The organism is Chelativorans sp. AA-79 (assembly GCF_029457495.1).
GTDB lineage: Bacteria > Pseudomonadota > Alphaproteobacteria > Rhizobiales > Rhizobiaceae > Chelativorans.
Genome location: NZ_CP120361.1, coordinates 1380001 through 1608586, shown reverse-complemented (window position 1 = coordinate 1608586; position 228586 = coordinate 1380001). Strand labels below are relative to the sequence as shown.

Below are 228586 nucleotides of genomic sequence, written 5' to 3'. Positions count from 1 at the left end.
GATGGGCAGGGAATTCGGCTTCAAGCTGGCGCCCCACCATTCAGAGCCCGGCGTCACGATCGCCACGCTCAAGCTGCGGTAGCCGCGTTGCGGCGCTTGGATCAGGCACCTCCGACCCGTCTGTCGTCGACAAAGGCTCACCCTGGAAGCGACCCTTCAGGACCGCGATCAGAGCCAACGTAATGGAAATCGTCGCCGGCCCGAGAACAAGCCCGGAAGCGCCGAACAGGATGATGCCGCCCACAGCGCCAATGAAAGCGAGGACAGTGTGCAGCTTAAGCCGATTGCCGACAAATATCGGGTAGAGCAGATTATCGATCGTGGCGATTATCACGCCGCCCCATATAACCAGAACAAGAGCACGAGCCCACTCGCCTTCCACGGCAAGAAAGATGGCTGCGGGGACCCAGACCACGAACGCACCCAGCACGGGCACGATCGCGAGGAGACCCATGACCAGCCCCCAGAACGCGGGAGCCGGCAGGCCAAGCAACCAGAACATCAGACCGCCCAACGTGCCCTGAACGGCGGCGACCATGACGGTTCCGAACACCGTGGCATGCACCGCATCTGTGAAACGAGCGATGATATGTGCCGTCTCGTCGCTGTTCAGCGGCGAGAATTCTCTCAGGGCGTGCACCGCAAGCTTCCGATCGCGCAGGAAATAGAAGAGCATGTAGAAGACGAGCAGAAGCACGATTGCCTGATTGATCGATCCGCGCAACAGCGTTGCACTTTGTGCGGTGAGCCACTGGGCGATCCGACCCATCATCCCGGCAAGATCGAGACGCTCCCCGAGCCATACAGCAATCGTGGAGAGTATCGGTACGCCATTGATGATGCTCTGCCAGTCGGACGACCGCAGCGCTCTTTCGATGTTCATGGCGCCATCGGCAGCCTCCCGGACAAGCTGCTGCACGATAAAGAGCAGAAGCAACATCACAATCAAGGCAGCCACCGACGCCGAGACGAATGCGGCGACGTTTGCGCCAAGGTGCATTTCGAGTTTCGGCTGGACCGGCGCGATGAGGACGCCGAGCACGACAGCCCAGACAAGCGCCGGGAGGAATGGCAGTGCCAGCCGATAGGAGAGGTAGACGCCCAGGGCGGCGGCGGCCACGAGGACCAGCATCCTGGCCGCGCTCGAATCCATCCGCTCGATCATGGTCACAGCCTTTGGCGTTCTGTTCTTTTTCGCCTTGCTATTTTGCTGGCGCATATCGCTCTCGCCCCCGAAACCCGACGGGATTGCCAGTGCTGGCCGTCTCCGAAGAGGCCAATCGCCGTCGTGCATTGCCGCAGGTTCAGAATTCGAGCCTCAGAGTTTTTCCACCAGCTTCACCTGGTAAGTGTGCATCACGCCGTCGCTGAGGATCGAGACATATTCGCCGGTCACGAACCGTTCGTCGCTGAAGCGAAAACCGAGTTCGTCGTCATCCTCGCCCTCGCCGTAGTCGAGGTACCATTGGCCGCCCGGCTTGCGTCGCAGGCGCCCCACCAGATCCTCCTCGCCGGGACGGAAGCGGCGCACACGGCAGTTCGCCTGGTGCTTCACGCACTCCTTTGCATCAAGGTTGCCGTCGTCTTCGAGCGGAACGACAAGATCGTATCCATGAGCACGATCACCCTGCGGGTGGCCTTTTTCGCGTGCAAGCTCGAGCCTCACATGGCGGAATTTCTCGCTCAGGTGAGCGGTCGTGACAGTCATAGCGTCTCTCCAGTCGGTGATGCGTTGGCGTATTCTTCCGCGTTCCGAGGCACTCCTCCTTGATCGGGGTCAATCGCCCCGGCGACTCCGCTGCTTGATTCAGCGCAAAGGGCGCGCCGCTCATTCGCAGTAAGGAAAGCGACAAGGTGGAAATTCAGCATCCAAGGAGCGTGTGATGACCTTCAAAACCGTACTGAGCGTGGTCAGTGTCGAGCATTCCGATGGCGACTTGCGGTTGGCGATCGATCTGTCCCGACAGATCGACGCCCACCTTGCAGTCCTGGTGCTTTCGATTGCCGTCCCGCCACCAACCAGCGAATACGCCGCGGTGATGACGGAAGCTTGGCTGCAAGACCGTCAGGCTGAGATCGACCGGCTCCATGCGCGGGTGAAGGAGGTGACGGCGATTCTCGCCCAGAGCGAGCTTTCGGCCGATGTGGACGGCGAATATGTCGAGCGGGGCTGGACCGACGATATGGTCGGCCGACGGAGCCGATATGCCGATGTCACCCTGATCGGCCCGGAACTCAACAGCGACGAGGATCTGAAAACCATGGTCCTGAAAGGTTCCCTGTACGAGTCCCAGATCCCCGTTCTGCTCATCCCGGATGCCGCCGGCGCGACCTTGCTGCCGAAAAAGATCCTGCTCGCGTGGGATGGCGGCCCCGAGGCCACCCGTGCCGCACGTGAAGCCCTTCCACTGCTGACCGGTGCGGAGGACGTCCATCTCACGATGATCGATCCGCGGGCAACCGAAGACGGCCTGAACATTGAGCCCGGAACGGACCTTGCAGCCTATCTCGCCCACCACGGCGCAAAGATCACCATCGACCGGCTCCCGAGCGGCGGTCAGCCCATCGCGGAGACGCTGCGCAGGCATGCGGTGGATATGGCGGCAGACATGGTCGTGATGGGCGCCTACGGTCACTCGCGCCTGCGCCAGAGGATTTTCGGCGGTGTCACTCGCTTCATGATCGAGGAAGCGGATCTGCCCGTCTTCATGGCACGCTAGAATTACGGGCATCGAAATGTCTGTGGTTACGCCGCCTTGGCAGCCAACGGCCGGATTGAGCGACGCGCAAGCGGCCGAACGCCTGGCGCGCTTCGGGCCCAACGCCCTGCCGCAACCGCGGGCCGCATCTCTCCTTCGCGTTTTCCTGCGCCAATTCCTGAGCCCGCTCATCTATATTCTGCTTGCGGCGGCTGTCGTCTCGCTGGTTATGAGCGACTTGAAAGACGCGATCTTCATCGGCGCCGTGCTCTTGCTCAACGGCATCATCGGCGCGGTACAAGAACATTCGGCTGGCCGGGCGGCGGCAGCTCTGCGCAACCTGGAGGAGCCGCACGCCACGGTCCTGCGCGATGGGACGGTACGCCAGATGGACGCGCGCCAGCTCGTTCCCGGAGATCTCGTACTGCTCGAGGCGGGGGCGCGCGTGCCCGCCGATATGGAGCTTCTTCAGACGGAGGATCTACAGTGCGACGAGTCGCTGCTCACCGGTGAGTCCGCACCGGTGAAAAAGGTCGCCTCGAGGGGCCGCGCAACAGCCTTTGCTGGAAGCATGGTCACGCGCGGACGCGGACGCGGGCTGGTGACAGCCACCGGAACGGCAACCGAACTCGGCAAGATTGCAGAGCAGATCGGCAAGCCATCGGTCTCGCAGCCTCCACTGATGATCCGGCTTGAAAAATTCTCCCGGATTATCGCCATCGCCGTGGTGGTGGCGATTGCAGCCCTGGTCGGTGTCGGCCTGATCAGGGCAATGCCGTACTCCGACCTCTTTCTGATGGCCATCGGTCTTGCCGTATCGGCCATACCGGAAGGTCTGCCGGTGGCGATCTCCGTTGCCCTGGCGATCGGCATGCGGCGGATGGCGTCCGCGAACGTCATCGTGCGCAGGATGCCGGCGATCGAATCGCTCGGCTCCTGCACGATGATCGCCACGGACAAGACCGGCACGCTGACCATGAACCAGCTGACGGTCACCGATATCAGCCTGCCTGATGGAACCCGCGTTGCCTTCAGGCAAGGGGATGGCCGAGGGGAGTCCGATAACGCGCTCCACGCCTTTACGGAACAAGGAAGGGAGCGGATCACGCGGCTCCTGAAGGCGGCTGCCCTGCCCAACGAAGCGCGTCTTGTGCAGGACGGCGACGGTTGGAAGGGTTATGGCGATACTGTCGATATTGCGCTGCTTGCGGCAGCACATGAAGCCGGAATGGCTCTTGAAGAGGCGACGCAGACCTATCCTCTTCTCACCCGCATTCCCTATGAGCCCGATCTGAAATTCGCGGCCTCCTTCCATCAAGGCAAGACGTGCACCCGCGTGTTCGTGAAAGGCGCTCCTGAAACGCTTATCGCCATGTGCGACCGCATGAACGCGGGCGGCTCCGCTTTTGCGATCGACCGCGAAGCCCTCGTCCGGCAGAAGGAGGAGATGGCCGCGCGCGGACTGCGCGTGCTCGCCTTCGCCGAAGGCGAGATCGCATCCGAGCCGGAAAGCCAATATGGCCACCACCACCTCGTCGACCTTGTCTTCCTTGGCTTCGCCGGCATGCAGGACCCGGTGCGGCCGGAAGTGCCGGACGCGATACGCGACTGCTACGCAGCCGGCATCGAGGTGGTCATGGTCACGGGCGACGATCCGGGAACCGCAGGCGCGATCGCCCGGGATGCGGGCCTGCAGTTCTCACCCGATCAGGTGGTGACCGGCCAGGACATTCGCCGAGCGGAAGCGGAAGGGCCGGACGCTCTCGACCGCCTGACCGGCCAGGCCCGCATCTATGCGCGCGTGGACCCGGCGCAGAAGCTGTCGATCGTGCTGTCACTGGCCCGCAACGGGCATTTCGTGGCGGTGACGGGAGATGGCGTCAATGATGCGCCAGCGCTGAAGCACGCCCATGTCGGCGTCGCGATGGGGCGCAAGGGCACGGACGTCGCCAAGGAAAGCGCCGATATCATCCTGACCGACGACAATTTCGCCTCTATCGTTGCCGGCGTGCGGGAGGGGCGGGTCGCCTACGCGAATATCCGCAAGGTGGTCTTCATGCTCGTCTCGACGGGCGCGGCCGAGGTCGTCCTGTTCCTGCTTGCCTTTCCCCTGGGCCTGCCGATGCCGCTCCTGCCGGTGCAACTCCTTTGGCTGAACCTCGTGACCAACGGTATCCAGGACGTCGCCCTGGCAGCGGAGAAAGCCGAAGGCGACGAGCTTTCCTATCCGCCACGCAGTCCGAACGAGTCCATTTTCGATCGCGTCATGATCCGCCGCATCTGGCATTCGACCCTCGTCATGGGACTGGGCGGTTTCGCGGTGTTTTACTGGCTGCTCCAGCAGGGCTACGGAGAGGCCGAGGCACGCAATCTGCTCCTTCTTCTGTTCGTTCTCTTCGAGAATTTCCAAACCTTCAACAGCCGGTCAGAGCATCATTCAGTGTTCCGCCAGCGGCTCCTCTCCAACCCGCTCCTGGTGCTTGGAGTGCTCGCGGCGCAGGCACTCCATATCGGAGCCATGTACATTCCCTGGCTGAGCGGCGTGTTGCAGGTTGCACCCGTCTCCCTTTTCGAATGGACCGCCCTCCTGCTGGCCGCATCCGCGCTCCTCGCCGTCATGGAATTCGAGAAGATGTGGGACGGCAGGCACCATCTACGTCTCGCCACAAAGGCGTCTTGAGCACAGCAATAGTGCCTTGTGGGTTGCCTTGACCGGGATCAAGGCACGGGTCGCACCTCTCTGCGAATGTGCACGAGATCACCGGGCATGCCCGGGCAAGGAGCCATACGCGGAGGCGAAAATGCGAGCCAAGGACCTGATGTCCACCCGATGCGTCACGGTGTCCGCCGAGAACAGCATCAAGCATGCTGCACAGATCATGCTGGACCATGATCTGAGCGGCCTGCCGGTGCTTGCCGACGATGGCCGGCTCGTGGGAATCATCACGGAAGGGGACCTGCTCCGTCGTTGCGAATTGGGCAATGTGAAGGCTGGCGAGGAACTGCCCCCGGAGACAAGGGCACGAGGCTATCTCCATGGCCACGGCTGGAAGGTCGGCCATGTCATGTCTCCGGACGTGGTGGCTGTGACCGAGGATGCGTCCGCCGACCACATAGCCGAGCTCATGGCCAGGCATGGGATCAAGCGGGTTCCGGTGCTCCGCGGGGATCGCGTCGTAGGCATCGTCTCCCGCCGCGACCTCCTCAAATTGATCTGTTCGGCGCCCAAGGATGCCACGGCGCTTGGCGACGCGGCGATCGAGCGGAGTGTTCGCGCGCGGTTGAATCAGGATCTCGGGCTTGGTGATGACCAGATCGAAGTCAAAGTCAAAGCGGGAACGGTTCGCCTGCGGGGCTCGGTCGGGTCCGAAGCCGAGCGCCAGGCGCTGGCCGCATTGGCAGAGGGTGTGCGCGGCGTCGCCGGGATCGCACTCGATGTGGCGATTGCGCCAGGCACCGAGATCATCGATCGTGACCGGCAGGTCGTCAGCTCAGATAGACCTCGCTTCCATAGCGTCGCATCATGCGCTGGCTGTTGAAGTAGGAGCCGATCTTCGAGATGGACTGCTTCATCATCCAGATCCAGCGCGGGCGGTTTTCGTAGAAGAGCGGCAGAACGGTCCGTTCGAGCTTCTCCAGGCAGGCGGATGCATGTTCCTTGGCAGGCCGGCCTCCCTCTCCGATGGCCCACCCAGTAACGCCTTCGACCCATCCTTCACTCCACCAACCGTCGAGAACGCTCAAGTTGAGGACGCCGTTGAGCGCTGCCTTCATTCCGCTGGTGCCGGACGCTTCCAGTGGCGGCATCGGCGTGTTCAGCCACACATCCGCCCCCGACACAAAGAGCCGGGCCAGCTCCATGTCGTAATTCGGAACGAAGGCAGCCGGGAGCTCCGGCGCCAGTTCACGGATATGGCGATGGATCTCGGCGATCAGCGCCTTGCCTTCCTGATCCTGCGGGTGCGCCTTGCCGCCCATGACGATCTGGAAGGGATAGCGCCGATTGATTTCGCGAAGCCGATCGAGGTCAGTGAAGATGAGATGAGGCCGCTTATACCCGGTCATTCGGCGAGCGAACGCGATGATCGGCCGCTCCTCGTCAAGCATTTGGCCGGTCGCCTTCGCCACCGCGGCGACGAGATCCCTCTTCGCGCTTTGATGCGCGTTCCAGATCGCCTCATCGGGCAGCTGCTCGCAGCGTGTCAGCCGCTCCGGCTGATGGGCCCAGCTCGAAAGAATGCCCTGGAACAGTTCCGCGAACGATCGATGCGCCCATGTCGGGACATGAACCCCGTTGGTGACCGCGCCCACCTGGTAGCCTGGGAACATAAGGCGGGTCGTCTCGGCATGGACTTCCGCCACACCATTGACATGCCGGCTGAGGTTGAGCGCGAGAAGCGTCATGTTGAGCTCGTCCTCGCCGCCCAGATGCTTGAGCAAGTCGGGGTCTACCAGCCCGCCATGCCCCAGGATCCGCGCTACCTCGTCATAGGAGAACCTGTCATGGCCGGCTTCGACCGGCGTGTGGGTTGTGAACACGCAGGCCTCGCGGACCTTGTCCAGTCGCCCCTGCAACGGCACATCGCTTCCGGTCTGCTTGGCGAGAAGGTGGAGGGTAAGCAGCGAGGCATGGCCTTCATTGAGGTGAAATTTCCTGATCTCGAAGCCGAGTCCTTCGAGAATTCGAGCACCGCCGACCCCAAGCACGACTTCCTGCTTGAGACGGTAGGCGGCATCACCGCCATAGAGACGGTCCGTTATGCTTCGATCTTCCGGACGGTTCTGCTCGAGTCTCGTATCGAGGAGAAGGACAGGGATCCGCCCGCCGAGCGGGCAGGAGACGACGTAGAGCCATGGCCTCACCCAGACGGAACGCCCCTCGATATCGACGGCCGCCATAAAATCCAGCTGCGTGGCCCAGTCTTCCACGCGCCATGGATCCGGATGGTCGACCTGCTCCCCTGCGCTTCCTATCTCCTGCCGCAAATAGCCCTCGTGCGACACAAGCGTGACGAAAACGAGCGGCAAGTCGAGATCGGCGGATGACCGGGCGCAGTCGCCGGCAAGTATGCCGAGGCCCCCGCTATAGGTCCGCATCTCCGGCCGGAGGGCAATCTCCATGGAAAAGTAGGCAATGCTGGTGTGCCTCAGAAACTGTTGGAGAGTGTCCATGGCCTTCTGTTCCTTCATGGGACCGGTCGTCGCCGGCATGCGCCGCCGCGAGCCTAAGCCTTTTCGACCGCTGACAGGACATGGCGTGCGATCACCACTTCCTCGTCGGTCGGGATCACGTATACGTCGACCGGGCTGTCAACAGCGCTGATCCGCTCCGCATGGGTTTCGTTGGCGCCGGGATCGATCCTTGCGCCGAGCCATGTCAGACGTGAGCAGATGGCCGAGCGGATCGAGGCCGAGTGCTCGCCTATTCCTGCGGTGAACACCAGGCCGTCGAGACCGCCCATCGTACTGGCCAGTGCCGCCGCCTCCCGCGCCGCGCGGAAGGCGAAGAGCTCAAGCGCTTCGCGGGCGCGCGGATCGCGGCTTTCCGAAAGCGTCCGCACGTCGCTCGAGATACCGGAAACCCCCAAAAGGCCGGACTCCTCGTAAAGCACATGCTGAAGCTCCGCGTGAGAAAATCCCTCCTCCTGAAGGAGGTAAAGGAGCACGCCCGGATCGATCGCACCGCAGCGCGTGCCCATCACCAGGCCGTCGAGCGCGGAAAATCCCATGGTGGTGTCGACGCTGTTGCCGTCGTGCAGGGCGCATAGGCTCGCGCCGTTTCCAAGATGCGCGACAATGACCCGTCCTGCCGCGAGCTCCGGAGACACCTGCCGCAGGCGAGATGCGATATATTCGTAGGAAAGGCCGTGAAATCCGTAACTCTGGATTCCCTTAGCCTCGTAGCGCCGAGGCAGGGCATAGCGCCTGACCGTGGCCTCGATCGTTCCGTGAAAAGCCGTGTCAAAGCAGCCGACCTGCGGCAAAAGCGGTCGCAAGGCAGTAAGGGCACGGATAGGAGCGGTGCTGCGCGGCTGATGGAGCGGCGCAAGGGGCGTCAGCTTCTCCACTTCGTCGATCACCTGCGGCGTCAGCGGTACCGGCTCGCTGAACCGGCTGCCGCCGTGGACGATGCGGTGGCCGGCCGCAACAAGTCCCTGACCGGTCCAACTGTCGGCCCAACGGAGCAATTCGCCGATCGCATCTTCAAGGCCCCTGCCCGGCAACTCCTTCTCCAGAAGCGTTTTCCCATCCGGGCCCTTGGCGGTCAGGCTGCGCACGTCGCCAAGGCCGACTGCGCCACGGGCCATGGAGCGCGGTACTCCTGAAGAGCCAGCCTCGTAGAGACCGAACTTGAGGCTCGAGGAGCCGGCATTGAGGGCGAGGATGGCACTCGGCATCAGTCACCGGCTTCGGCGGCCGTCTTGTAGGGCCACCCCCAATCGCGGATTTCAGGCATGTCCTCGCCATGCTCGCGGATATAGGCGGCGTGCTCGGCGAGCTTTTCGTTGAGCCGTGCGACCAGTTCGTCCGCCTTGCCGCCCAACCGCGTCACGCGGATGGCGGCGGCAATGGCGAGATGGAACCGGTCGAGCGAATTCATCACCACCATGTCGAAGGGCGTGGTGGTCGTGCCTTCCTCGCGAAAGCCGTGCACATGCACGTTGTCGTGGTTGGCGCGCTTATAAGTCAGCCGGTGAATGAGATAGGGATAGCCGTGATAGGCGAAGATCACCGGTTTGTCCGTCGTGAACAGGGCGTCGAAGACCTGATCATCAAGGCCATGTGGATGCTCGCTCGCCGACTGCAGCGTCATCAGGTCGACCACATTGACGACGCGGATCTTCAGGTCGGGGAAGGCGGAGCGCAGGATATCCACGGCAGCAAGCGTCTCCAGCGTCGGCACGTCGCCGGCGCAGGCCATGACCACATCCGGTTCCTCGTCTCCGGCCGCCGTGCCCGCCCATTCCCAGATGCCCGCCCCTGCCTTGCAGTGGATCTCGGCCTCATCGGCGCTCAGCCATTGCGGCGACGGCTGCTTGCCGGCCGTGATCACGTTGATGCGGTTGTAGGTTTTGAGGCAGTGATCGGTCACCCACAGCAGCGTGTTCGCGTCGGGCGGGAAATAGAGGCGGATCGTATCCGCCTTCTTGTTGGCGACGAAATCGGCGAAGCCGGGATCCTGATGGCTGAAGCCGTTGTGGTCCTGCCTCCAGACATGGGAGGTGAGCAGGTAGTTGAGCGAAGCGATCGGCTCGCGCCAGGCGAGCTCACGCGAGACCTTCACCCATTTGGCGTGCTGGTTGACCATGGAATCCACGATGTGGATGAAGGCCTCATAGCAGGAGAAGAGCCCATGCCGGCCGGTTAGCAGATAGCCCTCCAGCCAGCCCTGGCAGAGATGTTCGCTCAACACCTCCATGACGCGGCCGTCGCGCGTCAGATGCACGTCGTAGGGCTCGATCCTCTCCATCCAGACACGATCGGTAACATCGAAGACGGCGTCGAGCCGGTTGGACGATGTCTCGTCCGGCCCCATCAGCCTGAAATTGTCCACGTTGAGCTTCATCACGTCGCGCAGATAGGTGCCCATCATGCGCGTCGCCTCGGCTTTCACCTCTCCCGGCTGCGGGATGTCGAGAGCATGGTCCTTCCAGTCCGGCAGGATGAGGTCGCGCTTCAAAAGCCCGCCATTCGCATGCGGATTGGCGCCCATGCGCTTCGTCCCCGATGGCGCGAGAGCGGCGAGCTCGGGCCGTAGCCGCCCGCCCTCCTCGAACAGTTCCTCCGGCCTATAGCTTAGCATCCAGTCTTCCAGCACGCGCCGGTGAGCCTCATCGCCCCGCGCGTTGGCGACCGGCACCTGGTGCGAGCGCCAGAAATCCTCGACCTTCTTGCCGTCCACCTCTTTCGGTCCGGTCCACCCCTTCGGGCTGCGCAGAACGATCATCGGCCAGCGCGGGCGCTCTCCAGACCATCCCGGATCACGCGCCTGGCGCTGAATGACGGAGATGCGGTCGAGCGCCGTGTCGAGCGTGCGGGCCATCAGCTTGTGCATCTCGGCGGGCTCGCTGCCTTCCACGAAGAAGGGTTCGTATCCGTAACCTGTGAAGAGCGAGCGCAGTTCTCCGTCTTCCATCCGGCCGAGGACTGTGGGGTTGGCAATCTTGTAGCCATTCAAATGGAGAATTGGCAGAACCGCGCCGTCTCGCGCGGGGTTGAGGAACTTGTTGGAATGCCACGCGGTGGCGATGGGACCCGTTTCCGCCTCGCCGTCGCCGACCACGCACGCAACCAGCAGGTCGGGGTTGTCGAAAGCGGCGCCGTAGGCGTGCGCCAGCGCGTAGCCGAGTTCTCCGCCCTCGTGAATCGAGCCCGGTGTTTCCGGGGCAGCATGGCTGGGCACCCCGCCAGGAAAGGAGAACTGGCGGAATAGTCTTCTCAGCCCTTGTTCATCCTGGGACACATCCGGATAGATCTCGCTGTATGTCCCTTCGAGATATGTGTTGGCCACCATCGCGGGGCCACCGTGGCCCGGGCCGCAGACATAGATCACGTTCAGGTCGCGCGCGCGGATGACCTGGTTCAGGTGCGCGTAGACGAAGTTCAGGCCCGGCGTCGTTCCCCAGTGGCCCAGAAGCCGCGGCTTGACGTGCTCGGGCCTGAGCGGCTCGCGCAGCAGCGGGTTGTCCATGAGATAGATCTGGCCCACCGAGATGTAATTGGCCGCTCTCCAATAGCGGTCGATCGCTTCAAGTTCCGACAACCCCGGCCCTGTTTCGCCATTAGGTTTGGCAATATCCATCTGAATACTCCTCAAGGCGGAAATCTGGGGCAGAAGCACGGAATGAAAAGGCCTTTTCGAAAACCTCCCACGTCCGCCCGGAGAAGACGTTGATCAGGGTCAACTTCCACGTCGTTCAGGACGCGCGAAGAGAGGCGAGCACCGCGACCGCCGCTCGAAGGCAATACGCGGCGGTCGCGAATTTGTTTCCGTTTGACACGGGTCAAGGCGCGGTCGCGCTCATCTGCCAATTTACGCGGGAACAAAGAGACATGCTCCGCGATGCAACGGAAGTATCGATTGATCACCGCCACGGCTCTGCTCCTGGCGAGTCTTGCAAGGCCTGCATTGGCCGAGGATGCCCAAATTGCACGCGGCAGGGCCCTCGTTGAGGCGAACTGTTCGCGTTGTCATGCGGTAAGCCGGGATGATGCCAGCATGCACCCAGAAGCGCCCGCATTCCGCACGCTTTGGAAGCGCTACCCGATCGATGCTCTCGAAGAAGCCTTCGCCGAAGGGATCTATGTCGGACATCCGGACATGCCGGAGTTCATCGCCGATCCGGACCAGATCGCCGCCATCATCGCCTACATCGAGTCGATTCAGGACTGACGGCGGGCAACCAAGGAACCAGAACCATGACTGAACACATAAAATGCATTCTTGTGGGCGTGGCCGCGAAGGACGATTTCTCGGCAACCCCGGCGCTCGAATTCGCCATTGCGCTCGCAAAAAAGCGCGGCGCCTGTCTCACCGTCTGCGCCCTGCCCCCCGCCTTCTATGTGCCTGTCACACGCACCGGCGGATCCGCGTCCGCCATCCTCAGGAGCGAGATCGGACGTCTCGAGGAGATCACCCATCGATCCGCACGCAGTGCATCGGAAATCGTCGGCAAGGCCGGGGTCTCGTGCATCGCCGAGCACACGCTCTCGCCGCTTGAGCCCAGAACCGGCCGACTGGTGCGCCTGGCGCGCGTGAACGACGTCACCATCCTCGATGCCGCCGAGCCCGAGGACAACGCCCAACGCGACGCAATCGAAAACGTTCTGTTCGACAGCGGCCGACCCGTGCTGGTCATACCTCGGACGGGCGGGAATGCCGAGCCCCGACGTATTGCCGTTGCCTGGGACGGCAGCGCCCGCTCGGCACGCGCGGTGGCCGACGCCCTGCCGTTCCTCAAGCAGGCGGGAGCCGTTTTCGTCGTCACCGTCACGGGAGAAAAGGATCTCTCGCGTATGGCGCCGGGTGCCGATCTTGCCACTCACCTTCTTCAGCACGGCGTTTACGAACCGCACCTGGAGACACTTTCGGCGATCGACGGTGACGCCTCGGCAAGGTTGCGCAAATTCATCGAGGACGAGTCCATCGATATGCTCGTCATGGGCGCGTTCGTCCATTCACGCTTCCGACAGGCGATCCTCGGCGGCGTCACGCGTTCGCTGCTGGACGACGTTCCCGTGCCGCTTCTCATGGCGCATTGACGCAGACCGACGGGCGCCTCCTGGGCGCCCGCCATGCCATCGGCTTTCCAGGGCAGCCGACTTGTCAGGCGATCAGCGTGCCCGCATGGCGTTCCAGAATGGCGAGCGCATCCTCGAGCGCACCAATGCCGGCGATGCCACCGGTCGCCCTGACAAAGGCACTCGCTGCTTCGACCTTCGGCCGCATCGAGCCGGCCGGGAAGTCTCCCGGATCGAGCTCGCCTGGTACGGCTTTGCGGATTGCTGTTTGGTCTGGTTGACCCCAGTTCCGATAGACAGCGTCGACATCGGTCAGCATAAGCAGTGCGTCGGCGCCCAGGTCTTGCGCCAGGAGTTTCGCCGACCGGTCCTTGTCGATCACCGCTTCCACCCCCATCAGGCCACCGTCGGGACGGCGGACGACCGGAATGCCTCCGCCGCCGGCGCAAACGACGATCACATTCTGCTCAAGCAGCAACTTAATCACCGACACATCGGGGATGTGCTTCGGCAGAGGCGAGGCCACGACACGGCGATACTTGTCCCCGTCCGGCGCAACCGCCCAGCCGCGTGATTTCGACAAGCGCTCTGCTTCCTCCCTTTCATAGACGGGGCCGACCGGTTTGGTCGGGTGCCGAAAGGCGGGATCGGCCGGATCGACCTCGACCTGCGTCAGAAGGGTCGCGACGCGGGGGCCCTGGGGAAGCGCGTTTTCAAGCTCCTGTTCGACGAGATAACCGATCATGCCTTCAGTCTCCGCACCCAGCACGTCGAGCGGATAGGCTTCGTCGGGCTTGTAGGCGGCCGATTGCAGCGCAAGGAGACCCACCTGCGGCCCGTTGCCGTGGCAGACCACGACGCGATGGCCGGCCCGCACGACCTCCGCTATGGCCGCCGCCGCGCGCTTCACATTGGCGCGTTGGTTCCCGGCCGTCGGCGGCTCTCCGCGCTTAAGCAGCGCGTTGCCGCCAAGGGCGATGACGACCAGCATCTTACCCGCCGATCGTCGCGATGAGGACTGCCTTGATCGTGTGCATGCGGTTTTCCGCCTGCTCGAAAACGACCGATGCGGGGGATTCGAACACCTCCTCCGTCACCTCCATGCAGTCGATGCCGAACTCTTGGAAGATCTTCTCGCCCATTTTGGTCTCTCGATTGTGAAACGCCGGCAGGCAGTGCATGAATTTCGCATGCGGATTGCCCGTCGCCTGCATGACCTCGGAGGTGACGCGGTATTTCGTCAGCCGTTCGATGCGCTCGGCCCAGACCGATTGCAGCTCGCCCATGGAAACCCAGACATCCGTGTAGACATAATCGCAGCCCATCACGGCCTGCTCGATGTCCTCGGTGAGCGTGATCCTGGCGCCAGTGCGCGCCGCGATCTCACGGCATTGGTCGACCAGCCGCTGATCGGGCCAATATTGTTCGGGTCCGCAAAGCCGCATATCCATGCCGATGAGCGCCGCGCCGACCATGAGCGAGTTGCCCATATTGTTCCCGGCATCGCCCAGGAAGGCGAAGGACACGGCCGACAGGTGCTTGCGCGTGTATTCGCGCATGGTCAGGAAATCGGCCAGAATCTGCGTCGGATGGAACGCGTCGGTCAGGCCGTTATAGACCGGCACGCCGGCATGGCGGGCAAGCTCTTCGGCAAGATCCTGCCCGAAGCCGCGATACTCGATCGCGTCGTAAAGACGGCCGAGCACACGCGCCGTATCCTTCATCGATTCCTTGTGGCCGATCTGGGTTCCCGTGGGCCCGAGATAGGTGACATGCGCGCCCTGATCGTAGGCGGCCACCTCGAAGCCGGTTCGGGTGCGGGTCGAATCCTTCTCGAAGATGAGGGCGATGTTCTTGCCCTTGAGGCGCTGCTGTTCATAGGCGCCATATTTGGCCTGCTTCAGCGAGGCGGAGAGCTTGAGCAGGAACCGGATCTCGTCCGGCGTGAAGTCGAGCAGCGTCAGGAAGCTGCGTCCGTGGAGATTGACGGGCATGGTCTTGGCCTTTGGGGTTGGGATCAGGCGGGATCGCGGATGAGCGGGCAGGTCATGCAATGTCCGCCACCGCGGCCGCGTCCGAGCTCGGCGCCGGGGACGGTGATGACCTCGACACCGGCCTTTCTCAAAAGCGTGTTGGTGTAGGTGTTGCGGTCGTAGCCGACGACGACGCCGGGCTCGAGCGCGACGACATTGTTGCCGTCATCCCACTGCTCGCGCTCCTGGACGTAGGCATCACCACCCGTCTCCACGACGCGCAACTTCTGAAGGCCGAGTGCGCCGGCCACCACCTCGGTCAGTGGCTGTTCCTCGACACGTGCGTCCACCGTGCCCGGCTTTTCGCCGGGGCGGAGGGAATAGGCCTCGATACCGTTCACCACTTCGGCAAAGACGGTGACGAGGTCGCGATCGCAGAAAGTGAAAACCGTGTCCAGATGCATGCTCGCCCGCTCCCTGGGGAGCTTGCAGGCGATGACACGCTCGGCGGCTCCGTGGGCGAAGAGCGAGCGCGCGATCTGCCCCACCGCATGCGCTGTGGTGCGCTCGCCCATGCCGACCAGAACCGCGCGGTTGCCGATGGGCATCACGTCGCCGCCTTCCGCCGTGGCGGCGCCGAAGCTGCGGTCGGGGTTGCCGAACCAGACGGGAAAGCCGGCGTCGCGGAAATCCGGATGGAAGCGGTAGATCGCGGCGATGTTCACCGTCTCGAGCTGCCGCGCGTTCCACCGCATGGGATTGAGCGTCACGCCCTCATAGATCCAGCAAGTCGTGTCGCGGGTGAAGATGTGATTGGGCAGCGGCGGCAGGATGAAATCCTCCGGCGTCAGAACTGAGGCAACGACACTGTTGGTCTTCACCGGCAGCTCGGCCTTGCTCAACCCGCCGACGAGGATACTCGACAGCGCATCGGCATCGATCTCCATCAGGTGAGCATGCAGATCGTCGGCAAGGCCGACGCCGACCGTATTGTCGTTGACGCGCCGGTCGACCAGCCAGCGCCGGGCCTCCGGGATGCGCATGGTCTCCGTCAGCATTTCGCGCAGGAACACCACCTCCACGCCGCGGTAGCGCATGGCATCGACGAAGGTCATGTGCTCGACGCGGGCCTGCTTCACCCACAGTACGTCGTCGAACAGGAGTTCGTGGCAGTTGGATGGCGTCAGGCGCGCCAGCGCCGTCCCGGGCCTATGCACCATGACGCGGCGCAGCTTGCCCACTTCCGAGTGCACTCCGTAGACAAGGGACATGTCGGTCTCCTCAGGCGAGAACGGTTGCGACGCTGAGGCAGATCATGATGATCGCCGACAGGATGAGGAGCAGAGGCCACATGAAGGCGAGCCAGCGCTCATAGGGCACCCGGCCGATGGCGAGCGCGCCCATCACCACGGCGAAGGTCGGGTTGACGAGGTTCACGAGGCCGTTGGCCGATTGATAGGCGGTGACCACCAGATCGCGTCCCGTGCCGACGAAATCGGCGACCGGCGCCATGATCGGCATACTGAGCACGGCGAGACCGGAGGACGAGGGCACGAAGAAGGACAGAAGCACCTCGATCCAGTAAATAACGTTGACGAACACCACCGCCGACAGGCCGGAGACCGAGACCTCGGCCCAATGCAGGATGGTGTCGGTGATCTTGCCCGCATCCATGATGACGACGATGCCGCGAGCGAGCCCGATGATGAGGGCAACACCCAGGAGATCGCGCGCGCCGTTCAGGAACGCATCGACGAATTTCTGCTCGCCGGTCCGTGCGATAATGCCGATGAGAAGAGCGGAGGCGAGGAACAGGCCGGTCATCTCGCCCATCCACCAGCCGCCATAGAGCACGCCCCAGATCATCACCACGAAGGTCAGACCAAAGAGCGTCAGTACGATCTTGTGCAGGCCGGTGAAGTCGAGTGCGGCGTCGTTCTCGTGGCCGGCGAGGAAGTGCTTCTCGTTGTCGGCTTTGCGATCGTACACAAGCGACTTGGTGGGATCGAGCCGCACGCGTTCGGCGTAGCGCATCACGTAGACGACGCAGGCGAGCCATGAGAGGCCGAGGATGACGAAGCGCAGCACGATACCCTGTGTGAAGGGGATACCGGCGGCATCCGACGCGATCACCGTGGCGAAAGCATTCACCGTCGAGCCAAGCACACCGACGCCCGCGCCGAGCAGGATCACCGCCACCGCGGTGACCGCATCGTAGCGCGCTGCGATCATGACCGGGATCAGGAGCATGTAGAAGGCCAGCGTCTCTTCGGCCATGCCGTAGGTCGTGCCGCCGAAGGCGAAGAGGCCCATGAGGACCGGGATCATCCACTTCTCCCGGCCGCGCAGCGCCGTCATCGCACCGCCCACGCCGGCATTGACGGCGCCGGTCGAGGCGACCACGCCGATGAAGCCGCCGATGACCAGCACGAACAGAGCCACGTCGATGGCATTGGCCGTGCCGCTCGCCGGATCGTAGAGTCCGGCGATCGGCGCCATGATCACGTCGAAAACGCCCTGCGGGTTGGGGTCCGTCGTCTGATAGGTGCCGGCGACCGGCACCTCCCTATCGAGCGCGGTGTTGAAGGTGCGCTCATACTGCCCGGCCGGAATGACCCAAGTGAGCGCGGCAACGAGGATGATAAGTCCGAACAGAATGGTGAAGGCCGATGGAAAGGGGAGCCTCCGCGGCTCGGTTGCGTCGCTGGCGATGGCCATGACAGCGTCTCCTGGAAAGAATTGACAGGACCGCCCTTTCGGCAGTCATCAATCCCCCTAGCTCGAACGCGCCGCGCAAACTTTGATCCAGCGCAACGTCTCCGAAGAAGTCTGGCGCAGAAGTCAAGACACTACTTTCGCATGCCCAGCAGGTCGGAAATGGCAGTCAAGGTATTTGCGCCAGAGCAAAGAACTTCGGCCGGTCTGCCTGTAGCGTTTTCTTCATCGACAACCAGACACTACAAGGAGACCGAAATGTTCACGCGTCGCGAAGCACTGCTGGGCGTTGCCACAGCCGCCATGCTGAGTGCCCTGCCCTTCACGGCGTCGCCCGTTCTAGCAGGCGAAGCCGACGCCCTGCCGCGCCAGACGGTCGCGCTGGTTCCGCCGCCCTTCGTGCATGATCACGAGCAGGTGGCGACCGGCGGGCCGAAGGTCGTCAAGTTCACCATGACCATCCAGGAGAAGGAGATCGTCATCGACGAGGACGGCACGACCTTCCAGGCCATGACCTTCGACGGCTCGGTTCCCGGGCCGATGATGGTGGTGCATGAGGGTGACTATGTGGAGCTGACGCTGGTCAACCCTGAGACCAACGGCCTCGCCCACAATATCGATTTCCATGCCGCGACCGGCGCCATGGGCGGCGGCGAGCTGACCCTGATCAATCCTGGCGAACAGACCACCTTGCGCTTCAAGGCCACCCGTGCGGGCGTCTTCGTCTATCACTGCGCGCCGGGCGGGCCGATGACTCCCTGGCATGTGGTCTCGGGCATGAGCGGCACCATCATGGTGCTGCCGCGCGAGGGGTTGAAGAACGACAAGGGTGAGCCCATCCGCTACGACCGCATCTACTATATTGGCGAGAACGATTTTTACGTTCCGCGCGATGCGGACGGCAACTTCAAGAGCTACGAGTCGGCGGGTGACGCCTATGCCGACACGGTGGAGGTGATGCGCGGGCTGGTTCCGACCCATGTCGTCTTCAACGGGGCCAAGGGGGCGCTGACGGGCGACAGCGCCCTGACCGCCAAGGTCGGCGAGACGGTCATGATCGTCCACGCGCAGGCGAACCGGGACACTCGGCCTCACCTGATCGGCGGCCATGGCGACCATGTCTGGGAAGAGGGCAAGTTCGCCAACCCGCCCGCCAGAGACCTCGAAACCTGGTTCATCCGCGGCGGCTCGGCGGGTGCCGCGACCTACACCTTCCTGCAGCCCGGCCTCTATGCCTATGTCAATCATAACCTCATCGAGGCGATCGAACTGGGAGCGGCCGCGCACATCATGGTGGAGGGCGAGTGGAATGACGATCTGATGAAGCAGGTCGACGCGCCGCGACCGATCGCATCCTACTGAGCGGGCGAGCTTACAAGACCAAGGCCCGGCGCATCGCGTCGGGCCTTTCCGATTCAGGCAGGCTGAAGCCGCCGTGTGAGGAGTGCCGGGCCGTAGAGGACGGCAAAGCCGAGGAAGGCGAGCGCCCACGCCCCGCCCGCCGCGTGGATCCAGACCATCCGCACATCGAACGCCGCCACGATGCGTAGAAGCGCAGCGGCAAAGACGGCAGCAAAGATGACGATCGTCGCGCGGTCCGCCTGGAGCGTCCGGCCGGTATGCCCCAAGGTGGCGCGCACCATTACCGAAAGGGTCATGCCGCCGATCGCGCCACCGCCCAGCGCATGCATGCCGGCGGCGACTGGAACGGCGCCCGGCGCGAAAATCGCCAGGGACAGGAGTGCGAGGCCGAGGGGAACGAAAGTGTAGGCAAGGTGAAGCACCGCGACCAGCGGATCGCGCCAGGTGCGCTCGCCTGCCCAGCGCGCCAGTCGCCCGGCCTGCAGGATGGCCGCGAGTGCCATAAGCGTTGCGGAAACCGCGTGTTCCGGCGCGACGGTCCACGCGGCCAACGCCAGGACGGATGCCACGATGGAAAGGCCGTCATACCGCCCGAAGGAAACCGGCAACCGCCCCGGATTTTCCCGAACCAGCCAGTTGCGCGTGAAGGACGGAATAATGCGGCCGCCGATCAGCATGATCAGCGTGATCGCCGCAGCGAGCCCCAGACGCCGGCTGACGTCGGAAACGCCATGGAATTGTGCCTCGATGTGGAAGAGACCGTTGGCGAGGAGAAGGACCGCGACCGGCACGAGGACCTTGAGATTGCGCCAGTTCCTGCCGGCGACGATCTCGCGGGCGATCGCCAGGCCAAGGGCGGCGAGAAAGGCGCAATCGATGACGGCGGTAAGCTGCCAACCGAGCGACGCCGACAGAAGAACGGCAAAGCGCCCCGCGCCCCACAACAGAACGAGTACAAGAAGCGGTAGGCCCTGCACAGGCAATCTGCCCGTCCAGTTGGGCACCGCCGTCAGGAGGAAGCCGGCAACGATCGCCGCGAGATAGCCGAACAGCATCTCATGGATATGCCAGTCCGCTGGCAGAAACAGCATGCGCATGTCGAGCGCACCCATGTAAAGCGGCACCCATATGAGAATCGAAAGGCCCGCATAGAGCGAGCCCAGGAGAAAAAACGGCCGGAAGCCGTAGGAAAGCAAGGCGGGGCCCTCGAAGGCCCGGAGCCTGGGAATGGCCATGAATGCACTCCAATGGAAAGACGGCCGGGCGGCACTGGCTCGTGCTTGTCCCGGCCGTATCGTCACATCGCCAAGAAGATCGTAGCGGCGCCATGCCTCACTTCGAGGCTACGGCCTGTCCGAACAACTCGGCAAACACCTTGCCGGCCTTGCCGGGATGCTTCACCGTTTCCGCCTGGGCGGCATTGACGGGTTCACCGACCGTGATCAGCGCCACCATGCCCATGCCGTAGTGGGGCGCGCATTTGACGCCGTAAATGCCTTCCTCGGCGAGCGTCACCGTGACTTCCTCGTTGATCTTGCCCTTGAAACCTTCCGCTCCTTCAGGGACCATCCCCTTGATCGTCTCCGCGTTGTGGCCCTTGTCGACGGCCACGAAGCGGATCGTATCGCCAGGCGCCGCACGGACGATGTCCGGCACGAAAACCATCGCACCCTTCTCGCCCTTGTTCAGCATCTCGATCACATGCTCCTCGGCGCCTGCAGCGCCGGTGACGGCGAGCAGGACGCAGGCTGCGGCGAGCATTGTCTTTTTCATTTCGGTTCCTTTCCTATCGGCCTCGGGTGTTGCATCCTGTTTATCGCCGAGAGCAGGCGGAGAATTTGCGCTCGCGCAAAGTGAGCCGAAAATGTTCACCGAACCGCCGGGAGATAATGTGCCTAAACTCGATGCATCGCTGATTGCCGGCCTGCCACCTTTTGAAAGCCTCGAGAAGGAGGAGCTCGAGCAAGTGCTCGCTCCCGCCCGGTCCTTGCGGTTCGAAAGAGAGAAGCCCATTTTCGAACAGGAGGCGGAGGCGCATCTCTTCTTCGTCTTGCTCGACGGGCATGTGCGCGTGGTGCGCATCACGCCGGAGGGCCAACAGGTCATTGTCCGCTACATCAGCGAAGGTGAGGTCTTCGGCATCGCCGCCGCCCTTGGCCGCACGACCTATCCCGCGACGGCGATTGCCGCGGTGGATTGCGTGGTGCTGGCCTGGCCGAGCGCGCTGTGGCCGGAACTGTCGACCCGATTTCCCACGCTCGGCGCCAACACCTACAGGACCGTCGGCAGCCGTCTCCAGGAGGCGCATGCGCGCGTAATCGAGATGTCGACGGAGCAGGTTGAGCAGCGCGTGGCGCACGCTCTCTTGCGGCTGGTGAGGCAGACGGGCCGAAAGACGCCAGAGGGGATCGAGATCGATTTCCCGATCACGCGCCAGGATATCGCGGAGATGACCGGCGCGACCTTGCACACGGTCAGCCGGCTCATGAGCGCGTGGGAGGGCGAGGGGATCGTCAAGAGCGGCCGCAAGCGAGTGACCATTTCCGACCCGCACCGCCTGATGTTTAAGGCGGAAAGCCGCGAGAAGCGATAGTCGCTCCTTCAACCGCCCGCGATCGCCGCCCTCAACTCCTCCAGGAAGGCACCTTCGTCTATCATATGCTCGCGGCAGGCGTCGTTGACGGTATGAAAAGCGGTGATGGGGCAGCCGACGCACAGCATGTGGTGGCGCAGTATGACGGAGATGGCGGGGGGCCAGGCCCGCATGATCTCCTCCAGCGTCATATCCGGATCAAGATGCACTTCCCGCACGGCTCTCTCCTCGCGAACGGCACTGTCGCCCGTGCCGCATCGCCAATCGTTGTGCTTGCGCAAAGAAGATCGGTTCTCAAGCGACCGCCGCGTCCGCGATCAGGCTCGGCCTGAGCGACATTGAAAGCTGACGGCGCGATTTGATTCAGGACAATGTGGTGGGGACGGATCCGTGTGATCAGGAGGGCCGAGCCTGTGGGATGGATCACGCTTCCATCCCAAACCGAACCGGAGCGATTCGATGTATTCCGACATTCTTCTTCCACTGATCACCCATCCCGATGCCAGCTCGGAATCAGTCGCGACCAATGCGGCGCGCGTGGCCAAATGCCTCGGCGCGCAACTGCATGCAATGGCGCTCGAAGTGGAGGTACCCGATATCTCCAACGCGCTCTCGGGCCTCCTGCTCGACCTGCCAAAGCTCATCCGCGAGGTGGAAGAGAGCAGCCGGGCCAAGGGGCAGCGTCTGCTGCAGATCGTGGCGGACAAGGCCGCGTCTCTCAGCATTGAATGCCGGGTGGAAAACATTCACGCACGCGAGACCGAGTTCGGACCTGTTGCCGCGAATGCGGCACGCTATCACGACCTGTCATTGATCGGCTGGACCGCCTCCAACGCCACAACGCAGGTGGTCGCCGAGGCGCTCATCTTCGAGTCGGGCCGCCCGGTGGTCGTGCTGCCAGAAGCGGAAACCGAGACGATCAAGCACGTCGCGATCGCCTGGGACGGAAGCCGCGTCGCAGCAAGAGCCGTATCGGATGCGATGCCCTTCCTGCGAAAGGCAAAGGCGATCTCGATTGTCGTGGTCACAGACGAGAAGCCCATAAAGGACGGCAGCGGAGCCAAACTGCTGGCTGACTATCTGGCCAAGCGCGGGCACCGCTCCTCTGTTCACTCCGTGCACGCTGCGGGGCGCCGCATCGGCGAGACGCTTCAGGCCGAGGCGCAAAAGCTCGGCGCCGACCTGCTTGTCATGGGCGCCTACGGCCATTCGCGGCTCAGGCAGTTCGTGCTGGGCGGCGCCACCAGCGGCGTCCTCGAAGACCTGCGCATGCCAGTGCTGCTGTCCCACTGATGAACGAGCCTGAACTGCCGCTGCCGGTTCCACCTGCGGGCCGCGTGCTGGAGCAACTGAGTGCAGATCCAGGCCGGGAAAAAGGCCCCGCCGCATGGAAGATCATTTTGACCGAGGCGTTTCTCAGGCGGGTCCTCCTCGGCGTCGCCCTGCTTGGACTTGCCGCCGGCCTCGCGATGAGGGTCGGACTCCAGTCTCAGCTTTGGATGGGCATCGGTCCCGAGGAAATCTGGGCCGCCGGAGCCATTCCCGTCGTCATCGTGCTCTTCGTCTCGATCCTGCGGGATTTTTGGATCGGCCGGTTCGGCGTCGATGCCATCGCTCTGGTTTCGATCTCCGCGGCGCTGCTGCTCGATCAGTCGCTTGCCGCGGTCGTGGTGGCGATCATGTATGCCGGCGGCACGGTGCTGGAGGATTTCGCGCGCGATCGGGCCGAGCGCAGCCTCAAGGCGCTGACCGACAGGTCGCCGCGCTTTGCACTCCGGAAATCCGCGGAAGCCGTCGAGACGATCCCGGTCGAGGACGTTCATGTCGGCGACGACATTCTCGTTCGCGCCGGCGATGTGCTGCCGGTTGACGGCAATCTGCTCGACCCGGCGGCAAAGGTCGACGAGCAAGCCGTCACCGGCGAGCCGTTGCCGGAAAGCCGTCGCGCGGGGGACTTCCTGCGCAGCGGCACCGTCAATGCCGGCGAGGCCTTCACAATGCGGGCGTCGGCTCGCGCGAATCAGAGCACCTATGCCGGAATCGTGCGCATGGTTGCTGTTGCCCAGACGGCCAAGGCGCCCTTCATCCGCATGGCGGACCGGTTTGCCCTTCTCCTTCTGCCGGCCACGATTATTGTCGCCGCGCTCGCCTGGTATGCCTCGGGCGACCCCATCCGCGCGCTCGCCGTTCTGGTCGTCGCGACGCCCTGCCCGCTCATCCTCGCAGCTCCGGTCGCGTTCATCGGTGGCGTCTCGCGGGCAGCGCGCGCCGGCGTTTTGATGAAGGGCAGCGAAGCACTGGAAGCGCTTGCGCGGGCACGGACCGCCGTCTTCGACAAGACCGGCACGCTCACCCGCGGCGGCGCCCAGCTTGTGGAACGGGAGACCGCGCCAGGCCGCGACACGGACGAGGTGCTACGGCTGCTCGCCTGCCTGGAGCAGGCTTCCCACCATGTGCTGGCAGACGCCATCGTCGGCGAGGCGCGTGCCCGCAATCTGACGCTCTCGCACCCCGCCAAGGTGAGGGAACACCGCGGCGCCGGGCTGGAAGGCATCATAGAGGGAACGCAGATCCGTGCCGGCTCGCGCGCTCTCGTACTGGGCGGCAGCGTCGCTCCGATCTGGGCAGCGGACGGCGAAAGACGTTATGCCGGCCAGCCGGTGCTCAGGGTCTATGTTGCCCTCGACGGCCGCCTTGCCGGCATCTTCACCTTCGGCGACGCCTTGCGGGGCGACGCCGCCGAGACGCTCCGCACCTTGAAGTCGTCCGGCATCGGCCGGACGGTCATGCTGACGGGAGACGATCACTGGGCCGCGGCCCGTGTGGCCGCACAGCTCGACCTCGATGCCGTGATCGCCAATGCAAACCCTGCGGAAAAGGTCGAAGCGGTAAAAGAGGAGATGCGGCAGGCCCCGACCATGATGATCGGCGACGGCATCAACGATGCCCCGGCGTTGGCCGCCGCCACGGTCGGCGTTGCCATGGGCGCGCGCGGCGCCACAGCTTCCTCGCAAACCGCGGATGTGGTTGTCCTGACAGATCGCCTGCGCCCGGTGGGCGAGGCCCTGCAGATCGCGCACCGCACGCGCGCTATCGCCCTGCAAAGCATCGTCGTCGGCCTCACCCTCTCGGGAGTGGCGATGATCGCTGCCGCTTTCGGGCTGATCACGCCGGTTGCAGGGGCCTTTCTTCAGGAGGGCATCGATATAGCGGTTATTCTCAATGCCCTGCGGGCACTCCGCGACCGTACCTTGATCACCCGCTGACACGGGCAACGAGGGCAACGCTCGGGAACCCGTGCACCGGAGCGATGAACATTCGCGCCGAATTTGATCCAGAACAAAGTCCGGCCCGGCCTGCTGCTTCAAATGGAACCGCTGCCTGGTGGCAGCGGGCACACGCAGCAGATTGAGTGAGGGAAACAATTGATCGCACAACTGACCATCACTGAACGGCACATCGGACTCGTGCTCGCCGGGCTTGTCACACTCATGGGTGCTGCGCTCGGCATCGCCGGCCGCAACGACGTGCTGGCCTATCAGGGCCTACTGATCGTGGTCTTCGGCGCACTCGTGATGATCGCGCTTCTGCGGAATCTCGACGCGCCCGAGCCGTACGAGAGCCGGCTTGCCGAATATTACGACGATCCAATCCGCTTCGGCATCGTGCTGACGATGCTGTGGGCCATCTTCGGCATGTTCGTCGGCGTGTGGGTGGCAGCCCTTCTGGCCTGGCCCGAGCTGACCTTCGACGCGGCCTGGGCGAGTTTCGGTCGGCTGCGCCCGGCGCACACGACGGGCGTCATCTTCGGCTTCGGCGGCAATGCGCTGATCGCCACCTCGCTGCATGTCGTGCAGCGCACCTCGCGCGCCCGGCTGCCCGACCAGGTGAGCCCCTGGTTCGTGCTGCTCGGCTACAACCTTTTCTGCCTGCTCGCCGTCTCCGGCTATTTCGCCGGCATCACCCAGTCGAAGGAATATGCCGAGCCGGAATGGTATGCCGACCTCTGGCTGGTGGTCGTCTGGGTCGCCTATTTCGCGCTCTATATCCGCACGCTCGCCCGCCGCAAGGAGCCGCACATCTATGTGGCCAACTGGTACTTCATGGCCTTCATCCTGGTCGTGGCGATCCTGCACATCGTCAACAACCTCGCCGTGCCGGTCGGAATCGGCAACGCCAAGGCCTATTCCGCCTTTTCCGGCGTGCAGGACGCGATGACGCAATGGTGGTACGGCCACAACGCCGTCGCCTTTTTCCTGACCGCCGGCTTTCTGGGCATGATGTACTACTACCTGCCGAAGCGGGCGGAGCGGCCGATCTATTCCTACCGGCTATCGATCATCAGCTTCTGGGGCATCACCTTCTTGTACATGTGGGCGGGCTCGCACCATCTGCACTACACCGCCCTGCCCCACTGGGTGCAGACGCTCGGCATGACCTTCTCGGTGGTGCTGCTCGTGCCCTCCTGGGCGTCGGCCGCCAACGCGCTTCTCACCCTCAACGGTGCCTGGCACAAGGTGCGCGACGACGCCACCCTGCGCTTCATGATGGTGGCGGCCGTCTTCTATGGCCTGTCCACGTTCGAAGGCTCCTTCCTTGCGATCCGCGCCGTGAACTCGCTTTCGCACTATACCGACTGGACCGTCGGACACGTCCATGCCGGCGCGCTCGGCTGGGTGGCGATGATCACCTTCGGCGCGCTGTACACGTTGACGCCGGCCATGTGGAAACGCGCGCGCATGTACTCCAACACGCTCGTGGAGGTGCACTTCTGGTGCGCGGTGATCGGCACGCTGATCTACGTCTTCGCAATGTGGAACTCCGGCATCATCCAGGGGCTGATGTGGCGCACCTACAATGAAAGCGGGATGCTGACCTACTCCTTCATCGAGTCTCTGGTCGCCATGCATCCCTACTATATCGCGCGCACCGTCGGTGGGTTCTTCTTCCTGATCGGCGCGGTGGTCGGCACCTACAACATCTTCATGACGATCCGGCACGAGCCACTACCGCTCCGCCAGCGCACCGACGCGTTCGGCGGCGATCGCCCGCTCGTGCCGGGGGAGTAAGGACATGCCCGAAGCACACAGGAAACTCGAGCGCACGGCCGTCGGCTTCGTGCTGGCCATTATCGGCGTGTCGAGCATCGGCGGCCTCGTGGAGATCGCGCCGCTCTTCACCATCGACGAGACCGTCGAGAAGGTCGAGGACATGCGGGTCTACACGCCGCTGGAGCTCGCCGGCCGCAACATCTACATCCGCGAAGGCTGCTATGCCTGCCATAGCCAAATGATCCGCACGCTCCGCGACGAGGTGGAGCGCTACGGCCCCTATTCGCTGGCCGTGGAATCCCAATACGACCACCCGATGCTATGGGGATCGAAGCGCACCGGCCCGGACCTTGCCCGCGTCGGCGGCAAATATTCCGATGAATGGCACGTCGCACACCTCGTCGACCCCCGCGCCGTGGTGCCGCAATCCAAGATGCCGGCCTACGCCTGGCTTCAACGCAATGCCCTGAAGACAGACGACCTGCCGGGCCATCTGACGGCCATGCGCCGCGTGGGCGTGCCCTATACGGACGTGATGATCGAGAACGCAACGCGCGATGCGTTCGCCCAGGCCTATCCCGACAGCGACATGGCCGAGGGTGTCGCCGAGCGCTACGGCGCGGACACCAATATCCGCGCCTTCGACGGCGATCCGGGGCGGCTCACCGAGATGGACGCGCTGGTCGCCTATCTGCAGATCGTCGGGCAGTTGACCGACGCCGCCCACGAGAAGCGGACCGGCGAACAAGTCGTACAGGCAGAGGAAACGGAATGATGGACATCGGCCACGACACCCTCGTCGCGCTCGCCAAGAGCTGGGGGCTCTTTTACCTCATCGCGCTGTCCATCGGCGTGCTCGCCTACACCTTCTGGCCCGGCAACCGGAAGCGCTTCGCCCGCGCCAAGCTGATCGTGCTCGACAAGGAGGACCGGCCATGGCGGTAGGCGAACGCGACCCCGTCACCGGCAAGCCGACGACTGGGCACGAATGGAACGGCATCAAGGAACTGGACAACCGCGTCCCGCGTGCCGTCATCTTCTTCCTCGTCGCCACGACGCTGTTTTCCACCGTCTACTGGGTGCTGATGCCATCCTGGCCTTTGGGCGTCACCTATACGAAGGGCCTGCTCGGCATCGACCAGCGCCAAACCGTGGAGAAAGTCGTGCAGGAAGCCGCCGCCCAGCGCGCCGCCTGGACGGACGAGATCGCGCGGCTCGGCTTCGCCGAGATCACCGAGCGCCCGGAACTGATGCGCATCGTGCGCGAGTCCGGCAGGACCCTGTTCGGCGATAATTGCGCCGCCTGCCACGGCACCGACGCGAAGGGCAATCCCGGTTTCCCGAGCCTCGCGGACGATGCCTGGCTGTGGGGCGGCGACCCGGAGATCGTCGCCGAGACCCTGCGCATCGGCATCAATTCCACCCATCCCGAGACCCGCTTCGCACAGATGCCGGCCTTCGGCCGCGACGGTATCCTCGATCGGGCGGCGATCTCCTCCATCGTCTCCTTCATTCGCAACAATGCAGAAGGGATCGATGATCTCGGCCCGCTGGATGCGAAGGGTATAGAGGAGGGTACACAGCTCTTCGCCGACAATTGCGCCGCCTGCCACGGCGCGGAAGGGCGCGGCGATCCGGCCATGGGCGTGCCCGACCTCATGGATGATTCCTGGGTCACCGGCAGCGACCGCACGACCCTGATCCGCATCATCTCGCAAGGCCGGCAGGGCCACATGCCGCATTGGGAAAACCGGCTCACCGAGACCGACCGCAAGATCCTGGCGCTATACGTGACGGAGATCGCCAAGCGCCAAGCGGAGACGGCACGATGAGAAGGGCCGCGCACGGGCGCGTAACGCGGCTCTGGGCGACGGCGGGGGTGGCCGCGGCCGTCCTCCTCTTCGTCGGCGCGAACGCACACCTGCTTTATGTCGCGCTCGAGGCGCGCGCCGAATGCGTCGACCACATCAAGATGCCGGACGAAACGCGGCCCGGACAATACCGGGCGGCGAAGTCCGCCTGCTGAGGCTGGAGAAGAGAGCGAGCACATGGCGAACGACATCCACGTGAACGAACTTGAAGCCGCGGCCCCGGCGGCCCGCGGCCGCGATCTCCCGCTTTCGGAGGCGTTTCGCTGGCTGGCGGGCGGCTGGCGCGATTTCACAAAGAAGCCATGGCTGAGCCTCGTCCACGGCATCGGCGTGCTTGCCCTTTCGGCGCTCACCGTCGCGGTGATGTTCGCCGCCGGCTGGGATCACATCCTTTTTCCCGCCCTCTCCGGCTTCATGATCGTCGGGCCGCTGATCGCCATCGGCACGTACGAGAAGAGCCGCCGGCTCGCGGCGGGCGAGCCGCTCGGCCTCCGCAACGTTCTCTTCGGTCCCGCGCGGTCCGGCGGCCAGATCTTCTTCGTAGGGCTGATCCTCGCGCTCCTGATGGTCTTCTGGATGCGCGCGGCCGTCCTCATCTATGCGCTGTTCTTCGGCTATCGGCCCTTCCCCGGGCTCGACCAGATCGCGCCGATGCTTTTCACCACGCCAATCGGCTGGGCGATGCTCCTCACCGGCACCGTTGTCGGCGGGATCTTTGCCGCCTTCGCATACGCCATCAGCGTCTTCGCCATCCCGATGCTGCTCGACCGGCGTACCGATGCGCTGACGGCCATGGGCACCAGCATGGCGCTGGTCTGGAACAATTTGCCGGTCATGTTGATGTGGGGCGGCATGGTGCTGACGCTCTTCCTGCTCGCCGTCGCCACCGGGCTTCTCGGCCTCGTCATCATCTTCCCGCTTCTCGGCCATGCCACCTGGCATGCCTATGAAGCCATCGCCCGGAGCTGAGACCGTGGCGGGCTGCTGCGCCCCTGGAGCCGACATCGCGCCGGTCGGCCAACCCGCCGACGAGGAGGTGCGCCTTGCGAGCCGGGCCCTCTCCGAAACGCTGATGCAGACGGATTTCAGCGTGCCGGCCGCCCATTGCGGCGCCTGCATCAAGACGATCGAGCAAGCGCTCCTGGCATTGCCTGGCGTGGAGGCGGCAAGGCTCAACCTGTCGACCCGGCGTGTTTCGGTGCAGTGGCGGAAGAACGGTCCCGTACCGCCCTTCTTCGACGCGTTGGCGAGAGCCGGCTACGACGCCACGCTCTATACGCATGACCAGTCGGACGACGATCCCGAGTTCGGCCGTCTCCTGCGCGCCACGGCCGTGGCAGGCTTCGCCGCCATGAACATCATGCTGCTCTCGGTCTCCGTATGGTCAGGCGCCGATGCCGAGACCCGGCACGCCTTCCACATGGTCTCAGCCCTGATGGCGTTGCCGGCTATCGCCTATTCCGGCCGCGTCTTCTTCGCCTCCGCGTGGTCGGCGCTGAAGGCGCGCACGACCAACATGGACGTGCCGATCTCCGTCGGTATCCTGCTGACGCTCGCGCTCAGCCTGCACGACACGTTCCGCAACGAGCCGCATGCCTATTTCGACGCGGTGGTCTCGCTCACTTTCTTCCTTCTGATCGGCCGCACGCTCGACCACATGATGCGCCGCAAGGCCAGGACCGCCATCTCCGGGCTGGCGCGCATCATGCCGCGCGGCGCGGTGACGGTCTCCGCGGATGGCGTGCGCAGCTACAAGGACGTGCGCGAGATCGCACCAGGGGAGACGCTGCTCGTCGCACCGGGCGAGCGGATCCCGCTCGACGGCATCGTCATGCGCGGCGGCGGCGAGCTGGATGCTCAGCTTGTCACGGGCGAGGCCACGCCGGTGATCGCCACGCACGGCGACAAGGTCAGCGCCGGCATGCTGAATCTCACGGGTGCACTGACCATCCGCGCCGAGCGAAAAGTGGAGGATTCGTTCCTCGCCGAGATGATGCGCATGATGGAGGCGGCCGAGGCCGGCCGCTCGCGCTACCGGCGGATCGCCGACCGCGCTGCGAGCCTCTATTCGCCGGTCATCCACATTCTGGCCCTCGCCTCCTTCATCGGCTGGATGGCGGCGACCGGCGACTGGCACCGCGCGCTCACCGTCGCCGTCTCGGTGCTGATCATCACCTGCCCCTGTGCCCTGGGGCTCGCCGTGCCGATGGTGCAGGTGATGGCCGCGCGCCGGCTGTTCGAGCACGGCATCGCCCTCAAGGAAGGGAGCGCGCTGGAGCGGTTGGCCGGGATCGACACGGTGGTCTTCGACAAGACCGGCACGCTGACCCTGGGTAATTTGCGCGTCGCCGCTTCCACCGTGCCGGAACGCGACCTTGCCGTGGCCGCAGCCCTTGCGGCCCTCTCCCGCCACCCCGCTGCGCGCGCCGTCGCCCGGTTCGACCCGGCCGGCGCCGACCTGACGGTGGAAGACTTCGCCGAGCATCCGGGGCTTGGCGTAGAGGCTCGCATCGCCGGCGCGCTCTACCGCCTCGGCCGTCCCTCCTGGGCGTGCGCGGAGCCAGCCGCTGCAAGCGAACGAAGCATGAGCACGCTGTCGCGCGACGGTGTTCCCCTCGGAACATTCTCCTTCACCGACACGCCGCGCGCCGACGCGAAAGCCGCCGTCCGCGCCCTCCTGGAGCGCGGCATCGTCGTGGAGATCGTATCGGGCGACGGTGCAGAGGCGGTCGCGGCCGCCGCGCACCAGCTCGGCATCGAGACCTACCGGGCTTCAATGCTACCGGCGGACAAGGTGGCACGGCTGGAAGAACTGCGCAGGCAGGGCCGCATCGTGCTGATGGTCGGCGACGGGCTGAACGACGCTCCCGCCCTTGCCGCCGCGCACGTCTCCATGGCCCCGGGCAGCGCGGCGGAGGTGGGGCGCCACGCGGCCGATATGGTGTTCGTCAATGGAGCGCTGAGCGCCGTGCCGGCCGCGCTGGCGACGGCATTACGTGCGGCAGTGCTGGTGCGCCAGAACCTCGCACTGGCAGTGGTCTACAACCTCGCCGTCCTGCCGCTGGCGCTGGCCGGCCATGTCACGCCGCTGATCGCCGCCATCGCGATGTCTTCCTCCTCGATCCTGGTCGTCGCCAACGCGCTCAGGCTGCGTAGCGGGGAGCGGACGCCATCCGAATTGCGTGGACCGAAACTGGTTGAGGTTACCTCGTGAGTTATCTCGTCTGGCTGATCCCGATCGCCATTCTCATGGGCATAGCCGCCCTCGCCACCTTCCTCTGGTCGCTGCGCGATGGGCAGTACGAAGACCTGGATGGCGCGGCCGCGCGCATCCTGGTCGACGAGGACCGCCCGATTCAAGAATCGAGCCAGGCACGCGCGTAAATCAGCCTCCAGGCGTGCACCGCGCCGCCATTGCCGCCCACCACGCAGGACGCCCTCAGCCCCTTTGACGCGGGTCAAGGTGGTATTCATCTCAAGGCGCGATAGATTTTATCTTCGCAAGGACGTGGGAAGAGTGTCCCCGCGACCGCCAAGTTTCAACGGGAAGTTCCGGCAATGAACGAGGCCTACATCGTCTGTTCCAAATGCGGCGGGGTCAATCGTCTGCCGCCCGCCCGTTCCGCCCTCGCTGGCAAGTGCGGAAAATGCGGAGCCAGGCTCTTTTCAGGACACCCCGAAGACGTCGACGCGGATATTCTGGAGCGCCAGATCGCCCGCAGCACCGTTCCCGTGCTCGTCGATGTCTGGGCGCCATGGTGCGGACCGTGCCGGATGATGGCGCCCGCATTCGAGGCGGCTGCGCGTGAACTCGAACCCCGGCTGCGCCTGGTCAAACTCAACTCCGATGTCGAGCAGTCCGCGGCCGCGAGACTTGGGATTCGGGGAATCCCGACGATGATCCTCTTTCACGGCGGCCGCGAGATAGCGCGCACCTCCGGTGCGATGACCGACGCCCAAATCGTGCAGTGGGCGCGCGGCCGTCTGCCGGCCGCCTCCGCTTGACGTTAGACCAAATGGACCCGCTGATCGCAAGGCTCGGCCTGGCACTTGCCATCGGCCTTCTCGTCGGGCTGGAGCGCGGCTGGCGCGAGCGGGATGCCCCAGACCGCAGCCGTACGGCCGGCATTCGCACTTTCGGCATCTCCGGCCTCCTCGGGGGCATCTTCGCTGCCCTCGCGGACGCGCTCGGCTCGAATGCGCTGCTGATCGCCGGCTTCGTCAGCTTTGCCGCCATCTTCGCCTGGTATAAGACGCGCGAGGCTATCCATGACGAGGATTTCAGCGTCACGAGCGTGGTCGCGGGATTGAGCGTGTTCGCCCTCGGCGCCTTCGCGGTCGCCGGCGACTATCGCGCGGCGGCAGCAGGAGGTGCGGCCCTTGCGGCGATCCTTGCCAGCCGGGAAGTCCTGCACAGCCTTCTGCGGCGGCTGACATGGATCGAGTTGCGATCGGCCCTCATTCTCGCGGTGATGACGGCCATCGTGCTTCCGCTCCTGCCGAACAGGACGGTCGACCCCTGGGGCGGGCTGAACCCGTGGGAGATCTGGTTCTTCACCGTCCTGATAGCTGCGATATCCTTTCTCGGCTATGTCGCGGTGCGGGTATTGGGCGAAACCCGCGGCCTGCTAGTCAGCGTGCTGGCGGGCGCCGTCGTTTCCTCCACGGCCGTGACACTCGCCCTGGCACGGATAGCTAACGATAGTGCCCGCGCCACCCCGCTTTCGGGCGCGGCATCGCTGGCGGCGATGGTCTCGATCCTGCGCGTTTTGCTGATTGTCATCATCATTGAACCGCGGGTCTTTCCGACGATCGGCGTGCCCGCGCTTCTGGCCGCCCTCTGCTTCGGTGCCTGCGGTGCTTTGTTCATGTTCCGTGACAGTCAGGGACTGGGCAACTCGCCGGTCCGCAATCCCTTCGAGGTTGCGCCGCTGCTCCTTTTCGCCCTGCTCTTCGCTATTGTCGCGACCGCGAGCGCCGCGCTGGCCGATATCACCGGCGTGAGCGGGCTACTCGCGACCTCGGCCGTATCCGGGACCTTTGATGTGGATGTCGCCGTGCTGAGTGCGCTGCGTCTCGTCCGGGAAGCAGTTCCTCCCGAAGTGGCGGGACAGGCGGTGCTTGCCGCTCTGGCGACAAACGCGCTCTTGCGCGCGGCGCTCGCGATGATGGCAGGTCCGCCCAGGTTTGCTTTTGCCCTTGCCGGCTTCACCCTTCTGGCACTCGTTATCGGTTATGGCGCCTTCACGGTAGTGCCCGCCCTGCCTTCATAAGGGCTCAGACGAACGCCCTGCCTGTCCTGCCCATAATCGAGCTGGTGGAGGGGCTGCGTCTTCCTAAACGGCACAGTGGCTTCGGTCCTGGAGAAGCAATCGACGGTGTCAGCTGGAGATCAGGCGGTGCATGGATCCATCGCCGAGCAGCGACCGCGCGACACCACCGAACGACCATTCGCGCAATCGGCTATGTCCGTAACCGCCCGCTACGACCAGGTCCGAACCCATCTCACGTGCGATCTCGGTTGGCCAACCCGGGACGAGCACCGCTGCACCACTGAGGCGGCCGGCGCGCAGATCCGCGAGCGCTTCATTGGCCCTTTCGAGCGAATACACTGTTGTATGGGTACGCACTCCAGCCCTTCTGGCGACGGGAAAAAACTCTGTCGCGTCGGCACGGGTCAGATTGGCCACAGTTACCAGCTGACGTTCTTCCCACAACAGGGAATACGGCATCGCGGGGATGTCGCTCATGTGAATGCCTCCGCACACGACGCGCCCCCCTTTGCGCACGGCCCGAAGTGCGGCCGGCACGAGGTCCCCGACGGGAGCAAATATGATCGCAGCATCCATTAGATCAGGCGGCGCGGCGTCGGAGCCGCCAGCCCAGGCCACACCGAGGCTCAGCGCAAAGCGCTGCGCCTCCGAATCGCCTGACCGGGTAAAAGCGAACACATCCCGGCCCTGCCAGACACAGATCTGAGCAGTGATATGAGCGGCAGCACCGAAGCCGTAAATGCCGATCCGTCTTCCGTCACCGGCCATCTTAAGGGAGCGCCAGCCTATGAGCCCGGCGCAGAGTAGAGGCGACAGGGCCACCGGATCGCGTGTCGCATCGAGATCAAAGGCGAAATCGGCATCGGCGACCACATGGCTTGCAAAGCCGCCATCGCGCGTGTAGCCGGTGAACAGCGGCTGGTCACAAAGGTTCTCGGAACCCGCAAGACAATAGGGGCATGCGCCGCAGGTATGGCCGAGCCAAGGCACCCCTACCCGACGACTGAGCCTTGCCTCGTCGACGCCTTCTCCGACCTTGTCTATGATGCCAACGATCTCGTGTCCCGGAATAAGCGGAAGCTTCGGGTCTTTCAGATCGCCGTCGACCACGTGAAGATCGGTCCGGCAGACCGCGCAGGCCTCCACCTTGAGCCTGATCTCGCCGCGTCCTGGCGTGGGATCCGGAAGATCGGTCAAGACCAGTGGTCTCCGCGCCTCCTTGAGCACCATCGCCTTCATGGCTGCCCTCTCAAATACCACGCTTTCGACGGGAGGCGGATGCTACACCCGTCTCCCGTCACATGATGACGCAATGAGTGGAGCTCATCCAATGGTAATGCGGTCTTCGACAAGGTTGACGCCCGGCGCGGACCATGCTGCGCGTTCGGCGGCACTGCGTTCGGACCATGCATGGACACGGCCTTCGAGCCTTACCTTTCCGCCGTCGAGGACGTCGACGCGGATCGCCCTGGCCTCGATTTCCGCGTTGCGTTTCAGGGCATCCTCGATGCGTTTTTTGACGTCAGACGCTGACGCATGTGCCTTTACCGCAATGTTGTTCTGTATACCGACCACACCCGCAAGGCCACGGATCGCGTCAGCGGCGGCGGTCTTCTGATACTGCCACTCGACCTTGCCGGTCAGTGTCACCCAGCCTTTCTGGACCTTGACCTGGACGGCGCTGTCGGGAATGGCCGTGTTCCAGTGGATCATGTTGATCGCGCGTTTGGCGATCTCGTCGTCAGCCGTCTGGTTGCTCCCGTACGGACGGACCTCGATTTCCTGAGCGATGCCCTTCACGCCCTTCACACGGCGAACCACGTCCTCGACCGTGGTCTTCTGTGCATAGGTCGGGACATGTCCGGTCAACGTCACAATCCCGTTCTCGACCGCCACGCCGATATCGGCAGCATCAATGCTCGGCTCGAAATCGAGCTCGTCTAAGATGTCCTGTTTCAGATCGATATCGCTCATAACTTCGCCTCTCTGTTGCAGCGGGACCATTCCCGCCTCTCGCTGGGCAAGTATCGGCGCATCGACGTCGCGTGGCGTTGATCGGCGTCAACGCATCAGCACGCCCACTCGATAGTTGATGCGCATCAAGGCGATCCCGCGAAGAAATCTGCATGGGCAGTCTCTCGAACAATGGAGAAGGGCGATGAAAAAGCCGAGGACCTGGATTCTTGTGACGGACGGCGGTCAGGCGCGCATCGTGCGCGAGCTGGCATGCGATGCGGAAACCGGGGAGCGTCTCGACGATCTCGTCTTCGAGATTGAGCACAAGCCGCTTCGGCGGATCATGGCGGATCGTCCGGGGCGCAGCTTCGAATCCCACGGCGCGCGACGGTCTGCGATGGAATACCGTTCCGATCCGGTTCGCGACCGCCAGAGGCGGTTCGCTTCGATGTTGAGCAAGCATCTTCAGTACCATCACGCCGCCGGCGAGTTCGACCGTCTGGCGGTGGTCGCAGAGCCGCGAATGCTCGGTATCGTTCGGCAGACACTGCCTGCTGCATTGAGGGAAGTGGTCGTCAGTGAGATCGGCAAGGACCTCACGAAACTTCCCGCCGATGAACTTTACGCTGCCCTCGCTGGCATTGCCGACCACCCCAGCGCCGGCCATTTGCGGCCCGAACGGGCATCCCGTTGATCGGGATCAATGAGAACCGCGAATTCGAGGTCGATGATAGCTCTCATCGCTCGGGGAACTGGCTTGTCCGCAGGCAACCCGGGGAGCACAGGGAGACGATGTCATGCATGACAATCCAGATCGCAAGTCGGACGGTGACGAGCACATTTCTCCGCTTGGAACCTCGCGCCGGAGCTTCTTGAAGGCCGCCGCCATCGCGGGCGCAGCCGTGTCCTTCGGCACCACGCTCGCACGGGCAAACGGCGAGATCGGCTTTTGGGCGAAGGACCTTTCGGACCAGCAGCTCGTCGACATGTACACGACCATCCTGCGCATCCGCTGGCATGAGCGCACCATGGCCGACAAGATGCTGACGGACCCGAACTACCGCGGCTACAATCATTTCTACGCGGGCCAGGAGGCAGTCGCCGTCGGCGTCTGCTCGGCGCTGCGCAACTCCGGCGGCGTGATGCAAGCCGACCTGGCCTATTCGACGCACCGGCCGACCGGCCATGCGATCGCCAAAGGCGTGGACATGAAGCTGATGGCGGCGGAGAACGACTTCCGCGCCACCGGCCTCAACGGCGGCTATGCGGCCGAAATGCACCTCTGCGATCCCGAAGTGGGCTTCATAGGCGCGGACGGCATGATCGGTCCGGGCCCGGTGATCGCCAGCGGCTCCGCCTTCGCCATCAAGGCGCGCGGCAGCGACCAGGTGGTGGTGAATTTCGGCGGTGACGGCACCTATGCGACGCCGCATTTCCACTCGACGCTGAACAACGCCGCTCTGTTGAAGCTGCCCTTCATCTATGTGCTGGAGAACAACCTCTATCACCAGTATGCGCACTACTCCTATTCGTGCCCGCTGAAGGACATTGCGGATGCCGCGAACACCTACGGCATTCCCGGTGTCATCGTGGACGGGCAGGACGTGATCCAGGTCTACAATGCCGCCAAGACGGCCGTCGACCGGGCAAGAGCTGGCGAAGGGCCGACGCTGATCGAGGCCAAGACCTACCGCTACTACAACCATTGGGGTGCGCCCGGCGCCAAGCCCGGCGAGCTCGGCGCCTTCGGTTACGATCCGCTTGCCATCTCTTCCTTCCGGCCGGAGCGGGAGCTGCGCGCCTGGATGCAACGCGACCCCGTCAGGATCGCTCACGACATCCTCGTCAATTGGGGCGTGGTCGACCATGCCAAGGCTGCCGAGATCGAGGCTTCGGTGAAGCAGGAAGTCTCAGATGCCTTCGCCTGGGCGGCGGAGCAGCCCCTCTGCAAGGCGGAAGACGGGCTGAAGAACGTCTTCGTCGAAGGCACCGTCGAGGCGCGCCAGTTCGGTTGAGAGGCGACGCCGGCAGGTCCGGTCCCCTCTCCCCTGGCAGCAATTGGAAAGGTACGTGAAATGGCACGCAAAAGCTGGATGTACTCGGTCCTTGAGGCCGTACAGCACGAAATGCAGGAAGATCCGAATATGGTCTGGATCTTCGAACTCACTCCGCCGGTGGCCTCCAACCCCGGCAGGCCTGTCATCAACCTGGAGAAGCAATTCGGGCGCAACCGGGTGGTGAACACCGGTATCGATGAGAACTGGATGGCCTCGGCGACGCTTGGCGCGGGCTTGGCGGGCTCGCGGGCAGCCACCTACGTGCCCTACCAGGGCGCGTGCATGCCCTTTCAGGTGGTCCAGAACCACGCCGGCAAGCTGCGTCACATGACCGGCGGAAAGGCGTCCATGCCCGTGGTCTTCATCATGGAGATGACCGGCCAGACACCGGGCTTCGCCGGGCAGCACTCCGATTACGAGATCGACACCTATTACGCGCACATCCCAGGCGTGAAGACGGTGATACCGTCCACGCCCTATGACGCCAAGGGCATGATGGTCTCCGCCCTGAGAGACCCCAACCCGGTCGTCTATCTCTACCCTGCAGGCCTGCGCGAACTCATCGAAGAGGTGCCCGACGAGCAATATGAAGTGCCGCTCGACAAGGCGATCGTCCGCATGGAAGGCAGCGATCTCACCATCGTGGGCTCCGGCGCGAGTATGCCGGAGGTCCTGAAGGCGGCGGAAACGCTGAAGGCGGCCGGTATGAACGTCGAGGCGATCGACCTCAGAAGCCTCAAGCCGATGGATACGGAAACGTTGGTGAAGTCGGTGGCAAAGACGAAGCGGCTGCTGACCGTCGATCAGTCCTACTACACGCTCTGTCCCGGCGCGGAGGTGATCGCCCGCGTGGCCGAAAACGTCGACGGCGCCCGCTACAAGCGCGTGGCTTTCCCGGACGCGCCGCCGCCGGCCTCGCCGGAGATGTTTCTCTGGATGCGGCCCAACGCCGACCACATCGTCGGCGCGGCGAAGAAGCTGGTCGGCTGACCTCCTCCCACCGGCCAACTCCGGGCACGAACGCGAAAATCGGTTCGTGCCCGGATTTTTCAAACGCCAGGAGCACCCCATGGACGCACCCACCGCTCATCCCGCTACCACCAAATGGAGTGGCCAAGGATGCCCTCAATGCGGCAGCACCGCATTGCGTGAAGAGCTCGTGAAATCGGCACTGTGGCAGGGCGAACGGCTGGTCGTGGTCGAGAACATCCCGGCCGTTGTGTGCGGCCGATGCGGCGAGCGCTTCTATGACGACGCGACCGTCACAGCACTCGACCTCCTGCAGGGCGACGGCTTCCCGGCCGAGAAGGCCACCGCCCGGATCGACGTGCCGGTCTTCTCCTTCTCGCACCGTGTCCCGGCGGATATGGCCACGGAACTGGCGGAGCAGGAGTAATGTCCGGGCGCAAGGCGGCGGTGATCCTGCTCGGTGGCGTCCTGTCGGTGCTCGCGGGATCGCTGCTGGCGCAGCCGGATTTCGGCTTCATGCCGGATGGTGGGCGACAGACACTGCTACGGCTCGCCCGTTCTTCTGCGATCGACCTCGAGGAGATCGCCCGCGGAACCGGCACGGAGGATGAATGGAAGGCCACCGTGGCGGCCGCTGATCCGGACCTGTCGTCAGATGCGGTCGAGACGCTCGCCTCCTATCTGGCGATCAACATGCCGGCCCAGATCGATACTCCGGCAGCTGCCGGATTCGAGGAGCTTGCGGCCGCACTGCCCCTGGACGGCAAGGAGCTGGCGATCGAGAACTGCCAGTTCTGCCATTCCTTCTTCACCGGATATCTCGCGCATGACCGCGACACGGAAGGCTGGCGCAGTGTCTTCAAGGCGCCATTCCACAAGGAGCTGCCGATGACGGAGAAGGAGCGCGAGACCTTCGCCCGCTACTCGGCGATCAACATGCCGATCCCCTACGAAAAGGTGCCGGAGGATCTCCGTTTTTGAGATGTGCCGCTCCGCCACCATCAGGAGATGACAATGAAGTTCCCGACAAAAATTGCAGCCCTCGCCCTGCTTCTGACCGCAAGCCTTCCGCCTCTTCTCAATGCGCAAGAGGACGATCTTTTCGCCTTCGTTCCCGACGGCGGCAGGACCCTGCTGGGCGGACTGGTGGCGGAGGGCATTGTCGATCCGGGAGAGGTCCTCTCGGCAAGCCGCGGCAAAGACGAATGGCTGGGCTACCTGCGCGGGTTGTCCTCGACGGGGCTCGATGAAACCCAGATGGAGACACTTGCCGCCTACCTGGCTTCAACCATGCCTGCTGCGGAAAAGGGTGGCCAGACCATCGAGACGGACGGGCTGGCCCTGCCGCGCGACGGCCGCGACCTCACGCTGGAGTTCTGCCAGTCCTGCCACATCATTACCGTCGTCGTCACACAGGACCGCACGCGCGAGGCCTGGCTCGGCACCATGAACAAGCCGAGCCATGTCGAGATCGGCACGACCCAGGCGGAACGGGAAGCGCTGGCGGATTATCTGGTGCTCAACGGCGGCATCCCGATCGAAGAAGTGCCCGAGGAGCTGCGCGCCGGCGGCGCGACCTACTGAGGCGGTCAAGGCGGGGCGACGGAGATGTTGTTCACCTCGCTTTCCTTCATCCTCTTTCTCTGCGCGACGCTGGCCGGATTTCTCCTGCTGCCGCTCGGTTGGCGCTGGCTGTGGTTGCTCACCGCCAGCGTGGTCTTCTACGCCAGCTTCGGCCTTGCAAATATCGCCTTCCTGCTCGGCGTCACCGTTGCGGCATGGGCGGCGGGCCTGTGGATCGCCGGCGTGCAGACCTCCGGCTGGCGAAAACTTGCGCTCGCAACTGGCCTCACAACCATTCTCGGTGCGCTTGCCGCTCTGAAATTCTTCGATTTTCTGGCCAGCGAAGTGGAACGCCTCCTTGCCGGCGCCATCGACCTGCCGCGCCTAGGCCTGACTGCGCCGGTCGGATTCTCCTTCTATGCCTTCATGGCGGCAGCCTATCTGGTCGACGTGTATCGCGGGGCTTGCGATCCCGAGCGGAATGCCGGCCGGTTCGCCCTATACGTCTCCTGGTTTCCGAAGATCCTGGCCGGGCCGATCGAGCGCGCCCAGCCCTTCCTTTCCCAGATACCCGGATCGTTGCGCTTTGATCCCATTCTCGCCGTCAGCGGACTGCAGCTGATTGTCTGGGGTCTTTTCAAGAAGGTGGTCATCGCCGACAATCTGGCCCCGGTGGTCGACGATGCATTCCGCATCGCCGCCTATGCATCACCGATGGAACTGGTGATCGCCGTCTATTTCTTCGCCTTCCAGATCTACTGCGATTTCTCCGGCTATTCGGATATCGCCATCGGAATCTCGCTGCTCCTCGGCATCAGGCTCATGGAAAACTTTCGCCGGCCGTACCTCGCCGTCTCGACGGCGGAGTTCTGGTCCTCACGCTGGCACATTTCGCTTGGTCACTGGTTCCGCGACTATCTGTACATCCCACTGGGCGGCAGCCAGAAGGGTATGCTCCGCCGCTATGCCAACACCATGGCCGTCTTCATGGTGAGCGGCCTTTGGCACGCAGGGCTCGGCTACGGCGTAGGCTGGACGTTTCTCGTCTGGGGCGCGCTCAACGGGGCCTATCAGTGGGCGGGCCTCGCCACGCGGGGCTTCTGGAAGCGGGTCTCGGCGGTCCTCCCCCGCGTGAGCGAGAGCACGACCTTGCGACTGTTCCGCATCGTGCTCACCTTCCATCTCATCCTGGTGAGCTGGATCTTCTTCCGCGCCGACAGCATCGGTCAGGCGGTCACCGTCATGAGCAAGATCTGGTCGGCCCTGCCGAGCCTGCCATCGCTTGCGACGCGCTACCCCTTCACCGCCGACCACGCCCTGGGGGCGGTGCTGATTGCTGTGCTGGTCGTCATCGAAGTGCTGGACGAGCGTCGGCCGATGGCCAGGCGGCTCGCCGCAGCGCCGGTCGCGCTGCGATGGGGCGCCTATTACGCGTGCATTTTCAGCCTGGTGCTCCTCGGCCGCTGGCAGGCGGGCGAATTCATCTACATGCAGTTCTGAGGTTCGTCATGGAACGCGTCATACCGATCAGGACAGGCATCAAGGCGGGAACGGCGGCCGGTTTCATCACCATCGGCGTTCTCCTCTACCTTCTTCTCCTTGCCGGCTCCGAATACCTCGTCCATCGCAACGGCCACATGAACCCGATCTTCAAGATCGACGCTGCGGATCGCGAGCGCTTCGACTGGGTGATCCTCGGTGCGTCTCACGCCATGCCGCTCGACTTCGGCGGCTTCAACAGTGAGATGGAGGAACAAACCGGCGCCAGTATCCTCAACCTTGCGGGGCCCGGCACCGGACCTCTCTACAACCGCTTCGTTCTGGAACATTTCCTGCGGGAGCATTCGACGGAGAACATCCTCTATGTGGCGGACGGCTTCGCCTTCCGCTCGCCCATGTGGAACGAGGATCGCCTTGCCGACGGCGCGTTGCTGGCCAGGACACCCTTCCATCTGCCGCTCGCACTCAATCTCGCGGGCTACGTCCTTGCTGAAGGCGTCGATCCCCGCGCGCTTCTCGACTATCTGACCGGCTTTTCAAAGCTCAACAACCGGGAGCGCTTCCGCCCCGATATCTGGGAAGGAGAGATGATCTTCGACCGCACCTTCAAACCGTCCGCCTTGGCCGAGAAGAAACGGGATGAATACCTCCACCCAGCGGTCGCGGATGAGGAGGCCGCGCGCGAGCATTACCTTGAAGAGTTCGCCGAACTCGTCGAGCTGGCGAAGCAGAACAGAGCCAGGGTCGTGGTGGCCAAGTTCCCACTGCCTTCGCGTTTTGCGGCGCTGCTGCCGAACGAGGCGGAGTTCAATGCCGCATTGCAGTCGCGGGCGGTGCAGTACGGCTTCACGTTCCTGGATTTCTCCGGCGCGATGGACGAGCCGCAATTCTACGCCGACACGGATCATCTCAATCGTGCCGGCGTGACAGAATTCTTTGAGCGGCATCTTAAGCCGATCCTCGCTCGGAAGCAGGCTCCGCTCAATTCGTCTTGGGATAGCCAACTGGCTGGACGAAGGTGACCAGCTGCGTGTCGGGCAGCCTCAAGAGCGCCTTGAGCCCCTCCTTGTCCGCGCCGCCTACCAGGCACGTTCCGAGCCCGACGGACGCGCAGTAAAGGTAGACGTTCTGGGCGATGATCGCCGCGTCCACATGCGCGGACTGGATCTGCGCCGGTTCCGGGGCGTCAGCCATCCGGCTTCTGTCAGCGACATAGATCAGCACCGTGGGGGCCGTACCCACAAAGGGCTGCGGGCTCGCCTTCTTTCTGATGTCTTCATCCAACGCGGGCGCCATTGCCTCCGCAGAGGGATCGAACTTTCTTACGCCGCGAATATCGGCGACGTAGATGTCGGTCTCCATCGAGCTTCGCCATGACGGAGCGGTCCGGTAGCCGCTGTCTGGACGGTTGATGCCGAAGGCGCACCATAGAAATGTGGAAAGGGTGGCTTCGTCGATTGCCTCGTCGGAAAAAAGCCTTGTCGAGCGCCGCTTGGAAAGCGCCTCGAGAAGCGGCATGCCGCCACTCTTTGCACTCGCAGGCATTGCGATGTCGGCTCCGGCTGATGCGAACCTTGATGTCATCCCAGCGCTCAGTGCAGCCGATGCAACGAAAAAGCGTCTCGTCAGTCCGCGCACAACGAATCTCCGTGTTTTGTTCCCGGATGACTTTGAATGGTGGCTACACGTGCCTCATTGACGGCGATCAAGTAGAGCCATTCGTTCGAAACGGAGTTTCCCGGCTCAGCCTGGCCATGCGCTGAGGCCGTCACATCTCTGCCTGGGAGACCGAGGGCGGTAGGGCAGTTGAAGACGACATTCCTTAAGGCCGCGAGCAATTCGGCGCAAAGTTGACGCACGTCAATGCCCCATGGCCGCTTTTCCGGTTTGATGCAGCTCTTGTCAGGCTGAGCCGGGTTCGGTGAAGCGGGCGCGGGAAGCCGCCGCAAGGCGCAACTCGCGAAGCCAGGGACCAGACCGGCGAAGAGGCCTGACAGGCGGGACCGCTTGCCTCCGGCCCGCGCGCCTTTCGGGGAGACCCGATGTCGACGGGCGGAGGCGGCGGCACCTGCCGGTTCCAAGAGAAACAAGGAGTATCGATCCATGGCCGAAGCTGCCACAAAACTGCCGGTGAAATCCGAAAAATCCGTTGCGTCTCCTGAGGGATGGGCGCCGTTTGAGAGCCTGCGGCGGGAGATCGATCGTCTCTTCGACGATTTCCATCCATTCGGCTGGCGCCTGCCGTCCCGTGCCGCCTTCGACCTTGAGATACCGAAGTTCAGCCGCGCCGCCTGGCAGGTCGCACCGGCAATGGATCTCGTCGAGAAGGAGAAGGAATACGAAATCACGGCCGAGCTTCCCGGCATCGACGAGAAGAACGTCGAGATCAAGCTTTCCAACCACACGCTGACGATCAAGGGCGAGAAGAAGGAAGAGAAGGAGGAAAAGGACAAGGACTATTACCTGTCCGAGCGCCGCTACGGCTCCTTCCAGCGCTCTTTCCGAGTCCCCGACGGAGTGGACGCGGACAAAATCGAGGCTACCTTCACCAAAGGTGTCCTGACTGTAAGGCTGCCAAAGACAGCTCAGGCGCAGAAGGCCGACAAGAAGATCGTAGTCAAGGCTGCGTGAGACGGCAAAGCCTGCGCCGGAGCGGGCACACGCAAGAGCCGGGGAAAGATCCATGGCACAACCACAGCTACCCGATCTCTGCGAAGCCGTGGAGCTTGCACTGTCCATCGCCGTCCTGCGCGATCTCGGCGTCCCGGACGCGGCGATCCGACGTTATCTCGGATTGAACAACCGGGAGCTGGACCTGGAGCATTTGGCAAAAGCGGCTTTCCGACCGTCCCGGCAGTGGGAAGACCATGGCCGCATAAGCGCGCGTCGCGCCTCGGCGCATATGTGCAATGAATGAACTGGAGACTTCCATGTACGCCAAGATCAGAGCCGCATTTCCACCCGCCCTAGCCCTGGCGGCCTTGGTGGCAGCCGGCGCTACCGCGGCATCTGCTGCGCAGACGGATACGTCCCATGATGCACATCATCCGCTTGTTGCGCAGGCCGCGCCATCTCCCCAGGCGGATGCCGAAGCGCCACAAGAAGAGCAGCCCGCCAGCCCCGGCATGATGGGGCAAGGGGGTCCTGGTATGATGGGAGGCGGCATGATGCCCGATATGATGGGTGCCATGCAGCCGGGGATGATGGGCGCAATGCCCATGCGCCCTATGCGGCCGCACATGATGAAGATCATGTTTGCGATCGCGGATGCCAACGGTGACGGTGGCCTCTCCTTCGAGGAAGTGTCGGCCATTCACAAACGGATCTTCGATAGCATCGACGCGGACAAGGACGGAAACGTGACGCCGGACGAGATCCGCCAGTTCATCCAGGAATAGAGCGCGGCGGCCTGGCGCGATGGAGCTGAAAATGCTGAAGATGTTCACTCTCCTTGTGGTGGCGGGAAGTGCCATCACCGGCTTCCTTTCCGGCCCAGCGTTGGCGCAGGAGGTGACGGAACAAAGCCGATATGTCTACGGCCCCCACATGATGGACTGGGGGAGCGGTTTGTACGGCATGATGATCTTTGGACCGCTAACCGTCATTCTGGTGTTGGCGGCTTTGATTGCCGTCACGGTCCTGCTCGTCCGTTGGGCGGGAGGAGGCTGGCAGACCACCCCCGGGCTACAGCAATCGGCTGCAGGCTTGACGCCACTCGAAATCCTGAGGGAGCGTTTCGCCCGCGGCGAAATCGATAAGAAAGAGTTTGAGGATCGTCGGCAGGTGCTAGAGAAATAGGCGGCACTCCAATGTACCGCTGCCTGAAGGCCGGATCAAAGATCCGGCCTTTTCAATAACTGATCGTGAGCCACCGAATTCTTTGATCCTGAGCAAAGTTCAAAGCGGTCAACTCTGCCAATCTGGCATTGAGAAGGAAACAGGAGCAGCCCGACCGCTGCTTGCCTCAACCAGCGGCGCGAAATCGCATCCTTGCCTGTCGAGGGAACCAATGACCGCGTTGTCCACCCTGCACACGCCCGCAGCCGATCAATCGACCACCCAGCGCTGTTCCATATGTCAAGAAATGGAACCGGAATTGCACCGGCAACTCCAGCGCCTCGGCCGGATCAAAAGATATGCTGCAGGCGAAATTATCGTCGGTGAGGAAGAGGAAGCTCCCTTCGTCGGCACCGTCACGCGTGGCGTGCTAAGAATGCAGAAGACGCTGTACGACGGACGACAGTTGATCGTTGGGCTCCTGATGCCTTCCGACATGTTCGGCCGCGTCTTCTCCTCCACCTCGAATGTTTCGATCGAAGCGGCAACGGACGTGACGCTATGCTGCTATAGTCGTGCCGGCTTCGAAAGCTTGCTTTCGCAATTCCCTGCATTGGAGCACCGGATGCTGCTCTCGATGCTCGATGAGCTTCAGAGCGCGCAGAACTGGATGCTGCTACTGGGCTGCCAGTCAGTGACTGAACGCATTGCCACCTTTCTCCTGGTCCTTCGCCGCCGCTCGGCCAAATTTCCACCGGATTCCCTTCAGTGTCTGGGCAACTCGGTGACGATCCCGATCTCGCGCCGAGACATGGCCGCCTATCTGGGGACGACGGTCGAATCGATCAGCCGCTCCATTCAGGAAATGGCGCGGCATCGTGTTTTGAGCATCATCAACCCCCAGCGATTCCGTATCCTGGACGAACGTCGCCTGATCGAACTTTCTGGGCGCGACGTTACCGAAATGAAGCTCAGCGTTCCGGTGGAACGAATATTGCGCACCGCCTGATCGGCGCGAGACTTGATACGGCTCAATGCAACTGGCCGCCTACCGTGGGAAGAGGTGCTTTTCAGGAGTACTGCCATGACACATACCACCATATCCAGCTTCACCCAGGCCGCGCAGCAGGCGCAGCAATGGGTGAACGAGCTCGCGGCCGATCTGAATTGGAGCGAGCCACGCGCCTATCATCTCTTCCGCTCGGTCCTCCACGCGCTTCGCGACTGGCTTTCCCCTGAGGAAGTCGCCGATCTCTCAGCGCAACTTCCCGTCCTCGTCCGCGGCGTCTTCTTCGAGGGCTGGCAACCCCAGGAAAGCCCGGTTTGGGATCGCAAGAAGGAAGACTTCATTTTACGCATCGGCCGTGATTTTGAACACGACATGCTCCATGATGCCGATACGGCAATAGCCGCCGTGTTTCGGCTGCTCGACCGCCATATCTCGCCCGGCGAGATCCTCCAGGTCCGCAACTCCATGAAGAAGTCACTGCGCCAGCTGTGGCCGGCACACTAACGGACTGTCGTCGGGCCATGGCGGCAGCGGTTTGACACGCATCAAGGCGTTGCGGCCCCGACACCCTATCAAAGGCGGACCAATGCCGAGGCCGCTTTCATGGACGACCCGATCTTCTCCGCCCACAACCTGACGAAGATCTATCGCTCCGGCGAGGTCGAGGTCTTCGCGCTTCGCGGCGTGGACCTCGACCTCGAACAAGGTGAGATGGCGGTTCTGCTCGGTCCCTCGGGCAGCGGCAAGTCGACCCTCCTCAACATCATGGGCGGGCTCGATCGCGCGACCTCGGGTACGGTGCACTTTCGCGGCCAGGATATCACCGCCTTCTCCGAGCGGCAGCTCACCCGTTTCCGGCGCGACCATATCGGCTTCGTGTTCCAATTCTACAACCTGATCCCCAGCCTCACGGCGTGGGAGAATGTCGCCCTCGTCACAGAGATTTCCCCGACTCCCATGGCGCCCGAGGAGGCGCTGGAGATGGTGGGTCTGAAGGATCGGATGACGCATTTCCCCGCCCAGCTCTCGGGCGGCGAGCAACAGCGCGTGGCGATTGCCCGCGCCATCGCCAAGCGGCCGGAGGTGATGCTCTGCGACGAGCCGACCGGCGCGCTCGATTCCAAGACCGGCATCATCGTCCTCGAAGCACTCTGGCGCATCAACGAGGAGCTGAAGACCACCATGGCGATCATCACCCACAACGCCGGAATCCGGGACATCGCCCACCGCGTCTTCACATTCAGGGATGGCCGGATTGCCGATGCCAAGGTCAATGAAAAGCGGGCCCAGCCCGCCGAAGTGAGCTGGTGAAGACGATGTCGGTTCTGGACAGGAAATTGCTCCGCGACCTCTTCCGCCTGTGGGCTCAGGTTCTGGCGATTGCCCTAGTCATGGCCTGCGGGGTGGCGACGATCATCCTTGCAATCGGTGCCTACCGGTCACTGGAAGAAACGCGTTCGGCCTTCTACGACCGCTATCGGTTCGCGACCGTCTTTTCGGGGCTGACGCGCGCTCCCTTGCAGATGAAGAACGAACTCGCCTCAATCTCCGGGGTGAGCGGGATCGAGCTGCGCATCGTCAAGCCGGTCCTGCTCGATATGCCCGGAATGGCCGAGCCCGCCACCGGCATCGCCGTCTCGATCCCCGACCATGGCGAACCCGCCGTCAACCGGCTCTATCTGCGCTCAGGCCGGCTGCCGGAGCCCGGCCGCACCGGTGAGATCGCCGTGACGGAGCCCTTTGCCCTCGCCCACCGAATGGTGCCCGGCAGCCAGTTCGACGCCATCATGAACGGCCGAAAGCGCACGCTGACCGTCACGGGCATCGTGCTTTCGCCCGAATACATCTATGCTATCGGCCCCGGCGACATGATTCCGGACCAGCGGCGCTTCGGCGTCTTCTTCATGCCGCGTGCCGCGCTGGCGGGCATCTTCGACATGGAGGGCGCATTCAACGACGTCGCCCTGCGTACGCAGAGGAATGCCGACTTCAGCGAAATCATCGACACGCTCGATGCCATTTTGAGGCCCTATGGCGGCACGGGCGCACACGATCGGACCGATCAGATCTCGCACACATTCCTCGACGAGGAGCTGGCCCAGCTTCGCGCCATGGCAGCCGTCATCCCGCCGGTCTTCCTGTTCGTCTCGGCGTTCCTCGTCAACATGATCCTGACGCGGCTCATCGCGCTCGAACGCGAACAGGTAGGGCTCATGAAGGCGGTCGGCTACGGCTCCGCGGCAATCGCCTGGCACTACGCCAAACTGACGCTCGTCATCGCGCTCATCGGCATCGTCATCGGCTCCATTGCAGGTGATTGGCTAGGCCGCGGCATGACGCGGCTCTATGCCCAGTTCTATTCCTTTCCGTTCCTCATCTTCCGTCAAAGCCTCGATCTCTACGCGATCGCCGCGATCGTCAGCGCCGTTGCCGCGCTGGCGGGCAGCATGCGCTCGATCTGGGGCGTCGCCAGCCTGCCTTCCGCCATCGCCATGCAGCCGCCGACGCCGACGCGGTATCGCAGTTTCTTTTCCGAGGGCGCGCATCATCTGACGATATTATCGCAGCTGACGATCATGGCCTTCAGGCATCTGGTGCGTTGGCCGGTGCGCACGCTGCTCACGGCGTTCGGCACCTCGCTTGCCGTGGCTCTCCTGATCATGGCGCTCTTCTCCTTCGATTCAGTCGCCTTCATGGTCGACACGGTGTTCTTCCGCACCGAGCGTCAGGATGCCACGATCGCCTTCGCCAACGAGCGGTCGCCACGGGCGCTGCAGTCGGTCGCCGCCATGCCGGGTGTCCTGCGCGCGGAAGGTTTTCGCGCGACACCGGTGATCCTGCGTTACGGACATCGCGAGCGGCGCCTGACGATCTCCGGCATGATGGAGAACCCGGATCTCGCGCGCATGCTGGACAAGGCGCTCGATCCCGTTGAGCCGGCGCCGGTCGGCCTGATGATCTCCGAATGGGTCGCCAAGCTGCTCCACCTCCAGGTGGGCGATATCGCCGAAGTGGAGCTTCTCGAACGGGCGCACCGCAAGGTGCCCGTTCCCGTCAGCGCCATCGTGGAAAGCTATGTCGGGCTCGCCGTTTATATGCGCGCCGATGCCCTCGACCGTGTGATCGGCGATGGCCCGCGACTATCCGGCGTCCGCGTGAAAATCGATGCCTCCCGGCTCGACGACCTGTACACGACGATCAAGGAGACGCCCGCCGTCACGGCGATTGCCCTGCAGGGCTTGTCGCGCCAGCGCTTTCGCGAGACGATCGAGAAGAACATCACGATCATGACCAGCGTCTACACGGCGCTTGCGGTCATCATCACATTCGGCGTCGTCTACAACTCCGCCCGCATCCAGTTCTCTGAGCGGGCGCGGGAGCTGGCGAGCCTGCGCGTGTTCGGCTTCACCAATGGCGAGGTATCGAGCGTGCTCCTGATCGAGCTCGGCGCCATGGTGCTTCTCGCGCAGCCGCTCGGCTGGCTGCTCGGATATCTTCTTTCCTGGTCGGTCGTACGAGGTTTCGAGAGCGACCTGTTCCGCGTCCCCTTCGTCATCAACCGATCCACCTTCGCCATTGCAAGCCTCATCGTCGTAACCGTTGCGGCGATCTCGGCGCTGATCGTGCGCCGCCGCATCGACAGGCTCGATCTGGTGCGCGTTCTCAAGACAAGGGAATGATCCAATGAAATCCCCCTGGTTCAAACGCATTCTCTTCGGGCTTGCCGCCGTCGCGGTGATCGCCCTCTTGGCCTGGTCCCTGCGCGAGCAGCCGGCCCTCGTCGACGTGGCTGAAGTGAAGCAGGGACCGATGAAGGTGACGATCCGTGAGGAAGGCGTCACGCGGGTTCGCGAGGTGTATGCCGTCTCCGCTCCGATCGCCGGGCAACTTTCGCGCACCCTGCTCAACGAGGGCGATCGCGTAAAGGCCGGCGAAACCGTGGTCGCGGCGATCCATCCGCTCGCCCCGCCGCTGATCGACAGGCGCACCGAGGCCGAACTGCTCGCCGCTCGCGATGCCGCGCGCTCCGGCGTGGGCATTGCCGAGAGCGAGCTGCAACGCGCCGAGACCGCCCTGCGCCTTGCCGAGACGGAACTCGGCCGCGCGCTCAAGCTGGCGGTGCCAGGCGTCATTTCCGAGAGCGCTTTGCACCGCGCAACGAATGAATTCGAACTGCAGAAGGCGGCAGTGGAAGCCGCAAAGGCGACGGTCGGGTTCCGCCGCGCGGAGCTTGCGAGCGCGGAGGCCCGCCTCATGCAGCCGGGGTCCGCAGCTTTGGATGCTAAAGGCTGCTGCGTCGATGTTCTCGCGCCCGTGGACGGTGTCGTGCTCGCCGTGGCGGCCAAGAGCGAACAGGCTGTGGCGGCCGGCGCGCGCATCGCGGATATCGGCAACACCACAGACCTCGAAATCGTGGCCGACCTTCTGTCGGCCGATGCCGTCCGCATCGGCCCCGGAACCAAGGCGCTCGTGCGGGACTGGGGCGGTGAGCGCAGCCTTGAGGCCACCGTCCGCCGCGTCGATCCCGCCGCCTTTACGAAAGTCTCCGCCCTCGGCATCGAGGAGCAGCGCGTCAACACCGTTCTCGATCTCGACGAGGGCGATGGTCGGCTGGGGCACGGCTACCGCGTTTTCGTGGAACTGGCCATCTGGGAATGTGCCGACTGCCTGCAGGTGCCCATCAGCGCCCTGTTCCGGAACGGGAGCGATTGGAACGTGTTCCTGCTTACAGGCGATCGCGTGAAGCAGACTGCCGTGGAGATCGGCCATATGAACGATGAAGTGGCCCAAATTCTTGGCGGGGTAACATCCGGAGATATCGTGGTATTGCATCCGGCTGATACCCTCGCCGACAACAGCCGCGCAGAGCGACGCGAGTAGGCGTGACATGCCCTCCCGCCAAGATTGATCTGTGAGGACAGGAGACAGGCTGATGTTTATCCTCACCCTGAGCGAGACCGAATGCAGGAAGATGCTGGCCGACAACCGCCTTGCGCGCCTGGCTTGTGCAAAAGGCAAGCAGCCGTACGTCGTTCCCATCTACTACGCCTACGCTGGCGATCACCTTTATGCGTTCTCCCTCCCCGGCAGGAAGATCGAATGGATGAGGGAGAACCCGCTGGTGTCGGTCCTCGTCGAGGAGTGTGGACATGGCGAAGAATGGCGTAGCGTCATTGTCGACGGACGGTTCGAGGAACTGCCGGACCGCATCGGGCACAAGCGCGAGCGGGATCGTGCGTGGTCGCTCTTGAGCAGGCATGCCGACTGGTGGGAGCCGGGGGACCTTAAGCCGGTAACGCCACCTCTGTCCAAATACGAGCCGGAGGTCTTCTTTCGCATTTCGATCGACCGGCTGTCGGGGCGAGCGGCCAAAGCCGCCTAGGCACCCCTCGCGAGACGAGAGTCCCGTCGAAAGAGATAGGACGCTCTATGTCACCGCGCAGAAGTGACGGAACACGCGTGAGCGTCGTGTGTTTTGCTCTGCGTCAATGCAATACATCTGCGCGTCACCTAATTGCCTTCGCAGTTGTAGCGGGCGGGGGTGATACCGAGTGCCGGTCCACCTGCCGTGCAAATGAGTACGGGTCACCAATGAGCTACTATTTCACCAAGACAATCGATATGCCATTCCAAGACGCCGTCGCACGCGTGACGACGGCTCTCGCCGCCAAAGGTTTTGGCGTCCTAACCACAATCGACGTAAAAGCAACGATGAAGAACAAGCTGGGTGTAGACTTCAAGCCCTATACCATCTTGGGCGCCTGTAACCCTCATTTTGCTTGGAGAGCCCTCAAGGCCGAAGACAAGATCGGGACCATGTTGCCATGCAACGTGATCGTCATCGAGACGGCGCCAGGGACGGTGGAGGTGGCTGCCGTTGATCCGGCCGCTTCGATGGTTGCGGTCGACAACCCAACGCTCGCCGACGTCGCCGAAGACGTGAGGCGAATGCTGCAAGAGGCAGTGGCAAGCCTATAACCGCATTGCGCCCCAACGAGGCAGAACTAAAACCGGTCTGGCCGTATGCTAGACGACCCTCAATTCGTTTCCGTCCACAGAGACCGGCCTGTCTGGGTCCTGGTCCAGTTCGAGAGTGCCGCCGCGCTTTCCCCTCAGCGCCACATAGATCGCCGGGATGACCAGCACGGTGAGCGCGGTCGAAGATGCAAGCCCGAAGAGCAGTGAGATTGCCAGGCCCTGGAAGATCGGGTCGGCGAGGATGACCGCCGCGCCGATCATCGCCGCGATCGCGGTGAGCAGGATCGGCTTGAAGCGTATGGCACCAGCCTGCAGAAGCACATCGATCAGTGGCCGCTCGGGCGTATGCGCATGACGGATGAAGTCCACAAGCAGGATCGAGTTGCGCACGATGATGCCGGCAAGCGCGATGAAGCCGATCATGGAAGTCGCCGAAAAAGGCGCGCCGAACAGCCAGTGCCCGAGCATGATGCCGATGAAGGTGAGCGGGATCGGTGTCAGGATGACCAGCGGCAGCTTGAAGGAGCCGAACTGGGCGACGACGAGGATGTAGATGCCCAGAATGGCGACCATGAAGGCCGCGCCCATGTCGCGGAAGGTCACCCAGGTCACCTCCCACTCGCCATCCCAGAGCAATGTCGGAACCGACTCGTCGTCGGGCTGGCCATTGAGCGCGATCACGGGTTTCGGCACGTCGCCCCAATCGGCCTCTTCGATGGCATCGGCCACCGCCATCATCCCGTAGACCGGAGCCTCGAACTGCCCGGCAAGCTCCGCCGTCACCATCTCGGCCGCACGGCCGTTGTGGCGGAAGATCGGGAACGATGCCGGCTCCCGCGTCACTGTGACGACATCCCCGAGTTCGACGATGCCTCGCCCGCCCGGCAGCGCATTGGCCGGCACCGGCGTGGCCAGCGCCCTTTCATTGATCACTTTTTCGCCTTTTGGCAGCGCAATGCGGATCGGGATCGGCTGCCGCCCGCCTCCACGATGCGAATAGCCGACGGTCGAACCGGAGTAGAGCGCACGGATCGCGTCGTAGACGTCGGCCTGTTCGACCTTGTGGTATTCGAGATTGTCCTGATCGATGCCGAGCCGCACTCGTTCGTGCCGGACGCCGTAGGAGTCGTCCACATCGACGATGAAGGGAACGCTCTCGAAGATATTACGCACCTTTGCCGCGACAGCGCGCCTGGTCTCCGGGTCGGGACCATAGATCTCGGCGAGCAGGGTCCCCATGACCGGCGGCCCCGGCGGCGGCTCGACGACCTTGATCGCCGTCCCGTCCGGCAAGCCGAGGCCCGCCAGGCGCTCTCGCAGCTCAAGTGCAATGTCGTGGCTGGCGCGATCGCGCTCATCTTTCGGCAGGAGGTTGACCTGCACATCTCCCAGCTCCGGGGACGAACGCAGGTAGTAGTGGCGCACCAGGCCGTTGAAGTTGAACGGGGCAGAGGTGCCCGCATAGCTCTGGAAAGAGACGACCTCCGGAACCGAAGCCAGGCGGTTGACGATCTGCTGCAAGGCACGATCGGTATCCTCCACCGATGCGCCTTCGGGCAAGTCGACGACCACCTGCAGTTCCGTCTTGTTGTCGAAGGGAAGCAGCTTGACCGTCACGTCCTTGGTGTAGAAGAGCACCAGGGACGCGAGCGTGGCGACGCCGACCAACAGCAGGAAGATCCAGGCGCGCAGACGCGATCTTAGGATCGGCCGGGCTATCGCCATATAAGCCTTCCCGAGCCGGCCGCCATGGTCGTCGCCATGCCCGTGGGCAGGGCCTTCCCCGCCCTTCCCCGCAAATTTCAGCATCAGCCAGGGCGTCAGCATGACGGCCACGAAGAAGGAAAACAGCATCGCGGCGGATGCGTTCGCCGGGATCGGGCTCATATAGGGCCCCATCATGCCCGACACGAACAGCATGGGCAGGAGGGCTGCGACCACCGTGAGCGTCGCCACGATGGTGGGGTTGCCGACCTCCGCGACGGCCTCGATCGCCGCTTGGGCGCGCGTGCGGCCGTCCTTCATCGCCCAATGGCGCGCGATGTTCTCGATCACCACGATGGCGTCGTCCACCAGGATGCCGATCGAGAAGATGAGCGCGAAGAGGCTCACGCGGTTGAGCGTGTAGCCCATGACGCGCGAGGCAAAGAGCGTGAGCAGGATCGTCGTGGGGATCACCACCGCGACGACCAGCGCCTCCCGCCAGCCGATCGCGAAAGCGACGAGGAGTACAATGGAGACCGTGGCCAGCCCCAGATGAAAGAGCAGCTCGTTTGCCTTCTCATTGGCCGTCTCGCCATAGTCGCGCGTGACCGTCATCTCGACATCTTCGGGGAAGATCTGCCCGCGCACCTGCTCCAGCCGGTGGATGATGGTCTCGGCGATGACGACGGCATTGGTGCCGGGCCGCTTGGCGATCGCGAGGGAGACGGCAGGCAGGCGTTCAAGCCCCTCCTCCGTCTTGCGCACCTCCGTGACACGGCTTTCGTTCGGCTCGGCCGCAAGCACCACCTGGGCCACGTCGCGCACATAGACGGGCCGGCCGTCGCGGGCCGTGATGAGAAGATTGCCGATCTCGCTTTGCGTCTGCAGCGTCTGGCCGGCGAGCAACATGCGCTGCCCGCCTCCTTCACGCACGGTTGCCGCCTGGAACGAGCGATTGGCCCCCTCCACCTTGGCGGAAAGCTGCTGCAGCGTGATGCCGTAGAGCGACAGCTTTTCGGGGTCGGGCTCGATGCGGATTTCCTCGGGCTGCTCGCCGACGATATAGGTGAGGCCGATGTCGGGGAGCTTCGCCACCTCGACCTGCAACTCGCGTGCAAGGCGCGTCAGCCCGTTGGCCGTCCAGCGCTCCGCCGCCTCCGGGGCTGGCGTAAGCGTGACGACGACGATGGCGACGTCGTCTATGCCACGGCCGACGATGAGCGGCTCGGGGATGCCGACGGGAATGCGATCCATATTGGCTCGCACCTTCTCGTGGACGCGCAGGATCGCGGCATCGGCACTCGTGCCGACCAGGAAGCGGGCCGTCACCAGCGCCCCGTCGTCCTGGGTCTGGGAATAGACATGCTCGACACCGTCGATGCTCTTGACGATGGCTTCCAGCGGTTCCGTCACGAGCTTGACCGCATCCTCCGCCTTCAGGCCGTTGGCCTGGACATGGATGTCGACCATCGGCACGGAGATCTGCGGCTCCTCCTCGCGCGGGAGGGTGACGAGAGCCACGAGACCGAGCGCGAAAGCCGCAAGCAGAAAGAGCGGTGTGAGCGGAGAGGCGATGAAGGCGCGGGTGAGCCCGCCGGCGATGCCGAGCTTCATGGGACGAGCACCTTGTCGCCCGCCCGCAGACCGCTCAGGATCTCGATCCGCTCTCCGGTGGCATCGGCGATGCTCTCGCCCAGAATGACGGCGATGTCCGTCGGCCCATCGGCTGTCGCCAGGCTGACATAGTCGATGCCGTGCCGCGTCGTTATCGCCTCGGGCGGCACGGCGACAACATCGCGGCTGCCGACGGGAATCCACACGAGCGTGCGCTCGTTGACAAAATAGTCGCCGAGGCCCGCCACCTCGACATCGGCGATCACGCGACCTTCCGAAATCTCCGGGTAGACTTTTGCGATGCGGCCCTCGAACTCCGTTTCCGCCGCAGCACTACCGCGAAGGCCGCGCTGGCCGAGACGCACAATGGCCCCTTCCCTGATCTCGGCGGCGTGTCGCTCCGGCAGGGAGAGGCGAAGATAATATTGACCGGAGGCAATGCGCGCCACCTCCTCGCCGGACAGGACAACGGAGCCGGGGGTGACCGGCACCGTGAGGACACGGCCGGTGGCCGGCGCAAGAACCTCGCCCTCCCGGGCCCGCTGCTCCAGCACGGCCTTGCTCGCCTCCGCCGCCGCAAGCTGATTGCTGGCGACTTCGAACTGGGTCCTGGCCTGGTCCACATGTCCCTGTGAGACGACGCCGCGGGCGAGGAGCTGCTCGGCGCGATCGAGCTCGGTTCGAGCGTTGTCGAGCTGCGAAGAGACCTCCTTGATCCTCGCCTCCGCCGCATCCAACTCGAGCGCGATCTTGTCATCAACGACAATGGCGACCACCTGCCCCTCTTCCACCTCGCTGCCTTCGGTGACATCGATGGCGCGGATGGTGCCGCCGGTGCGGGCGCGCGCCGGCACGACCGTGCGGCTTCGCACCTGGCCGAAGACGGCTTTCATCTCAGGTATGACGATCGTGTTCACCGTGAATTCGCCGGCCAGGGCGGGATGAGCGGCGGCGGCCGCGAGCAGCAGGACAACGAGGAGGTTAAAGCGCGCCATGGTTCCGCCTATTTGAAAGCCGTGCCCGGTTTTACGCCGAGCTTCTTGAAGACCATGGCGGCCGGGCAGAAGCCGGTGAGCGACGCCTGCATCAGGTTGAGCCCGACAAAGGCGGTCAGGAGATACCAATAGGGCGAGACGTAGAAGCCGAGTGCCAGCGAGGCGAGCACCATGAAGCCGGCAAACATCATGACGGTGCGATCGAGGGTCATTGTCATTCTCCTTGGGGTTGGCCGTGCGTTCATTCGCCCGGCTCGATCTCGATTTCCTTGAGTTTCCGAATGCCGAGCATGTGCAGGGCGAGGTTCTCGTAGAAGGTCTCCGCCTTGCCTTGCCGAACCTTGTGCAGGAAGTACTTCTCGAAGCCGATCTTGGCCGCGTGCACCCAGCGGCCTTGCGAGGACCAGTTGACGTTGCGCGGCGGAATCTGCGGCTGCGCCACGAAGGCGATGCCCTCGTCGCCGAAATCAGCGAGGCAGACCGCATTCCAGGAGGCGACCGCCCTCGGCTTCTCGCCCCTCAGCAGGGCGGCGATGTTCTCTGCCGTGGCCGAAACCATCGACTCGATCATGAAGCCGGTCTTCGGCACGCCGACGGGCAGCGGCGTCTTGCCGACCGGCGGAATGGCCACGCACACGCCGATGGCGAAGATATTCGGAAACGCCTCGTTGCGCTGGTGCTTGTCCACCGTGACGAAGCCGCGCGGATTCACGAGCCCTTCGATACCGTAAACCGCCGGCACGCCCCGGAAAGCGGGCAGCATCATCGAGAAGGCGAAGGGAAGCTCGTGCTTGGCTGCGGTCTCGCCAGCCTCGTTGACCTCCTCCACATACATCCGGCCGGGCTCCACCTTCGCCACCTTGGCGTTGGTGATCCACTTGATGTGGCGCTCGCGCATGGCGCTTTCGATAAGACCCTTGGTGTCGCCCACCCCGTCGAGGCCGAGATGGCCGATATAGGGCTCCGGCGTGACGAAGGTGATTGGCACCTGGTCACGCTTCCTTGCCTGCCGGAGCGCCGTGTCGAGGATGAAGGCGAACTCGTAGGCCGGGCCGAAGCAGGATGCACCATGGACCGCGCCGACCACGATCGGGCCCGGCTCCTTCAGCAGCGTATCGAACGCGCGCTTCGCCTCCACCGCATGATCGACCTGACAGATCGACTGGGTGTGGCCTTCCGGCCCCAGCCCGGGCACCTCGTCGAAGGCGAGATCGGGGCCTGTGGCCACGATCAGGTAGTCGTAGTCGACGAATGTACCGTCGTTGAGCGCGACACGGTTTTCCGATGCCATCACCCGTCTTGCGCCTTCCGGCCTCAGGTTGATACCGCGATGTTCGAAGATGGGCGCGAGATCGACGGTGACCTCCTCCGGCTCACGCCAACCGACGGCTACCCAGGGATTGGAGGGAACGAAGGAATAGGTGGAGCCGAGATTGATGACGGTCAGTTCGTCCGAGGGACGCATCTTGTCCTTCATCTCGTAGGCCATGATGACGCCGCCCAGGCCGGCGCCGAGAACAACGATGCGGGACATGCCATCTTCTCCTTGGCGGGATTGCCGAAGCTCCATCTAGCCTCTCCGATCCGGAGGGGCTTTGATCCGGCGCAAACTCCGGTGGAAATGACCGAAGGACAGATCTACCTTGCTCGGTTAAGTTCCATGACGTCGCTCACCCCGGCTGGCCGCTCTTGCATGTAACATTCAAACTTTCTAAATTCAATAACATGAATGTAAGAGAAATGATCCCCGCCTCACAGGAGGCCGCTGACCTGATGCGAAGCCTGTCGCACCCGCAGCGGCTTCTGGTGCTCTGCGCACTTGGCGGTGAGGAGAAGTCGGTTGCTCAGCTTCGAACCGAACTCGGGATAGACCAGGTTCCGATGTCGCAGCAGTTGATGCGGCTCAGGTCGGACGGCTTGGTCGAGTCGCGCCGCGTGGGCACGACCGTCTATTACAGGATTGCCCGGCCGGAAGTGCTCACGGTCGTGGAAGCGCTCCACAAGGCATTCTGCGGTCCTATGTGATGCCCACCCTCTCTGTAGGCTGGACAGCAGGCAGAACGAAGGCACAGCCGTTCGAAATACCACCGCACCAGTTGTCGCGCTGGTTTGCGTAACACTGGTCCGCGATTGTGGTTGGTTGCGAGGGGCGATTTCAACCTCACACCAAGTGTTTGTCTTTAGGCAAATTCCGCCGCCGCCAAAAAGCTCAAAATGCCCCATAGCAATAGATCGATTTCATTAGACTTTTTGGTGGATTTGGTTGCGGGGGCTTGCAATCACCCGATTCCTGCGATTGGTTGAGAGATCTATTCTAAGATCAGCGGCCTAGGGGTGTGGCCTTGCCTTCACTCACGGTGAGCTTGTCCAACCACGAGGGTAACGCACACCCGATTCCTCCTCGGTTTATTATGCATCCAGCTTCGGCCGGAGCATCCCAATCACCGCTCGTGCTCCATCACTGTGGCATCGCTCGTCCTTGCTCGGCGGGCAGATTGAGGATGCGCCGTGCGTTGTCGACAAAGAGCTTTTGCTTCTCCTGTTCCGAAAGGCTGATCTCGTCGATCAGCCGTAGCGCGGTGGCCGGGTCCCAGCAGGGATAGTCGGTGCCGTACATGACGTTGTCGATTCCGTAGTACTCGATCGCGAACTTGATGCCGAGCATGTGCGGAGAGACCGTGTCGGTGAACATGCGGCGGATATAGGTGCTGGGCGGCTGCTTCAGCCCCGCCTTGCCGCCGTTCTTGTCCATGCGGCCGGCCTGGTAGGGCAGCGCGCCGCCGGTGTGCGACATGATGATCTTCAGGCCGGGATGGCGCTCCATCATGCCGGAAAAGACGAGCCGCATGGCGGCGGAGCTGACCTCGACGACGCGACCGAGGCTCAAATGCAGAGCCTCGTTGTAGCCGTCCAGGATGTCGGGGAAGATGGCGTCGGTGGGGTGGAGGTAGAGAGGGATGCCGAGTTCCTCCACGCGAGCGTAGAAGGGTTCCAGCCGCTCCGCGTCGATGCGCGGATCCGTGCCGATGCTGCCCGGCAGGTTGGCGCCAACGAGGCCGAGCTCGCCGATCGCGTGGTCCAGAACCTCGATCGCCGTCTTCGTATCGGTGAGCGGCATGGCGGCGGTGCCCCAGAAGCGGTCCGGATATTTGCGTTGCGCGGCGGCCATCGTCTCGTTCCACTCGAGCGCGGCGTCGCGGCCTTCGTTCACGGGCAGCTCGGAGAAGTAGATGGAGAACGGGCCAATGGAGCTTACGACATCGACGTCATGCCCGAGCGCGTCCATATGCTCGAACTCCTTTTCGAGGTCGAACCAGGCGGCCCAACTTGCGACCGTGCCGCTGCGGGCGTCCGCGCCCACATAGGTGTAACCGCCTCGCTCGTTGGCGAACGCCTTGGGATAGGCGGACTTCTTCGAAAGCGCCTCGAAGATCGGCAGTGGCCACCAGTGGAAATGCGAGTCGATGATGTGCATGGACGCACTCCGCGTTTTGCGCGCCGTCAGGGGACGCGCCAGGAATCGGTCTTCTTCTCCAGCCAGGAAAGCATCTGCGTCAGCACCACGCCGAGCAGGATGATGACGAGGATCGAGACCATCATCTTGGTCGTCTGCAGGAGCTGGGCGTGATAGGCGATGCTGTAGCCGAGCCCCGCGCTGGCGCCGAAGAGTTCGGCCACCACTACGCCGGTCAGCGCCCGCCCTACCCCGAGCCGCAGGCCGGCCACCACGATCGGCACGGACCCGGGCAGCGCCACCCGCAGGAAGATATCGAGCGGCCGCGCGCCGAATGAATGGGCGGCGCGAACGAGGTCCCGGTCGACATTCTTGATGCCGGACAGCGTGTTTGCGTAGATCGGCGTGAGCGCGAACAGGAAGGCGATGGCCACGATGGTCGGCGTGCCGTAGCCGAGCCAGGCGACGAAGAGCGGGTAGAAGGCGATGGTTGGCGCGGAATACTTGAACCAGATGAACGGCTCTAGCGCCGCCTCGGCGTCCGGGAACCAGCCCGCCAGCATGCCGAGCCCGATGCCCACGCCTGCCGCGAGCGCCAGCGCCAGCACGAAGGAATGAAGGCTGGCCAGGATGTTCTCGACGAGCGTGCCGTCGGCGAACTGCACCCCCATCTCCTTGAACACCGCGCCGGGCGTGGAGATGAAGAAGGGGTTGATCAGTCCCGCCGAGACGACAGCCTGCCAAAGGAGGCCGATCGTCAGCAGGGAGAGCGTACCGAGGACAAGCGCCTCATAGCGCCGGTAGAGTTCGGTCATCATTCCGTCCTCCAGTTGCGCACACGGCTTTCCAGCAACCGGACGAGAGAGGTCAAGGTGTAGCCGAAGACGCTGATCACCAGCGCGTAGACCAGAAGCCGGTCGATGCGCATTGACGAGCCGTAGGTCATGAGCTGGTGCCCGACGCCGGCCTGCGAGACGTAGAGCTCGCCCACAACGACGCCGAGAACGCCGCGCCCGACGGCAAGCCGCACACCCATCAGGATGGAGGGCAGCGAGCCCGGTACCAGGATGCGGGTGAAGATGTCGAGCCTGCTGGCGCCAAAGGAACGCGCGGCCCTGATCAGCCGCGGATCCGCCTCGCGCATGCCGGCCATGGTGTTGACGATGATGGGGAAGATCACGCCGAGGAAGACGACCGCGACCTTCGATGCCATGCCGATGCCGAGCCAGATGACCATGATCGGCAGGAGCACGAGGGTGGGCGCGATGTAGAGCGCCATGAGCGGCGGGTCGAGAACGTAGCGCGCATGTTTGGACGTGCCCAGCAGCGCGCCCAGCGGCACGCTGACGACGAGGGCGAGGGCGAAACCGAGCGCGAACTCGGTCAGGCTGATGCGCGCGTGATAGAAAAAGTCGTCGCTGGCGAAGACTTCGAGGGCGGCGACCGCCACCTTCGTCGGCTGGCTGGTGAAGCGTCCGTTGACCAGCCCAAGCTCCGGCGCGACCTGCCACACGACGAAGAAGAGAAGCACGGACAGGCACGAGATCGTCGTCGAGCGCGACAGCGGGAAACAGGCGTTCCAGGCCCGTCCTTCCATCGCGGTGGATTTGCTCGTGGCCATCGCCATCACGCGGCCTCGGTTATCATGTGCATGGCGGCCATGTCCTCGCCGAGCCCCTCGCGCAGCCGGCGCCGGTAAGCGGCGAATTGATCGCTGTCGAGCATGGCGGCGGTGCGCGGCCGCGGCAGGTCGATGTCGATGATTTCCCTGATGTGGCCGGGGTCGCGGCCCATGACGACCACCCGGTCGCCGAGGAACACCGCCTCATCTATGTCATGCGTGACGAACAGCGCCGTCTTGCGGTCGCGCTCCCATATCTTGAGCAACTCATCGCCCATCACCTCGCGCGTCTGCGCGTCGAGCGCGCCGAATGGCTCGTCCATGAGAAGGACGTGCGGGTCGACGGCAAGTGCGCGCGCGATGTTGACACGCTGGCGCATGCCGCCGGAAAGCTGGTGCGGGTGGTAGTCCGAGAAAGCGCCGAGGCCCACCATGCGGATGAAGCGCCGGGCGCGCTCCGTCGGATCGTCCTTCTTCCAGCGCTGCATCTCCAGGCCGAACCTGACATTGCCGAGCACGGAACGCCACGGCAGCAGCGACGCCTCCTGAAAGACCATCGCCCGGTCCGGGCCGGGACCGCTGACTTCCTTGCCGTTGATCGTGATGGTGCCGCTGGCGCTGTTCACCAAACCGGCCGCCGCCAGAAGCAGCGTGCTCTTGCCGCAGCCGCTCGAGCCCACGATGGTCACGAACTCGCCCTTGGCGATATCGAGCGAGACCCGGTCGACCGCAACGAACGGCTCGTCGCTGTTCGGCTTGCGGTATTCGATCGTCAGGTCGCGAATTTCGATCTGTGCCATTTTGTTTTTCTTTCTTGCGAAGCGGAGGGACGGCGGGGTGGGAGCCTTGAAGGTCCCACCCGAAGCTAACCGCTTACTCGGCCGGCTTCCATTCTTCGTAGGTGTCGACGAAGGTCGGGTCGAAGTAGCGCTCCTTCGGCCATGCCTCCTCGTATTCTCCCGATTCGATGCCGATTTCCCAGAACGCCTGCATGCCTTCCTCGGAGGGCAAGCGGCCATCCTCGTAGACCTTGTCAATGAAGTCGTCATAGCCGCGCCCGGCATAGTCCTCCTCCATGCCGACGCGGTCGACCAGCACCTCGATTGCGCGATCCCTGTCTGCCTTGGCAAGCCGCACACCCTTCACGAAACCGCGCAGCACGGCGCGGATCGTGTTGGGATTGGCCTGGATGAAGTCCTCGGTAGCGAAGAAGACATGGAAGGGGTAGTCGGGCGCGATGTCCGTCTGCTTGAGGATCGGCTTGAAGCCGGCATCAGCGGCCATGAACTTCTCCGGCGTGGCGAAGATGTTGACGTCGATCTGCCCGGCCTCCATCGCCGCCAGCCGCTCGACGGAGCCGCCGCCCTGGATGATCTGCACGTCGGAGTCCGGATCGAGCCCCTGCCTCTGAAGTGCGTAACGCGTGAGGAAGTCCGTCGAGGAACCGACGCGGGTGACGCCGAAACGCTTACCCTTGGCATCCGCCATGCTGTCGATCTCGGACACGGCATACCAGTCGAAGACGGCCATGTTGAAACCGCCATAGAAGACCTTGAGCGGCTGTTCGGCGGCAATGCCCACCGCCACGCCCGCCAGCGAGGTGACGCCGATATCGACGGCGCCAGCGACCATGCCGCGCACCATGTCCGTGCCGCCGCGAAACGCAACGATCTCGACATTGATTCCTTCTTCCTCGAAGAAACCCTCTTCGTCCGCTATGTAGAGCGGCAGGAAGGTCGATGTCGTCACCGGCAGGCCGATCGTGATGTCGGCCTTTTCCGGCGCATCCTGGGCCGCCGCCGGGGTGGCCAGCACCGCCAGGGCCGCAAGCCCTGCTATCAGAATTCCAGTTGGTCTCTTCATTCCATCCTCCCGTGGTTGATCTTTCAGACGAGCCGGACGAACCCCCGGCTTTCATTCTCCCCGCCAAGGCGAGCCTTCAATGCCGCATGGACGCGCGTCCGCTCATCATCGATCGCATCGCCGTTTCGCAGGGCCGAGGCGAGACCACCGAGTGCACCGGCGACGCCGAGGCCTTCGATCTTTCGCTGCAAGGTCGCGAGCGGCGCGTCGTCCGCCATGTCGCCCGGCAGCACGGCGCACCGCTTTTCGCTGAAGCCGTCCGCCGTCTGCACAACGACGCGCGCGGGAAAACTGTGACCGGCCTCTGCCGCGAGCGAGACTTCCGGCTTCACGGTCACCTTCGCTGCAAAGGCAATTGTCCGGGCATCGAAAGGATGCGCGCGCGCCACGTCGAACAGGCGGTCGCGCTCGAAGGCGGCGATGCCGAGCTGGAGGCCGAGATGGGCGATCGTGGAAAGGCGTCTTCCGGTATCGAGCGGACGGCTGACGACGGGAACCGCGTCCGGCGGCAGCTCCACCTCGGCCGACAGGATTGAGGCCGGCTGCAGGCCATCGGCCAGCATGGCGGAAAACGCTTCGATTGCATTCATGCCCTGACGCGCAGCGACGAAGGGTTTTAGCCCGACCGACGCCACAGCGTGCGCCGGCAATGCTTCCAGATGCTCCAGCGCCGCAAGTTCCGCGGACGACTGGGCGGCCAGCCATTCGGGCGACAGGAGCGCGGGATCGCCGCCGAAGCCGGCGCGCGCGGCCATTACCGCTCGCACGCCCTTGAGCGTCGCCTCGCCGATCGCCAGCCACCGGCCGGACAGGTTGCCGCCGGGCTGCCCCGCACGCCCCGAGCTGCCGGCGATGGCGATCGCCAGCGCCTGGGCCGTCGTCTCCTCGTCCAGGTCGAGTGCGGCCGCAGCCGTTGCAGCCGCGATTGCCGGAGCCGCGAAAAGCGTCGGCCAGACGCCGCGCGCAAGTGCTGCCGCACCGCCAACGGCGCGGGCGAGGCAAAGACCGGTCGCATATCCTGCCTCGACTGCGCGGACATAGGAGCGGGGGCTCGACGCGAATTCACCGGCGACCGGAACCGCTATGCAGCCCGGCGTCAGGCAGCTCGGCACCTCGATATCATCACACTCGGTGAAGCGGATCACGGCCGCCATGGCCGCCGCCGTGGAGACGGGGTCGCCCTCGTCGAGGAAGCGTCCGATGGCCGCGCCCTCCTGCGCCTCCAGCCCGGCCGCCAGCGCGGCCAGCGTGTCGACCGTGTGGAATGCTGCGGCGGCTTCCGTGCGGGCGTCGACGGCGATTTCGGCAAGCCGGCGGGCGAGGACACGCGTGGTCATGCGACACCCCCTCCCCGCGCCGTCTGGCGCGCGAGGCCGAACGATCGCGTGAAGACGAGTGGCGTGTGTGCAGTGCCGATGGTCAATGTCAGGACGCCATAAGGGATGTTCCGCATCGCCGGCCGGGTGCTGGACGCCACCGGCTGGAGCGGTCGCGTCACGACCGGTGCCTCCACCGTCCAGTCGAGGATCGTCATGCCGGCGGGCAAGGCGTGCCCGGCGATCTGCGGCGCCGGCTGCGCGGATGGGTCGATCGCCTCAGCGAGACGGTCGGCGGCCCGCGCCGCCTCGGCCACCGCGCCGTCGGCCGCCATGCGGGCGAGGCTTTCGGTGCGGCGGATCCAGACGCCGTTATAGGCGACGGAAAGGCGGATGGCGAAATATCCGCCGAGCGGAGCGTTGCCCTTTATGCGGGCGAGGCGCCGGTCGGCCGCCAGATCGGGGGCGGCGGCGACGTAGCATTCCTCGGCTCCGGCCAGCCGCGCGTTCAGTTCCAGCACCTCCGTCACGTCGCCCACCAGCCGACGGTCGGCCGGTATCTCGGCAAACGCGTTGGCGGCAATCCGATCCGCCGTCGTGGCAAGCGCCAGTTCGGCAGCATTCGGCAGGGCACGGACAGCGGCGAAGAGATCGCTCGCGTCGATCAGCTTCGCATCGGTCTTGGAGGTGATCTCCTCGACGAGGCCGCCGGGCATGCGGTCGAGTTCGACAACGCCGATGTTTCCGGCACCCAGAGCGGAAAGCCGCTCGCCCGCCATCCTGCCAGGCTGCGGCGAATGGGCGATTTCGACCGTCGGATTGGTCGAGCGGATCCAATTGCCGACGCGCTTCGACAGAGCTGTCGCGAAGATGGCCTGGCCCTCCCGCGGAACGAGCAGCAGGGCGTCCGACCAATAGGGCGTGAAGCCGGTCAGATAGGTCACGCCGGCCGAGCGCACGTGGTTGGTGTAGACGAGCACGGCATCCAGCCCGCTCTCGCGCATGGCCGCCTGCAGGCGGCGCTGACGGGCGAGAACATCGCCCTGCGACAGCTCGTCTTCGCGCCAGAGCATGAGGCCGTGTCTCATGCCGCCCTCCTGTCCGCCGCCATGGAAAACAGCTCCCGGGGCGTTGTCGTCAGCACCTGTGCGCCCTGCCCGGTCACGATGAGGGAATCCCCCAGCACCATGTAGCCGACGTCCGGGTGGTAGGTGTTGGGATGCACGATGAGCGACATGCCCTCCTCGATCGTCGTGGTCACGTCCTCGAGGATATGCGGCTTGGTGTCGGGAAAGAGGCCGAGCCCGTGGCCGCGCACGCGGGTGTATTCGCTGGTCACGTAGTTGCCGAGGCCGTGGCGGCGGAAGACGTCGTTCTCCGCCTTCGCGATGGCGGCGGCAGTGATGCCCGGCCTCACCGCATCGATGCCCGCAATCATGGCCTCGTGATAGACGGCGAAGGCCTTCTTCTGCGCCTCGCTTGCCTTTCCGATGACGAGCGTCCGACAGATCTGCACATAATAGCCATCTACGCAGGGCGTGAGCTCGGTCGTCACGAGATCGCCAGCCTTCAACATCTTGCCGGAAGGCGGTGCCATGCCGCGCACTTCCGGGCCGCCGGCGCCGATGATCATGAAGTTGTCTTCGACGCCGTTGGCGCGGAAGAACGCCTCGATCTCGGCGATCAGCTCATAGTCCTTCCTGCCCACGCGCGCGGCATTGCGGAAGACGGCATAGCCCTCGTCGGCAAGCCGTGCCGCACGACGAACCGCCTGCAATTCCTCTTCCGCCTTGACCATCAGGAGACGGTCGAGGATGGGTGTTGCGTCGTCGAAGCGACGATCCTCCCGCCGGCGCGCGAGGCCGTAGGGCAAATGCCGTTTCGGGCCGGCGGCGATACGGCGATTGCCGAGCCGCTCGATGGCGGCTGCGGCATCGGCGACGATATCGTCGGTCACTACCGTCTCCAGGCCGGGGCATTCCACGGCTGCGCGGTCGGCCTCGAACGGATCGTCGAGATAGAGCAACGTTTCGCCCTCGCTCGTCACGACGGCGATGCCCTCGCCTTCAAGAATGCCGAAATCGGCGGCGTAGCGCAGATAATCGTTCTGCCAGGCGTTGCCGTAGAGCACCACGACATCGAGGCCCGCGTCCTTCATCGCCTCGATCAGCCGGCGCCTGCGCGTATCCGCCACCTTCCTCGCCGTCACGGTGCCATCCTCATGAATTCGCAGCCAGGCGCATCGCCGGCTCCGATTCACCCGGTGCCGCGAACCCATAGTCCCGGCGGGCGACCTCGGCCGATACGAGCCCTTTTTCGATGTCGCTTTCCAAGAGCCCGCGGTCACGCTCGCGCGGATCGCCGTAACCGCCGCCGCCGGCGGTCAGGAAGGTCACGCGATCGCCCGGCTCGAAGGCGACATTGGTCGCCTTGTTGACATTCTCTGTCCTGCCGTCCGCGCGCTCGATGATCGCCAGGCTGACGGCACCTTCCTTGCCGCCATTAAGGCCCCAAGGCGGGGTGACGGTGCGATCGAAATTGATGTTGCCCTTGCAGGCGCGCAGCACGCGATAGGTGAGCTCCACGCCCAGCCCGCCGCGGTAGCGCCCGGCGCCGCCGGAATCGGGGCGCAGCATGTGTCGCTCGATCACAAAGGGATATTTGATCTCCTGCAGCTCTACTGGCGTGTTGCGCACGTCGCCCTGGCACACGGAGACGGAGGCGGACGCGCCGTCGCCATGCGGCCGGCCGCCCCAGCCGCCGCCGAAGATGTTCATGAGCAGGAAGCGCGACCCGTCGCCGTAGAAGCCGAAGAACGAGCAGCCGCCCATGTCGCCCTTGTGGGCGGCAGGGATCATCTCGGGCACCGCGGGCGCCAGCGCCTTCAGGATGGTGTCGATGACGGTCGGCAGTGCGATGCTCCATTGGCCGAGCGCGGCCGGCGGCCTGGCGCTCAGCATGGTGCCCTCGGGCAGCACCACGTCGAGGGAGCGGAAGCAGCCTTCGTTGACGTCGAGATTGGGCGAGGTGAGCGCCTTGAAGGCCACGCGTGCGGCGGCGATGCCGCCCGAGCGGCCGGAATTGAGCGGGCCGTCGACTTGCGGGTTCATCTCGGAGAAATCGACGGACATGCGCGCGCCCTTGACCGTGACCGTCACCTTGATGCGCAGCGGCTTGTCGAGCGCGCGGCCGTCATTGTCCAGGAAGCTGGTGGCCGAATAGGTGCCGTCGGGGATCTTCTCGATGACCGAACGGACCTGCCGGTCGGCCTGCGCCCAGATGGTGGCGACGCATTCGTCGACGGTGGCACGCGAATAGCGCCCGACGAGTTCCCCGAACCGGCGCGCCCCGACCTGACACGACGCGATCTGGGCGCGCAGGTCGCCGAGGCTCGCATCCGGATAGCGGATGTTGTCGCGGATGATCTGCAACAGCGTCTCGTTCGCCTTGCCGGCGTCGTAAATCTTCAGCGAGCGCATCTGCAGACCCTCGCTGTAGATATCCGTCGTCGCGTTCGACCCAAAACCCTGGCGACCGCCGCCGATGTCGACCCAGTGGGCGCGGTTCGCCGCAAAGCCGATCAACTCGCCCCCATGGAAGCAGGGGGCATAGACCACGACATTGTTGAGATGCTGGCCGCAGATGTGGCCATGGTTCATCACCAGCACGTCGCCCTCGGCGAAGCCGTCGAGCCCGTAACGCTTTATCCCGTCCTCGACCGCCACGCCAAGGTCGGCGAGGAAGATCGGCAGGCCGCCGCGGTTCTGCGATATCATGCGGCCATCGGTGTCGATCAGGCCGCAGCAATAGTCGCGCACCTCGTAGATCATCATGTTGTAGGCCGACTTGGACAGGACGTCGGCCATTTCGTCGGCATAGGCCACGACGGCGTTTCGCACGACTTCGATGGTGATCGGATCGGTGGTGGCTTTGGTCATCGAGATAGTCTGCCCGTCAATATTTCAGCGTGACGACGAGATGCCCGGCCTCGGTGACGCGGACCTCGTCGTCGGGACGAATGAGGATGGTGGAGTTCGGTTCTTCGATCACCGCCGGACCGACGATGCGCGCGCCCGCCTTCAGCGCGTTGCGCCACAGGATCTGCGTTTTCAGCGGGCGCTCGGGATCGTCGAAGACGACATCGCGGTGTTCCGTGACGGCATCGCTGTCGGGCGTCCACGGCTGCGACAGCCATTGCTCGGCCAGTGAGTCGGAGCGGGCTGCCGTCAACACCAGGCGCAGGCTGACCACCTCCATGGTCTCGCTAGGGGCGGACTGGCCGTAACGCTTGTCGTGCTCGCGGTCGAAGCGGTCGCGGACCGTGCGGGCCTCGCCGGTTAAAAGCGCGGCGCTCTCGACGGGGATGGATATCGCATGCTCCTGGCCGACATAGCGAAGATCAGCGTAGTAGTGGAAATCGGCAGTGGCCGGGTCTATGCCGTCGCGCGTCAGCTGGTCCTGGCCCGCCGCGGCGAGTTCCGCGAAAACCTCCTCGACATGGCTCGCCTGCAGATCGCCGACTCTGCCGATCAGCGTCTGCACGAAATCCTGCCGCCACGAGGCCATCAGCATGCCGAGCGCGGAGAAGGTGCCGGGCAGCTTGGGAATGACGACGGTGGGGATGAAGATCTCGCGCGCAATGGAGATGGCATGAAGGGGGCCGGCTCCGCCGAAGGCGATCATCGCCGTGTCGCGCGGGTCCACGCCCTTGTTGACCGACACCGCGCGCACGGAGAGCGACATGGAGGCGTCGGCGATGCGGACCACGCCATGCGCGGCCTGCGGCACGCTGAGTGCAAGCGGGCCGGCAACCTTTTCCTGCATGGCGCGGCGTGCGGCCTCGACATCGAGCGCCATGCCGCCATTGAGAAAGCGCCGCGGGTTGATGCGGCCGAGAAGGAGATCGGCATCGGTCACCACCGGGTCGGCCGAGCCCTTGCCGTAGCAGGCCGGTCCGGGGTCCGCGCCGACGCTCTGCGGCCCGACATGCAGCCCGCCCGTCTTGTCGACCCAGGCGATGGAGCCGCCGCCGGCGCCCACCTCGACGATGTCGACCACCGGCAACTGCATGGGCTGGCCCGTCGCCTTGTCGCCGATCACATAGCCGGTTTCGATGACGGGAGCGCCGCCGGTCAGGAGGCTCGACTTCGCGGTCGTGCCGCCCATGTCGAAGCCGACGCAGCGCTCCAGCCCAAGCAGCTTCGACAGGCGGCCGGCGCCGATCATGCCGGCGACGGGGCCGGACTCCATCATGGACACAGGTTGCTCCTGCGCCAGCCTGAGCGACATGACGCCGCCGTTGGAGCGCATGATGTGCACCTTGCCGCCGAAGGAGGCATCGCGCAAATAGCCGTCGAGACGGCGCAGATAGCCGCCGACGCGCGGCCCCACGAAGGCATTCAGAACCGTGGTGGAGGTGCGCTCGTATTCGCGGTATTCACGCAGGATCTCGTGCGACAGGGTGATGAAGAGATCGGGTCGCCGCTGGCGCAGCGCCGCGCCGATGCGCCTCTCGTGCTCGGGATTGACGTAGGCGTGAAGCAGACAGACGGCGACCGCTTCCACGCCCATCCCGTCGACCCAGGCGACCGCCTCGTCGAGCGTTTTTTCGTCGAGCGGCTCAAGCACCTCACCTGTCGCCAAGATGCGTTCGCGGACCTCGAAAGTGAGGTCGCGCGGCACCAGCGGCACGGGGCGCTCGAAGAATAGGTTGAAGGCTTCAATGCGGTTCGACCGGCCGATGGCGTAGACATCGCGGAAGCCGGTGGTGGTCAGAAGCGCGGTGCGCGCACCCTTGCGCTCCAGCACCGTGTTGATGGCGATGGTCGAGCCGTGAAGAAGCTCGTCGACGGACCCGGTCTCGCATCCGGCCAGGTCGAGGCTGGTGGCGATACCCTTTGTCGGATCGGCGGGGACGGTCGAGGTCTTCGATGTGACGATGTGCCCGCCGACATATCCCACCAGATCGGTGAAGGTTCCTCCGATATCGACGCCGACGATGTTCACGTTCGTTCTGCTCCCTGTCCGGCTCGCATGAGTGGAAGGCGGGAGGAACAGACGCCCAGGCGGCTACGAAACCTCTGCCGTCCTCCCGCGGCCTGAGAAGCGTCGCACCGGGGCGGGGCTCAAGCAACGGGCCGGAGGGCTATACCTTTGATAGTGTTATGACTATAACTTTCCCTATGATCAATGTCACCCTTCGCCGGCTCGAAGTGTTCCTGGCGGTCGCCGAGGCGGAGAGCTTTTCGCGCGCGGCCGACAAGCTCGACATCGCCCAGCCGTCGGTCAGCGCCCATATACGCAGCCTGGAGCATCAGGTCGGTGGCGCGGTCTTCCGCCGCCGCCGCGGCAGCAGGCCCGTCCTGACCGACCTAGGCAGAAGCGTTCGCGATCACGCCCGGGAGCTTCTCGCCGAAGCCGACGATTTGCGGGCCGACATCGTGAGCCTGCGCACCTCGGCGGGGACCGAACTCGTGCTCTCCTGCCAGCGCTCGCTCGCGAACTTCGTGCTCAAGGAGCCCATCACGCGCTTCGCGCTCACGCACCGCGAGATCCGCCTCATCGTGCGGATCGGCAAGCAGGAGGACGTGGTCGAGGAGGTGCGGGACGGCATCGCCGATATCGGCTGTTTCCTGAGCAACGAGGAGATGCGCGGCGTGCATTCGGAGGTGATCGGTGCGCAGCGTCTTCAGATCGTCGCCGGGTCCGGCCATCCCCTCGTCGGACGGCGCAAGGTCAAGCCCGGCGAGGTGGCGCGATACGGCTTCGTCGGCCCCCCACCGGGAACACTCTTCGGCCGCGCCGTGCAGCGGCTGCTCAAGAGCGCCGGCATCAACGACATCCAGGTGGTGGCGCAGGCGACGGAATATCAATTCCTACGCGAGCTGGTTGCCGCGGGCGTCGGCCTTTCCTGCTCGCCGGAAAAGAGCGTCGAGGCCGACGTCGCCGCGGGCCTGTTGAGCATCATCGATCTCGACGCGCCCGATCTCGTCTTCCAGATCCGCCTGATCTCCTCCCAGCGCCGGCCCCGCTCCGCCCCCATGGAAGAATTCAGCACCTACCTGCGCTCGTGCATGCCGACGCTTTAAGGTGTGAACATGGCCACTGTTTTCGCCCCCTGGAGCTTCCGCTCCATGTCAGTCATACGCGGAGGAAATGTCGGGTGCCGGGCCCTTGGCGTCGAGATCAACGAGAAGGAAGCGGCCAAGCATCCTTTCAAGCCCGAGGTGATCCACACGCAAGGGGCGGTGCTTGGTGATGGCACGGTGGTGGATTGGTAAAGATGACGCGCAGAACTCGCCTCCTGTGCCCAATATTCCCTCTTCCTTCGACCTTCCCGGCGACGTCTACAACGCCACGCCTCCGCGCATCATTTTCGGCGCGGGTAAGGCGGGCGAGACCGCCCGCGAGGTTGAACGCCTCGGTGCAATCCGTGCGCTGGTGGTCTGCACGCCCGGCCGCCGCGCGATGGCCGACAAGGTGGTCGAGCTGCTTGGCGCGCGCTGCGTCGGCATTCTGCCGGAAGCCGTCTCGCAGGTGCCGATCGAGCTTGCCCGCCGTTGGCAGGAGCATGCCCGAAAGGGTGGGGGCGGACGCAGACTATTCGACCCCCCGCCTTTGTAGCCACCTGGGCCCACATGTCGACTTCCTTGGCAACCCGCGCACCGAGTTCCTGCGGTGTACTGCCGACGATCTCGCCCTGAGCTTCGACCGTCGCGACGACGCGTGGATTTTTCAGTGACCTCCAGGATCGCCGCGTTGAACGTGCCGATGGCGTGCCTGCGGGCGCGGCGAACGCGAACCAGGCCGCCAGTTCCAGATCCTCGACGTCCTGTTCCTTGAAGGTGGGAATGTCCTTGTTGAAGGCCTGCCTGTTGGCCGTGCCCACGGCGAGCGGTTTGACGTCGCCGCCATCAACCGCGCCTTTCAGCCCGAGATAGGTGTCCATCATGAAGAAGGCTCCCGCCCTTAGACGAAGATCACGGGTTTAATGGGCAAGCGCAGCCCGTAAATGAACAGGGCGGTGGAGGCGAGCGGCAGAACGAGGAGCGTGATGAGGACGCGGCGTGGATTCGGTTTGGGATGTGCGAAGGCGGCCAGGCCGATCAGCACCATTGTCGCGATGATAAGCCCCACGCGCTCCAGGAGCAGCCCCCAGCGAAGAGGAGAAGCCGAGCTCCGCACCGGGGCAGGCCGGGTAGAGAACGCTCACGCATTCAGCGCTGCTTCCTTTCGCAGGATGCGGACCACCACCTGTTCGCCGCATATGATCGACCGCAATGATGCTCGCGGCCTGCGCATCTGCCCCACGCCGGCTTCTTCGCACCCCTGCATGTAAAGCCGCTGCCGGCACATGACATTCGCGGCTGATCGCCTGCAAAGCCGGTTAGAGCCCGACATCCTTTTTGTTGACGCACCTGTCCGCCTTTGTCTAATGTTATATAACGGACGTTAGTCCGATAATAGGACAAAGAGAGGTACGTTGTGGTCAAGGATTCGAATGCGTTCAGAATGGGGTTCGTTGGAGACATCAACCTCCTCGATTTCCCGACGGACCGGAATCCGTTCCACAGGATGATGCCCTATCTTTCGCAACTCGATCTCTCGGCCGGTACGCTGGAAGGCCTGCTCTCCCGGCCCGAAGAGCTTTTCTATAAGCCCGGCTTCACCCATGTGGGCGAGGGCCATGCGCCGAACCTGGCCGAGGCGGGCTTCAAGGCGCTGAACCTGGCGAGCAACGTCACCTACGGCCGCGAGGCGATCGAGCGTACGCTGGAACAGTTGGACAGGGCCGGCATCGGCCATGCGGGAGCCGGCCTCGATCGCCGACAGGCCCGGCAGCCGATGATCATCGAGGCCGGGGGGCTGAAGATCGGCATGATATCGCGGACATCCGTCTTCTGGCCAAACGGACACGAGGCGCTTGACCACCAGGCGGGGGTCATTCCGCTGCGCGTCACGACATTCTATCAGCCGCATCCGCGCCTGATCGAGCTGCCGGGCGCGCCGGCGATCGTGCACACGAACCCCAATGAGCAGGAGCTGGCCGAACTCGTCGCGGATGTGAACGAGCTGCGTGGCAAGGTCGACCTACTGTTCACCTATTTCCATTTCGGCGTGTCGTCGCAACGCGACGTGGCGCAATATCAGCGCACCGTTGCGCGGGCGGTGGTCGATGCGGGTGCCGATGCCGTTTTCGGCTCGCATGCGCACGTCGTCCAGCCGATCGAGGTCTACAAGGGCAAGCCGCTCTTCTATGGCTTGAGCCAGGTGATCTTCGGCTGGCCGTTCGTGGCCCGGCTGAAGCATCCCGGCGGGCCGGGCCTGATCGTCGAGCTGGAAATCCGCGGTGGCGAACGCCGCTGGACCGCACGCTTCGTGAAACCCGACGTGGAAACCCTGGAGCCATACATCGCGCCGTTTTCCGATGTACCGGAGGAGATTGCCCACCTCGAGAAGACATCGGCCGAAACCATCACTTTCCGCGACGACCATTTCGTCATCAACACCTGAGCCGAATACGTGGCCGGCCGTGCCGACCAGTCAAACAGGGAGGAAACAATGAAGCATCTTGCAATCGCATTTGCCGCCGCTGTCCCGTTGTTGTGGGGCGCGACGGCCGCCACCGCCCAGTCTTGGCCTGAAAAGGAAATCACGTTGCGTGTGCCGCTGGGCGCGGGCGGGTCCACTGACACCGCAGCGCGTGTCATTGCGCAGTATCTGGGCGAGGAACTCGGCCAGGCGGTCATCGTGGAGAACCGGCCCGGCGCGGGCGGCGTCATCGCCACCACTGCGCTGATGCGCGACGCGGCCGACGGCTATACACTTCAATATTCTCCGAGCAGCCTGTTCACCTCCGAGCCGCTGCGCCGCCCCGACCTGGCCTACAAGGTCGAGGATTTCGACTTCATCGTCTCGTTCGGCGGAAGCTCGCCAACGCTGAGCGTCAACGAAGCTTCGGGCGTCACCGATCTCAAGGCGTTCCTCGACGATGCCAAGGCCAACGGCACCAGGATCACCTATGGCCATCCGGGCGCCGGCAGCACGCTGCAGCTTGCGGGAGAGCGCCTCTTCCAGGAGGCGGGTGTGACGGCACAACAGATTCCGTTCGAGAGCGGCGGCGCGGCCCTGACGGCGCTGCTTGCCGGAGACATCACTGCCTATATCGGACCCGAAACCACAATCCTTCCCTATGTGGGCGAAGGAGCGGTGCCGCTGGCGGTCGCCTCCGCCAATAGGTCCCCTTTCCTTCCGGACGTCCCCACCATGACCGAACTCGGCTACGACGTTTCGCTGGAATCGTTGTCGGCACTCCACGCACCGGCCGGTCTCCCCGACGAGGTGCAGGAACGGCTGCAGACGGCGCTGACCAATCTCGAACAGAACGAAGAGTTCAAGGCCGCGCTGGAGCGGATTGGCGTGGCGGTCAACTTCCGGTATGGCGACGCGGTGGTCGACTATATCGCAACCACCCGCGCCGTGCTCCAGGAGCTCATGGGCAACGGGGGCTGAGCGCAATGAGCGCTCCGCGGGGTTCCGGCAAAGGGCGTCGCGACGCCCTTGCCGCCAATGGCGCGAAGGCGGGCGAAGCGCGCCCGCCGGTCGGCGAATTGGTGTTCGCCCTCGTCATCATGCTCATAGTCGTTTCGATATTCATCCAGGGCTTGGCCCTGCCCCTTTTCCAGCCCGACGGCACCATCGGGCCGGGCTTCTTCCCGGTCTCGCTATCGGTCATCGTCCTGGCCATCGTCGCAGGCCACACGATCTATCTGGGTGCTGCGCTGGCGCGGAGACGATCGCAACGTGACGATAGTGCCATTCCGGGCGGCATCGTCACGCACGATCAATTCATACTTACCGGCCTCATCCTTCTTGCCGTGCTCATCGGCGACCGGATAGGCCTGCTGGCAGCCTCCGGCATGGTTCTCCTCGCCGGGCTGTTGTTCATCGAGCGCGTCGGCCTGCGCGCCAGCGTGCTGTTCACGCTCGGCACACTGGCCAGCGTCTATCTGATCTTCGACCTGTGGCTTGGCATGAATGTCGGCCTGCGCGCCTTGTTCTGACCGCCCGGCTATCTGGAAGCAGCTTTCAAATGGAAAATATCGCCAGCCTGATGCAGGGTTTCTCCGATCTTGCCACGGTCGATGTGCTCCTTTGGAGCGTCATCGGCGTGTTGCTCGGCACCCTGATCGGCGCGCTTCCGGGCCTGGGACCGGTTGCCGGCATCGCCGTTCTTCTGCCGCTCAGCTTTACCCTGGATACGGTGCCCGCGCTCGTTCTCCTGATGGCGATCTATCAGGGCGCGATGTATGGCGGGCGCATCAGCTCCATCCTCATCAACGTGCCGGGCGAGCCGAGCGCGGTGGTGACGACCTTCGACGGATATCCGATGACTCGCCAGGGCAGAGCGGGTTATGCGCTGTCGCTCAGCGCCATCGCCTCCTTCGTCGGCGGCATGATCGGCTTCACCGGCCTCGTCCTGCTGATGCCATATCTGAGTGCGCTGGGTCTCAGGTTCGGTCCGCCGGAAATGTTTGCGCTGATGCTGTTCGCCCTCGTGGCGACCGGAGGCTTCGGTCAGGAAAATCTTCTCAAGGGTCTTGTGTCGCTGGGGCTTGGATTGTTGGTTGCCGTGATCGGCCTCGATCGCATCTCGGGCGATACGCGCATCGTCTATGGCACGTTCCTGCTCTGGGACGGTGTGAGCTTCGTGGCGATCGCGGTCGGTCTGTTCGGCATCTCCGAAGCTCTTTCGTTGTTGAAGGAGCGCAACAGGCCGGAAGAGAAGCTGCCCGACATCAAATTGCGCGAACTTGTGCCCGGCAAGCGCGACCTCGCGCGCAATACCGGCTCCATCATCCGTGGATCGCTGATCGGCTACTTCGTAGGCGTGCTGCCGGGCGCCGGCTCCACCATCGCCACCTTCATCACATACAGCCTTGAGCGGAAGCTCTCGCGGACCCCGGAAAAATTCGGCACCGGAGCCGATCAGGGCTTGAGTGGGCCGGAGGCAGCCAACAATGCGTCGATCGGTGGTGCCCTGGTTCCCCTTTTCACGCTCGGCATTCCCAGCTCCGCGATCACAGCGGTACTGCTAGGGGCGCTCATTACCGTCGGGCTTCAGCCGGGTCCACGGATGCTGGAGACGTCTGGCCCCGTCATATGGGCGACGGTTGCGGGCCTGTTCCTCGCCAACGTGATGCTGCTGGTCTTCAACACTGCCTTCGTGCCGGCCTTCACGGTGCTCATCCGCTGGTGCCAGCCCTACCTCGTCTCGTTCATCACGGCGCTCTGCATCATCGGCGTCTATTTCGACAATTTCCAGTATTTCGATGTCGGGGTGATGCTGGTGTTCGGCGTCGCGGGCTACTTCATGCGGCTCTATAGCTATCCGCTCGCGCCGCTGATTCTCGCGGTGGTTCTGGGGCCGCTGCTGGAGGTCAATCTGCGTCAGAGCCTGCTTTTGTCGGCGAATTCTCCGGAGATATTCCTGACCCGCCCAATAACCGCCACGCTTCTCGCGGCCACCGTGCTTGTGCTCCTGCTGCCGCTCATGCGGCTGGGTTGGCGCCGCATGCACGCAAGCGTTATTGGCTGACGGCGCCGGTTCCCACCTCTCCTGAAATCGCTCTATTATCACCGCCCCTTCATTTCATCGCCGCAATGAGCCCTGACATGACGAACGCGACTAAGGTGCAGGAACTGGACGACGGCAAGAGCGTGGAAAGCGCTTCCGACCGATCCGTTTCGCAGACGCTGAGCCGGGGCCTGCAAGTGCTCGAGGTTCTGGCGGAGAATGGGCAACCGATGACCGCGCAGCAGATCGCCAAGCGTCTCGGCCTCACTCGCCCGATCGTCTACCGGCTGCTCAAGACCCTCGAGCAGCACCAGCTTCTCGGCTCGCATCGGCGCGATGGGTATTTTGAGCTCGGCCTCGGGCTCCTCAACCTCACCCGCAACGTCAAACGCGATATGCGCCAGGCGGCGTTTCCCATCATCCGTGACCTGGCCGAACAGGTTGGCACGACGGCGGTTCTCGGCCTCAGCGACCATGGCGAGATCGTCTATGTGCTTACCGTGGAGGCTGAACTCGCGCGCATGGCGGTGCGCTCCCGTGAAGGCACCCGCCGGCCGATGGACAGCACGTCCGGCCTGGCGCTGCGCATGACATGGGCGCCGCGCGCGGACGATGACGAGGAACTCGTGCATGCACGACAGCGGGGATTCGCCGCGCGCGACCGTGTCATGGGCTACCAGGCCACGGCCATCTCCGCCCCCGTGCGCGACGGTCGCGGACCGAGCCGTGCCTGCGTCACCGTGCTGTTTCCCAATGTAATCGAAGATGTCGACGCCAAGGGACCGCTAGTGGTCGAAGCCGCGCGGCGCATCGCGGCGACCGTGCCGCTAGAACCAGGCGCCTGAGGGGAACGGCGCCCACGCGATGGGCCGCCGTTCATGCCAATACAGGAGGTTGAGCGCCGCCCAGGCTGGTAACCAGGATGGGTGAGCCACTCACCACGCGGTCATGGAGGATCGATCACGTCCTGGTTGAACAGGCGAACACACCCCGAGGATACGGACTTGCCCACGCGCCACCTTGAACAGGATGGCTTGTGCGCTTCGATCCATTCTCCGAAGATTCTGTTTCGTCCGGCTTCCAGCATTCCCCACCTTTGCACCGTTAGTAGCGGGTCGGGTCGGATTTCTTACGCTGAAGGAATACAAAATCGGGCAGATCGGAAAGGGACTCCGATCGACCTTAAGGTGGCAGCGTTGCCCGCATGCAGCTGCTGATGCCATCAACAGGTCCATTGCGGTCAATCCCGAAAGACCTGAGGGAATGGCTGCTTTTGCGGATCAAGACTGCACCGCGCTATGACTGAAATTGAGGCGCGATACAGTACGACTGCTCTACGGCTAATTAGGGGCCGGAAGCTGACCGGCAGGCTCAGGATCAGCATCTTAACGAGCGGACATTCACTTCGGCCCGGTGTATTGAGGGTCGATGCGCTTCGCGATTGAAACCCTCGGCACACGCGGGGACGTCCAGCCATACATTGCGTTGGCTAAGGGCCTGATGGCGCGTGGACACGAGGTCCAGCTGGCAGCTCCCGTCCAGTTCACCGACACAGCGGCCGAGCACGGCATTCCGTTCGCGGGCCTGTCAGGCGAATTCCTGGCACTTCTGGACACGCCGGAGGGAAAGGCCGCCGTTGCCGGCGGCAAGGGATTCAGCGCCGGCTTCAAGCTTCTCAAGCATATGCGCCCCTTCATGATGAGGCTTCTCGACGAGGAGTGGCGGGCCGTCCGCAGCTTCCGGCCTGACGTGCTGGTCTATCATCCGAAATCGTTCGGCTCGCCGGACATGGCCGCGGCGCTCGGTGTGCCGCATGTCCTTGCTTCTCCTCTTCCAGGATTCACGCCGACCGGAGCGTTTCCCAGTCCTATGCTTCCGTTCGCCTCGCTCGGACCATTTAACAGAATGAGCCACGCCTTTGCCATTCACGGCGCGCGGCTCCTGTTCGCCAAGGACCTGAAGGCGTGGCGCGCCACCACTCTCGGCCTGTCTGGAGAGACTGCTCGCAAGCCGGCGGCAGGGACACTCTACGCCTATAGCCCCGCAGTGCTCCCGAAGCCGGGCGACTGGGGTCCGGACGTGCTGGTCACCGGATATTGGTTCCTTGATAGCCCCGCTTGGCAGCCGGACGAGGCCCTAGAGTCTTTCCTGACGGCTGGCCCCCCACCGGTGTATTTCGGCTTCGGGAGCGTGCCGGGGATCGACCCTGCGGCGATGGCGGGCACGATCCTGGAGGCCCTCGAAGTGACCGGGAAGCGCGGCCTGCTGGCCGGCGGGGGCGGCGCGATCGGTAAAGTGGATGCGAGCGCCCGCGCGTTCTTCCTGGGCGCCGCGCCGCACGATCGATTGCTGCCACGGGCAAGTGCGGCGGTCCATCACGGGGGAGCAGGAACGACCGCGGCGAGCCTTCGTGCAGGGCTGCCCACGCAGATCGTCCCTTTCTTCGGTGACCAGCCCTTCTGGGGCAAGCGGGTGGCAGCGCTTGGCGCTGGGCCCGCCCCACTCGACCTGAAGACGCTCAGCGCCGCCGGGCTGGCAAAAGCGCTGGAAGCGATGGACGCGACCGCCATGCGGGCACGCGCGGCGGAGCTAAGCACCGCCATAGCGAAGGACCGCGGTGTCGAGGCCGCAACCAAATTCCTCGAACGACTGAGCGTCACATCGCGTTGAGCGCGGCGTATGGACGACGAACGTCAGGCAGAAGGAGCGGGGGGCCGGAAGTTCTCAATCACGACAGCGGCGACGATTAAAGTGTCTTATGCGTCCGACCGGCACATCGATTGCGGAACATCCTGCTCGGTGCGAACGACCTCGTCCAGAATGTCAAGAAAGGTCGATTGCAGGACCGTCGGCTTCCAATTTCGCCGTGTGGTTACGCCGATATCGCGTGTCGTTTCGGGTAGGTCGATCGGCAGGGAGACAAGCATGCCGAGATTTTCCTCGTACTTTACCTGCCGACGCGACAACAAGGCCAAATTATCCGATTTGATAAGCAGCGCTCGCAGTATGACCAGTGATGAGCATTCGATAAGTCCGCCATTCGGCGATCCGCCGCCAAACATCGCGTTGAAATGGTTCCGCGTCGGTGTGCCCTTGCGCGAGACGATCCAAGGGTAGGTCAACAGGGTCGAGCGGTCGAGCTCGGTTGCCGTGCTCAAAGGATGGCCACGACGGGCGATAACCGAGAGGCTATCGCGCAGCAGCTTTCGTTCGATCAGATCGCCGCCGTTTGCCTGCCCGCGCAATGCACCGATGATCGCGTCGATATCGCCGCGTCGGAGCCTTTCGATCAGATGCTCATAGCTACCCTCGGCGATTTCTATGAACGCATCCGGGTAGATCTTGTGAAGTTCGGTGATAGCCGTCGGCAAAAGATCGGTGCGCGCCAGTGGCAGGGAGCCGATCACCAACCGGCCGCCGCGCCGGCCGCGCAACGCATCAAGATCTTCGAATGACACTTCGATTTCCCGAAGGGCCAACCCGGCAAGCCGGGCCAGATCACGGCCTATCGGGGTGATCTCGATACCATTGCCGGCGCTGCGAAACAGCGGTTTCTCAACGATCCGCTCTACTTCACGTGCGCCGCGGTGAACGGTAGGTTCGGCGATGCCAAGTTCGCGGGCGGCGGCGGCAAAACCTCGGCAGTTTTCCACTGCATGCAGGATTTCGAGCTGCGATAGGGTTATCAGATGCTGCAGCTGCACTTGCGGCCGGTCGCGCCGGCCGCCGTTCACTCGACGACGCATCTGCGCAATGAAGGCCATCAGCCGGCGCACGCGGAGGAGCACCAGTTCGCCCTCCTCGCTGGGCCGCGCGCCGTTTCTACCGCGCTCGAACAGTTTAACGCTGTAGATCCCCTCCAACCGGCAGATCCCCTGGCTGACAGCAGGCTGTGTCAACCCCATCTGTTGCGCCGCAACCTGCAGCGTGCCGTACCGGGCGACGGCATCGAGAAGCCGCAGATGTCTGAGGTTCACGCGGGGATGTGACCGGCATCGCATGTTTGACGATTTCGCCCGATTGATGATCCGGCGTGGATAGCAGTAGTTATAACTTATGGAAAGAGGATGACAATTTCTTGGACTATGGCAGTCGCGGCGGATATCACGAACGACATTCGGAGGGAGCCGGAGGAGGAAATATGATGAACGCCCCGTCAACGAAAACGGGCATGAGACCTAGAACGCAGCCTCCGATGCCCAATCCTCAAGTACCTAAGCTGAAGTTGCCTGCCGACTCAGTGGACTGCCACATACATCTCTTCGGTCCTGCCGAACGATACGCCTTCTCCGCCTCCAGTCGCTACGTTTCGGACGACATGTTGCCGGAAACTTATATTGCTCTGCAGCAGACGCTTGGTCTCGACAAGGCAGTGCTCGTTAGTGGCGGTGGTTACGGCACGGATACGCGGCATCTGAAGGATGTGCTCACCCGCTTTCCCGACCGTTTTCGCGGCATTGCACTGCTTGCCGAGACTACGACGATCGATGAGATGGCGGAGCTTGATGCGCTTGGCGTGCGCGGCCTGCGTTTCGTTGGGCCCTCGCATGGCGGCGGACTGCCGCAGATTTCGCCTCGTATGGCGGCAATGGCCCATGAATTCGGATGGCACGTCCAGTTCTATCCGCATAGCGAGGAGATCCTTGAGGTCTCCGATCGACTGCTGGCGCTGCCGAACTCGGCCATCGTGCTTGATCATTTTGCGAATATTCCGGCCGCAGGCGGAACGGAGCAACCGGCTTTCCGCCGCGTGTTTGAGATGCTGGAGACCGGCCGGGTATGGGTGAAGCTTTCCGGCCCGATGCGCTGCACGCTTGAGGAACCGCCCTATCCCAGCGTGACGCCGCTTGCCTGCGGGTTGGTGGAGTTCGCGCCGGAGCGGATGGTCTGGGGAACCGACTGGCCGCATGTCAACATGAACGGCCGCACCATGCCGGATGATGGCCTGCTGGTCGATCTGCTTTCTGAATGGATACCGGATGAGAAACGGCGCACCGAGATCGTGCGCGACAATGCGCGTCGGCTCTACGGCTTCGACCCAGCCTGACGCGCTACACCGAATTTCAAATGGGAGGACTACAATGAAACGTGTCACGAGAATGGGCTTCGCGGCCTTTGTGCTGGCGGTGACGGTCGCGGCATCCGACGCGCGCGAACTGACCTATGACAACCATCTGCCTCCGCAGCATCCCGTCAACGTAGCGATGGAAGATTATTTCGAGCGGGTGAAGACCGACACCGACGGCAGTCTCGATTTCAAGATGTATGTCGGCGGTGCGCTGGGCGGCGGCAATGCCTTGCTCGGCATTCTACGCGACGGGCTTTCCGACGCGGGGATGCTGAATCCGGTCTACGATCCCTCGCAGCTCAAGGTGACGGCGCTCCTTTCGGAACTGATGATTGCCGATCCGCGTGTTCTCGTCGGCGCCATGAACGAGATGGTTAATCTTGATTGCCCCGGCTGCGCCGACGAGCTTCTGGCGGTGAACGCCATACCGATCATGAGCTTCGCCGTGCCGAGTTTCCAGTTGCTCTGCAACCAACCGCTCAAATCGCTGGATGACGCCAAGGGAAAACGTGTACGCGCGGTCGGTTCGCTGGCGCTGATCGCCAAGGATTTTGGCATGGTTCCGGTCAACCTGAAAAGCGACGAGGTGTATGAGGGCCTGCAGCGAGGCCAGGTCGAGTGCGCGGCTGCCCCCTTCGACTGGCTCGAAACCAACAATCTGAAGGAAGTTGCGGACAACCTCATCACCACGCCGCTTGGCGCAATCGGCGGGCTTCTGCATCTTGCTGTCAACACCAATGCCTGGGAAGCTATGTCGGATGAGGAAAAGCGGACGATGATCGATGCGACGCCGGAAACGCTCGCCGCCATCACCTTCGCTTACATCGCCGGCAGCGAAAAGGCGCTTGAAAATTCGATCGCGGCGGGTGCCGAGGCCTATCCGATGGGTGACGACATGCACGCCGTGCTTGAGGCATTCCGCGCCGAAGAAGTCGATCGCATCGTCGCCAAGGGCGACGACTTGGGCATTACCGATACGCCCCATCTTTTTGAGATCTACCGCAACCTAATCGAAAAATGGGAAGGCATCGTCGCCGGACCTGGCAGCTCCGAGGAAGGCTATGCCGAGGCGCTGCGTCAGGAAATCTATTCGAAGCTGTGAATGATGACCGCAGGAACCCGCGAGGACCCGGTCAACTCAGTGCTCACCTTGCTCTCCCGCGCCTTTTCGGTGGTCGCGGGGGGCGTGGTACTCCTGATGATGCTGCATGTGACGGCCGACGTTCTGCTGAAATATTTCCTCAGGATGCCCATCGTCGGCACGCTCGAGATCGTGTCGAATTACTATATGGTCGCGGCGATCTTTCTGCCGCTCGCGGCCATCGAAAGGTCGCGTGGGCATCTCTTTGTCGAACTCTTCACAGCTCGTCTTGGCCCGCGTCCGACGCTTTTGCTGGATGCTTTCGGATGCCTGGCACTGGCGTTGTTCGCCTTTGCCGTTACCTGGATGACCACTCTCGAGGCGATTGAGCGTACCCGGACGGGCGAGATGATCGACGCCGTCTACTACACCATCCCGATCTGGCCGACGCGCTGGTTTCCGCCGCTCGGCTGCGGTCTTCTGGTGCTGATGTGCCTGTCGCACGCCTTTTTGTTCGTGAGAAAGGCCTTCGAAACAAGTCCTTCCATGCCGGAAACCCATCAGGAAGAGCTCTGATGTCATACCTTCGTTTTGAGGTGACCTCATGAGTTCGCTTGCCATCGGCTTCTCTGGGCTCGTCATCGTGGTGATGCTCCTGGCTGTCCGCGTCCCCATTGCTGCCGCCCTCGGACTGGTTTCTCTGGTCGGCATCTGGATGATCCGCGGTTCGACCGCCGCCTTTGGCGCGCTTGGCACGCTAACCTATGATTTCGCAGCGAACTGGTCGCTGTCGGCAGTACCAATGTTTCTTCTGCTCGGCGCGATCACCTACCGCACCGGCATTACCGGAGTGCTTTACAGCGCCGCGCGGGTGTGGATGAACTGGATGCCAGGCGGACTTGCAGTCGCCACCAATTTCGCCTCCGCCGGATTTGCGGCAATGTGCGGATCGAGTGTCGCGACCGCTGCCGCCATGGGCCGGATCGCCATCCCGGAAATGCTCGACCGCAAATATGACAAGGCGCTAGCCGCCGGTACAGTGGCGGCAGCCGGAACGCTCGGCGCGCTCATTCCACCGAGCATCCTATTCATTCTCTATGGCTGGTTTTCCGAACAGCCAATCGGCGCACTGCTGATTGCCGGCGTCCTGCCGGGCCTTCTGACGGCCGGTGCCTATGCGGCGATGATCATCATCCGCTGCAAGCTTAACCCAGCTCTTGCCCCGCCGGCACCGCCGGTCACCGACAGGAACGAGAAATGGCGCGAACTCGGCCGCGCCTGGCCGATCCCTATCCTCATCGTTGCGATCATCGGGGGCATCTATGGCGGCGTCGTGACCCCGACGGAAGCCGGTGCCTTCGGGGCGTTCGTAGCGATCGTCATTGCCACGGTGCAGGGACGGATGAGTTGGCGGGTTTTGAGCGACAGCATCATTGATGCCGTGCGTACCACCGGCGCGATCTTCCTGATCGCGATCTCGGCGATCCTGCTTACCCGATTTCTCGCACTATCCGGCGTGCCGCGTTACCTCTCCGGCTTGGTGACGACGCATGATATCAACGGCATTGAGCTGGTGCTTGCGATTGCGGTGATCTACATCCTGCTCGGCATGTTTCTTGATGCGATTGGCCTGATGCTGCTGACCCTGCCTATCTTTCTGCCAATCTTCATTTCCGCCGGTTTCGACCTGATCTGGATGGGCGTGCTGGTAGTGAAATTCCTTGAAATCGGCGTGTTGACGCCGCCGGTCGGCATCAATGCCTTCGTCGTCAAGCAGGTGGCGGGCGATGCCATCCCACTGATGACGGTGTTTCGCGGGATCGGGTGGTTCTTGGCATGCGAAGTCGTCGTCGTCGGTCTGCTGATCGCTTTCCCAGAGATTTCGCTGCTGCTACCGAGCCTGATGTGACCCAAGGAGACTTAGAGATGGCCGATAAGAATGCCGGTCAGCTTCCGTTAAATGCCCTCGAATGGGGTTAGAGTTTTCCGCGCCATTTCCTGGCTGGGAGAGGGAGCGGAAGCGATGAAGGCATCGCAGTTCACGGACGCGCAGAAGGCGTTCATCATCAAGCAGGGCGATCTGCCGGAAGGCGGGGATCAGCCAGGCGACCTACTTCAACTGGAAGAAGTATTCCGGCATGATGCCGTCGGAGATGAAGCGGCTGCGCGAGCTTGAGCAGGAGAATGCCCGGCTGAAGAAGATCGTGGCGGACCTGACGCTCGATCGGGAGATGCTGCAGGACGTCATCAAGCGAAAGCTCTGAGGCCTGGCCGGAAGAGAGCGCTGGTGGACGCGATGCGTGTCGAATGGGCGATCTCGATCCGCCGCGCCTGTGCGGCGATCCGGTTCGACCCGAAGACCTGCCGGTACAAGTCGCGCCGGCCCGGCCAGGCCGCTCTGGAACAGCGGATCAAGGAGATTAGCCAGACCCGTGTGCGCTTCGGCTACCGGCGCGTGCATGTTCTGCTGCGGCGGGAGGGATGGGCGATCAATCAGAAGAAGACCTACAGGCTTTACAAGGAATTGGGCATGCAGCTGAGGAACAAGACGCCGAAGCGACGGGTGAAAGCGAAGCTGCGCGAGGACCGCGCCGTCGGCCCGAACGATGTGTGGGCCATGGACGTCGTGCACGACCAGCTTGCGACCGGTCGCAAGCTACGGGTGCTGACGGTGGTCGACACGTTCTCGCGCTACGCGCCGGCGCTGGATGCCAGGTTCAGCTATCGCGGCGAGGACGTCGTTGCCACGCTGGAGCGGGTGTGCGCACGAACCGGCTATCCGAAGACGATCCGCGTCGATCAGGGCTCCGAGTTCATCTCCCGCGACCTGGACCTGTGGGCTTACCAGCGCGGCGTCACGCTCGACTTCTCGCGGCCGGGGAAGCCCATCGACAACGCCTTCATCGAGGCATTCAATGCGCGGTTGCGGGCGGAATGTTTGAACGCCCACTGGTTCTTGAGCCTTGCGGATGCGGCGGAAAAGTTGGAGGCTTGGCGCAGAGACTATAATGAGCAACGGCCACACGGCGCGATCGGGAACAATGTCCCGGCCGCGCTCATGAAATCGGCACACGCAGCCAGCCCGTGTTGCTGACCAAGGCCGGAAAACTCTAGCGCCAGCCGAGGGTGCATTGGGGAGCGGCCCAAAACGTGAACAGGGCTAACCTGTAGGCGGGACAAAGCGGGGAGCACGTCACCGAAAAGCTCAATAGCGAGCAAGGGGAGCACGCGCGGGAACTTTGGGCTGAGAAGGGTAAAAAGGCGTTCAAGATGGAACGCGAAGGAAGAAAGTCCACTGTCTCGAAGGAACGGCAAGATTGGGCATGCTGAATGGCTGATGTCGGAGACCGTTAATATCGCAGAGCTGCCTGCCATCGCGGGTTGGCCACGCAAATGCTTGCTCCATGGTCGCGAGTTGTGTTGCAGGGTTCAGGAATTCCGCAACAAGGGAGTGTCGCAGTAGCCATTTGCCCTCCATGTCGCATACCGGATCGATCTAAATTGCGTGCCACCGGATCGTCGACGCCAGTGTTTTCCGGTCCACGCTCTTCCCAAGGATACGAGGCGGTGCGAAGAACTCCTAACTACTTGGCGGAATGGGCCACGCTGCTCCAACACATGCAGACTGCAATGGGTAGTGAGATATTCGCGGACTTTACACAAATATACGCAGAGCAAAGCTTTGGGATTCTCAGCTAGTTTCTTTCAACGCATGAGGCGGTAGACTGTGTGTACAACAGTTCAGTACCGATATCACATGTCGACAGGGTGGCATTCATGTCCAATCTCATCGTCATAGTGTATCCCACCGAAGCCGAAGCTGAGGAAGTGCGCAACAAACTTTTTGGTTTGCAGAAAGAATACCTCATCAGACTTGACGATGCCGTTATCGCAACCAGGACCAAGACCGGCAAGATCAAACTCAATCAGATCCACAGCACCACCGCTGCCGGTGCGGCACAGGGTAGCTTCTGGGGCTTGCTCATCGGCCTTCTGTTTCTCAATCCGCTGCTAGGTGTAGCTATAGGCGCGGCTTCTGGCGCGGTTGCCGGAGCGCTGACCGACGTGGGCATCAATGATGCTTTCATGAAAGAGCTGTCAGCAAGTTTCGAACCGGGAAAAGGCGGTCTGTTCTTGCTTGTGCGGGATATGACGGTCGACAAGGTGCTCAAGGAGATCGAAGGGTACGGAGGCAAGGTGCTCAAGACCTCTCTGGATGAAACCAAGGAGAAGCTTCTGCGCGATGCGCTCAATCAGGAGTCAGCATAGGCTGCGACGTAGGCTCAATGAGAGCTTGGGAAACTGATCTAAGTCTGGCGGCCATGCCTAGTTTTGCAAACAACATATTACTGATAGTCGAATTCCTTTGCGGCGCTACTGCTGGGGTCGTGCTTGGTCGTCAAGTTCGGAGCTTCAGCTGGGGTCGGGTCGCTGACGGCATTATCGGCGGTATCGGCGGACTACTCTTTGTGTGGCCGTCCCCTCGCATTCCAGGCGTCGCGCGCTTCATGGGCCACCTCGCGAATGGCTTGACGCCAACGATGTTGATCGGAGCCGCTATGGCAGGGTTGGTGGGAGGTCTTGTCCTGATTCTTCTGGCCGGTTTCGTAAGAGCACTCGTGAGGGGGTAACTGCAACTCCCGAAGTGGGAAGCGAGAAAATGTCGGGCGCCGCAGATAGAGTCTTTGCCTTCATTGTTGTCATTATAGCAATGACGGCTTGCACTGTCGCTGTGGAACAGCGTCCGATTCCGGGACGTCCGCAAGTGTGCACTTTCGAACATGCGCCGGTGTGTGCCCGGCGAGGCAATCAGCAGCGGACGTTCGCTAATGCCTGCCTAGCTCGCTCGTCCGGGTTCCAGGTTCTGCATCGTGGCCAATGCCGCGCAAGCTTCCGACCGATCACGGGCCGGCCAATCGCCTGCGCGCGCGAATTCGCGCCGGTCTGTGCGGTGCGCGGCAGCACTACGCGCACATTCGATAATGAATGTCTTGCCCGCGCGAGCGGATTCCGCCCTATTCGCCCGGGACTTTGCCGCTGGCGCTAGCGGCTCACTAACCACCGTCAGGCGTGGTGCGGCCCCGTTGCTCCGAGGACTCCTTGTCCGTATCCGACACACGCTGCATCCGCACGCCCGCGAAGGCGACTACGACCACGAGAAGCGGACTGAGGAGGCTAAAGATGGCGTAGGGAACATAGTCGAGTGTCGCCACACCCAATGTTGCTGCCATATAGGCACCACAGCTGTTCCAGGGAACCAAGGCCGAAGTGGGCGTTGCAGCACCGCCGACTGCGCGAGAGAGTACAACGGGCGCGAAACCGCGCGATGCGAAGGCGGTCTTGAACATCCGCCCCGGCAATGCGATCGAGATGTATTGGTCGGCCGTGACGACGTTCGTGGCGAAGACGGCAGCAACCAACGATATGATGAGGGTGCCTGCCGTCTTCGCAGCATTTATTACCGGCCTAACCAGTTTGTCGAGGACGCCCGCTTTTTCGACGACGCCGCCGAAGGCGAGCGCGGCGATCACGAGCCAGATCGTGTTGAGCATGCTTTCCATGCCACCGCGCGACAGTAGCTGATCGATATCAGCCACTCCGGTTGCGGACACATAGCCGTTCGCGAACGCCAACCACACGCCCTTGAGAAGCAAGAGCCACGGCGGAAGGTCCTCACGGCTCACGGTGCTCGCGAATGCCATCACGCGCTCAGGCGCGATGATGGCCGCAAGTGCGCAGGCCACAATCGCGCCGATGAAGATCGATGTGAATGGCGGCAGCCGGCAGAGCGCCAATCCTACGACGACAATGAGCGGCAGAGACAACACCGGCGATACGTCAAACGCTCTCTCTATGGCGGCAATTTCGTTGCTGATGTCGAAATCGGCGGGCTTGCCGATTGTCCAGAAGACCAAAAGTGCGATCGCCAACGCCCCGGACGTTGTCAGGGCCGTTTCACGGATATGCTCGTAAAGATTGGCACCAACCATACCGGCGACGAGATTCGCCGAATCAGAGAGCGGGGATATCGTATCGCCGAAATAGGCTCCCGAGATCACGGCGCCAGCGGTGATGGCCGGATCCATGTCGATGCTCAGTGCGATCCCCATAAGGCCAATGCCGATCGTGCCGACGACTGTCCACGAGCTGCCGATGCAGAACGAGACCACCGCGCAGATGGCAGCGGCCGTCACATAGAAATAGGCCGGGTTGAGTATCTGCATCCCGTAATAGACCATCGCGATGAGGGTGCCGCTCAATGCCCATGTGCCGATCAGCGCGCCGACCGCGAAGAGAATGAAAATCGCGCCGATGCCGGAGCTTACGCTCGCCGTCGCCGCGGCGTTGAGCGAGGAGAGCGAATGGCCGCGCCGCCAGGCAATGAACACGGCGATCATGGTGGCCACGACGAGCGCGACCTGCGTCGGTCCGGATGTACTTGCTTCACCGAAAATGTAGTAGGCAATTGCAACCAGCAGGATGAGGCTGACGATCGGTACGAGCGCTTCGAAGGTGGAGAGCGCCTTTGGCATGTCGAGCCCATTCATGCGCCGTCTCTTCTCAGACAAGTCTTCTCTATGAGAGCGCGGCTTAGTTGCGTTCGGCACATCTGTTCGCCGCAGCCGCCACAAAATACGAGTTCCGCCAACCAGGCGGCGGCTCGTCTGACTGCTATGCAACGCTCCTACCGGCTGCATTTGAATATTGTATCGGGCAGCAGGTAGGGCAAGACAAAAACGGCCAAAGCACCGATACGATTCTGCAAAAGAGACGCAAAGCATAACTGTGGGATTCTTAGCCAATTTTTGATTGAGGGCGGAGGTATTATCGGGTCTCACAGAATACCCACGGAAAGCTTGAAGAAAATGCGTATATAACGTAAAATTTATAAATGACGGGGAGCGAATCTTTTGCGAGGAAAAGATGTCGCCACTTGGACTGCTTTCAACCGACAGCACTGCTCCGAAGGCAGGGCTTGCGGCTCGCGCTCAACTCTCCATCGACACGAAAGCTCCGAGCACCGAGACTTCACAGGACGTCATAAGGCAACCGCCATCAATTACCCCTAGAGAGACGTGGGTGCCGGCCTTTGAATTTTCGACCATGGAGCTTCCTCCGGAAGAGCAGTTTCTGGCTTGGCGCGCCAGCTATTCGCCTTTGGTCGATCTACTCGAGCCGGATGATGTCTCGGTCGGCTTCACTGGAAAGCAGGTACTCTGGGATCTCGGCAGTCTGGCCTTGTCACATGTCAGTACCGACGGCTTGGGGTTCGCGAGCCTGGCAGGGCATGTGCGGCGTGACCCGATCGATCATTGGCTGATCAGCGTAATGTTGAAAGGCAACTCGAAAACGGACACTCCGTCGAGGACGATTGAGGGGCGCGCCGGATCAGTGCAAATACATCCGCTCGGCAAGAAGTTTGAGGGATACCTCACCGACTGCGAAATGCTGCAGTTGTTCGTGCCGAGGGACTTTTTCCGGGGCATGGCTCATGTCCTGGATGCGGCGGAGTTCACAACACGCAACAACGGAATGGCCAAGCTTCTCGCCGAATACCTGATCGGCCTTGCCCGTTGCCTGCCATCGCTGGACAGAAGTGACCTGCCTGGACTGGTGACAGCAACGAGAGCGATGATCCTTGCCTGTATTGCGCCAATCTCCGATCACCGCAACGAAGCGGGTGATACGATCAACAATGCCTTGCTCGAACGCGCTCGCCGCTTCGTGCAAGCCAACATCCGCTCCAGCAATATTGGCGTGGCAAGCCTGCAGTGTGAATTAGGCGTATCTCGTTCGCGGCTCTATCGCCTGTTCGAACCTTACGGAGGCGTGGTTCACTACATCCAGCACCGCCGCCTGCTCGATGCTCACCGAGCGCTGGCCGACCCCAGCGACACGCGCCGAATCCTGGATATTGCCGAGGAGCGCGGCTTTGCGGACGGCTCGGAGTTCAGCCGCGCCTTCAAGCGTGAGTTCGGCTATAACCCGAGCGATGTCCGCATCGCTGGAAAGGAACTGCCGAACAGACAGCTAACTGATCTGAAGTGGGCTGCGCCCGCCGACCGGCTTGGAGCATTGCTGCGCCGGCTGCAGGCCTGAAGTGGGCTTCCGAAGCAGCCGACCAAACATTTCGGAGATATTGCAATGGCCAATTTAGGCGAAGTGCTCGATCCGGTTCGCAAGCAGGTGATCGACGTCAAGGACGCGCTCGCCCATACACGATATCGCTATAGCGCGCTTGACCTGCTGCTGGAGAATATTTCCGATTCCAAACTGCGCGCGGCCTCGCAGGAGATTTTTGCCGTCGCCAGCGAAAAGATGAACGCCGTGGACGACATGCTGCACGAATTCTATCAACGACTGTCGGCGGTCGACCGGATGTTGCAGATCTACGACGCATCGGAAAGACGCAGAGAGGCCGCCCGCGATTAAAAGCGTTCGGTCATCATCGCCGGCCGCTTTGATTGCGTTGGATGATCTTACGCACTAACAGGATGACGCCCAGGATAAGAGAAACGCCGCCTGCTCCGATATACAAAGCCTGCCCGGATCTGTAACCCGCCGTTACCAGCAGGAATCCAAGAACAATGAGCACCAGCCCACCGAGTTTATTGATGAATGGGCCGCGCGTTTCATCGTACCTGGCCATGACGAACCTCTGCATCAAGTCGGACCTGTTCAACGAATATATACTTACCGCCCGCACATGAGATCAGCAGAGGATCCCATGCTCATGCAGAGTGTCTCTGTTTTATTTATTAAGCGGCGAAATAGAGATTCTATGCATAGCTATAAGATTCTCCGCTAAGGTCATCGTTCAAACAAAACTGTAAATATCTCCTGCACAAGCGCTCCAGCGCAAATTCCGGTTGGCTCGCGCGAGGTGACGTACTTTTGCATTTGGTGCTTATTTCGTTTGGAGCGCCGCGATGGCTATCAAAGCTGAGCAGAAGCTCCCGCTCTTTGCCCTCACCGGTATGGTCGTGGGCTCGATGGTCGGCGCGGGCATATTTTCGCTTCCCCGCACATTTGGCGGCGCCACGGGACCATTCGGGGCAATTATCGCGTGGTCAATAGCCGGCGGCGGCATGTACATGCTGGCGCGGGTCTTTCAGTCCCTCGCCGAGCGAAAACCCGATCTGGATGCCGGCGTCTTCGCCTATGCCAAAGCCGGATTCGGCGACTATCCGGGCTTCCTGTCCGCTTTTGGCTACTGGATAGGCAGTTGCATCGGCAACGTGTCCTATTGGGTGCTGATCAAGTCGACGCTTGGAGCCTTCTTCCCCGTATTCGGCGACGGCAACACGGTGACAGCCATCGTTGTCGCCTCGGTCGGCATTTGGCTTTTCCACTTCATGATCCTGCGCGGCGTGCAGCAGGCAGCATTCATTAACACGGTGGTGACCATTGCCAAAATCGTGCCGATCCTGGTTTTCATCCTGATCCTCATCTTTGCCTTCAAGGCCGATCTCTTCCGCGCAAGCTTCTATGGCGGGGAAGGCATGCCGGAGACGAGCCTGCTCGAGCAGGTGCGCGCCACAATGCTGGTTACGGTGTTCGTCTTCCTCGGTATCGAAGGTGCAAGCGTCTATTCGCGCTATGCGAAAGAGCGCTCCGATGTCGGCAAGGCGACGATTCTGGGCTTCGTCGGGGTGACAGGACTGATGGTGGCAGTGACGCTCCTTCCCTACGGCGTTCTAGCGAGGAGCGATCTCGCCGGGATGCGACAGCCGTCCATGGCACCAATGCTGGAGGCGGTGGTCGGGCCCTGGGGAGCCGTATTCATTAGTATCGGGGTGCTGATTTCAGTTCTGGGCGCGTATCTCGCATGGTCACTAATCTGTGCCGAGGTGATGTTCGCGGCAGCAAAATCACGCGATATGCCCAAGCTGTTCGCCAGAGAAAACCGGAACCGTGTGCCGGCGGCAGCGCTGTGGCTGACCAATATCATCGTGCAACTGTTCGTCATCAGCACCTATTGGTCGCAGGATGCCTTTGCCCTGATGCTCAATCTGACCAGCGCCATGTCGCTGATACCGTATTTCCTGGTTGCAGCCTATGCGGTCCTGATCGCCAACCGGGGCGAGAGCTATGAGGCACTTTCGGTGGAGCGCAGGCGTGATCTAACCATAGCCGCCATTGCCGCGCTCTATACACTCTTCATGATCATCGCTGGCGGTCTAAAATTTGTGCTGCTTTCCGCGGTGCTCTACGCGCCCGGCACCCTGCTCTATTTCTGGGCCCGGCGCGAACAAGGCGAGCGTATCTTCACACCCATCGAATGGTTGATTTTTCTGGCCGCCGCCATCGGGTGCGTGATTGGAATCTATGGTTTGGCGACAGGGAGTATCACGATCTGAAGGGAATTCCCAAGCTCCGAGGAGGACAAGTCATGTCATCGCCGCAAACCACCTTTGGCGTGCATTCCGAGGTCGGCCACCTACGCAAGGTGATGGTCTGTGCGCCAGGACGGGCGCATCAGCGCTTGACGCCCAGCAATTGCGACGCCTTGCTTTTCGATGACGTGCTATGGGTCGACGTCGCCAAGCGCGATCATTTCGACTTTATCACCAAGATGCGCGACCGCGGCGTCGAGGTGCTGGAGATGCACAACCTGCTTACCCAGACGGTCGCCGTCCCCGAGGCGAAGAAGTGGATCCTCGATAATCAGGTTGTGCCGAACCAGGTCGGGCTCGGACTCATCGACGAAATCCGCAGCTATCTCGAAGGCCTGCCCGACCGCGAACTCGCCGAGACTCTTATCGGCGGCCTCTCGACTCATGAATTCCCCGAGGAGATCGGCGGGGAGATGCTGATGCTGATCCGCGATGCCGCCGGCGTGGCCGAATATCTCCTGCCGCCGCTGCCCAATACGCTCTACACGCGCGACACCACTTGCTGGATTTATGGCGGCGTGACGCTCAATCCGCTCTTCTGGCCGTCGCGTCACGAAGAGACCATCCTTGCCGCGGCCATCTACAGTTTCCATCCCGATTTCGCCGACAAGGTGAATGTCTGGTGGGGTGACCCGACCGAAGAATGGGGCCTCGCTACGCTCGAAGGCGGAGACGTCATGCCGATTGGCAAGGGCAACGTGCTCATCGGCATGAGCGAGCGCACCTCGCGGCAGGCGATCAGCCAGCTCGCAGCGACCCTGTTCGAAAAGGGTGCGGTGGAACGCGTCATCGTTGCGGCAATGCCCAAGCTGCGCGCAGCCATGCATCTTGATACGGTGTTCACCTTCGCCGACCGCGATTGCGTGCTCGTCTATCCCGACATCGTGAACACCATCGAGGCGTTCTCATATCGGCCGGACGGCAACGGCGGCCTTGAGCTGCACCGGGACAAGGGAACCTTCGTTGAGACGGTGCGCGATGCGCTTGGACTAAAGGAAATGCGCGTGGTGGAGACGGGCGGCAACGCCTATATCCGTGAGCGCACTCAGTGGGACAGCGGCGCCAACCTCGTCTGTCTCTCACCCGGCGTCGTTCTTGCCTACGACCGCAACACCTACACCAATACGCTGCTGCGCAAGGAAGGCATTGAAGTCATCACGGTTGCCGGGGCCGAGCTTGGACGGGGCCGCGGCGGCGGCCACTGCATGACATGCCCGATCATCCGGGATGCGGTGGATTATTAGCGGCGGAAGCACATCCGGCGGTCGGAGATGAACGGCGCCATGGCAGAAGCTCGAGCGAGGAAGCGGCCGACAACCGGGATGGCCGCGAGAAAGTCCGGTCGCGATGACCGCGTAGAACCCTTACACGCGAAATGGCGATGGTTTCTGGCGTTAGGCGTCGTTCTGGCCATAGCCGGGACGTTGGCCGTCGCACTTCCGGCGGTCTCCACTTTCGCCGCAAGCGCTGTCCTTGGAGCGGTGCTTGCGCTCGCGGGTGCGGTGAAGATGGTCCAATCCCTGCGGGTCAAGGAGTGGAGCGGCTTCATCTGGCAGGAATTGACCGGTGCGGTCGAGTTGGTCGGGGGCATCCTGATCTATTTCAACCCGTTGAAGGGCGCTCTCGCGATCACTCTTTTGATTGCGCTGGTATTTCTCGTTCACGGCATCCTGCAGATCGCACTCGCCTTCAGGGTGCGCAAAGAGAACGGCTGGGGCTGGTTTGCGGTATCGGGCTTGGTCGCGCTGGCCGCCAGCGCGGCGCTTACGTTGAAGCTGCCGTACACCCGGATTTACTCGCCTGGGGCGATCGCAGGCATTTCACTGCTCGTGGCCGGCGGCGCGTATATCGCCATCGCTCTCGCCATGCGCAGAGCGCGGTCATGAAGATCGGAGAGGGGCGGCGATGAACGTGCATCTTTCTCCGGCTTGCCTGAGGCTAGCTTGCCTGGCGGGTGTCGCGGCCTTCCAGGCCGGATCGATCTCTATCGCCCAGCAGCCGGGGACCGGCCAGGTTCCACCGCCAGCCGTCGTCGTCGAAAAGATTGAAGTGCAAGAGGTAACCAATCCCGTCCAGTTTACCGCCCGCGTCGAAGCGATCGAAGCCGTGGACCTCCGGGCACGCGTTATCGGCTTCCTGCGGAACGTTGCGTTCAAAGAAGGGCAGGCAGTCGAGGCGGGAGATCTGTTGTTTGAAATCGAACCCAGCGAGCTTGAAGCATCCCTTGCCTCCGCGCGGGCACAGCTGGCGCGGGCGGAAGCGATCCGGACATCGGCCGAGCGGACTCTCGCGCGCAACCGGGATCTGTTCGCCAGAAACACTGTCGCGCAGGCCACGCTTGATGAGGCTCAGGCCGCTTTCGACATCGCCGCGGCGGACGTTCAGGTGGCCCAGGCCGCGCTGGAGAAGGCTGAACTCGATCTCTCTTACGCCCGTATCACCGCACCGATCTCCGGCAGCATCGGCCGTGCGACCTTCACGGCAGGCAATCTGGTGGGCCCCGATTCCGGCTCGCTGGCACGGATCGTCAGCCTTGACCCGATCCGTGTCGCCTTTGCCATGAGCGAAGGCCTGCTCGTGACTCTTCGGCTGCAGGAAGCGGGCGGCGGCGGTATCGACCCGAATGCGCTCGATCTCACGCTGCAACTGGCTAACGGCACCGAATATGATGAACTCGGCCATATCGAGTTCGTGGAGAACGAAGTCGATCCGCAGACCGGAACGGTGATCGCCCGCGCTGCTTTCCCCAATTCCCATCACGTCCTCATCCCCGGGCAGTTCGTCACCCTTTTCGTGCAGCAAAGAAACGTGCCCAGCCTGCCTGTTGTGCCGCAGGCGGCGGTTCTACAGGATCGCGAGGGGCGCTTCGTCTATCTGCTCGGTCCCGACAACACCGTCTCCCAGCAGCGCATCGATACTGGCGCGCGGGTCGGCGTCGGGTGGGCTGTGACCGAAGGTCTGAACGGAGGAGAGGAGGTGGTCGTCCAGGGCGTCCAGCGGCTGGCCGACGGCATGGCGGTCCAGCCGAGCGAGGGCCAGCCCGTCAGCGGCGGCGGCTCATGATTTCCGATCTCTTCATCACGCGGACGCGCCTCGCGATCGTCATGTCGATCGTGATCTCGATTGCCGGAGCGATTGCGATCTTTTCCCTGCCGGTGCAGCAGTATCCGCAGATCACGCCGCCGACAGTGACCGTCTCGGCGAGCTATCCTGGAGCAAGTGCCCAGATAATCGCCGATGTCGTGGGCGGGCCGCTGGAGAGAGCTATCAACGGCGTCGACAACATGATGTACATGTCGTCGACCAGCTCGAATGCCGGGCAGTATTCGCTTTCGGTAACCTTCGAGGTAGGTACGGACCCGGATGTCGCGCAGGTCAATGTGCAGAACAGGGCTCAGCTGGCGATCTCCCAACTGCCGGCCGCCGTGGCGCAACAAGGTGTGTCGGTGCGGACGCGATCACCCGATTTCGCGCTCGGCATCGCCTTCTATTCGCCGGGGAACAAACTCGGCATACTCGAGATCACCAATTTCGCCTCAACGACAATTGTCGATGCGATCTCGCGCGTCCCCGGTGTCGGCGAGGCTTCCGTCGTCGGTGCATCCGAATTCTCAATGCGCGTGTGGCTGAATCCGATACGCATGGATGCGTTCGGCATCACGGCCGACGACGTGGCCGCTGCAGTCCAACAGCAGAATATCCAGGCCTCGCTCGGCCAGGTCGGCGCCCCGCCGGCACAGGAAGGCACCGAAGTGCAGTACACCCTCGTCGCCCGTGGCCGGCTGATGAGCCCGCAGGAATTCGGCGATATCGTGCTGCGAACCGGCCAGGCCGGCGCAATCGTGCGGCTCCGCGACATCGCCCGTATCGAGCTTGGCGCCCGTAACTATTCCTCGAGCGCGCGTTTCGGCGGGCACGAGGCAGCAATGCTGCAGATAAACCAAGCGCCCGGGGCCAACGCCATTCAGACAGCCAATGCCGTTCTTGCCGAGCTCCAGCGCCTTTCTCCTCAGTTCCCTCCTGGCTTCGAACATCAGATCGTCTACGATGCAACGCGCTTTGTCCGGGCGAGCATCACGCTGATCGTCCGCATCCTTGGCGAGGCCTTCCTCATCGTGCTTGCCGTCACCTTCCTCTTCCTGCAGGACTGGCGCGCCACCCTGGTTTCAGCCCTTGCCATTCCCGCCTCCATGCTGGGTGCGATGGCCGTCCTTCTGGTGTTCGGGTATTCGATAAACACCATCTCCCTGCTCGCTCTCGTGCTTGCCATCGGCCTGGTGGTGGACGATGCGATTCTTGTCGTCGAGAACGTCAAGCATGTCATGGAGGACCATCCGGGAATCGGCACGGTCACCGCGGCCCGCAAGGCGATGAGCCAGATCACGGGCCCGATCATCTCGACGACGCTGGTGTTGCTCGCCGTGGTCACTCCGACGGCTTTCCTGCCCGGCATCAATGGCCAGCTCTATCGCCAGTTCGCCGTCACGCTCTCGGCCGCGCTGGTAATCTCGTCCATCGTTGGCCTGACGCTCAGCCCGGCACTCGGCGCGATCCTTCTCAGAAGCGGAACGAGCGGCTATCGGCGTGGCCCGCTCGGCTGGTTCTCACGCCTGGTGACCACCACGCGTGACAGCTACGGGCGGGCTGTCGGCTTCCTTGTCCGCCTGTGGATCATCCCTCTCGTCGCGCTTGCGGTTTGCTTCCTGGGCGCTTTCCTGCTCTTCACCCGCCTGCCGGCCACGTTCCTTCCCGACGAGGATCAGGGAGCGCTCTTCCTCGATATCCAGCTTCCGAACGCCGCCTCGCTCGACCGCACGCGAACCATCGTTGATGAGGTCGAGCAGGTGCTTTCGAGGACTGCAGGCGTCGAAAATGTCATTTCCGTTGCCGGGTTCAGCATCCTACAGGGAACCCTCTCCCCGAATCGTGCGATGGTGGTGGCAGCGCTGGCGCCCTGGGATCAGCGGAGAACGACGGACCTTCAGCTCGGAGCCATCCTCGCAAAGCTGCGAGCCCAGTTCTCCACCATCCCCGGCGCCATCGTCTCCGTTTTTGCGCCGCCGGCCATCTCCGGCCTCGGCGCGGTCGGCGGCCTCGACCTGCGCCTGCAGGCGCTGGAGGGGCAGCCGCCGGAGGAGATCGCTGCTGTCGTGCGCGGCTTTGTCACCGCGGTTAACCAGCAGCCAGAGGTCGGGGGCATGTCGACCACCTTCAGTGCCGACGTGCCGCAGATTTTCGTCGACGTTGACCGGATTCGCGCCCAAGCGCTGGGCGTAAGCGCCGCCGACATCTATGCGACGATCGGCGCCAATTTCGGTTCGCGCTATGTGAACGATTTTACGCTCCAAGGGCGTGTGTTCCAAGTCAACCTCCAAGGCGATTCCGAGCATCGTGCCAACGCGGAGGACATCCTCAACCTCCATGTGCGCAGCCGGATCGGCTCGATGGTGCCACTCAGAACGGTCGTGTCGACAACCGTCGTGCTCGCGCCGTTCGTCATCTCCCGATACAATCTTGCGGTGGCGGCACCGATCAACGGTCAGGCGGCACCTGACGGCAGCTCCGGGGCGGCGATGGATGCAATCGAACGCGTGGCGGCGGACGCGCTTCCAGCGGGCTACGGGTTCGAGTGGTCGGGCCTGTCCTTTCAGGAGCGGCGCAGCGGCGGCCAGGAGCCGATCGTCTTCGCCTTGGCCTTCCTATTCGCCTATCTGTTCCTGGTGGCTCTATATGAAAGCTGGATGCTGCCTCTTGCCGTCATTCTGTCGCTCGGGGCGGCCTTGCTGGGCGCGACCCTAGCACTCACGCTCCTCGGGCTTCAGAATAGCCTTTATGCGCAGATCGCCATTGTGCTCCTGATCGGGCTTGCGTCGAAAAACGCGATCCTGATCGTCGAATTCGCCAAGAAGCGCCGCGAGGAAGGACTGCCGATCCGAGAGGCTGCGCGGCTGGGCGCCGAGCAGCGCTTTCGCGCCGTGCTGATGACGGCGCTGGGGTTCATCTTCGGCATTGTCCCTCTGGCAATCGCGACCGGTGCCGGGGCCGGCGCGGGCCGGGCACTGGGCGTCACAATCCTCGGCGGCATGCTGGGCGCCACCACGATTGGCCTATTCATTATCCCGGGCCTGTTCGTGGTGTTCCAGCATCTTGCGGAATGGCGCTCGGCGCCGAAGGAGGCCGCAGCGAAGATCCCGGAGGCGACTCATGCCGGCCCAAAACCGAGGCATCGCGTGCGGGCCTAACCAAGTATCAACCTTCGAGGAGGAAGACATGACAACGTATGATTCAGGAAGCTCCGCGGCTCTCTACGCGCCGCCCACCTGGCTTCGTGTGCTGCTCGGGATCGTTCTGATTGTTGGCGGCATATTCGTACTGGGCGACGTGGCTCTCGCCACCCTCGTCAGCACTCTGTTCATCGGCATCACGGCGATCGTCGTGGGCGCCTTCGAGATTATCCACGCCTTCTGGACGAAAGGATGGGGCGGGTTCGTCTGGCAAATCTTGCTCGGCGTACTCTATATCGTTTTCGGTTGGATGGTCGTGAGCCAACCCGTATCGGGCGCCCTGATCCTGACCTTTGCCCTTGGACTGGTGTTCCTCGCATCGGGGATCGTGCGAATCGTCGTCGCCTTCAAGCACTGGAGCGAAGCCGGATGGCTGATGCTGCTTTCGGGAGTGTTCGGCATTCTGGCCGGCTTCATCATTCTGTCTGGATGGCCGGCAAGCACGATTTGGGTACTCGGGCTGCTTCTGGGAATCGACCTTATCACCCATGGTGTTGCGTGGTTGACCTATGGCTGGTTGCCGGCATCGAGGACAGCATAACGCTGGAGTGCTGCCTGAACCGCGCATACGTGGAAACGTCAACACGGAGAGGCGAGCGGAACCAGAATTGATCGTGCGATGGATAGGTAGAGCGAGAACAAGGAGGGAGGCTGATGGCTCCCAAAGAAGATTGCGGAGAACCTCCGTCGTGCTCGAGCCTCGCATGGTGATCTATGCAGGAATTCCCGGACGGCTTTGAGCCGTTCATATAGGCCTGACCGTTTATGAGATATTGGCTTGTCAGGCTTTGGCTGTCTTTCTCGACCGCAGGCCTGCTCCTTGGAACACTGTTTTTTGCGTTCTCCCTGACTCCAAGCCTGTTGCCGCGGACATATTTTACGCAAGGGGTCCTCTCCGGATGTTCTTTGGCCGCCGGATATTTCGTCGGTGTGCTCGTGTCCTGGCTGTGGTCCTACATGGAATTGCCTGTCCCGCAGGGCCGCGTCGTGCGTGCAGCCAAGCTCGGCGCAGCTGTCATCTGCATTTTTGTTGCCGTTCTCTTCCTCTGGCAGGCTGCGCGGTGGCAGAATTCGATCCGCGAGATTATGGGCCTGGGACCTGTCGAGAGCGTGCATCCGCTCAAAGTCGGCCTGATCGCATTCGTGACTTTTTCCGTCCTGATCGCGCTGGCACGGCTCTTTCAGCTTACGTTCCGCTTCGCGGCCGCGAAGGCCCGCCGCTTCATGCCGACACGGGTGGCCAACGTGATCGGCGTCGTCGCTGCAACCATGCTGTTCTGGTCGATCATCAGCGGTATTCTCTTCCGGATCGCGCTCGATGTGGCGGACTCCTCCTTTCAGCAATTCGATGCCCTGATCGAGCCTGAAACCCGACGGCCCACCGCCCCCCTCAAAACCGGCAGCAGCGTCTCCCTGCTCGAATGGGGCGATCTCGGGCGGGCGGGACGGGAGTTCGTCTCCTCAGGGCCGACCAGCAAGGAGTTGCGAGCCTTCTCCGGGAAGGATGCGCCCGAACCCATTCGCGTCTATGTCGGACTTCGCTCAGCCGCGGCCGTGGATGAGCGCGCGCGGCTAGCACTTGAAGAATTGAAGCGCGTCGGCGGGTTCGAGCGTTCGGTGCTTGTCGTGGTGACCCCCACCGGCACCGGCTGGGTCGATCCGGCGGCGATGGACAGTCTGGAATATCTCCACAACGGCGACGTGGCGAGCGTTGCGGTCCAATATTCCTACCTCGCGAGTTGGCTCTCCTTGCTGACGGAGCCGGGCTATGGCGCCGATACCGCACGCGCCCTCTTCAAGGAGATTTATGGTTATTGGACGAGTCTCCCCAAGAAGCGCCGCCCCAAACTTTATCTGCACGGCCTGAGCCTCGGCGCGATGAACTCGGAGCAATCGACCGATCTCATCGAGGTGATCGGCGATCCGTTCCAGGGCGCGTTGTGGAGCGGGCCGCCCTATCCGAGCAGGCTTTGGCGTTTCCTGACCGCCAATCGCGATCCCAGGTCGCCTGCCTGGCTGCCCCGGTTCCGGGACGGCTCCTTCGCTCGATTCATGAATCAGGATGGCGCAGCCGCGAAGCCGAACTCGGGATCGAGTTGGGGCCCCATGCGGTACGTTTATCTCCAATATGCCAGCGACCCTGTCACGTTCTTCGACTACCGCTATGCCTACCGCGAACCGGACTGGATGAGACCGCCGCGCGGCCCCGATGTGTCGCCGGACATGCGATGGTATCCGGTCGTGACAGTGCTTCAGCTGGCGGTGGACATGGCAATGGCGACGACTGCTCAGATGGGACACGGCCATGTCTACGCCCCCGCGCATTACATCGACGCCTGGGTCGAGGTGACCGGCATCCAAGACTGGAGCACCGGGGAAATCGAGCGGCTGAAGTCGAAATTGGGCAACTAGCAGTGAGGAGCAAGCATCGAGGGGAGAATGCGTGATTATCACGTGCGCACGAGGATCAGCAGACGGGCGTGGGGTCCGAGGCCATCACTTGGGACGGGATGCTTCGCGCACTACCTTGCCTCCTTTTGACAGTTCGGACGTATGGGAAGAGCCTGAAGAGTCGTGCGCGAGAGGTGCCGTCTGCGGTGCCAGAACATCGAAGGGCCTTTCCGAGTGCGGCGGCGGTGATGAAGTGAAACTTCTGCCCACGGCCAGAAGCGCCAGCAGGCCCGCCGCTGTGGCAATCAGGTAAAACACGCCGTCTATATCGAAGCGCCTCATTATGCTCATGCCGACGAGTGGCCCAGCCACCGAGCCCAGTCCGCTTACAAGAATGAGCCTGCTGCTTACGGCCACCACCTGATCGGCTGGCATGCGATCGTGCGCATGAGCGACGCATACGGGATACAGAGTGGAAAGGAAGCCACCAAGCAGAACGCCGCCCGCCATGATCATGGTTAGGTTCTGTGGCAGTTGAACCACGAAAAGCGCGACGATCGCGAGGCCGACGCTGAGCGCGGCCAGAACCAGACGCCGGTCAAATCGGTCGGAAAGTCGACCGGCCGGAACCTGAAACGCGAGGCCGCCAAAGACGGCCGCGAGCATGATAAGCCCGATCGTCGTTTGTTTGATGCCCTCGCCCTGCATCCAAGCCGGAACGAGCGCATAGAACGAGCTTGTCATCAGTCCGGTGAGCGCAGCGCCGACGACCGCAATTGGCGCGGCGCGCGCGAGTCGGCCGTATGGTAAAAACGGCGCGCCGACCGCTCGGGGCGGCTCGGCACGCGTCGTGCATACCATGACCAATGCTATGGCAAACAGGACGCAGATCAGGTTGAACGGCGCTGCCGTTTCGACTGCTGTTCGGCCAACCAGGATTTGTCCGAACGCAAGCCCGATAAATGTACCGACCATATAGAGCGAGAAGATGCGGCCGCGCTCCGACTGCTGGGCTTTGGCGTTCAACCAGCTCTCTGTCGTGACGAAGATACCGGCGCAACCAAACCCGACGATGGATCGCAGAGCCAGCCACGGCAGCGCGTCGACCATCAAAGGCATGGCCGCAGTCGCCGTCACGGCGAGCCCGGCAAAGGCGGCATATGCGCGTATGTGCCCAGTCCGTTCGATGATCCGTCCACATGACACCGCGCCAACTGTAAAACCGGCAAAGTAACTGCTGAGCACGAGGCCCGCCATGATCGCGTCGAAGTCTTCCAGCGCCACACGTAAGGAAATGAAGGTTCCAAAGAACCCGTTGGCGAACTGGATCCCGCTCGTTGCGATAATGAGCGTCCCGATCTGTGTGCGCATAGAACTGCTTGGCAGCATGGGCCCTCCCCCTGCTAGCCGAATGTGAAGATCCAGTCCATCGTACCGACATCATACCTGTTGCTGTTGAGGTCAAGCGATTGTTCGGCTCTGGGTTTGATGAGGAACAGTGAAACATCGAAGCAGGACGGGTTGGTACAGGCAGCATCTGCATGCTCAGTACAACCTCAGAATGGATTTCAAGTCCCCCTTCGTCTTTGACTCTAGTGAAATGGACGATGCCCATCACCTTGCCCGTAGCTTGTCGCCGGGCAGGAGAATGAACTCTTCGGTGACCACGCTGTAACCATCCACACGAGGTTCCGGGAGCTCCTTAAAACCGAGCGATAGCTACGAGAAAATTCCGCGATCAACAGCTATCTCTCTCCTAAAGATGACGCCGCTGTGGGCGATTACGCCAGCCTGGAGGGCGGCGAGCTGTGGAATGTGCGCAAAGCTAGCGGGGCGCCTTCAGTGCGTCTAGCAAATCTCCCCACTCCTGCATCAGCGTCACCCGCTGCTCCCAATAGGTGGCGCGGTTGTAGGTTCGCCGGATGGCGTTCTTGTCTTGGTGCGCCAGCACCGCCTCGATAACGTCTGGATCGTAGTTGCGGGCGTTGAGTATGGTGCTCGCGGTCACCCGGAAGCCGTGGGCGGTCACTTCGTCCTTGCTGTCCCCCATACGCCGCAGCGCGGCATTCATGGCGTTCTCGGAGAGGGGACGCCTGGTCGAGCGGATCGAAGGAAAGATCAATCCGCCGTGCTCGGAGAGCGGCCGGACCTCTTCCAAGACCAAAAGCGCCTCTTGGATAGCGGCACATCGTGCGGGGCACGCATCTTCATGCGCTCTGCTGGAATGTGCCAGACGGCCTTCCTTAGGTCGAACTCGTCGCGGGTAGCTCCCCGTACCTCGCCGGGGCGGACACAGGTGAGGGCGAGGAACTGGAGAGCAGCTTTGATGGTCGGCCAGCCGTCGTAGTCATCGATCGCCACAAGCAGTTGACCGAATTTTCTCTCATCAGTGATAGCGGCACGGCCATTGGCTTTCGGCGGCTGGAGCGCGCCCTGGAGGGCCAGGGTCGGGTCAGTTTCAGCCCTGAGGGTGACAATGGCCAGCCGAAAGACACTGCCGATCACGCCGCGCAAGCGCCGCGCCGTCTCTCTTCGACCGCTCTTCTCGATCTTCTGGAGGATCTGGAGGATTTCGGCCGGGGTGATCTCTTTGATGGGACGCTTGGCGAGCGGGCTGGCTAGGTCTTCGAGGAGCCACTTGGTCTTGGTGACGGTGGCGGCCGCCGCCTTCCGTTCCTCCATCCGCGTGACGTATTCCTCGGAGATCAGGCCGAGCTCCGTGAGATCGATTCCTATGTTCGTCTTGATGTGGTGGACCTGAGCGCCTTCGAGTCGAGCGACGAGATAGCGACGAGAACTATTTCTACTCAATGGCCCGCTACAGGCCCTCTTAATGCAGGTTTTGAGGAAAGAGGGGCCATCGCGGTCGTGCCGAGCTGAGGAGCGGAGCAAACATCTCGGCGCGGTCAAGGCCGAACGCATGTTATCGAGCGCAGCTCAGGTGCCGGGCACCAGAGCTGCGCGGTTACAATCTCAACAATCCGCCGTAAACGCCAGACGCTCGGCGGTGGTCGAGGATCAGGCCACCTCGGCCATCCATTGCACCGCATCCGCTCCCGCCGGAATCCGGAGTGGCGCGTTCGCGTCGGTGGCCGCCCGCCAGACGGCTTCCGCCACATCGCCGGCATGGGTGACAGGACCGCTATCCTCGCGGAAATTGGCGATCATGCCTTCGATCAGCAGCTTGTAGTCGGGGTTATCGAGTCCGCGCAGGTGCGGTATTGCGTTCTCGCCAAACTGGGTTTCCGGCGAGCGGCCGGGGAGCACGATATGGACGCGCACGCCGAACGGCTCCATCTCGACCGCGAGGCTTTCGGTGAGCGCGTTCACCGCCGCCTTGCTCGCGCGATAGACGCTGACGAGTGGCAGGGGCTTGAGCGTTGCCGTAGAGGTAACGTTGATGATCACGCCCGACCGGCGCTCGCGAAACCCGGGCAGGACCGCCTGCAACATGGCCAACGTGCCCAATGTGTTGGTCTCGAACAACTGACTTGCCGTCTCGGGCTCGATCAGCTCGATCGGTACTGCCGCACCGAACCCGGCATTGTTGACCAGCACGTCGATCTCGCCGGCCCTTTCCATGGCGCTGGCGATGCTCGCGGGATCGGTGACATCGAGCGGCAGGAGAACGAGATTGTCCGAAGCGGGAAGAATGTCGGGACTGGGCTTGCGCATCGTGGCGACCACCTTCCAGCCGTGATCGAGGAACAGTTTCGCGGTTTCGAGGCCGAAGCCGGAGGAACAGCCGGTGATGAGGACGCTGGGCATGAGATTGCTCCGAAATTGTTGAAGGCGACCCGAAGATGGCCATCTCGAGTGAGACTTTGTATAGGTGAACGTCCCGAATAAATTTGCGATAGTCCTGATATGACCATAGATCCGCTTTCCGAGATCGTGACCCTTCTCCAACCGTCCGCCAGCTTCTCCAAGCTGGTCGAATATGCCGGACGCTGGCGTATCCGTCGCGATGTCGAAGGAAAGCCGGTCTATTTCGCGGTCCTGGAAGGCGAGTGCCGCGTGGTCTGTGCGGGCCAGCCCTCTATCATCGTGCGCGCCGGCGATTTCCTGCTATCTCCCTCGACCAACGATCAGATCATCGAGAGCATCGAAGCGCCGCCTCATGGGATCGACATGCTGCCGGTCGAGCTTGGCGAGGGGCGCTTCCGTGTCGGCCGATCGGATGAGTCGATCAATCTCAGGATGCAGGTCGGGCTATGTAGTTTCGCATCGCCTGACGCGGCCCTGCTCATATCCTTGCTCCCGGCTATGGTGGTGGCGCGCGGCGAGCCGCGGCTTGCAACGCTGATGCAGTTGGTCGGCGACGAGACCCGCCGATCGCGGCCTGGGCGTGAACTGGTGCTTGAACGCCTGTTGGAGGTGCTGCTGATCGAGGCGTTGCGCTGTTGTGCCGACACGGCCCCGGTGCCAAGCGTCGCGCGCGGGCTTTCCGACGATCGTCTGGTTGCGGCCTTGCGGGCAATGCATGCGAAGCCTGCGCATGGCTGGACGGTCGCGGATCTCGCGGCTGAGGCAGCGATGTCACGCTCGGCCTTCTTCGCCCGCTTCAATCGGATCGTCGGAATGCCGCCGATGGAATATCTGCTCGCCTGGCGCAGGGCGCTCGCCAAGCGCTTGTTACGCAAGCACGAATTCGCGATCGAGCATGTTGCGGCCCGGGTCGGCTACGGCTCAGCGAGCACGTTCAGCACCGCCTTTAGGCGGCATGTCGGAATACCACCGGCGCGCTATGCGCGGGTGGGAGCGGCCATTCACGTGATCGGTGCGCTTTGACCGCAATGCGCCCCGTTTCGGTGGTAGAGCCCAGCTTTGTCACTTCCCACTAGCAGACATTGCCTACGACCACGCCAGCCATCCTGACGTATCGGCGAATGTGTTGCCGGCGTAGCCGGAACGATCAGCCGCGTGGATTGGAAGCTGGATCGCTTGGCGGCCGTGCCGAACGTGACCTGCCTGTTCACTGCATCGAGGTCCCGTCAGATGAAGGCCTTCGCCAACGCCTCCACGTCAAAACGGATCGGCGCGATGCGAGGCTGATCGCGCAGACGATGCGGACCGGCCTGGTCAGGGCGAACCATGTGAAGACCGACTACAGCCAGCGCATCAGGCTGCTCCAGCAGCCACCGCCAGTCGATGATCCGCCGAAACAAGGATCTGATCCTCTCTGTCATTAAACGATCGCTCCGGAGACGGGGGGCCCATCCCATAATCACAAAGCCAGGTTGTGCAGCAGGTCCCGGAGGGGCGAGGTGGGGCTGCGGTGAGCGCTCCGCTTCGCCGCCTCTGAACCCTGCCTGAACGCTCCTCTCATTATGCGTTCAGCCGCAGGTGCATAGTGCTCTCATGTATGTTGTAAACCTGAATTGGGAGGGCATTCGAGATGATGATGAAGAACCTTTGGCGCACCGGCCTAGCGGCGGGGCTACTGGTAGCGGTTTCGTCCGGGGCTTTGGCGGCGGACTGGATCGAGACGGTGGAGGTGAGCCGGGACGGGATCGATATCGTACCGGTGGAGGTTTCGGCCAATGCGGGCGGGTATGTCGGCGTCAAGTCGCCGAGCCATAAGTTCCTGCTCAGGCTTTATGCGCGGGCGACTAGTGGCGAGCGCATCGTGGCGATGAAGCTGGGGGCGTTTTCGGGCGTGCTCTATTTCGAGGGCGATGGCGGGATGTGGAGCCGGAGCTTCAAGGGCCGGGATGTGGGCAGCGGTTCGCGGCGGACGGTCGATTTCCACCATGACGCGGTGGTGCCCGCAGGCAAGATCAAATGGCAAATGGCGGACCCGGTAATGGCCTGCACGGCCAATCTGCAGAACAAGGTGAATGGGGGCATGTCGAAGACCCAGGTACTGTCGCAGGCCTGGACGGTTTCGGCCAACGCCTATTTTGAGCTCGACGCGGTGGCGGCGCGCAAGAACAAGGCCGCGCAGAACAAGTGGAATATCGGCAACACTGCCAACCAGCGCGACGGGCTCACCTATCCGGTGACGGTGAAGTGCCTGCCGGGAATCAAGGTGGCGCCGGTGCTGCCCGACACGCCGCTGGGGATGAATGTGGAATCGCCGACGCCTTTCGGGGTCAAGTCGCGGTAAGGAGTAAGCGGCGTCTCGAAGGAGGAGGGGGCGTCGTCCGCTGTCTCCCTCCCCTTGAGGGACGGGACGCCGACAGGCAGTGTTGATAGCATCGCCCTGGAAGCTGACTGACTGTTCTCGGCCCCATTTCGGCCGTTGAGGTTCAGGTTCGCTTCCTTCAAGACTACACGAATCTATACTAGCTTTCGAGGATGCTGGAACGTCGGCTTTCCTAGCACTGATAGCTACGACCCAAGAACGCCGTTCAGCCAGCTTCCCGCCAACCCGACCTTTACGCTGTCGGGGATGTTCCGCTGTTCCAGATCGTCCCAGGTCGGGAAGGCCAGGACATGGCCAACCGTTGCCTCGACCTTTTGTGCCCGGTTCTCGCCTATCTTGAACGCGCCCGTGAGATCGGCCGCGACCTTAGCGACAAAGCCCGCGAACTCCGCCATCGGCCCCTGCAGGGCGGGCACTTCGGCAACGTCCCGGTGAGAGGACACCCACATGCGCCGAGTCGACGCGTAGTAGGCATAGAACGCTGTCACCGCCGCGTCGAAACGCCGTCGGGGGTCGTCGAACGATCCCCACGATGCCGGATCGGGCGGCGGATTGAGCGAAAGCCAGTGAGACGTACAGGCCTGGAAGACGGCCGTTTCGTCCGGAAAGTGCCTGTAGACGGTGAGTCGCTGCACGCCGGCTTTCTCGGCGATCGCGCTGATTGTCGTGGCGCGTGCGCCGATCTCCTCGTGCAGGTGCATGGTCGCTTCGACGATCCTCTGCCGCGTCTCTTCCTGCGCCTTCGCGCGTTCGGACATGCGGTAGCTGCGTTTTCTCTCCATTCGATGAACATAGGTGTTCACTCAACTGTTGACAAGCGGATTCGTTACGTCTATTGGCCGTTTTACATTGAACATATCTGTTCACTGAAATTGGAAAGGAACCAGCCATGTCCGCCATCGAAGCGCCCACCATGCTTGCTCCCCGCCGTGTCACCGACCAGTGGACGGTTTTGCCGTCCTGGTTGCCGGTTCCCGGCCTGGGTGCGCTGCCGATCAACAGTTTCCTGCTCAAGGGGCGCGAGCCCGTTCTCGTAGACACGGGCCTCGGCGCCCTCGGCGACCAGTTCGTCGCCGCGCTCGAAAGCGAGATCGATCCGGGAGATCTCCGCTGGATCTGGCTCAGCCACATGGATGCCGACCACATCGGCAACCTCGGCCAGGTGCTGGAGCGCGCGCCCCATGCGAAGGTCGTCACCAACTTCCTCGGCATGGGCAAAATGAACCTCGCGGGAATCGACGTTTCGCGGGTCCACCTGCTCGATCCGGGTGCCAGGCTGGAGGTTGCCGGCCGCACGCTCGTTCCGCTGCGTCCGCCCTATTACGATGCGCCGGAGACGATCGGATTCTTCGACACCGGGGAACGTGTGTTCTTCGCCGCCGATTCCTTTGGTGCCCTCCTGCCAGAGCCGGTGGACGGCACCGAGGAAGTCGCCGACGAGACGCTGCGTGAAGGGCTCCTGGGCTGGTCGTCGATCGATGCGCCATGGCTCACATCCGTCGATCGGGACACGCTCGGCAGGACACTGAAGAGCATCGAAAGGCTTAATCCCGACATCGTGCTTTCTGGGCACCTGCCACTCGCCCGCAAGGGCGTGGGGCAACTGACCCACCATGTCGCCGGCGCCTATTGCCGAGGCGCCTCCTCGGTCGTCGACCCCCTCGCAATCGAACACATCGAAGCCGCATTCGCCTGACCGCGCGACATGCGGTTCCGACGAAAGGGAACTCCGTGACAATTCTCGACTATCTCCCGCATACCCGTCGCGGCGTATGGGGCACCCTTACATCGCGGATCGCCTCCGCCTGGACCACACTGTCCCGCCTCGTTGCGTCGGGTGTTCGGGCTATCGAGCGTAGAGCCGAACTGCGGCGCGCCGAGTACACACTCATGTCAATGCCGGATTCAATGCTGAAGGACATCGGCATCTCGCGCGGAGCGATCCCCAACTGCGTACGAGGATTGCCGGACTCACCGGCATCCAGCCGTCGTCGCGAACGCGACGTCCAACAACGCCCTGCGCCAGGTGTGCCGATGCGCATCGAACGATGCGAGACCACGGCGCGTCCGCGACGGCCGGTGCGGCCCGGCTGCAGGCGCATTCTATGCTCAAACGGAAAGGACCCATCATGAGCGATCAGACCACCGCACAGATCAACCGCCAGACCGTCGAACGTTTCCTCGCCGGCACGCATTCCCGCAACATCGAGGACGTGGCCGTCATCGACGATACCGTCGACGCAACGGTCCTCTGCCACGGCTTCCCCGGCTTCGCGATCAACGACCACGAGAGCTACAAGACCTTCTTCCGGGTCTTCCGGCAGTCCTTCACCGACATGGACTGGACCGTCCACACGCTCCTCGCCGACAATACGCATGTCGCGGCGCGGTGGGAGATCCATGCCACGTTCAGCGGCGACTTCGCCGGCGTGAAGGCCGACGGCCGCCGCATCGCCTTCGACGGAATGGTGCTCTACCGCATGCAGGACGGCCTGATCGCCGAGACGTGGCTGCACATTAACGAGACGATGTTGCTTTCGGCCATCGGCGCACTCCCCGCCCTTGCAGCTTGATCATTTAGGTAGTGAACTCATAAGTTCGCATCCATAGCCGTGCTGCTGCGAGAGCTACGGCTACGAGGAAGTTTCTTGCGAGCTTGTCGTAGCGTGTGGCGATCCTTCGGAAGTGTTTGAGCTTGCAGAAGAAGCGCTCGACGAGGTTGCGCTGGCGATAAAGGCTTGGATCGACTGATCTCTGGACCGTGCGATCGCGTTGGGTCGGAATGTGTGCCTTTCCGCCACGCTCGCTGACCAGATCGATCAGGTGTTGCCAGCCATAGCCGCGGTCGGCGACGACGATGGCGGCGGCCGGAAGGGCTCGTAGCAGGTCGGGTGCGGTGGCTTTGTCGGAAGCCTGCCCTGCCGTGAGCGCGAGGCGGACCGGCAATCCCTTCTCGTCGACGACGACATGGATCTTGCTGGTCAGTCCTCCACGAGAACGGCCGATGGCGTGATCCGGACCCCCTTTTTACCGCCGGCGGCATGCTGGTGGGCGCGGACGATGGAACTGTCGATCAACTGCATCGACTGCGGTGAGGGCGCCGCCAAGGCCTCGAACACCCGCAACCAGACGCCTGCCTTGGCCCATCGATTGTAGCGATTGTAGGCCGTCGTGTAAGGGCCATAGCATTCGGGCAGGTCGCGCCAGGGCGAGCCCGTTCTCAGGATGTAGAAAATCCCGTTCAGGACGCGCCGGTCATCCGTCCGCGCAACACCACGCGGCTTATTTGGGAAGCAGCGGCGCGATCAGCGCCCACTCCCGGTCCGTGAGATCGAAACGTGCCATCCAAGCTCCTCCTCAAGGAACTTGAACGTATGGCCCGCCCCGTCTGCAAGGGGTATTTTGAAGATTGCTCTGTTCAGTCTGCGTCAACGTATCCGGTCTCGGGAATTGCCCGGCCAAGATGGAGATCCGCGCAGCCTGGTCCTCATAATCACAGCGGTCTCGGTCGACCGTTCAATGGTCCAGGTTTCCAGGTTGCCGTTCGACTGTCAGGCCATCTTCTTTCCACCACCCGCAGATTGCCGCGGCCCCAGCTCGGTAGCCGATGACCGTCGTGTTCCCTATGTTGCCGCGATCGCCGGATCGAAGCCACGCTCCTTGCGCAGCACCGCCCAGACAATGCGCGCCAGCTTGGCCGCCAGCGCCATACCTCAGGCAGGAATCCGGTCGCGTAGAGCTTAGCCAAGACGGCCGCGTCAATGGCGTCGGTCTTGATCTTGGTGTGCGCGATCATGCGTACCTGCTTCGGGTTGGCGATCACGACACGGTCTACGAATGGCTCAAGAAGCTCGGCGACAGCTGCCGCATTCCCCGTCGCTTCGATGATCACGTGGTCGTCGTGGGTCAGTTCTTTCTGAGCGAAAGCCGTGAGCTGATCGCGAAGCATAGGAACCCGTCCAAGCTTCGTCAGTTCGCCTTCACAGAGCGCGACGACTTCCGCCGCCACGCGATGGATGTCCATGCCAATGATCCGCATGGTCTCCTCCTCTCCTAGTCAAGGTTGAGGGAGCCAGCGGGCGACACGACAATTACGGATCCGCGCTCGCAGCGCATCCGGGCTGGTCGCAGGGGCGGCCAGATAACGACCTCGAGCTCGCGGCTCATGTCAGTTCGACGGCCTGCCCGCACTTGCGTGCTCCCGGTGCCCCGAGGCCCGGATCCGCCCAGCATAGCCGCCAGTGCAGACCTCAGGAACGAAGCACCGCCGACAACATGCTGGATAACGCCTTCATCGAGACATTCAATGCGCGGTTGCGGGCGGAATGTTTGAACGCCCACTGGTTCTTGAGCCTTGCGGATGCGGCGGAAAAGTTGGAGGCTTGGCGCAGAGACTATAATGAGCAACGGCCACACGGCGCGATCGGGAACAATGTCCCGGCCGCGCTCATGAAATCGGCACACGCAGCCAGCCCGTGTTGCTGATCAAGGCCGGAAAACTCTAGCGCCAGCCGAGGGCGCATTGGGGAGCGGCCCAAAACGTGAACAGGGCTAACCTATAGGCGGGGACAAAGCGGGGAGCACGTCAACGGCGTTGCTGGCCGATGTGCCTGAAGATACGCCGGACCTCTTGCCGAGCGCTGCGCCGATCTATGCGAAGAAGGTTGGCCGCCTGACGGAGGCCCTCAATCGTCCCGAGGAACGGACGGAGGCCGCGGAAGCGCTTCGGATGCTGATCGAGAAGATCGTACTGACGCCGGGCCCGAACCGCGGCGAGATCGATGCGCTTCTCTACGGAGAGCTCGGCACGATCCTGAACTGGATCGAACGGCAAGCTATTGGAAAGACTGCAAAAAGGACACTCCCGGCGCGGGGCGCACGGGAGTGTCGGTATCGGTGGTTGCGGGGGCTCGCAACTACCGATACCGACATTCACTGTTCCAGCTCTTCAACGCCTTCAATGACCGTAAGGACGAGCGAAGCGCCTTCGCTGGGCTGTTTGCCAATCGATGGCCGCACGCTACCGCTCGTCCTGCATGCGGCGGTGATCTATCTGCTCTTCCTGCAGCAGGCGTTCGCGAGCGCAACCCTGGACGGTATCGAATGGCCAATCTGCTCGGCGATGACGAGCTCGGCCCTTCGGCTGCGAGAACAGGCCACGCTCGTGCCCCCCGCCCAACCAAGGTCCTTGACTACCTGAGCGACTTTCGGAAACGCCAGAGGGAGAAAGAGAAGAACGCGAGACCGATCAGGACAAGCGCGGCGAATTGAGGCCAGACCGCGTCCAGTCCGGCCCCACGGAACAGGATTGCCTGCGAAAGCGACACGAAATGCATGTCGGGCGTGGCCGACATCAGGACGCGCAGGCCGTGCGGCATGTTCTCGACCGGGGTGAGCCCGCCAGCGAGGATCTGGAGCGGGAACAGAACGAGCATCAGAAGCAGCCCGAACTGCGGCATGGAGCCGGCGATGGTAGCGAGCAGGATGCCGAGCGAGGTGGTAGCGAAGAGTTGCAGCGCCACGCCCAGCATCAGAAGCCACAGCGAGCCGGCGACGGGAATCGCCAGCCATGTCTGGACCACCACCGTCATCGCGAAAAGCACCGCGCCCATCACCACGAGCGCCATCGGCCAGATCTTGCCGAGCATGATCTCGGTAGGCGTCACGGGCATGACGAGAAGATGCTCGATCGTTCCGCGCTCTCGCTCCCTTATGAGCGCCGCGCCCGCCAGGATCACGGACAGCAGCGAAACGTTGTTGACGACCTCCATCATGGCGCTGAACCAGCCGGGATTGAGCTCGGGATTGAAGCGTGCGCGCAGCACCAGTTCTACCGGGGCCGGGTCGGCGGCGCGGTAGCGTTGCATGAACTCGGCAACCTCGCCCGACACGATCGCCTGCACATAGCCCGCTCCGGTGAATGCCTGTGTCATGCGCGTGGCGTCGACATTGAGCTGCATCGCAGGCTCCGCACCGGCCAGCACGTCGCGCTGGAAATGCGGCGGGATGACGAGCGCGAAGGTGTCGATGCCCGCATCCATGCGCCGGTTCATCTCCGACAGCGTGATCGTCTCGGGTGGATTGAAGTAGGGCAAATAGAAGGCTGAGCCGATGCGGGCGGAGAGCGGCGAGACGTCCTCGTCCACAACGGAGATCGGCGCTTTGTTGAGCGTGAACGGCATCGCCGTCGCCGCCGCATAGATCTGGATGGAGAAGGCTGCGCCGATCAGCGCCAGCAGAGCCGGCGTGCGCAGAAGCCCCCACACCTCCTTGATGCCCAGCCGCCAGATGGTCGATAGCCGCATGGTCAGCGCGCCTGCTTGCGAAGGAAAAACACGCTGAGCGCCAGCAGCACTGGACCGGCGATGAGCAGAGGCAGGAAGGATGAGGTCAGATCCTCCAAACCGAGCGCCTTGGAGAAGGCGCCGCGGGAGATGGTGATGAAATGGCTTGCCGGGTTGATCGCGCCGATCACGGCGGCCGAACCCTCCATCGCGGCAACCGGGTCGATCATGCCGGAATATTGCACCGCGAGCAGCATCGAAACGATGGTGGTGAGGAAGATCGCGGCGATCTGACTGTTCATGAAGCTCGATATGAACAGGCCGAGCCCGGTGGCGGCGATCGCGTAGAGAAACCCGCCAATCGTATAGGCGACGATGGAGCCAGTGAATGGTACGCCCTGCACCAAGACGGCGAAGGTGGTTAGGGTGACGAAGTTTAGCATTGCAAGCACGACGTAGGGGATCTGCTTGCCAAGCAGGAATTCCAGCCGGGAGACGGGCGTCACGTAGAGATTGACTATCGAGCCGAGGTCCTTCTCGCGCACGATCGACAGCGTTGAGAGCATGGTGGGAATAAAGAGCAGCACGAGACCGATGACCGCCGGCACCATGGCGATGAGGCTTTCCACGTTGGGATTGTAGCGGAAGCGCGTCTCAAGCTGGAAATCGCCGGCCAGTGCCTGCTCGCCGTAGGCCTCGCGCGCCCGCCGCATCAGCCAGTGCGCATGCAGCCCCTCGACATAGCCCTGCGCCGTCTCGGCTCGCGAGGGCATGGCGCCGTCGATCCAGCCGCCGATGCCCGCCTGCCTCCCTGCTGATACCTCTCGCGCAAAGCCCGGCGGAATCTCGATGGCGAGGCTCAGCTCGCCATTGCGCATGCGCCGATCGAGATCGGCCGGATCGGCGATCGGGGGGCGCTCCGTGAAATAGCGGGAACCGGCAATATCGAGCGTGTAGTCCCGGCTGAGCGTCGTCTGGTCGTGGTCGAGGACGGCGAAGGGAAGATCCTCGACATCCATGCTGATGCCGTAACCCAGCACGAAGAGCAGGATGAGGCTGCCGATGAAGGCGAACGAGGCGCGGATCGGATCGCGCCGCAATTCCAGCGTCTCTCGCCGCGCGTAGCTGCCGATGCGACGGGGATCGAGAAGACGTCTACGCCCGGCCGGCGCGTGGCCCCCGGCGATCGCGTGCACCAGCTTCGAAGCTGGCGCGCCGTTCACCTCTCGGGCCTGCGGCCTCGCCCCGTTTTCGTCCGCGATCGCATCCTCCAGATAGGAGACGAAGGCTTCCTCCAGATCGGCACTGCCACGCTTCTCCACGATTCCCGCCGGCGTGTCCGACACCAGCACCTTGCCTGCATGCATCAGCGAGATGCGGTCGCAGCGTTCCGCCTCGTTCATGAAATGGGTGGAAATGAAGATGGTCACACCGTCCTTGCGCGAAAGGTCCACGAAGCTTTGCCAGAGCGCGTCGCGGGCGATCGGATCGACGCCGGAGGTCGGCTCGTCGAGGATCAGCATCTCCGGCGCGTGAATCATGGCCACGGCCAGCGAAAGGCGCTGGGTCAGCCCAAGCGGCAGCGCATCGGGCAGCGTGTCCATGACGTCGACGAGATCGAAGCGCCTCGCCATTTCCTCGATACGCCCCGGGATGTCCTTTGCGGGAAGCTGGAAGAGGCGGGCGTGCAGGTCGAGATTCTGCCGGACGGTGAGCTCGGTATAAAGGGAGAAGGATTGCGACATGTAGCCGACGCGCCGGCGCGTATCGATGTCGCGCGGATCGACCTCCTGGCCGAACAGCTTCGCCGTGCCCTCGCTCGCCGGCAAGAGGCCGGTCAGCATCTTCATTGTGGTGGTCTTGCCACAGCCGTTGGAGCCGAGAAAGCCAAAGATCTCGCCCTTGGGGATGCGGAAGCTGACATGCTCCACCGCGGTGAAGTCGCCGAAGCGGATGGTCAGCCCCTCGGCCTCGATGGCGGCATCACCATCGCCGTCCCGTGGCCGCGGCGGGATCTCGACCTTGCGATGGAGCCTGCGCTTCTCTTCGGGCATCAGCTCGATGAAGGCATCGTCCAGCGAGGACGTACCTGTGCGCTGCCGAAGCTCGGCCGGCGTGCCGGTGGCGAGCACCCGCCCGCCATCCATAGCCACCAGCCAGTCGAAGCCCGAGGCCTCGTCCATATAGGCCGTGGCCACGATCACGCCCATGCCCGGCCGATCCTGCCTGATGCCGTTGATCAGTTCCCAAAATTGTCGCCGCGCAAGCGGGTCGACGCCCGTGGTCGGCTCGTCGAGGATCAGGAGGTCCGGGTCGTGGATCAGCGCGCAGCAGAGGCCAAGCTTCTGCTTCATGCCGCCCGAAAGCTTGCCCACCGGCCGGTCGGGGAACGGGTCGAGGCCCGTCGCCTCGAGCAATTCGCGGATGCGCCGCTCGCGCTCCCTGCGGGCATGGCCGAACAGGCGGCCGAAGAAATCGACATTCTCGAACACCGAGAGTGTCGGGTAGAGGTTCTTGCCCAGCCCCTGCGGCATATAGGCGATGCGCGGCCCCACATAGCTGCGCTGACGCGCGTCGCGCATGTCGGCGCCCAGCGCCTCCACCTCGCCCTGCTGCACCTTGCGCGCCCCGGCAATCAGCGACAGCAGGGTCGACTTGCCGACGCCGTCCGGTCCGATCAGCCCGATCATCTGGCCGGCCGGAAAATCGATGGTCACGCCGTCCAGCGCGCGGGTCTTCTTGAAGGAATGGCTCACGGCCCGCATGCGCGCGGCGAGCGGAGCAGTATCCCGGTCGCGCGCCCGCCCGGTCATTCCAGCAGCCCGGTGCGAAGGGTCTCGGGCCACTCCGCCGTCGGGTCGAGCTTCACATAGGCCATGCCGGGCAGGCCCGGCTTGACGTAATCGGCGTGCTTCTGGAGCAATTCCGGCGCGACCCGCACGCGGATGCGGAACATCAGGCCCACCCTTTCCTCGGCCGTCTCGACCGTGCGCGGCGTGAACTGCGCGACATCGGAGATGAAAGACACTTCGGCCGGCACCACCACGCCGGGCGCTGTGTCGAGCACAATCCGCGCCTGCGAGCCAAGTGCGACGCGGCCGGCCTGCACGGTGGGCAAGAAGAACGTCATGTAGACATCGTTGAGATCGATCAGGTTGAGGACGCGCCCTCCGCCCGCGACCACCTCGCCCGGCTGCGCCACGAGATACTGTACGCGGCCGTCACGCGGTGAGCGCAGCGTGCTGTCGTCGATCTCCACCTGAATGCGCTCAATGGCGGCCTCCGCCGCCTCTACGATCGCTTCCGCATCAACGATGCTTGCCCGTGCCGTCGCAATTCCGGCTTCCGCGGACGCCGATTGAGCACGGGCAGCGTCAAGAGCGGCCCGTGCGCCGGCCGTACGGGCGCGGTCGTCATCGAGCGTCTGCTGTGAGATCGCGCTGGTGCGGGCGAGCTGCTCGGAACGGTTCAACCGGCGCTCCGCCGACTCCAGCTCTGTCCGGCGCTGCGCGACGACGGCGAGAGCCGCGGAATGTTCGGCTTCGGCCTGGGTGACACTGCTCTCTGCCACATCGCGTGCGATCCGCCCGCGCTGCAACTGCGCCCGCGCCTCGCGCAGCTGGGCATCGAGCTGCTGGGTGTCCATGTGGGCAAGGACCTCGCCGCGTGCGACGGTCTGGCCCTCCTTCACGACGATGTCGCGGACGCGGCCGCCCGTGCGCGCCGAAATATCGATGGCCACGGCCTCGACGCGCCCGTTGCCCGAGGCGATCCAGTCCGGCAACTCCGGCTCTGCGAAGCGCTGGGTCAGATACCAGCCGACTGCAACTGCCGCGACGATAGCAGCGATCCAGAACCAACGAAGCGCCAGGATACTTCTCGCCCGCTCAGACACCAACCACCGCTCCCGATACGCCTCGCTGACTTGAAGACAGCAAGGCCCTTCTGGTTACCCACATCCGAAGGACACTCTTTTTGTTCCAATGGCGCATCAAAATCCACAATACGAAAAACAGGCGCTTGACGAGACCTTTACCTCAGTGTGTGGCGCCTAACAAATAACGGCGTTCCCTCATGATTCGACCTTCCCGACATGGGCGTTTTGTGCTGCCACTGCGATCTCGGCGAGATACCGATGATGCACCCAAGCTCTGCAACACCAAGCAGTGCGATGTTCGAGCATATGTTCACCGCCACGTTGATTTCCATCAAACAGAAGGCGCCTAAGTGGAACCTCGAGCGGATTAGCCGGACACACCCAGAACGTGAGCGCGATCAGAAGCATCTGCTTCCCGTTACCCGAAAGACGACCCGTTCCCCTAAAACCCAATTCGCTCGTGAACGAGATCGGCCAGAAGCGTGAGCGCGACCATGCATGGCAACGCCTGAGCGACCCGCCGGCTGGTGGAAGCCAGGCTCCCTGAAACCCATCCTGCCTGTGTCCGCCCACGTGGAGGAGATATCGTTCCGCACCGCCATCGACCGGATTTCGGGACGCGAAGGCCAAGGCGTAGCCGCGCGGCCCTACTGAGCGACGAAGCCGCCGTCGACCGGTATGTTCGCGCCGGTGACGAAGGACGCCCGATCGGAGCTGAGCCACACGATGAGCTCCGCGACTTCCTCCGGCCTGCCGATGCGTCCGATGGGATGCAAGGGATCCATCATTTCATGGGTGGTCATCTTGCCAGTGGTCGATTGCTCGGCCAGTGAATCCAGCATGCGCGTGTCTATGCCGCCGGGGCAGATGGAGTTTACGCGAATGCCCTGCTTACCGTATTCGAGCGCGGCATTCTTGGTGAGACCGTTGACGCCGTGCTTCGACGCGACATAAGGCGCAAGGCCCGGAAAGCCGATCAGGCCGGCAACGGAGGCGAGATTGACAATCGCCCCGCCGCCGTCCCTCAGCATCTGCCTGATCTCAGCCTGCAGGCACAGGAACGTGCCGCGCAGATTGACGGCCATGATGCGCTCGAAATTGTCGAGCGGCTGCTCGATAAATGGTACGATCTTGCCCTCGATGCCGGCATTGTTGCAGGCGCAGTCGAGGCGGCCGAAGCTCTCCACGGTCTTGGCGATCAGTGCGTCGACTTCTTCGGGGATCGAGACGTCGGCCTTGATGAAAACCGCTTCGCCGCCTTCAGCTTCGATCATCGCGACGGTCTCCTCACCGCCATCGACATCGATGTCCGAGACGACGACCTGTGCACCTTCGGCTGCGAACTTCACAGCGGCGGCACGCCCGATTCCCGCGCCCGAGCCTGTGACGAGAGCGGTCTTGCCGGAAACCATGCCCATTATCGATCTCCCTTGCTTGCTTGATCGGAGACGAGGTTAGCAAAGCACGCCGATACCGGACTTGACCGATATCAATCCATCAGGCCGCCCCGGGAGGCGAAGGCCAGGCGTCGTTTGACGCTGGTCAAGGCATTGCCGCAAAGCAGATGTTTCTGTTCGCCGATCCGCGACGGAGATTGATCTCAGATGAGAGCCAGAGACCTCATGACTGTTAATGCACGGTGGTTTCCGCCGAAAACAGTGTGCGTCACGCCGCCCAGATCATGCTAGATCGCTGCGTCAGCGGGCTTCCCGTGCTGAGCGACGACGGGCGCGTCATCGGCATCGTTACAGAGGGCGATCTGCTGCGCCGTACCGAACTCGGCGAGTTCCGGCACGGCGCCACTTCCGGGGCAACCGCCGAAAGGCGTGCTCGCGACTACGTCAAGAGCAGCAGCTGGAAAGTCGGGGACGTAATGTCCGGGAATGTGGTCGCCGTGGAGGAGAAGACACCGGTCAACCGTATCGCGTCCTTGATGGCCGAGCACGGCATCAAGCGCGTGCCGGTCCTGCGGGAAGGAAAGCTGGTAGGCATCGTCTCGCGCTGCGACCTGCTCAAGGCGATCTGCGCGGCCCCGCCGGAATCGACGGCTTCGGGGGACATCGCCATCGCCCGGAGCATCCGCGCGCGCTTGAGTCAGGACTTGGATCTCGGCGGAGACCAGATGCGGATCAGCGTCGAGCGAGGCGTGGTGCACGTGCAAGGAACCGTCGGCTCCGAGGCGGAACGCAAGGCTGTTCAGACGGTGGCCAAAGGTTTGCCCAACGTGACCCGCATAGAGCTCGACATTTGCGTCGCGTCAGCCGGCGCCGGCCCTGAGCCGCAATGATATGAACGGGAAAAGAGAAGATGTCGACTGTCCTCACCATCACGCTCAATCCGACGGTCGACCTCTTCGCCGAGACCGATGTCGTTCGGCCCGTTCGCAAGATCAGAACGTCTAATGACCGGTGTGATCCCGGCGGTGGCGGCATAAACGTAGCACGCGTCATCACGGAAATGGGCGGCGATGCCGAGGCCCTCTTTCTCTGCGGGGGGCCGACCGGAACCTGGCTCAACGCTTTGCTCGAGAAGGCGGGCATCAGGCGTCATATGCTTCCGATCTCTGGGGATACCCGGGTCGCCTACGCCGTCCATGAGCGCGGCAGCGGCTTTGATTACCGGTTTGTGCCGGCGGGACCTTCAGTCTCGGCGCAGGAGATCGAGCCCTGCATGGAGATCATCCGCAGCCGCAACGCCCGCTATGTCGTCGCCAGCGGCAGCCTCCCCGCGGCCGCCCCACCGGACACCTATGCGAGAATGGCCAGGATCGTCGCCGAGCAGGGTGGCCGGTTCGTGCTGGATACTTCCGGCGACGGGCTGCGGGTCACGCTCGAACAGGCACGGGTCTTTCTGGTGAAGCCCAGCATCGGTGAACTGGGCCAGTTCGTCGGGCATGAATTGGACGAGCAGGCGGCACGCGAGGCGGCGATGAACCTCGTCAGGCGCGGGGCAGCGGAGATGGTCGCCGTTACGATGGGAGCCCAAGGCGCCTTGCTGGCCACCGCTGAAGGCGTGATGAAGATGCCTGCGCCGCGCGTGAAGGCGCGCTCGGCAATCGGCGCCGGCGACAGCTTTCTCGGCGCGATGGTCTGGGCGCTGGCAAAGGATTGGGTCGTCAAGGGCGCCTTCCATCTGGGGATCGCCGCCGGTGCCGCGGCCGTGCTGACCCCCGGAACACAACTCTGCCGGCACGAGGATATACGCTCGCTCTACCCCATGTCGCCGAACGCGAACACAGAGCGCGAAGGCGGAATAGATTGAACAACCCGGATGGAGTTGCAGAAATTCAGCGGGATTCGTAGACAGGATCGAACACGACTCGCGAGCGCCTGCCATTCTCGATGGAACACCGAGAAGTTGCAGACCTCATTACCGGGAAAGGGCGATGGCAGCCCCGCGCAGCGCGGCGTCGGCTGCCGTGATGACGTTGACCGGGATCGTCGAGACAAGGTGCGAAAGACGTCCCTTGTCCGTGAAGGCGGTACGGAAGGCCTCACCTTCCAGGGCTTCGAGGATGCGCGGCGCGATGCCGCCTCCGAGATAGACGCCGCCCGACGCGCCATAGACAAGCGCCATGTCGCCGGAGAAGCGCCCGAGCCACTCGAGAAAGTAGCCGAGGGCGTCCACTGCGACGGAATCCTCCTGCGCGAGGGCGAGCCTCGTGACCTCTGCCACCGGCTTGGGTCCGGCCGGCGCGCCGCGCATGTCACGCAATATGGCGTAAACGCGCTCGAGGCCGGGTCCGGAGATAAGCCGTTCAGCCGACACACGCCCCCTACCCGCACTCAACCGGCGCATAATCTCGATCTCTTCCACATCCTGCGCGGGAAAGGAGACGTGCCCGCCCTCACCCGGCACAGCTATCCACGATCCCGCGCCATGGACGAGGCCGGCAACCCCGAGGCCGGTCCCCGGCCCGAGCACGAGCTTTGCTCCATTTTCGACAGGCGCGCCGTCGTAGAGCTGGTGCAGATCGTGCGGAACGAGATGGGGAAGCGCCAGCGCCAGCGCCTCGAAATCGTTGAGGAGCACCAGGGTCTCGGCACCCGTCGCGGCAGCGACCTCGTCGCGCGTGAAGGACCAGCCGAGATTGGTGATCTCCATCCTCTCTCCGCGGATGGGAGCGGCGATGGCGAGCGAGGCCATTTCGGGCCGGTGCGGGACCGAGGCGAGATAGGCTTCGATGACCGCCTGGAGCGAAGGGAACTCCCGGCAGCGGAAGGCGGCGAAGTGATCGATGGTCAACTCGTCGATATCGGCCATCGCAAAACGCGCATTGGTGCCGCCGATATCGCCCACAAGTGCCTCGCGCGAGCGTGCAATCATCGTTCCGGTACTCCCTTCTTCAGGTTCTTGCGAGGTCACGCGCTCAGCGCGCGCAACGCCTCGATCCGTGCAAGCTCCACCGTGCGCGTGCCCTGGAGGCGGACATAGCCCTTGGCGCGGAACTTCGAGAGGACACGGGAGACCGTCTCGATCGTCAGGCCGAGATAGTCGCCGATGTCGCTGCGAGACATTGCAAGTTCCACCTGCGGCAGGCCGCCCTGCCGCTCGAAGAGGTCGAGCAGGAAAGCGGCGACCCGCTCGGCGGCGCTCTGCCGGCCGATGACGAGCAGATGCTCCTGCGCCCGCACCAGCGCCTTGAGCGCGATGGGGAGGATTTCACGCGCGAGGTCCGCGTCGAGGGGCTGGCGATAGATGCGCACCGCCGCGTTGCAGATCGCCTCGGCGAAGAAGTGGTGATGGCCGTCCGCCTCGAAGCCGAACACCTCGCCGGCTACGTGGAAGGCGCTGATCTGCCGGCGCCCGTCCGCCAGCAGGCGGTAGATGCGCACGGCGCCGAACTCCACCTGGTAGAGCGCGGTCGCCCGCTCACCCTGACCGTAGATTTCCTTGTTGGCTGTGTAGAAGACGACCTGGTGCGGCTGCGATGCCGGCAACGCGGGTACCACGGGACGGAAGGACTGTGCAGCCTGGTTCTGTGGGGTGCGGGAAAGCATCTCGATACCTCCGAAACTTGTCGGATCATGAGTGCCTTGAATCTCCCACCGGCGAAATTCGGTTATGTCCTAAGGGAAACTACGTAGGCTCGGGCTTTTTTGAGGGCCCGAAGGCCGGAGCCTCTTGCCCGTTTCCGGATCGAACAGCTTCGCCCGGTCCATGTCGACCTCGAAACGGTACTTCGCGTCGACCGGCGCCTTGTCCTCGGGATGGACGCGGGCGATCGCCTCGATGCCGCCGAGCGTGAAGACTAGAAGCGTGTCCGGGCCGGTCGGCTCCACCACGTCGATGATCCGCTCGAAGGCATGCGTTGCCTTGCCGGGCCGCTGGGTACCCTCGCGGCTGATCGTTTCCGGTCGCAGGCCCAGATAGAGCTCGCGCCCGACATATGCCTTGGCGGAACCGAGAAGCGCCTTGGGAACGGGGAAATGGATAACCCCCTCCTCGTCCGTCACCTCGAGCTGCAGACCGTCCTTTTCGATCACCATCCCCTTGAAGAGGTTCATGGAAGGCGAGCCGATGAAACTCGCCACGAACAGGTCCACCGGTTCCTCGTAGATCTCCTCCGGTGGGGCGAACTGGCGGATCGTGCCATTATCCATCACCGCGATGCGCGAGGCGAGCGACATGGCCTCGATCTGGTCGTGGGTCACGTAGATCACGGTCTTGCCGAGCCGCCGGTGCAGCTTCTTGATCTCCGTGCGCATTTCCACGCGCAGCTTGGCATCGAGATTGGAAAGCGGCTCGTCGAACAGGAAGACATCCGGGTTGCGCACCAGCGCGCGGCCCATGGCGACGCGCTGCCGCTGCCCGCCGGAGAGCTGGCCGGGCTTGCGGGTAAGCAGCATCTCGATGTGCAGCAACTCCGAGACTTCAGCCAGTGCCTTCTGTCGTTCCTCCTTCGGCACGCCGCGCGTCACCATGCCGAAGGTGATGTTGTCCTCCACCGACTTGGTGGGGTAGAGCGCGTAGGACTGGAAGACCATCGCGATGTCGCGATCCTTCGGCGCCACGTCGTTGACCTTGCGCTCGCCGATGAAGATGTCGCCGTCTGACAGCGTCTCGAGGCCGGAGACAAGATTGAGTAGGGTGGATTTGCCGCAACCCGATGGGCCCACCAGCACCACGAACTCCCCCTCCTCTATGTCGAGGTCTATGCCCCTGATCACCTCGTTGGTGCCGAAACGCTTGCAGACGCCTCTCAGTCGTATATCGGACATTCAATCAACCTTTCACGGCACCGGCGGCAAGGCCGCGGATGAAGTATTTGCCGGCAAACACGTAGACGATGAGGGTCGGGATCGCGGCGATGATGGCCGCCGCCATGTCGACATTGTATTCCTTCACCCCCGTCGAGGAGGCGACGAGATTGCTCAGCGCCACGGTGACGGGATTGGAGTCGCCGACCGTGAAGGCGATGCCGAACAGGAAGTCGTTCCAGATTTGCGTGAACTGCCAGATGACCGTGACCACGATCGCCGGCGGCGCCATGGGCAGCACGATGCGGAAGAAGATGCCGAAGAAGCCGGCGCCGTCCACCTTGGCGGCCTGCACGATACCGTCCGACACGCCGACGAAGAAATTGCGAAAGAAGAGCGTGGTGAAGGCGAGGCCGTAGACGGTGTGGACCAGAACGAGCCCGGGTACCGTGCCCGCGAGGCCGAGGATGCCAAGCGTGCGCGCCATGGGCAGGAGCACCACCTGGAAGGGGATGAAGGCGCCGAAAAGCATCAGCCCGAAAATGATGTCCGCCCCGCGGAAGCGCCATTTCGTCAGCGCGTAGCCGTTGATGGCGCCGAGCAGCGTGGACAGCACCACGGCTGGAACCACCATGGCGATAGAGTTCCACACATAGGGCTTCAGCCCCTCGCAGCGCACGCCGACACAGGCCGAATCCCAAGCTCTCAGCGCCGGCTCCAACGTCACGTCCTTCGGCAGGCTCAAGAGGGTCCCGGTGCGGATTTCTTCGAGCGGCTTCAGCGCCGTCATCACCATGACGATCAGCGGCATGAGATAGTAGAGAACGAACAAGCCGAGCACCGCGAAAAGGAGAATGCGGAGGATTGTTGCTGCGGCACTCTTCGGGCGGACGATGCCGTGAATCTCGCGTGCGGTCATTTCCGGCCCGCCCTGAGTTCGGAGTAGAGGTAGGGCACGACCACCGCCATGATGGTGACGAGCATCATCACGGCGCTCGCCGCCGCAAGGCCGAGTTCGCTGCGCTGGAAGGCATAGGAATACATGAAGGTGGCGGGCACGTCGGTGGCGATGCCCGGCCCGCCCGCCGTCAATGCCACGACAAGATCGTAGCTTTTGATGGCGAGATGCATGAGCGTGATGAAAGCCGAAAGGAACACGGGCCTCAGCATCGGCAAGACGATGCCGACATAGGTGCGCCACGGGCCCGCCCCGTCGATGGCCGCGGCCTTGATGATCTCGTCGTCGATTGACCTCAGCCCCGCCAGGAACAGCGCCATCACATAGCCGGAAGACTGCCAGACGCCGGCGATCACGATCGTGTAGATCGCCATCTCGCGGTCCACCAGCCAATCGAACTGGAAACTCTCCCAGCCGATGTCGTGCATCAGCTTCTCGATGCCGAGCGTGGGATTGAGGATCCACTTCCAGGCCGTGCCCGTGACGATGAAGGAAAGCGCCATCGGATAAAGATAGATGGTGCGCAGCACACCCTCCGCACGGATGCGCTGATCGAGCATGATGGCGAGCAGGATGCCGAGCGCCATGCAGATTGCCATGAAGAGAATGCCGAAGACGGCGAGGTTCTGAAGCGCCACATACCAGCGCGGCGTCTCCCAGAGGCGGATATACTGAATGAGGCCGGCAAACTCGTAGCGCGGCATGACGCCGGAGCCGGTGAAGGAAATGTACACCGTCCAGGCGATGAAGCCGTAGACGAAGAACAGGCTCAGCGCGAAGGACGGCGCCACCACCACCTTCGGGAGCCACAGATCGGCGCGCTTCATGCGCGTGAAAAGACCGGTCGCTATTTCAGCCACGTTTTTGTCCCCGCCTCACTGGAAAAGGACCGGGCCGCCGCCGTGCGCGGCCCGGCATCGAATGCGCGGTCACATGGCGCGCTGGATCGCCGCGACGAGACGGTCGACGGCTTCTTGGGAGCTCATGTCGCTGTTGAAATGCTCCGTGACCACGTCGAGGAATTCACCGCGGATCGAGCGGGGGACCGCCATCTCATGCGCCATGCTCGGCACCAGCGAGTCGGCCTTAACCGCCGCGGTCAGATCCTCGTGGGACTTCTTCGCACAGTCGTCGAACTTGTCGAGGGAAACGTCGATGCGGGCGGGAATCGACCCCTTGGCGAGATTGAACGTCTCTTGGAAGCCCGGCGACATGATCAGGCCCGCCAGAACCTCCTGGCCTTCGATCCGATCGTCACCGGACACCTTGAACATGGCGAAGGAATCGGAGTTGAGGATGAAGGCGTTGCCGGGCGCGGGCGCGCAGAGGAAATCCTCGCCGGGCACCTTGCCGGCGGCCAGGAACTCGCCCTTGGCCCAGTCCCCCATGATCTGGAAGGCGGCCTCGCCGTTCATCACCATCGAGGTGGCAAGGTTCCAGTCGCGGCCGGAAAAGCCCGGATCCACGTAGCCGCTGAGCGTACGCATCTGGTCGAAGACCTTGACCATGGTGTCGCTCTTCAGCGCATCCATGTCGAGCTCCACCAGCGCCTTGCGGTAGAAGTCCGCACCGCCGAGGCCGAGCGCCACCACCTCGAACACCGTGGCGTCCTGCCAGGGCTGGCCGCCATGGGCGAGCGGGGTGATGCCGGCAGCCTTCAGCTTCTCGGCCGTGGCGTTGAACTCGTCCCACGTGGTGGGCACCTCAGCGCCGACCTTGGCGAGCACCTCCGGATTGGCCCACAGCCAGTCCACGCGGTGGATGTTGACGGGGGCGGCGACATATTTGCCGTCATGTTTCATGATTTCCGCCAGCACCGGCGGCAGCACGGCGTCCCAGCTCTCGGCCTTGGCCACCTCGTCGATGTCGGCCACAGCGCCCTCGTTGGCCCATTCCTGGATGCCCGGGCCCTTGAGCTGCACCGCCGTCGGCGGGTTGCCGGCGACCACGCGGGCGCGCAGCGCCGTCATGGCGGCGTCGCCGCCGCCACCGGCGATCGGGGAATCGATCCACGTGCCGCCCTGGTCCTCGAACGACTTCTTCAGCTCGCCCACGGCCTTGGCCTCGCCGCCGGATGTCCACCAGTGCAACACTTCCACCGTTCCGCCCGCATGCGCGGCCGCGGACGCCATCAACAGCCCGAGCCCGAAGGCCAGCGCCGTGCCTTTCCTGAATCTCGTCATCGTGACTTCCTCTCTGTTCCCGCCGAGGGTCCCTCGGTCCGGAAGGGCAGTTTCCCGCGGCGGCAAGGGGCGCGCTTTGATCTGCATCAGACGGAAGAAGCCGCGACCGCGCGGCCATTGACCGGGATCAAGGCGGTGGGCGCGCGCATAGCCAAACTGGCCGGCAAACCACGGGAGCACGCCATGGAAAGCAGAATCCGGCAGCCGGCGATGGAAAACGCGAAGGAGACGGGCAAGCCACGCCCGGTCATCTGGTTCGAGGGGGTGGGGCGGCGCGAGGTCGGCCATGTGGGCGGCAAGAACGCTTCGCTCGGCGAAATGGTGCAGACGCTGGCGCCGAAGGGCATCCGCGTGCCGCCGGGCTTTGCCACCACCGCAGAAGCCTATTGGGATTATGTCGACGCGAACAAGTTGAGGGAGCGTATATCCGCCCTGCTCGCCGAAATGTCTGCGGGCAAGGCCTCGCTCACGGAGACGGGCCAGGCGATCCGCTCTATGCTGCTCAAGGGCGAGTGGCCGGAACGGACGGCGGCAGCGATCCGGCAGGCCTATCGCGAACTCTGCGAACGAACGGGAAAGGCCGATGTCGACGTGGCCGTACGTTCCAGCGCCACGGCGGAGGATCTCCCGGACGCCAGCTTCGCCGGCCAGCAGGAGACCTTCCTCAACATCCGCGGCGAAGAGGCGCTGCTTTCGGCCTGCCGCCGCTGCTACGCCTCCCTCTTCACCGACCGCGCGATCAGCTACCGCCAGGCGAAGGGATTTGACCACATGAGCGTGGCGCTGTCGGTCGGCGTGCAGCAGATGGTGCGTTCCGACCTCGGCGGCTCCGGCGTCATGTTCTCCATCGACACGGAAACCGGCTTCAAGGACGTGGTGGTGATCGACGCCGCCTGGGGGCTGGGCGAGAACGTGGTCCAAGGGGCCGTGGACCCGGACGAGTACCAGGTGTTCAAACCGCTCCTCACCGATCGTTCGGTAACGCCCATCATCGGCAAGAGGCTGGGCGAGAAGGCGCAGAAGATGATCTATGCCTCGGGCGAGAAGCCGACGCGCAACGTGCCAACCTCAAAGGCCGAGCGGACGGCGTTCGTGCTGGAGGACATCGAAATCCTCACGCTTGCGCGCTGGGCCGCCACCATCGAGGACCATTACGGCTGCCCCATGGACATGGAATGGGCGAAAGACGGTGAGACGGGCGAGATCTTCATCGTCCAGGCACGGCCGGAGACGGTGCAGTCGCAGCGCGTGGAAACTGCCTTCAAGTCCTATCGCATAACCGAGAAGGGAAAGACGCTTGCGATCGGGCTGGCCATCGGGGACGCCGTGGTGGCCGGCCGCATCTGCCTGATCGAGGATCCGCGCGACATCGACGAATTCGTGGATGGCTCGATCCTCGTCACCGGCACGACCGACCCCGACTGGGTGCCCATCATGAAGAGGGCCGCCGCCATCGTCACCGACCATGGCGGGCGCACATCGCATGCGGCGATCGTCAGCCGCGAGCTCGGCCTGCCGGCCATCGTCGGCACCGGCAACGCGACCCAGGTGCTCCACGCGGAGCAGGAAGTGACGGTCTCCTGCGCCGAAGGCGACCAGGGCTTCGTCTACGAAGGCACGGCGCGCTTCGAGACCGAGACGGTGGACGTGGCCGACCTGCCGGAGACCCGCACCGAGATCATGCTGAACCTTGCCAACCCGGCCGCCGCCTTGCGCTGGTGGCGCATCCCCGCCGACGGCGTGGGGCTTGCCCGCATGGAGTTCGTGGTCTCCAACCACATCCGCGTCCACCCGATGGCGCTGGAGCGCCACGACCAGCTGAAGGACGAAGCGGCCAAACACCAGATCGCCGAACTGACGGCGGGCTACGGGGACAAGACGGAATATTTCGTCGACCGGCTCGCGCGCGGGCTCGCCCGCATCGCCGCCGCCTTCTATCCGAAGCCCGTCATCGTGCGCATGAGCGATTTCAAGACCAACGAGTATGCAGGGCTGATCGGCGGCGCGGAGTTCGAGCCGGAGGAAGAGAACCCCATGATCGGCTTCCGCGGCGCCTCGCGCTACTACTCGCCGCACTATCGGGAGGGCTTTGCGCTGGAATGCCGCTCGATCAAGCGCCTGCGCGAGGAGATCGGCTTCAGGAACGTCGTGGTCATGATCCCGTTCTGCCGCTCGACGAAGGAAGCCGACCGGGTGCTCGAGGTGATGGCGGAGAACGGCCTGAAGCGCGGCGAGCAGGCCCTGGAGGTTTTCGTCATGTGCGAGATCCCGTCCAATGTGGTCCTCGCCGCCGAGTTCGCCGAACGCTTCGACGGCTTCTCCATCGGCTCCAACGATCTGACCCAGCTCACTCTCGGCGTGGACCGGGATTCGGGCGAGCTCGCCGATCTGTTCGACGAGCAGGACAAGGCGGTGAAATGGATGATCGCCAATGTCATCGGCGAGGCGCGCAAGGCCGGCGCCAAGATCGGCCTGTGCGGCCAGGCGCCGAGCGACCATCCCGAATTCGCGGCCTTCCTCGTCGAATGTGGCATCGATTCCATCTCCGTGAGCCCGGACAGCTTCATCGCCGTGAAGAAGCAGGTGGCAGCGGCGGAAGCGGCGAGGGACAAAACCGGGAAAGGAAGGAAGGCCGTTTGATCCGCCCCGCCGGCGGCCTAAATCCAACCGGGGTGGAGCACATGACATGCGCCTTTTTGCGTTGAACGGTTCGGAACATCTAGGCGGCGCCGTCGCGAAAACCCTCGGCGCCACCCTCGATCCGCACGAGGAACGGGACTTCGAGGACGGAGAACACAAGGCGCGCCCGCTCGTCTGCGTGCGCGGAGAGGATGTCTATGTGCTGCACAGCCTCGCGGGCGGAGACGGCGCTTCCGCCAATGACCGGCTCATGAAACTGCTCTTCTTCCTCGCCACGTGCCGCGAGCACGGCGCCGAGCGGGTGACGGCGGTCGCGCCCTATCTCGCCTATTCGCGCAAGGACAGGCAGACCAAGGCGCGCGACCCGGTGACGACACGATATGTCGCCCAGCTCTTCGAGGCGGTCGGCACGGACCGCATCATCACGCTCGACGTGCACAACATCTCGGCCTTCCAGAACGCGTTCCGCTGCGAGACCATACATGTCGACACGAGACGGCTGTTCGTACCGGTGGTCGAGCGCCTGGCCGAAGGTCAGCCCGTCACCATCCTTTCGCCCGACGGCGGCGGCGTGAAGCGCGCGCAACTGCTCAAGGAGCACCTGGAAACGGATACCGACCTGAAGATGGGCTTCGGCTTCCTGGAAAAGCGACGCAGCCGCGGCGTCGTCTCCGGCGACCTCTTCGCCGGCGAGGTGGACGGCACGGTCGTCTTCGTCGTCGACGACATGATCAGCACCGGCGGCACCATGCTGCGTGCAGCCACCGCCTGTCGCGAGCGCGGGGCGAAGGCGGTTCACGCGATAGCGACCCACGGGCTGTTCAGCGAGGGCGTCGAGGCGCTGTTCGACAGCGACGCCTTCGACAACATCGTCGTGACCGACAGCCTGCCGGCAGCAGCCCAGGCGAAGACAGGACACCCTTCGGCACGGCTGGAAATCGTCTCGGCCGCCGGCCTGATCGCAGATGCGCTCAAGCGCCTGCGCGACGGCGGGTCGATCTGCGATCTTCTCGGGGTCGAGAGCTGACGAGTTCCCGCTCCGCCTGCTCGATATAACGGATGGCCAGGGGACGCCATCTCTCGGGATGGCGCACCGGCTTCTCCAGGAGATGCACGACGCACAGGCGCGCCCTCAGCAGCGCGCGGAAAGCCCCGTAGAGGGCAAGGAGGGTGGCCGAGGGGCTTCGACCGGCTGGTCATCGTCGCGGAACCGCGGATGCTCGGGATCATCCGCGAAGCGCTCCCGCACCCACTGAAGGCCCTGGTCACTGGCGAAATCAGCAAGGACCTGTCAAAGCTCCCACCCCGGAACTGCATGCAGCCCTCGCCGCAGCCGGAAATGCTCCGGACCGGTGATGAAGCTGCGGCCCAGCTGCGCCACCCAGAAGGGCGCATCTCGCTGATCGATTCCGTCCCTTGGGATAATGCCTCCCGAGGGCAGGCACGACGAATTATCGGGCCATCAGAATCGGTACCGGAGGCTCTTCGAGCATGGACTTCGTGACACCGCCGAAAATGCGCTCGCGCATGCGCGAGTGGCCATAGGCGCCCATCACCACAAGATCGGTGGCGCAGTCCACGGCGTGCCTGCGCAGGATCTCCGCAACCGTGTGGCCCTGGCTCGGCAGGCGGTCGACCGTGACCTTCGCACCATGGCGGGCGAGAAACGCCGCCGCGTCCGCGCCCGGCTCCGCGCCATGGCCATTCTCGCTCTCGACCGGGTCGACCAGCACGAGACGGACCTCGTCGGCACCTTGGAGCATGTCGACAGACTCGCGCACTGCTCTTGTGGCCTCGAGACGCGAGTCCCAGGCGATCATGACGCGTTTCGGGCCGAATGTGGCCCGCCATCCCTCGGGAACCAGGAGAAGCGGCTTGCCCGAAGAAAACAAGGCTCCCTCTATCGCCTTGTTTCTCGAGATATCGTCGAAAGGCAGGTCAGGCCAGACGACGGTGATGTCGGCATACCGGCCGCGCCGCCCGATGACCTCGTCGGCCCAGGCGAGCTCGGGGTAGTCCCTTGCCACATCGGCCGACAGAGCCGTCTTCGCCAGGCATCGCGACACCGCTTCCTCGGAAGCCTTCAACTGTTCGAGGTCGGCCTGCCGCTCCTGCATCCAGGCATCGGAAAGCACTGCCGCATATTCGCCAACCGGCGGCGGTGCCGCCAGCGCCATGACGAGCACCGACAGATGCGCATGGGCTTCCTCGCAGAGCGCGGCGGCTTGCTGCAGCGCACTTTCGTCCTGGGCAAGACCGGCAATGGTAAGAACCGTCCTGAACGACATGATCATGCTCCTCTTAGTGCAGAGAGTGCCCTGTTCTTTGGAACGATATCGCAACTCGCCGCGTGATCCTTGCGCTGCGTCAAATCCCGATCGGCGATGAAGGGCACGTCGAGAAAGGAGTGCCTTGCTCTGGATCAAGGCGCGGCAGCGCCGCTCGGGCAACGGTTCCGCGTGCCGGTGAACGCCTCCTGCGGCCTCTGGCGGAGGAAAAGCGCGATGATCGTCGAAGACCAGGCAGCCTCGACCGCGCTTCTCACCGACCCGGTGTTTCACGGCGTTCACGGGCAGGTGGAGGTGATCGAGACGCATATCTCCCGCATCTTCCTCGCGGGAGAGCGGGCGTGGAAGATGAAGCGGGCGGTGAAGCTGCCCTATGTCGACTTCTCCACACCCGAGCTTCGCCTCGCGGCCTGCGCCAAAGAGATCGAACTGAACGCGAAGACCGCGCCTGGCCTGTATATCGGTTATCATCGGATCACCCGGGAGGCCGACGGACGGCTTGCCTTGGACGGGCCGGGGCGCCTCGCGGATGCGGTGGTGGAGATGAGGCGCTTCGAGCAGTCGAGCCTGCTCGACCGGATGGCGTTCGCAGGCAAGCTCACACCCGCCTTGATGAGCGGAACGGCACATATGGTCGCGCGCTTTCACCATGATGCCCCCGTCGTCCATGGACGCGGCGGCGCAGATGCCATGGCCGGCGTGCTCGACATCAACGAAGCGGGATTTGCCGTGAGCCACCTATTCCGCGAAACGGAGACGACGCGCTTCAACAAGGCCTTTCGCGCTGCGCTGGCCCGTCATTCGGCCCTTCTCGACCGGCGGGCGAGGGAGGGCAAGGTCCGCCGCTGCCATGGCGACCTTCACCTGAGGAACATTTGCCTCATCGACGATGTGCCGCGGCTCTTCGATTGCATTGAGTTCAGCGAAGAACTAGCCACAGTAGACGTTCTCTACGACCTGTCCTTCCTCCTGATGGACCTGTGGCACCGCGGCTTTGCCGCATCAGCCAACATGGTCATGAACCGCTATCTCGACGAGACCGGCGACGATGGCGGCTTCTCGCTCCTGCCCTTCTTCATGGCGGTCAGAGCGGCCGTGCGGGCGCACGTCACCGCGACGCTCCTTACGGAGGGAGGGACGGCAGCGGGGCTCGTCGACGAAGCCCGGTCCTATTTCGACCTTGCGCTTGCACTGCTGTGCGTGCCTTCGCCACGGCTCGTCGCCATTGCGGGCCTGAGCGGGTCCGGCAAGACGAGCGTGGCGGAGATGCTTGCCCCGCATCTGGGCGCGCCGCCGGGCGCACGGATCGTGGAGAGCGACAGGATCCGCAAGGCCTTCCACGGCGTCCCGGCGGAGACACGCCTTCCAGGCGATGCCTATCGCAGCGAAGTGTCGCGGAGGGTATATCGAGAGATGGCGCGCCGCAGCGGCCTGATTTTGCGCCAGGGCGGCTCGGTGGTCGCCGACGCGGTGTTCGAGAGGCCGGCCGACCGTGCCGCGATAGAGGCCGAAGCCCGCCGCATCGGCCAACCCTTCCTGGGCCTGTGGCTGGATGCGGATCCGGTGAGACTGCGGCGACAGGTCGAAACACGGCGCGGCGGCCCCTCCGACGCGACGGTGGACGTCCTGGAACACCAGTTGCAGCGGCATGTCGACTATCCCGCTTGGACAAGGATCGACGCTGCGCGCGAGCTGGAAGCGATTGTCGTGGATATCCTCTCGCACCTCGAACCAACGGGACCTCGCAGTTGTTGAGCAGCCGCGGGTGTTCCGGACGATCATCCCTCACACATCCGGCCTGGCTGAAAGATGTCGCCTTTGATTGGCGTCAAACCCTTATCGCAACAGGAGCGCTATCCTTCATCTTCTTTCGTGAAAGGAGGAAGCGATGAGAGTTTCAGAAGCCATGCATAAAAACGCCATCTGGGTTTCCCCCAACATGCCCGTTTCCGAGGTCGCCAAGATCATGAAGGAAAAGGACATCGGCGCCGTGCCCGTGGGCGACAACGATCGCCTGATCGGAATGGTGACGGATCGCGACATAACCATCCGCGCCCTGCCGAACGGCCACGACGTGTCGTCCTTGACCGCGCGGGACGTCATGTCGCCCGGCATCTCCTATTGCCGGGCGGAGGATGCTCTCCAGGACGCGGTCCGCCTGATGGAAAAGAAGAAGATCCGCCGCCTGCCGGTGATCGACGCCGACAAGCGCATGGTGGGAATGCTGAGCGTCGGAGACATATCGCATTTCGGCGACGAGGATCTGACCGGCGAACTGATGCAGGCGGTGAGCGATCACCACGCCTAGGCACGGATCGAGCCGAAAGGCCGGGGGACCCCATCCGCGGGCGGAGGCTCTGCTGCCCGCATTCACATGATCAGCGCGAGTGGAGATAATGCAGACACCGGTCGAAATCGAGTTTCACGGAGTGGAGAGCTCACCCTGGATCCAGAACATGCTGGAAGAGCATGTCGGAGAACTGGAGAGCCGCTTCGGGCGGATTACCCGTTGCCGCGTGGTGGTCACCGGCCCGGGCCACCACCACCGTTCGGGCGGGCTCTATGACGTGCGCGTTCATCTATCTCTCCCCAGCGGGAAGGAGATCGCCGTCGACCGGGTCGACCACGGCGATGAGCGCTATTCCGACATCCGCTTCGCCATCAACGACGCCTTCAAACGAGCACGGCGGCGGATCCAGGACGAGGCGCGGAAGCTGCAAGGCCAAACCAAGCATCACGAGCCGCAACCGGCCGGAACGGTCGTCCGCATCGACCCATCGGGCGGGTTCGGCTTTATCGCGGCGCCGGACGGCCAGGAGATCTATTTTCACCGCAACAGCGTGCTCAACGCCGCATTCGACAAGCTCGAGCCGGGTGCCCGTGTCACCTTTGTCGAGGAACAGGGCGAAAAAGGCACGCAGGCGAGCACCGTGAGGCTGGCAGGAAGGCACGGTCCGCGGTGAGCGGTCTGGAACTGTTCCCCCAAGACCGAAAGGTCGAAAAGGACGCGTTGAAGGCGCGCTGCAGGCGAGCAGCGCGCAGGCCATCTCTCAGTCCTGGCTGGTGAGCGTCAGATACATGAGCGCAAGATAAACCGCCGGGATCACCGTCAGGACGCCGAGTTCGATGGCAACCGGCGCGCCGCAGTCGTTCACCCACATGCGGTATGCAACAAAAAATACCGAAGCGAGAATGACGGCTGTGCCGATATACCAGGGCATCAGCCGATTTCTTTTTCCGACACGTTCGGCCATGACTCGATCTCCGCTGGATTTTCGCCCATCGTGACAGACAACGCAGCTTCGGCCTTGACCGGGATCAAGCTTAAGCCTGCACTCGAACAAGTTCCGATCGCGCCCCCCCCCGCTCATCGTCACCTGCACGTGCCCGCAGGCTTGTTTGACCGGCGTCAATGCCGCCCCTGCCTCGCCGGGGTAGATCAACAACAAAAGCTTTCGGAAAGGCTGGCACCATGGCGCACAAACAGGTTCTCTTCCGCTCCGCCGCGCGTGAGAAGGTTCTTCGCGGAGCGACCCAACTGGCCGACGCGGTACGCGTGACGCTGGGGCCACGCTCGAAATCCGTGCTGATCGAACGGAAATGGGGCGCACCGACCGTCTGCAACGACGGCGTGACCATCGCCAAGGAATTCGACCTGAAGGACCCCGAGGAGAATCTCGGGGCGCGCATGCTCCGGCAGGCGGCGGAGAAGACGGGCGACATGGTGGGCGACGGCACCAGCACGTCGACCGTGCTGGCCCATGCGATCTTTGCCGACGGCGTGCGAAACGTGGTCGCCGGCGCGAGCGCCATCGACATAAAGCGTGGTCTGGACCGCGCTACGGCCCGCGCCGTATCGGCGCTGAAAGAGATTTCTCGGCCGGTGGAGACCAGGCGCGAGAAGGAGCAGGTGGCGACCATTTCGGCTCACAACGATCCGGCGATCGGGGAGCTGGTGGGCGAGGCGATGGAGAAGGTCGGCGACGAAGGTGTGATCACGGTGGAGGAGTCGAAGACCACCGAGACAGCGCTGGAGGTGGTGGAGGGCATGCAGTTCGATCGCGGCTTCATCTCCCCCTACTTCGTCACCGATCCTGAAAAGATGGAAGCCGTGCTCGAAGAAGCGCTCGTGCTCATCGTCGACCGCAAGATCTCGTCGCTGCACGACCTGATCAAGCTTCTTGAAGAAGTCGCCAAGTCCGGGGCGCCGCTCCTGGTCGTCGCCGAGGACATCGAGGGCGAGGCCCTGGCGACGCTCGTCGTGAACCAGATCCGCGGCGTCTTCCGCAACTGCGCCGTGAAGGCGCCAGGCTTCGGCGACCGCCGCAAGGCGATGCTGCAGGATGTCGCCGTCCTGACCGGCGGGCAGGTCGTCTCGGAAGAGATCGGCATCAAACTGGAGAATGTCGGGATCGCGCAGTTGGGTCGTGCAAAGCGCATCGTCGTCGACAAGGACACCACGACGATCATCGGCGGTGAAGGCGAAGCGGGATCGATCAAGACCCGCATCGATCAGATCCGGCGCGAGATCGAGAACACCACGAGCGACTATGACCGCGAGAAGCTTCAGGAGCGTCTGGCCAAGCTGGCGGGAGGGGTTGCCGTCATCAAGGTAGGCGCGCCGACCGAAGCCGAAATGAAGTCGAAAAAGGAAGCGCTCGATGATGCCATCAGCGCCACGAAGGCCGCGGTGGCTGAGGGGATCGTGCCGGGGGGCGGGCTGGCGCTTCTGCGCTGCCTCGCTGCGGTCGAGGACGAAGAGGGCCTGTGTCACGGCGACGAACGCACCGGCGTGCAGATTCTGAAGCGCGCTCTGGAAGCGCCCGTCCGGCAGATCGCCGACAATTCCGCCGTGGACGGCGGCGTGGTCGTGGCGAAGATGATCGAGGGCACCGGCAATTTCGGATTCGATGCGGGGCGCAAGGAATATGTCGATCTCGTCGAGGCCGGCATCATAGACCCGACCAAGGTCGTGCGCGTGGCGCTTGAGAACGCGGTCTCCGTCGCAAGCATCCTGCTCCTGACGGAGGCGACGATGACTGAGATTCCCGAACCGCCAAAGGAACGGGGACTCGAGCCGGATATGGCGATGTAGGAACCGGGCGGCCCAAGGTGGGAACGATGACGATCACTTCCGAACAGTGCCTTGCGGCGAGAATCCTGGCGCGTGTGGACCGGCCGTTGCTGTCGTCCGCGTCCGGCGTTCCCGTTGCCGCCATCGCACGCTTCGAAAAGACCCGCGTCCCGCTTCCGCCCGAGGATCTCGGACGCCTGCAGCGGGCGCTGGCAAGGCTGGGGGCGGACTTCATTCCCGAGGACGCGGCCGGCGGCCTCGGCGTGCGGCTTCGGTTCGATGCGGATCTTTCCCGCAGGATCTCGGCGTGGGAGAGCGAGGGAGGCCTGCCCGCGGAGGATGACGTGTACTGAATGCGGTTCCGGTTCCCAGAAGTCTGCCGTCACCCACGCATATTGTGACCGTCCACCGTCTCACCAAGGCCGTTGGTAAGGCCACAACGCCTCCCGACTCTCAGCCAGGGTTTCCAATTGTCACCGAAACCGAAGGGGTCGAGCAGGTGCAGTTTGCCCATCACCCTGTCAAGTATGCTCGGCTTGCCGTCCGCCAAAGGCCGGAGATGACGAACTGCCGGGTTCGTCAGTGCGTCGATCGCGGCAAGCATGCTGCCTGTCTTCGAAAGAACGGCTCCAAGCTGCTCGACCGAGCAGCCGGCATGTTCCGAAAGGAGACGAAGCAGGAGCTTGCGGACAGCCGTTCGAGTATCCTGCGCCTTCGCCTGCATCGCCAGATCGCATTCGGTGTCGAAGGCGAATGAGCGGTTGTTCAGATTGGCCGAGCCTACACGCACCAGGCGGTCGTCCACGATCATCACCTTGGAATGGATCGAGATGGGAGTGCTCGAACCGGCGATCGCGGCGAAAGCCTTGAAGCGCCCAAAGCGGTCTGCCGAACGAAGCTGGCGGATCAAGTGGTTGCGCGCATGATCCATGGCCAGGCGGTCGAAACGTCCTCCACTGTTGGCCGGGCAGACCACGATGATCTCGGGACCGCCGGGCTCTTTAAGCCGCCTGGCCAGCGCCCGGCCGATGACCGGGGAGGTGAAATATTGGTTCTCGAGATAGATCCATCGCTCGGCGGCGGCGATGGCACGCAGATAGAGCGCCTCGACCTCGCGGACCTCCCTTCTACCCCTCCAGGACGGCTCGCTCCGGGCGATCCCCACCTCGACGTCGGTGAAGTCCGGCTTCAGCTCGGAGGGCCAGACCCTCGAGCGTGGGGGCGGCACCGCGATGCGCTCGCCCGTTGCCCGAAACCACCGCTCTCGCACCAGTTCCCCTAGCGCCGCCGCGGCGTCTCCATCCACCGCCATCATGACTTCATGGCGCGGGCCATAGGTGCTGCCGTCGACCGTGCGCCGCCGGCGATCCGTTGCAAGATGGTCGCGCGTGTCCCATCGATTCCGGGTGAAGTCAGCGCTCCCGCAGAATGCTATCATATCGTCGACCACCAACACCTTCTGATGGTGCGACGCTCCGAGAGGGTGGTTCCCGTCGAGCCGGTATCGGACCCGCTGCTTCGGCAGCCACCGAGGCGCATGCTGCGGCCTGTCCCTTCGCTGCACGGCAAAAAGCCACGTCATGTCCCAGACAAGGATATTCACGGTCACGTCCGGGTGCGTCGAGGTGACCGTCTCCAGAAGATCGCAGAGCCGCTCCGGCCGGGCTTCGCCTTCCCCCTCCGGCGCAAGCGGAATCCGCGCGTCGAAATCCCACCCCAGAAGCAGCACAGATCTACGGGCAGCGCGCAGCGCGGCGGCCATTGCGGGCAGATATTCAGCCGCGTCGACCAGCATTGCCACGCGCTCGGCATGCGCAAGACGCCAGCACGTGGCGCCGGGCTCTACGATGCGGTCGGGCTTCTCACGCATCGGCGTTCAGCAAAGGCGGCCGGCAGGCCGGCCGTCTCGACGAGATGCGATGTCCATGATGCTCTCCTGCCGCAAGCGTATGGTTTCAATCTCTACGAGGGAACGTGCGACGGCCTTGATTTCGAACAAGAGCGGGGATGGAACGACGGCTTGACGCAGGAACGGAAGGACGGCCGCCGTCAGGTGACACGGCAGCCGCGAAGCCTGGTTTCGGCCGCAGCGTCCGCTGCCTCCATGGCCGCCCTGATTCTTGCCGACCAGACGGCCGCTTCCTCTCGTGTCGACAGGGGCGGAACATGAAACGCATCGCCGACGGCCACGGCAACCCTCGCGAAGGGAAATGGCAACTCCCTCAGGTCCCAACGTCGGGACTGGACCATCTTCGGTGCGCTGGCGACGGAAACGGGAACGATTGCGAAATCGCGCTCGGCTGCCATGCGGACAAGGCCGTACCTGACCAGATGATAGGGCCCAAGGGGGCCGTCGAGCGCCAACGCCATCGTCCTGTCGAGGCACAGAGGGTGGAACACGCCGGCAGTCGGCGTGGGAACAGGTGCCGAGTCGAAGCCGAAGCGGCGGCACAACCTGGCGATCACCTCGCCACGAAAGGAGCGACCGACGAGCACCGTGCCGGCGCGGCCTTCCAGCAAAACGAAGAGTGGAAAGTATCTGCCGTGCCAGAACGCCACCAGTACGTTCTTCTCTTCGGCAAGAAGACGGTCCAACCGCTCCAGTTCGGCGACATCCTTGCGCCAGCTCGCACACCACGCACGAAGGAACAATTCCTCCAGAAAGCTGATCGCCTCGGCGACAGCACCACGCAAGGTGCGGACCACGTCAAATCGAAGGCCGGGTGCCTCGAGCAGCGTCATCGCCTTCCGGGATTGAGCCGCTCCCCTTCGACTGCGACCGGCCTGTCCGGGGGGAACAAGGCATCGCCGAGCGCGTGCGCGAAGTTCCCAACGATCTTCCACTCCTGCGCGAGCCTTCGCTTCGCCAACGACCAATTGCTGTCGACCACCGTCAGACGCTTTGGTGCGCTCTCGAGCAGCTCAAAATAGAGCTTCAACGTCGCGTCTATCATTTCACCCCGGCTGAACGAGCCGGCGGTGCGCCGCGCGGCTGTCGAGAGCTGGCAGCGGTGCCCGGGCTGGAGCTCGGCCAACTTGGCGAGAGCGCGAGCGAAGCATTCCGTCGAGGCGGCAGCGGAGAGAAGATAGCCGTTCTGGCCATCACGGACAATCTCGCGCGCGCCGAAGGCGTCCAGCGCCACCACGGGCACGCCCGCCGCCATCGCCTCCGCAAGGACAAGTCCCTGGGTTTCGGAGAGCGAAGAGAAGGCAAAGACGTCCATCGCGGCATAGATGTCGGCCAGTTTCCTGCTCTCCAGCGCTCCCAACGTGTGAACACGCTCACTCAAGCCCTGCTTGGCGAGCGCCTCTTCCATGCCCGGTCGCGACGGGCCTTCCCCGACGACCACGAAATGCGCACGTGGGTTGGCCATCAGGAAATGCCCGACGGCTTCGGCCAGATAGGGCAGGTTCTTTTCCGGGGCCAGCCGTCCGACATGCCCGACCACAAACGCTGCAGGCGGCAGCCCAAGGGCAACTCGCACCTTGTTCCCGTCACCTGCGGCAAACAACGCCGGTTCTATCCCGGTCGGGATGACTGTCACTGGCGTCTTGACGCCGTGCTCGATCAGGAAATCGGCCATGCTGCGGCTGGGTGCGATGACGGCGTGACACAGGTCGCAGTAGCCGAGCGCGATGCTGAGCACGAGCCGCTCCAGGATCGGAACGCCTTCTGAAACATAGTGATCATAGAGTTCATATCGCGTGTGATAAGTGTAGACGATCGGGATACACCGCGATGCCGCGGTCCGAAGCGCCACGTCGCCGAGCAGGAATGGATGGTGGGAATGGACGATGTCCGGTCGGAACGTGTCCAGCCTCTCGTCGAGCGTGCGAGTGAGGGGCAGCGGCAGGGAAAAGTCGCTGCCCCTGAAATGTTTGATCGCTGGGATGCGGACGACGTCGGTTTCAGCATGGTGCAGGTCGGCATATTCTGGAGCGACGACGAGAACACGGTGGCCGGCGCTGCGCAATCCCTCTGCAAGCCACGCCACACTGTGCGCCACACCGCCAATATGCGGCGTGAACGTGTTGGTGAACATTACGACGTTCATCGGCGCCTGCACCTCCAGCCCGGCGAGTGGCGGGCGCAACCGTATCAGGCGCTGCGGCGCGCGACCGAGGGCCACAATGTGCGAAGCGGCACGGGCAGCGTATCGATGATCTTGGCCGTCTCGCCTGGATCCAGCTCCTGCCAAAGCAGGTCGAACACCGCCTTGGTGGTCCCCACCGCATCGCGCGGAAACTGCGGCGGCAGCAACTTGCCTACATGGGCCGCGAACTCATCCACCTGGCGATCCCCTGCCGGGTTCGCGCCGATGTGCCAGCCTTCGTAATAGATTCCGCGCACCAGCATCGGCAGTTGCGCTCCGAGGTGTACGGCCTGTTCGCTGGTCAGGCGGTCGCGCAGTGCGTGTAGCACTGCCCTGAGGGCGCCGTATGCATGGTGCCGCTCCTGAAAATGGTGGTCGCTCATCAGTTTCTTGAGCCAGAGATTGGTTTGCTGAACGGTATGGTCCAGCGGTGCCAGCTGCGTATCGCTCATGGCCGTTGTCCTCTTCCACTTTGGTTGGAGAGGTTAGTCCGCTGCGCGAAGGAACGAATTGATGCGGGTCAATCGCGACGAGGCTGCCGCAGCCGATCTCAAGAGCGTGCTGGGGATTGCAATCGACGGCGGCTCGTTCATTCTCACGAGCATCACTGGTTACAGGGAGCAGCCTTTCAAGGTTCCCAGTCAGCAGCCACGCTGCGGATGTGATTGGTTGCGAGGTGATTTGAACCCAATTCTAAGCTATTGATTTTGACCCACATTTCTGTGATCGCCATACCTCAAAGCATAATCTCTGCAACAAGTTGAATTTTCTAAGACTTTTGACAGGATTGGTTGCAGGGGCTCGCAACACCCGATTCCTATGATTGATCGAACACGAGATACCAAAACTGGCGGCGTAAGCGATCAAGCTCAGCTTGCCGTTTTACGGGGGCGACCACCTTTTGCCCCGTTCGCGCGAGCGGCAGCGGCCTTAGCCCCGGGCCTGGCCTGTCCGGCTCCATCTCCCGACGAAACGGGAGGCGCCGGCTTTCGAAGCGGAACTGATCGAACACGATCTGAAGTGGAGTCCGGTCAAGGTCCTGGCCAAGACGTTTCCGCAAGGCGTCGGGCCATCTTCGAACTGGCGGTTGTTCGTCGATTACCTGACCCGAGCTGGCGAGATCATACCCGAGGAAGGCGTACCTTTCACAGCTATAGTCACGATCAGCGCTCCCGATGATGAGCAACCTGTGTTCAACGACATGCGTCAAAATCTGCAGGCCCTCGGTACGCAAATCGCCGATATTCGAACGGCTGCGCGGATCACGCCGCGCGTTTGATCTTATACGTCATGCGAGGAAGAAAAGATGGCGAAGTCCGTATTTCTCAAAACATGGCGAACCTTTGCGACGGTGACGGCTGCCAAAGAGCACTTCGCCAGAATTTTAGACAGTCGAGAGCTCTATGCAGAAGGCATTGAGAGCGATCGCTGTGTAGCGCCATCGACTGGCATTGTCGCACCGCTCTTCGCTTGGGTCTGATCGAGAACCCCCGAGCGTCCGAGTGAGGGCGCGTTGCCGCCATCTGCTCCGCCCCGGTCGACCGTCCGGTTCAGGAGAAGGCAAAGTTTGCCTGGAGGTCCGGCTTGCAAGGCGCCTTGCCGTCATACAGAATCAGGCCGGTATCGGACTGCCGGCTAGCGGGGCAAGTACGCGTTCCGATGGGCAACTGCTCGCGGCCCGGCGGGTCGTGTTCGAGACGGGACCGCTGTCGGTGTGGTCCTACCATTGGCTGACGGCAGAAGGCGACCGGTGAACTGCATCGACGCGCGGCATGCCGAGACCGCGCACAGCAGCGCAGACATTCATTCCTGCTAACAATGTCGCAAGCACCTGCTTCATTTCCCTTCAGGGCTTGCCTGGGCGTTGCATGGCTTGCCAGCACCGCGTAGCCGAGGATGGCTTCAAAAAACATCCAGCGGGCGCCGTCCGGGGTTGGGTTCATTGCCCGAGGCGAAAGCGGCGCTCGCCTCGCTGACCAGCGATACGTGCGCCCTCGCTGCGGCTGCCGCGGCGGCGCCATCCGCGCGCATGATCGCCGTGACGATCGCCTCGTGTTCGTTCCAGGACTTCGCCAGCCGGTCGGGCAGGCGGAACTGCGCTCGACGGAACGGAGCCAGGCGGCTGCGGGTCGTCAGGCTGAGCTCCTCTATATGGCCGCTATGCGCCCCGCTGTAGAGCATTGAATGGAACTGCGTGTTCCAGGCTTCGTAGGCCTCCTCGGCGCCGAGCCGTACCAGCCGTGCGGAGTCCTGATGCCGTTCCTCCATCGCGCGCCGCTCGGCGAACGTCATGCGCTCGGCTGAAAGGCGCGCACAGATGCCCTCCAGTTCGGCCATGCCCTCGAACATCGACGACAGGTGCTGCGGAGTGACCACCTTCACGATCGCACCGCGGTTCGGCCGCCGCTCCGCCAGTCCCATGGCGCTCAACTGACGCAGCGCCTCCCGCACCGGCGTGCGCGAAACCTCGAAACGCTCGGCGAGCGACAATTCGTCAAGCCGCTCACCGGGACGAAGCGCGCCGGTGACGATGCGGTCGGCGATCGAGCGCACCATGTCGTCGACCGTCGTTCCGAACCGGACGAGATTGCGTTTGCGTGCCACACGTCCTCCTCGAGAATCCTTCTCTGCGAGAATCACGAACATGCGCATTTCTCAGCAAGTTCCCTCTTGTGCACAATTCTTCATCTCTATGTCAAACAGCACATAATTTAGGCTCAAAGTGCATGCACCTGCACCTTCATTGTGCAAGAGCAATGTCACGCCAAGGGATATCTATTGAAAATTATTGTATTTAAAAGTTGGCATGAAGATTGCATGCAGTTTGGGTAGCCTTCCATGTCCAGATCCGGAGCGTTTGCATGTCGTCCTCATTCAACTTTACCCGCCGCCGCTTCCTCCAAACCTCCGCCACCGGTGCTGCATTGGGCCTTGCTGGCTCTGTCCTGCCGCTGCGCCCGGCACTCGCCGCCGGCGCGACCATCGGTTTCATCTATGTCGGCCCGAAAGACGACTACGGCTACAACCAGGCCCACGCCGAAGGCGCTGCGGCGCTGAGAGGCATCGAAGGCATCACGCTGATCGAGGAAGAGAATGTGCCGGAGACGGTGGACGTCCAGAAGACAATGGAGTCCATGATCAACCTCGATAGTGCAACGCTCGTCTTCCCGACTTCCTTCGGTTATTTCGATCCGCACGTCATCACGGTCGCCGCGAAATATCCCGATATCCTGTTCCGTCACTGTGGCGGGCTCTGGACGGAAGGAACGCATCCGCAGAACGCCGGCTCCTATTTCGGCTATATCGGCCTGGGACAGTATCTCAATGGAATCGTTGCAGGCCACACGACGAAGACCAAGAAGATCGGCTTCGTTGCCGCCAAGCCGATCCCACAGGTTCTGATGAACGTCAATTCTTTCCTGCTCGGCGCCCGCGCGGTCGATCCCGAGGTCACCTGTCAGGTGATCTTCACCGGCGAATGGTCGCTCGCGGTAAAGGAGGCGGAGGCCACCAACGCGCTGGTGGACCAGGGTGCGGATGTCATCACCTGCCATGTGGACAGTCCGAAAGTGGTGGTCGAGCGGGCGGCCGGCCGCGGCGCCTTTGTTTGCGGCTATCATGCCGACCAGTCGCCGCTGGCACCGGAGAAATACCTCACCGGCGCCGAATGGGCCTGGGGCAATGTCTACAAGGGCTATGTCGAGGCTCTGCTCGCAGGCGAGGAACTGCCGAACTTCACCCGCGGCGGCCTGGCCGAAGGCTTCGTCAAGATGAGCCCGCTCGGTCCCGCCGTTGGCGAGGCGGCGCGCAACCAGTTCGAGGCAACGCTGGCGGAAATGATGAAGGGGAGCTTCTCCGTTATCAAGGGACCTCTCAAGAGCAACCGCGGCGACATGATCGTCGCGGAGGGGCAGGCCTTCCCCGAAACCGCGATCGAGCTTGAAAGCATGGATTATCTCGTGGAAGGCGTGCTCGGCTCGACATCCTGACCGTCGGGTTAGGCGGCTCATGATGACCGATACGACCGTCGAAAGAACGGGTGGCATCGCCGGTTTGCGGCCGGCAGGCCTCGAACCGATCGCAAGACGCGGCGAAGCGGTGTTCATACCGCTTGCCGCGGTGTTGGTGGGCATGGCCGCCTTCAGCCTGTTTGTCCTGTTTCTCGGCAAGTCGCCCGTGCAGCTCTATGAGCTGATGTGGCGCGGCGGGTTCGGTTCGTGGTTCTCGATCCAGAACACGCTGTCGCGTGCGGCCCCCCTGCTGCTTGCCGCCCTCTGTGTCGCGCTGCCTGCGCGGCTGGGCCTTATCGTGATCGGGGGCGAAGGCGCGCTGGTGCTCGGCGGTGTCGCCGCGGCGGCGGCTGGCACTGCGCTCACGGGCATCCCCATGTCGCTTGCGATGCCGGCCATGATGCTCGCGGGTATGGCCGCCGGGGCGCTATGGATCGGCTCGGTGGGAGCGTTGCGGCACTATCGTGCCGTCAACGAGACGATTTCTTCGCTGCTGATGGCCTATATCGCCATTGCTCTGATGAACCATCTCGTCGAGGGGCCGCTGCGCGATCCTGCCTCGCTCAACAAACCTTCGACCCATCCGCTCGACGAGAAGCTCCGCATCGGCGACATTCCCGGCATGGACGTGCATTGGGGACTCGTCGTCGGCGTCCTCGCCTGCATCGTCTCCTGGATACTGATCGGGAAGACCAAGTGGGGCTTCGCCGCCCGCATCGCCGGCGGCAATGTGCGTGCCGCGCAGATTCAGGGGTTGCCGGTCGGCGCGCTGATCGTCGGCTTCACCGCTCTTGCGGGTGCGTTTGCCGGGCTTGCCGGCGCCATGGAGGTCGCCGCCGTGCAGGGCAGCGCCAATGCCGCACTGGCGGCCGGGTATGGCTACACCGGCATCCTCGTTGCTTTCCTCGCCAGGCACAATCCGCTCGCCATCATTCCCGTAGCGCTGCTCATCGGCGGCATCGACGCCTCGGGCGGCCTCATCCAGCGGCGCATGCAACTGCCGGATGCCACAGTGCAGGTGCTGCAGGGGATGATCTTCATCCTCATCCTCTTTTCCGAGACGTTCTATGGCCGCTTCAAGGCCTTCAATCCCGAGCTGTGGAGGAGGGGCGGCTGATGGAAGCCTACGACATCGGCTGGTGGGGCGTGCCGCTCGCGATCCTCGGCGGTGCGGTTCGCGTCTCGACGCCCTTCATCTTCGTCTCGCTCGGCGAAACCATCACCGAGCGCTCCGGTCGCATCAATCTCGGCCTCGAGGGCACGCTTGTGTTCGGCGCCATGACGGCCTATGGCGTCGCCGTGCTCACCGGCTCGCCCTGGCTCGGCGTTCTCGCCGCCGCCGGCGCCGGGAGCTGCTTCGGCCTCTTCCACGGCTGGATCTGCTCCTTTCCGCGGGTGAACGACATCGCCATCGGCATCGCGCTGATGCTGTTCGGCACGGGGCTGGCCTTCTTCCTGGGCAAGCCCTTCATCCAGCCTTCCGCACCCGGCCTGCCGGCGATTCCGCTGGGCTTCTGGTCCGACATCCCGCAGGTGCGGGCGGCGCTCGACATAAACGTGCTCTTCGTCATCGGGGCGCTGCTGGCGCTGTTTCTGTGGTGGGCGTTCCGCAACACGCACGCGGGCCTGGTGCTGCGCGTGGTGGGCGACAGTTCGGATGCGGCCCGCGCCATGGGCTTCAACCCGAATGCAGTGCGGCTGCTGGCCACGGCCATCGGCGGCGCATTCGCGGCAATCGGCGGCGCCTATCTGTCGCTCTACTATCCCGGAAGCTGGAACGAGGGCATCTCGTCCGGCCAGGGCCTCATGGCGGTGGCGCTGGTCATCTTCGCGCGATGGAACCCGCTCGGCTGCTTCGCCGCCGCGCTTCTCTTCGGCGGTGCCGGTGCGCTCGGCCCCGCCCTGCAATCGGTCGGCGTGACGCAGGGCTACTACCTGTTCTACGCCGCGCCCTACATCCTCACCCTCGCCATCATGATCGCCACGAGCTCTCCCGGCCGTTCGCTGGCCGGCGCGCCCGGCGAACTTTCGATCATCAGATAGGAGCTGACCAATGAGCGGACTGGGCGGACTGAACAAGAGCGAAAACGGGGTCGTCATCGGGCTTGTCCAACTCCAGCTTCCCGTTGTGGAGACGAAGGCCGACCTCGCCGCCCAGACCGATCGCATCGTCGCGATGGTCGGCAAGGCGCGGCGCAACATGGGCACGATGGATCTCGTGGTGTTTCCCGAATACGCCCTTCACGGGCTTTCGATGGACACCAATCCCGAAATCATGTGCAGCCTTGAGGGGCCGGAGGTCGCCGCCTTCAGGAAGGCCTGCCGCGACAACCACATATGGGGCTGCTTCTCCATCATGGAGCTCAATCCCGGCGGCATGCCCTACAATTCCGGCATCGTCATAAACGATCAGGGGGAGTTGAAGCTCTATTACCGCAAGATGCACCCGTGGGTGCCGGTCGAGCCGTGGGAGCCGGGCGACCTCGGCATTCCGGTCGTCGACGGGCCGAAGGGCTGCAAGCTGGCGCTGATTATCTGCCATGATGGCATGTTTCCCGAGATGGCGCGGGAATGCGCCTACAAGGGCGCGGAAGTTATGATCCGCACGGCCGGCTACACGGCGCCGATCCGCGAATCCTGGCGCTTCACCAACCAGTCGAACGCCTTCTGCAACCTGATGGTGACGGCGAATGTGTGCATGTGCGGCACGGACGGCACCTTCGATTCCATGGGCGAGGCGATGATCGTCAATTTCGACGGCACGGTGATGGCGCACGGCACCACCGGCCGCGCTGACGAGATCGTGACGGCCGAGGTGCGGCCCGATCTGGTGCGCCAGGCGCGCAAGGGATGGGGCGTGGAGAACAATATCTACCAGCTCGGCCATCGCGGCTATGTCGCGGTTGAGGGCGGCGCGGGCGATTGCCCCTACACCTATATGCGCGACCTTGCCGCCGGCGCCTACCGCGTGCCCTGGGAGGACGAGGTGGCGGTTACCGACGGCACGGGCTTCGGCTTCCCCAGGCCGACGAGGAAATATGGCGAGAAGCTCGCCGACGCCGCCGAAGAGGAGGAAGCCGCATGAATGCCCGCCCACCGACCGGCCAGACCTTCATCGATGCCGATCCCTATCCCTGGCCGTGGAACGGCGATCTGCGGCCGGACAACACGGCGCTTATCGTCATCGACATGCAGACCGATTTCTGCGGTCCGGGCGGTTATGTCGATTCCATGGGCTACGATCTCTCCCTCGTGCGCGCGCCGATCGGACCGATCAAATCGGTGCTCGCGGCGATGCGGATGAAGGGCTACCACATCATCCATACGCGCGAGGGGCACCGGCCCGACCTTGCCGACCTGCCCGCCAACAAGCGCTGGCGCTCGCGGCGCATCGATGCGGGCATCGGCGATTCCGGCCCCTGCGGGCGCATTCTGGTGCGCGGCGAGCCGGGCTGGGAGATTATTCCCGACCTCGCGCCGCTGGACGGCGAGCCGATCATCGACAAGCCGGGCAAAGGATCCTTCTGCGCCACAGATCTGGAGCTGATCCTCAACCAGCGGCGCGTTGAAAACATTGTGCTCACCGGCATCACGACGGATGTCTGCGTGCATACGACCATGCGCGAAGCCAACGACCGCGGCTTCGAATGCGTGCTGCTGGAAGATTGCTGCGGCGCTACTGACTGGGGCAACCACCTCGCCGCGATCAAGATGGTCAAGATGCAGGGCGGTGTGTTCGGCGCGGTATCGAATTCGCTTGCCTTCGTGGAGCGGCTTCCGTGAGCCGGGGGCCACTCTTGCCAAGCAAACTTTCCCAGAGCGCCATCGGCGTCGAGACGGTCGGAATGACGATGCGCTTCGGCGCCTTCACCGCGCTCGACAATGTATCCATCAAGGTGCGGGCAGGCTCGTTCCACGCCCTGCTCGGCGAGAATGGGGCGGGCAAGTCGACGCTGGTGAAGTGCATGATGGGCTTCTACCAGCCGACCCACGGACAGATGATGGTGGGCGAGCGCGAGGTGGCCATCGAAAGTCCGCGCGACGCCTCCGCGCTTGGGCTCGGCATGGTCTACCAGCATTTCACGCTCGTGCCCTCGCTGACCGGGGCGGAGAATCTAGTCATCTCGCGCCAGCAGGTACCCGCGATGATCGACTGGAGCGCGGAGCGCAGGGCGCTGGCGGCCTTCATGGAAAAGATGCCGTTCCGCCTGCCGCTCGACGTGCCGGTGCGTGCGCTGGCAGCCGGCGAGAAGCAGAAGCTGGAGATCGTCAAGCAACTCTATCTCGGCCGCAGGTTCCTGGTCCTCGACGAGCCCACCTCGGTGCTGACGCCGGGCGAGGCGCAGGAAGTGCTGGGCCTCGTGCGCGAGATGACCGCCGGCGGCGCGCTCACCGTGCTGATGATAAGCCACAAGTTCCATGAGGTAACCGCCTTCGCCGACAATGTCACCGTGCTGCGCAAGGGGCGGTTTGCCGGAACCGGCCGGGTGGCCGAACTCGACCGGCAGAAGTTGGCGGCGATGATGGTCGGCGAACAGTCGATCGCCGCGCTCGACAGCCGTGTCGCATTCGATGGGGCCTCCCCCGTGGTGCTGAAAGTGAGAGGCCTGAAGGCGCCGGACCGGACCGGCCTGAAGACGATCGACATCGAAAGGCTGGAGGTGAAATCCGGCGAGATCGTCGGCGTTGCCGGTATTTCCGGCAACGGCCAGAAGGAGTTTCTGGAGGTGCTGGGCGGCCAGCGCGCGCGCGCGGCGGGCGAAGTGCTGGTCAAGGGGGCGGCCTGGCACGCGACGCGGGCCGAGGCGCGCGCCCTCAATGTGCGCTTCATCCCCGAGGAGCCGCTGCGCAATGCCTGTGCGCCGGAGATGACGGTGGCCGAGAACATGGCCTTCCGCACCTTCGATGTCGACGAGAATGGCCGGCCCGCGAGCTGGATCCGGAGCGCGGCGATGAACGCTTTCGCCGCGCGGCTGGTCGAGCAGTTCAAGGTAAAGGCCGCCTCGCTCGCCTCGCCGATCGCTTCGCTGTCGGGCGGCAATGTTCAACGGGCCGTGCTGGCGCGCGAGCTGACCGGTGACGTGGATCTGCTGATCGTCTCCAATCCATGCTTCGGACTTGACTTCTCCGCCGTGGCCGAGATCCGCGCCCGCATCATGAAGGCCCGCAACGCCGGAACGGCCGTATTGCTTCTGTCGGAAGACCTCGACGAACTGCTGGAACTGTCGGATCGCATCCTCGTCATGTCGGAAGGCGCGCTGGTCTATGAAACGCCGATCGCCTCCGCCGACGTGCAGACGATCGGCGCGCATATGGCAGGCCATCACTGATGCAGCAGATCGACGCCTCGCCGTTTCCCTTCGCGTTCCGGCCCGAGACGACGGCGCTGATCGTCATCGACATGCAGCGCGATTTCGTGGAGCCGGGCGGCTTCGGCGAGAGCCTCGGCAACGACGTCTCGCGCATCGGCAGGATCGTGCCGACGGTGAAACGGCTGCTCGAGGGCTTCCGCCACGCCGGCCTGCCGGTGATCCATACGATGGAGTGCCATCGGCCCGACCTGTCGGACCTGCCGCCAGCCAAGCGCGGGCGCGGCAATCCGGCCCTGAGGATCGGCGATGCCGGGCCGATGGGGCGCATCCTGATTGCCGGCGAGCCGGGCACGATGATCCTCGACGAACTAGCGCCGCTGCCGGGCGAGATCGTCATCGAAAAGCCGGGCAAGGGAGCGTTCTACGCCACGCCGCTGGGCCAGGAGCTGGAGCGGCTCGGCATGCGCCAGCTTGTCTTTGCAGGCGTTACCACCGAGGTTTGCGTGCAGACCACGATGCGCGAGGCCAACGACCGCGGCTATGAATGCCTGCTCGCCGAAGACGCCACGGAAAGCTATTTTCCCGAATTCAAGGCCGCGGCCCTTGCGATGATCACCGCCCAGGGCGCGGTTGTCGGCTGGACGGCCACAACCGACCGCGTGCTCGAAGGAATAGCCGATGCCCGCTAGATATTTTGCCGGCTTGCTTTCTGGCGGCTGGCGCGACTTGCAGTTCGAGTATTTCCGCGAGGGGGTCGAGGTTCACTGGCTGCACAGGGGCGGATCGGACGGGACCTCGGTCGCGTTGCTGAGATACCGCCCCGGCGCCGGCGTGCCGAGCCACCGCCATACCGGGCTGGAAACGATCATTCTGCTCGAAGGCACGCAGAGCGACGAGAATGGCGACTACCCCGCAGGCACCGTCGTGCTCAACCCGGCCGGCACGGAACATTCCGTCTGGACCGAGGAAGGCTGTGTTGTGCTCATCCAGTGGGAGAAGCCGGTCGTGATATTGGAGGAGGACGAATGAGCGAGATCCGTTTCGACATAGCCAGCCTGCATGCCGCCTACGCGGCGGGGCTGGAGCCGGCGGATGTGGTGGAGACGGTCCATGCCCGGATCGCGGCCGCCCGGGATGAGGGCATCTTCATCCATCTCGCCGGCAGGGACGAATTGCTTGCCGCCTTCCGCGCACTCGGTGCCGTCGATCCGGAAAAGCCGCTCTGGGGGGTGCCCTTCGCGGTAAAGGACAATATCGACGTCGCCGGCATGCCGACCAGCGCGGCCTGCCCGGATTACGCCTATCTGCCCGAAAGGGACGCAAGCGTCGTCGCGCTTCTGAAAGCGGCCGGCGCGGTGGTGGTTGGCAAGACCAATCTCGACCAGTTCGCGACCGGGCTGGTGGGCGTGCGCACGCCCTACCCCGTTCCGCGCAACGTGGTCGATGCCGCACTCGTGCCGGGCGGTTCGTCCTCCGGTTCCGCGGTCGCCACGGCTCGCGGCATCGTATCCTTCGCGCTCGGCACAGACACGGCCGGCTCCGGCAGGATACCGGCGGGGCTGAACAACATTGTCGGGCTGAAGCCGACGGTCGGCGCGCTGTCCAACACCGGAGTCGTGCCCGCCTGCCATACGCTCGACTGCGTTTCGGTCTTCGCGCTCACGGTGGACGACGCCTACAGGGTGTTTTCGCTCGCCTGCCGGCAGGATCCGTCGGACCCCTGGTCGCGTGCGGTCGCGGCACCGGCGCCCGCCGCCCGCCCGCCCGTGCTGAGGGTCGGCGTGCCGGCATGCGACGACCGGAAATTCTTCGGCGACGAGAACATGCGGGCCGGCTATGAGGCGGCGCTTTCGATGCTGGAAGGGCTGGGCTGCCGCATCGTGGAGATTCCCTTCGCCGATTTCTATGCGACGGCCGATCTCCTCTACGAAGGCGCCTGGGTGGCCGAGCGCTACGCCGCGATCCGCGCCTTCATGGACGCGCATGAGAAGAGCATGCACCCGGTGACGGCGAAGATCATCGGCGCTGCTCGAAAGCTTTCCGCGGCAGATGCCTTCGAGGGGCTCTATGCCCTGCAGGATTACAAGGCGAAGCTGGCGCCCGTGATCGCCTCGGTCGATCTCTTCTGCGTGCCGACCGCCCCGACGCACTACACGGTCGAGGCCGTGCTTGCCGATCCGGTGGTGACCAACAGCCGGCTCGGCACCTACACCAATTTCGTCAATCTGCTCGACATGTGCGGCATCGCCGTGCCCTGCGGCCTGCGGCCGGACGGCCTGCCGATGAGCGTCACCCTGCTCGGGCGGGCGGGGAAGGATGGGTTTCTGGCCGCGTTGGCCCTCGACATCCATGCGCAGAGCGGTGCCAGCCTTGGCGCCACAGGTTGGACGCTGCCGTCCGCCGGCGCGGTGGCCGCGACAGAGGATGAAGACACGATCGAGATCGCCGTCGTCGGCGCCCATCTTTCCGGCATGCCGCTCAACAGCCAGCTTACGGAACTCGGCGCCATTTTTTGCCGCACGGTGAAAACGCTTCCCGCTTATCGCCTTTACGCGCTTACCGGCCAGCCTGTGCCCAAGCCGGGCTTGGTGCGCGCCACCAATGGCTCCGGCACTGCCATCGAGGTCGAGGTATGGCGGCTCGCGCCCGATGCGTTCGGCCGTTTCGTCGCCGACATTCCGCCGCCACTGGGCATAGGAACGGTTCTGCTGGAGGACGGCACCGCGCCGAAGGGCTTTCTCGTCGAACCGGTCGGACTGGTCGACGCCCTCGACATCTCGTCCTACGGCGGATGGCGCTCCTATCGCCTCAGTGTCGACGCCGACGCCTAGGGTACTGATTCCAGGCCATCAGGCCTCAAACCGCAAGAAATTGCGTGCCTCGCCGGCAGCCATCGGACATCAATGCCCGCTGGCACATGCTGGAATCGACGCCTTGCACTCCTTGACTTCAATGCAACTGACCTGCCTTTTGCTGGCGGGTGTGCTCGGTGGCTTCGTCCGCGGCTATTCGGGTTTCGGTTTTGCGCTGGCCGCGGTTCCGTTGCTCAACCTCGCTTTTGCGCCCGCGCTTTCGATACCGTCGGTCCTGCTCGTGGAATGCGCAATCGGGGCAGCCACCGTCGCCGGTCAGCGCACCAATGTCGACTGGACCGCGTTGCGCCCAATGATGGCGGGTGCCGTGGCCGGTACGCCTGTCGGCATCTTGTGCCTGCGCTATGCGCCCCCGGACCTGACGCGGCTGGCTGTCGCCATGACGGTGCTGATCGCCATCGCCGTGCTTTGGCGCAGCCCATCGTTGCATTGGCTCGGGAGTCCTCGGGCACTGGTCACCGGGGGCCTGATCTCCGGTGTCCTCAATGGAGGCACAGCAATGAGCGGCCCCCCGGCGGTGCTGGTCCTGCTCGGCTCGCCAATCGCACCGCGCAATGCCCGAGCCGTCCTCATGACGTTCATTTTCTTCAGTGCTGCATTGGCTGTCGCGCTGACGATCGCCTGGGGCATGCAGGGGCAGGAAACCATTCTGCATGCCCTCATCATGGCGCCGACCGTGATAGTGGGTGCGGTATCGGGCGTCGCCCTCTTCGCCAATCTGCCACACGGCTATTACCGCAAAGGCAGCTTCGGCGTGCTGCTGCTGGTCTCGGTGGTGACGGTGGTATCGGTGCTGTGGGCGCTGGGCTTTTCGGAAAGCGCCTGATGCCTATTCCATCGCGATCGCGGCGAGATCCTGCGGGCGCAGAACACGTATACGGCGGCCCGGCCGGGACTCGATCATCCCGCCGCGCCGGAACTTGTCGATGGCTGCGGAGACCCATTGGCGGGTCGCGCCGACGATGGTGGCCATCTCGTCCTGGCTCAGATATTGCTTGAGCTGGATCGGCGCATCGGACTGGCGCACGAAATCGTAGTCGCCCATGACAAGGAGAAGATGCGCCAGGCGCTGCGTCACCGAGCGCGTCCCCAGCATCTGGAGAACGATGGAGTAGCAGCGCCCCTTCGCCACCACGGCATCGAGCAGGTTGAGCGCGAGACGCGGGATCGATTCGGCAAGAGCGCGCATTTGCAAGCCCGGCATGGCAAGGATCGTCGAATCGTCCTGTGTCACACCCGACCAGATATGCTCGCCACGCCCAAACAGTTCGGGGCCGCCGACGAAATTTCCGGGCAGCCAATGCGCAAGGGTCAATTCGCGCCCGTTCGGGCCGACATAATATGTTCTGACCTTCCCTGACAGAATAATGAAGACGCCGTCGTGGCTCTCGCCCTGCCGGAAAAGATGCGTCCCTGCCGGCACCTGCATATGACGACCGCAGGCATATATGGCAGCGCGTTCCTCGGCGTTCAGGCCGTCCAGAAGTCGGAAATCCATCCCGTGATCGGACAGGACGAGGGAGTCTCGCGCAGCCGTCGCTGTCTCTACAATCACCGGAGCGTCAACCTGCATCATAGACGTGTACCTTCGCCCGCCGCAGACAATGCTACTTCAAGGACGGCGGATTGAAAGCCCCTTCCGTCATCACGGGTCAGCCCCTTCGCCGCGGCCGGTAGCGAACCGACGGCCCATGCAGCCGCACGATCTCGGGTGCCTGCGCAACCGCTTCCGCCGTTTGGCCGAGCTCGGTGATGACGACCGTCATATTCCATGCGAGTGGTTGGCCTTCCATCGCGACAAGCGTGCCGTCGACCACCATGGCGGCGATCTGGTCGCGATTGTAGTAGCGGACCAGTTCCCACTCGAAATCGATCGCCGGCAGGCATTCGGGAACGTTCATGTCAAGCAAGAGGAAGTCGGCGGCCATTCCCGGTGCAAGCGAGCCGATTCCCGCGCCCATGCCTGCCGCATCCGCAGCACCGCACGTGGCTGCATTCACCCACGTCCAGGCTGCACCGCAGGAAAAATCGGCGACCGGCATGGCATGCGCTACGCGTTGGCCGGCTTCGGCCGCGAACAGGTTGCGGAAGGCGTCTTCCGACGTGTTGTCGGACCCGATGCCGAAACGAACGTTCCTCTGCGCATAGCGCAGCGCCGGGGCGACAGCATTTCCCTTCCAAATGCTGGCAAGCGGATTGTAGCTGGTCGCGGTCCGCGTCTTGGAAAGGATCTCGATCTCGTCTTCCGAGATGATGGTGGTGTGATGCAGAAGCACATGCGGCCCCAGAACGCCGATTGCGTTGAGAAACTGGGTGGGCCGCTTGCCGAAGCGAAGCAGGCAGTCCTGCAATTCCGGGAAATGCTCGTTTGCATGAATCTGCAGGAGCAGCCCCTGCTTGGCACAATACTCCGACAACGCGCTCAGCGTTTCCGGTGAATTGGCGTGGAAGGAGCTGCAGCATACGGAGGGAGTGATCCGCGTGTGCTGCCGACATTGCTCGACATGCCTCTCGATCCGGTCGAAGATTTCCGACAGTTCGTGTACACCGCTACCAGTGCCGATGTCGCCCGCGTACTGGTCGAGGCCGGTCGAGGAGACGAAGCGCAAGCCCGACTCTTCGACGGCCCGGTGCACGCCCGCATTCTTGTCCGTGTCGTTCAGGCCATAGCTGACGAGGGTAGTGAAGCCGCCGCGCAGCGCCTCCAGACACATCCACTTGGCCGAGGCATAGGCCTCGTCCGGGCCCATGGCGGCCTCCATCGGATGCCATACGCGCCGCCATATTTGCGCCGGTTCGCCACCGATCAGCGCCTTGCCGAAGATCTGGCCGACATGCGTATGTGCATCGACGAAGCCCGGGATGACGGCATAGCCTGGAAGCCGCACCACATCGCCGTCATGCTCGGCGATATTCGCGATGGCGGCTATTCGGCCTTTGCGGACGACGAGAACCAAATCCTCCTCGACGCCGTCCGGCGTCAGCATGAGTTCGGGAGCGACCGCGTATTCGGATTTGCGCGCGGCAGCGGATAAGGCGCTGAGGGTCATCGAGACTCCGTAGAAAGGAGAGGAAATGGCCGGGCGAGCGGGTTTCCGCGCCCGCCCGGCACTGGTTCAGTCGAGGCTTACGCGATCCGGATCCACAGACTCGAGAGCGTCGGTGGCGAAGTAGCTCAGTAACTTCTCCCGAGAAAGATCGCCGCTGAGGATGCCGCCTTCCACCACCCACTGCGCCTGGGAGAGCAGCAGTTCAACGAGGGTTTCGTCGAGGACGATTGCATATTCCGCCTCGCTCCATTTTCCGGCTACCGCTTCCGGCGTCAGCGCTCCTTGCGTGGCTTGGGAAAGGATCGCTTGCGCTTCGGAAGGATTTTCCTCAATGAAGCTCTCGGCCTTCACCAGCGCTCTCAGAAACGCTTCAACATCGGCGGCGCGTTCATCGACCATTGCCGGTGAGGCCGCGAGGACGAAATTGGCGATATAGTCGCTGCTAAGTTGTTCGCGATAGTCATCGCCCAGCGCTTCTGCGGCCGCAGGGTAGAAATCGGGAAACATCACACCTGCATCAATGTCGCCGCGCGCGAGCGCCGGTACGATGTCCGGAGGCGCGACGTTGACGATCTCGGCATTGACGCCGGCGTTGCCGAGCACAAGTTCGGCAAAGTAGGCGGCGTTCGAGCCGACTGTCGTGCCTACACGCTTGCCTTCGAGGTCGTGCACGGTCTCGAACCCGACCGATGCCTTGGAGATGATCCTGTTGGCCGCATACTTCGACAGCCCCGCCACGACGCGAAACTCCTGCTCGTTCAGGGCCGCAACCGCCACCGGATATTCAGCCATGAAGCCCATATCGAGTTGACCGCCGATAATAGCCTCCAGCGCGGCGCGCCCCGACGTGAAGTTGACGAACTCGACCTCCACCCCCTCTTCGTCGAAATAGCCCTTCTCGGCAGCGACTACGACAGGCGCGGTCTGAAGGTTCGGCGTGGTGCCGAACACGATCGGCTCGGCCTGCACGACGCCTGCCGAGAGAAGCAGGGCAGCGGCCAGAAACAGTGGCTTTCGCGATTTCATGTTCACCTCTTTCGTTCTTGGTTGTCAGGGGTCGTCATGCCGCAACAGGTCCAGCATCCGGCTGCGGTACTCGAGAAATTCGGGAGACATGCGGTCGATGCCGCGCGGTCGCGGGAGGTCGACTGGGATGCGCTCGCAGATGCGGCCTGGGCCGAGCGTCATCACGCAGACAAGGTCGGCCAATCGCAGCGCCTCGTCGACATCGTGAGTGACGAACAGGACGGTCTTCCTGTGCCGCGACCAGATCTGCATGAGTAGCTCCTGCATCCGCAAACGCGTCTGGGCGTCCAGCGCGCCGAACGGCTCATCCATCAGAAGTACGGCGGGATCGGAGGTGAAGGTGCGGGCAATTGCCACGCGCTGCTTCATGCCGCCTGAAAGCTCGCTCGGATATTTTTGCGCATGGTCGGCGAGCCCGACCTCCGAGAGTGCTTCCATCGCCATTTGGCGACGCTCGGCCTTGCTCATGGCAAGGCGGCGGAGCGGAAACTCGACATTTCCAAGCGCAGTGAACCAGGGGAAGAGTGCGAAGCTCTGAAAGGTAACGCCGACACTGGGGTGTGGGCCGTCTACCTGCCGCCTGTCCACAACCACGCCGCCAGTGGTCGGCACCACGAAACCGGCCACCACGTTCAGCAGTGTCGACTTTCCGCAGCCAGACGGTCCTATGAGAGCGGTGAATGTGCCAGGCGTGAGGATGAGATCGGTCGGCGAGAGCGCGACGCGGTCGCCGTCGCGGCCGCTGTAGCTAACGGAGACGTTGGAAATCTCGACGCGCCCAGTGGCTTGCGTGGTGGTGCTGGCTGAGGACATTCGGGCAGACGATCCTTTCAATGACCCGATGTTTGCCGATCCGGATGGCGTGCGCCAGCAATAAATTGCTATATATTTAGACTCTCTTTGGATATGCCTATTTCATAGGCAATATGTAGAAAGGCTGGTGCCGATGCTCGCATCGTCGGGAAGAATCGGAATGGCGGCGTTGTCGCTCTTGGTCATTCTCCTGATCTGGCAGGGTATCTCGGCTGCGGAATTGATAAATCCGCGCTTGTTCCCGTCACCTCTACAGGTGGGAGCAGCAGCCGTGAGGCTTTATCAGGATGGGGTTTTGCTGAGCGATCTCTCGGTTTCTCTCACGCGCGCGGGTGTCGGCTTTCTCGTCGGAGCCACGCTCGGCATCCTGCTTGGACTGCTCACCGCCAGAATTCAGCTCTTCCGGGTCGCGCTCTATCCGCTGTTCACGCTCCTGCGTCCAATCCCCGCTATCGCCCTGGTGCCGGTGGCGATCGTCTGGTTCGGCATAGGCGAGCAGTCGAAATATTTCGTCATCGGCTACACCGTTTTCCTTGCCGTATGGCTCAGCACGCATCACGGCATGGAGCACATACCGGACACGTACATAAGAGCGTCGCGTTCGCTCGGCGCGTCGCGGCCACGGGAATTCCTGGAAGTCGTCATCCCCGCTGCCGCGCCACACGTTTTCGCAGGACTGCGCTTTGGTGCAGCGCTGGCCTTCCTCAGCCTCGTCGCTGCCGAACTGACCGGGGCATCCTCCGGGATTGGCTATCGGCTCAATGAAGCGCGACAGTATTTCCTGGTCGACCGCATGTTCGTCGGCCTCATTCAGCTCGGCATTCTCGGCGCGCTGCTGGATAGCCTCTTCGTTTATATCGGCAAGAAGCTCCTGCACTGGGAAGCCGCCTGATAGCGGCATTTGTGCTCGGTCGTTGACCTGGCCGGACGTTGAGTCCCTGCACGAGGTCCTGGCGGCGGGCGATGTCGTCGGCCAGTTCCGCGACATTGGTGTCGAGCCTGACACGGCGGACGTTGGAATCGCTCAGCACGAGCTTGTTGAAGGGGATGTCTCGCGAGCGCGAGAAGACGATCTTCTTGGCAGGCTTGGCCATGGTCGGATACTCCGCGACGGGCGGCCGAGAGCCTCTCTCTCTCAGCCTTCCAACCCGTCGACCGAACCCGGTCGCTCCTCTCGCGCTCATTGTTGCTGATGGCCATCCGTGGCGGTTAGCGTCTACTCAGCGTCAGGTCGGGTGCTCGGTGCTTTAAACCGATCCGCGATCGCCTGGAATGCCGCCTCGATCTGCGGGTCGGCTCCATTCTCGTAACGGATGTCGCGGTTGACGACGATATCCGGATTCACCCTGTCTCCTCAAGGCGGATGCCGCCGGTGGAGACGTCCTGAATCGCAAGCATGAGCAGGCTGTCGTCGGTCAGCATGAAAGCCGTTCCGGCGATGACGGCGCGTGCCGTGTGTGCGCCCACGAGCGGAATGCCGTTAGTCTTCAACGCATGCGCACAGGATGCGGAAGCGCCTGCCGTCGGTCAGCGTGTCGGAGACGAAGTCGAGGCTCCAGCGCTGGTTGGGGGCCTGCGGGATCGCCATCGGTGCTCTCGTGCCGAGCGCTCGCTTACGGCCGCCGCGCTTGCGCACGGTCAGCCGCTCCTCCTTGTAGAGCCGATAGAGCTTCTTCCAGTTCACCGTCACGCCCTCCTGCCTCAAGAGCAGGTGCAGCCGGCGATAGCCGAAGCGCCGGCGCTGCGCCGCCAGCTCGCGTAGCCTCTGGCGCAGGCCGGCATCGTCCGGCCGCGACGAGCGGTAGCGGTAGACGCGCGGCGCAATGCCCACCAGACCGCACGCACGGCGTTGGGAATATCCCCTCTCTTCAATGGCCCAGTCCACGGCCTGTCTCCTCGAACCGGGCGTCAGAAGTTTTTTGCCGGCATCTCGCGCAGCGTCGACACATCCATCATCTGCTCCACCAGAAGCTTCTTCAGGTGCGCATTCTCCTCCTCCAGCGCCTTCAGCCGCTTGGCCTCCGACACCTCCATGCCGCCATACTGCTTGCGCCAGGTGTAGAACGTCGCGTCTCTGATCCCGTATTTGCGGCACAGATCCGTCGCCGACAGCCCGGCCTGGTGTTCCTTCAGAATGCCGATGATCTGCTCGTCCGAAAAGCGCGATCGCTTCATTGCCAGTCTCCCTCTCTCCAAGAGCAGACTAACCACAAAGCGACGACATTTCAGGGGAGCACGTCACAGGTCGCGCAGGAAGTCGGGTCGACGGCAGCCAGAAGCGCTCCGAACCTGACTTGAATCTATCGATTCAAGGGGATAGCGTGTCGTAGAGGATCGTATAATAGAGTGATCTAGCGTGCTGTAGAGTGGTTGCGGGGGCTCGCAACTACCGATACCGACACTCGCTGGCAGTCCTAGTGTGACGCTTGGCGCCACTCTACCATGTGCGGCGAAACGACCAAGGTCAGGAGCGGACACAGTCCGTCGTTCGGATTCGAGTACTCGACTTTGCACGCTTTCACATGTAGCCTTCATTTCGTGCAGGAAACGACCGCTTCGCGCCCCCCGTTCCGGTCGTTCAGCCTGCTTTTGGATTCCCCGGAAGCTGCCGTTCGCCTAAGCCCGACAGAGTGCCTGAAGTAGCTCTTACCGCTCGGACTCATGGCATCGAAGAATGCCCGCCTGAGGACGGTATCAGCGGGTTGTTCCTCGCGCTTGTGAAAGTGGGGCAGAGCGAGTTAGCCGCCTGCCTCTCCTGATGCACGTTGATAAAAGCGCCGGATCGACAGGTGGGATGAGCGGATGTCGAGGTTGATCGCGTGGCGCGCTGCCGCTCGGTCGCGCTGGAAAATCGCCTCGATAGCGTTGGTGTGGATGCGAACGCCGTTATTGAAGATCCGATAGAACAGACCTTCATCCTTGCGCGCAGAAGCTACGATCGGGCCGGTGCGAAGCCACAGCGTCGAGATGATGTCGAGCAGTTGCGGATAGCCGCCGGCACGATAGAGCTCGAAATGGAACGCCTGGTTGCCAGCAAGTGCCGCGTCGAAGTCGCGGACCTCAAGGGCTTCCTGCATGCTGTCGTTATGGCGCCTCAGCGCATCGGTGAGGGCCGGGTTCTTCGGTGCGCTTGCCGCCCTCTCGGCCGCATAGCCTTCCAGTTGCATGCGCACGCGAATGTAGTTCTCGTGATCGGAGGCGAGATAAGGCGCAACCCGAAGTGTCCGCGGCCCCGATTGCTCGATTGCCCGTTCCGCGATCAGGCGCGCCACCGCCTCGCGCACCGGCATGGGGCTTGTGCCGAACACTTCCGCAAGGGCGCGAATCGAAACCTGCTCCCCTGGAAGGAACTCGCCCTTGAGCAGTCCAAGACGGAGGCTCTGGTAAACCCGATCCTGCACCGTCGACACATCGACCGGCACCAGCGTCCGCTGGCTTTTCATCGTCGGATCGAAAGTGTTCACGTCCTCTGGCCCCGCTAGGTCATCGAATCAGTCTTACCGTGCTCGGAGCGCCTGCGCGACCTCCAAGCCGTCAGTCGTTCTACGTTCAATCGGGTAGGTACACAACGAAAAGCAGCCATTCCTCCAAATTTGCGATGTGTGATCACATATCTCAGAGCTTTACAGGCTGAGAGGTGTGTGATTACATGCCCGCAGTGCCTCAGGAGGACCCTTGGTGAGCGACGCCGAAGGGTACGGCACACGGACAGACACTTCGGGAGCGAAAAATATGAGAAGTCTCGTCATGAGCGCGGTCTCGACCGCGGCCGCATTGAGCGCAACTGCCCTTCACGCCGAGCCGTTGAAGATCGGCATCATCGAGAGCCTTTCCGGCGCGCAGACGTCCACGGGCCGACTGTACGCCAATGCCGTCAAGTATGGCGTCGATCGCATCAACGAGGCAGGCGGCTTCAACGGCGAACCGGTCGTCGTCACGGAATACGACAACGCCGGCGGTTCGCCCGAAGCGGCTGACAAGTTCCGCCAGGCTGTCGCCGATGGCGTCGACATCATCTTCCAAGGCGCTTCCTCGGCAATTGCCGGCCAGCTCACGGAAGACGTGCGCAAGCACAACATCCGCAATCCCGGCAAGGAGGTGATCTTCATCAACCTTGGCGGCGAGGCGATGGAACTGACGGGCGACAAGTGCCAGTTCTACCACTTCCGCTACACCACGACCGCTCCGATGCGGGTGAACGCGCTTGTCAGCGCGATGAAGGAGTCGGGTGACCTCGGCGACAAGGTCTATTCGATCAACCAGAACTATTCCTGGGGCCAGGACATGCAGGCTGCCGTCGAAGCTGCGGCAGCAGAGGGCGGCTACACTGTTGTCGACGAAGTGCTCCACGACGTCAACAAGATCCAGGACTTTGCGCCTTTCGTCGCGCGGATCAGATCGGCGGCTCCGGATACCGTGTTCACCGGCAACTGGTCCAACGACCTGCTGCTGCTGATGAAGGCGGCAGGCGATGCGGGCCTCGACGTGACCTTCGCCACCGCCTTCCTCGATCAGCCCGGCAATATCGCCAACGCCGGCAAGACGGCGCTCGGCCACTATATTGCCAACAACTACGACAACGCCGCAACGGACGGCAAATTCGCCGAAAGCTACAAGGCGGCGACGGGCAATTACCCGATCTTCGTCGAAGGCCACACCGCTTTCGCGCTCGGTGCCTTGCAGCAGGCGCTGAACACCGTCGACTTCGGCGGCGGCGACATCGATGCGACGAAGATCGCGCTGGCGCTCGAAAACACCACCTACGAGAGCCCGATCGGCCCGATTTCGGTCCGTAAGGAGGATCACCAGACGATCCGCCCCGTGGTCGTCTCCAAGGTCGTCGAAAATCCCAAGTATCCCGCCGACGGCACGAACATGGGCTTCGAGACGGTCAAGGTCATTGCTGGCGAACAGGCGGTCAATCCGGTGCAGGACAGCTGCAAGATGGAACGCCCTGCGGAATAGGGTCCCGTCATTGAACGCTGGTTCGTGCATGTCACGGACCAGCATCCTGTCCGTCAGCTCCCGGAAGACCTATGGAATTCGCGATCATCTCCACGTTGAACGGCGTGACCTATGGACTGTTGTTGTTTATGGTTTCCGCCGGCCTGACGCTCATCTTCGGCATGATGGGCGTGCTGAACTTCGCGCATGCGTCGTTCTACATGCTGGGCGCCTATGTCGCCTATGCGGTTTCCTCCGTCTTCGGCTTCTGGGCCGGCGTCATCGTCGCGCCGATCTTCGTCGGTATGACGGGCATGGCGGTCGAGCGCTTCCTTCTGCCGCGCGTGCATGTTCATGGTCACGCCCATGAGCTCTTGCTGACCTTCGGCCTGGCGCTGATCATCGAGGAACTCATCAAGCTCTTCTTCGGCGACTTTCCGGTAAATTACCAGATGCCTTCCGAGATGCGCTTCTCCGCCTTCCAGATTTTCGGCGCAGACTATCCCTTCTATCGGCTCTTCATCGGCGGCGTGGCGATCGTCATGTTCACGGTGCTCTGGCTGCTCCTGACCCGCACCCGCACGGGCATCATCGTGCGCGCGGCGGAACGCCTTCCGGCCATGGCTGAGGCGCTGGGACACAACATCCCGATGGTCTTCATGTTCGTGTTCGGCACCGGCGCAGCGCTGGCAGGGCTTGCCGGGGCGGTGGCCGGAGCGTTCTACCCCACCAATCCGAACATGGGCCTGGAGCTCGGCGTGATCGTGTTCGTCGTCGTGGTCGTCGGCGGCCTCGGATCGCTGAAGGGATCGCTCGTCGCGTCACTTCTGATCGGGCTCTTCTCCTCGTTTGCCGTCGGCCTCGACTGGTCGCTGGCAACGCTCTTCTCGCTGGTGGGCCTGGGTGACTGGGCGCGCTCCTTCGAAGGGCTGATGACGCTGGAGCTCTCCTCGGTCAGCGCGACAATTCCCTTTGCTCTGATGCTGATCGTCCTGTTGGTCCGCCCGGCGGGTCTCATGGGCGAGCGCAGCTAGAGAGAATGCCGATGCGTAACATGCTTCTTTCCATCGTCCTGCTGGCTCTGCTGATCGTCATCCCTCCGTTCATGGGGATTGCCTGGCAGAACGCGCTGGTCAACGTGCTGATCGCAAGCCTCTTTGCTCTGGCATTCAATCTGCTCATCGGTCAGGCCGGACTGCTTTCCTTCGGCCATGCCGCCTATTTCGGACTAGGAGCCTTCGCAGCACTTCATCTGATGATTGCGATCGAGGACGGGTTTCCTTTTCCGACGCCACTCGTTCCGCTCGCGGGTGCGGCAGTCGGTCTCCTCATCGGGCTCATCGCCGGCTACTTCGCGACGATGCGTTCGGGCGTCTATTTCGCTTTGGTCACGCTCGCGATCGCCGAGCTCTTCCATTCGCTGGCGCCGCGGCTGGAGGATCTCTTCGGCGGTGAAGCGGGTGTGTCCTCCATGCGGATGCCGTGGAGCGGGATCATTTTCGGCTCCACGCTGGAAGTCTATTACCTGACCCTGACATGGGTGGTGCTCTGCGGTCTTGCTCTCTGGTCCTACACCCGCACCCCCTTCGGCCGTCTCACGCTGGCCCTGCGTGACAACGAACAGCGCGTGCGTTTCCTCGGCTACAACGCCCATTCCTCAAAGGTGATCGTGTTTGCGATCTCGGCGATGTTCACGGGTGTGGCTGGCGCGCTCCTGGCAATCTCGAACGAGACGGCGAACTATTCGCTGTTTGCGAGCGACGTCTCGGCGCAGGTGGTCCTGCAGACCTTCGTCGGCGGGTCGACCATATTCTTCGGCCCTGTCATCGGCGCTGCAGCCTTTACCCTGTTCTCGTTTCTGCTTTCGGACGTCACGCGCTCCTGGGTGTTCTACCAGGGGCTGATCTTCGTGCTGGTGATGCTCTATGCGCCTGCCGGAATTGGCGGAGTGTTGCAGCACCACATTCGCAACCGCCGCCAGCTCGACTGGTCCCGCCTCGCAGGCCCGTATCTGGTCGCTATCCTCGGCGGCCTATTGGCCGCCGCCGGAGTGGTCTTTCTGACGCAAACTGTCTCCGTCCTCTTCGGCGAGGAGTATGCGATGGTGAGGCAGGCCGCGGCTGGAGGCTTGCCGCCCTATACGCTCTTCGGCATCGAATGGCGGCCGACCAGCCCTCTCACCTGGCTCGTCCCGCTGATCCTCCTGGTCTGCGGTATCACCCTGATGGATCGTGCGAGACGGCGCATCGATGCGCTCTGGGGAAGAATGGACGAAAGCAGGCAAGCCACGGCAGACGTCGCTGCGCTGGAAGGTGCAACATGATCGCCTCGCTCGAGGAGCAGCCGGCACTGAGGCTGTCGGGAGTTACCAAGGCGTTCGGCCCGATCGAGGTCATCAAGGGGCTGGAGCTCGACATTCGGCCGGGTGAGCGACATGCCGTGATCGGCCCCAATGGCGCGGGCAAATCCACGCTCTTCAACCTGATCTCTGGCATGTTCGCGCCTTCGTCCGGCGAAATCATGCTCAACGGACAAAGCATCGGCGGTCTGGCGCCGCATCGCATCAACAGGGCAGGGCTGGCGCGCTCGTTCCAGATCACCAACATCTTCCATCGTCTGAGCGTGTTCGAGAACCTGCGCATCGGCGTCCTTGCCCGCCACGGCGTACGATATGGATTGTTTCGCCCGATCGCGCGAATGCGGCAGGTGAACGAGGAAGCGGCCGAGGCGCTGTCCTGTGTTGGGCTCGAAGCTCGCGCTCACGACCTTGCAGGCGATCTGACCTATTCCGAGCAGCGGGCGCTGGAGATTGGCATGACGCTGACCACCGGCGCGGACGTCATCCTTCTGGACGAACCGACCGCCGGCATGTCGCGCGAGGAAACCGCGCAGGCGGTGGAACTGATCCGCTCCGTCACCGAGGGCAAGACCCTGCTGATGGTGGAGCACGATATGAGCGTGGTCTTCAGCCTCTGCGATCGTGTGTCGGTCCTCGTCTACGGCGACATCCTTGCAACCGATACGCCGGAGCGCATCAGCGCCAACCGCGATGTGCAGGAAGCCTATCTGGGTCAGGAGGCGTTATGAGCTTGCTCGATGTAAAGGGACTGCACGCCCACTATGGCAAGAGCCATATCCTGCACGGCATCGACCTGGAGGTGCCGGAATCCTCGGTCGTCTCCTTGCTCGGTAGAAACGGCTCCGGCCGCTCGACCCTGTTGAAGGCGATGATGGGTCTGGTGCCGCCGAGCGGGGGGAGTGTGACGCTGGACGGGGTTCAACTGGCTGGGCAGCGACCTTTCGACGTCTGCCGCCAGGGGATCGGCTACGTGCCCGAGGAACGGCTAGTTTTTCCTAACCTGACGGTCGAGGAGAACCTCACCATGGGGGTGCAGAAGGGAGCACCGGGGGCACATCGCTGGTCGGTCGACGAAATGTACGACTATTTTCCGCGCCTGAAGGAGCGACGTGCCATCCGCGCCGGCTATCTGTCGGGCGGTGAGCAGCAGATGCTGACGATCTGCCGGTCCCTTCTTGGCAACCCCCGCGTGCTGCTGATCGATGAGCCGACCGAGGGTCTGGCGCCCAAGATCGTGGAGGTGGTGATGGAGGTGATCCTCGATATCGGCCGCCGCGGCGTTGCAGTGGTGCTGGTCGAGCAGAAGCTGACGATCGCTCTCAAGGTCGCCCGGCAGGTGATGGTCATGGGTCATGGCGAGCTTGTCTTCAAAGGCACGCCCGAAGAGCTGGACGCTCATCCCGAAGTACGGCGCAACTGGCTCGAAGTGGCCTGAGATCGCGTCGCCCGCATGCAATCGAGTGGACAACAAATGAACATGATCGAGCGGATGAGCCCGCGCCCCGGTCTTCGGGTTCTGGTGACCGCCGGCGCTTCCGGTATCGGCTGCGCAATCGCCCGCGGCTTCCTGGAAGCCGAGGCGAAGGTGCTGATTTGTGATATCGACGAAGGGGCCTTGCGATGTTTCGCGAAGCATCATCCGGATGTCGCGGTCTGCAAAGCGGATATTGCCGACGAAGCCCAGGTCGACGCTCTTCTGGAAGCGACCGCGACGAAGCTCGGTGGTTTAGATGTTCTGATCAATAATGCCGGCATTGCCGGACCCACCGGGCCTATCGACAAAATGTCTGTCGACGACATCCGCCGCACCCTCGACATCGATTTGATGGGGCAATTCCTGGTGGTGCGCCGGGCCACACCGCTGCTGCGCGCCAGCGAAGCCGGGTCAATCATCAACATCTCCTCCGTGGCGGGGCGATTGGGCTACGCACTTCGTACCCCCTATTCGGCTGCGAAGTGGGGCATTGTCGGGCTGACCCAGAGCCTGGCGAAGGAGATGGGCCCCGACGGCATCCGGGTGAATGCGATCCTGCCGGGCGTCGTGCGCGGCGTGCGCATCGAAAGCGTCATTCGAGAGCGCGCCGCAGCCTCGGGTATCACCTATGAGGAGATGGAGGCCCAGTACCTTTCCAACGTCTCGCTGCGCCGCATGGTCGAGCCGGAGGATGTCGCCGCCATGGCGCTGTTCCTCGCCTCCCCCGGCGGTGCCAACATCTCCGGGCAAGCCATCAGCGTCTGCGGCAACGTCGAAAACATCTGAGAGCAAGGGAGCAGGAGAGTATGGCTCGATCATCCCGCAAGGTCATCACCACCTGCGCCATCACAGGCGGCATTCACACGCCGAGCATGTCTGCGTACTTGCCGATTACCCCGGACCAGATCACCGCGAATGCCATAGAAGCGGCTGAGGCAGGTGCGGCAATCCTGCACCTGCATGCCCGCAATCCGGAAGATGGCCGGCCGACGCAGGATCCTGCAGCCTTCGCGCGCCTCCTGCCGCGGATCAAGCAGGCGACAGATGCGGTGCTGAACCTGACCACCGGCGGAAGCCCTACGATGACCGTGGATGAGCGCCTGCAGCCGGCACTGAAGTTCGCGTCTCTCAACATGGGATCGATGAACTTCGGCCTCTACCCCATGCTCGGTCGCTATGAAAAATTTCAGCACGATTGGGAGCCGGCATACCTGGAGAAGACCCGCGACACCGTCTTCCGGAACACTTTCAAGGATATCGAGCACATACTGGAGCATTGCGGCGGCAACGGCACGCGCTTCGAATTCGAATGCTATGACACCAGCCACCTCTACAACCTGGCCCATTTCCGCGACCGCGGTCTGGTCCAGGGGCCGCTGTTCATCCAGACGGTCTTCGGCATCCTCGGGGGTATCGGCACCCACCCTGATGATGTTTTGCACATGAAGCGCACGGCCGACCGGCTGTTCGGTGATGAGTATGTCTGGTCCGTGCTGGGGGCCGGGCGCCGTCAGCTTCCCGTCACGACGATGGCCGCTGCCATGGGCGGCAATGTTCGCGTTGGGCTGGAGGATTCGCTTTGGGACGGTCCGGGGAAACTGGCGACCTCCAATGCCGTCCAGGTGCGCCGCATCCGGCAGATCCTCGAAGGACTGGGGCTGGAGATCGCCACTCCGGCTGACGCGCGCGAGATGCTCGCCCTCAAGGGCGCAGATCGTGTGCAGTTCTAGCGGCAGCAGAAGGGGAGACGGCCTATGAGGAAAGACCTGGACGGTCGTGTGGCGATCGTGACTGGAGCCGGTTCCGGCCTCGGGCGCTGCCATGCTCTGGCACTCGCTCGCGCCGGCGCATTCGTTGTCGTTAACGACCTGGCAGGGCCGGATGGTGCCGCCGGAGTCGCGGCACAATCGGTGGTGCGGGAGATCCTGGCTGAAGGCGGGCAAGCGGTGGCAGAACCTGCCGATGTCTCCTCATTTGCTGCCGTGGAAGCGATGGTGGAACGCGTGATCGCGCGGGTGGGACGCATCGATATCCTCGTCAACAATGCAGGCATCCTCCGGGATCGTTCCTTTGCGAAGATGGAGATGACGCACTTCGAGAAGGTCCTCGCCGTGCACCTTACCGGTTCGGCAAATTGCTGCCGCGCCGTCTGGGAGCAGATGCGCGCACAAATGTATGGCAGGATCGTTCTCACCACCTCCTGCTCCGGCCTCTACGGCAATTTCGGTCAGGCGAACTATGCCGCGGCCAAGACGGGGATGATCGGGCTTATGATGACGTTGCAGCAGGAGGGCCTGAAACACGGCATCCGCGTCAACTGCCTCTCGCCGCTCGCGACCACGGACATGACGGACGGATTGCTTCCCGCCGATACCGCTGCACGCCTCGATCCCGAAGCTGTTTCTCCGGCCGTTGTCTTCATGGCCTCCGACGACGCGCCTGAAAAGACCATCATCGGTGCCGGTGCCGGCGTCTTCTCCGTCGTCCATCTCATCGAGACTGAAGGCGTCTACCTGCCGCCGGAAGCGCGCAGCCCCGCCGATTTCCGCGCTGCATTCGAGGCGATGAGCGATATCTCGACCGCCCGGCATTTTGATACTGGTTTCGACCAGGCGACCGGCTTCATCCGTACCGCCGACCGTGCTCGCTCCAACAAACCGGGAGCAGCGATAGGTTGCCCGCTGTAGCGGCAGGAGCATCGTCTTGAACACAGACATCAAAAGCGTGACCGTGGTCGGAACGGGCATCATCGGCGCCAGCTGGACGTGCCTTTTCCTGGCTCACGGGCTGGATGTCGTCGCGACCGATATCCGAGAGGGAGCTGAGAACGAGTTGGAGCTTGCCGTCGAGCGCTGCTGGCCTTCGCTTCCCGATGCAGTGCTGGAAAGGAAGAAGCGCGGCACCCTGAGCTTCACTGCCGATCTCACCGCGGCATGCCGAGGAACAGGCTTCGTGCAGGAAAATGCCATCGAAAGGGTGGAGGAGAAGATCGACCTGATGCGGCAGATCGATGCCGCGACCTCTCCAGGGGTGGTGATCGCTTCCAGCTCCTCCGCAATTTCCGTCACCGACATGCAGAGTGCCTGCGCCCATCCGGAACGGGTGGTGCTGGGGCATCCCCTCAATCCGCCGCATCTGGTTCCGCTGGTCGAAGTCGTCGGCGGCGCCGGAACGGGGGAGACGGCGCTACGAAGCGCCGAGCACTTCTATCAAGACTTGGGCAAGACCACGATCCGGCTCGAGAAAGAGATCTACGGGCATGTCGCCAACCGCCTGCAGGCTGCCATCTTCCGCGAGGCGATCCACATTCTCGAGAGTGGCGTCGCCTCGGCCGAGGACATCGACCGCGCCGTCACTGATGGCCCTGGCCTGCGATGGGCCTTGATGGGACCGCTTCTGACCTATCGGCTCGCCGGCGGTGACCGAGGCATGCAGGGGTTCTGGGACATGTTCACCCCGATGCAGGACAAGCTCTGGCGCGAACTCGGGACGCCACTGCTCGACCAGGATCTGCAACAGCGCGTGACGGCGGCTGTGGAACGTGCCTACGACAAGGTCCCGCTGGAGGGCCTGGTTCGGAAACGCGACGCTGGGCTGCGCTGCATACTGGCGATGCGGCGTCCGGAACGTCATCTGTAAGGTTGGACCCCCAGGCTGCATGGCCGGTCTTTGGGCCTGCAAAAGGGGCCAGGCTCCCTAAAGCGAGCAAAGATAGGGCCGAAGGCGGCATTCCTTCGCAGCCGATAAGCAAGAACTATGCCTTCTTTGCAGGGAAGAGCCATGTCGCTTATGAATGACCGCAATCTACTGTAGTTCGTCCGTTAGCTGTCAGTCCGCTTGCGGCCCCGAGCGGTGCCCCGCGTCGTTTCTCCTTCGGCCAATCAAGGCCGACGAGAACTAACATAGGCCATTCTCATTTCGATAATGCTAGCCGAGAGCGCGCCGCATGGAACGCTGGAAAGAAGGTGGGAACTAAGCGACCGCTTACACAGAAGCAGATTTGGGCTGTTCGCTTCTTCCTCGATCGTGAGCGACGCATCCGTGACCGTGCCCTGTTCGACCTGGCGATCGACAGCAAGCTGCGCGGCTGCGACCTGGTCAAGATCAGGATCCGCGATCTGGTCGCCGGATCGGAAATTCGGGCCCGTGCGATCGTCGTGCAGCAGAAGACAGGTCGTCCAGTCCAGTTCGAGATCACCAGCGACATCAGAGCCAGCCTTCTGGCTTGGCTCGAGAGGCGTGGAGGCACGGTCGACGACTATGCATTCCCGAGCCGGATCAATCACGCCCAACACATGAGCACGAGTCAGTACGCTCGCCTCGTTGACGAGTGGGTGATCGCGATCGGCCTGCGCCCAGAGGAGTATGGCACTCACTCGCTTCGGCGCACAAAGGCGTCAATGATCTACAAAGCGACGGGCAATCTCCGCGCCATTCAGATCTTGCTCGGTCACTCCAAGATCGAGAACACTGTTCGGTATCTTGGCGTCGATGTGGAGGATGCGCTACTCTTGGCTGAGCGAACTGAAATCTGACATTGAAGCGGTCATCCGTCGTATCGCGGGTGACCGCTTCGGCTCGCAGGTCACCTTGCTGTTCCGACCATCGTTGGGGTGGTTTGCTGACCGACCGCTTTGGGCATGACGCCACCTAAGCCGACAACCAGTTAAAGTTAGACCGTTCGAACGAGCGCTTTCAGGAATGTCCGGCGTACTGCCGAACCAACTCCTTACTACCACCCACTAAACGATCTTCGCTCCGTGCTCCCGCCTTTGTACTATCTTCGCGACCTCGGCCGTGTGAAGGGTTCCCCATTCGCACAACGGAGCAAGAACGTCGGCCAGGCTTTGACCAAAGTCGGTCAGTTCGTACTCCACGTGAGGCGGTACCGTCTTGAAATCGATGCGGCGAATAACGCCGTCATCCGCCAGTTCCTTCAGGTGCTGGATCAGCATTTTCTCGCTCACATTCGTAACGAGCCGCCGGAGTTGGCCCGTGCGCTTGGACCCACTGGCCAAGTGATAAACGATAAGCGGCTTCCACTTGCCCCCAAGCACGGCCAAAACCGCTTCCAGGCCGCATTGAAAAATCCTTCCGCTCATTGGGAACTCCTAATCCTGATACTTACCAAATAGTCGGTACTAGATCCCAAGTCTGTTCTGTCCTAACTGGAACCGGCGACGATGTCGACGGGCGGAAGGTGATGTTTCGCCGTTGGGCGATCGTCGATCGACCATTCGCGGCTCCGCTGCGATCCGTTCGGATAGCCCAGCACAACGCCTCACCCATCCATCAACCGAAGGGAAGACCATGACCAAGATCCTCGTCACCGGCGCGACCGGCAATATCGGCCAAATGACCCTTCAACACCTCCTGAAGCGCCTACCCGCAAGTGATCTCGTCGGCCTTGCCCGCAATCCTGCCAAGGCGGCCGATCTCGCCGCCGAGGGGATCGAGATCCGTCAGGGCGACTATTTCGACCATGGATTGGTGCGCGCGTTCGAGGGAATCGAGAAGATAATGCTCGTGTCTGCCACAGCTTTTACTGATCGAAACACTCAGCACCAAAATGTTATCAGCGCGGCACGGCAGGCGGGCGTAAAGCACATCGTCTACATGCCGATCATCCACAAGGAAGGCTCCGACTTCGTCCTGCCGCAGGTCACCGAGCAGGACGTTTTCGCACAGGAGGCGATCAATGCTTCTGGGCTTCATTATACGATCATGCGCCATCCGCCATTTCTCGAAAGCATCGAATTCTACATCGGTGGAAACGCCCTGGAGACCGGCATTCATGTGCCGGTTGGCGAGGGCAAGGCGGGCTATGCCAGCCGTGACGATCTGGCCGAGGCAAATGCCGTTGTGCTCAGCGAAACCGGCCATGAAAACAAGGCCTACTCGCTGCTTGGCGATCCGGCCGTGTCCTTCGCGGATGTTGCACAGATCCTGTCGGAAATCAGCGGCAGGCCGGTGCCTTTCGTTGCCAGTTCGGATGAGGACTACATCGCTCACCTCGTGGCAGCGGGCCTGCCGAGCCGGCTGCCGGCTTCGCGCTGGCGTGGGTGCATGGCATAAACGCCGGGGAGTGGGACGGCAAAACGGGCGACCTGGAGAAACTCCTCGGCCGCAAGCCGACGACAGCGGCCGAGTTCCTGCGCGCCAATTATGCCGCACGCCAAGGCTAAGACCGTGAACTAGGGCGGCACCCATGCAGGGCTTTCGTTGAGTGACCTGAGATGATTCACGGTCCCCGAAAGAAGGACAGCGATGAATCGGGATCTTTTCTGGCTGACCGATGAGCAGTTTGCGAAGCGGAGACCACCGCGCCCGCCGACACAAGCCGCACGTGGATGACAGACGGGTAGTCAGCGGCATCATTCAGGTCATCCAAGGTGGTGGACGCGCTGGTTTGACGCCCCTGCCGTCTACAGCCCGTGAGGTGGAAAGATCCCTGTTGTTCAGGTTTGGTATCGGCAAAAGTCCCTATTGGCGGAGTGCCGCGAGCTTGGCCGCAACGATCGAGTTTCGAGAATCGACGCCGGCGCTTGGCCAGAGCTTCACGCGGCCCTGCTTTCTCGAAGCGCCTCCTTGAACAGTTCGAAGGCCGTCGTCCCCCTCCGATCGGGGTAATAGAGGTGGTAGCCGGCGAACGGCTCGCACCATGGCTCCAGCAGGCGGGTGAGACGCCCATCGGCAATCGGCGCCGCCACCAGGTCCTCCAGTATGTAGAGGATGCCGAAACCCTCGAGAGCGGCGGCCACCAGCAGGTCGCCGTCGTTGAACACCGGCCCGCGGCCTGGCTTGACCGTCACCACACGGCCGTCGCGCTCGAACGACCAGGGGGACAGGTCACCACGTGCGTCGCCGTAGGCGACACAGCGATGCGCCATGAGGTCGGCGGGCTCCATCGGCGCCGGATGGTCGCTCAGATAGCTGGGAGCGGCCACCACCGCGACGCGAAGCGGAGGCCCGACCGCCAGCGCGATCATGTCCTTCTCCAATCGCTCGCCTAGCCGGATGCCCGCATCGTAGCGGCCCGCCACGACGTCGGTCATCCCGCCCTCCACGCACACCTCCACCTCTATGCCGGGGTGGCGGCGCATGAAGGACGGGAGCATCGGCCACAGCACTGTGTCGGCGGCGTGTTTGCCCGTCGTGATCCGGACGGTGCCGACCGCTGCCCCGCGTGCCTGGGACAGCGCCTCGATCTCGTCGGCCAACCCGGCCAGTGCCGGCGACAGGGTGGCGAGCAGGCGCTCGCCGGCAGCGGTCGGGGCGACGCTGCGCGTTGTGCGGGAGAGCAGGCGAAAACCGAGTTGGCCCTCCAGCCGCTTCATGGTCTGGCTCAACGCCGACTGCGTGACTCCGAGCCGCCTCGCGGCGCGCGTGAAGCTGCGATCGGAGGCGATCGCTGCGAAGACGGCGAGGTCGCCGAGCTGATCCGGACGCATTGATGATCTCCGCTACTGAGGCCTATTACTGATTAGGCGGTTATCACGATCTATTAGCATGGCTACATAACTAGTCACAGTGGCAGGAACGAGGAGCAGGCAATGGGCGGGGTTTGGCTGGTGACTGGCGCGAGCCGCGGGCTTGGACGCGAGATCACGCGCGCGGCGCTCGATGCGGGCGAGACGGTCATGGCGACGGCACGGTCCGCGGATGCCGTGCGCGATGCCTGCGGCGAACACGGTCGCCTGCACGCCCTCCCACTCGATATCACCGACGCCGAAGCTGCGAAGTCGGTCGCCGGCGAGACCGCCGAGCGGTTCGGTGCGATCGACGTGCTGGTCAACAATGCCGGCTATGCCGAACTCGGTTTCTTCGAGACGTTCACCGATGCCGCGGTACGGCGTCAGTTCGAGGTCAACCTGTTCGGCACGATGAACGTCGCGCGCGCGGTCGCCCCTCACATGCGTGAGCGTCGCTCGGGCCTCATCGTCACCATCTCGTCGGTCAGCGGGCTGGTCTCCAACGCTGGCGGAGCGGTCTACTCGGCGTCGAAGTTCGCGATCGAGGGATGGATGGAAGGCTTCGCGCAGGAGCTGGCACCGTTGGGCGTTCGCTCGCTCCTGGTCGAGCCAGGGATGCTGCGCACCGATTTCATGGACCAAAAGTCGGCGAGCTTCGGCAGCATCGACATTCCAGACTATGCCGAGGCGATTGCGCAGTATCGTGCGTTCGTGGATGAGGCCAACGGCAACCAGCCGAACGATCCGAAGCTGCTCGCCGCGCGGATCGTAGCGCTTGCTTCGCAGGACGATGTGCCATCGCGGCTCGTGTTCGGCGACGACGCGCGCCAGTGGGCCGGCGCGAAGGTCGACCAATTGCGGCAGGAGATCGCCCAGTCCGCCGATCGCGATTGATGCGAGAGATCAAGGCGCCGGCAAAGGAGATGATTGCTCGTCCCCGGCAGTGATCCTCGGGCGCTTCCCACGAAGCGAAACGTGAAGCCGGATAAGCGCGGACAAGGTTTGCTGAGACACCGTCGGGGCAAAGCTCTCCCAATCTGTTCTCAATAGGGCCTTTTCCGAAATCGGCCGACGCAGATCGGGAAAGAGGATAATTGCTTTGTGCCCAGAGGCTGGCTCCAGGCGCGCCCGGCGAGCCGGCGGAACGGCCGGGACGTCGCGCGATCAAGCCCATTGATCGACTTGAGAGGTCTGCACTAAAACGGCAGCTATCCGCTCGCGCTGTCCAATAGAGGACGGTCTGCAAGCGGCGCCAAGTTCGCCGAGTCGGCTTCGCGCCTGATGCACGCTTACAATCTGCTCGGGCGCAGACAAGCGAAGTGTTGACGTCCGAACCTTCGAACACGGTCTGGACGGCTGGCCGGTTCGACTCCCTTATCTCGAAGTCCCCGGGCAGACTGCATGACAGCCCGCACACTCCGTCTCCATCTTCAACTCGAGCAGCGCACGGGAAAGACGGTCATCCTCATTCATCCGTGAGGGACCGTGGATAATCATCCCGCCGCCTGCAACACTTCTGCTTGCCCGATTGGTCCGGGCGCTTTCCTTGGATGAACCGTCATACGGAACGGGCCGAAATGGTCATCGCACGGCCCCGGTTTCGGCCCGTGCTGGGGTGTCGATAACCGCTTGACCACGAAGAGGCGTGCCTGAAACTTTAGTAGACAATCGCAGTCATATTTTTGTAGACGTGTCGGCGAGCGGAGAGTTTGCCGATGGCGGGACAGAATTGGACGATCAAGGACGAGATCCGCGACTATTGGTCGGGGCGCGCCGCGTCTTTTGATCTTTCACCGGGACATGAAATCTTCGCGGAGGACGAGCGCCATGCATGGCATGCGCTGATCGAAAAGCACTTAGGAGCCGGAGCCGGCCGGGACGCCCTTGACCTTGCTTCCGGCACCGGCGTGATATCGCGGCTTCTGTGCGAGCGCGGCTATTCCGTGACCGGGCTCGACTTTTCCGAACCTATGCTGGAACGGGCGGAAGCCAAGGCCAAGGCACACGGACTCGACGCGAGATACGTCATGGGCGACGCCGAGAACACGCTTCTGGCCGATGCGGCCTATGACGTCATCATGACCCGGCATCTGGTATGGACCCTGCCCGATCCAGCGGCCGCGTTCGCGGATTGGTTCCGGGTGCTGAAACCCGGCGGGAGGGTCCTGATCGTGGATGCCGACATGGCGGCGCGGACTCTGCGCTCCCGGCTCCTGAGGAAAGCCGCAGCCGTTCTCAAGCGCTTCGCCGATACGGCCGATAGGCCTGGGGTTGACAAAGAGCGTCACAACCGCATCGTTGCCCAGGTGCATTTTTCCGGCGGAGCGCGCGCCGAGGACGTCGCGGCGCTGCTTCGCGACGCCGGATTCCAAAACATCGCCATCGACCGCGGCTTCTCGCCCATACGCAGGGCGCAGGGCCGTCACATGCCGCTTCACCAGCGGATCGATCGAGCCAGCCAGGACCGCTATGCGATCCAAGCCAGCAAACCCGTTCAACAAGCCGTGCAAGCACCGGGCGACAGCCTGCGCGCGGCATGACAGAGATGGAGATTTGCATGCTGGATAACGCAATGCGCATGCGCGCAGCGATCCGCCGTTCCCTGCTGATGATCGCATGGCTCGCGGCCGCGCTGATCGCGGCGGCGGGCATGGCGAGCGCACAGGAGAAGATCACCGTCACCGATCTTGCCGGGCGGACTGTCGAGGTGCCGCACGGCGCCAAGAAGGTCATCCTCGGCGAAGGGCGCATGTTCTATGCCACGGTCGTGCTGGACAAGGACAGCCCTTTCGACCAGCTCGCCGCAATCGGCGATGATCTGCCGAAGTTCGATCCCGACACCTGGAACAAGTATCTGGAGCGTTTCCCAGACGCGAAGGACGTTCCGATGATCGGCGCTGCCGCCTCCGCCGATTTCAGCTTGGAAAAGGCGCTGGAGCTCGATGCGGACGTGCTGGTCGTCACGCTCGGCTTCTATGACAAGATCCGCGAGAGCGGCATCATCGACACGCTGGAGAAGGCCGGCGTGCCGACCGTCTTCGTCGACTTCCGCGAACGGCCGACGCAGAACACCGTGCCGTCGATCCTGCTTCTGGGCCGAATCTTCGGCAAGGAAGCCGAGGCACAGGCCTTCGCCGACTTCTACATGGCGCAGATGCGGCGGGTCTATAACGTGACCACCCGCCTGAAGCCCGACCAGCGTCCGACCGTCTTCGCCGAGCGTGCCGCCGGTCTGGATCCTGCCGTCTGCTGCAACACCTTCGGCAACTTCAATTTCGGCGAGTTCGTCGCCGAGGCTGGCGGCTTCAATATCGGCACGAAATACTTCACTGGCGTCAGCGGTGTATTGAACCCGGAGGCGCTGGTGGTCGAGGATCCCGACTACATTCTGGCCACCGGCGCCAACTGGTCCGGCTCCAACCCCGGCAACATCGCCGTGTGGCTCGGCTACGAGGCCGATCCCACCAAGGCGAAGGAGCAGCTCCAGGGCCTGATGCAGCGCACCGGCTTTCCGGAGTTGAAGGCGGTGAAGGCCAATAACGTCTTGGCCGTCTACCATCAGTTCTACCAGAGCCCCTACCACTTCGTGGCGGTGCAGGCCTTGGCCAAGTGGCTGCATCCCGACAAGTTCGCCGACCTCGACCCGCGGGCGACCTTCGAGGAGCTGCACGAGCGCTTCCTGCCCATCGACGTGAGCGGCGTCTTCTGGACGACGCTCGATTAGGTCTGGCGCCACGGCCGCGAAAACCGGCCGCAGTCTCTCTCAAACAGCGGAGTAAAGCCTTGGCGGAGATGACCATCATGCGAGCCGGAGAGCGCTATCGCCGCCGGATTTTCCGCCAGTCGATGTTCGTGGCGGGGGCATTCGCCGCGCTGGCGGTCGCCATTTGCGTTGACATTGCCATCGGGCCGGGCTGGTACGGCCCGATGGAAGTGCTGACGGCGCTCGTTGCACCTGAAAACGTTGACCCCAAGCTGGCCATCATCGTCTGGGATGTGCGCCTGCCGGTGGCGGTCATGGCGATCCTGGTCGGTGCCATGCTGGGCGTGGCGGGCGCGCAGATGCAGACGATTCTGCACAATCCGCTCGCCGATCCCTTTACCCTCGGCATTTCTTCCGCCGCGAGCTTCGGCGCGGCGCTTGCCATCGCCCTCGGCATCGGATTGCTGCCGATGGGCGGGTCCTTCTTCGTCACAGCGAATGCCTTCTTCTTCGCGCTTGCGACATCGCTGGTGCTGTTCCTGTTCACCCGAATGCGCGGCGTCACAATCGAGACCTTCGTGCTGGTCGGCATCGCGCTGTTCTTCACCTTCAACGCGCTCCTCGCTTTCATCCAGTACCAGTCGTCGGAAGCGCAGCTTCAGCAGATCGTGTTCTGGATGATGGGTAGCCTCGCGCGCGCCAGCTGGACCAAGATCGGCATCTGCGCGCTCCTGCTTGCGCTGGTCGTCCCGCTGGCCTGGGCACGCAATTCCATGATGACCGCGCTTGCCATGGGCGACGAACGGGCGGCCAGCCTCGGGGTTCCGGTCGCCCGGCTCAGGCTGGAGATGTTGACGTCCATTTCGCTGCTGGCGGCGACGGCGACCGCCTTCGTCGGCACCATCGGGTTCGTGGGCCTTGTCGGCCCGCATATCGCGCGTATGCTGGTTGGCGAGGACCAGCGCTATTTCCTGCCCGTCTCGGCTGCGGCCGGCGCCATCATCCTGTCGGCCGCCTCGACCCTGTCCAAGGGGATAACGCCCGGCGTGATCTATCCGATCGGCATCATCACCGCGCTGGTGGGCGTGCCCTTCTTCCTCAGCCTGATCCTCTCGATCCGCAAGGAGACGTGGCGATGAGCCTGGAGATCAGCGGCCTCGGTTTCGGCTATCGCACCCACAAGCTGTTCGACAGCCTCGACGCGCCGTCACTGCGGCGCGGCGAGGTCACGGCTCTGGTCGGCCCCAACGGCGTCGGGAAGTCCTCTCTGTTCCGGCTGGTGGCGGGCCTTCTGAACCCGTCCTGCGGCAGGATCTGCCTCGACGGCTGCAACATATCGGGTATGTCGGACCGGCACCGGGCCGAGCGCATCTTCCTGCTGACCCAGCACACGGCGATGCGCGCCACGCTCGGCGTATTCGACGTCGTTCTGCTTGCCAAGCGCGGCTGGAGGGGTGGCAGGGCCACCGGCGACGACATTGCGCGCGTGGAGCAGGCTCTTGAGGAGCTCGGCATAGACCACCTTTCCGACCGGCTCGTCACCGAGTTGAGCGGTGGGCAGCAGCAGCTCGTAGCGCTCTGCCAGGCGCTCGTGCGCGATCCCGATGTCCTGCTGCTGGACGAGCCGACCAGCGCACTGGACCTGCGGCGCCAGCTCGAAGTCATGAGCCTTGTGCAGAGGGTGACACGCGAGCGCCGCATCGTGACGGTTACCGCCTTGCACGATCTAGGGCTTGCCTGCCGGTTCGCGGACAGGTTTCTCCTGCTGCACGAGGGTTCGATAGCGGCGGACGGCTCCCCCTACGAAGTGCTGGGCGCGAAAGTGACAAGTGATGCCTACGGTGTGCGGCTCGCCATCGAGGAGGCCACCAACGGTGCAATCATGGTCCACGCGGATCTCCTCGAGCCCAGGCGCTCTCAGATAACGAACAGTTGAGACTGCACCCGATTGTGAGCTGCGTGGTAGGAACATCAGCCACCATTGTGCGCAGCTAGCCGCGATTGAGACGGAAATCGATTTCCGCTGGGGATCACTGTCGGCGCACTGGCAATGACAAGCGCCGTGTCGGCACCGTCATTAACGAAGCGGAGAGCGGCATGAGGGCTTTCCGAACGATCGGCGAGAAACTAGCCGCCGGCTGTCGCAAGATTTCTCGGATATGGGCGACTTTCGCACCTGATTGTTGCGGCAGAATTCCCCTGTTCTTCAAGAACTGATGATCTGTCGCGATTTTCAGGCACAATCTTTCCGGCATGCCGGACCCGGCCCTATTCGGCCGCCGCGGGCTTCCCGCCGCTTGCGATCAGCGCGCCGATGGCGTCGGCCTTGGCCGATCCGGCCTCGAAGGAGAGCGCCTTGATCTGCTGCTCGGCCGTCCCTGCTTCAACCACCTGCCGAGCAATCTTTTTTTCGGTGCGACCGGCGGCGGTGAGCTGAGCCTGCGTGCGCACGGGGTTCGCCCGGCGCTCGGCGCGGCTGCGTTTCTCGTAGAACGCGTTGCCGCCGGCTTCGAGCACGTAGTGCATGTTGTCGTACGGGAAGCTCAGGCCCGCCTGATGAAAGAACTTGGCATTCTGGACTTTCGGATGACGTTCGCCCTTGAGCACCGCGTCGGCCGCCGCCATCACATCGGGTAGCGCCTTGGATTTCATCTTGCGCGTCATAACGCCAGGCGCGAACTGGTTCTTCTGAGCGACGACCCCGCAGACCGTATCAGGATATTCGCCCGATTCGACCCGGTTCATCACCACGCTGCCAACCGCGATCAGCCCTTCGCGGCTTGAACGGTGCGATTCGAAAAACATGGCGCGAGCCAAGCACTCCCTTTCTTTTGCGGTGTAGGACCCAGGCTTGACAGACGAAGTGACGACGTCATCGAGAAGGCTGGTGCTGGAGGTGCAGGCGGCAACAGCGAGCGACAGGACAACCGCCGATGCGGCGACCGGGAGCCGAGTAAACACGATACAAACCTCTCCAAACGGCCCCCACCGCTTCGTGGCAGGTTTTGAAAGGACTGTTTGGGGCGAAAAAGAGGCGGGTACGGCTTCCATCACGATCCTTAATTCGCTTTGGTATGCGCTGCGGACGCCACGCCAGAGCCTACAGCCCGAATTCTTCGACATTGGGCCGATAGATGGTTACGCCGAGCTCCTCTTCGCGTGGCCGCCCTGTCGTGGTGATAGCTTAAAGGACGCCGCTGTAGTCCACTCGACGTCCGGGATTCGGCTGGCAGTCGAACGGCAGCTACTCAGTTTTTCAGCCGGAACCGGGCAGGCAGCAACCGGCCTCGAACACGTCATTCGGCAATCGGCTTGGCGACGACCGCTGGGTCCGCAATCTCGACCTACAGCTTCGACGTCAGCAATGGCAGGTATCGGGCCGAGGCAAGGATATTCTCAACGGCTGAAGCGAGGCGCGTAGCGGTCGTTTCTGTTTCACCAACCAGATGTTTGTGGTTGGTTGCGAGGTGATTTGAACCTAATTCTAAGCTATTGATTTTATTGACGCACATTCTGCGATCGCCATACCTCAAAGCATAATCTCTGCAACACATTGAATATGCTAAGACTTTTTGGCGGGCTTGGTTGCGGGGGCATGCAATCATCTTTACTTGCGACCGCCCTCTTCACCTCACTCCATGCTGCTCCGGGTCGACACAGCGCTCCTTGGAGAATTATTTCGCACAGCAGCGTAGTCTTACTGTGTCATAAAACTGTTTTGGCAGCATGGACATCGTGGCAGCCGCCGCGCCAAGGCGTGGGCGAGCCTAATCCTGATGGTGGCGATGGAGTTGGTGACGTGGCGTTCGGGGCGCAGCGGCGGCACCGCGGGGTCGATAATCTTCGGGTAGCGCAGGTGCCTTGAGGAGCGGCGCTGAGCGTGGGGCTGAGGGGGGAATCAGACTCCGTTCGGAGACCAGGAATCCGTAAGCGGCGATGGCGAGCGTGGCGTGGTGATGGAAGCCGCGCCAACCTCGGCCCTCATAATGGCCAAGACCGATCTCCTGCTTGAGTTCCTGATAATCCCGTTCAATCCGCCATCGCAGCTTGGCCTGATCGACGAGAGTGGCGAGCCTGGTATCTTCCGGCAAGGTCGACAGCCAGTACTTGGCCGGCTCGACCTCGCCGTCCGGCCACTCGATCAGAAGCCATTCCTTGGCGCGCGGCTCAGAGCGCCAGTAGTCGCGATGGGCTGGGCGGACCAGGACGGTGGCAAAGCGTGAGGTAAGCGGCGCCTTGGAGCCCTCGCGCCAGGTGATCTGACGCCAGGCATCCTCGGGCAGGGCTTGCGCCAGCTCCTTGGCCGAAACGGGCGTGTGCCCGGCCTGGCGCCGGACGCGTGAAGGTGGGCGGCCGTGGCCGCTCCACGGCTTGGGCGGCAGCGGCCCAGTGCCCGGCGACCACAAGCGGATCGAGGACTGGACTCCGGCGACATAGGTCAAGCCCATCTCCGTCAAGCCGGTGCGGAAAGCGGTGTCGTTGCCGTAACCGGCATCGGCCAGCACGACGCCCGGCGATATGTCGTTATCCAGCGCCGCCCGGATTTGGGTGAGCGCAATTTCGGGCTTGGTGCGGAAGACAACGTCCTCCGGCACGCCCGCCTTTTTCCGCCGATCGGGATCGTTGGCCCAGCTTTCCGGCAGATACAGTTGATAGGCGACCGGCAGGCTCGCCTGGTCGGTGGCAACCGACAGACTGACGGCGATCTGGCAGTTGTCCTGCTTGCCGAGCTGGCCGCAATACTGCCGCGCCACCCCCACCGAATGCTTCCCTTTCTTGGCAAAGCCGGTGTCGTCAACGATCCAGGCGCGGATCGGCGCCTGACGCTCCAGCGCCGGCAGCACTTCAGCCCGCACCACGGCGAGCACGGCATCGTCCGACCAGTCCGCTTTCGCCACGAAATGATGCAGCGACTGGTGCGCCGCCTGCACACGTCCCGGCTCAATTCGGGCCGCCATCGGCTCGACGCTCTTGCGCTCACCGGGCAAAAGCAGCCCCGTGCAATAGGTCTTCAGCGGCGCCACCCGGTCAGCATGACCCAATGCCGAGGCGAGCGTCTCGACATAGGCTGCAAAACGCGATTCACTCGTTTCGATTCCCTCCTGGCGATCCATAGCTCCCTCCACTTGAAGCGCGAATCGCCATTGTCGCAATCAATCGTTAACGAAACTTATGACACAGTAAGAGTAGGAAACAGAACCAACGACCTCACACGCGTAAAGTTGTGCTTTTATCAGCGTGGCTCATGTGCTGACGCAATGGCTGTCGACGGAGTTGGCGCTATTTCAACAATCCCGCCGATACTTAAATAACTGTGATCCTAACGTAAGCCAGCTTAAATAGGCCTACCGCTCTCGGTCAGTGCTGTTCGCACCTGGCACCACAAGCTGTTCGCATTTGGCCTCGACCCAACCGCCACGACGTATGTCATCGGAAGCAGGAATGTCGACATCGTCGATATGATGTCAACCTGGGGCCTACTCCACAAGCTGCCGTTCCCTAACCTCCTATCTGCGCCGCTCTCGGTCGAGAACGACCGGCTTCGAAGTAGACGTTGCATCTCTTCCCCGAAACCGGACATAGAGCGCAGCCAGCGCGATCACCCGCCGGATTTCCTCCCCCCGAGAGCGGATATCGTTGTGATCAATGGCCTCACCTTCTCGGTCATTTCCCGTACGACCGACGAAGTGCGAAAGGGGCCAAGAAGTTGACTTGGCCATTCGTCGGCACCCAGGCCTCGGCGTCAGCGGATATAAATCGTAAGGCCCCCTTCATCATCCATTGTCGCGGCAACGACGCGCCCGATGTCAACCGAACGTCGTCTGAGTTCCTGTTCGATTGAGTCATTGCTTATGATCGCGGTTTGCACCATCGCCCAACCGTCATCGGTTTTGCCGAGGGCAGTCTCCAGCGCTTGATATTCGTCGCTCGACTCGAAGGGGCTCAGGTCCACCACTTCAAGACGAACATAGGAATCGATCTCACGGAGCTCGTTCGCGCTCAGATCGTCGACCCCAAGCGCGGCTATGATTTCATGAATATTCACTTCGCGATTGGTCAGGCCGCCTCCTGGCGCGGTTACCGGCCAGCTTCCGAATGCGATCAACGCGATGAGCCAAATAGCACTCGATTTCATCGCAACTCCTTGCCGAAAGTGACCCTCGTCAATCGTTGCACACGGCACTCCCGTTGTCACTTGACAACGCGCGCACCACAAACGACGAGGAACGCGGCGAGTAATGTGCGTCAACCCATACTCGAACCGAGCGTTAGGTTATGTTTGCGTCCGTCCAGCGGAACGCGCACGCACGCGCTGGTACACTGAAGAGGTTCCCCGTCCATGACCGCGAACCAGTCACCTGAACCGCGTCGGATCGAATTGTCTATGCGGATGTTATAGTGAGTCGTGCCCACACGCACTGTGGCTTCAAATCCCGGCCAGGCCGACGGGATACACGGGTCGACGATGAGGAAGTTCCCGTCGCGCCGGATGCCCAGAATGCCCTCTATGCCAGAACGGTACATCCAGGCGGCGGAGCCGGTGTACCAAGTCCATCCGCCCCGACCGACATGCGGCGCGACGGAATAGACGTCGGCGGCAACGACATAGGGTTCGACCTTGTAGCGCTCGATATCCGCAGGCGTAAGCGCGTGGTTGATCGGATTGAGTAACGAGAACAGATCGTGCGCCTTCTCGCCCGCACCCGATTTCGCAAAGGCCAAGATCGCCCACATCGCCGCATGGCTGTACTGGCCTCCATTCTCGCGCAGGCCGGCCGGATAACCCTTGATGTAGCCGGGGTCGTGCGGCGTCTTGTCGAAGGGTGGCGTGAACAGAAGCGCCATGCTGTCGTCACGGCGGATAAGATGCTTCTCCAGCGATGCCATTGCCGTTGCCGCCGGGATCGGATCGGCGGCGCCCGACAGGACGGCCCAGGACTGGGCGATGGAGTCGATCCGGCATTCTTTGCTATCCTTCGAACCGAGCCAGGTTCCATCGTCGAAGGTCGCTCTGCGATACCATTCACCGTCCCATGCATGGTTCTCGAGCGCCTCACGGACGGAGGCTGCGTGAGCACGCCAGCGCTCGGCGCGCGATGGGCTGCGGCTTTCCGCCAGGGGAGCGAACAGCTCGATGGTGTGCACGAGCAGCCAGCCGAGCCAGACGCTTTCGCCCTTGCCGCCCTCGCCGACCCGGTTCATGCCGTCGTTCCAGTCGCCGGTGCCGATGAGCGGCAGGCCGAGCTTGCCGGTAAGTTCCAGGCACTGGTCGAGGCCGCGGGCGCAGTGCTCGAACATGGAAGCGGAGTCGGCCGCCTGCGTAGGATGGAAGAAGGCGTCGTGCTCGCCGGCGCCAAGCGGTGGGCCGTCGAGGAACGGGACGATCTCATCCAGGATAGCGGCATCACCCGAAGTATTCACGTAGGTCGCCGCTGCGAATGCGAGCCAGACCCGGTCGTCGGAAATCCGCGTGCGGACTCCCTGCCCCGATTGAGGCAGCCACCAATGCTGGACATCGCCTTCGACAAATTGCCGGCCGGCGGCGCGCAGGAGATGCCGCCGCGTCTCCTCTGGCCTTGCCAGCGTCAAGGCCATGCCGTCCTGAAGCTGGTCGCGGAAACCGTAGGCCCCGCTCGCCTGATAGAAAGCCGAGCGCGCCCAGATGCGGCAGGCAAGCGTCTGGTACAGGAGCCAGCCATTGAGCATGATGTCCATCGCGCGATCCGGGGTCTTGACCTGGACCGCCTGCAAAAGGCCGGTCCAGTGGTCTGTCACCTCCTGGAGAATGGCATCGAGATCGGCCGCGCGATAACTCACAAGCAGCGCCTGGACCTCCTCCTGGGAGCCGCACTGCCCGAGAAACGAGACGATTTCGACCGTCTCGCCTGCGCCGATCTCGATGGTCTGCTGCAAGGCCGCGCAGGGATCGAGGCCGGCGCCGGTGGTCCCGGACAGCGGCCAATGGCCGGTGAGCGCGCGAGGTGCCGACGGGTTGCCATAGCGGCCAAGGAACTCGGCTCGGTCGGCCGTCCATGCGGTCTGCCGCCCGCCCAGATCGGCAAAGGCAATGCCGCCGGAGGAATTGATGCTCCAGGGATTGCGCGCCAGCATCGCGCCAGTGGTCTCATCGATCTGCGTCACCAGGAACGGCGCCGTGGCGCTGCGCGAGGTGCCGAGCACGAGTTCAGCATAGCTCGTGACCGACAGCCGGCGGGGGCGATCGGAAAGGTTTCGAAGGGTCAGGCGCGAGATTTTGATGGGGTCGGACAGGGGCACGTATTGCAGGAGATCGAGCGCGATGCCGTTCGCCTCATGCTCGAAACGGCTGTAGCCGAAACCGTGGCGCGAGACATAGGTGCCGCTGTCGCGGATCGGCTGCGCGGTCGGGCTCCACAGGTCGAGGGTCTCTTCGTCGCGGATGTAGATCATCTCGCCGCTCGGATCGACCACGGGATCGTTCGACCATGGCGTAAGCTGGTTCTCGCGGCTGTTTTCCGCCCAGGTGTAGCCGCTTCCTTCCGCCGAGACCTGAAAGCCGAAATCGGGGTTGGCGATCACGTTGATCCATGGCGCGGGCGTGACGGCGCCACCGCTGAGGATCGTCACATATTCCCGTCCATCCTTGTCGAAACCGCCAAGCCCGTTGAAGAACTCAAGCGGCGGCGTGTGCGACGCAGACGGCTCGGAGAGCTGCCGCACCGGCTTTTGCAGGAGAGTGACTGAGGTGTCATTGACGGATAGGATCGGCAAACGATCGAGTTGTTCGGCTATCGATCCAAGGCGTGCCGAGCATGTGACACGGGCAATAGAACGGAGCCGGTCACGCGCCTCGGCGCTCATCAGATCAGCGCGAAGGGTAAAGACGGAGCCTTGCGCCAGCTCCAACCCGAAGCGCGGCCGTGACTGGCTGCTGCGCACGGCGGTCTCGATTGCAATCTGCAGGTCCTGCGTATAGGAGGATGCCCGCTCATTGATAATCACCAGGTCGACCGCAAGGCTTTTCATCCGCCAATATTCATGGGCGCGCAGCAACTGGCGAACCTGGGCCATGTCTTGGGGATCGTCTATGCTCAGCAAGACGATCGGCAGGTCGCCGGAGATGGCGAGATGCCAGAGGCCCGATTGCGGGCCGGCGCCGCGGACAATCTTTTCGGATGGCGCCCGGTAGCGCCGGTCGGCGTAGAGGATGGGGGCGGCCAGGCGTTGAAAGTCGGCGGCCTCTCCGGCATCGACGTCGAGATGGCGGAGCTGGACCTGCCCTTGGGTCCACGCCAGCGTCCTGGCACGTTCGAACGCGCTGCGGTCGTGGTGTTTGTCGATCATGTCCATGAGCTCGGCGCGCGACGATGCAACAACGGTCCAGTAGCCGATACGCGCGACCTTTCCGGGTGCGATCCTCACGCGCTGGCGCAGCGAGAAAATGGGGTCGAGTACCGTCCCAACGGTATTCGAGAGCGAGCCTCCTTCCGCAATGGCTGCCGCGGTGCCTGTGGACCGGCCGCGCCCGACGAAACGAGCCCGATCGGTCTCGTACTGCGGATCGGAGACGATCTCGCCTTCTACGACGGCGAGGTGGGCAGCCCATACCTGCGTCTCCGCGTGCGAGCGCAGGCGCCGCGTCGCGATGAGCGCGCCGAACTCGGCGGCATACTCAGTCTGCACGAACATCTTTGAGAATGCCGGATGCGCCATGTCGGCGGCGGGCGGTGCCAGGACGATTTCGGCGTAGGACGTGATCTCGATCTCACGCGGCCGCCGCCCTCCATTGCCCAAGGACACACGGCGGACCTCGCAATCGTCTTCGCCGGAAACCAGAACGTCCATCGTTGTCGTTAGGTTGCCATCGCGGTGTGTGAACTGGGCGCGATCCTCGTCGAAGATGACTTCGCGATTGTTCCCCTCGACGCCAAGCGGCTGGGCGCCGACGGACCACACCTCGCCGTTATCGACATCGCGCAGGAAGATGAAAGAGCCCCAGTCGTCGCGGGTGGCGTCCTCGCGCCAGCGCGTGACGGCGATATCGCGCCAGCGACTATAACCCGCCCCCGCAGCGGTGAGCATCACAGCATAACGGCCATTCGACAGCAACTGGGTGACCGGAGGGCCTGCCGCGGTGGCGATAATGCGGCGCGAGGTGGGGATTTCCAGACCCGCAGTAGCCGGGGAAACCTTTGCCTCTTCGGCCTTCGGATGGCCGGTCGCAACGTTGCGGGGCATGCGTTCCTGCAGCAGGAGCTCGCAAGCCTGGATCATCGGCTCGCGATGGAAACGGGCGCGCATCTCGCCATCGTGCAGCGTGTTGGCGATAGCCACGATGGTCATGCCCTGATGATGCGCCATGAAAGTTCGGACAATGGCGACATTCTGCTTCTCCGGAAGCCGTGATCGGGTGAAATCCAGCGCTTCGAAGAAGCCGTAGTGGCCGCTGGCACCGATTTTCGCGAGGCGGGCGTAGTTTTCGCGCGCACCTTGGGGATCGATCATCGTCGCAAGCCCCGTCGCGTAAGGGGCGATCACCGCATTCTCGGAAAGACCGCGCTTCAGACCAAGACCTGGAACGCCGAAGTTGGAGTACTGATAGGTCAGCTCCATGTCGCGGGCGTTGTATGCGGACTCGGAGATCCCCCACGGAATGCCGAGCGACCGCGCGTAAGCCTGTTGGCGAACCACCACCAGCCGGTTGGTCTGTTCGAGCAGACTGCCGGCCGGAGCGCGCACGACGAGCGAGGGCATCAGATATTCGAACATCGAGCCTGACCAGGAGATCAGTGCCGATGCGTTTGCGAGCGGCGTCGCCGCCCGCCCCAGGCGAAACCAGTGCCGTGTCTCGACGTCGCCCTTGGCAATGGCGAAAAGGCTCGCAAGCCTAGCCTCCGACGCGAGCAAATCGTAACAGCTCGGGTCGAGGCTATCGTCGGCAAGGGAATAGCCGATCGACAACAGTTTGCGTTCGGAATCGAGAAGAAAGGCGAAGTCCATCGCCAGCGCCATCTCGCGGGCACCCGCTGCCAGTGCCTGTAGCCGCTCGTTCAGACCGTGCTCAGCGGACCGGTCACGCGCATGCCCGGCCACGGCCTTCTTGAAGGACTCGATCCAGAAGATGAGATCCGGGGCGCTACCGTCGATATCCGCCGGGATCATATCGCGCGCGACGTCGGCGGCCTTGCCGGTCAGGCGCATCAGAGCAGGAGACAGCGCGTTGAGCGCCTGCGACCCATTCAACTGGGCTGCGATGTCGTTGAGTATCTGGGAGAGTTGCGCTCCACGCCGGTCCTGGGCGGTGGAGAGGGCATCAAGCGCCTGACGGGCCAGTTGGAGATTGTCCATCATGCCGAGCCGGGCATTCGGCGCGCTGCTCTCCTTCATCCACGCCTCGCACGCGTTGGCGAGTACGATCAGATGCCCGGCGAGGTTTCCGCTGTCGACCGATGAGATATAGGCGGGTTCGAGAACACGCAGGTCCTGCGTCGCATACCAGTTGAAGAAATGGCCGTTGTGCCGTGCGAGCTTGCGCATGGTCGCCAACGTGGCTTCCAGCCGCTCCACGGTCTCGACCGTACCGGCCCAGCCGAAGTCGCGGGCGGCAACCGTGGAGAGGAGATAGAGCCCTATATTGGTGGGCGACGTCCTGTGCGCGACGGCGGGCTTCGGATCCTCCTGGAAATTGTCCGGGGGCAGCATGTTGTCCTCGGGCGTCACGAAGGTCTCGAAGAAGCGCCACGTGCGGCGCGCGATGAGGCGCAATTCCATCGCATCCGAATCGGAAACCGTAAGGCGCGGTCCGGCCTTCGGCGACCGGCTCGCCCATAAGGCGAGCGCCGGCGCGGTCAGCCACAACAAGGCAAAGGGCAGGACGAGCGGCAAGGACGAAGGCGACAGGGCAACGGCGCCCGCAGCCAAGACAAGCCCAAGCAGCGTGCCGGAAGCCATGCGGCGATAGAAACCGGCGAAGTTCAGGCGCGGGCTTCCCTTGGATTGCGCAGCCGTGGTCCATTCCAGCAGATGGCGGCGGGACCCAAGGAGCCGCGCCAGAGTTCTGACGATGGCGTCTCCCATCCGCCATGCTTGGTCGGGCAGAAAAACGACGGAAAGGATGCTCTGGACGGCTGCAAGGCGCAAATCCGCAGCAAGCGTGGCGAAATGATTGCGCAAGCGAATGCCGGCGCGGTGCGGCACGAGGGTGGATAAACTCGGCAGGAAAGAAGGGATCGCGACGGCGGCAAGAAGAAGCGCGGTTCCCGTCATCGCCGCCGGAAGCGGCATCAGCCAGGTAAGACCCAGAGCCAGGAGCGTGAACGGCGCCAGCAGCGACCGCCTCAGATTGTCCAGCATTTTCCCACGGCCGATGGGCGGAATAGCAAGGTGCCCGTCACTCAGCCCTGTGACCCAGGGAAGAAGTTGCCAGTCCCCACGCGTCCAGCGATGCTGGCGCTTGGCGGCAACGTCGTATCGGGAAGGAAATTCCTCGATCACTTCGACATCGGAAGCGAGGCCGGCGCGGGCAAACACGCCTTCGAAGAGATCGTGGCTGAGCATGGTGTTTTCCGGCACGCGGCCGGCTAGGGACGCCTCGAAGGCGTCGACATCGTAGATGCCCTTGCCGGTATAGGTGCCTTCGCCGAAGATATCTTGGTACACGTCCGAGGCGGCAGCCGCGTAGGGATCGATGCCGCCGGGGGCAGAGAAAACGCGCTGGTAGAAAGATCCTTCGCGGCCGACGGGAAGTGAGGGCGTAACGCGCGGCTGGAGAATGCCATAGCCATCTACAACGCGTTGCTCGGCTTCGCTGAAGCGCGGCCGGTTGAGCGGATGCGCCATCTTGCCGATCAGACGATGCGCGGCATCGCGCGGCAGCCGCGTGTCGGCGTCCAGCGTGATGACGTAACGCACATCGGCGGGCACCTGCGGCGGCCTCCCGCCTAAGGGCATGAAGGTGGTGTCATTGGCGCCGCGCAGAAGCCGGTTGAGTTCGTGCAGTTTTCCGCGCTTTCGTTCCCACCCCATCCATTTGCCTTCGCCCGGGTTGAAGACACGGCGCCGATGCAGGAGGAGGAACCGGTCTCCGCTTGGGGCGGGTTCATGACGTCGGTTCAGTCCGGCGATCGCCTCGGCGGCTACGCCGAGCAGACGGGCATCCTCCTCCGTGACTTCCTGATCGGCATCCACTCCATCGGTAAGGAGCGCGAAGACGAGGTCGCCGCCGACGCCGGAAAGGTGGTGAACCTCGAGCCGTTCCACCTGCTCCAGAATGTCGGCTTCACTGGTAAGAAGCGTCGGCACCGCGACGAGGGTCCGCATGGATTCCGGCACGCCCTGCTTTAGCGAGAGACCAGGCAGGATCGTCGCGCCGAAACTCCAGGTCGTCGCGCGGTTGACAATGGCCGTCGCCACTTCGGTGGCGGGGAAAAATCCGACAAGGGCAAACAGGACGAGCCAGAAGGCGGCGAGACCGAAGGTCGAAAGCGCCCAGAGCGCAAGCGCCAGCAACACCGCGGTGACAAGCAGGATCGAGCCAATATAGCCACCGATGCCGAGCCGTGTATTGAGGCGGCTGATCCGCAGCCGCGGCGGCAGCCGAAAACGGATCGCCTGCTCAAGGGCGGGCCTGCCCTGGGCAATCAGATGGTAGCCAGGGTCACCGGCGCGCTCCGCACTGGCTTCATTGTTCGCCTCAGCTGCGGCTTGGCGTGTAGCATCGAGCGCGTGGTCCACGATCTCGATTTCCGAAAACGTTGAGCCACGGGCCAGTTGCTCGATCGCGTTCCTGTAAAGGTCGCGGGTCGGGAAATCCATGGCGGCAAAGGCGCTTCCCACTCGCAGCCGCTCGTCGACCAGGCTCACGCTCTCGAAAAGCTCGGCCCAGTCGATATCGGAAATCAGCCTCATACTGGTGATGACATTGCGCACGGTGACATTGGATGCGCCCTGTCTCTGCTGAGCATGCTGAACCACGACTTCGACCGACACGCCTTGCAGCGCAAGACGTTCCTCCAGCCATCCGAGCGCGGGCATCGTTGTCGGATCCTGGTTCCTCAGCAACTTGGCCAGGTGCGCGGCGAAGTCTTCCGACAACGGCTCCGGTGAGCGGACGGCAATATCGGTTTCGAGCGCGGATTTGTGGCTGCCTGACAAGAGAAGCCGCTCGGCGAGCGCCGTTGCGTCCGCGCGCGCGGCGCGGCCCACGGTCATCTGATCGGCCAACCGGCGCAAATTCTCGACAAGGACGATGCGCAGCGTGATTGCCACGGCCCAGAGCTCGCCGATCGTCAGGGGCTGAACCCGCTGATACGCCACGAGGAACCGGCGCAGCTTCTCCCTGTCGAAGAGGCTGTCGGTGTGGGCGACAAAGGCCCAGGCAAGTCCGAGGACCCTCGGATAGCCGGCAAACGGTCCTCCGCTCAGTTTCGGCAGCTGGCGATAATAGCCGGGAGGCAAATCGTCCCTGATCTCGCGGATCTGCTCCTCGACCAGGTGATAATTGTCCAAAAGCCATTCCGCGGCGGGAACCACATTTCTGCCGCTCTCCAGTTCAGCCGCACTCGCCCGATAGGCGGCGAGCAGAACGGCCGCATTGCTATCGAGCCTCTTGTGCAGGGACAGGACGGCTGGTGGCCGGTCGGTCACCGGTTGCGCGGCGGCGAGGCTTTCCGCATGCTGCTCGAGCCGCTCCGCGCTGAAAAGCTCCTCCCTCACGGGCGCTCCATCGTTCCACGGCGGCAATGGAGAACGATGCCAGTGTAGGCGAGGGATCGATTTCAAGAGAGTGCCTTTCCAGCCCGAGCGTGAGTGGGCGCCTAATGGGCTGATTTGTCGGAGCTGCGGCTCCTGCAGGGTTTCGGGCGGGGAGCGGAACCCGCGTCTACGTGAGTCGGCGGAGGATCAGGGCAGCCGAGATTTGCACCGTCAGCTGCGCCACTCCGACGGTGACGGCAGGTCCCCGGCAACGTCGACGTGTGCGGCGTCGCTGGCCTGCGGTAAATGTCTCTCTGAGAAGCGAAGGCTCAGAAGCCGCCCGTCGTCCGTCAGGAGATGAAGATCTTCGCGACCAAATAGCTGTCGCAGCGTGTCGGCAGACATCCGGATCTCGCCGCTGCCGATCACTTCCACCGGCTTTCTCAGGAAACCGTCAAAATCGTAGTCAATGCGGAAAAGTGTCTTGCCGGCACATTTCAGGACGCCGGCACCATGAATTCGACCAAGATACTGCATGAATGACTATTCCTTGTGAGGACGGCTCGCGAGCGCATCCGCGTCCAATGCCGCCGCGAGTTCCTCCGGATCGACGTCGACGACCTGATGTCGGTCGCTTCGCGCGGAAATCGCCGGAATGTGCAGCATTGTGGCTTTGCGCCGGTAGGCGAGAAAGGAAAGACCGAAGATCTCCTCCTCATCGACCACCAGGCGATAGGTCCCCGCAGGCTGCCAAGCGTCAAAGGCGCTCAGCATAAAGGGCCGCGCGAATGTGATCTCGGTATCGGTGGTGCGAACGGTCATGGCAGCATCCAGCTCTTCTTTCGTCTTCCCATCGGGATAGTCCGGAGAGCGTCGGCTTACCGGAAATCGGCTGCCGTCAGCACATATATGGTCCTGCGAGCATTTCCGTAGATTTCGCGCGCGACATCGTGGATCGTGGCGCGCGCTGCATCGAACGCGGCGAGATAATCCGATTCATCGGCGGTTACGGTAGAGAGCGCATCAGTCTCGACGAAGAACGGCACCTCGAACATGCCATCATGGCCGACGAAGCGAACGCGCTGCCCAGCTTCGTCATAGCTGCGGCTTCTATTGGGAAAAGTGAGCGTCATGATTGCATATCTCCATGTATTAGGAGTGAGACACCAATGCCTCTTTCGGGTTGGCGGCGCTCCTGACGGGGCGTGTTGTCGACAGCACCGCCCTCGTACTCCCAGACGCTGATTTCAGCATTTTGGGTTGAACCGAATTCGCGACCGACGATGACGGGTACGCAATAAAAAGCGTTCTCCTGATCGTCCAGGATCGCAACGAAATCAGGTCCCTGCGGCATATCGAGCGAGAGCAGCAACGATCTGGCCAGTTTGATGGCGTCGTCGGCGTCAGCCACGCTGCGAGCGACACGGCCGACCCTTGCATGAGCGGTATCGCCCGTGCGGACCCTATAGAATTCGATGATCACCTTCGTTTCGGCACCTGCCTGCGGAATGTAACCCGCTCACATTCGGCTCTTCGTCTTGTCGCGCGGCACATTGCTGTTGCCCGCCTGCTTGACTTGAGAGCCGAACGGCGCCTCCACTTTCGCAGGCACCTTTTCCTGCTTCGGCTTTCTTATTTCACGGTTGCTGCGTTTCTGCCCTTTAGCCATTGTCAGGCTCCTTCTCTTCGGGTGCAGCATCGCCCGGGGCGGACGGCACTGGTAGCTCTTCGAGGCTGTCTTCCGTCGTCACCCGCTCGTGACGTTCATCGTCGTTGCGAATGCGATACTGAGGTGAATTATCCTCTCTCGCTGGCAGGATCGCTGTTATGCGATAGGTTTCCGCCGTTGAGGGCGAGAGGCCGAACCTGTTGTTCATGCGGACGGCTTGTCCAATGGTGAAACGGCGGGCGGGCATGCTCTTCATCTGTTCTGCTCCTTTAGCCGCCTGGCTGTGAAGCATGTGTGCAGCACAGCCTTTTGCGGGACGCGGCGCGTCGGTCAGGCGGCAAGCGCTTCAGCGCAGCCTTCGGCCGCACGACGGCTGGCGGACGTGTCGCCTGGCATCGTCGCCCAACCGCCCGCCTCGACGAATTGCCGCTTTCTATAACCGTCGCTCAGCGCGTTGAACTCGACGAGGCGAGCCCTCGAGTCGGGTGCCGCGTTGAACCGCTCCACGCAGATGAGCGCGGCCAGTTCTCCACGTGCGACATCTCCGGCCGTCGATGCAAGCGTGCGCGACGTGCCGCCCGTGACCCAACCGCCCCAACTGAATCCGACAATCATCGTGGCAACAGCCGTCATCGCGCATGCCCAAACGAGTGTCGATTTCGATGGCTGATAGTTGTTCCAGCGCTGGGCGATGGATGTCTTACCGTCGTTCTGCGTCGCCATGGAACCCGTCCTTTTTGATTGTTGTTCCGGCTATGCCCGGTCGTCTTCGACAAGGCTCTTCAGGCACTGCTTAGTAATTCATTCCGCCCATGCCGTTGGTGCGGCGATCGTCGTCGCACCTCATGCGGAATATCGGCGACCATTGCCTCGCTCGTGACCAGAGATGCTACGATGACCCGGCATCATGCGGGGCGGTGCGGTGCGGACGACCTCCATCATATCGACATAGCGTCCGGTCTGCGCGTTTAAGCCTATATCGAAATCATTCGTGTCATCAGCCGGCTGGGACGATCGAGCTTTCCACACCTTTGGATGTGTCATTGCCTTCGACGCGTCGAATGACGACGTAGTCGGGAAGGGGCCGGATTTTTCATAGGGTATTCTTTCAGCGGCCGGGTGTATGGGGCCGCACCTTTATATAGGCTCTTGGCAGTTCAAATAACAGGAGTGCCAAAAACTATTCGTTCGAGAACAAGGTTTTTCTTATGAGGGTCCAGCGATATCGGTAATAAAGGTTTTGGCTGCGGCCTTGTTCCGGCGGCGGACACGCCTATATTAAGGAAGATCGATCTTGTTTGATGAACTTTGTTACGCGCCAAAGGCGCTCTGACGATCTTCCCTCTCAAATTCGACCTTGACCGCTCGCCGCGTCATGCGCGGCTGGCACAATCATAATATGCGATTGAAAGGAAATCGTCATGACCATCGGAACCGTAAAGTTCTTCAATGCCACCAAAGGCTTTGGCTTCATCCAGCCCGAGGATGGCGCATCGGATGTGTTTGTCCATATCTCTGCCGTTGAGCGCGCCGGTCTGCACACCATTATGGAAGGCCAGAAGCTCAGCTTCGACGTCGTCCAGGACAGCCGCTCTGGCAAGTCCGCCGCGGACAATCTGCAAGCGGCGTGAATTTCATCTTCGACCTGTGACCACGGATGTACTGGCACGGATCGCCGATATGAGGAGGTCGGGCTTCAGCCCGGCCTTTTTGCATTCAACCCAATCGGAAGGAGGCCGATGGCATGACCGAAACCATTACCAAAGACAATCTGTTTCGGGCCGTTAGGCCGGGTCCGCAGTCCAAGGCCGACCTCACGGACAGCGCGGCCCGGGCAATCATGAAGGCGGAAGCTGATAGTCGTGAAGCCAAGACTCGAAGGCTGCGACAGGCCCGCCTGGAGATGGAGGCGCAGCGACCTGAGCCTGCGCCGGCCAAGCGCCGCGGCGCGTCGCAGCCGCCGGCGCAGGCCGGCATCGTCCGGCCGCGATGAGCGGTAGCGGTAGACGCGCGGCGCAATGCCCACCAGACCGCACGCACGGCGTTGGGAATATCCCCTCTCTTCAATGGCCCAGTCCACGGCCTGTCTCCTCGAACCGGGCGTCAGAAGTCTTTTGCCAGCATCTCGCGCAGCGTCGACACATCCATCATCTGCTCCACCAGAAGCTTCTTCAGGCGCGCATTCTCCTCCTCCAGCGCCTTCAGCCGCTTGGCCTCCGACACCTCCATGCCGCCATACTTCTTGCGCCAGGTGTAGAACGTCGCGTCGCTGATCCCGTATTTGCGGCACAGATCCGTCGCCGACAGCCCGGCCTGGTGTTCCTTCAGAATGCCGATATCTGCTCGTCCGAAAAGCGCGATCGCTTCATTGCCAGTCTCCTCTCTCCAAAGAGAGACTAGCCGTAAAGCGAGGACACGTCCGAAGGTCATTCGTTGCCGCAGAGTAGTCGGCGAGCTCCGGATCGGTGTTCATCCGTGCGTCGAGGTAGTCGCCGTGGACCTTGATCACGGTGCATCGGGTATGGACCAGGGGCGTCGCGCCTGCGACGGCGTCATCGTTGGCTATCACCATCGGCTCGATCCCCGCCGTCCGAAGCGCACCTTCGAGCAACCGATCAAAGTTGGTGGTGATGAGAACCTTTACTTTGCCCGCTGCTACCAACCGAGCAATGGAATGGTGAGCTTTCGTTGGTTGGCGCGCCTCTTCACCTGACGCCGCGTCGATATAGGACTGCAGGATCAAACGACGTTCGGCCTGCGTCGATGCAAGGCTGTCGAGTATCTCGAAATAATTCGGCGCCTTACCGTACTTCTCGAAGTACCACTTCGGCCAGTCATTGACATCTGTGAGACCGTCCAGAGCGCCAAGCCGCCGAATGAGGTCCAAAGTGATTTCCCATCCCGTAGGAATGCCGGCGGAACGGGAAAGCCCCGACCCCAAAAGCATCGCGTGGACGCCAGGGCTATGATGCAGAGAGAGTGCTAAAGCATCGAACGGCGGAAGATCGATCATCGCGTTTCCTGTGAATCGGTGTTCTCACCGTATGCCAACTGGGAAACCTGATGGCGTCAACTGTGAGCACTGAATATCCAACTGTGAAAAGCAGTCCCTCGAGAGGGACTCCCGGTTTTCCGGTGTCCTCCAGGGGGTCGCTTTCCCGGTGATTTGCTCAAGAGCGGACTGACAGCTTTCACCCCATCTCAGTCGTTGGCGTCTGCCCGGCTTGCTGAAGCTTGGAAATGTTTCCCCGATGACGCAATCGGGGGCCGACAGCGGGCCGGCAGCTTTAAGGATGGAGGATCAGATAGCTGCCATCGAATGCCGGCTAAATAAACCTTCGCCGGGCAAGAAGCGACATTGGCACCCTCACTAACGCTGATCCGGGACGGACGTCTCCCGCTGCCAGTTCATTGGCTTGAAGGAAAACACAGCTGCTTTCGAAATGGCATGCGCGGCGCACAACCCTCGTTTGCTCGTGGTTGCAAGTGACCGTGGCGGCGGGATCTGCCTGACCGCTGCGGACAGATAAAGGGGATACTAACCTGCAAGCTTGTGCCCGGATAGATATTCAACTGCGGCTCAGGCCAACAAGCTGATTTGCCTGGCGCGCAGCCCGCGGCATGCTTATGCCACCTCACGCGTGACAAACGCCGACACGGAGGTCTTGCGAGCGCTTGCGAGCAATTGCTGCGTGTAGTCCTCAGCCGGCATTTCGAAGATCTGCGTGGCGGGTCCCACTTCGACGATCTTGCCGCGCCTCATGACGAGGACCCGGTCGCAGATCTCGCGGACGACCGCGAGATCGTGCGAGATAAAAAGATAGGTCAGGTCTAACTCTGCCCTGAGATCGCGGAGAAACTCCAGAATCTGCGCCTGAACGGACACGTCCAGCGCCGAAGTCGGCTCGTCGAGCAGAAGGAGTTTCGGCTTCAGCGCGACGGCGCGCGCGATGCACACGCGCTGCTTCTGCCCCCCGGACAGCTCGTGCGGATAGCGATAGCGGAATGTCCTGGGAAGCTGCACCGTGTCGAGCAGCCTGTCGACATTGGCGTCGATCTCGCGGCGCGACAGCTTCGACTGGATGCGGAACGGCTCGGCGACGGCATCGCCGATCGTATGGCGGCCGTTCAGCGCGGAATGCGGGTTCTGGAAGACGAGCTGCATGTGCCGGCGCATCAGGCGCAGCGGCTCGCCGGACATCCCGGTGATGTTCTGACCGTCGAAGACCACCTCGCCGGCGCTGGGCTCGATCAGGCGCAGGACGAGACGGGCGACCGTCGACTTGCCCGAGCCGGATTCGCCGACGATGCCGAGCACTTCGCCCTGCGCGACAGAGAAGTCGACATGGTCGACCGCACGCACCTCGTCGGCGCCGGCGCGCGTCGGATAGGTCTTGGAGAGGCCCTTCGCCACGAGGAGCGGCGGCGTCGGCTCCGAAGCCTCGCGCTCGGCCAGAGGCGCGTCGATCTCCGGGACGGCGGCGAGCAGCCGCTTGGTGTAGTCGTGCTGCGGAGCGCGCAGGATGTCCTGCGTCGACCCTACCTCGACGATCTCGCCGCGGAACATGACGGCGCAGCGTTTCGCCACCGTGGCGATGGCGCCGACATCGTGGCTGATCATGATGACGGTGAGGTTCAGCCGCTGCACCAGCTCGTTGATGAGGTCGAGCACCTGCGCCTGCACCGTGACATCGAGCGCCGTTGTCGGCTCGTCGGCGATCAGCAGGTCGGGATTGCCCGACAGCGCCATGGCGATCAACACGCGCTGGCGCATGCCGCCGGAAAGCTGGTGCGGGAACTGGTCGCACACGCGCGCGGGATCGGGAATGCCGACCTGGTCGAGCAGCTCTTCACTGCGGGCGCGCCGCGCTGCCGCCGACATCGCGGTTCCGGTGGCGCGGTTATGCGCAGCGATGACGTCGCCGATCTGCCGCCCGATAGAGAAGAGCGGGTTGAGATAGGTCATCGGGTCCTGGAAGATCATCGAGATCCGCACGCCGCGGATCTTCTTCCAGCCTTTGTCGTCGACGGTCGACAGATCGATGCCGTCGAACCGGATCGAGCCGTTCACCACGCGGGAGCGCTTCGGGGCGAGGCCGAGGATCGACCTGACGAGGACTGTCTTGCCCGATCCCGACTCGCCGACGATTCCGAGAGTCTCGCCGCGCTGCACCGTCAGGCTGATGTCCTTGAGGACGTGGACCGGCCCGTCGAACGTGTCGATGTCGAGCGTGTAGTTGCTGATTCCGAGCAGATCGCTCATCGCTCACGGCTCCGGGGATCGAGGATGTCGCGAAGGCCGTCGCCGAGAAGATTGAAGCCCAGCACTGTGAGGAAGATCGCCGCGCCCGGGAAGAAGGAATACCACCACCAGTCGGGCATGTAGCTGCGGGCGACCGAGATCATCGCCCCCCACTCGGGTGCCGGCGGGCGCGCACCGAGGCCGATGAAACCGAGGCTGGCGGCAGCAAGGATGGCCATGCCCATGTCCATGCTCATCTTGACGATGATCGGCGACCAGCAATTGGGCAGGATGTGGTGCCACATGATCCAGGGCGTGCGCGCGCCGAGCGAACGGGCGGATTCGACGAAGAGCTCCTCCTTCACCGACAGCGTCTTCGCCTCGACGAGGCGCACATAGCCGGGCCACCACACGATCGCCAGCGCGATCACGCAATTGGTGATGCCGGGCCCGAGCGCCGCGACGATCGCGAGCGCCAGAGCGAGCCCGGGAACGGCCAGGAAGAGTTCGGTGAAGCGCATGATCACGGCGCGAGTCCAGCCGCCGACATAGCCCGCGATGATGCCGAGCGGCACGCCGATGCCGGCGCCGATGCCAGTGATCAGGAGACCGATCCACAGCGACGTGCGCGCGCCGACGATGACGCGGGAGAGGATGTCGGAGCCCATCTCGTCGGTGCCGAACCAGTGGTCCACGCTCGGCGGCTGCAGCCTTTCGGCCATGTTGAAGGCGCCGGTGGTGTGCTCGGGATAGGGGGCGAGCCATGGGCCAAACGCAGCGAGCAGCAGGAAGAGGATGACGAGCACGAGGCCCAGCATCGAGGAGAAGCTGCCGGCGAAGGTATGGGCATAGAGGCGCATCTGGCGGATGCGGCTCTCATGGCGCTCGCGAAAGCTCAGACGGATCGGCGTGGTCATGTCGCTGGACGCCATCACGCGTTCCTCAGTCGGGGGTCGATCCAGGCATAGGCGAGATCGACGAGGGCATTGGCGAGAATGAAGAAGAAGCCGATCAGGAGCGTGACGCCGATCACCGGCTTGAAGTCCGAGGCGAGCGCGGACGACACCGCGTAGAGGCCGATGCCGGGCCAGTCGAATACGGTCTCGACGAGCACGGTCGAGCCGAGCATCCAGCCGAAGCGTAGGCCGATCATGGCCAGCGTCGGCAGCATGGCATTCTTCAATGCATAAAGCGCGACGATCCGGCGGGACGACAGGCCGTGGGCACGCGCGGCGACGACATGGTCGGACTGCAGCACCTCGATCATCTCGGCGCGGTTCACCCGCAGGATCGAGGCGAGGCACGGGAAGGACAGGACGACCGCCGGCAGGATGATGTGCTTGAGAGCGGTCCAGAAGGTGTCAAACTGCCCGCGCAGGAGACTGTCGACCAGAAGCAGATGCGTGATCGGCTCGGGCGGCAGCGCGACCAGCGGCAGTCGGCCCGACACCGGCAGCAGGCCGAGCTGAACGGCGAAGAAGAGCTGCAGGAGGATGCCGAACCAGAAGGCCGGTAGGGCGACGCCCGAGATCGAGAAGATGCGCGTCACATGGTCGAACCAGCTATTGCGGTAGACCGCCGAGAGCATGCCCAGCGGCACCCCGACGAACACGCCAAGCGCCATCGCCACCAGCACCAGCTCGATCGTGGCGGGAGCGTAGCGCAGGAGCTCGTCGATCACCGGCCGGGTCGTCACGATCGAGGTGCCGAGATCGCCTTGGACGAGGCCGCCCATATAGATCACGAACTGCTCGATGACCGGCTTGTCGAGGCCGTTCTCGACCCGGATGGTCTCGACCATATCCTCGGTCGCGTTCGGGCCGGCGACAAGCCGCGCTGGGTCGCCGGGTGCGACATTGGTGATGAGAAAGGTCAGCGCGGCAATGCCGAGCATGGTCCCCACCAGCGCCGCCAGCTTGCGCAATATGAAACTCAGCATTCTTCCGGGTCCCTTGATGCGGGAAGCGCCAGGACGCTTCCCGCTGCGTTGCGCCGATCCGGCTTACTCGGCCTCGATCCAGAGCGGGTAGAGATCGATCTCGCCGGTGAACCGGACCGGGCTGAACTGGAAGCCCTTCAGATAGTCGCGATGCGCCCAGCGGCGGTTCTGCAGCATGCCGAAGACTTCCGGCTGGTCGGCGACGATCTGCGTCTGGATCTTGGCGTAGAGGTCGGCGCGCTCATCCCAGTTGGTGCTGGCGCGAGCCTGGTCGATCATCTCCGAGACCTCCGCATTGTCGTAGAACGACATGGCGTAATACTGGCCCCAGCTATTCTTGTGGTACTGGTAGGCCACAGCGTCGGGATCGGTCGAGATCGGCGTCACATAGACCGAGGTCATCGCCGGCGAGGTCTCGACCCGCGAGCCGTTGGCGACCATGTTCGGCCACTGCTCGGGCTTGATCTCGACATTGATGTTGAGCGCCTTGAGGTTCTCGAGCAGCACGAGGCCGATGCGGCGCGCCTCCTCGAGGCCGGCGACGTGGACATATTCCAGCGTGATGCCGCCTTCGGCGTTCTCGGTCTTGGCGAGATATTCCTTCGCCTTCTCGATGTCCTGACGCGGGATGTCGGCGACCTCGATATGACCGCGCATCGCGTCCGGCAGCGGGCTCGTCTGCAGCGAGGCGGCGCCGTTGTAGATCTGGATCAGCGCATCATAGTCGAGCGCAAAGGCGATCGCCTTGCGCAGGTTGATGTCGGACGTCGGCCCCTGCTGCGTGTTGAACTTGATGCCGAAAGTCGTCATGCCCTTGTGGTCCTGGATGACGATCCCGGGCATGTTGGCGATCTGGAGATAGTCGTCCGACGTCAGGCCTTCGACGATGTCGACTTCGCCGCGCTGGAGCGACGCGCGCTGCGCCGACGGCTCACGGATGATGCGGTAGATGACGCCGGCGGGCCGGTTCTCGCCCTGCGGCCAACCCTTCCAGTAGTCGTCGACGGCCTGCAACTCGTAGAGGACGTTCGGCTCCCAGCGGCCGAGCTTGAACGGGCCGGAGCCGGCGGCGTGGTCGGTCAGCCAGGCTTCGCCATAGTCGCCGTCGACCTCATTGGCCTGCACTACTGCGGGGTTGACGATGAACCACCAGGGCAGGAAGGAGAGGAACGGCGCGTAGGGCGCGTTCAGCTCGAACTGCACCGTGTAGTCGTCGACCACCGTGATGCCCTCGGGCGCCAGGAAGTCCTTGAGCATCCAGGCGACGCCCTTATTGAGCTTCAGGCCGCGCTCGAAGGAATAGCGCACGGCCTCGGCATTGACGGAATCACCGTTGTGGAACTTGGCGTTCTCGACAAGCTTGAACGTCCAGGTCTTGCCGTCCTCGCTGGTCTCCCAGCTCTCGGCGATCCACGGCTTGATCTCCGCCGGATCGCCCTCGTATTTCACGAGCGCGTCATAGACCGCCTGCTGCACCATGCGGGTCGACCAGTCGTAGCGCACATGCGGGTCGAGCACCGGAATCGCCTGGCGGCCGGCGAAGACGATGACCTCGCCATTCTCGGTGCGCTCGAACGCGGATGCGGGCGACGTCATCAGCGTGCCGGCGAAAAGCGCTGCGGACAGCGCCGAAAGAAGCAGTTTCCTCATCATCGAAAGTTCCCCTTTTATTGGCGTCGTTCAAGGTTCAGATCATCTGGCGCAGGACGCCGGCGACCATCCGGCGCGACAGGAGCACCGGGGCGTCGACCGCTTCGCGAACTTCATCGAGCATGGCGGCCGAGTAGCCCATGCAGTGCATCACCACGAGATCGCAGCCCGCCACGCCCTTCGCGCCGGCCGCCATGCCGCCGCCCGAATAGGGCGACGCCGACACGAGCGTCTGCTCGCCGGCGAAGACGTGACGCTCCGCGAATTCGTTCACCTGACGCTCCAGCGGAAGGATGACGCCCAGATTGCGGCAGGAGGCAGCCAAGGCCTTGACGGTGGAATCGACGATGCGCTGCGCTTCGACGACCAGTGTGTTCTTCAAGGGGTCGATGCGCGTGCCGGTGCACAGGAGGACGATGATGTCGAAGCCCTTGCCATCGATCTCGGCCAGCAGCTCGTTGAGCCGGTCCTCCGTGCGCGCCTTCGACGAGACGATCTCCTCGCCGGTGGCAAGGCGCGTTGCGAAGGAGTGTTCGCCGTCCCTGGCGCGGAAGGCATCCAGCGCGGCGCCTTCGAGCCCGTCGAGCACGCCGAACTCCTCATAGGAGGGCTGCGCGTCGAGGCCGACTGCGATCTCGGCCATCATCTCCGGCACGATGTCGGAGCGCGGCGTCTGGCCGATAGTGACAAAGGCGATACGTGAAATGCGCGGCATGCGGCTCCGGTCCTTCAGACAATCGGAGGTCGGAGCGTAGCCGTCAAAAAGTCTGGCGGACTATAGGGAACTCCCCCTAGGTGGAAGCGCAAGGCCTCTTCCCGCTGCTGCGCAAGGAGGCACCGGATGCCCGAATTCACGGCAGGGTCAGGAATGGCCGGCCTGCACGACCATTCGGATGAGGGCAGCCGAGGAGGACACCTCCATCTTGGCCATGACATGCGAGCGGTGGATCTCGACGGTCTTCGGACTGATGCCGAGCTGGCGCGCGATCGCCTTGTTGGACAGGCCCTCGGCGGCCAGCGACATCACCTGCCTTTCGCGTGGCGTCAGCCGGTTGACGCGCTCGGCGAAATCGCCCGACATGCCGGCCAGGCTGATCGGCTGCGGACGGTAGAGGAGCAGGCGGATCGCGCTCGAGATGATCCGTCGCGCCAGGACGACGGGCTTGCCCGTCACCTTCGCGGCCATCTCGCGGTCCGCTTCGGAAAAGCTGACGGAGTTCAGGACGATGATCTCGCATTCCGCGAGGTCGAAGAGCGCGCGCGCCAGCGATTCGCGGTCGCCGTCTATCGCGTGGCTGGCGGTGATCCGATAGGGCTGGAGGGCCGGGATGTCGAGCTCGTCGATCTGCTGTTCCAGCGGCTGGATCAGGCCGACGGACGAACCCTGCGCGGCGAGCGAAATAACGGCCGATTCCAGCGCGCGCTGGGCGTTGACGGTCGGGCAGGTGCTTTCGAAATCGCGGAACAGGCCGGTCGACAGGATGACCACCAGGTCGAACTCGTTGGGCTTGAACCTGGCGACGAGCCGCGCCATGCGCTCGCCGATGCGCGGCTTGGATACGACGATCTCGCTGTTGTCGGCCAGGCGCGTGACGATGCTCGTCTCGCCCTGCCGCACGCGCAGATCGTCGATCTCGCGTGACGACAAGCCGTCGAGCGCGCCCAGCTCGATCGCCTCGATCGGCATATCGAGATTGGCCAGCATCTCCTCGATGAGGTCGGCGCGCGGCGTCTGCCCCACGCTGACGAACATCACCTTCTTGGGTGATGTCGCTCCCGAGTTCAGGCTGTCTCCGTTCACGTGTCGAGTGGCTCCTTGTTCGCGGGCGGCGACCTGCTCAATTCTTGGGCAAGCGCAATCTAGGGGCAGTTCCTTATATTGTCGTTGGGCTCGCGAAGCTAGCTTCTGAACCGAATTCGGAGGCAAGACATGATCCGTGACTTCGAGGCGGAAGAGATCGATCCGCTCGCCGTGGGTGCCTGGATACTTGGAACGGGCGGCGGCGGCAGCCCCTATCTGGCGCAGCTCAACCTGAAGAAGCTTTACCGCGACGGCCGCAAGTGCCGGCTGATAGACCCGCTGGCGCTCGACGACAACGACGCGGTCGCGGTTGTGTCCAAGATGGGCGCGCCGCTTGTGGGCCAGGAGCGCCTCGTCGATCCGGCTCATCTCGCCCGCGCGATGAAGCTCATGGAGGAATATACCGGCAAGCCGTTCCGCGCCGTCATGAGCGTGGAGATCGGTGGCGGCAATGCGCTGTCGCCGTTCCTGGCCGGCGCAATGCTGGACGTCCCGGTGGTGGATGCCGACGCGATGGGCCGCGCATATCCGGAAGCGCAGATGACCTCCTTCGCCATCGGCGACCTGCAGATGTATCCGCTGACGCTGATCGACTGCCGCGACAACGAGGCGATCGTCGCCAAGGCGGCGAGCTGGAATTGGATGGAGCGCATCTCGCGCAAGGTCTGCACCGAAGTCGGCTCGACCTCGGCCACCTGCAAGGCGCCGCGCACGGGCAAGGAAGTCAAGGAGTGGGGCGTCCTGCACACTGTGACCAAGGCGACGAGCCTCGGTCGCGCGGTGCTCGATGCGCGCGCCCGCCATACCGATCCCGTGGCCGCAGTGCTCGAGCACGAGGACGGCGTCGTGCTCTTCAAAGGCAAGATCACCGATGTCGACCGCACCACGACCGGCGGCTTCCTGCGCGGGTCGGCAAAGATCGAGGGCCTCGACGACGACCGCGGCTCGACGCTGGAGCTTTCATTCCAGAACGAGTGGGCCGTCGCCTTCCGCGACGGCGAAGCGATCGCCATGACGCCGGACCTCATCTGCCTGCTCGACACGATGTCGGGCGAGGCCATCGGTACGGAAACCGTGCGCTACGGCCAGCGCGTGACCGCCGTGGCGCTGCCCGCGCCCGCCGTCCTCCAGACGCCGAAGGGCCTCGAACATGTCGGCCCCCGCGCCTTCGGCTACGACCTCGAGTTCAAATCGGTGTTTGCATCATGAAGCGTATCGGCATTGACGTTGGCGGCACCAACACGGACGCTGTCCTGATCGACGGCGAGACCGTCATCAGCGCCATCAAGTTCCCGACTACCTCAGACGTGATGAAGGGTGTCGTCGACGCGATCGGCCATGTCATGGCCAGCGAGCCGGCGAACGCCTCGCCGGTCGATGCGGTGATGATCGGCACCACGCATTTCACCAATGCGGTGGTCGAACGCGCGCGGCTCGAGCGGGTCGGCGCGATCCGCATCGCCATGCCGGCCGGCGCCTCGCTTCCGCCGATGGTGGATTGGCCCGACGATCTGCGCGACGCCGTGGATCCGCTGTCTTTCATGGTCGAAGGCGGCCATGAATATGACGGGCGCCCGCTCGTACCGCTCGACCGCGACGCCGTGCGCAACGCTGCCATGCGCATCCGCGATGCCGGCATCAACTCGGTCGGCATCACGGCGCTCTTCTCGCCGCTGACGACGAAGTGCGAGACCGAGGCGGCCGAGATCGTCCGCTCGGTGATCCCCGATGCCTGCATCACGCTTTCGCACACGCTCGGCCGGATCGGCCTTCTCGAACGCGAGAACGTCACCCTGCTCAACACCGCCCTGCAGGGCCTTGGCCAGCGCACCGTCGACGCCTTCGCGAAGGCGCTGAAGGAATCGGGCATCCATGCGCCCTTCTACCTGACGCAGAACGACGGAACGGTGGTGCTGGCCGAAGTCGCCGCGGCGAACCCAGTCTACAGCTTCGCCTCCGGCCCGACCAATTCGATGCGCGGCGCGGCCTTCCTCACCGGCCTGAAGGAAGCCATGGTCATTGACGTGGGCGGCACGACGAGCGACATCGGCTGCCTCGTCGGCGGTTTTCCGCGCGAAGCCAACAATGTTGTGGAAGTGGGCGGCGTGCGCACCCTCTTCCGCATGCCCGACCTCCTTCCGATCGCGCTCGGCGGCGGCACCATCATCGATGCAGACCGCGGCACGATCGGGCCGCGCAGCGTCGGCTACAACATCACCAGGGAGGCGCTGGTCTTCGGCGGCTCGACGCTGACGACGACGGACGTCGCCGTGGCGGCGGGCCTCGTGGAGATCGGCGATCGCGACCGGGTGAAGCATCTCGACCAGTCGACCGTCGCAGCCCTCCTGAAGCGCATCGAGAAGATGGTCGAGGACAATGTCGACCGGATGAAGACATCGGCCGAGGGCGTGCAGCTCATCGCGGTCGGCGGCGGCTCTTTCCTCATTCCCGAGAAGCTCGCGGGTGTCAGCGAAGTGCTGCGCGTCGAGCATGCCGGCGTCGCCAATGCGCTCGGCGCGGCGATGGCGCAGGTATCGGGAGAGGTCGACCAGGTGTTCTCCGAGATGAGCCGCGACGCTGCGATCGCGGAGGCCGAGAAGCTGGCGCGTGAACGCGCGATGGAGGCCGGCGCCCAGGTTGGCACCATCACGACGCTCGACACCGAGGACATTCCGATCGCTTATCTGCCAGGCGATGCGCGCCGGGTGCGGGTACGGGTCGTGGGCGACATTGCCTTCGACGAGAGGCGCAAGGTGGCCTGACAACGCTCCCTAACGGCAGCTTCGAGGCGGATCTGCTGCCGCAAGCAGCGCGATTGCCTTCTACTGGAGGTGTACCGACCGGTGGCCGGGTCAGGGTGGTTGAGAGGTCTGAAGGCTCGCAGGCTGACAGCGGTAGATGAAGGTGAACAGCAAACGCATCAGTGATGCTGTTCCACATCGTCTGCTTGAACGAGCTGTTGCGCCAGCCGACCGCATCTGGCGCAAGCGTGAAATGGCCCCCCCAGAACGACTGCTTCAGGCATTTTCAACGCTGGTCTCAACGGCAGGAAACGGGGCGATTGCAGGCAGGCAGCTTAGGGGCCGTGACCGGACTGTCCGGTTTCAAGCTCTCCAAGTGGAATTAGCTGCCGCAGAGCGTAGCAGACACCAGCAACCGTTTCCGACCCCATTGCGGACATCGTGCACCAGGCCAAAATATAAGTCGACGGCGCGTAGGCTTACCCCCTCTCCTTTCAGCTAGGGGGCTTCGCGGCAACCAGCTAACGTCCGTTTTCCACTCATGCTCGATTCGACACCCCTCTTAGCGGACCGACGGCGTTCGCGATATCGAGCGGGTCGCGTGAGCGATCGACTTTGAGGGCGCAAAGCGGTCATTCTGCGCCACGTGCAGCGAAGTTCCGATCGGTGAGCACCGTCAGACCGCGGGCTGAAGCAAGTGTCTCCCCCAGTGATCGAGCACCCCGCAGCACAAACTCAGCACAACGAACAGCCCGTTGGCCGCTCGCAACACAAGGCCCACTAAGCTCATGTTACACTCAGATCCCAGAGAATTTTGAGAGATCCAAAGGCGGTACGGACCTCATCGAAACATCCTTGAAGCCTCGGCTCATCGAACAGGACGCCCGGGAACATGGGCTTTACTCCAGGTCACAAACGCTACTGAGGTGCGGTTTAAACGTTGCAAGCGGGGTCTGAAGCCGAATCGCGTCTGACATTGCATCTCTTCATTGAGCGAACGCAAGCGGTTGAGCCCTCAAGATTCAGCAATGAATCCTGATATGACGCCGCGGAGCTCAATTTGATTTCTGCTCCACTTGAATGTGGCCCTCTCCGAAAGAGCTTCAGATGTGCAGCTCGGCCACGTTTCTTGTGTCAGCAATATCAAATAGGATGTCGAACAGGTGCTTCCCCCTTCCGGGTTCGAGACCGATGGTGAGGGCTTCAAACTTCGCACGCAGTCCGCTCCTCGACAGCGGCGTCTCGGGGCAGCCGGGGAAGGTTTCCGCAGTAGCCGCGGTTTCACGCCCGTCACGCAACTGGATAGCCAAGTCGGCGCCCCAACCCTTGGCCACACCTTCTCGCTCCACGAGCTCGATCCGCTGCGCGAGGTCTCGAACCTTCGGGTCCTGCAGGGAACGCTCGGAAAAGACCTTTGGGTTCACTGGGTCCACAACTGCCGCAATGGCGAGAGCGTATGGCACGCTGTATTGGGCGCCCATCACGTCGCGCGGCGCGCGTTGGGCGTGGTGCGAGATGACCTTCGGCGCGACTGCGAGCCTGATGGATGCTATGTCCCCGCCGGTGAAGCCATCGGCGTCCATCCGTTCGCGCAGCGCATGGATCGGCGCCTGTGCCGTGACGTGGCAAGCGTAGGATTTCAGGCATAGGCGCTCGATCTCCCAAGTCTCCCCCAAACCCCTGGTAAGTTGATCCGGATCGGTCGCTTCACAAAACGTGTCGAGCAGGCCGAACTCCCCTTCAAGTACCGTGTCCGGGCCCTCATAGCCTCTTCCCGCCAGCCGCGCCGCCAGAACCCCGCTCTCCGCCGCGCGGCCGAGATGGAGGCGCTTGACCATTCCGCCCCGCCCTGCCCTGGCAAAGGCAAGCAGCCCACCCGACAGCGAGCCGGCGATGCCGAACGCGTTGGCAAGCTGCGCGCTGGTGAGGCCGAGGAGCTTTCCGCAGGCGGCGGCCGACCCGAAAGGCCCCGTGAGGCCCGGCGCATGGAAGCCGCGTTTCTCGGGCGTGTGCATGGTCGCGGCGCCGATCCTGAACATCACCTCGCAGCCCGCGACGATGGAGGCGAGCAGAGCGCGCCCGCTGGCGCCCGCCGATTGCGCCGCGGCGAGTGCCGGCAAGGCGACCGTTGCGCCCGGATGGACGCCGGCACCCGGCTTACGCAAGCTGTCGAGCTCGAAGGAATGGGCAAAGGTCCCAAGCACCAGCGCCGCCTGAGGCAGATGAAAGCGATGGCCGGGTAGACCCGGCACCATGCACGGACCGCCTGAACCGGAAGCGAGCGCCTCGTCCAGCACCATCCGCGACCAGGCGAAGTCCTTGCCGAATATCGCGCAAGCGACCGCATCGATCAGACAATCGCGCGCCAGATCCACCACACGGGGCGGCAGATCATCGAATGCGAGGTTGGCGGCAAAGTCCGCCAGCACAGCCGCCGCCGGCCGTACCGGCTCGGAAGAGAAATCGTTCACGCCAGCCCCTCACCTTCTGGACAGGTCACAAAGCGCCGCTCGACATCGAAGAAGGTTTCGTAGTCCATCAGCGCCTGGATATCGGACATGTCCGCGACCAGATCCGGCCGCTCCTGCAGCGTGCCGGTCTCGATGCCCTCGCGCATTACCCGTAAAGCCTCCGACATTCCGCGGATCGCAGCGGCCGGCAATATGCGGGACAGGCTGACCCAACGCACACCGAGGTCGCGGAGTTCGGCCACGGAGATCAGCGGTGTGGTGGTGCGGGTGCGCAGGCCGAAGCCCATATTGATCCGCACGGGAATGGAGACGGCGTCCACGATGCGGGAAATGTCGTCCGCGCCGCGCACGGCATCGGGGAAAATGACGTCGGCTCCCGCGGCCTCATATGCCTTTGCGCGCTTCACCGCATCCTCGATGCCGCCGGTGGCGATCGCATCGGTGCGCGCTACGATCAGGAAATCCGGGCTGGAGCGCGCCGCCACCGCGGCTTCGATCTTGCGCGTCATGTCGAGCAGCGGCACCACGTTCTTGCCCGCCACGTGACCGCAGCGCTTGGGGATCGCCTGGTCCTCGATGCTGACGGCGGAAACGCCGGCGCTTTCGAATTCCCTGACCACATAGTAGACGGTCGCAGCATTGCCGTAGCCTGCCTCCGCGTCGGCCGAAACCGGCAGGGCGACGCTGCGGGCGATCATGCGGCAGGCATCGACGTTGTCGCGCAGCGAGAAGATGCCGACATCCGGCACGCCCAGGCGTGAATTCACAAGGCCAGCGCCGGTAGTCGACAAGAGCTTGAAGCCGGCCATCTCCGCCACCTTGGCGCTGTAGCAATCATAGACGCCGGGCGAGACCAGGATGGGCTCGGTGTTCAACAGGTCGCGCAGCTTCGAGGACATGGGGCAGGACTTTCCATTGTTTCAATTTCGGATGTCTTCCAGAAAGAGCTCGCCCGGCAGGCTTCGCCCCACTTCCATCGCAAGCGCCTGTTCGTAGACAAGCCCCGCCACCGCCGCGAACTGGATCCCGTGGATGTTGCCGCGCTCGGAGAAGGTGATCTCGTCCGGGCTGGTGCGGCCGCGGCCGGCAAGGAGATCGGCAAGGCCGATCCGGGCGCCGGGCGACGGGTCGGCAAAACGGCGCGTCCCTCCATGTACTACCTTCTGCCCGCCGGCAGCAAAGCTCAGGCATTCCTCGCGATAATCCAGATCGGGCAGTTCGGCGGGAACCGTCGCGTTGCCGAAGCGCAGCGCGAGCGAAATCCGCGCATTTGCCTCCTCGTCGAGCGTTCCGCCGATTGCGGTGACGTGCATGCCCGGCTCCAGAAGGCGGCCGAGCACGACCGGGCCTATGGCGCTGGTGCAGGCGCAAAGAATGCCGGCTCCCCGATAGACCTGCTCGGCAGCATCGACCGCACGGGCCTTGAGCCCGAAGCGGTCGCGGATTTCCGCCGCGAGCCCCTCGCGGTTGGCAGGCGTCGGGCTGTATATCCGAAGGTCCTCGAGCTGCCGCACAGCAGCGATCGCTTCGATATGCGCGCGCGCCATGCCCCCCGCCCCCAATATGCCCAGCACGCCGGCATCCTCACGGGCGAGGTAGCGGACGCCCAAGGCAGAATCGGCGCCGACGCGCAGCTTCTGGATCAGGCCGTCATGGAGGATCGCGAGGAGTTCGCCCGTTCTTGCATCGAAAAGAAGGATGAGTCCCATGAACTTGCCGGGCTCGACGCAATATTTCTCCTTGCGCGACATGCCCGCGACGATCCGCTGATAGACGACGTCCGATTTGATGCGGATGGCGGCGTAGCGGGTGGCAAGGCCGGCGGCGATGCCGAGCTGATAGGTCTCGCCGTTCGCGGCCTGCTTGCCTTGCAAGTCGATGCGCGGCGGCGAGGCGGTCGCCCCCGTCGCATGGGATCGGTACGCCTCGTCGAGTACGTCGATCACGGCTCGCGCCTTCAGCAAGGGCGCGATTTCGGGATTGTCGAGCAGAAGCGTCATCGCCGTTCTCTTTCCACCACCTTCAGAGGACGTTCCCGGGGAAATCGACGAACTGCTGAAGCAGACCCTCGGGATAGACGAGCACCAGGAGTTCGGACAAGCCCACCAGCAACAGCACAATCGCGGCAGTTGCTATGACTGTGTAGAGAAGCGAGGCGCGCGCCACGACGGTGAGGAAGACGAACACGTAGAGCGGCGCTGCCAGTAGAAAGCCGATCAGCGCGGAAAGCAGCGGCAATCCGGCGAGCCAGGCGAGATGGTGTACCATCGTGGTCGACGAAGCGTTCTGCGGCGGCAGCTCGGCTTCCGTGTCGCAGACCAGCGCACCCTTTGTGGAGCCGCGTGCGATCCCCACGGCCGCATAGACCACCAGCGCCGCGGTGATGGCCGCGACGGAGACGGGGAACACATAGGCGAGGAAGCGCAGGTTCCACACATTGATGACGATGGCTGCGCTGAATGCCAGGATCACGCCGGCGAAAACCAGTTGCGGAATCCGGTTTGCATAGGAAGCGGGGGTGGTGCCGCCGCCGTCGGAGACTGCCGCCTTGGCGCGCAGCGCGAAATAGGCGGAAGCCACCGCAACGAGCAGAATGAGGATGGAGATCGGGCGCAGGAAGATCTCGAAGCCGTATATCTGGACGGTACGATAGAGCGACGATTCCAGGCGAGCGGAAAGAACGAAGCCGATCAGGAGCGCGGCGCGCGACCAGCCGAAGCGCTTCATGTACACGCCCAGGATTCCGGCCAGCAGGAGCATCACGAAGTCGCCCCAGTCGCGGCTCGCCTGAAAGGCCGCAAAGAAGATGGTGACAACCATCAGCGGCGCGATCAGCGGATATCGCACGGCGGTCAGAAGCGCCACGGGCCGGCTGATGAGGATGCTGAGCCCGGCGCCCAGTATGTTGGCGATCGCGATCGACCAGATGATCACATAGACGAGGTCGACATGATCGGTCACCATCGACCGGCCGGGGGTGAGCCCGATCAGGACGAGGCCGCCCAGAAGGAGAGCCATCGTTCCCGAACCTGGAATGCCGAAGAAAAGGGTGGGGATCAGCGCCCCGCCTTCCTTAGCGTTGTTGGCCGATTCCGGCGCAATGACGCCGCGGACGTCGCCATGCCCGAACCGGCTCTTGTCCTTGCTGGTCTGCACCACATGGCCATAGGCCACCCAGTCGATCACGGAGCCGCCGAGGCCAGGCAGGAAACCGATCACCGCGCCTATCCCAGAGCAGCGCAGGACGAGGCCGAAATTCTCCTTCACGTCGCGCAACCCGCGCAGCCATCCCTTCCCGATCAGCCCGCGCTCGGCGATGGTGGATTGGTGGCGCAGGATGTCGATCATCTCTGGAATAGCGAAGATGCCGAGACCGACGATCACCAGCGGAATTCCGTCGGTGAGGTAGAGCCAGTCAAAGGTGAAGCGGTATTCGGCCGTCGCCTGCGAGGCGCCGATGCTGCCAATGAGGAGGCCGAGCCCGCAAGAGGCGAGGCCTTTCACGACGCTAGGACCGGTCAGCATGCCGACCAGCGTCAATGCGAGGATGACGAGCATGAGTTGCTCGCCGAAGCCGATCGCCAGCAGGATCGGCCGGGCGGCGACAAAGGCGAATGTAAGAACCAGCGCGCCGAAGACCCCGCCGATCATCGAGGCGCCGAAGGCAGCGCTCAGCGCACGTGCTGCCTCGCCCTTCTTGGCCATTGCAAAACCGTCGAGCACCGTTGCCTGCGCGCTGGAACTGCCCGGAATGCCCAGGAGGACCGAGGGAAAGGTGTCGGAAGTCGCCGTGACCGAGGTCAGGCCGATCATCATGGCGAGTGCCGGGCCCTGGTCCATGCCGTAGACGAAGGGCAGAAGAAGCGCCATGCCGGCGATCCCGCCCAATCCCGGGAGAATACCGATGAGCAGGCCCAGCAACACTCCACCGAAAAGGTAGAGGAGATGCGGACCGGTCAAAAGCTGCATCAGCGCCGAGGCGGCGGAATCGAGTACCGAAACGTCCATAATGCACGTCCTGCGGTCGGTAAGGGCGGGGGCATGAAAAGCGGCCCGGTAGGGCAGAGGCAGGCGGGTGCAAAGTACCCGCCTGCTCGAAGGGCAGCGCCTTAAGGTCAGGCTTTCACTGGACCTGATGGGTTTCCTTCAGCCAGTTCTTCAGCCACTGCCGCTGCTCAGCACCAAACTTGGTCGCACCTTCGAAGATGACCTGAGAGGCCTTTCCGGTGCTCTGCGGATAGTCGCCCAGAACGAGCTTGGCTTGGTCGGACTGGAGTGCCTCCGAAGCGAGCGCCTGTTTCATGGCGTCGCTGTAGACATCCACGATCTCCTGAGGGGTGCCCACGGGAAGGACGAACATCTTCGAACCCATCACGCGAATATTGAAGAGCGCCTTCCAGACGTCATATGCAGGGCCGGTGAGCGGCTCGCCGTGGACTGCCTTGTAGACCTCCAGGAACGTCGGGATTTCCGGCAGCATCGGATCGCGGACGATCTCGCCATTCTCGGTTTCGAAGCCGAAAGTGAAGAGGGGCACGGCTGTGCCTTCATCCACCATCGGCTTCACCGCTTCTGCCCAGGATGCCATGTTGTCATAGTTCAGGGTAAACTCGCCGCGCTCGAAACCGGAGCGGGATTCCGCATTCGACAGGCCGAAGACATAGTTCGGCTTGATCCCGAGCAGGTCGATCGACAGGAGTGCTGGCAAATCCGAGGACGTCGCGTTGGCGCCGCCGTAGACGGGCTGCAGCTCGCGCAGCGTCTTGACGTTCTCTATCGGATCATCACCCAGCCCCTGATCCTTGCGTGCATAGACCAGCAGGCCGAATGGCGAGGTCAGGAACGGTTTGAACTCCGGCAGCGGATAGGCGACGGCCGGATCCTCAAGAAGGTACTGGAAGAAGGTGCCGGTGCCGATGGAGGCGATCGTGCGGCCATCCGGCTTGGCGATCTTGTGGAACTCGTTGATGCCGCGCACCGAGCCGCCGCCATCAATGTTGCGGATGAGGATCGTCGGCTCGCCCGGAAGCGCCTTTTCAAGCGCCGGCGTCAGGAGCCGGGCGTGAATGGTGGAGCCGCCACCTTCGCCGTAGGGAACGATCATGGTGACGCGCTCGCCCGACAAATCCAGGGCCTGCGAACTCGCTCCCGTGGCGGCAAGTGCGGGCAAAAGCGCTCCAGCCATCAGCGCTATGAATCTCGTTTTCGCTTTCATTGCTTCGTTTCCTCCCGATTGAGTTGACTCATCTTCGCGTCCCGCGCTCACGCAGCGGCACGCATTTCCTTGGCCAAGGCGGCCGCGTTTTTCCCGGCGATCCGCCCGAATGTTGCACCCGACATCAAGCCGGTTCCGCTGGCATAGTTGTGGTAGAAGAGACCGCCGACGATCTCCCCCGCTGCGAAGAGACCTTTCACGGTCCCGCCGTAGATGTCCTCCACCTCGGCGCGGAGCGTCACCTTGAGCCCGCCGAAGGTGAAAGTGATGCCGGTCGTGACGTGAAAGGCGTGGAAAGGGGCGGTATCGAGGGGATTGGCCCAGTTGGACTTGTCGATTGCCAGCCCTTCCGTGTGCCGCCCGTCCAGAATGTTGGGATCGAAGGGGATATCCGTCCGACAGGCGGCGTTATAGCTACGCACCGTGCGCAGGAAACCGTCAGAGTCCACGCCTTCGAGCTTTGCCGCAAGTTCCTCCAGCGTATCCGCCTCCACCTTGGTGACACGGCGGATTCGGTATTCGTTGCGCAGGAGATGCATGACCTTGGAATCGAATATCTGCCACGCGAACATGCCCGGCTGTTTGAGGATTTCGCCGCCATACTTCGCATAGGTATGGCTATGGAAGTTCTCGCCTTCGTCGACATAGCGCTCACCGCGCGCGTTGACGATGATCCCGTAGGGATAGTTGTGCTTCTGAAACTGGTCGCCGATGGTGAGATCGCCGAAGGGTGGCGCGTTGATATCCCAGGCCACCGAATGACAGCCGGACCAGTTTCCGTAGGGTTGTGCACCTGCATCGAGGGCCATGCGATGGCCCGCGCCCATGTTGAAGCGGGTGCCGCGCACCTTGGCGAGATCCCAGCCCGGGCCGAGGTACTGGGTGCGCATCGCGGGATTGGATTCGAATCCGCCGCAGGCCAGGATCACCGCACCAGCGCGGATATCGACTGTCGCGCCTTTGTGCTGAGCACGAACACCGATCACGCGGCCACCGTCGCGCAACAGCTGCTCGACCGGCGTATCGCAGACGATCGGAATGTCGGCCTTTTCAGCGGCCTGATATAGCGCGGCCAGCAATGCCTCGCCGCCGCCCGAAATGTGCAGCGCAAGCCCGCCCCAGAACTTGAACTTGCCATCGACCTTGTAGGCCTGGCGGCCCAGACCCGGATGAAGCTGCACGCCCTGACCCGCTACCCATTTGGCGGTCTCCAGGCTATTGCGCACAAGCAGCTCGCAGAGATCAGGATCCGTGCGGTACTCGGTCAGCGCGTACATGTCGTCGAAAAACTGGTTTTCCGTATAGGTGCCGAAATCCACGTTCGACAGGTCCTCGTCCGCCATTGAAGGCGAGATCTGCTTCAGATCCTCCACGCTCTCATAGGCGAAACGGAACGCCCCTCCCGTATAGCGGGAATTCCCTCCGCGCTCCTCAAAGGGCGCAGCTTCGAGGACCAGCACCCGCGCGCCGTGCTCATGAGCCGAAAGTGCCGCGCAGATCGCAGCATTCCCGGCCCCCACCACCACGATGTCGGGTTGGTATTCGGCGAGCGTCTCATGGTCCATCAGGCAAGTCCCTCAGATATCTTCCGGAAGTCGATTCAAGCGACCCTGGCAGCGCCGGCATCGGGTCGCGACGGCACGGACAGCTGGCGGGAAAGGCTACGGATGTCTCTTTCAGCCTCCAGCGCGAAAATGCGTGCCGCAAACTGTCGCGCGACGTCCGGTTCAACCACCTGGCCCGCGCAATCGGCAAATTTACGTTCCAGCGTGCCGGGCGGAAGCGGATGGTCACGGTCCCGGCCGAGCGGGCGATCCACATGCGCCGTGAGCACCTCGCCAGAGGTCGTGGTCACGCGCAGTTCGGCAAAGAAGTGCTCCGTCGATTCCATCACCGCCTGCGGATGCGGCGCAGCCTCGATCCGGCTCATGATGCTGCGGATTTCGGGATCCCGCACGGCCTCGTCGCTGAAATCGTCGACGCCGACCAGCCCGTTCCGCAGCGCGCGGGCGAGGACGTATTGGACGCTGAACTTGCCGTCTAGGCCGTCCTTCGGATCCGGCCGGTTGGTGTGGCGCAGCCGCCGGGGATGCGTCCATGACAGGATCGAAGCGACATTGTCCGGATGAAGGCCGTGCACCTCGCGCAACTGCAGGAGAGCGTCGATTGCCGGGTGCGTGCTGGCGCAACAGGGGTGCCGTTTGAAGGCGACACCCGGTTCGATGATGTCGAGAGGGGCGGCCCAGTTCTCGAACAGCCGCTCGGGAACGAAAGTACCCGCGCCATTGTAGACCGCGAAGAAACCCTGCGGGTGCTCCAGAACGTCGTGATTGGCGGTCATCCCGGCCTCTGCCAAAAGTGCAGCCTGCAACCCGTTGCATGCGCAATGGCCGATATGGAATGGCTTCGTCATCGTGCCGAAATTGGCTTTCAGACCGGACGCCATGGAAGCGGCAAGGGCAAGAGCGGTAGCCGATCTGTCTGCGTCGAGGTCGAGCAGATGGCAGCAGGCGGCCGCGCTGCCGAAGGTCCCGAGCGTGGCCGTCGGATGCCACCCCTTCTCGTAATGATGAAAATTCACCGCGCGGCCGAGTTTCGTCTCGACCTCGAAACCCGCGATATAGGACGCGATGAAACTGGCGCCGCTTGCGCCCCTTTCCTCGGCCAATGCCCACAGCGCCGGAACGATGGGAGCCGATGGGTGCCCACCCATCGTGTTGCTGCAATCGTCGAAATCAAGCGCATGGGATGCGGTGCCGTTCGCGAGCGCGGCGCTCAGCACGTCGACGCGCCGCGATCCGCCGAACAGAAGCGCCGGCCCCTCGCCGAATGTGCGACCGATCGCCTTGACGAGCGCTACGGCGCTTAGCGAACCGGATCCGGCCAGAGTGACACCCAAAGTGTCGAGGATCGCCAGCTTAGCGGTCTCGACCGCCTCTTCGGGGCAGGTGTCGACACTGATGCGCAGAAACCGCTGGGCGATTTCCCGCAGCAGCGCCTGTTCCGTCTGTGGCATCAGCTCTCTTTGCACGTCCACCTCCCGCCGTCGGCCGGCATTCATTCGGCCCAGCAACAAAAATGTAGACATTCTATGTGACGATGTCTACAAACTTTTCGAGGATGCACTTCGGTGCTGCGATTATTTATCCGTTTTCCGGGTTTTTTGCGAGGTTTTCTAGATGGCTGCTCAGGACTTTGTCGACGGGAATAGCAAAAATGTCGACACTATGAGATTGGCGGAAAGAAAAGGAAAGGATGGCGAGTTGCTCGCGGATAGGGCGCTGACCCACATCCGGGAGATGATCGCCACTGCCCGGCTCGGTCCTGGCGACCGCGTGAACGAGGTGGAGATCGCGGCACAGCTCGGCATCAGCCGGGCGCCTGTGCGCGAGGCCATCCGCAGGCTCGCCTCATCGGGGCTGGTCGTGTCCGAGCCCAATCTCGGCTCGCGAGTGGTCCAGATCGACATGGCCAAGATCCGCGCGCTCTACGAAGTCCGTGAGGCACTGGAATCCATGAGCGCAGGGCTTGCTGCCCAGCGCATGACGGATGCCGAACGGGCAGCTCTGCTGGAAATGTTGGACGAGCACGCCGCGCAGATGCACGGCCAGGGCTCGAGCACCTATCCCGCGGGATCGTCGGACTGGGATTTCCATCTGGCCGTCCTGAAGGGATCGCGCAACGAGGTCGCCTGGCGCATCTGCGGCAGCGATCTGCGCGATCTCCTTTCGCTGCTGCGCGCCCGCCACGGCCGTAGGCCAGGGAGGGGCGAGCAGGCGCTCCTGGAGCACCGCTGGGTCGCCGAAGCCATTCGGGCTGGCAATGCGGATTTCGCCTCGCTTTTGATGGCCCAACACATCCGCGCCTCGCGCGACAACCTCTTCGCTGTGCTCAGCCCTGTCGGGCGTCCCGAAGAGAAGGAGGACCGGTATGACAGCAACGTGGCTTAGCGATGGCGGTGGCGCACGGCAGGGCCATGCCCAGCGTCTCAGAAGTCTCATCTCGGGCGGAACGACGGCAGCGGCCGGTGTGTATGACGGAATGTCGGCTGTTCTTGCCGCGCAAGCCGGCTTCGACGCGCTCTATCTGTCCGGCGCGGCGCTCTCCGCTTCCAAGGCCATTCCCGATCTCGGGCTTCTCACGCTGGAGGAAGTTACGCGATCGGCACGCGAGATCGTCCGCGCCTCCAACCTGCCGCTCATCGTGGACTGCGACACGGGTTTCGGCGAGGCCCTCAACGTCATGCGCGCGGTGCGCGATCTCGAGGAGGTAGGCGTCGCCTGCATTCAGATCGAGGACCAGCAATTTCCGAAAAAGTGCGGCCATCTGAATGACAAGCGTGTCGTGTCGATCGACGATATGTGCCGAAAGGTTGCGGCAGCACGCAAAGCATCGGATGACATGGTGCTTTGCGCGCGCACCGACGCGGCGTTCATTTCGCTCGAAGAGGCGATCGATCGTGCGAAACGCTATGCCGATGCCGGCGCCGATCTCATCTTCGTGGAGGCGCTGACATCGCATGAGGCCATCCAGCAGGTCCGCCGCGAGGTCTCGTCCCCCCTCCTCGCCAACATGACGGAGTTTGGCCGGACCCCCTCGATTTCGGTTTCCGACTGGGCGGCCTACGGATACGAGGTCGTCATTTTCCCGGTATCGGCGTTTCGCGTCGCCTCGAAGGCGGTGCAGAGCTTCTATGCCTCTTTGAAGGCCACCGGCAGCGCCGCCGCGTTTCTGCCGCAGATGATGACGCGCGCCGAACTCTACGACACCATCAGCTATTTCGAATACGAAGCGCTGGATGCGTCCATCGCAGAGACCGTGCTTGACTCCACAGCTGATACTTTAAGAGCAGAAGACAGCCATGAGCAGCCATAATCCGGTTTCGAATGTGCATACGCGCAGGATAGCGGAGTTCGTTTCCGGACTGCACTATGAAGACATACCTGAGACCGTGCGCGAGCGGATCAAGCTCCTGATCCTCGATTCTCTTGGATGCGCCCTCTACGGCGCCGACCTGCCCTGGACGCGCATCCTGCAACAGACGCTGTCTTCGATCGATTTCAGCGATGGCGCGGGTGTCTGGGGGACCGGCATCAGGCTTTCCGCACCCCATGCGGCGCTGGCGAACGGGACCCAGATTCAGGGCTTCGAGCTTGACGACGTGCATCGCCACGGCGTGCTCCATGTCGGCGCGGTGACACTGCCCGCCCTCGTCGCCGTAGCGGAAGGCGCGGAGCTCACGGGCCGCGACTTCCTGGCGGCAGCCGTTGCCGGATACGAGATCGGACCCCGCGTCGGCATTGCCATGGGCCAGGAGCATATCGGCCAGGGATGGCATTCGGGTGCCACCGTCGGTGTCTTCTCCGCCGCAGCCGGCGCCGCGCGCGGGTTGAAGCTCCACGCCGAGCAGACGGTCCATGCGCTCGGTATCGCGGGCACCCAGTCGGCGGGACTGATGGCAGCGCAATACGGGGCCATGGTCAAGCGGATGCATGCCGGCCGCTCCTCGCAAAGCGGGCTCTATGGAGCTCTCCTGGCGCGGAACGGCTTCACCGGCATTATCGACGTGTTCGAGGCTCCCTATGGCGGGTTCTGCACGACTTTCTCCCGTTCGCAGGACCGGTTCGACCTCGCGGCCCTCAGCGCCGGGCTGGGCACGGAATTCGAGACCATGCGCATATCACTGAAATTTTATTCCTGCGTCGGGAGTAATCACACGACGCTCGACGCCATTCGCGCCATCCAGGCTCGCCGGCCGTTCACGTTGGACGAAATGGACCGGATCGTTGTGCACGGATCGCAGGTGACGGTGGACCACGTGGGCTGGGAATATAGGCCGGAAGGCCTCACCTCGGCTCAGTTGAATCTTCCTTTCTGCGTCGCCACGCTCATTCTGGAAGGCGATGTCTTCGTCGACCAGTTCACGCTCGATTGCGTGGACGACGCACGCCGCATCGCATTGTCCCGGAAGGTCGAGGTCGTACACGACCGAGAAATAACGGCGCTGGGTTCGAAGTTCCGGCACAAAGTGCGTGTGGAAATCCACTTCAAGGATGGCACGGTGGAAAGCGAGACGCGGGAGGCGCCACGCGGCAGCGAGTTTTCCTTCGCCACTTCCGAGGACATCGTGGAGAAATTCCGTAAGCTCAGCCGCAAGGTGATGGCGCCGGACCGGCAGGAGGCGCTGATCGACGCCGTTCTCGGAATGGACAGGCTGCCTGAAGCGCGCCGCATCGCGCAATTGCTGCAAACCGCCTGATCGGCGCCGCCGATGGCGCAAGGCATCAAGCATCGCGCTGGCGCACTGATCTGCCTGACTTGTGCCGTTCTGGCCGGTGCGGCTGCTTTCGCATTACATACGCCGCTTGCCTGGGTGCTGGGACCGCTTATCACCACGGCCATCTTCTCGATTGCTGGGGTAAAGCCGTGGGCACCGTTGACGGGGCGGCGGTTCGGCCAAATCCTGATCGGCGGCGCCATCGGTCTCAATCTCACGCCGCCGGTCGTAGCGAACATGGTCGGCTGGATACCTGCAATGATCGTGGCCGCGCTCGTCGCCATGCTCGTGGGGTCCGCTCTTGCAAGAGGCCTCGCCCATTTCGGGCGCATCGACCTGAAGACTGCCTATTTCGCCATGATGCCCGGCGGCCTTTCGGAGATGGCCAATATCGGCGCACAGCACGGCGCGCAGAACGAGCCAATCGCGCTCGCCCAGGCGCTGCGCGTGGCACTGGTCGTCTGCATCCTCCCCTCGCTAATCGTCAGTCTCGGCATTGACGGCACGTTCCGGACACTCGACCAAGGAAGCGACCTGCCCTTGCCGCACGTGGCTCTACTGATCGGCGCAAGCCTCGTCGGCGTGGGGGTGGTGCGGCTTCTGCGGCTGAACAATCCATGGATGATCGGCGCCCTCATCGGCGCAGCACTGCTCACGGCGACCGGCCATTTCGACGGGCGGATGCCGCAGCCGCTCTTCTATCTGGGCCAGTTCCTGATTGGGATCGCTATCGGCGCGCGGTTCCGTCGCGAGATCGTGGTGCATCTGGTCCGTCTCTCGCTCGTCAGCTCGGTATTCGTCATCATCATGACCGCCATAATGCTCGGTTACGCGCTCGTTCTTGCTTGGTGGGACGACATAGACATCGCCAGCGCCGCCCTCTCCTCCTCGCCCGGCGGGTTTGCCGAGATGGCGGCAACCGCGGAGACCCTCCATCTGAATGTGGCGCTGGTGACCGGTTTCCATATCATCAGGGCGCTGTTCGTGAACAGCCTCACAACATTCTATTGGACAGCCCTCAACCGGATCGGCTTTTTCACCATCGGTGCACGGAAGGGCAGCAAAGGATAAGCGAGTGTGCAAGCTAGGGGCAGATATTGAGCACTCGATTTGGCGAACGCCTTCTTGTCGCTTGAAGCGTTACTTCCATATCGGAGCGCTTCCCATCTTTTGCGCGTCATGGTCGATCTGCCGCCCGACAACATCTCCCGGTTTGGACTAGAACGTCGCAGGCGTGGCGCTAGGTTGCTGACGTGTATTGACAGTGCCGCCACTGAAGGGGCTTGGCTAAACTAACGACTGCTTCTGACCTTGCCCCCGCGATTTAATCCGGATTGAAGTTCGTTCTGGCCGAAGCAGAGGACCAGAACATGAAACGTAGCCGCTTTTCGGACGAGCAGATCATCGGCATTTTGAAGGAACATGAGGCCGGTGTGTCTGTAGCCGACCTGTGCCGCAAGCATGGGGTGAGCGATGCCTCGATCTACAAATGGAAAGCCAAGTTCGGCGGCATGGAAATGTCCGAAACCAAGCGGCTGAAGGCGCTGGAGGACGAAAACACGAAGCTGAAGCGGCTTCTTGCGGATGCCATGCTCGATAATGCAGCTTTAAAGGACCTTATGGGAAAGAAGTGGTGACGCCCGCAGCAAAGCGGAACGCTGTCGCGCATCTGAAGAGCCAACATGAGATGAGCGAACGGCGGGCGTGTAAAGCCATCGGCTGTTGCCGGATGACGATCCGTTATGAGACCAGACGCAGCGACGACCTTGGCCTTCGCGAGCGCATGAAGGCGCTGGCGCATGAACGCCGCCGCTTCGGCTACCGCCGCCTTCATGTGCTGCTCAAACGCGAGGGCCACCTGGTGAACCACAAGAAGCTCTTCCGGCTCTACCGCGAGGAGAAGCTGACCGTGCGCAAGCGCGGCGGGCGGAAGCGAGCGATCGGCACCCGAGCGCCGATGTTGATGCCGATGGCTGCCAATGACCGTTGGTCGCTGGACTTCGTGTCGGATCAACTCACCGATGGCCGCAGGTTCCGGATTCTGACGGTCGTGGATGACTGCACCAGGGAATGCCTGGCGCTCGTCGCCGACACATCGCTTTCCGGCCTGCGGGTTGCCCGTGAGCTGGATCGGATTATCGCGGAACGTGGCAAACCGAGGATGATCGTCAGCGACAACGGCAGCGAGTTCACCAGCAACGCCATCCTGCAATGGACGGATCGGGGCAAAGTGGATTGGCATTACATCGCGCCTGGCAAGCCGATCCAAAATGCCTTCACCGAAAGCTTCAATGGACGGCTGCGCGACGAGATGTTGAATGAGACGCTCTTCTCGTCATTGCCTCATGCTCGATCAGCGTGCAAACTGCCGTATGGATTACAATGATCACCGGCCGCACTCGGGCCTCGGCTGGATGACACCCGCCGAATTCGCTCAGACCATCAACCCGCCGCTGCCGCCCCGAACACAGAAACCCAAAATCGCTGGAGCGAACTCAAAACTGGATAAAACTTCGGGGCAAGGTCACCTCCCGCCTCAACAGCAGGTGCAAGCGGCGGTAGCCGAAGCGCCGGCGCTCCGCCGCCAGCTCGCGCAGCCGCCGGCGCAGGCCGGCATCGTCCGGCCGCGATGAGCGGTATCGGTAGACGCGCGGCGTAATGTCCACCAGACTGCAGGCGCGGCGTTGGGAATATCCCCTCTCTTCGATGGCCCAGTCCACGGCCGTCCTCCTCGAACCGGGCGTCAGAAGCTTTTTGCTAGCATCTCGCGCAGCGTCGACACGTCCATCATCGACTCCGCCAGAAGCTTCTTCAGCCGCTTGGCCTCCGACACCTCCATGCCGCCATACTTCTTGCGCCAGGTGTAAAAGGTCGCGTCGGATATCCCGTGTTTGCGGCACAGCTCACCGGCCGTCATCCCCGCCTGATGCTCCTTCAGAATGCCGATATCTGCTCGTCCGAAAAGCGCGATCGCTTCATTGCCAGTCTCCTCTCTCCAAAGAGAGACTAGCCGTAAAGCGAGGACATTTCAGGGGAGCACGTCACTTCCGGGATGCGCAAAGGTTTTCTCATATGGCGGCAATGGGGCGCGAAGCGGAAAGGCTGCTGCGCGCCATGTCATCGTTGCGTTCTGCAGAGCGTAGTGCTCTGGCAAAACGGATTGCAGTTTTCGGCTACTCTGGGATAGTGTAGCTTGGGATTTGGTTGCGGGGGCAGGATTTGAACCTGCGACCTTCAGGTTATGAGCCTGACGAGCTACCGGGCTGCTCCACCCCGCGTCATCATAGGCATGCACCTATGAGTGTGGTTCCGTCACGACGAAGGGTCGTGTCCGGAGGCGTCCGTTTACCGTCGCGACCGGCGGATCATCTGTGAAGAGAGTGGATTCCATGCACTTTGCAGACCTGGCAGCGACCTACTCTCCCGCGTCTTGAGACGAAGTACCATCGGCGCTGGGGCGTTTCACGGCCGTGTTCGGAATGGGAACGGGTGCAGCCACCCCGCCATGACCACCAGGTCGGCGAAGCGCATGTATCTTTTCGAGAAGCTGGTTTTCATGCTTTTGCCGTGCCGGCGCTCCGGAACCGCAGGTTCCGCAAGGCCGACCGGCCGTCGCGCATGTTTGCGCGCCCCGTCCGGAGGATAGCGGCGCAGCCGCGTTCATCCGTGAGGACAAACGGATCATCGCGCCGGAGGCGTGATGGGCACGAGCAATGAGAATGATCAAGCCGATCGAGCTATTAGTACCGGTAAGCTTCATGCGTTGCCGCACTTCCACACCCGGCCTATCGACGTGGTCGTCTTCCACGGCTCTCAGGGAATACTCGTTTTCAGGTGGGTTTCCCGCTTAGATGCCTTCAGCGGTTATCCCGACCGTATATAGCTACCCTGCTATGCGGCTGGCGCCACAACAGGTCCACCAGAGATACGTCCATCCCGGTCCTCTCGTACTAGGGACAGATCCTGTCAATATTCCTACACCCACGGCAGATAGGGACCGAACTGTCTCACGACGTTCTGAACCCAACTCACGTACCGCTTTAAATGGCGAACAGCCATACCCTTGGGACCTGCTCCAGCCCCAGGATGCGATGAGTCGACATCGAGGTGCCAAACAACCCCGTCGATATGGACTCTTGGGGGTCATCAGCCTGTTATCCCCGGCGTACCTTTTATCCGTTGAGCGATGGCCCTTCCACGCGGGACCACCGGATCACTATGACCGACTTTCGTCTCTGCTCGACTTGTCTGTCTCGCAGTCAGGCAGGCTTATGCCATTGCACTCAGCGAACGATTTCCGACCGTTCTGAGCCCACCATCGCGCGCCTCCGTTACTCTTTAGGAGGCGACCGCCCCAGTCAAACTACCCACCATACACTGTCCCGGACCCGGATGACGGGCCGCGGTTAGACATCCATAACGACAAGGGTGGTATTTCAAGGGTGGCTCCACCAAGGCTGGCGCCCTAGCTTCAAAGCCTACCACCTATCCTACACATGTCGTCACGAATGCCAGTGTAAAGCTATAGTAAAGGTGCACGGGGTCTTTCCGTCTAACCGCAGGAACCCCGCATCTTCACGGGGAATTCAATTTCACTGAGTCTCTGCTGGAGACAGCGGGGAAGTCGTTACGCCATTCGTGCAGGTCGGAACTTACCCGACAAGGAATTTCGCTACCTTAGGACCGTTATAGTTACGGCCGCCGTTTACCGGGGCTTCGATTCAGAGCTTGCACCCCTCCTCTTAACCTTCCGGCACCGGGCAGGCGTCAGACCCTATACGTCGTCTTGCGACTTCGCAGAGCCCTGTGTTTTTGATAAACAGTCGCTACCCCCTGGTCTGTGCCACCCCCGATGGTTGCCCACCGAAGGGTCACGCTTATCCCGAAGTTACGCGTGCAATTTGCCGAGTTCCTTCAGCAGAGTTCTCTCAAGCGCCTTGGTATGCTCTACCAGTCCACCTGTGTCGGTTTCGGGTACGGTCTATACGGAGGAGCTATTTCCCGGGACCGCATGGCTGCCCTCCCAATCCGATAAGGGAAGACAACGTCCGCGATCCGTCACTACCTCCAGGCCCACGAATATTAACGTGGTTCCCATCGACTACGCCTTTCGGCCTCGCCTTAGGGGCCGGCTAACCCTGCTCAGATTAACTTTAAGCAGGAACCCTTGGA

General features: G+C 63.2%; 205 protein-coding genes, 1 tRNA gene, 2 rRNA genes and 12 pseudogenes (2 of these 220 running past the window's edge). 121 read left to right on the top strand and 99 right to left on the bottom strand.

Going from position 1 to position 228586, the window contains the following annotated elements; all coding sequences use genetic code 11:
- Nucleotides 1-82: the end of a bifunctional acetate--CoA ligase family protein/GNAT family N-acetyltransferase gene (locus tag PVE73_RS07865; protein ID WP_277366403.1), read on the top strand. 2600 nt of this gene lie to the left of the window's left edge; 82 of the gene's 2682 nt are visible here — the last part of the coding sequence; its start codon lies off the left edge, out of view; the stop codon is at nt 80-82.
- On the opposite strand, the gene PVE73_RS07860 is transcribed toward PVE73_RS07865, so the two are convergent.
- Both PVE73_RS07860 and PVE73_RS07855 read right to left on the bottom strand, forming a co-directional pair.
- Nucleotides 41-1165: an AI-2E family transporter gene (locus PVE73_RS07860; protein ID WP_277366402.1), complete on the bottom strand. Its 1125-nt coding sequence runs from the start codon at nt 1163-1165 to the stop codon at nt 41-43. The two genes, PVE73_RS07865 and PVE73_RS07860, sit on opposite strands and share 42 nt — an antisense overlap.
- Before the next feature lie 153 nt (nt 1166-1318).
- Nucleotides 1319-1708 carry a hypothetical protein gene (locus PVE73_RS07855; protein ID WP_277366401.1) on the bottom strand — a complete coding sequence of 130 codons (390 nt, stop codon included), beginning with the start codon at nt 1706-1708 and terminating at the stop codon, nt 1319-1321.
- Nucleotides 1709-1883: 175 nt separating this feature from the next.
- Here PVE73_RS07855 and PVE73_RS07850 point away from each other — a divergent pair, with 175 nt between their 5' ends.
- The 3 genes from PVE73_RS07850 (at nt 1884) to PVE73_RS07840 (ending at nt 6238) form a co-directional block, all read left to right on the top strand.
- The gene (locus tag PVE73_RS07850) at nt 1884-2720 is read left to right on the top strand and encodes a universal stress protein (protein ID WP_277366400.1); all 837 of its coding nucleotides are present in this window, start codon (nt 1884-1886) and stop codon (nt 2718-2720) included.
- Between the two features lie 16 nt (nt 2721-2736).
- A complete protein-coding gene (locus PVE73_RS07845; RefSeq protein WP_277366399.1) occupies nt 2737-5379 on the top strand; it encodes an HAD-IC family P-type ATPase in 2643 nt (880 codons plus the stop codon).
- A 121-nt stretch (nt 5380-5500) separates the two neighbouring features.
- A complete protein-coding gene (locus tag PVE73_RS07840; RefSeq protein ID WP_277366398.1) occupies nt 5501-6238 on the top strand; it encodes a CBS domain-containing protein in 738 nt (245 codons plus the stop codon).
- On the opposite strand, the gene glgP is transcribed toward PVE73_RS07840, so the two are convergent.
- The 3 genes from glgP to PVE73_RS07825 are packed head-to-tail and all read right to left on the bottom strand — an operon-like array spanning nt 6186 to nt 11502.
- Nucleotides 6186-7871, bottom strand: coding sequence for an alpha-glucan family phosphorylase (glgP, locus tag PVE73_RS07835; RefSeq protein WP_277366397.1), 1686 nt, complete (start codon nt 7869-7871; stop codon nt 6186-6188). The two genes, PVE73_RS07840 and glgP, sit on opposite strands and share 53 nt — an antisense overlap.
- A 53-nt stretch (nt 7872-7924) precedes the next feature.
- Nucleotides 7925-9097: an acetate/propionate family kinase gene (locus PVE73_RS07830; RefSeq protein ID WP_277366396.1), complete on the bottom strand. Its 1173-nt coding sequence runs from the start codon at nt 9095-9097 to the stop codon at nt 7925-7927.
- Nucleotides 9097-11502: a phosphoketolase family protein gene (locus PVE73_RS07825; RefSeq protein WP_277366395.1), complete on the bottom strand. Its 2406-nt coding sequence runs from the start codon at nt 11500-11502 to the stop codon at nt 9097-9099. The genes PVE73_RS07830 and PVE73_RS07825 overlap by 1 nt, the downstream gene beginning before the upstream one ends.
- A gap of 261 nt (nt 11503-11763) precedes the next feature.
- Here PVE73_RS07825 and PVE73_RS07820 point away from each other — a divergent pair, with 261 nt between their 5' ends.
- Together PVE73_RS07820 and PVE73_RS07815 are read left to right on the top strand one after the other, a co-directional pair.
- Nucleotides 11764-12093 (top strand): cytochrome c, encoded by a 330-nt coding sequence (locus PVE73_RS07820; protein WP_277367383.1) that lies wholly within the window; start codon nt 11764-11766, stop codon nt 12091-12093.
- Nucleotides 12094-12119: 26 nt separating this feature from the next.
- Nucleotides 12120-12962, top strand: a complete 843-nt coding sequence (locus PVE73_RS07815; protein ID WP_277366394.1) for a universal stress protein — start codon at nt 12120-12122, stop codon at nt 12960-12962.
- Nucleotides 12963-13026: 64 nt separating this feature from the next.
- Here the strand turns inward: PVE73_RS07815 and arcC are convergent, their stop codons facing one another.
- From arcC to PVE73_RS07795, 4 genes are read right to left on the bottom strand one after another with little or no spacing between them, the layout of a single operon-like run.
- Nucleotides 13027-13932, bottom strand: coding sequence for a carbamate kinase (gene arcC / locus PVE73_RS07810; RefSeq protein WP_277366393.1), 906 nt, complete (start codon nt 13930-13932; stop codon nt 13027-13029).
- A 1-nt stretch (nt 13933) separates the two neighbouring features.
- Nucleotides 13934-14935, bottom strand: coding sequence for an ornithine carbamoyltransferase (gene argF / locus PVE73_RS07805; protein ID WP_277366392.1), 1002 nt, complete (start codon nt 14933-14935; stop codon nt 13934-13936).
- Between the two features lie 23 nt (nt 14936-14958).
- Entirely contained in the window at nt 14959-16185 is a 1227-nt protein-coding gene (gene arcA, locus PVE73_RS07800; RefSeq protein WP_277366391.1) for an arginine deiminase, read from the bottom strand.
- A 10-nt stretch (nt 16186-16195) separates the two neighbouring features.
- A complete protein-coding gene (locus PVE73_RS07795) occupies nt 16196-17632 on the bottom strand; it encodes a YfcC family protein (protein ID WP_277366390.1) in 1437 nt (478 codons plus the stop codon).
- Between the two features lie 255 nt (nt 17633-17887).
- Between PVE73_RS07795 and nirK the strand changes: the two genes are divergently transcribed.
- Nucleotides 17888-18991, top strand: a complete 1104-nt coding sequence (nirK, locus tag PVE73_RS07790) for a copper-containing nitrite reductase (protein ID WP_277366389.1) — start codon at nt 17888-17890, stop codon at nt 18989-18991.
- 53 nt (nt 18992-19044) lie between these two features.
- On the opposite strand, the gene PVE73_RS07785 is transcribed toward nirK, so the two are convergent.
- Together PVE73_RS07785 and PVE73_RS07780 are read right to left on the bottom strand one after the other, a co-directional pair.
- Nucleotides 19045-20226, bottom strand: a complete 1182-nt coding sequence (locus PVE73_RS07785) for an NnrS family protein (RefSeq protein ID WP_277366388.1) — start codon at nt 20224-20226, stop codon at nt 19045-19047.
- A 97-nt stretch (nt 20227-20323) separates the two neighbouring features.
- Entirely contained in the window at nt 20324-20764 is a 441-nt protein-coding gene (locus PVE73_RS07780; protein ID WP_277366387.1) for a pseudoazurin, read from the bottom strand.
- A gap of 118 nt (nt 20765-20882) precedes the next feature.
- Here PVE73_RS07780 and PVE73_RS07775 point away from each other — a divergent pair, with 118 nt between their 5' ends.
- The gene (locus PVE73_RS07775; protein ID WP_277366386.1) at nt 20883-21584 is read left to right on the top strand and encodes a Crp/Fnr family transcriptional regulator; all 702 of its coding nucleotides are present in this window, start codon (nt 20883-20885) and stop codon (nt 21582-21584) included.
- Nucleotides 21585-21592: 8 nt separating this feature from the next.
- On the opposite strand, the gene PVE73_RS07770 is transcribed toward PVE73_RS07775, so the two are convergent.
- Complete coding sequence (locus PVE73_RS07770) at nt 21593-21802, bottom strand: DUF1858 domain-containing protein (protein ID WP_346772406.1); 210 nt, start codon at nt 21800-21802, stop codon at nt 21593-21595.
- Between the two features lie 241 nt (nt 21803-22043).
- On the opposite strand from PVE73_RS07770, the gene PVE73_RS07765 reads away from it, so the two are divergent.
- The 12 genes from PVE73_RS07765 (at nt 22044) to PVE73_RS07710 (ending at nt 33779) form a co-directional block, all read left to right on the top strand.
- On the top strand, nt 22044-22877 hold the full coding sequence (locus PVE73_RS07765; RefSeq protein WP_277366385.1) for a universal stress protein: 834 nt from the start codon (nt 22044-22046) through the stop codon (nt 22875-22877).
- A 107-nt stretch (nt 22878-22984) separates the two neighbouring features.
- Nucleotides 22985-24850: a heavy metal translocating P-type ATPase gene (locus PVE73_RS07760; protein WP_277367381.1), complete on the top strand. Its 1866-nt coding sequence runs from the start codon at nt 22985-22987 to the stop codon at nt 24848-24850.
- Between the two features lie 159 nt (nt 24851-25009).
- A complete protein-coding gene (gene ccoN, locus PVE73_RS07755; RefSeq protein ID WP_277366384.1) occupies nt 25010-26653 on the top strand; it encodes a cytochrome-c oxidase, cbb3-type subunit I in 1644 nt (547 codons plus the stop codon).
- Between the two features lie 4 nt (nt 26654-26657).
- Complete coding sequence (gene ccoO, locus PVE73_RS07750; protein ID WP_277366383.1) at nt 26658-27410, top strand: cytochrome-c oxidase, cbb3-type subunit II; 753 nt, start codon at nt 26658-26660, stop codon at nt 27408-27410.
- Entirely contained in the window at nt 27410-27580 is a 171-nt protein-coding gene (locus PVE73_RS07745; RefSeq protein WP_277367380.1) for a cbb3-type cytochrome c oxidase subunit 3, read from the top strand. The genes ccoO and PVE73_RS07745 overlap by 1 nt, the downstream gene beginning before the upstream one ends.
- Nucleotides 27571-28467 carry a cytochrome-c oxidase, cbb3-type subunit III gene (gene ccoP, locus PVE73_RS07740; protein ID WP_277366382.1) on the top strand — a complete coding sequence of 299 codons (897 nt, stop codon included), beginning with the start codon at nt 27571-27573 and terminating at the stop codon, nt 28465-28467. The genes PVE73_RS07745 and ccoP overlap by 10 nt, the downstream gene beginning before the upstream one ends.
- The gene (locus PVE73_RS07735; protein ID WP_277366381.1) at nt 28464-28661 is read left to right on the top strand and encodes a hypothetical protein; all 198 of its coding nucleotides are present in this window, start codon (nt 28464-28466) and stop codon (nt 28659-28661) included. The genes ccoP and PVE73_RS07735 overlap by 4 nt, the downstream gene beginning before the upstream one ends.
- A 22-nt stretch (nt 28662-28683) precedes the next feature.
- The gene (locus PVE73_RS07730; RefSeq protein WP_277366380.1) at nt 28684-29475 is read left to right on the top strand and encodes a DUF2189 domain-containing protein; all 792 of its coding nucleotides are present in this window, start codon (nt 28684-28686) and stop codon (nt 29473-29475) included.
- 4 nt (nt 29476-29479) lie between these two features.
- Nucleotides 29480-31720 (top strand): heavy metal translocating P-type ATPase, encoded by a 2241-nt coding sequence (locus PVE73_RS07725; protein ID WP_277366379.1) that lies wholly within the window; start codon nt 29480-29482, stop codon nt 31718-31720.
- Nucleotides 31717-31890, top strand: coding sequence for a cbb3-type cytochrome oxidase assembly protein CcoS (ccoS, locus tag PVE73_RS07720; RefSeq protein ID WP_277366378.1), 174 nt, complete (start codon nt 31717-31719; stop codon nt 31888-31890). Before PVE73_RS07725 ends, ccoS begins: the two co-directional genes overlap by 4 nt.
- Nucleotides 31891-32064: 174 nt before the next feature.
- On the top strand, nt 32065-32511 hold the full coding sequence (gene trxC, locus PVE73_RS07715; RefSeq protein WP_277366377.1) for a thioredoxin TrxC: 447 nt from the start codon (nt 32065-32067) through the stop codon (nt 32509-32511).
- 11 nt (nt 32512-32522) lie between these two features.
- Nucleotides 32523-33779, top strand: a complete 1257-nt coding sequence (locus PVE73_RS07710) for an MgtC/SapB family protein (protein WP_277366376.1) — start codon at nt 32523-32525, stop codon at nt 33777-33779.
- Nucleotides 33780-34037: 258 nt separating this feature from the next.
- Here PVE73_RS07710 and PVE73_RS07705 read toward each other — a convergent pair.
- A pseudogene (locus tag PVE73_RS07705) lies at nt 34038-35018 on the bottom strand (zinc-dependent alcohol dehydrogenase family protein); the annotation flags it as partial.
- An 84-nt stretch (nt 35019-35102) separates the two neighbouring features.
- Nucleotides 35103-35753 carry a BON domain-containing protein gene (locus PVE73_RS07700; RefSeq protein ID WP_277366375.1) on the bottom strand — a complete coding sequence of 217 codons (651 nt, stop codon included), beginning with the start codon at nt 35751-35753 and terminating at the stop codon, nt 35103-35105.
- A 184-nt stretch (nt 35754-35937) separates the two neighbouring features.
- On the opposite strand from PVE73_RS07700, the gene PVE73_RS07695 reads away from it, so the two are divergent.
- From PVE73_RS07695 to PVE73_RS07660, 8 genes are all read left to right on the top strand, one after another.
- The gene (locus tag PVE73_RS07695; RefSeq protein ID WP_277366374.1) at nt 35938-36429 is read left to right on the top strand and encodes a host attachment protein; all 492 of its coding nucleotides are present in this window, start codon (nt 35938-35940) and stop codon (nt 36427-36429) included.
- Between the two features lie 103 nt (nt 36430-36532).
- A complete protein-coding gene (locus PVE73_RS07690) occupies nt 36533-37750 on the top strand; it encodes a thiamine pyrophosphate-dependent dehydrogenase E1 component subunit alpha (RefSeq protein ID WP_277366373.1) in 1218 nt (405 codons plus the stop codon).
- 60 nt (nt 37751-37810) lie between these two features.
- On the top strand, nt 37811-38782 hold the full coding sequence (locus PVE73_RS07685) for a transketolase C-terminal domain-containing protein (RefSeq protein ID WP_277366372.1): 972 nt from the start codon (nt 37811-37813) through the stop codon (nt 38780-38782).
- A gap of 79 nt (nt 38783-38861) precedes the next feature.
- A complete protein-coding gene (locus PVE73_RS07680) occupies nt 38862-39188 on the top strand; it encodes a type II toxin-antitoxin system MqsA family antitoxin (protein ID WP_277366371.1) in 327 nt (108 codons plus the stop codon).
- Nucleotides 39188-39742: a hypothetical protein gene (locus PVE73_RS07675; RefSeq protein ID WP_277366370.1), complete on the top strand. Its 555-nt coding sequence runs from the start codon at nt 39188-39190 to the stop codon at nt 39740-39742. The genes PVE73_RS07680 and PVE73_RS07675 overlap by 1 nt, the downstream gene beginning before the upstream one ends.
- A gap of 33 nt (nt 39743-39775) precedes the next feature.
- Nucleotides 39776-40345 (top strand): hypothetical protein, encoded by a 570-nt coding sequence (locus PVE73_RS07670; RefSeq protein ID WP_277366369.1) that lies wholly within the window; start codon nt 39776-39778, stop codon nt 40343-40345.
- A gap of 24 nt (nt 40346-40369) precedes the next feature.
- Nucleotides 40370-41824, top strand: a complete 1455-nt coding sequence (locus PVE73_RS07665) for an MBOAT family O-acyltransferase (RefSeq protein ID WP_277366368.1) — start codon at nt 40370-40372, stop codon at nt 41822-41824.
- 8 nt (nt 41825-41832) lie between these two features.
- The gene (locus tag PVE73_RS07660) at nt 41833-42846 is read left to right on the top strand and encodes an SGNH/GDSL hydrolase family protein (protein WP_277366367.1); all 1014 of its coding nucleotides are present in this window, start codon (nt 41833-41835) and stop codon (nt 42844-42846) included.
- On the opposite strand, the gene PVE73_RS07655 is transcribed toward PVE73_RS07660, so the two are convergent.
- Entirely contained in the window at nt 42806-43342 is a 537-nt protein-coding gene (locus tag PVE73_RS07655) for a nitroreductase family protein (protein WP_277366366.1), read from the bottom strand. The genes PVE73_RS07660 and PVE73_RS07655 overlap by 41 nt on opposite strands.
- A gap of 585 nt (nt 43343-43927) precedes the next feature.
- Here PVE73_RS07655 and PVE73_RS07650 point away from each other — a divergent pair.
- The 11 genes from PVE73_RS07650 (at nt 43928) to PVE73_RS07600 (ending at nt 52589) form a co-directional block, all read left to right on the top strand.
- Nucleotides 43928-44455, top strand: coding sequence for an Hsp20/alpha crystallin family protein (locus PVE73_RS07650; RefSeq protein ID WP_277366365.1), 528 nt, complete (start codon nt 43928-43930; stop codon nt 44453-44455).
- 52 nt (nt 44456-44507) lie between these two features.
- Nucleotides 44508-44741 carry a hypothetical protein gene (locus PVE73_RS07645; protein WP_157038077.1) on the top strand — a complete coding sequence of 78 codons (234 nt, stop codon included), beginning with the start codon at nt 44508-44510 and terminating at the stop codon, nt 44739-44741.
- Nucleotides 44742-44754: 13 nt separating this feature from the next.
- The gene (locus tag PVE73_RS07640; protein ID WP_277366364.1) at nt 44755-45222 is read left to right on the top strand and encodes an EF-hand domain-containing protein; all 468 of its coding nucleotides are present in this window, start codon (nt 44755-44757) and stop codon (nt 45220-45222) included.
- A 31-nt stretch (nt 45223-45253) separates the two neighbouring features.
- A complete protein-coding gene (locus PVE73_RS07635) occupies nt 45254-45622 on the top strand; it encodes an SHOCT domain-containing protein (RefSeq protein WP_011581609.1) in 369 nt (122 codons plus the stop codon).
- Between the two features lie 211 nt (nt 45623-45833).
- Nucleotides 45834-46610, top strand: a complete 777-nt coding sequence (locus PVE73_RS07630) for a Crp/Fnr family transcriptional regulator (RefSeq protein ID WP_277366363.1) — start codon at nt 45834-45836, stop codon at nt 46608-46610.
- 75 nt (nt 46611-46685) lie between these two features.
- On the top strand, nt 46686-47114 hold the full coding sequence (locus PVE73_RS07625; RefSeq protein WP_011581611.1) for a DUF2267 domain-containing protein: 429 nt from the start codon (nt 46686-46688) through the stop codon (nt 47112-47114).
- A gap of 99 nt (nt 47115-47213) precedes the next feature.
- Nucleotides 47214-47921 carry an ABC transporter ATP-binding protein gene (locus PVE73_RS07620; protein ID WP_277366362.1) on the top strand — a complete coding sequence of 236 codons (708 nt, stop codon included), beginning with the start codon at nt 47214-47216 and terminating at the stop codon, nt 47919-47921.
- Between the two features lie 5 nt (nt 47922-47926).
- The gene (locus tag PVE73_RS07615) at nt 47927-50290 is read left to right on the top strand and encodes an ABC transporter permease (protein ID WP_277366361.1); all 2364 of its coding nucleotides are present in this window, start codon (nt 47927-47929) and stop codon (nt 50288-50290) included.
- Nucleotides 50291-50294: 4 nt separating this feature from the next.
- Nucleotides 50295-51491, top strand: coding sequence for an HlyD family efflux transporter periplasmic adaptor subunit (locus PVE73_RS07610; RefSeq protein WP_277366360.1), 1197 nt, complete (start codon nt 50295-50297; stop codon nt 51489-51491).
- 52 nt (nt 51492-51543) lie between these two features.
- Nucleotides 51544-51993: a pyridoxamine 5'-phosphate oxidase family protein gene (locus PVE73_RS07605; RefSeq protein ID WP_277366359.1), complete on the top strand. Its 450-nt coding sequence runs from the start codon at nt 51544-51546 to the stop codon at nt 51991-51993.
- A 209-nt stretch (nt 51994-52202) separates the two neighbouring features.
- Entirely contained in the window at nt 52203-52589 is a 387-nt protein-coding gene (locus PVE73_RS07600) for a DUF302 domain-containing protein (RefSeq protein WP_277366358.1), read from the top strand.
- A 48-nt stretch (nt 52590-52637) separates the two neighbouring features.
- Here PVE73_RS07600 and PVE73_RS07595 read toward each other — a convergent pair whose 3' ends face one another.
- The 4 genes from PVE73_RS07595 to PVE73_RS07580 are packed head-to-tail and all read right to left on the bottom strand — an operon-like array spanning nt 52638 to nt 58436.
- Nucleotides 52638-55907: an efflux RND transporter permease subunit gene (locus PVE73_RS07595; protein WP_277366357.1), complete on the bottom strand. Its 3270-nt coding sequence runs from the start codon at nt 55905-55907 to the stop codon at nt 52638-52640.
- The gene (locus PVE73_RS07590) at nt 55904-56902 is read right to left on the bottom strand and encodes an efflux RND transporter periplasmic adaptor subunit (protein WP_277366356.1); all 999 of its coding nucleotides are present in this window, start codon (nt 56900-56902) and stop codon (nt 55904-55906) included. Before PVE73_RS07590 ends, PVE73_RS07595 begins: the two co-directional genes overlap by 4 nt.
- 8 nt (nt 56903-56910) lie before the next feature.
- Nucleotides 56911-57114, bottom strand: a complete 204-nt coding sequence (locus tag PVE73_RS07585; protein ID WP_157016669.1) for a DUF2892 domain-containing protein — start codon at nt 57112-57114, stop codon at nt 56911-56913.
- 29 nt (nt 57115-57143) lie between these two features.
- Nucleotides 57144-58436, bottom strand: coding sequence for an FAD/NAD(P)-binding oxidoreductase (locus PVE73_RS07580; RefSeq protein ID WP_277366355.1), 1293 nt, complete (start codon nt 58434-58436; stop codon nt 57144-57146).
- Between the two features lie 239 nt (nt 58437-58675).
- Between PVE73_RS07580 and PVE73_RS07575 the strand changes: the two genes are divergently transcribed.
- Complete coding sequence (locus tag PVE73_RS07575) at nt 58676-58927, top strand: metalloregulator ArsR/SmtB family transcription factor (RefSeq protein ID WP_277366354.1); 252 nt, start codon at nt 58676-58678, stop codon at nt 58925-58927.
- 433 nt (nt 58928-59360) lie between these two features.
- Here the strand turns inward: PVE73_RS07575 and PVE73_RS07570 are convergent, their stop codons facing one another.
- From PVE73_RS07570 to PVE73_RS07525, 10 genes are all read right to left on the bottom strand, one after another.
- On the bottom strand, nt 59361-60377 hold the full coding sequence (locus PVE73_RS07570; RefSeq protein WP_277366353.1) for an amidohydrolase family protein: 1017 nt from the start codon (nt 60375-60377) through the stop codon (nt 59361-59363).
- Between the two features lie 26 nt (nt 60378-60403).
- Nucleotides 60404-61174, bottom strand: a complete 771-nt coding sequence (locus tag PVE73_RS07565) for an ABC transporter permease (RefSeq protein ID WP_277366352.1) — start codon at nt 61172-61174, stop codon at nt 60404-60406.
- Entirely contained in the window at nt 61171-61983 is an 813-nt protein-coding gene (locus PVE73_RS07560; RefSeq protein WP_277366351.1) for an ABC transporter permease, read from the bottom strand. Before PVE73_RS07560 ends, PVE73_RS07565 begins: the two co-directional genes overlap by 4 nt.
- The gene (locus PVE73_RS07555; protein WP_277366350.1) at nt 61983-62777 is read right to left on the bottom strand and encodes an ABC transporter ATP-binding protein; all 795 of its coding nucleotides are present in this window, start codon (nt 62775-62777) and stop codon (nt 61983-61985) included. The genes PVE73_RS07560 and PVE73_RS07555 overlap by 1 nt, the downstream gene beginning before the upstream one ends.
- A 73-nt stretch (nt 62778-62850) precedes the next feature.
- Nucleotides 62851-63840, bottom strand: a complete 990-nt coding sequence (locus PVE73_RS07550) for an ABC transporter substrate-binding protein (RefSeq protein ID WP_277366349.1) — start codon at nt 63838-63840, stop codon at nt 62851-62853.
- Between the two features lie 23 nt (nt 63841-63863).
- Nucleotides 63864-65177, bottom strand: a complete 1314-nt coding sequence (locus PVE73_RS07545) for an MmgE/PrpD family protein (RefSeq protein WP_277366348.1) — start codon at nt 65175-65177, stop codon at nt 63864-63866.
- Nucleotides 65174-66244 (bottom strand): aminopeptidase P family N-terminal domain-containing protein, encoded by a 1071-nt coding sequence (locus PVE73_RS07540; RefSeq protein WP_277366347.1) that lies wholly within the window; start codon nt 66242-66244, stop codon nt 65174-65176. Before PVE73_RS07540 ends, PVE73_RS07545 begins: the two co-directional genes overlap by 4 nt.
- A complete protein-coding gene (locus PVE73_RS07535) occupies nt 66241-67365 on the bottom strand; it encodes a Xaa-Pro peptidase family protein (protein ID WP_277366346.1) in 1125 nt (374 codons plus the stop codon). Before PVE73_RS07535 ends, PVE73_RS07540 begins: the two co-directional genes overlap by 4 nt.
- 10 nt (nt 67366-67375) lie before the next feature.
- Nucleotides 67376-69094 carry a hydantoinase B/oxoprolinase family protein gene (locus PVE73_RS07530; protein ID WP_277366345.1) on the bottom strand — a complete coding sequence of 573 codons (1719 nt, stop codon included), beginning with the start codon at nt 69092-69094 and terminating at the stop codon, nt 67376-67378.
- A 16-nt stretch (nt 69095-69110) separates the two neighbouring features.
- On the bottom strand, nt 69111-71162 hold the full coding sequence (locus PVE73_RS07525; protein ID WP_277366344.1) for a hydantoinase/oxoprolinase family protein: 2052 nt from the start codon (nt 71160-71162) through the stop codon (nt 69111-69113).
- Nucleotides 71163-71320: 158 nt separating this feature from the next.
- Here PVE73_RS07525 and PVE73_RS07520 point away from each other — a divergent pair, with 158 nt between their 5' ends.
- From PVE73_RS07520 to PVE73_RS07510, 3 genes are read left to right on the top strand one after another with little or no spacing between them, the layout of a single operon-like run.
- A complete protein-coding gene (locus tag PVE73_RS07520) occupies nt 71321-72244 on the top strand; it encodes a LysR family transcriptional regulator (RefSeq protein ID WP_277366343.1) in 924 nt (307 codons plus the stop codon).
- Between the two features lie 45 nt (nt 72245-72289).
- Complete coding sequence (locus PVE73_RS07515; protein WP_277366342.1) at nt 72290-72436, top strand: hypothetical protein; 147 nt, start codon at nt 72290-72292, stop codon at nt 72434-72436.
- A gap of 25 nt (nt 72437-72461) precedes the next feature.
- Complete coding sequence (locus tag PVE73_RS07510; protein WP_277366341.1) at nt 72462-72779, top strand: iron-containing alcohol dehydrogenase; 318 nt, start codon at nt 72462-72464, stop codon at nt 72777-72779.
- Nucleotides 72780-73124: 345 nt separating this feature from the next.
- Here the strand turns inward: PVE73_RS07510 and PVE73_RS07505 are convergent, their stop codons facing one another.
- On the bottom strand, nt 73125-73292 hold the full coding sequence (locus PVE73_RS07505) for a hypothetical protein (protein ID WP_277366340.1): 168 nt from the start codon (nt 73290-73292) through the stop codon (nt 73125-73127).
- A 375-nt stretch (nt 73293-73667) separates the two neighbouring features.
- On the opposite strand from PVE73_RS07505, the gene PVE73_RS07500 reads away from it, so the two are divergent.
- The 5 genes from PVE73_RS07500 (at nt 73668) to PVE73_RS07480 (ending at nt 78578) form a co-directional block, all read left to right on the top strand.
- Nucleotides 73668-74669 carry a CapA family protein gene (locus PVE73_RS07500; protein ID WP_277366339.1) on the top strand — a complete coding sequence of 334 codons (1002 nt, stop codon included), beginning with the start codon at nt 73668-73670 and terminating at the stop codon, nt 74667-74669.
- A gap of 48 nt (nt 74670-74717) precedes the next feature.
- Nucleotides 74718-75668 carry a tripartite tricarboxylate transporter substrate binding protein gene (locus tag PVE73_RS07495; RefSeq protein WP_277366338.1) on the top strand — a complete coding sequence of 317 codons (951 nt, stop codon included), beginning with the start codon at nt 74718-74720 and terminating at the stop codon, nt 75666-75668.
- Between the two features lie 5 nt (nt 75669-75673).
- Entirely contained in the window at nt 75674-76219 is a 546-nt protein-coding gene (locus PVE73_RS07490; protein ID WP_277366337.1) for a tripartite tricarboxylate transporter TctB family protein, read from the top strand.
- A gap of 29 nt (nt 76220-76248) precedes the next feature.
- Complete coding sequence (locus tag PVE73_RS07485; protein WP_277366336.1) at nt 76249-77754, top strand: tripartite tricarboxylate transporter permease; 1506 nt, start codon at nt 76249-76251, stop codon at nt 77752-77754.
- Nucleotides 77755-77831: 77 nt separating this feature from the next.
- Nucleotides 77832-78578 carry a helix-turn-helix domain-containing protein gene (locus tag PVE73_RS07480; protein ID WP_277366335.1) on the top strand — a complete coding sequence of 249 codons (747 nt, stop codon included), beginning with the start codon at nt 77832-77834 and terminating at the stop codon, nt 78576-78578.
- A 31-nt stretch (nt 78579-78609) separates the two neighbouring features.
- Here the strand turns inward: PVE73_RS07480 and PVE73_RS07475 are convergent.
- A pseudogene (locus PVE73_RS07475) lies at nt 78610-78751 on the bottom strand (L,D-transpeptidase family protein); the annotation flags it as partial.
- 410 nt (nt 78752-79161) lie between these two features.
- Here PVE73_RS07475 and PVE73_RS07470 point away from each other — a divergent pair.
- On the top strand, nt 79162-80403 hold the full coding sequence (locus PVE73_RS07470; RefSeq protein ID WP_277366334.1) for a glycosyltransferase: 1242 nt from the start codon (nt 79162-79164) through the stop codon (nt 80401-80403).
- Between the two features lie 86 nt (nt 80404-80489).
- Here the strand turns inward: PVE73_RS07470 and PVE73_RS07465 are convergent, their stop codons facing one another.
- Nucleotides 80490-81710: a LysR family transcriptional regulator gene (locus tag PVE73_RS07465; protein ID WP_277366333.1), complete on the bottom strand. Its 1221-nt coding sequence runs from the start codon at nt 81708-81710 to the stop codon at nt 80490-80492.
- A 164-nt stretch (nt 81711-81874) separates the two neighbouring features.
- Between PVE73_RS07465 and PVE73_RS07460 the strand changes: the two genes are divergently transcribed.
- The 7 genes and pseudogenes from PVE73_RS07460 to PVE73_RS28230 all read left to right on the top strand — a co-directional run bounded on the left by PVE73_RS07460 (nt 81875) and on the right by PVE73_RS28230 (nt 88929).
- The gene (locus PVE73_RS07460) at nt 81875-82780 is read left to right on the top strand and encodes an amidohydrolase family protein (RefSeq protein WP_277366332.1); all 906 of its coding nucleotides are present in this window, start codon (nt 81875-81877) and stop codon (nt 82778-82780) included.
- Entirely contained in the window at nt 82671-83903 is a 1233-nt protein-coding gene (locus PVE73_RS07455; protein ID WP_277366331.1) for a hypothetical protein, read from the top strand. Before PVE73_RS07460 ends, PVE73_RS07455 begins: the two co-directional genes overlap by 110 nt.
- A complete protein-coding gene (locus PVE73_RS07450) occupies nt 83904-84458 on the top strand; it encodes a TRAP transporter small permease (protein ID WP_277366330.1) in 555 nt (184 codons plus the stop codon).
- A 73-nt stretch (nt 84459-84531) separates the two neighbouring features.
- Nucleotides 84532-85791 (top strand): TRAP transporter large permease, encoded by a 1260-nt coding sequence (locus tag PVE73_RS07445; protein ID WP_277367379.1) that lies wholly within the window; start codon nt 84532-84534, stop codon nt 85789-85791.
- A gap of 114 nt (nt 85792-85905) precedes the next feature.
- A pseudogene (locus tag PVE73_RS07440) lies at nt 85906-86976 on the top strand (IS3 family transposase).
- A 683-nt stretch (nt 86977-87659) separates the two neighbouring features.
- The gene (locus tag PVE73_RS07435; RefSeq protein ID WP_277366329.1) at nt 87660-88151 is read left to right on the top strand and encodes a DUF1269 domain-containing protein; all 492 of its coding nucleotides are present in this window, start codon (nt 87660-87662) and stop codon (nt 88149-88151) included.
- 391 nt (nt 88152-88542) lie between these two features.
- Complete coding sequence (locus tag PVE73_RS28230; RefSeq protein WP_346772405.1) at nt 88543-88929, top strand: Kazal-type serine protease inhibitor domain-containing protein; 387 nt, start codon at nt 88543-88545, stop codon at nt 88927-88929.
- A 7-nt stretch (nt 88930-88936) separates the two neighbouring features.
- Here the strand turns inward: PVE73_RS28230 and PVE73_RS07430 are convergent, their stop codons facing one another.
- Nucleotides 88937-90580, bottom strand: coding sequence for a Na+/H+ antiporter NhaC family protein (locus PVE73_RS07430; RefSeq protein WP_277366328.1), 1644 nt, complete (start codon nt 90578-90580; stop codon nt 88937-88939).
- A 382-nt stretch (nt 90581-90962) separates the two neighbouring features.
- Here PVE73_RS07430 and PVE73_RS07425 point away from each other — a divergent pair, with 382 nt between their 5' ends.
- Together PVE73_RS07425 and PVE73_RS07420 are read left to right on the top strand one after the other, a co-directional pair.
- Entirely contained in the window at nt 90963-91982 is a 1020-nt protein-coding gene (locus tag PVE73_RS07425) for a helix-turn-helix domain-containing protein (protein ID WP_277366327.1), read from the top strand.
- 45 nt (nt 91983-92027) lie between these two features.
- Nucleotides 92028-92315, top strand: coding sequence for a hypothetical protein (locus PVE73_RS07420; protein WP_277366326.1), 288 nt, complete (start codon nt 92028-92030; stop codon nt 92313-92315).
- A 13-nt stretch (nt 92316-92328) separates the two neighbouring features.
- On the opposite strand, the gene PVE73_RS07415 is transcribed toward PVE73_RS07420, so the two are convergent.
- Nucleotides 92329-92532, bottom strand: coding sequence for a hypothetical protein (locus PVE73_RS07415; protein WP_277366325.1), 204 nt, complete (start codon nt 92530-92532; stop codon nt 92329-92331).
- A 280-nt stretch (nt 92533-92812) separates the two neighbouring features.
- Between PVE73_RS07415 and PVE73_RS07410 the strand changes: the two genes are divergently transcribed.
- The 7 genes from PVE73_RS07410 to PVE73_RS07380 all read left to right on the top strand — a co-directional run bounded on the left by PVE73_RS07410 (nt 92813) and on the right by PVE73_RS07380 (nt 102975).
- Nucleotides 92813-94243, top strand: a complete 1431-nt coding sequence (locus tag PVE73_RS07410) for a basic amino acid/polyamine antiporter (RefSeq protein WP_277366324.1) — start codon at nt 92813-92815, stop codon at nt 94241-94243.
- 32 nt (nt 94244-94275) lie between these two features.
- On the top strand, nt 94276-95523 hold the full coding sequence (gene arcA / locus PVE73_RS07405) for an arginine deiminase (protein WP_277366323.1): 1248 nt from the start codon (nt 94276-94278) through the stop codon (nt 95521-95523).
- A gap of 27 nt (nt 95524-95550) precedes the next feature.
- Nucleotides 95551-96165, top strand: coding sequence for an HdeD family acid-resistance protein (locus PVE73_RS07400; protein WP_277366322.1), 615 nt, complete (start codon nt 95551-95553; stop codon nt 96163-96165).
- Nucleotides 96166-96184: 19 nt separating this feature from the next.
- Complete coding sequence (locus tag PVE73_RS07395) at nt 96185-97342, top strand: efflux RND transporter periplasmic adaptor subunit (protein WP_277366321.1); 1158 nt, start codon at nt 96185-96187, stop codon at nt 97340-97342.
- Nucleotides 97339-100521 (top strand): efflux RND transporter permease subunit, encoded by a 3183-nt coding sequence (locus PVE73_RS07390; RefSeq protein ID WP_277366320.1) that lies wholly within the window; start codon nt 97339-97341, stop codon nt 100519-100521. The genes PVE73_RS07395 and PVE73_RS07390 overlap by 4 nt, the downstream gene beginning before the upstream one ends.
- Nucleotides 100522-100549: 28 nt before the next feature.
- Nucleotides 100550-101104, top strand: coding sequence for an HdeD family acid-resistance protein (locus PVE73_RS07385; protein WP_277366319.1), 555 nt, complete (start codon nt 100550-100552; stop codon nt 101102-101104).
- Nucleotides 101105-101328: 224 nt separating this feature from the next.
- A complete protein-coding gene (locus PVE73_RS07380; protein WP_277366318.1) occupies nt 101329-102975 on the top strand; it encodes an alpha/beta-hydrolase family protein in 1647 nt (548 codons plus the stop codon).
- Between the two features lie 84 nt (nt 102976-103059).
- On the opposite strand, the gene PVE73_RS07375 is transcribed toward PVE73_RS07380, so the two are convergent.
- From PVE73_RS07375 to PVE73_RS07360, 4 genes are all read right to left on the bottom strand, one after another.
- A complete protein-coding gene (locus PVE73_RS07375; RefSeq protein ID WP_277366317.1) occupies nt 103060-104343 on the bottom strand; it encodes an MFS transporter in 1284 nt (427 codons plus the stop codon).
- 436 nt (nt 104344-104779) lie between these two features.
- Nucleotides 104780-105076 (bottom strand): tyrosine-type recombinase/integrase, encoded by a 297-nt coding sequence (locus tag PVE73_RS07370; RefSeq protein WP_277366316.1) that lies wholly within the window; start codon nt 105074-105076, stop codon nt 104780-104782.
- Nucleotides 105073-105636, bottom strand: a complete 564-nt coding sequence (locus PVE73_RS07365; protein ID WP_277366315.1) for a hypothetical protein — start codon at nt 105634-105636, stop codon at nt 105073-105075. Before PVE73_RS07365 ends, PVE73_RS07370 begins: the two co-directional genes overlap by 4 nt.
- 336 nt (nt 105637-105972) lie before the next feature.
- Nucleotides 105973-106722 carry an SDR family oxidoreductase gene (locus tag PVE73_RS07360; RefSeq protein ID WP_277366314.1) on the bottom strand — a complete coding sequence of 250 codons (750 nt, stop codon included), beginning with the start codon at nt 106720-106722 and terminating at the stop codon, nt 105973-105975.
- A gap of 99 nt (nt 106723-106821) precedes the next feature.
- Between PVE73_RS07360 and PVE73_RS07355 the strand changes: the two genes are divergently transcribed.
- Entirely contained in the window at nt 106822-107745 is a 924-nt protein-coding gene (locus PVE73_RS07355; RefSeq protein WP_277366313.1) for an AraC family transcriptional regulator, read from the top strand.
- 203 nt (nt 107746-107948) lie between these two features.
- Here PVE73_RS07355 and PVE73_RS07350 read toward each other — a convergent pair whose 3' ends face one another.
- Nucleotides 107949-108122 carry a hypothetical protein gene (locus tag PVE73_RS07350; RefSeq protein ID WP_277367598.1) on the bottom strand — a complete coding sequence of 58 codons (174 nt, stop codon included), beginning with the start codon at nt 108120-108122 and terminating at the stop codon, nt 107949-107951.
- Nucleotides 108123-108352: 230 nt separating this feature from the next.
- Here PVE73_RS07350 and PVE73_RS07345 point away from each other — a divergent pair, with 230 nt between their 5' ends.
- Entirely contained in the window at nt 108353-109063 is a 711-nt protein-coding gene (locus PVE73_RS07345) for a hypothetical protein (protein ID WP_277366312.1), read from the top strand.
- 224 nt (nt 109064-109287) lie between these two features.
- On the opposite strand, the gene PVE73_RS07340 is transcribed toward PVE73_RS07345, so the two are convergent.
- Nucleotides 109288-109860 carry a TetR/AcrR family transcriptional regulator gene (locus PVE73_RS07340; RefSeq protein WP_277366311.1) on the bottom strand — a complete coding sequence of 191 codons (573 nt, stop codon included), beginning with the start codon at nt 109858-109860 and terminating at the stop codon, nt 109288-109290.
- Between the two features lie 131 nt (nt 109861-109991).
- Between PVE73_RS07340 and PVE73_RS07335 the strand changes: the two genes are divergently transcribed.
- Together PVE73_RS07335 and PVE73_RS07330 are read left to right on the top strand one after the other, a co-directional pair.
- Complete coding sequence (locus tag PVE73_RS07335) at nt 109992-110798, top strand: MBL fold metallo-hydrolase (RefSeq protein WP_277366310.1); 807 nt, start codon at nt 109992-109994, stop codon at nt 110796-110798.
- Between the two features lie 433 nt (nt 110799-111231).
- Nucleotides 111232-111675 (top strand): ester cyclase, encoded by a 444-nt coding sequence (locus tag PVE73_RS07330; protein ID WP_277366309.1) that lies wholly within the window; start codon nt 111232-111234, stop codon nt 111673-111675.
- Between the two features lie 4 nt (nt 111676-111679).
- Here the strand turns inward: PVE73_RS07330 and PVE73_RS07325 are convergent.
- Both PVE73_RS07325 and PVE73_RS07320 read right to left on the bottom strand, forming a co-directional pair.
- Nucleotides 111680-112447: pseudogene (locus tag PVE73_RS07325) on the bottom strand (IS5 family transposase).
- A 361-nt stretch (nt 112448-112808) separates the two neighbouring features.
- Nucleotides 112809-113141, bottom strand: a pseudogene (locus PVE73_RS07320) (transposase); the annotation flags it as partial.
- Between the two features lie 242 nt (nt 113142-113383).
- Between PVE73_RS07320 and PVE73_RS07315 the strand changes: the two are divergent.
- Nucleotides 113384-113587 (top strand): annotated as a pseudogene (locus PVE73_RS07315) (transposase); the annotation flags it as partial.
- Between the two features lie 109 nt (nt 113588-113696).
- On the top strand, nt 113697-114302 hold the full coding sequence (locus PVE73_RS07310; RefSeq protein WP_277366308.1) for a hypothetical protein: 606 nt from the start codon (nt 113697-113699) through the stop codon (nt 114300-114302).
- Here PVE73_RS07310 and PVE73_RS07305 read toward each other — a convergent pair.
- From PVE73_RS07305 to PVE73_RS07295, 3 genes are read right to left on the bottom strand one after another with little or no spacing between them, the layout of a single operon-like run.
- On the bottom strand, nt 114295-115407 hold the full coding sequence (locus PVE73_RS07305) for an ABC transporter permease (protein WP_277366307.1): 1113 nt from the start codon (nt 115405-115407) through the stop codon (nt 114295-114297). The genes PVE73_RS07310 and PVE73_RS07305 overlap by 8 nt on opposite strands.
- A gap of 2 nt (nt 115408-115409) precedes the next feature.
- Complete coding sequence (rbbA, locus tag PVE73_RS07300; protein WP_277366306.1) at nt 115410-118199, bottom strand: ribosome-associated ATPase/putative transporter RbbA; 2790 nt, start codon at nt 118197-118199, stop codon at nt 115410-115412.
- A complete protein-coding gene (locus tag PVE73_RS07295) occupies nt 118196-119227 on the bottom strand; it encodes an HlyD family efflux transporter periplasmic adaptor subunit (RefSeq protein ID WP_277367378.1) in 1032 nt (343 codons plus the stop codon). Before PVE73_RS07295 ends, rbbA begins: the two co-directional genes overlap by 4 nt.
- Before the next feature lie 534 nt (nt 119228-119761).
- Between PVE73_RS07295 and PVE73_RS07290 the strand changes: the two genes are divergently transcribed.
- Complete coding sequence (locus PVE73_RS07290) at nt 119762-119917, top strand: hypothetical protein (protein ID WP_277366305.1); 156 nt, start codon at nt 119762-119764, stop codon at nt 119915-119917.
- On the opposite strand, the gene PVE73_RS07285 is transcribed toward PVE73_RS07290, so the two are convergent.
- Nucleotides 119911-120681: a glucose 1-dehydrogenase gene (locus PVE73_RS07285; RefSeq protein WP_277366304.1), complete on the bottom strand. Its 771-nt coding sequence runs from the start codon at nt 120679-120681 to the stop codon at nt 119911-119913. The genes PVE73_RS07290 and PVE73_RS07285 overlap by 7 nt on opposite strands.
- Before the next feature lie 221 nt (nt 120682-120902).
- Here PVE73_RS07285 and PVE73_RS07280 point away from each other — a divergent pair, with 221 nt between their 5' ends.
- Both PVE73_RS07280 and PVE73_RS07275 read left to right on the top strand, forming a co-directional pair.
- Nucleotides 120903-121550, top strand: coding sequence for a CBS domain-containing protein (locus tag PVE73_RS07280; RefSeq protein ID WP_277366303.1), 648 nt, complete (start codon nt 120903-120905; stop codon nt 121548-121550).
- A gap of 20 nt (nt 121551-121570) precedes the next feature.
- The gene (locus PVE73_RS07275) at nt 121571-122524 is read left to right on the top strand and encodes a 1-phosphofructokinase family hexose kinase (protein WP_277366302.1); all 954 of its coding nucleotides are present in this window, start codon (nt 121571-121573) and stop codon (nt 122522-122524) included.
- Nucleotides 122525-122632: 108 nt separating this feature from the next.
- Here PVE73_RS07275 and glk read toward each other — a convergent pair whose 3' ends face one another.
- From glk to PVE73_RS07245, 6 genes are all read right to left on the bottom strand, one after another.
- A complete protein-coding gene (glk, locus tag PVE73_RS07270; RefSeq protein WP_277366301.1) occupies nt 122633-123589 on the bottom strand; it encodes a glucokinase in 957 nt (318 codons plus the stop codon).
- 35 nt (nt 123590-123624) lie between these two features.
- On the bottom strand, nt 123625-124263 hold the full coding sequence (locus PVE73_RS07265; protein WP_277366300.1) for a helix-turn-helix domain-containing protein: 639 nt from the start codon (nt 124261-124263) through the stop codon (nt 123625-123627).
- 69 nt (nt 124264-124332) lie between these two features.
- On the bottom strand, nt 124333-125484 hold the full coding sequence (ugpC, locus tag PVE73_RS07260; RefSeq protein ID WP_277366299.1) for a sn-glycerol-3-phosphate ABC transporter ATP-binding protein UgpC: 1152 nt from the start codon (nt 125482-125484) through the stop codon (nt 124333-124335).
- A gap of 4 nt (nt 125485-125488) precedes the next feature.
- The gene (locus PVE73_RS07255) at nt 125489-126382 is read right to left on the bottom strand and encodes a carbohydrate ABC transporter permease (RefSeq protein ID WP_277366298.1); all 894 of its coding nucleotides are present in this window, start codon (nt 126380-126382) and stop codon (nt 125489-125491) included.
- Nucleotides 126379-127248 (bottom strand): sugar ABC transporter permease, encoded by an 870-nt coding sequence (locus PVE73_RS07250; RefSeq protein WP_277367377.1) that lies wholly within the window; start codon nt 127246-127248, stop codon nt 126379-126381. The genes PVE73_RS07255 and PVE73_RS07250 overlap by 4 nt, the downstream gene beginning before the upstream one ends.
- A gap of 102 nt (nt 127249-127350) precedes the next feature.
- Nucleotides 127351-128604 (bottom strand): ABC transporter substrate-binding protein, encoded by a 1254-nt coding sequence (locus PVE73_RS07245; protein WP_277366297.1) that lies wholly within the window; start codon nt 128602-128604, stop codon nt 127351-127353.
- A gap of 210 nt (nt 128605-128814) precedes the next feature.
- Here PVE73_RS07245 and ppsA point away from each other — a divergent pair, with 210 nt between their 5' ends.
- Together ppsA and PVE73_RS07235 are read left to right on the top strand one after the other, a co-directional pair.
- Nucleotides 128815-131244, top strand: a complete 2430-nt coding sequence (ppsA, locus tag PVE73_RS07240; protein WP_277367376.1) for a phosphoenolpyruvate synthase — start codon at nt 128815-128817, stop codon at nt 131242-131244.
- Nucleotides 131245-131290: 46 nt separating this feature from the next.
- Nucleotides 131291-132271: a ribose-phosphate pyrophosphokinase gene (locus PVE73_RS07235; protein WP_277366296.1), complete on the top strand. Its 981-nt coding sequence runs from the start codon at nt 131291-131293 to the stop codon at nt 132269-132271.
- 424 nt (nt 132272-132695) lie between these two features.
- On the opposite strand, the gene PVE73_RS07230 is transcribed toward PVE73_RS07235, so the two are convergent.
- Entirely contained in the window at nt 132696-133532 is an 837-nt protein-coding gene (locus tag PVE73_RS07230; RefSeq protein ID WP_277366295.1) for a universal stress protein, read from the bottom strand.
- Between the two features lie 216 nt (nt 133533-133748).
- Here PVE73_RS07230 and PVE73_RS07225 point away from each other — a divergent pair, with 216 nt between their 5' ends.
- The 3 genes from PVE73_RS07225 to PVE73_RS07215 all read left to right on the top strand — a co-directional run bounded on the left by PVE73_RS07225 (nt 133749) and on the right by PVE73_RS07215 (nt 136495).
- Complete coding sequence (locus PVE73_RS07225; RefSeq protein WP_277366294.1) at nt 133749-135287, top strand: bifunctional aminoglycoside phosphotransferase/ATP-binding protein; 1539 nt, start codon at nt 133749-133751, stop codon at nt 135285-135287.
- 133 nt (nt 135288-135420) lie between these two features.
- Nucleotides 135421-135840, top strand: a complete 420-nt coding sequence (locus PVE73_RS07220) for a CBS domain-containing protein (protein WP_277366293.1) — start codon at nt 135421-135423, stop codon at nt 135838-135840.
- Between the two features lie 88 nt (nt 135841-135928).
- Entirely contained in the window at nt 135929-136495 is a 567-nt protein-coding gene (locus PVE73_RS07215) for an HPF/RaiA family ribosome-associated protein (RefSeq protein WP_277366292.1), read from the top strand.
- An 87-nt stretch (nt 136496-136582) separates the two neighbouring features.
- Here PVE73_RS07215 and PVE73_RS07210 read toward each other — a convergent pair whose 3' ends face one another.
- A complete protein-coding gene (locus PVE73_RS07210) occupies nt 136583-136786 on the bottom strand; it encodes a hypothetical protein (protein WP_277366291.1) in 204 nt (67 codons plus the stop codon).
- A 218-nt stretch (nt 136787-137004) separates the two neighbouring features.
- On the opposite strand from PVE73_RS07210, the gene groL reads away from it, so the two are divergent.
- Complete coding sequence (gene groL, locus PVE73_RS07205) at nt 137005-138627, top strand: chaperonin GroEL (RefSeq protein WP_277366290.1); 1623 nt, start codon at nt 137005-137007, stop codon at nt 138625-138627.
- A gap of 26 nt (nt 138628-138653) precedes the next feature.
- Entirely contained in the window at nt 138654-138959 is a 306-nt protein-coding gene (locus PVE73_RS07200) for an XRE family transcriptional regulator (protein WP_277366289.1), read from the top strand.
- Nucleotides 138960-138988: 29 nt separating this feature from the next.
- On the opposite strand, the gene PVE73_RS07195 is transcribed toward PVE73_RS07200, so the two are convergent.
- The 4 genes from PVE73_RS07195 to PVE73_RS07180 all read right to left on the bottom strand — a co-directional run bounded on the left by PVE73_RS07195 (nt 138989) and on the right by PVE73_RS07180 (nt 143152).
- Complete coding sequence (locus PVE73_RS07195) at nt 138989-140476, bottom strand: phospholipase D-like domain-containing protein (RefSeq protein WP_277366288.1); 1488 nt, start codon at nt 140474-140476, stop codon at nt 138989-138991.
- Between the two features lie 179 nt (nt 140477-140655).
- Nucleotides 140656-141348 (bottom strand): hypothetical protein, encoded by a 693-nt coding sequence (locus PVE73_RS07190; protein WP_277366287.1) that lies wholly within the window; start codon nt 141346-141348, stop codon nt 140656-140658.
- On the bottom strand, nt 141345-142661 hold the full coding sequence (locus tag PVE73_RS07185; protein ID WP_277366286.1) for a glycosyltransferase: 1317 nt from the start codon (nt 142659-142661) through the stop codon (nt 141345-141347). The genes PVE73_RS07190 and PVE73_RS07185 overlap by 4 nt, the downstream gene beginning before the upstream one ends.
- 44 nt (nt 142662-142705) lie before the next feature.
- Nucleotides 142706-143152, bottom strand: a complete 447-nt coding sequence (locus PVE73_RS07180) for a DUF2267 domain-containing protein (RefSeq protein ID WP_277366285.1) — start codon at nt 143150-143152, stop codon at nt 142706-142708.
- A gap of 61 nt (nt 143153-143213) precedes the next feature.
- On the opposite strand from PVE73_RS07180, the gene PVE73_RS07175 reads away from it, so the two are divergent.
- The 4 genes and pseudogenes from PVE73_RS07175 to PVE73_RS07160 form a co-directional block, all read left to right on the top strand.
- Nucleotides 143214-143405, top strand: a complete 192-nt coding sequence (locus tag PVE73_RS07175) for a hypothetical protein (RefSeq protein WP_277366284.1) — start codon at nt 143214-143216, stop codon at nt 143403-143405.
- Between the two features lie 382 nt (nt 143406-143787).
- On the top strand, nt 143788-143979 hold the full coding sequence (locus tag PVE73_RS07170) for a hypothetical protein (protein ID WP_277366283.1): 192 nt from the start codon (nt 143788-143790) through the stop codon (nt 143977-143979).
- 27 nt (nt 143980-144006) lie between these two features.
- Nucleotides 144007-144180 carry a hypothetical protein gene (locus PVE73_RS07165; protein WP_277366282.1) on the top strand — a complete coding sequence of 58 codons (174 nt, stop codon included), beginning with the start codon at nt 144007-144009 and terminating at the stop codon, nt 144178-144180.
- A 196-nt stretch (nt 144181-144376) separates the two neighbouring features.
- Nucleotides 144377-144486, top strand: a pseudogene (locus PVE73_RS07160) (IS110 family transposase); the annotation flags it as partial.
- Between the two features lie 116 nt (nt 144487-144602).
- On the opposite strand, the gene PVE73_RS07155 reads toward PVE73_RS07160, so the two are convergent.
- Nucleotides 144603-145346, bottom strand: coding sequence for a GntR family transcriptional regulator (locus PVE73_RS07155; RefSeq protein ID WP_277366281.1), 744 nt, complete (start codon nt 145344-145346; stop codon nt 144603-144605).
- 215 nt (nt 145347-145561) lie between these two features.
- Here PVE73_RS07155 and PVE73_RS07150 point away from each other — a divergent pair, with 215 nt between their 5' ends.
- The 10 genes from PVE73_RS07150 (at nt 145562) to PVE73_RS07105 (ending at nt 155721) form a co-directional block, all read left to right on the top strand.
- Nucleotides 145562-146689, top strand: coding sequence for a BMP family ABC transporter substrate-binding protein (locus PVE73_RS07150; protein ID WP_277366280.1), 1128 nt, complete (start codon nt 145562-145564; stop codon nt 146687-146689).
- A gap of 22 nt (nt 146690-146711) precedes the next feature.
- On the top strand, nt 146712-147827 hold the full coding sequence (locus tag PVE73_RS07145; protein WP_277366279.1) for an ABC transporter permease: 1116 nt from the start codon (nt 146712-146714) through the stop codon (nt 147825-147827).
- A complete protein-coding gene (locus PVE73_RS07140) occupies nt 147827-148753 on the top strand; it encodes an ABC transporter permease (RefSeq protein WP_277366278.1) in 927 nt (308 codons plus the stop codon). The genes PVE73_RS07145 and PVE73_RS07140 overlap by 1 nt, the downstream gene beginning before the upstream one ends.
- A gap of 10 nt (nt 148754-148763) precedes the next feature.
- A complete protein-coding gene (locus PVE73_RS07135) occupies nt 148764-149795 on the top strand; it encodes a formamidase (RefSeq protein ID WP_277366277.1) in 1032 nt (343 codons plus the stop codon).
- Nucleotides 149792-150493 carry an isochorismatase family cysteine hydrolase gene (locus PVE73_RS07130; protein WP_277366276.1) on the top strand — a complete coding sequence of 234 codons (702 nt, stop codon included), beginning with the start codon at nt 149792-149794 and terminating at the stop codon, nt 150491-150493. Before PVE73_RS07135 ends, PVE73_RS07130 begins: the two co-directional genes overlap by 4 nt.
- A 62-nt stretch (nt 150494-150555) precedes the next feature.
- On the top strand, nt 150556-152040 hold the full coding sequence (locus tag PVE73_RS07125; protein ID WP_277367375.1) for an ABC transporter ATP-binding protein: 1485 nt from the start codon (nt 150556-150558) through the stop codon (nt 152038-152040).
- Entirely contained in the window at nt 152040-152711 is a 672-nt protein-coding gene (locus PVE73_RS07120) for an isochorismatase family cysteine hydrolase (protein WP_277366275.1), read from the top strand. Before PVE73_RS07125 ends, PVE73_RS07120 begins: the two co-directional genes overlap by 1 nt.
- Nucleotides 152701-153051, top strand: coding sequence for a cupin domain-containing protein (locus tag PVE73_RS07115; protein WP_277366274.1), 351 nt, complete (start codon nt 152701-152703; stop codon nt 153049-153051). Before PVE73_RS07120 ends, PVE73_RS07115 begins: the two co-directional genes overlap by 11 nt.
- A complete protein-coding gene (gene atzF / locus PVE73_RS07110) occupies nt 153048-154853 on the top strand; it encodes an allophanate hydrolase (protein ID WP_277366273.1) in 1806 nt (601 codons plus the stop codon). The genes PVE73_RS07115 and atzF overlap by 4 nt, the downstream gene beginning before the upstream one ends.
- A 103-nt stretch (nt 154854-154956) precedes the next feature.
- Nucleotides 154957-155721 (top strand): sulfite exporter TauE/SafE family protein, encoded by a 765-nt coding sequence (locus PVE73_RS07105; protein ID WP_277366272.1) that lies wholly within the window; start codon nt 154957-154959, stop codon nt 155719-155721.
- Nucleotides 155722-155724: 3 nt separating this feature from the next.
- Here PVE73_RS07105 and PVE73_RS07100 read toward each other — a convergent pair whose 3' ends face one another.
- The 4 genes from PVE73_RS07100 to PVE73_RS07085 form a co-directional block, all read right to left on the bottom strand.
- The gene (locus PVE73_RS07100; RefSeq protein ID WP_277366271.1) at nt 155725-156471 is read right to left on the bottom strand and encodes a Crp/Fnr family transcriptional regulator; all 747 of its coding nucleotides are present in this window, start codon (nt 156469-156471) and stop codon (nt 155725-155727) included.
- 76 nt (nt 156472-156547) lie between these two features.
- Nucleotides 156548-157945 carry an amidohydrolase family protein gene (locus tag PVE73_RS07095; RefSeq protein WP_277366270.1) on the bottom strand — a complete coding sequence of 466 codons (1398 nt, stop codon included), beginning with the start codon at nt 157943-157945 and terminating at the stop codon, nt 156548-156550.
- A 66-nt stretch (nt 157946-158011) separates the two neighbouring features.
- A complete protein-coding gene (locus PVE73_RS07090; RefSeq protein ID WP_277366269.1) occupies nt 158012-158914 on the bottom strand; it encodes an ABC transporter substrate-binding protein in 903 nt (300 codons plus the stop codon).
- An 81-nt stretch (nt 158915-158995) separates the two neighbouring features.
- Entirely contained in the window at nt 158996-159784 is a 789-nt protein-coding gene (locus PVE73_RS07085; RefSeq protein ID WP_277366268.1) for an ABC transporter ATP-binding protein, read from the bottom strand.
- A 271-nt stretch (nt 159785-160055) separates the two neighbouring features.
- Here PVE73_RS07085 and PVE73_RS07080 point away from each other — a divergent pair, with 271 nt between their 5' ends.
- Nucleotides 160056-160676, top strand: a complete 621-nt coding sequence (locus PVE73_RS07080; RefSeq protein ID WP_277366267.1) for an ABC transporter permease — start codon at nt 160056-160058, stop codon at nt 160674-160676.
- A 324-nt stretch (nt 160677-161000) separates the two neighbouring features.
- Here PVE73_RS07080 and PVE73_RS07075 read toward each other — a convergent pair whose 3' ends face one another.
- The 4 genes and pseudogenes from PVE73_RS07075 to PVE73_RS07060 all read right to left on the bottom strand — a co-directional run bounded on the left by PVE73_RS07075 (nt 161001) and on the right by PVE73_RS07060 (nt 163074).
- Nucleotides 161001-161129, bottom strand: a complete 129-nt coding sequence (locus PVE73_RS07075) for a hypothetical protein (protein WP_277366266.1) — start codon at nt 161127-161129, stop codon at nt 161001-161003.
- Nucleotides 161126-161251 carry a hypothetical protein gene (locus PVE73_RS07070; protein WP_277366265.1) on the bottom strand — a complete coding sequence of 42 codons (126 nt, stop codon included), beginning with the start codon at nt 161249-161251 and terminating at the stop codon, nt 161126-161128. The genes PVE73_RS07075 and PVE73_RS07070 overlap by 4 nt, the downstream gene beginning before the upstream one ends.
- A 34-nt stretch (nt 161252-161285) precedes the next feature.
- Nucleotides 161286-161959, bottom strand: a pseudogene (locus PVE73_RS07065) (transposase); the annotation flags it as partial.
- Nucleotides 161960-162522: 563 nt separating this feature from the next.
- Nucleotides 162523-163074, bottom strand: a complete 552-nt coding sequence (locus tag PVE73_RS07060) for a GntR family transcriptional regulator (RefSeq protein WP_277366264.1) — start codon at nt 163072-163074, stop codon at nt 162523-162525.
- Between the two features lie 442 nt (nt 163075-163516).
- On the opposite strand from PVE73_RS07060, the gene PVE73_RS07055 reads away from it, so the two are divergent.
- The 10 genes from PVE73_RS07055 (at nt 163517) to PVE73_RS07010 (ending at nt 173096) form a co-directional block, all read left to right on the top strand.
- Nucleotides 163517-164749, top strand: coding sequence for a branched-chain amino acid ABC transporter substrate-binding protein (locus PVE73_RS07055; RefSeq protein ID WP_277366263.1), 1233 nt, complete (start codon nt 163517-163519; stop codon nt 164747-164749).
- Between the two features lie 71 nt (nt 164750-164820).
- Nucleotides 164821-165762 carry a branched-chain amino acid ABC transporter permease gene (locus PVE73_RS07050; RefSeq protein ID WP_277366262.1) on the top strand — a complete coding sequence of 314 codons (942 nt, stop codon included), beginning with the start codon at nt 164821-164823 and terminating at the stop codon, nt 165760-165762.
- A gap of 5 nt (nt 165763-165767) precedes the next feature.
- Nucleotides 165768-167051 (top strand): branched-chain amino acid ABC transporter permease, encoded by a 1284-nt coding sequence (locus tag PVE73_RS07045; RefSeq protein ID WP_346772404.1) that lies wholly within the window; start codon nt 165768-165770, stop codon nt 167049-167051.
- Nucleotides 167048-167815: an ABC transporter ATP-binding protein gene (locus PVE73_RS07040; RefSeq protein WP_277366260.1), complete on the top strand. Its 768-nt coding sequence runs from the start codon at nt 167048-167050 to the stop codon at nt 167813-167815. Before PVE73_RS07045 ends, PVE73_RS07040 begins: the two co-directional genes overlap by 4 nt.
- Nucleotides 167812-168522 (top strand): ABC transporter ATP-binding protein, encoded by a 711-nt coding sequence (locus PVE73_RS07035; RefSeq protein WP_277366259.1) that lies wholly within the window; start codon nt 167812-167814, stop codon nt 168520-168522. The genes PVE73_RS07040 and PVE73_RS07035 overlap by 4 nt, the downstream gene beginning before the upstream one ends.
- A gap of 36 nt (nt 168523-168558) precedes the next feature.
- Nucleotides 168559-169347, top strand: a complete 789-nt coding sequence (locus PVE73_RS07030; RefSeq protein WP_277366258.1) for an SDR family oxidoreductase — start codon at nt 168559-168561, stop codon at nt 169345-169347.
- Between the two features lie 20 nt (nt 169348-169367).
- Nucleotides 169368-170291, top strand: coding sequence for a 3-keto-5-aminohexanoate cleavage protein (locus PVE73_RS07025; protein WP_277366257.1), 924 nt, complete (start codon nt 169368-169370; stop codon nt 170289-170291).
- A 24-nt stretch (nt 170292-170315) separates the two neighbouring features.
- On the top strand, nt 170316-171248 hold the full coding sequence (locus PVE73_RS07020) for an SDR family NAD(P)-dependent oxidoreductase (protein ID WP_277366256.1): 933 nt from the start codon (nt 170316-170318) through the stop codon (nt 171246-171248).
- 16 nt (nt 171249-171264) lie between these two features.
- Nucleotides 171265-172200 carry a 3-hydroxyacyl-CoA dehydrogenase NAD-binding domain-containing protein gene (locus PVE73_RS07015; protein ID WP_277366255.1) on the top strand — a complete coding sequence of 312 codons (936 nt, stop codon included), beginning with the start codon at nt 171265-171267 and terminating at the stop codon, nt 172198-172200.
- Between the two features lie 263 nt (nt 172201-172463).
- A complete protein-coding gene (locus PVE73_RS07010) occupies nt 172464-173096 on the top strand; it encodes a tyrosine-type recombinase/integrase (protein ID WP_277367374.1) in 633 nt (210 codons plus the stop codon).
- A gap of 207 nt (nt 173097-173303) precedes the next feature.
- On the opposite strand, the gene PVE73_RS07005 is transcribed toward PVE73_RS07010, so the two are convergent.
- The gene (locus tag PVE73_RS07005) at nt 173304-173663 is read right to left on the bottom strand and encodes a helix-turn-helix domain-containing protein (protein ID WP_277366254.1); all 360 of its coding nucleotides are present in this window, start codon (nt 173661-173663) and stop codon (nt 173304-173306) included.
- A 112-nt stretch (nt 173664-173775) separates the two neighbouring features.
- Here PVE73_RS07005 and PVE73_RS07000 point away from each other — a divergent pair, with 112 nt between their 5' ends.
- Nucleotides 173776-174636 (top strand): NAD(P)H-binding protein, encoded by an 861-nt coding sequence (locus PVE73_RS07000; protein WP_277366253.1) that lies wholly within the window; start codon nt 173776-173778, stop codon nt 174634-174636.
- A gap of 482 nt (nt 174637-175118) precedes the next feature.
- On the opposite strand, the gene PVE73_RS06995 is transcribed toward PVE73_RS07000, so the two are convergent.
- Complete coding sequence (locus tag PVE73_RS06995; RefSeq protein ID WP_277366252.1) at nt 175119-176012, bottom strand: LysR family transcriptional regulator; 894 nt, start codon at nt 176010-176012, stop codon at nt 175119-175121.
- A gap of 102 nt (nt 176013-176114) precedes the next feature.
- Between PVE73_RS06995 and PVE73_RS06990 the strand changes: the two genes are divergently transcribed.
- The 5 genes from PVE73_RS06990 (at nt 176115) to PVE73_RS06970 (ending at nt 181672) form a co-directional block, all read left to right on the top strand.
- On the top strand, nt 176115-176927 hold the full coding sequence (locus PVE73_RS06990; RefSeq protein ID WP_277366251.1) for an SDR family NAD(P)-dependent oxidoreductase: 813 nt from the start codon (nt 176115-176117) through the stop codon (nt 176925-176927).
- A gap of 821 nt (nt 176928-177748) precedes the next feature.
- On the top strand, nt 177749-178573 hold the full coding sequence (locus tag PVE73_RS06985) for a class I SAM-dependent methyltransferase (RefSeq protein WP_277366250.1): 825 nt from the start codon (nt 177749-177751) through the stop codon (nt 178571-178573).
- Between the two features lie 17 nt (nt 178574-178590).
- Nucleotides 178591-179757, top strand: coding sequence for an ABC transporter substrate-binding protein (locus PVE73_RS06980; protein WP_277366249.1), 1167 nt, complete (start codon nt 178591-178593; stop codon nt 179755-179757).
- 68 nt (nt 179758-179825) lie between these two features.
- Complete coding sequence (locus PVE73_RS06975; protein WP_277367373.1) at nt 179826-180875, top strand: iron ABC transporter permease; 1050 nt, start codon at nt 179826-179828, stop codon at nt 180873-180875.
- On the top strand, nt 180872-181672 hold the full coding sequence (locus tag PVE73_RS06970; protein ID WP_277366248.1) for an ABC transporter ATP-binding protein: 801 nt from the start codon (nt 180872-180874) through the stop codon (nt 181670-181672). Before PVE73_RS06975 ends, PVE73_RS06970 begins: the two co-directional genes overlap by 4 nt.
- Nucleotides 181673-182208: 536 nt before the next feature.
- Here PVE73_RS06970 and PVE73_RS28225 read toward each other — a convergent pair.
- From PVE73_RS28225 to PVE73_RS06915, 11 genes and pseudogenes are all read right to left on the bottom strand, one after another.
- Nucleotides 182209-182580: pseudogene (locus tag PVE73_RS28225) on the bottom strand (cell wall hydrolase); the annotation flags it as partial.
- A 923-nt stretch (nt 182581-183503) separates the two neighbouring features.
- Complete coding sequence (locus PVE73_RS06960) at nt 183504-184850, bottom strand: IS701 family transposase (RefSeq protein ID WP_277366247.1); 1347 nt, start codon at nt 184848-184850, stop codon at nt 183504-183506.
- Nucleotides 184851-185479: 629 nt separating this feature from the next.
- Entirely contained in the window at nt 185480-185872 is a 393-nt protein-coding gene (locus PVE73_RS06955; RefSeq protein WP_277366246.1) for a hypothetical protein, read from the bottom strand.
- A gap of 110 nt (nt 185873-185982) precedes the next feature.
- Nucleotides 185983-194430, bottom strand: coding sequence for a glucoamylase family protein (locus tag PVE73_RS06950; RefSeq protein ID WP_346772403.1), 8448 nt, complete (start codon nt 194428-194430; stop codon nt 185983-185985).
- 210 nt (nt 194431-194640) lie between these two features.
- Nucleotides 194641-194946: a hypothetical protein gene (locus PVE73_RS06945; RefSeq protein ID WP_277366244.1), complete on the bottom strand. Its 306-nt coding sequence runs from the start codon at nt 194944-194946 to the stop codon at nt 194641-194643.
- A 6-nt stretch (nt 194947-194952) separates the two neighbouring features.
- Nucleotides 194953-195231: a hypothetical protein gene (locus PVE73_RS06940; protein WP_277366243.1), complete on the bottom strand. Its 279-nt coding sequence runs from the start codon at nt 195229-195231 to the stop codon at nt 194953-194955.
- Between the two features lie 56 nt (nt 195232-195287).
- Complete coding sequence (locus PVE73_RS06935) at nt 195288-195542, bottom strand: DUF1488 domain-containing protein (protein WP_277366242.1); 255 nt, start codon at nt 195540-195542, stop codon at nt 195288-195290.
- Nucleotides 195539-195892, bottom strand: coding sequence for a hypothetical protein (locus PVE73_RS06930; protein WP_277366241.1), 354 nt, complete (start codon nt 195890-195892; stop codon nt 195539-195541). The genes PVE73_RS06935 and PVE73_RS06930 overlap by 4 nt, the downstream gene beginning before the upstream one ends.
- A gap of 36 nt (nt 195893-195928) precedes the next feature.
- The gene (locus PVE73_RS06925) at nt 195929-196078 is read right to left on the bottom strand and encodes a hypothetical protein (protein ID WP_277366240.1); all 150 of its coding nucleotides are present in this window, start codon (nt 196076-196078) and stop codon (nt 195929-195931) included.
- Nucleotides 196071-196334: a hypothetical protein gene (locus PVE73_RS06920; protein WP_346772402.1), complete on the bottom strand. Its 264-nt coding sequence runs from the start codon at nt 196332-196334 to the stop codon at nt 196071-196073. Before PVE73_RS06920 ends, PVE73_RS06925 begins: the two co-directional genes overlap by 8 nt.
- Before the next feature lie 74 nt (nt 196335-196408).
- On the bottom strand, nt 196409-196801 hold the full coding sequence (locus PVE73_RS06915) for a hypothetical protein (RefSeq protein ID WP_277366239.1): 393 nt from the start codon (nt 196799-196801) through the stop codon (nt 196409-196411).
- 698 nt (nt 196802-197499) lie between these two features.
- Here PVE73_RS06915 and PVE73_RS06910 point away from each other — a divergent pair.
- Both PVE73_RS06910 and PVE73_RS06905 read left to right on the top strand, forming a co-directional pair.
- Nucleotides 197500-197709 (top strand): cold-shock protein, encoded by a 210-nt coding sequence (locus tag PVE73_RS06910; protein WP_277366238.1) that lies wholly within the window; start codon nt 197500-197502, stop codon nt 197707-197709.
- A 113-nt stretch (nt 197710-197822) separates the two neighbouring features.
- On the top strand, nt 197823-198071 hold the full coding sequence (locus tag PVE73_RS06905) for a hypothetical protein (protein ID WP_277367370.1): 249 nt from the start codon (nt 197823-197825) through the stop codon (nt 198069-198071).
- On the opposite strand, the pseudogene PVE73_RS06900 reads toward PVE73_RS06905, so the two are convergent.
- The 8 genes and pseudogenes from PVE73_RS06900 to PVE73_RS06865 all read right to left on the bottom strand — a co-directional run.
- Nucleotides 197979-198447: pseudogene (locus PVE73_RS06900) on the bottom strand (transposase); the annotation flags it as partial. The gene PVE73_RS06905 and the pseudogene PVE73_RS06900 sit on opposite strands and share 93 nt — an antisense overlap.
- Nucleotides 198444-199091, bottom strand: a complete 648-nt coding sequence (locus PVE73_RS06895) for an SIR2 family protein (RefSeq protein WP_277366237.1) — start codon at nt 199089-199091, stop codon at nt 198444-198446. The gene PVE73_RS06895 and the pseudogene PVE73_RS06900, both read right to left, overlap by 4 nt.
- Nucleotides 199092-199703: 612 nt before the next feature.
- Nucleotides 199704-201341 (bottom strand): ABC transporter ATP-binding protein, encoded by a 1638-nt coding sequence (locus PVE73_RS06890; RefSeq protein ID WP_277366236.1) that lies wholly within the window; start codon nt 201339-201341, stop codon nt 199704-199706.
- A complete protein-coding gene (locus PVE73_RS06885; RefSeq protein ID WP_277366235.1) occupies nt 201338-202252 on the bottom strand; it encodes an ABC transporter permease in 915 nt (304 codons plus the stop codon). Before PVE73_RS06885 ends, PVE73_RS06890 begins: the two co-directional genes overlap by 4 nt.
- Nucleotides 202252-203259 carry an ABC transporter permease gene (locus PVE73_RS06880; RefSeq protein WP_277366234.1) on the bottom strand — a complete coding sequence of 336 codons (1008 nt, stop codon included), beginning with the start codon at nt 203257-203259 and terminating at the stop codon, nt 202252-202254. The genes PVE73_RS06885 and PVE73_RS06880 overlap by 1 nt, the downstream gene beginning before the upstream one ends.
- Before the next feature lie 63 nt (nt 203260-203322).
- Nucleotides 203323-204912, bottom strand: a complete 1590-nt coding sequence (locus PVE73_RS06875; RefSeq protein WP_277366233.1) for an ABC transporter substrate-binding protein — start codon at nt 204910-204912, stop codon at nt 203323-203325.
- 34 nt (nt 204913-204946) lie between these two features.
- A complete protein-coding gene (locus PVE73_RS06870; RefSeq protein ID WP_277366232.1) occupies nt 204947-205624 on the bottom strand; it encodes an AroM family protein in 678 nt (225 codons plus the stop codon).
- A gap of 147 nt (nt 205625-205771) precedes the next feature.
- Entirely contained in the window at nt 205772-206710 is a 939-nt protein-coding gene (locus tag PVE73_RS06865) for an AroM family protein (RefSeq protein ID WP_277366231.1), read from the bottom strand.
- Nucleotides 206711-206839: 129 nt separating this feature from the next.
- Between PVE73_RS06865 and PVE73_RS06860 the strand changes: the two genes are divergently transcribed.
- On the top strand, nt 206840-207919 hold the full coding sequence (locus PVE73_RS06860) for a DUF917 domain-containing protein (protein WP_277366230.1): 1080 nt from the start codon (nt 206840-206842) through the stop codon (nt 207917-207919).
- Nucleotides 207916-209472 (top strand): hydantoinase/oxoprolinase family protein, encoded by a 1557-nt coding sequence (locus PVE73_RS06855; protein WP_277366229.1) that lies wholly within the window; start codon nt 207916-207918, stop codon nt 209470-209472. Before PVE73_RS06860 ends, PVE73_RS06855 begins: the two co-directional genes overlap by 4 nt.
- Nucleotides 209473-210554: 1082 nt before the next feature.
- Here the strand turns inward: PVE73_RS06855 and PVE73_RS06850 are convergent.
- The 7 genes from PVE73_RS06850 to PVE73_RS06820 all read right to left on the bottom strand — a co-directional run bounded on the left by PVE73_RS06850 (nt 210555) and on the right by PVE73_RS06820 (nt 220153).
- Complete coding sequence (locus PVE73_RS06850) at nt 210555-211922, bottom strand: MmgE/PrpD family protein (RefSeq protein WP_277366228.1); 1368 nt, start codon at nt 211920-211922, stop codon at nt 210555-210557.
- Nucleotides 211919-212821, bottom strand: a complete 903-nt coding sequence (locus PVE73_RS06845; protein ID WP_277366227.1) for an isocitrate lyase/PEP mutase family protein — start codon at nt 212819-212821, stop codon at nt 211919-211921. Before PVE73_RS06845 ends, PVE73_RS06850 begins: the two co-directional genes overlap by 4 nt.
- Before the next feature lie 21 nt (nt 212822-212842).
- A complete protein-coding gene (locus tag PVE73_RS06840) occupies nt 212843-213922 on the bottom strand; it encodes an ornithine cyclodeaminase family protein (protein ID WP_277366226.1) in 1080 nt (359 codons plus the stop codon).
- A 22-nt stretch (nt 213923-213944) separates the two neighbouring features.
- A complete protein-coding gene (locus PVE73_RS06835) occupies nt 213945-215930 on the bottom strand; it encodes a tripartite tricarboxylate transporter permease (RefSeq protein WP_277366225.1) in 1986 nt (661 codons plus the stop codon).
- A 115-nt stretch (nt 215931-216045) separates the two neighbouring features.
- The gene (locus PVE73_RS06830; RefSeq protein ID WP_277366224.1) at nt 216046-217137 is read right to left on the bottom strand and encodes a hypothetical protein; all 1092 of its coding nucleotides are present in this window, start codon (nt 217135-217137) and stop codon (nt 216046-216048) included.
- 47 nt (nt 217138-217184) lie between these two features.
- Nucleotides 217185-218702: an FAD-dependent tricarballylate dehydrogenase TcuA gene (gene tcuA / locus PVE73_RS06825; RefSeq protein WP_277366223.1), complete on the bottom strand. Its 1518-nt coding sequence runs from the start codon at nt 218700-218702 to the stop codon at nt 217185-217187.
- 35 nt (nt 218703-218737) lie between these two features.
- Entirely contained in the window at nt 218738-220153 is a 1416-nt protein-coding gene (locus tag PVE73_RS06820) for an MmgE/PrpD family protein (RefSeq protein ID WP_277366222.1), read from the bottom strand.
- A 247-nt stretch (nt 220154-220400) separates the two neighbouring features.
- Here PVE73_RS06820 and PVE73_RS06815 point away from each other — a divergent pair, with 247 nt between their 5' ends.
- The 5 genes and pseudogenes from PVE73_RS06815 to PVE73_RS06795 all read left to right on the top strand — a co-directional run.
- Entirely contained in the window at nt 220401-221087 is a 687-nt protein-coding gene (locus PVE73_RS06815) for a GntR family transcriptional regulator (protein WP_277366221.1), read from the top strand.
- Nucleotides 221068-222012, top strand: coding sequence for a methylisocitrate lyase (prpB, locus tag PVE73_RS06810; RefSeq protein WP_277366220.1), 945 nt, complete (start codon nt 221068-221070; stop codon nt 222010-222012). Before PVE73_RS06815 ends, prpB begins: the two co-directional genes overlap by 20 nt.
- Nucleotides 221999-223396, top strand: a complete 1398-nt coding sequence (locus PVE73_RS06805) for an MmgE/PrpD family protein (RefSeq protein WP_277366219.1) — start codon at nt 221999-222001, stop codon at nt 223394-223396. The genes prpB and PVE73_RS06805 overlap by 14 nt, the downstream gene beginning before the upstream one ends.
- 12 nt (nt 223397-223408) lie before the next feature.
- The gene (locus tag PVE73_RS06800; protein WP_277366218.1) at nt 223409-224485 is read left to right on the top strand and encodes an AbrB family transcriptional regulator; all 1077 of its coding nucleotides are present in this window, start codon (nt 223409-223411) and stop codon (nt 224483-224485) included.
- Nucleotides 224486-224784: 299 nt separating this feature from the next.
- Nucleotides 224785-225858: pseudogene (locus PVE73_RS06795) on the top strand (IS3 family transposase); the annotation flags it as partial.
- 84 nt (nt 225859-225942) lie between these two features.
- Here the strand turns inward: PVE73_RS06795 and PVE73_RS06790 are convergent.
- The 4 genes and pseudogenes from PVE73_RS06790 to PVE73_RS06775 form a co-directional block, all read right to left on the bottom strand.
- Nucleotides 225943-226393, bottom strand: a pseudogene (locus PVE73_RS06790) (transposase); the annotation flags it as partial.
- A 222-nt stretch (nt 226394-226615) separates the two neighbouring features.
- Nucleotides 226616-226692 (bottom strand) — tRNA-Met (locus PVE73_RS06785).
- 124 nt (nt 226693-226816) lie between these two features.
- A 5S ribosomal RNA gene (gene rrf, locus PVE73_RS06780) occupies nt 226817-226931 on the bottom strand.
- 202 nt (nt 226932-227133) lie between these two features.
- Nucleotides 227134-228586 (bottom strand): 23S ribosomal RNA (locus PVE73_RS06775) (it continues 1358 nt past the right edge of the window).

What these genes read in the sequence shown, in the direction of transcription:
- PVE73_RS07860 (WP_277366402.1), bottom strand. Translation starts at nt 1,165, where the DNA reads ATGATCGAGCGGATGGATTCGAGCGCGGCCAGGATGCTGGTCCTCGTG.
- PVE73_RS07855 (WP_277366401.1), bottom strand. Translation starts at nt 1,708, where the DNA reads ATGACTGTCACGACCGCTCACCTGAGCGAGAAATTCCGCCATGTGAGG.
- PVE73_RS07850 (WP_277366400.1), top strand. Translation starts at nt 1,884, where the DNA reads ATGACCTTCAAAACCGTACTGAGCGTGGTCAGTGTCGAGCATTCCGAT.
- PVE73_RS07845 (WP_277366399.1), top strand. Translation starts at nt 2,737, where the DNA reads ATGTCTGTGGTTACGCCGCCTTGGCAGCCAACGGCCGGATTGAGCGAC.
- PVE73_RS07840 (WP_277366398.1), top strand. Translation starts at nt 5,501, where the DNA reads ATGCGAGCCAAGGACCTGATGTCCACCCGATGCGTCACGGTGTCCGCC.
- glgP (WP_277366397.1), bottom strand. Translation starts at nt 7,871, where the DNA reads ATGGACACTCTCCAACAGTTTCTGAGGCACACCAGCATTGCCTACTTT.
- PVE73_RS07830 (WP_277366396.1), bottom strand. Translation starts at nt 9,097, where the DNA reads ATGCCGAGTGCCATCCTCGCCCTCAATGCCGGCTCCTCGAGCCTCAAG.
- PVE73_RS07825 (WP_277366395.1), bottom strand. Translation starts at nt 11,502, where the DNA reads ATGGATATTGCCAAACCTAATGGCGAAACAGGGCCGGGGTTGTCGGAA.
- PVE73_RS07820 (WP_277367383.1), top strand. Translation starts at nt 11,764, where the DNA reads ATGCAACGGAAGTATCGATTGATCACCGCCACGGCTCTGCTCCTGGCG.
- PVE73_RS07815 (WP_277366394.1), top strand. Translation starts at nt 12,120, where the DNA reads ATGACTGAACACATAAAATGCATTCTTGTGGGCGTGGCCGCGAAGGAC.
- arcC (WP_277366393.1), bottom strand. Translation starts at nt 13,932, where the DNA reads ATGCTGGTCGTCATCGCCCTTGGCGGCAACGCGCTGCTTAAGCGCGGA.
- argF (WP_277366392.1), bottom strand. Translation starts at nt 14,935, where the DNA reads ATGCCCGTCAATCTCCACGGACGCAGCTTCCTGACGCTGCTCGACTTC.
- arcA (WP_277366391.1), bottom strand. Translation starts at nt 16,185, where the DNA reads ATGTCCCTTGTCTACGGAGTGCACTCGGAAGTGGGCAAGCTGCGCCGC.
- PVE73_RS07795 (WP_277366390.1), bottom strand. Translation starts at nt 17,632, where the DNA reads ATGGCCATCGCCAGCGACGCAACCGAGCCGCGGAGGCTCCCCTTTCCA.
- nirK (WP_277366389.1), top strand. Translation starts at nt 17,888, where the DNA reads ATGTTCACGCGTCGCGAAGCACTGCTGGGCGTTGCCACAGCCGCCATG.
- PVE73_RS07785 (WP_277366388.1), bottom strand. Translation starts at nt 20,226, where the DNA reads ATGGCCATTCCCAGGCTCCGGGCCTTCGAGGGCCCCGCCTTGCTTTCC.
- PVE73_RS07780 (WP_277366387.1), bottom strand. Translation starts at nt 20,764, where the DNA reads ATGAAAAAGACAATGCTCGCCGCAGCCTGCGTCCTGCTCGCCGTCACC.
- PVE73_RS07765 (WP_277366385.1), top strand. Translation starts at nt 22,044, where the DNA reads ATGTATTCCGACATTCTTCTTCCACTGATCACCCATCCCGATGCCAGC.
- ccoO (WP_277366383.1), top strand. Translation starts at nt 26,658, where the DNA reads ATGCCCGAAGCACACAGGAAACTCGAGCGCACGGCCGTCGGCTTCGTG.
- PVE73_RS07745 (WP_277367380.1), top strand. Translation starts at nt 27,410, where the DNA reads ATGGACATCGGCCACGACACCCTCGTCGCGCTCGCCAAGAGCTGGGGG.
- ccoP (WP_277366382.1), top strand. Translation starts at nt 27,571, where the DNA reads ATGGCGGTAGGCGAACGCGACCCCGTCACCGGCAAGCCGACGACTGGG.
- PVE73_RS07735 (WP_277366381.1), top strand. Translation starts at nt 28,464, where the DNA reads ATGAGAAGGGCCGCGCACGGGCGCGTAACGCGGCTCTGGGCGACGGCG.
- PVE73_RS07730 (WP_277366380.1), top strand. Translation starts at nt 28,684, where the DNA reads ATGGCGAACGACATCCACGTGAACGAACTTGAAGCCGCGGCCCCGGCG.
- trxC (WP_277366377.1), top strand. Translation starts at nt 32,065, where the DNA reads ATGAACGAGGCCTACATCGTCTGTTCCAAATGCGGCGGGGTCAATCGT.
- PVE73_RS07710 (WP_277366376.1), top strand. Translation starts at nt 32,523, where the DNA reads ATGGACCCGCTGATCGCAAGGCTCGGCCTGGCACTTGCCATCGGCCTT.
- PVE73_RS07700 (WP_277366375.1), bottom strand. Translation starts at nt 35,753, where the DNA reads ATGAGCGATATCGATCTGAAACAGGACATCTTAGACGAGCTCGATTTC.
- PVE73_RS07695 (WP_277366374.1), top strand. Translation starts at nt 35,938, where the DNA reads ATGAAAAAGCCGAGGACCTGGATTCTTGTGACGGACGGCGGTCAGGCG.
- PVE73_RS07690 (WP_277366373.1), top strand. Translation starts at nt 36,533, where the DNA reads ATGCATGACAATCCAGATCGCAAGTCGGACGGTGACGAGCACATTTCT.
- PVE73_RS07685 (WP_277366372.1), top strand. Translation starts at nt 37,811, where the DNA reads ATGGCACGCAAAAGCTGGATGTACTCGGTCCTTGAGGCCGTACAGCAC.
- PVE73_RS07680 (WP_277366371.1), top strand. Translation starts at nt 38,862, where the DNA reads ATGGACGCACCCACCGCTCATCCCGCTACCACCAAATGGAGTGGCCAA.
- PVE73_RS07675 (WP_277366370.1), top strand. Translation starts at nt 39,188, where the DNA reads ATGTCCGGGCGCAAGGCGGCGGTGATCCTGCTCGGTGGCGTCCTGTCG.
- PVE73_RS07670 (WP_277366369.1), top strand. Translation starts at nt 39,776, where the DNA reads ATGAAGTTCCCGACAAAAATTGCAGCCCTCGCCCTGCTTCTGACCGCA.
- PVE73_RS07665 (WP_277366368.1), top strand. Translation starts at nt 40,370, where the DNA reads ATGTTGTTCACCTCGCTTTCCTTCATCCTCTTTCTCTGCGCGACGCTG.
- PVE73_RS07660 (WP_277366367.1), top strand. Translation starts at nt 41,833, where the DNA reads ATGGAACGCGTCATACCGATCAGGACAGGCATCAAGGCGGGAACGGCG.
- PVE73_RS07655 (WP_277366366.1), bottom strand. Translation starts at nt 43,342, where the DNA reads ATGCCGCTTCTCGAGGCGCTTTCCAAGCGGCGCTCGACAAGGCTTTTT.
- PVE73_RS07650 (WP_277366365.1), top strand. Translation starts at nt 43,928, where the DNA reads ATGGCCGAAGCTGCCACAAAACTGCCGGTGAAATCCGAAAAATCCGTT.
- PVE73_RS07645 (WP_157038077.1), top strand. Translation starts at nt 44,508, where the DNA reads ATGGCACAACCACAGCTACCCGATCTCTGCGAAGCCGTGGAGCTTGCA.
- PVE73_RS07640 (WP_277366364.1), top strand. Translation starts at nt 44,755, where the DNA reads ATGTACGCCAAGATCAGAGCCGCATTTCCACCCGCCCTAGCCCTGGCG.
- PVE73_RS07635 (WP_011581609.1), top strand. Translation starts at nt 45,254, where the DNA reads ATGCTGAAGATGTTCACTCTCCTTGTGGTGGCGGGAAGTGCCATCACC.
- PVE73_RS07630 (WP_277366363.1), top strand. Translation starts at nt 45,834, where the DNA reads ATGACCGCGTTGTCCACCCTGCACACGCCCGCAGCCGATCAATCGACC.
- PVE73_RS07625 (WP_011581611.1), top strand. Translation starts at nt 46,686, where the DNA reads ATGACACATACCACCATATCCAGCTTCACCCAGGCCGCGCAGCAGGCG.
- PVE73_RS07620 (WP_277366362.1), top strand. Translation starts at nt 47,214, where the DNA reads ATGGACGACCCGATCTTCTCCGCCCACAACCTGACGAAGATCTATCGC.
- PVE73_RS07615 (WP_277366361.1), top strand. Translation starts at nt 47,927, where the DNA reads ATGTCGGTTCTGGACAGGAAATTGCTCCGCGACCTCTTCCGCCTGTGG.
- PVE73_RS07610 (WP_277366360.1), top strand. Translation starts at nt 50,295, where the DNA reads ATGAAATCCCCCTGGTTCAAACGCATTCTCTTCGGGCTTGCCGCCGTC.
- PVE73_RS07605 (WP_277366359.1), top strand. Translation starts at nt 51,544, where the DNA reads ATGTTTATCCTCACCCTGAGCGAGACCGAATGCAGGAAGATGCTGGCC.
- PVE73_RS07600 (WP_277366358.1), top strand. Translation starts at nt 52,203, where the DNA reads ATGAGCTACTATTTCACCAAGACAATCGATATGCCATTCCAAGACGCC.
- PVE73_RS07595 (WP_277366357.1), bottom strand. Translation starts at nt 55,907, where the DNA reads ATGAAGCTCGGCATCGCCGGCGGGCTCACCCGCGCCTTCATCGCCTCT.
- PVE73_RS07590 (WP_277366356.1), bottom strand. Translation starts at nt 56,902, where the DNA reads ATGGCGCGCTTTAACCTCCTCGTTGTCCTGCTGCTCGCGGCCGCCGCC.
- PVE73_RS07585 (WP_157016669.1), bottom strand. Translation starts at nt 57,114, where the DNA reads ATGACCCTCGATCGCACCGTCATGATGTTTGCCGGCTTCATGGTGCTC.
- PVE73_RS07580 (WP_277366355.1), bottom strand. Translation starts at nt 58,436, where the DNA reads ATGTCCCGCATCGTTGTTCTCGGCGCCGGCCTGGGCGGCGTCATCATG.
- PVE73_RS07575 (WP_277366354.1), top strand. Translation starts at nt 58,676, where the DNA reads ATGCGAAGCCTGTCGCACCCGCAGCGGCTTCTGGTGCTCTGCGCACTT.
- PVE73_RS07570 (WP_277366353.1), bottom strand. Translation starts at nt 60,377, where the DNA reads ATGCACATCATCGACTCGCATTTCCACTGGTGGCCACTGCCGATCTTC.
- PVE73_RS07565 (WP_277366352.1), bottom strand. Translation starts at nt 61,174, where the DNA reads ATGATGACCGAACTCTACCGGCGCTATGAGGCGCTTGTCCTCGGTACG.
- PVE73_RS07560 (WP_277366351.1), bottom strand. Translation starts at nt 61,983, where the DNA reads ATGGCGATGGCCACGAGCAAATCCACCGCGATGGAAGGACGGGCCTGG.
- PVE73_RS07555 (WP_277366350.1), bottom strand. Translation starts at nt 62,777, where the DNA reads ATGGCACAGATCGAAATTCGCGACCTGACGATCGAATACCGCAAGCCG.
- PVE73_RS07550 (WP_277366349.1), bottom strand. Translation starts at nt 63,840, where the DNA reads ATGAAGAGACCAACTGGAATTCTGATAGCAGGGCTTGCGGCCCTGGCG.
- PVE73_RS07545 (WP_277366348.1), bottom strand. Translation starts at nt 65,177, where the DNA reads ATGACCACGCGTGTCCTCGCCCGCCGGCTTGCCGAAATCGCCGTCGAC.
- PVE73_RS07540 (WP_277366347.1), bottom strand. Translation starts at nt 66,244, where the DNA reads ATGAGACACGGCCTCATGCTCTGGCGCGAAGACGAGCTGTCGCAGGGC.
- PVE73_RS07530 (WP_277366345.1), bottom strand. Translation starts at nt 69,094, where the DNA reads ATGACCAAAGCCACCACCGATCCGATCACCATCGAAGTCGTGCGAAAC.
- PVE73_RS07520 (WP_277366343.1), top strand. Translation starts at nt 71,321, where the DNA reads ATGACTATAACTTTCCCTATGATCAATGTCACCCTTCGCCGGCTCGAA.
- PVE73_RS07515 (WP_277366342.1), top strand. Translation starts at nt 72,290, where the DNA reads ATGTCAGTCATACGCGGAGGAAATGTCGGGTGCCGGGCCCTTGGCGTC.
- PVE73_RS07500 (WP_277366339.1), top strand. Translation starts at nt 73,668, where the DNA reads ATGGGGTTCGTTGGAGACATCAACCTCCTCGATTTCCCGACGGACCGG.
- PVE73_RS07495 (WP_277366338.1), top strand. Translation starts at nt 74,718, where the DNA reads ATGAAGCATCTTGCAATCGCATTTGCCGCCGCTGTCCCGTTGTTGTGG.
- PVE73_RS07490 (WP_277366337.1), top strand. Translation starts at nt 75,674, where the DNA reads ATGAGCGCTCCGCGGGGTTCCGGCAAAGGGCGTCGCGACGCCCTTGCC.
- PVE73_RS07485 (WP_277366336.1), top strand. Translation starts at nt 76,249, where the DNA reads ATGGAAAATATCGCCAGCCTGATGCAGGGTTTCTCCGATCTTGCCACG.
- PVE73_RS07480 (WP_277366335.1), top strand. Translation starts at nt 77,832, where the DNA reads ATGACGAACGCGACTAAGGTGCAGGAACTGGACGACGGCAAGAGCGTG.
- PVE73_RS07470 (WP_277366334.1), top strand. Translation starts at nt 79,162, where the DNA reads ATGCGCTTCGCGATTGAAACCCTCGGCACACGCGGGGACGTCCAGCCA.
- PVE73_RS07460 (WP_277366332.1), top strand. Translation starts at nt 81,875, where the DNA reads ATGATGAACGCCCCGTCAACGAAAACGGGCATGAGACCTAGAACGCAG.
- PVE73_RS07455 (WP_277366331.1), top strand. Translation starts at nt 82,671, where the DNA reads ATGATGGCCTGCTGGTCGATCTGCTTTCTGAATGGATACCGGATGAGA.
- PVE73_RS07450 (WP_277366330.1), top strand. Translation starts at nt 83,904, where the DNA reads ATGATGACCGCAGGAACCCGCGAGGACCCGGTCAACTCAGTGCTCACC.
- PVE73_RS07445 (WP_277367379.1), top strand. Translation starts at nt 84,532, where the DNA reads ATGCTCCTGGCTGTCCGCGTCCCCATTGCTGCCGCCCTCGGACTGGTT.
- PVE73_RS07435 (WP_277366329.1), top strand. Translation starts at nt 87,660, where the DNA reads ATGTCCAATCTCATCGTCATAGTGTATCCCACCGAAGCCGAAGCTGAG.
- PVE73_RS28230 (WP_346772405.1), top strand. Translation starts at nt 88,543, where the DNA reads ATGTCGGGCGCCGCAGATAGAGTCTTTGCCTTCATTGTTGTCATTATA.
- PVE73_RS07430 (WP_277366328.1), bottom strand. Translation starts at nt 90,580, where the DNA reads ATGCAGCCGGTAGGAGCGTTGCATAGCAGTCAGACGAGCCGCCGCCTG.
- PVE73_RS07420 (WP_277366326.1), top strand. Translation starts at nt 92,028, where the DNA reads ATGGCCAATTTAGGCGAAGTGCTCGATCCGGTTCGCAAGCAGGTGATC.
- PVE73_RS07415 (WP_277366325.1), bottom strand. Translation starts at nt 92,532, where the DNA reads ATGGCCAGGTACGATGAAACGCGCGGCCCATTCATCAATAAACTCGGT.
- PVE73_RS07410 (WP_277366324.1), top strand. Translation starts at nt 92,813, where the DNA reads ATGGCTATCAAAGCTGAGCAGAAGCTCCCGCTCTTTGCCCTCACCGGT.
- arcA (WP_277366323.1), top strand. Translation starts at nt 94,276, where the DNA reads ATGTCATCGCCGCAAACCACCTTTGGCGTGCATTCCGAGGTCGGCCAC.
- PVE73_RS07400 (WP_277366322.1), top strand. Translation starts at nt 95,551, where the DNA reads ATGAACGGCGCCATGGCAGAAGCTCGAGCGAGGAAGCGGCCGACAACC.
- PVE73_RS07395 (WP_277366321.1), top strand. Translation starts at nt 96,185, where the DNA reads ATGAACGTGCATCTTTCTCCGGCTTGCCTGAGGCTAGCTTGCCTGGCG.
- PVE73_RS07390 (WP_277366320.1), top strand. Translation starts at nt 97,339, where the DNA reads ATGATTTCCGATCTCTTCATCACGCGGACGCGCCTCGCGATCGTCATG.
- PVE73_RS07385 (WP_277366319.1), top strand. Translation starts at nt 100,550, where the DNA reads ATGACAACGTATGATTCAGGAAGCTCCGCGGCTCTCTACGCGCCGCCC.
- PVE73_RS07380 (WP_277366318.1), top strand. Translation starts at nt 101,329, where the DNA reads ATGAGATATTGGCTTGTCAGGCTTTGGCTGTCTTTCTCGACCGCAGGC.
- PVE73_RS07375 (WP_277366317.1), bottom strand. Translation starts at nt 104,343, where the DNA reads ATGCTGCCAAGCAGTTCTATGCGCACACAGATCGGGACGCTCATTATC.
- PVE73_RS07365 (WP_277366315.1), bottom strand. Translation starts at nt 105,636, where the DNA reads ATGGAGGAACGGAAGGCGGCGGCCGCCACCGTCACCAAGACCAAGTGG.
- PVE73_RS07360 (WP_277366314.1), bottom strand. Translation starts at nt 106,722, where the DNA reads ATGCCCAGCGTCCTCATCACCGGCTGTTCCTCCGGCTTCGGCCTCGAA.
- PVE73_RS07355 (WP_277366313.1), top strand. Translation starts at nt 106,822, where the DNA reads ATGACCATAGATCCGCTTTCCGAGATCGTGACCCTTCTCCAACCGTCC.
- PVE73_RS07345 (WP_277366312.1), top strand. Translation starts at nt 108,353, where the DNA reads ATGATGATGAAGAACCTTTGGCGCACCGGCCTAGCGGCGGGGCTACTG.
- PVE73_RS07340 (WP_277366311.1), bottom strand. Translation starts at nt 109,860, where the DNA reads ATGTCCGAACGCGCGAAGGCGCAGGAAGAGACGCGGCAGAGGATCGTC.
- PVE73_RS07335 (WP_277366310.1), top strand. Translation starts at nt 109,992, where the DNA reads ATGTCCGCCATCGAAGCGCCCACCATGCTTGCTCCCCGCCGTGTCACC.
- PVE73_RS07330 (WP_277366309.1), top strand. Translation starts at nt 111,232, where the DNA reads ATGAGCGATCAGACCACCGCACAGATCAACCGCCAGACCGTCGAACGT.
- PVE73_RS07305 (WP_277366307.1), bottom strand. Translation starts at nt 115,407, where the DNA reads ATGCGGCTATCGACCATCTGGCGGCTGGGCATCAAGGAGGTGTGGGGG.
- rbbA (WP_277366306.1), bottom strand. Translation starts at nt 118,199, where the DNA reads ATGACCGGGCGGGCGCGCGACCGGGATACTGCTCCGCTCGCCGCGCGC.
- PVE73_RS07290 (WP_277366305.1), top strand. Translation starts at nt 119,762, where the DNA reads ATGGCAACGCCTGAGCGACCCGCCGGCTGGTGGAAGCCAGGCTCCCTG.
- PVE73_RS07285 (WP_277366304.1), bottom strand. Translation starts at nt 120,681, where the DNA reads ATGGGCATGGTTTCCGGCAAGACCGCTCTCGTCACAGGCTCGGGCGCG.
- PVE73_RS07275 (WP_277366302.1), top strand. Translation starts at nt 121,571, where the DNA reads ATGTCGACTGTCCTCACCATCACGCTCAATCCGACGGTCGACCTCTTC.
- glk (WP_277366301.1), bottom strand. Translation starts at nt 123,589, where the DNA reads ATGATTGCACGCTCGCGCGAGGCACTTGTGGGCGATATCGGCGGCACC.
- PVE73_RS07265 (WP_277366300.1), bottom strand. Translation starts at nt 124,263, where the DNA reads ATGCTTTCCCGCACCCCACAGAACCAGGCTGCACAGTCCTTCCGTCCC.
- ugpC (WP_277366299.1), bottom strand. Translation starts at nt 125,484, where the DNA reads ATGTCCGATATACGACTGAGAGGCGTCTGCAAGCGTTTCGGCACCAAC.
- PVE73_RS07255 (WP_277366298.1), bottom strand. Translation starts at nt 126,382, where the DNA reads ATGACCGCACGCGAGATTCACGGCATCGTCCGCCCGAAGAGTGCCGCA.
- PVE73_RS07250 (WP_277367377.1), bottom strand. Translation starts at nt 127,248, where the DNA reads ATGAAGCGCGCCGATCTGTGGCTCCCGAAGGTGGTGGTGGCGCCGTCC.
- PVE73_RS07245 (WP_277366297.1), bottom strand. Translation starts at nt 128,604, where the DNA reads ATGACGAGATTCAGGAAAGGCACGGCGCTGGCCTTCGGGCTCGGGCTG.
- ppsA (WP_277367376.1), top strand. Translation starts at nt 128,815, where the DNA reads ATGGAAAACGCGAAGGAGACGGGCAAGCCACGCCCGGTCATCTGGTTC.
- PVE73_RS07235 (WP_277366296.1), top strand. Translation starts at nt 131,291, where the DNA reads ATGCGCCTTTTTGCGTTGAACGGTTCGGAACATCTAGGCGGCGCCGTC.
- PVE73_RS07230 (WP_277366295.1), bottom strand. Translation starts at nt 133,532, where the DNA reads ATGTCGTTCAGGACGGTTCTTACCATTGCCGGTCTTGCCCAGGACGAA.
- PVE73_RS07225 (WP_277366294.1), top strand. Translation starts at nt 133,749, where the DNA reads ATGATCGTCGAAGACCAGGCAGCCTCGACCGCGCTTCTCACCGACCCG.
- PVE73_RS07220 (WP_277366293.1), top strand. Translation starts at nt 135,421, where the DNA reads ATGAGAGTTTCAGAAGCCATGCATAAAAACGCCATCTGGGTTTCCCCC.
- PVE73_RS07215 (WP_277366292.1), top strand. Translation starts at nt 135,929, where the DNA reads ATGCAGACACCGGTCGAAATCGAGTTTCACGGAGTGGAGAGCTCACCC.
- PVE73_RS07210 (WP_277366291.1), bottom strand. Translation starts at nt 136,786, where the DNA reads ATGGCCGAACGTGTCGGAAAAAGAAATCGGCTGATGCCCTGGTATATC.
- groL (WP_277366290.1), top strand. Translation starts at nt 137,005, where the DNA reads ATGGCGCACAAACAGGTTCTCTTCCGCTCCGCCGCGCGTGAGAAGGTT.
- PVE73_RS07200 (WP_277366289.1), top strand. Translation starts at nt 138,654, where the DNA reads ATGACGATCACTTCCGAACAGTGCCTTGCGGCGAGAATCCTGGCGCGT.
- PVE73_RS07195 (WP_277366288.1), bottom strand. Translation starts at nt 140,476, where the DNA reads ATGCGTGAGAAGCCCGACCGCATCGTAGAGCCCGGCGCCACGTGCTGG.
- PVE73_RS07190 (WP_277366287.1), bottom strand. Translation starts at nt 141,348, where the DNA reads ATGACGCTGCTCGAGGCACCCGGCCTTCGATTTGACGTGGTCCGCACC.
- PVE73_RS07185 (WP_277366286.1), bottom strand. Translation starts at nt 142,661, where the DNA reads ATGAACGTCGTAATGTTCACCAACACGTTCACGCCGCATATTGGCGGT.
- PVE73_RS07180 (WP_277366285.1), bottom strand. Translation starts at nt 143,152, where the DNA reads ATGAGCGATACGCAGCTGGCACCGCTGGACCATACCGTTCAGCAAACC.
- PVE73_RS07175 (WP_277366284.1), top strand. Translation starts at nt 143,214, where the DNA reads ATGCGGGTCAATCGCGACGAGGCTGCCGCAGCCGATCTCAAGAGCGTG.
- PVE73_RS07165 (WP_277366282.1), top strand. Translation starts at nt 144,007, where the DNA reads ATGGCGAAGTCCGTATTTCTCAAAACATGGCGAACCTTTGCGACGGTG.
- PVE73_RS07155 (WP_277366281.1), bottom strand. Translation starts at nt 145,346, where the DNA reads ATGTTCGTGATTCTCGCAGAGAAGGATTCTCGAGGAGGACGTGTGGCA.
- PVE73_RS07150 (WP_277366280.1), top strand. Translation starts at nt 145,562, where the DNA reads ATGTCGTCCTCATTCAACTTTACCCGCCGCCGCTTCCTCCAAACCTCC.
- PVE73_RS07145 (WP_277366279.1), top strand. Translation starts at nt 146,712, where the DNA reads ATGACCGATACGACCGTCGAAAGAACGGGTGGCATCGCCGGTTTGCGG.
- PVE73_RS07140 (WP_277366278.1), top strand. Translation starts at nt 147,827, where the DNA reads ATGGAAGCCTACGACATCGGCTGGTGGGGCGTGCCGCTCGCGATCCTC.
- PVE73_RS07135 (WP_277366277.1), top strand. Translation starts at nt 148,764, where the DNA reads ATGAGCGGACTGGGCGGACTGAACAAGAGCGAAAACGGGGTCGTCATC.
- PVE73_RS07130 (WP_277366276.1), top strand. Translation starts at nt 149,792, where the DNA reads ATGAATGCCCGCCCACCGACCGGCCAGACCTTCATCGATGCCGATCCC.
- PVE73_RS07125 (WP_277367375.1), top strand. Translation starts at nt 150,556, where the DNA reads ATGACGATGCGCTTCGGCGCCTTCACCGCGCTCGACAATGTATCCATC.
- PVE73_RS07120 (WP_277366275.1), top strand. Translation starts at nt 152,040, where the DNA reads ATGCAGCAGATCGACGCCTCGCCGTTTCCCTTCGCGTTCCGGCCCGAG.
- PVE73_RS07115 (WP_277366274.1), top strand. Translation starts at nt 152,701, where the DNA reads ATGCCCGCTAGATATTTTGCCGGCTTGCTTTCTGGCGGCTGGCGCGAC.
- atzF (WP_277366273.1), top strand. Translation starts at nt 153,048, where the DNA reads ATGAGCGAGATCCGTTTCGACATAGCCAGCCTGCATGCCGCCTACGCG.
- PVE73_RS07100 (WP_277366271.1), bottom strand. Translation starts at nt 156,471, where the DNA reads ATGATGCAGGTTGACGCTCCGGTGATTGTAGAGACAGCGACGGCTGCG.
- PVE73_RS07095 (WP_277366270.1), bottom strand. Translation starts at nt 157,945, where the DNA reads ATGACCCTCAGCGCCTTATCCGCTGCCGCGCGCAAATCCGAATACGCG.
- PVE73_RS07085 (WP_277366268.1), bottom strand. Translation starts at nt 159,784, where the DNA reads ATGTCCTCAGCCAGCACCACCACGCAAGCCACTGGGCGCGTCGAGATT.
- PVE73_RS07060 (WP_277366264.1), bottom strand. Translation starts at nt 163,074, where the DNA reads ATGCCGGTGCGCGAGGCGGTGGCGCGCCTGATCGCGGAACGGGCAATC.
- PVE73_RS07055 (WP_277366263.1), top strand. Translation starts at nt 163,517, where the DNA reads ATGAGAAGTCTCGTCATGAGCGCGGTCTCGACCGCGGCCGCATTGAGC.
- PVE73_RS07050 (WP_277366262.1), top strand. Translation starts at nt 164,821, where the DNA reads ATGGAATTCGCGATCATCTCCACGTTGAACGGCGTGACCTATGGACTG.
- PVE73_RS07045 (WP_346772404.1), top strand. Translation starts at nt 165,768, where the DNA reads ATGCCGATGCGTAACATGCTTCTTTCCATCGTCCTGCTGGCTCTGCTG.
- PVE73_RS07040 (WP_277366260.1), top strand. Translation starts at nt 167,048, where the DNA reads ATGATCGCCTCGCTCGAGGAGCAGCCGGCACTGAGGCTGTCGGGAGTT.
- PVE73_RS07035 (WP_277366259.1), top strand. Translation starts at nt 167,812, where the DNA reads ATGAGCTTGCTCGATGTAAAGGGACTGCACGCCCACTATGGCAAGAGC.
- PVE73_RS07030 (WP_277366258.1), top strand. Translation starts at nt 168,559, where the DNA reads ATGAACATGATCGAGCGGATGAGCCCGCGCCCCGGTCTTCGGGTTCTG.
- PVE73_RS07025 (WP_277366257.1), top strand. Translation starts at nt 169,368, where the DNA reads ATGGCTCGATCATCCCGCAAGGTCATCACCACCTGCGCCATCACAGGC.
- PVE73_RS07020 (WP_277366256.1), top strand. Translation starts at nt 170,316, where the DNA reads ATGAGGAAAGACCTGGACGGTCGTGTGGCGATCGTGACTGGAGCCGGT.
- PVE73_RS07005 (WP_277366254.1), bottom strand. Translation starts at nt 173,663, where the DNA reads ATGAGCGGAAGGATTTTTCAATGCGGCCTGGAAGCGGTTTTGGCCGTG.
- PVE73_RS06995 (WP_277366252.1), bottom strand. Translation starts at nt 176,012, where the DNA reads ATGCGTCCGGATCAGCTCGGCGACCTCGCCGTCTTCGCAGCGATCGCC.
- PVE73_RS06990 (WP_277366251.1), top strand. Translation starts at nt 176,115, where the DNA reads ATGGGCGGGGTTTGGCTGGTGACTGGCGCGAGCCGCGGGCTTGGACGC.
- PVE73_RS06985 (WP_277366250.1), top strand. Translation starts at nt 177,749, where the DNA reads ATGGCGGGACAGAATTGGACGATCAAGGACGAGATCCGCGACTATTGG.
- PVE73_RS06980 (WP_277366249.1), top strand. Translation starts at nt 178,591, where the DNA reads ATGCTGGATAACGCAATGCGCATGCGCGCAGCGATCCGCCGTTCCCTG.
- PVE73_RS06975 (WP_277367373.1), top strand. Translation starts at nt 179,826, where the DNA reads ATGACCATCATGCGAGCCGGAGAGCGCTATCGCCGCCGGATTTTCCGC.
- PVE73_RS06970 (WP_277366248.1), top strand. Translation starts at nt 180,872, where the DNA reads ATGAGCCTGGAGATCAGCGGCCTCGGTTTCGGCTATCGCACCCACAAG.
- PVE73_RS06960 (WP_277366247.1), bottom strand. Translation starts at nt 184,850, where the DNA reads ATGGATCGCCAGGAGGGAATCGAAACGAGTGAATCGCGTTTTGCAGCC.
- PVE73_RS06955 (WP_277366246.1), bottom strand. Translation starts at nt 185,872, where the DNA reads ATGAAATCGAGTGCTATTTGGCTCATCGCGTTGATCGCATTCGGAAGC.
- PVE73_RS06945 (WP_277366244.1), bottom strand. Translation starts at nt 194,946, where the DNA reads ATGCAGTATCTTGGTCGAATTCATGGTGCCGGCGTCCTGAAATGTGCC.
- PVE73_RS06940 (WP_277366243.1), bottom strand. Translation starts at nt 195,231, where the DNA reads ATGACCGTTCGCACCACCGATACCGAGATCACATTCGCGCGGCCCTTT.
- PVE73_RS06935 (WP_277366242.1), bottom strand. Translation starts at nt 195,542, where the DNA reads ATGACGCTCACTTTTCCCAATAGAAGCCGCAGCTATGACGAAGCTGGG.
- PVE73_RS06925 (WP_277366240.1), bottom strand. Translation starts at nt 196,078, where the DNA reads ATGGCTAAAGGGCAGAAACGCAGCAACCGTGAAATAAGAAAGCCGAAG.
- PVE73_RS06920 (WP_346772402.1), bottom strand. Translation starts at nt 196,334, where the DNA reads ATGAAGAGCATGCCCGCCCGCCGTTTCACCATTGGACAAGCCGTCCGC.
- PVE73_RS06915 (WP_277366239.1), bottom strand. Translation starts at nt 196,801, where the DNA reads ATGGCGACGCAGAACGACGGTAAGACATCCATCGCCCAGCGCTGGAAC.
- PVE73_RS06910 (WP_277366238.1), top strand. Translation starts at nt 197,500, where the DNA reads ATGACCATCGGAACCGTAAAGTTCTTCAATGCCACCAAAGGCTTTGGC.
- PVE73_RS06905 (WP_277367370.1), top strand. Translation starts at nt 197,823, where the DNA reads ATGACCGAAACCATTACCAAAGACAATCTGTTTCGGGCCGTTAGGCCG.
- PVE73_RS06895 (WP_277366237.1), bottom strand. Translation starts at nt 199,091, where the DNA reads ATGATCGATCTTCCGCCGTTCGATGCTTTAGCACTCTCTCTGCATCAT.
- PVE73_RS06890 (WP_277366236.1), bottom strand. Translation starts at nt 201,341, where the DNA reads ATGAGCGATCTGCTCGGAATCAGCAACTACACGCTCGACATCGACACG.
- PVE73_RS06885 (WP_277366235.1), bottom strand. Translation starts at nt 202,252, where the DNA reads ATGGCGTCCAGCGACATGACCACGCCGATCCGTCTGAGCTTTCGCGAG.
- PVE73_RS06880 (WP_277366234.1), bottom strand. Translation starts at nt 203,259, where the DNA reads ATGCTGAGTTTCATATTGCGCAAGCTGGCGGCGCTGGTGGGGACCATG.
- PVE73_RS06875 (WP_277366233.1), bottom strand. Translation starts at nt 204,912, where the DNA reads ATGATGAGGAAACTGCTTCTTTCGGCGCTGTCCGCAGCGCTTTTCGCC.
- PVE73_RS06870 (WP_277366232.1), bottom strand. Translation starts at nt 205,624, where the DNA reads ATGCCGCGCATTTCACGTATCGCCTTTGTCACTATCGGCCAGACGCCG.
- PVE73_RS06860 (WP_277366230.1), top strand. Translation starts at nt 206,840, where the DNA reads ATGATCCGTGACTTCGAGGCGGAAGAGATCGATCCGCTCGCCGTGGGT.
- PVE73_RS06855 (WP_277366229.1), top strand. Translation starts at nt 207,916, where the DNA reads ATGAAGCGTATCGGCATTGACGTTGGCGGCACCAACACGGACGCTGTC.
- PVE73_RS06845 (WP_277366227.1), bottom strand. Translation starts at nt 212,821, where the DNA reads ATGTCCTCGAAGCTGCGCGACCTGTTGAACACCGAGCCCATCCTGGTC.
- PVE73_RS06840 (WP_277366226.1), bottom strand. Translation starts at nt 213,922, where the DNA reads ATGACGCTTCTGCTCGACAATCCCGAAATCGCGCCCTTGCTGAAGGCG.
- PVE73_RS06835 (WP_277366225.1), bottom strand. Translation starts at nt 215,930, where the DNA reads ATGGACGTTTCGGTACTCGATTCCGCCGCCTCGGCGCTGATGCAGCTT.
- PVE73_RS06830 (WP_277366224.1), bottom strand. Translation starts at nt 217,137, where the DNA reads ATGAAAGCGAAAACGAGATTCATAGCGCTGATGGCTGGAGCGCTTTTG.
- tcuA (WP_277366223.1), bottom strand. Translation starts at nt 218,702, where the DNA reads ATGGACCATGAGACGCTCGCCGAATACCAACCCGACATCGTGGTGGTG.
- PVE73_RS06820 (WP_277366222.1), bottom strand. Translation starts at nt 220,153, where the DNA reads ATGCCACAGACGGAACAGGCGCTGCTGCGGGAAATCGCCCAGCGGTTT.
- prpB (WP_277366220.1), top strand. Translation starts at nt 221,068, where the DNA reads ATGACAGCAACGTGGCTTAGCGATGGCGGTGGCGCACGGCAGGGCCAT.
- PVE73_RS06805 (WP_277366219.1), top strand. Translation starts at nt 221,999, where the DNA reads ATGAGCAGCCATAATCCGGTTTCGAATGTGCATACGCGCAGGATAGCG.
- PVE73_RS06800 (WP_277366218.1), top strand. Translation starts at nt 223,409, where the DNA reads ATGGCGCAAGGCATCAAGCATCGCGCTGGCGCACTGATCTGCCTGACT.